General features: G+C 34.6%; 193 protein-coding genes, 3 tRNA genes and 6 pseudogenes (1 of these 202 cut by a window edge). 103 read left to right on the plus strand and 99 right to left on the minus strand.

What is annotated here, in order from left to right; translation table 11 throughout:
* Window positions 1-189: 189 nt before the first annotated feature.
* Window positions 190-912: a hypothetical protein gene (locus DCC35_RS10765; protein WP_137090794.1), complete on the minus strand. Its 723-nt coding sequence runs from the start codon at window positions 910-912 to the stop codon at window positions 190-192.
* A 234-nt stretch (window positions 913-1146) separates the two neighbouring features.
* Here DCC35_RS10765 and DCC35_RS10770 point away from each other — a divergent pair, with 234 nt between their 5' ends.
* The 7 genes from DCC35_RS10770 (at window position 1147) to DCC35_RS10800 (ending at window position 13333) form a co-directional block, all read left to right on the plus strand.
* The gene (locus DCC35_RS10770) at window positions 1147-1728 is read left to right on the plus strand and encodes a hypothetical protein (protein ID WP_137090795.1); all 582 of its coding nucleotides are present in this window, start codon (window positions 1147-1149) and stop codon (window positions 1726-1728) included.
* A 57-nt stretch (window positions 1729-1785) separates the two neighbouring features.
* Window positions 1786-2175, plus strand: a complete 390-nt coding sequence (locus tag DCC35_RS10775; RefSeq protein ID WP_137090796.1) for a hypothetical protein — start codon at window positions 1786-1788, stop codon at window positions 2173-2175.
* A 508-nt stretch (window positions 2176-2683) separates the two neighbouring features.
* Window positions 2684-3901, plus strand: coding sequence for a hypothetical protein (locus tag DCC35_RS10780; protein WP_175402788.1), 1218 nt, complete (start codon window positions 2684-2686; stop codon window positions 3899-3901).
* A gap of 1 nt (window position 3902) precedes the next feature.
* A complete protein-coding gene (locus DCC35_RS10785) occupies window positions 3903-7337 on the plus strand; it encodes a hypothetical protein (protein ID WP_137090798.1) in 3435 nt (1144 codons plus the stop codon).
* 11 nt (window positions 7338-7348) lie between these two features.
* Window positions 7349-7786: a hypothetical protein gene (locus DCC35_RS10790; RefSeq protein WP_137090799.1), complete on the plus strand. Its 438-nt coding sequence runs from the start codon at window positions 7349-7351 to the stop codon at window positions 7784-7786.
* Entirely contained in the window at window positions 7779-12914 is a 5136-nt protein-coding gene (locus DCC35_RS20900; protein ID WP_137090800.1) for a DUF6443 domain-containing protein, read from the plus strand. The genes DCC35_RS10790 and DCC35_RS20900 overlap by 8 nt, the downstream gene beginning before the upstream one ends.
* 5 nt (window positions 12915-12919) lie before the next feature.
* A complete protein-coding gene (locus tag DCC35_RS10800; protein ID WP_137090801.1) occupies window positions 12920-13333 on the plus strand; it encodes a hypothetical protein in 414 nt (137 codons plus the stop codon).
* A 297-nt stretch (window positions 13334-13630) separates the two neighbouring features.
* Here the strand turns inward: DCC35_RS10800 and DCC35_RS10805 are convergent, their stop codons facing one another.
* The 4 genes from DCC35_RS10805 to DCC35_RS10820 form a co-directional block, all read right to left on the minus strand.
* Entirely contained in the window at window positions 13631-14344 is a 714-nt protein-coding gene (locus tag DCC35_RS10805) for a hypothetical protein (RefSeq protein WP_137090802.1), read from the minus strand.
* Window positions 14345-14490: 146 nt separating this feature from the next.
* A complete protein-coding gene (locus tag DCC35_RS10810) occupies window positions 14491-15390 on the minus strand; it encodes a hypothetical protein (protein WP_137090803.1) in 900 nt (299 codons plus the stop codon).
* A complete protein-coding gene (locus DCC35_RS10815; RefSeq protein ID WP_137090804.1) occupies window positions 15369-16067 on the minus strand; it encodes an AAA family ATPase in 699 nt (232 codons plus the stop codon). The genes DCC35_RS10810 and DCC35_RS10815 overlap by 22 nt, the downstream gene beginning before the upstream one ends.
* Window position 16068: 1 nt before the next feature.
* Window positions 16069-18081, minus strand: a complete 2013-nt coding sequence (locus tag DCC35_RS10820) for a DDE-type integrase/transposase/recombinase (protein ID WP_137090805.1) — start codon at window positions 18079-18081, stop codon at window positions 16069-16071.
* Window positions 18082-18417: 336 nt separating this feature from the next.
* Between DCC35_RS10820 and DCC35_RS10825 the strand changes: the two genes are divergently transcribed.
* Window positions 18418-18741 carry a helix-turn-helix domain-containing protein gene (locus DCC35_RS10825; protein ID WP_137090806.1) on the plus strand — a complete coding sequence of 108 codons (324 nt, stop codon included), beginning with the start codon at window positions 18418-18420 and terminating at the stop codon, window positions 18739-18741.
* A 111-nt stretch (window positions 18742-18852) separates the two neighbouring features.
* On the opposite strand, the gene DCC35_RS10830 is transcribed toward DCC35_RS10825, so the two are convergent.
* Window positions 18853-20517 (minus strand): hypothetical protein, encoded by a 1665-nt coding sequence (locus tag DCC35_RS10830; RefSeq protein ID WP_137090807.1) that lies wholly within the window; start codon window positions 20515-20517, stop codon window positions 18853-18855.
* Between the two features lie 250 nt (window positions 20518-20767).
* Between DCC35_RS10830 and DCC35_RS10835 the strand changes: the two genes are divergently transcribed.
* Window positions 20768-21874: a competence protein CoiA family protein gene (locus DCC35_RS10835; RefSeq protein ID WP_137090808.1), complete on the plus strand. Its 1107-nt coding sequence runs from the start codon at window positions 20768-20770 to the stop codon at window positions 21872-21874.
* Here the strand turns inward: DCC35_RS10835 and DCC35_RS10840 are convergent, their stop codons facing one another.
* Together DCC35_RS10840 and DCC35_RS10845 are read right to left on the minus strand one after the other, a co-directional pair.
* Window positions 21875-22492, minus strand: a complete 618-nt coding sequence (locus DCC35_RS10840; RefSeq protein WP_137090809.1) for a recombinase family protein — start codon at window positions 22490-22492, stop codon at window positions 21875-21877. It abuts the gene before it with no gap.
* 191 nt (window positions 22493-22683) lie between these two features.
* Complete coding sequence (locus tag DCC35_RS10845; protein WP_175402789.1) at window positions 22684-22899, minus strand: helix-turn-helix domain-containing protein; 216 nt, start codon at window positions 22897-22899, stop codon at window positions 22684-22686.
* Window positions 22900-22983: 84 nt separating this feature from the next.
* On the opposite strand from DCC35_RS10845, the gene DCC35_RS10850 reads away from it, so the two are divergent.
* The 4 genes from DCC35_RS10850 (at window position 22984) to DCC35_RS10865 (ending at window position 31412) form a co-directional block, all read left to right on the plus strand.
* Window positions 22984-23181, plus strand: coding sequence for a hypothetical protein (locus DCC35_RS10850; RefSeq protein ID WP_137090811.1), 198 nt, complete (start codon window positions 22984-22986; stop codon window positions 23179-23181).
* 225 nt (window positions 23182-23406) lie between these two features.
* Window positions 23407-24189 (plus strand): hypothetical protein, encoded by a 783-nt coding sequence (locus tag DCC35_RS10855; RefSeq protein WP_137090812.1) that lies wholly within the window; start codon window positions 23407-23409, stop codon window positions 24187-24189.
* A gap of 292 nt (window positions 24190-24481) precedes the next feature.
* Window positions 24482-30739 (plus strand): ATP-binding protein, encoded by a 6258-nt coding sequence (locus DCC35_RS10860; RefSeq protein WP_137090813.1) that lies wholly within the window; start codon window positions 24482-24484, stop codon window positions 30737-30739.
* Complete coding sequence (locus DCC35_RS10865) at window positions 30720-31412, plus strand: hypothetical protein (protein WP_137090814.1); 693 nt, start codon at window positions 30720-30722, stop codon at window positions 31410-31412. Before DCC35_RS10860 ends, DCC35_RS10865 begins: the two co-directional genes overlap by 20 nt.
* A 591-nt stretch (window positions 31413-32003) precedes the next feature.
* On the opposite strand, the gene DCC35_RS10870 is transcribed toward DCC35_RS10865, so the two are convergent.
* The 7 genes from DCC35_RS10870 to DCC35_RS10900 form a co-directional block, all read right to left on the minus strand.
* Complete coding sequence (locus tag DCC35_RS10870) at window positions 32004-32432, minus strand: hypothetical protein (protein ID WP_137090815.1); 429 nt, start codon at window positions 32430-32432, stop codon at window positions 32004-32006.
* A gap of 72 nt (window positions 32433-32504) precedes the next feature.
* Window positions 32505-32933 carry a hypothetical protein gene (locus tag DCC35_RS10875; protein WP_137090816.1) on the minus strand — a complete coding sequence of 143 codons (429 nt, stop codon included), beginning with the start codon at window positions 32931-32933 and terminating at the stop codon, window positions 32505-32507.
* A gap of 90 nt (window positions 32934-33023) precedes the next feature.
* Window positions 33024-33491: a DUF2383 domain-containing protein gene (locus DCC35_RS10880; RefSeq protein ID WP_137090817.1), complete on the minus strand. Its 468-nt coding sequence runs from the start codon at window positions 33489-33491 to the stop codon at window positions 33024-33026.
* 340 nt (window positions 33492-33831) lie between these two features.
* The gene (locus DCC35_RS10885; protein WP_246069996.1) at window positions 33832-34278 is read right to left on the minus strand and encodes a hypothetical protein; all 447 of its coding nucleotides are present in this window, start codon (window positions 34276-34278) and stop codon (window positions 33832-33834) included.
* 3 nt (window positions 34279-34281) lie between these two features.
* Entirely contained in the window at window positions 34282-34797 is a 516-nt protein-coding gene (locus DCC35_RS10890) for a PepSY domain-containing protein (RefSeq protein ID WP_137090818.1), read from the minus strand.
* Between the two features lie 16 nt (window positions 34798-34813).
* Window positions 34814-35614, minus strand: coding sequence for an outer membrane beta-barrel protein (locus DCC35_RS10895; protein WP_137090819.1), 801 nt, complete (start codon window positions 35612-35614; stop codon window positions 34814-34816).
* A 172-nt stretch (window positions 35615-35786) separates the two neighbouring features.
* Window positions 35787-36839 carry a hypothetical protein gene (locus DCC35_RS10900; RefSeq protein ID WP_137090820.1) on the minus strand — a complete coding sequence of 351 codons (1053 nt, stop codon included), beginning with the start codon at window positions 36837-36839 and terminating at the stop codon, window positions 35787-35789.
* Window positions 36840-36972: 133 nt separating this feature from the next.
* On the opposite strand from DCC35_RS10900, the gene DCC35_RS10905 reads away from it, so the two are divergent.
* From DCC35_RS10905 to DCC35_RS10915, 3 genes are all read left to right on the plus strand, one after another.
* Entirely contained in the window at window positions 36973-37488 is a 516-nt protein-coding gene (locus DCC35_RS10905) for an RNA polymerase sigma factor (RefSeq protein WP_137090821.1), read from the plus strand.
* Window positions 37489-37556: 68 nt separating this feature from the next.
* A complete protein-coding gene (locus tag DCC35_RS10910) occupies window positions 37557-38462 on the plus strand; it encodes a FecR family protein (protein ID WP_137090822.1) in 906 nt (301 codons plus the stop codon).
* The gene (locus DCC35_RS10915; protein ID WP_137090823.1) at window positions 38459-40984 is read left to right on the plus strand and encodes a TonB-dependent receptor; all 2526 of its coding nucleotides are present in this window, start codon (window positions 38459-38461) and stop codon (window positions 40982-40984) included. Before DCC35_RS10910 ends, DCC35_RS10915 begins: the two co-directional genes overlap by 4 nt.
* A gap of 55 nt (window positions 40985-41039) precedes the next feature.
* Here DCC35_RS10915 and DCC35_RS10920 read toward each other — a convergent pair whose 3' ends face one another.
* The 7 genes from DCC35_RS10920 to DCC35_RS10950 form a co-directional block, all read right to left on the minus strand.
* On the minus strand, window positions 41040-41300 hold the full coding sequence (locus tag DCC35_RS10920) for a hypothetical protein (protein WP_137090824.1): 261 nt from the start codon (window positions 41298-41300) through the stop codon (window positions 41040-41042).
* 173 nt (window positions 41301-41473) lie between these two features.
* Window positions 41474-41893, minus strand: a complete 420-nt coding sequence (locus tag DCC35_RS10925; protein WP_137090825.1) for a hypothetical protein — start codon at window positions 41891-41893, stop codon at window positions 41474-41476.
* A gap of 2 nt (window positions 41894-41895) precedes the next feature.
* Window positions 41896-42702 (minus strand): hypothetical protein, encoded by an 807-nt coding sequence (locus DCC35_RS10930; protein ID WP_137090826.1) that lies wholly within the window; start codon window positions 42700-42702, stop codon window positions 41896-41898.
* 184 nt (window positions 42703-42886) lie between these two features.
* Window positions 42887-43936 carry an ACR3 family arsenite efflux transporter gene (gene arsB, locus DCC35_RS10935; RefSeq protein WP_137090827.1) on the minus strand — a complete coding sequence of 350 codons (1050 nt, stop codon included), beginning with the start codon at window positions 43934-43936 and terminating at the stop codon, window positions 42887-42889.
* 8 nt (window positions 43937-43944) lie between these two features.
* Entirely contained in the window at window positions 43945-44589 is a 645-nt protein-coding gene (locus tag DCC35_RS10940; protein ID WP_137090828.1) for an arsenate reductase/protein-tyrosine-phosphatase family protein, read from the minus strand.
* A gap of 22 nt (window positions 44590-44611) precedes the next feature.
* On the minus strand, window positions 44612-45508 hold the full coding sequence (locus tag DCC35_RS10945) for an arsenite methyltransferase (RefSeq protein WP_137090829.1): 897 nt from the start codon (window positions 45506-45508) through the stop codon (window positions 44612-44614).
* A 12-nt stretch (window positions 45509-45520) separates the two neighbouring features.
* A complete protein-coding gene (locus DCC35_RS10950) occupies window positions 45521-45850 on the minus strand; it encodes an ArsR/SmtB family transcription factor (protein ID WP_137090830.1) in 330 nt (109 codons plus the stop codon).
* A 180-nt stretch (window positions 45851-46030) separates the two neighbouring features.
* Here DCC35_RS10950 and DCC35_RS10955 point away from each other — a divergent pair, with 180 nt between their 5' ends.
* Entirely contained in the window at window positions 46031-46924 is an 894-nt protein-coding gene (locus DCC35_RS10955) for an outer membrane beta-barrel protein (protein WP_137090831.1), read from the plus strand.
* Window positions 46925-46993: 69 nt separating this feature from the next.
* Here the strand turns inward: DCC35_RS10955 and DCC35_RS10960 are convergent, their stop codons facing one another.
* The 9 genes from DCC35_RS10960 to DCC35_RS11000 form a co-directional block, all read right to left on the minus strand.
* Window positions 46994-47434, minus strand: coding sequence for a sll1863 family stress response protein (locus DCC35_RS10960; RefSeq protein WP_137090832.1), 441 nt, complete (start codon window positions 47432-47434; stop codon window positions 46994-46996).
* 35 nt (window positions 47435-47469) lie between these two features.
* The gene (locus DCC35_RS10965; protein ID WP_137090833.1) at window positions 47470-47961 is read right to left on the minus strand and encodes a Dps family protein; all 492 of its coding nucleotides are present in this window, start codon (window positions 47959-47961) and stop codon (window positions 47470-47472) included.
* A gap of 121 nt (window positions 47962-48082) precedes the next feature.
* Complete coding sequence (locus DCC35_RS10970) at window positions 48083-48592, minus strand: DoxX family protein (protein ID WP_246069997.1); 510 nt, start codon at window positions 48590-48592, stop codon at window positions 48083-48085.
* A 26-nt stretch (window positions 48593-48618) separates the two neighbouring features.
* Entirely contained in the window at window positions 48619-49776 is a 1158-nt protein-coding gene (galK, locus tag DCC35_RS10975; protein ID WP_137090834.1) for a galactokinase, read from the minus strand.
* A 98-nt stretch (window positions 49777-49874) separates the two neighbouring features.
* Entirely contained in the window at window positions 49875-51005 is a 1131-nt protein-coding gene (locus DCC35_RS10980; RefSeq protein ID WP_137090835.1) for a tetratricopeptide repeat protein, read from the minus strand.
* A gap of 34 nt (window positions 51006-51039) precedes the next feature.
* Complete coding sequence (gene gyrA / locus DCC35_RS10985; RefSeq protein ID WP_137090836.1) at window positions 51040-53607, minus strand: DNA gyrase subunit A; 2568 nt, start codon at window positions 53605-53607, stop codon at window positions 51040-51042.
* Between the two features lie 133 nt (window positions 53608-53740).
* Window positions 53741-54772, minus strand: a complete 1032-nt coding sequence (locus tag DCC35_RS10990; protein ID WP_137090837.1) for a hypothetical protein — start codon at window positions 54770-54772, stop codon at window positions 53741-53743.
* A 42-nt stretch (window positions 54773-54814) separates the two neighbouring features.
* Entirely contained in the window at window positions 54815-55405 is a 591-nt protein-coding gene (locus DCC35_RS10995) for a hypothetical protein (RefSeq protein WP_137090838.1), read from the minus strand.
* Window positions 55406-55512: 107 nt separating this feature from the next.
* Window positions 55513-56016, minus strand: a complete 504-nt coding sequence (locus DCC35_RS11000; protein WP_137090839.1) for a hypothetical protein — start codon at window positions 56014-56016, stop codon at window positions 55513-55515.
* Between the two features lie 99 nt (window positions 56017-56115).
* On the opposite strand from DCC35_RS11000, the gene DCC35_RS11005 reads away from it, so the two are divergent.
* Window positions 56116-56481 carry an arsenate reductase family protein gene (locus tag DCC35_RS11005; RefSeq protein WP_137090840.1) on the plus strand — a complete coding sequence of 122 codons (366 nt, stop codon included), beginning with the start codon at window positions 56116-56118 and terminating at the stop codon, window positions 56479-56481.
* A 455-nt stretch (window positions 56482-56936) separates the two neighbouring features.
* Here DCC35_RS11005 and DCC35_RS11010 read toward each other — a convergent pair whose 3' ends face one another.
* From DCC35_RS11010 to DCC35_RS11025, 4 genes are read right to left on the minus strand one after another with little or no spacing between them, the layout of a single operon-like run.
* On the minus strand, window positions 56937-59279 hold the full coding sequence (locus DCC35_RS11010; RefSeq protein WP_137090841.1) for a TonB-dependent receptor plug domain-containing protein: 2343 nt from the start codon (window positions 59277-59279) through the stop codon (window positions 56937-56939).
* Window positions 59276-59947 carry a ribulose-phosphate 3-epimerase gene (gene rpe / locus DCC35_RS11015; RefSeq protein ID WP_137090842.1) on the minus strand — a complete coding sequence of 224 codons (672 nt, stop codon included), beginning with the start codon at window positions 59945-59947 and terminating at the stop codon, window positions 59276-59278. Before rpe ends, DCC35_RS11010 begins: the two co-directional genes overlap by 4 nt.
* 39 nt (window positions 59948-59986) lie before the next feature.
* Complete coding sequence (locus DCC35_RS11020; protein ID WP_137090843.1) at window positions 59987-61624, minus strand: S8 family serine peptidase; 1638 nt, start codon at window positions 61622-61624, stop codon at window positions 59987-59989.
* On the minus strand, window positions 61617-62309 hold the full coding sequence (locus tag DCC35_RS11025; protein ID WP_137090844.1) for a hypothetical protein: 693 nt from the start codon (window positions 62307-62309) through the stop codon (window positions 61617-61619). Before DCC35_RS11025 ends, DCC35_RS11020 begins: the two co-directional genes overlap by 8 nt.
* A 46-nt stretch (window positions 62310-62355) precedes the next feature.
* Between DCC35_RS11025 and DCC35_RS11030 the strand changes: the two genes are divergently transcribed.
* Entirely contained in the window at window positions 62356-62967 is a 612-nt protein-coding gene (locus DCC35_RS11030; RefSeq protein WP_137090845.1) for a hypothetical protein, read from the plus strand.
* A 48-nt stretch (window positions 62968-63015) separates the two neighbouring features.
* On the opposite strand, the gene DCC35_RS11035 is transcribed toward DCC35_RS11030, so the two are convergent.
* Window positions 63016-63447 (minus strand): FKBP-type peptidyl-prolyl cis-trans isomerase, encoded by a 432-nt coding sequence (locus DCC35_RS11035; protein ID WP_137090846.1) that lies wholly within the window; start codon window positions 63445-63447, stop codon window positions 63016-63018.
* 266 nt (window positions 63448-63713) lie between these two features.
* Between DCC35_RS11035 and DCC35_RS11040 the strand changes: the two genes are divergently transcribed.
* The 7 genes from DCC35_RS11040 (at window position 63714) to DCC35_RS11070 (ending at window position 70868) form a co-directional block, all read left to right on the plus strand.
* Complete coding sequence (locus DCC35_RS11040) at window positions 63714-65714, plus strand: GAF domain-containing protein (RefSeq protein ID WP_137090847.1); 2001 nt, start codon at window positions 63714-63716, stop codon at window positions 65712-65714.
* A complete protein-coding gene (locus DCC35_RS11045) occupies window positions 65707-66801 on the plus strand; it encodes a beta propeller repeat protein (protein ID WP_137090848.1) in 1095 nt (364 codons plus the stop codon). Before DCC35_RS11040 ends, DCC35_RS11045 begins: the two co-directional genes overlap by 8 nt.
* On the plus strand, window positions 66776-68137 hold the full coding sequence (locus tag DCC35_RS11050; RefSeq protein WP_137090849.1) for an aminopeptidase P family protein: 1362 nt from the start codon (window positions 66776-66778) through the stop codon (window positions 68135-68137). Before DCC35_RS11045 ends, DCC35_RS11050 begins: the two co-directional genes overlap by 26 nt.
* A gap of 137 nt (window positions 68138-68274) precedes the next feature.
* The gene (locus tag DCC35_RS11055; RefSeq protein WP_137090850.1) at window positions 68275-68853 is read left to right on the plus strand and encodes a YeeE/YedE family protein; all 579 of its coding nucleotides are present in this window, start codon (window positions 68275-68277) and stop codon (window positions 68851-68853) included.
* Window positions 68854-68862: 9 nt separating this feature from the next.
* Window positions 68863-69366: a DUF6691 family protein gene (locus DCC35_RS11060; protein ID WP_137090851.1), complete on the plus strand. Its 504-nt coding sequence runs from the start codon at window positions 68863-68865 to the stop codon at window positions 69364-69366.
* A gap of 122 nt (window positions 69367-69488) precedes the next feature.
* On the plus strand, window positions 69489-69932 hold the full coding sequence (locus DCC35_RS11065; RefSeq protein ID WP_137090852.1) for a methylglyoxal synthase: 444 nt from the start codon (window positions 69489-69491) through the stop codon (window positions 69930-69932).
* A 33-nt stretch (window positions 69933-69965) separates the two neighbouring features.
* Window positions 69966-70868, plus strand: coding sequence for a glycerophosphodiester phosphodiesterase (locus tag DCC35_RS11070; protein ID WP_137090853.1), 903 nt, complete (start codon window positions 69966-69968; stop codon window positions 70866-70868).
* Between the two features lie 21 nt (window positions 70869-70889).
* On the opposite strand, the gene DCC35_RS11075 is transcribed toward DCC35_RS11070, so the two are convergent.
* Window positions 70890-71351, minus strand: coding sequence for an acyl-CoA thioesterase (locus DCC35_RS11075; protein ID WP_137090854.1), 462 nt, complete (start codon window positions 71349-71351; stop codon window positions 70890-70892).
* A gap of 8 nt (window positions 71352-71359) precedes the next feature.
* Window positions 71360-72520, minus strand: coding sequence for an iron-containing alcohol dehydrogenase (locus DCC35_RS11080; protein ID WP_137090855.1), 1161 nt, complete (start codon window positions 72518-72520; stop codon window positions 71360-71362).
* A 130-nt stretch (window positions 72521-72650) separates the two neighbouring features.
* Here DCC35_RS11080 and DCC35_RS11085 point away from each other — a divergent pair, with 130 nt between their 5' ends.
* The 4 genes from DCC35_RS11085 (at window position 72651) to tamL (ending at window position 84569) form a co-directional block, all read left to right on the plus strand.
* Window positions 72651-73826, plus strand: coding sequence for a tetratricopeptide repeat protein (locus DCC35_RS11085; RefSeq protein WP_137090856.1), 1176 nt, complete (start codon window positions 72651-72653; stop codon window positions 73824-73826).
* A gap of 72 nt (window positions 73827-73898) precedes the next feature.
* Window positions 73899-77117: a S41 family peptidase gene (locus tag DCC35_RS11090; protein WP_137090857.1), complete on the plus strand. Its 3219-nt coding sequence runs from the start codon at window positions 73899-73901 to the stop codon at window positions 77115-77117.
* 119 nt (window positions 77118-77236) lie between these two features.
* Window positions 77237-82270: a translocation/assembly module TamB domain-containing protein gene (locus DCC35_RS11095; RefSeq protein ID WP_137090858.1), complete on the plus strand. Its 5034-nt coding sequence runs from the start codon at window positions 77237-77239 to the stop codon at window positions 82268-82270.
* Window positions 82263-84569: a translocation and assembly module lipoprotein TamL gene (gene tamL / locus DCC35_RS11100; RefSeq protein WP_175402790.1), complete on the plus strand. Its 2307-nt coding sequence runs from the start codon at window positions 82263-82265 to the stop codon at window positions 84567-84569. The genes DCC35_RS11095 and tamL overlap by 8 nt, the downstream gene beginning before the upstream one ends.
* A gap of 4 nt (window positions 84570-84573) precedes the next feature.
* Here tamL and DCC35_RS11105 read toward each other — a convergent pair whose 3' ends face one another.
* The gene (locus DCC35_RS11105) at window positions 84574-85629 is read right to left on the minus strand and encodes an agmatinase family protein (protein WP_137090860.1); all 1056 of its coding nucleotides are present in this window, start codon (window positions 85627-85629) and stop codon (window positions 84574-84576) included.
* Window positions 85630-85704: 75 nt separating this feature from the next.
* On the opposite strand from DCC35_RS11105, the gene DCC35_RS11110 reads away from it, so the two are divergent.
* From DCC35_RS11110 to DCC35_RS11160, 11 genes and pseudogenes are all read left to right on the plus strand, one after another.
* On the plus strand, window positions 85705-86898 hold the full coding sequence (locus tag DCC35_RS11110) for a saccharopine dehydrogenase family protein (RefSeq protein WP_137090861.1): 1194 nt from the start codon (window positions 85705-85707) through the stop codon (window positions 86896-86898).
* A 66-nt stretch (window positions 86899-86964) separates the two neighbouring features.
* Entirely contained in the window at window positions 86965-88107 is a 1143-nt protein-coding gene (gene nspC, locus DCC35_RS11115; protein WP_137090862.1) for a carboxynorspermidine decarboxylase, read from the plus strand.
* 290 nt (window positions 88108-88397) lie between these two features.
* Window positions 88398-89123, plus strand: coding sequence for a pirin family protein (locus tag DCC35_RS11120; protein ID WP_137090863.1), 726 nt, complete (start codon window positions 88398-88400; stop codon window positions 89121-89123).
* Window positions 89124-89166: 43 nt separating this feature from the next.
* Window positions 89167-89823 carry a Crp/Fnr family transcriptional regulator gene (locus DCC35_RS11125; protein WP_137090864.1) on the plus strand — a complete coding sequence of 219 codons (657 nt, stop codon included), beginning with the start codon at window positions 89167-89169 and terminating at the stop codon, window positions 89821-89823.
* 102 nt (window positions 89824-89925) lie between these two features.
* On the plus strand, window positions 89926-90246 hold the full coding sequence (locus DCC35_RS11130; protein WP_137090865.1) for a rhodanese-like domain-containing protein: 321 nt from the start codon (window positions 89926-89928) through the stop codon (window positions 90244-90246).
* 17 nt (window positions 90247-90263) lie between these two features.
* Window positions 90264-91685 (plus strand): MBL fold metallo-hydrolase, encoded by a 1422-nt coding sequence (locus tag DCC35_RS11135; protein ID WP_137090866.1) that lies wholly within the window; start codon window positions 90264-90266, stop codon window positions 91683-91685.
* 296 nt (window positions 91686-91981) lie between these two features.
* Entirely contained in the window at window positions 91982-92296 is a 315-nt protein-coding gene (locus tag DCC35_RS11140) for an ArsR/SmtB family transcription factor (RefSeq protein ID WP_137090867.1), read from the plus strand.
* A 97-nt stretch (window positions 92297-92393) separates the two neighbouring features.
* Window positions 92394-92810, plus strand: coding sequence for a Fur family transcriptional regulator (locus DCC35_RS11145; protein WP_137090868.1), 417 nt, complete (start codon window positions 92394-92396; stop codon window positions 92808-92810).
* 96 nt (window positions 92811-92906) lie between these two features.
* Window positions 92907-93470, plus strand: a pseudogene (locus tag DCC35_RS22070) (carboxypeptidase-like regulatory domain-containing protein); the annotation flags it as partial.
* Window positions 93471-95228: a TonB-dependent receptor domain-containing protein gene (locus tag DCC35_RS11155; protein ID WP_394347727.1), complete on the plus strand. Its 1758-nt coding sequence runs from the start codon at window positions 93471-93473 to the stop codon at window positions 95226-95228. It begins immediately after the preceding pseudogene.
* A gap of 77 nt (window positions 95229-95305) precedes the next feature.
* A complete protein-coding gene (locus DCC35_RS11160; protein ID WP_137090870.1) occupies window positions 95306-95887 on the plus strand; it encodes a hypothetical protein in 582 nt (193 codons plus the stop codon).
* 17 nt (window positions 95888-95904) lie between these two features.
* Here the strand turns inward: DCC35_RS11160 and DCC35_RS11165 are convergent, their stop codons facing one another.
* Both DCC35_RS11165 and DCC35_RS11170 read right to left on the minus strand, forming a co-directional pair.
* Entirely contained in the window at window positions 95905-96180 is a 276-nt protein-coding gene (locus DCC35_RS11165; protein WP_137090871.1) for a hypothetical protein, read from the minus strand.
* A 99-nt stretch (window positions 96181-96279) separates the two neighbouring features.
* Window positions 96280-97383 carry a T9SS type A sorting domain-containing protein gene (locus tag DCC35_RS11170; RefSeq protein WP_137090872.1) on the minus strand — a complete coding sequence of 368 codons (1104 nt, stop codon included), beginning with the start codon at window positions 97381-97383 and terminating at the stop codon, window positions 96280-96282.
* Between the two features lie 481 nt (window positions 97384-97864).
* Between DCC35_RS11170 and mnmE the strand changes: the two genes are divergently transcribed.
* Both mnmE and DCC35_RS11180 read left to right on the plus strand, forming a co-directional pair.
* Window positions 97865-99241 (plus strand): tRNA uridine-5-carboxymethylaminomethyl(34) synthesis GTPase MnmE, encoded by a 1377-nt coding sequence (mnmE, locus tag DCC35_RS11175; RefSeq protein WP_137090873.1) that lies wholly within the window; start codon window positions 97865-97867, stop codon window positions 99239-99241.
* A 314-nt stretch (window positions 99242-99555) separates the two neighbouring features.
* The gene (locus DCC35_RS11180) at window positions 99556-101733 is read left to right on the plus strand and encodes a hypothetical protein (RefSeq protein WP_137090874.1); all 2178 of its coding nucleotides are present in this window, start codon (window positions 99556-99558) and stop codon (window positions 101731-101733) included.
* A gap of 273 nt (window positions 101734-102006) precedes the next feature.
* Here DCC35_RS11180 and DCC35_RS20665 read toward each other — a convergent pair whose 3' ends face one another.
* The 8 genes and pseudogenes from DCC35_RS20665 to DCC35_RS11215 all read right to left on the minus strand — a co-directional run bounded on the left by DCC35_RS20665 (window position 102007) and on the right by DCC35_RS11215 (window position 120186).
* The gene (locus DCC35_RS20665) at window positions 102007-102168 is read right to left on the minus strand and encodes a hypothetical protein (RefSeq protein ID WP_175402791.1); all 162 of its coding nucleotides are present in this window, start codon (window positions 102166-102168) and stop codon (window positions 102007-102009) included.
* A 29-nt stretch (window positions 102169-102197) separates the two neighbouring features.
* Window positions 102198-105976, minus strand: a pseudogene (locus DCC35_RS11190) (Tc toxin subunit A-related protein).
* Complete coding sequence (locus tag DCC35_RS11195; protein WP_137090877.1) at window positions 105931-109080, minus strand: neuraminidase-like domain-containing protein; 3150 nt, start codon at window positions 109078-109080, stop codon at window positions 105931-105933. The pseudogene DCC35_RS11190 and the gene DCC35_RS11195 overlap by 46 nt, the downstream one beginning before the upstream one ends.
* 224 nt (window positions 109081-109304) lie before the next feature.
* Complete coding sequence (locus DCC35_RS11200; RefSeq protein WP_137090879.1) at window positions 109305-111797, minus strand: Tc toxin subunit A; 2493 nt, start codon at window positions 111795-111797, stop codon at window positions 109305-109307.
* 83 nt (window positions 111798-111880) lie between these two features.
* Window positions 111881-112105 carry a carboxypeptidase-like regulatory domain-containing protein gene (locus tag DCC35_RS11205; protein ID WP_137090880.1) on the minus strand — a complete coding sequence of 75 codons (225 nt, stop codon included), beginning with the start codon at window positions 112103-112105 and terminating at the stop codon, window positions 111881-111883.
* 93 nt (window positions 112106-112198) lie between these two features.
* The gene (locus DCC35_RS11210) at window positions 112199-113530 is read right to left on the minus strand and encodes an RHS repeat-associated core domain-containing protein (protein WP_175402792.1); all 1332 of its coding nucleotides are present in this window, start codon (window positions 113528-113530) and stop codon (window positions 112199-112201) included.
* An 83-nt stretch (window positions 113531-113613) separates the two neighbouring features.
* Complete coding sequence (locus DCC35_RS21530) at window positions 113614-113736, minus strand: hypothetical protein (RefSeq protein ID WP_262710338.1); 123 nt, start codon at window positions 113734-113736, stop codon at window positions 113614-113616.
* A 45-nt stretch (window positions 113737-113781) separates the two neighbouring features.
* Window positions 113782-120186, minus strand: coding sequence for a SpvB/TcaC N-terminal domain-containing protein (locus DCC35_RS11215; protein WP_137090882.1), 6405 nt, complete (start codon window positions 120184-120186; stop codon window positions 113782-113784).
* 364 nt (window positions 120187-120550) lie between these two features.
* On the opposite strand from DCC35_RS11215, the gene DCC35_RS11220 reads away from it, so the two are divergent.
* The 6 genes from DCC35_RS11220 (at window position 120551) to DCC35_RS11245 (ending at window position 124834) form a co-directional block, all read left to right on the plus strand.
* The gene (locus DCC35_RS11220; RefSeq protein ID WP_246070000.1) at window positions 120551-120772 is read left to right on the plus strand and encodes a DUF3817 domain-containing protein; all 222 of its coding nucleotides are present in this window, start codon (window positions 120551-120553) and stop codon (window positions 120770-120772) included.
* An 88-nt stretch (window positions 120773-120860) separates the two neighbouring features.
* Window positions 120861-121325, plus strand: a complete 465-nt coding sequence (locus tag DCC35_RS11225) for a hemerythrin domain-containing protein (RefSeq protein ID WP_217495813.1) — start codon at window positions 120861-120863, stop codon at window positions 121323-121325.
* Window positions 121326-121806: 481 nt separating this feature from the next.
* Window positions 121807-122058, plus strand: coding sequence for an amidohydrolase family protein (locus tag DCC35_RS11230; RefSeq protein ID WP_137090883.1), 252 nt, complete (start codon window positions 121807-121809; stop codon window positions 122056-122058).
* Between the two features lie 196 nt (window positions 122059-122254).
* Window positions 122255-123283 (plus strand): serine hydrolase domain-containing protein, encoded by a 1029-nt coding sequence (locus tag DCC35_RS11235; protein ID WP_137090884.1) that lies wholly within the window; start codon window positions 122255-122257, stop codon window positions 123281-123283.
* 155 nt (window positions 123284-123438) lie between these two features.
* Entirely contained in the window at window positions 123439-124164 is a 726-nt protein-coding gene (locus DCC35_RS11240) for a DUF6090 family protein (protein WP_137090885.1), read from the plus strand.
* 112 nt (window positions 124165-124276) lie between these two features.
* A complete protein-coding gene (locus DCC35_RS11245; protein ID WP_217495814.1) occupies window positions 124277-124834 on the plus strand; it encodes a DinB family protein in 558 nt (185 codons plus the stop codon).
* Window positions 124835-125118: 284 nt separating this feature from the next.
* Here DCC35_RS11245 and DCC35_RS11250 read toward each other — a convergent pair whose 3' ends face one another.
* Both DCC35_RS11250 and DCC35_RS11255 read right to left on the minus strand, forming a co-directional pair.
* Complete coding sequence (locus DCC35_RS11250; protein ID WP_246070002.1) at window positions 125119-126222, minus strand: acyltransferase family protein; 1104 nt, start codon at window positions 126220-126222, stop codon at window positions 125119-125121.
* A gap of 5 nt (window positions 126223-126227) precedes the next feature.
* Window positions 126228-126800, minus strand: a complete 573-nt coding sequence (locus tag DCC35_RS11255; protein ID WP_137090887.1) for an ankyrin repeat domain-containing protein — start codon at window positions 126798-126800, stop codon at window positions 126228-126230.
* Window positions 126801-127037: 237 nt separating this feature from the next.
* On the opposite strand from DCC35_RS11255, the gene DCC35_RS11260 reads away from it, so the two are divergent.
* The 7 genes from DCC35_RS11260 (at window position 127038) to DCC35_RS11290 (ending at window position 135863) form a co-directional block, all read left to right on the plus strand.
* Window positions 127038-129107, plus strand: a complete 2070-nt coding sequence (locus DCC35_RS11260; RefSeq protein WP_137090889.1) for a helix-turn-helix domain-containing protein — start codon at window positions 127038-127040, stop codon at window positions 129105-129107.
* A gap of 162 nt (window positions 129108-129269) precedes the next feature.
* On the plus strand, window positions 129270-129845 hold the full coding sequence (locus DCC35_RS11265) for a nuclear transport factor 2 family protein (protein ID WP_137090890.1): 576 nt from the start codon (window positions 129270-129272) through the stop codon (window positions 129843-129845).
* A 51-nt stretch (window positions 129846-129896) separates the two neighbouring features.
* Window positions 129897-130298, plus strand: a complete 402-nt coding sequence (locus DCC35_RS11270; RefSeq protein WP_137090892.1) for an alkyl hydroperoxide reductase — start codon at window positions 129897-129899, stop codon at window positions 130296-130298.
* Window positions 130299-130302: 4 nt separating this feature from the next.
* Window positions 130303-130818, plus strand: a complete 516-nt coding sequence (locus DCC35_RS11275; protein WP_137090893.1) for a hypothetical protein — start codon at window positions 130303-130305, stop codon at window positions 130816-130818.
* 291 nt (window positions 130819-131109) lie between these two features.
* The gene (locus DCC35_RS11280; protein WP_137090895.1) at window positions 131110-133200 is read left to right on the plus strand and encodes a heavy metal translocating P-type ATPase; all 2091 of its coding nucleotides are present in this window, start codon (window positions 131110-131112) and stop codon (window positions 133198-133200) included.
* Window positions 133145-134029 carry an alpha/beta fold hydrolase gene (locus tag DCC35_RS11285; protein ID WP_137090896.1) on the plus strand — a complete coding sequence of 295 codons (885 nt, stop codon included), beginning with the start codon at window positions 133145-133147 and terminating at the stop codon, window positions 134027-134029. The genes DCC35_RS11280 and DCC35_RS11285 overlap by 56 nt, the downstream gene beginning before the upstream one ends.
* A gap of 46 nt (window positions 134030-134075) precedes the next feature.
* Entirely contained in the window at window positions 134076-135863 is a 1788-nt protein-coding gene (locus DCC35_RS11290; protein ID WP_137090898.1) for an SLC13 family permease, read from the plus strand.
* Here the strand turns inward: DCC35_RS11290 and DCC35_RS11295 are convergent.
* A complete protein-coding gene (locus DCC35_RS11295) occupies window positions 135835-136176 on the minus strand; it encodes a DUF202 domain-containing protein (RefSeq protein ID WP_137090899.1) in 342 nt (113 codons plus the stop codon). The two genes, DCC35_RS11290 and DCC35_RS11295, sit on opposite strands and share 29 nt — an antisense overlap.
* Before the next feature lie 222 nt (window positions 136177-136398).
* On the opposite strand from DCC35_RS11295, the gene DCC35_RS11300 reads away from it, so the two are divergent.
* Window positions 136399-137046 (plus strand): outer membrane beta-barrel protein, encoded by a 648-nt coding sequence (locus DCC35_RS11300; RefSeq protein WP_137090901.1) that lies wholly within the window; start codon window positions 136399-136401, stop codon window positions 137044-137046.
* A gap of 4 nt (window positions 137047-137050) precedes the next feature.
* On the opposite strand, the pseudogene DCC35_RS11305 reads toward DCC35_RS11300, so the two are convergent.
* From DCC35_RS11305 to idi, 4 genes and pseudogenes are all read right to left on the minus strand, one after another.
* Window positions 137051-137877: pseudogene (locus DCC35_RS11305) on the minus strand (ion transporter).
* A 189-nt stretch (window positions 137878-138066) separates the two neighbouring features.
* Window positions 138067-138315, minus strand: a complete 249-nt coding sequence (locus tag DCC35_RS11310) for a DUF7218 family protein (RefSeq protein ID WP_137090902.1) — start codon at window positions 138313-138315, stop codon at window positions 138067-138069.
* 205 nt (window positions 138316-138520) lie between these two features.
* A complete protein-coding gene (locus DCC35_RS11315) occupies window positions 138521-139573 on the minus strand; it encodes a T9SS type A sorting domain-containing protein (RefSeq protein ID WP_137090904.1) in 1053 nt (350 codons plus the stop codon).
* A 157-nt stretch (window positions 139574-139730) separates the two neighbouring features.
* Window positions 139731-140255 (minus strand): isopentenyl-diphosphate Delta-isomerase, encoded by a 525-nt coding sequence (gene idi, locus DCC35_RS11320; protein ID WP_137090906.1) that lies wholly within the window; start codon window positions 140253-140255, stop codon window positions 139731-139733.
* Between the two features lie 334 nt (window positions 140256-140589).
* Between idi and DCC35_RS11325 the strand changes: the two genes are divergently transcribed.
* Together DCC35_RS11325 and epsC are read left to right on the plus strand one after the other, a co-directional pair.
* A complete protein-coding gene (locus DCC35_RS11325; protein WP_137090908.1) occupies window positions 140590-141903 on the plus strand; it encodes an LruC domain-containing protein in 1314 nt (437 codons plus the stop codon).
* A 139-nt stretch (window positions 141904-142042) separates the two neighbouring features.
* Window positions 142043-142870 (plus strand): serine O-acetyltransferase EpsC, encoded by an 828-nt coding sequence (epsC, locus tag DCC35_RS11330; protein WP_137090910.1) that lies wholly within the window; start codon window positions 142043-142045, stop codon window positions 142868-142870.
* Between the two features lie 12 nt (window positions 142871-142882).
* Here the strand turns inward: epsC and DCC35_RS11335 are convergent, their stop codons facing one another.
* The 3 genes from DCC35_RS11335 to DCC35_RS11345 all read right to left on the minus strand — a co-directional run bounded on the left by DCC35_RS11335 (window position 142883) and on the right by DCC35_RS11345 (window position 145035).
* Window positions 142883-143302: an SRPBCC family protein gene (locus tag DCC35_RS11335; protein WP_137090911.1), complete on the minus strand. Its 420-nt coding sequence runs from the start codon at window positions 143300-143302 to the stop codon at window positions 142883-142885.
* Window positions 143303-143403: 101 nt separating this feature from the next.
* On the minus strand, window positions 143404-143943 hold the full coding sequence (locus tag DCC35_RS11340; protein WP_137090912.1) for a hypothetical protein: 540 nt from the start codon (window positions 143941-143943) through the stop codon (window positions 143404-143406).
* Between the two features lie 456 nt (window positions 143944-144399).
* Window positions 144400-145035, minus strand: a complete 636-nt coding sequence (locus DCC35_RS11345) for a hypothetical protein (protein WP_137090913.1) — start codon at window positions 145033-145035, stop codon at window positions 144400-144402.
* Between the two features lie 186 nt (window positions 145036-145221).
* On the opposite strand from DCC35_RS11345, the gene DCC35_RS11350 reads away from it, so the two are divergent.
* Window positions 145222-145872 (plus strand): SDR family oxidoreductase, encoded by a 651-nt coding sequence (locus tag DCC35_RS11350; RefSeq protein ID WP_137090914.1) that lies wholly within the window; start codon window positions 145222-145224, stop codon window positions 145870-145872.
* A gap of 10 nt (window positions 145873-145882) precedes the next feature.
* Here DCC35_RS11350 and DCC35_RS11355 read toward each other — a convergent pair whose 3' ends face one another.
* Entirely contained in the window at window positions 145883-146389 is a 507-nt protein-coding gene (locus DCC35_RS11355) for a hypothetical protein (protein WP_137090915.1), read from the minus strand.
* Window positions 146390-146561: 172 nt separating this feature from the next.
* On the opposite strand from DCC35_RS11355, the gene cysM reads away from it, so the two are divergent.
* The gene (gene cysM, locus DCC35_RS11360; protein WP_137090916.1) at window positions 146562-147440 is read left to right on the plus strand and encodes a cysteine synthase CysM; all 879 of its coding nucleotides are present in this window, start codon (window positions 146562-146564) and stop codon (window positions 147438-147440) included.
* A gap of 24 nt (window positions 147441-147464) precedes the next feature.
* Here the strand turns inward: cysM and DCC35_RS11365 are convergent, their stop codons facing one another.
* The 3 genes from DCC35_RS11365 to DCC35_RS11375 all read right to left on the minus strand — a co-directional run bounded on the left by DCC35_RS11365 (window position 147465) and on the right by DCC35_RS11375 (window position 150282).
* Window positions 147465-148664, minus strand: coding sequence for a hypothetical protein (locus tag DCC35_RS11365; RefSeq protein WP_137090917.1), 1200 nt, complete (start codon window positions 148662-148664; stop codon window positions 147465-147467).
* Between the two features lie 18 nt (window positions 148665-148682).
* Entirely contained in the window at window positions 148683-149975 is a 1293-nt protein-coding gene (locus DCC35_RS11370) for an ATP-binding protein (protein ID WP_217495815.1), read from the minus strand.
* Window positions 149976-150069: 94 nt separating this feature from the next.
* Window positions 150070-150282, minus strand: coding sequence for a DUF3185 family protein (locus DCC35_RS11375; RefSeq protein WP_137090918.1), 213 nt, complete (start codon window positions 150280-150282; stop codon window positions 150070-150072).
* An 86-nt stretch (window positions 150283-150368) separates the two neighbouring features.
* On the opposite strand from DCC35_RS11375, the gene truA reads away from it, so the two are divergent.
* The 3 genes from truA (at window position 150369) to DCC35_RS20675 (ending at window position 152606) form a co-directional block, all read left to right on the plus strand.
* The gene (truA, locus tag DCC35_RS11380; RefSeq protein WP_137090919.1) at window positions 150369-151160 is read left to right on the plus strand and encodes a tRNA pseudouridine(38-40) synthase TruA; all 792 of its coding nucleotides are present in this window, start codon (window positions 150369-150371) and stop codon (window positions 151158-151160) included.
* 268 nt (window positions 151161-151428) lie between these two features.
* On the plus strand, window positions 151429-152385 hold the full coding sequence (locus DCC35_RS11385) for an aldo/keto reductase (protein ID WP_137090920.1): 957 nt from the start codon (window positions 151429-151431) through the stop codon (window positions 152383-152385).
* A 62-nt stretch (window positions 152386-152447) separates the two neighbouring features.
* Window positions 152448-152606, plus strand: coding sequence for a hypothetical protein (locus DCC35_RS20675; RefSeq protein WP_175402793.1), 159 nt, complete (start codon window positions 152448-152450; stop codon window positions 152604-152606).
* Here the strand turns inward: DCC35_RS20675 and DCC35_RS11390 are convergent.
* Window positions 152603-155146 (minus strand): ABC transporter permease, encoded by a 2544-nt coding sequence (locus tag DCC35_RS11390; RefSeq protein ID WP_137090921.1) that lies wholly within the window; start codon window positions 155144-155146, stop codon window positions 152603-152605. The genes DCC35_RS20675 and DCC35_RS11390 overlap by 4 nt on opposite strands.
* The gene (locus DCC35_RS11395) at window positions 155143-155832 is read right to left on the minus strand and encodes an ABC transporter ATP-binding protein (protein ID WP_137090922.1); all 690 of its coding nucleotides are present in this window, start codon (window positions 155830-155832) and stop codon (window positions 155143-155145) included. Before DCC35_RS11395 ends, DCC35_RS11390 begins: the two co-directional genes overlap by 4 nt.
* Window positions 155833-155951: 119 nt before the next feature.
* Between DCC35_RS11395 and DCC35_RS11400 the strand changes: the two genes are divergently transcribed.
* Window positions 155952-156647, plus strand: coding sequence for an arylesterase (locus tag DCC35_RS11400; RefSeq protein ID WP_137090923.1), 696 nt, complete (start codon window positions 155952-155954; stop codon window positions 156645-156647).
* 28 nt (window positions 156648-156675) lie between these two features.
* Entirely contained in the window at window positions 156676-157464 is a 789-nt protein-coding gene (locus DCC35_RS11405) for a PhzF family phenazine biosynthesis protein (protein ID WP_137090924.1), read from the plus strand.
* Here the strand turns inward: DCC35_RS11405 and DCC35_RS11410 are convergent.
* The 6 genes from DCC35_RS11410 to msrB form a co-directional block, all read right to left on the minus strand.
* Entirely contained in the window at window positions 157459-157704 is a 246-nt protein-coding gene (locus tag DCC35_RS11410; RefSeq protein ID WP_137090925.1) for a hypothetical protein, read from the minus strand. The genes DCC35_RS11405 and DCC35_RS11410 overlap by 6 nt on opposite strands.
* Window positions 157691-159073, minus strand: a complete 1383-nt coding sequence (locus tag DCC35_RS11415; RefSeq protein WP_217495816.1) for a hypothetical protein — start codon at window positions 159071-159073, stop codon at window positions 157691-157693. Before DCC35_RS11415 ends, DCC35_RS11410 begins: the two co-directional genes overlap by 14 nt.
* A 187-nt stretch (window positions 159074-159260) precedes the next feature.
* Window positions 159261-160757 (minus strand): M28 family peptidase, encoded by a 1497-nt coding sequence (locus tag DCC35_RS11420; RefSeq protein ID WP_137090927.1) that lies wholly within the window; start codon window positions 160755-160757, stop codon window positions 159261-159263.
* Between the two features lie 9 nt (window positions 160758-160766).
* Window positions 160767-162461, minus strand: coding sequence for a glutamine--tRNA ligase/YqeY domain fusion protein (locus DCC35_RS11425; RefSeq protein ID WP_137090928.1), 1695 nt, complete (start codon window positions 162459-162461; stop codon window positions 160767-160769).
* Between the two features lie 153 nt (window positions 162462-162614).
* Entirely contained in the window at window positions 162615-162773 is a 159-nt protein-coding gene (locus DCC35_RS20680; RefSeq protein WP_175402794.1) for a hypothetical protein, read from the minus strand.
* 299 nt (window positions 162774-163072) lie between these two features.
* Entirely contained in the window at window positions 163073-163534 is a 462-nt protein-coding gene (gene msrB, locus DCC35_RS11430; protein WP_137090929.1) for a peptide-methionine (R)-S-oxide reductase MsrB, read from the minus strand.
* A gap of 189 nt (window positions 163535-163723) precedes the next feature.
* Between msrB and DCC35_RS21245 the strand changes: the two genes are divergently transcribed.
* From DCC35_RS21245 to DCC35_RS11450, 5 genes are all read left to right on the plus strand, one after another.
* Window positions 163724-164455 (plus strand): maltotransferase domain-containing protein, encoded by a 732-nt coding sequence (locus DCC35_RS21245; protein ID WP_246070003.1) that lies wholly within the window; start codon window positions 163724-163726, stop codon window positions 164453-164455.
* A gap of 179 nt (window positions 164456-164634) precedes the next feature.
* A complete protein-coding gene (locus DCC35_RS21250) occupies window positions 164635-165675 on the plus strand; it encodes an alpha-amylase family protein (protein WP_246070004.1) in 1041 nt (346 codons plus the stop codon).
* Between the two features lie 5 nt (window positions 165676-165680).
* Window positions 165681-167321 (plus strand): maltokinase N-terminal cap-like domain-containing protein, encoded by a 1641-nt coding sequence (locus DCC35_RS11440; protein ID WP_137090930.1) that lies wholly within the window; start codon window positions 165681-165683, stop codon window positions 167319-167321.
* Complete coding sequence (glgB, locus tag DCC35_RS11445) at window positions 167311-169245, plus strand: 1,4-alpha-glucan branching protein GlgB (protein WP_137090931.1); 1935 nt, start codon at window positions 167311-167313, stop codon at window positions 169243-169245. The genes DCC35_RS11440 and glgB overlap by 11 nt, the downstream gene beginning before the upstream one ends.
* A gap of 14 nt (window positions 169246-169259) precedes the next feature.
* On the plus strand, window positions 169260-171650 hold the full coding sequence (locus DCC35_RS11450) for a DUF3536 domain-containing protein (RefSeq protein ID WP_137090932.1): 2391 nt from the start codon (window positions 169260-169262) through the stop codon (window positions 171648-171650).
* Between the two features lie 26 nt (window positions 171651-171676).
* On the opposite strand, the gene DCC35_RS11455 is transcribed toward DCC35_RS11450, so the two are convergent.
* Complete coding sequence (locus DCC35_RS11455; RefSeq protein ID WP_137090933.1) at window positions 171677-171985, minus strand: isoamylase early set domain-containing protein; 309 nt, start codon at window positions 171983-171985, stop codon at window positions 171677-171679.
* Between the two features lie 161 nt (window positions 171986-172146).
* Complete coding sequence (locus tag DCC35_RS11460; protein WP_137090934.1) at window positions 172147-172923, minus strand: type III pantothenate kinase; 777 nt, start codon at window positions 172921-172923, stop codon at window positions 172147-172149.
* A gap of 65 nt (window positions 172924-172988) precedes the next feature.
* Here DCC35_RS11460 and DCC35_RS11465 point away from each other — a divergent pair, with 65 nt between their 5' ends.
* Together DCC35_RS11465 and DCC35_RS11470 are read left to right on the plus strand one after the other, a co-directional pair.
* Window positions 172989-174092 carry an alanine racemase gene (locus DCC35_RS11465; RefSeq protein WP_175402795.1) on the plus strand — a complete coding sequence of 368 codons (1104 nt, stop codon included), beginning with the start codon at window positions 172989-172991 and terminating at the stop codon, window positions 174090-174092.
* Between the two features lie 42 nt (window positions 174093-174134).
* Entirely contained in the window at window positions 174135-175277 is a 1143-nt protein-coding gene (locus DCC35_RS11470) for a TlpA disulfide reductase family protein (protein ID WP_137090936.1), read from the plus strand.
* Between the two features lie 9 nt (window positions 175278-175286).
* Here the strand turns inward: DCC35_RS11470 and DCC35_RS11475 are convergent, their stop codons facing one another.
* Window positions 175287-176021: an RDD family protein gene (locus DCC35_RS11475; RefSeq protein WP_137090937.1), complete on the minus strand. Its 735-nt coding sequence runs from the start codon at window positions 176019-176021 to the stop codon at window positions 175287-175289.
* Between the two features lie 30 nt (window positions 176022-176051).
* On the opposite strand from DCC35_RS11475, the gene DCC35_RS11480 reads away from it, so the two are divergent.
* The 12 genes and pseudogenes from DCC35_RS11480 (at window position 176052) to DCC35_RS11535 (ending at window position 189726) form a co-directional block, all read left to right on the plus strand.
* Complete coding sequence (locus DCC35_RS11480; protein WP_137090938.1) at window positions 176052-177854, plus strand: stage II sporulation protein M; 1803 nt, start codon at window positions 176052-176054, stop codon at window positions 177852-177854.
* A 112-nt stretch (window positions 177855-177966) separates the two neighbouring features.
* Window positions 177967-178554 (plus strand): hypothetical protein, encoded by a 588-nt coding sequence (locus DCC35_RS11485; protein ID WP_137090939.1) that lies wholly within the window; start codon window positions 177967-177969, stop codon window positions 178552-178554.
* Window positions 178535-179743 (plus strand): DUF4350 domain-containing protein, encoded by a 1209-nt coding sequence (locus DCC35_RS11490; protein WP_137090940.1) that lies wholly within the window; start codon window positions 178535-178537, stop codon window positions 179741-179743. Before DCC35_RS11485 ends, DCC35_RS11490 begins: the two co-directional genes overlap by 20 nt.
* 3 nt (window positions 179744-179746) lie before the next feature.
* Window positions 179747-180766: an AAA family ATPase gene (locus tag DCC35_RS11495; protein ID WP_137090941.1), complete on the plus strand. Its 1020-nt coding sequence runs from the start codon at window positions 179747-179749 to the stop codon at window positions 180764-180766.
* Window positions 180766-182100 carry a DUF58 domain-containing protein gene (locus DCC35_RS11500; protein ID WP_137090942.1) on the plus strand — a complete coding sequence of 445 codons (1335 nt, stop codon included), beginning with the start codon at window positions 180766-180768 and terminating at the stop codon, window positions 182098-182100. The genes DCC35_RS11495 and DCC35_RS11500 overlap by 1 nt, the downstream gene beginning before the upstream one ends.
* Window positions 182101-182199: 99 nt before the next feature.
* Window positions 182200-183882 carry an alanine/glycine:cation symporter family protein gene (locus DCC35_RS11505; protein ID WP_137090943.1) on the plus strand — a complete coding sequence of 561 codons (1683 nt, stop codon included), beginning with the start codon at window positions 182200-182202 and terminating at the stop codon, window positions 183880-183882.
* A gap of 227 nt (window positions 183883-184109) precedes the next feature.
* Complete coding sequence (locus DCC35_RS11510) at window positions 184110-184775, plus strand: hypothetical protein (protein ID WP_137090944.1); 666 nt, start codon at window positions 184110-184112, stop codon at window positions 184773-184775.
* Window positions 184776-184952: 177 nt separating this feature from the next.
* The gene (locus DCC35_RS11515; RefSeq protein WP_137090945.1) at window positions 184953-185774 is read left to right on the plus strand and encodes a hypothetical protein; all 822 of its coding nucleotides are present in this window, start codon (window positions 184953-184955) and stop codon (window positions 185772-185774) included.
* Complete coding sequence (locus DCC35_RS11520) at window positions 185767-186225, plus strand: hypothetical protein (RefSeq protein ID WP_137090946.1); 459 nt, start codon at window positions 185767-185769, stop codon at window positions 186223-186225. Before DCC35_RS11515 ends, DCC35_RS11520 begins: the two co-directional genes overlap by 8 nt.
* Window positions 186226-186293: 68 nt before the next feature.
* On the plus strand, window positions 186294-187883 hold the full coding sequence (locus DCC35_RS11525; RefSeq protein ID WP_137090947.1) for a leucine-rich repeat domain-containing protein: 1590 nt from the start codon (window positions 186294-186296) through the stop codon (window positions 187881-187883).
* 148 nt (window positions 187884-188031) lie between these two features.
* Window positions 188032-189241: pseudogene (gene mnmA, locus DCC35_RS11530) on the plus strand (tRNA 2-thiouridine(34) synthase MnmA).
* Between the two features lie 92 nt (window positions 189242-189333).
* A complete protein-coding gene (locus DCC35_RS11535) occupies window positions 189334-189726 on the plus strand; it encodes a hypothetical protein (protein ID WP_137090948.1) in 393 nt (130 codons plus the stop codon).
* Window positions 189727-189729: 3 nt separating this feature from the next.
* On the opposite strand, the gene DCC35_RS11540 is transcribed toward DCC35_RS11535, so the two are convergent.
* The 5 genes and pseudogenes from DCC35_RS11540 to DCC35_RS11560 form a co-directional block, all read right to left on the minus strand.
* Entirely contained in the window at window positions 189730-190071 is a 342-nt protein-coding gene (locus DCC35_RS11540; protein WP_137090949.1) for an alpha/beta hydrolase, read from the minus strand.
* A gap of 352 nt (window positions 190072-190423) precedes the next feature.
* Window positions 190424-191041, minus strand: coding sequence for a 3-hydroxyacyl-CoA dehydrogenase family protein (locus tag DCC35_RS11545; RefSeq protein ID WP_137090950.1), 618 nt, complete (start codon window positions 191039-191041; stop codon window positions 190424-190426).
* Window positions 191042-191046: 5 nt separating this feature from the next.
* Window positions 191047-191829: a 3-hydroxyacyl-CoA dehydrogenase NAD-binding domain-containing protein gene (locus DCC35_RS11550; RefSeq protein ID WP_394347728.1), complete on the minus strand. Its 783-nt coding sequence runs from the start codon at window positions 191827-191829 to the stop codon at window positions 191047-191049.
* 165 nt (window positions 191830-191994) lie between these two features.
* Window positions 191995-192581 (minus strand): annotated as a pseudogene (locus DCC35_RS22075) (enoyl-CoA hydratase-related protein); the annotation flags it as partial.
* A pseudogene (locus DCC35_RS11560) lies at window positions 192533-193815 on the minus strand (thiolase family protein). The pseudogenes DCC35_RS11560 and DCC35_RS22075, both read right to left, overlap by 49 nt.
* A gap of 90 nt (window positions 193816-193905) precedes the next feature.
* Here DCC35_RS11560 and DCC35_RS11565 point away from each other — a divergent pair.
* From DCC35_RS11565 to DCC35_RS11585, 5 genes are all read left to right on the plus strand, one after another.
* Entirely contained in the window at window positions 193906-194496 is a 591-nt protein-coding gene (locus tag DCC35_RS11565; protein WP_137090953.1) for a TetR/AcrR family transcriptional regulator, read from the plus strand.
* Between the two features lie 77 nt (window positions 194497-194573).
* Window positions 194574-195248, plus strand: a complete 675-nt coding sequence (locus DCC35_RS11570) for a GAF domain-containing protein (protein WP_175402797.1) — start codon at window positions 194574-194576, stop codon at window positions 195246-195248.
* A 5-nt stretch (window positions 195249-195253) separates the two neighbouring features.
* Entirely contained in the window at window positions 195254-195790 is a 537-nt protein-coding gene (locus DCC35_RS11575; RefSeq protein ID WP_137090955.1) for a sensor histidine kinase, read from the plus strand.
* A gap of 454 nt (window positions 195791-196244) precedes the next feature.
* The gene (locus DCC35_RS11580; RefSeq protein ID WP_137090956.1) at window positions 196245-196775 is read left to right on the plus strand and encodes a hypothetical protein; all 531 of its coding nucleotides are present in this window, start codon (window positions 196245-196247) and stop codon (window positions 196773-196775) included.
* 10 nt (window positions 196776-196785) lie between these two features.
* Window positions 196786-198018, plus strand: a complete 1233-nt coding sequence (locus tag DCC35_RS11585; RefSeq protein ID WP_137090957.1) for a hypothetical protein — start codon at window positions 196786-196788, stop codon at window positions 198016-198018.
* Window positions 198019-198066: 48 nt separating this feature from the next.
* On the opposite strand, the gene DCC35_RS11590 is transcribed toward DCC35_RS11585, so the two are convergent.
* The 8 genes from DCC35_RS11590 to DCC35_RS11625 all read right to left on the minus strand — a co-directional run bounded on the left by DCC35_RS11590 (window position 198067) and on the right by DCC35_RS11625 (window position 207631).
* Entirely contained in the window at window positions 198067-199833 is a 1767-nt protein-coding gene (locus DCC35_RS11590; RefSeq protein WP_137090958.1) for a DUF1501 domain-containing protein, read from the minus strand.
* 10 nt (window positions 199834-199843) lie between these two features.
* Complete coding sequence (locus tag DCC35_RS11595; RefSeq protein ID WP_137090959.1) at window positions 199844-201544, minus strand: DUF1800 domain-containing protein; 1701 nt, start codon at window positions 201542-201544, stop codon at window positions 199844-199846.
* Window positions 201545-201706: 162 nt separating this feature from the next.
* Window positions 201707-202303 carry a porin family protein gene (locus tag DCC35_RS11600; RefSeq protein WP_137090960.1) on the minus strand — a complete coding sequence of 199 codons (597 nt, stop codon included), beginning with the start codon at window positions 202301-202303 and terminating at the stop codon, window positions 201707-201709.
* Window positions 202304-202399: 96 nt separating this feature from the next.
* Entirely contained in the window at window positions 202400-202981 is a 582-nt protein-coding gene (locus DCC35_RS11605) for a 1-acyl-sn-glycerol-3-phosphate acyltransferase (protein ID WP_137090961.1), read from the minus strand.
* Window position 202982: 1 nt separating this feature from the next.
* Window positions 202983-204983 carry a urocanate hydratase gene (locus tag DCC35_RS11610; protein WP_137090962.1) on the minus strand — a complete coding sequence of 667 codons (2001 nt, stop codon included), beginning with the start codon at window positions 204981-204983 and terminating at the stop codon, window positions 202983-202985.
* Window positions 204984-205745, minus strand: a complete 762-nt coding sequence (locus tag DCC35_RS11615) for a patatin-like phospholipase family protein (RefSeq protein WP_137090963.1) — start codon at window positions 205743-205745, stop codon at window positions 204984-204986.
* Window positions 205745-206584 (minus strand): MBL fold metallo-hydrolase, encoded by an 840-nt coding sequence (locus DCC35_RS11620; RefSeq protein WP_137090964.1) that lies wholly within the window; start codon window positions 206582-206584, stop codon window positions 205745-205747. Before DCC35_RS11620 ends, DCC35_RS11615 begins: the two co-directional genes overlap by 1 nt.
* Before the next feature lie 102 nt (window positions 206585-206686).
* On the minus strand, window positions 206687-207631 hold the full coding sequence (locus DCC35_RS11625) for an acetyl-CoA carboxylase carboxyltransferase subunit alpha (RefSeq protein WP_137090965.1): 945 nt from the start codon (window positions 207629-207631) through the stop codon (window positions 206687-206689).
* Between the two features lie 204 nt (window positions 207632-207835).
* On the opposite strand from DCC35_RS11625, the gene DCC35_RS11630 reads away from it, so the two are divergent.
* The 3 genes from DCC35_RS11630 to DCC35_RS11640 all read left to right on the plus strand — a co-directional run bounded on the left by DCC35_RS11630 (window position 207836) and on the right by DCC35_RS11640 (window position 208397).
* Window positions 207836-207909, plus strand: a tRNA-Asp gene (locus DCC35_RS11630).
* A gap of 64 nt (window positions 207910-207973) precedes the next feature.
* Window positions 207974-208102, plus strand: a complete 129-nt coding sequence (locus DCC35_RS11635) for a GIY-YIG nuclease family protein (RefSeq protein WP_137090966.1) — start codon at window positions 207974-207976, stop codon at window positions 208100-208102.
* Window positions 208103-208323: 221 nt separating this feature from the next.
* Window positions 208324-208397 (plus strand) — tRNA-Asp (locus tag DCC35_RS11640).
* A gap of 285 nt (window positions 208398-208682) precedes the next feature.
* Here DCC35_RS11640 and DCC35_RS11645 read toward each other — a convergent pair.
* Window positions 208683-209420: a hypothetical protein gene (locus DCC35_RS11645; protein ID WP_137090967.1), complete on the minus strand. Its 738-nt coding sequence runs from the start codon at window positions 209418-209420 to the stop codon at window positions 208683-208685.
* 100 nt (window positions 209421-209520) lie between these two features.
* On the opposite strand from DCC35_RS11645, the gene DCC35_RS11650 reads away from it, so the two are divergent.
* Window positions 209521-210246, plus strand: coding sequence for an SIMPL domain-containing protein (locus DCC35_RS11650; protein WP_137090968.1), 726 nt, complete (start codon window positions 209521-209523; stop codon window positions 210244-210246).
* Window positions 210247-210249: 3 nt separating this feature from the next.
* Here DCC35_RS11650 and DCC35_RS11655 read toward each other — a convergent pair whose 3' ends face one another.
* Window positions 210250-211299: an AI-2E family transporter gene (locus DCC35_RS11655; RefSeq protein ID WP_137090969.1), complete on the minus strand. Its 1050-nt coding sequence runs from the start codon at window positions 211297-211299 to the stop codon at window positions 210250-210252.
* A gap of 116 nt (window positions 211300-211415) precedes the next feature.
* A complete protein-coding gene (locus DCC35_RS11660; RefSeq protein ID WP_137090970.1) occupies window positions 211416-211727 on the minus strand; it encodes a hypothetical protein in 312 nt (103 codons plus the stop codon).
* Window positions 211728-212051: 324 nt separating this feature from the next.
* Here DCC35_RS11660 and DCC35_RS11665 point away from each other — a divergent pair, with 324 nt between their 5' ends.
* Entirely contained in the window at window positions 212052-214829 is a 2778-nt protein-coding gene (locus tag DCC35_RS11665; protein WP_137090971.1) for a M16 family metallopeptidase, read from the plus strand.
* Window positions 214830-214899: 70 nt separating this feature from the next.
* On the opposite strand, the gene hemN is transcribed toward DCC35_RS11665, so the two are convergent.
* Both hemN and DCC35_RS11675 read right to left on the minus strand, forming a co-directional pair.
* The gene (hemN, locus tag DCC35_RS11670; protein WP_137090972.1) at window positions 214900-216279 is read right to left on the minus strand and encodes an oxygen-independent coproporphyrinogen III oxidase; all 1380 of its coding nucleotides are present in this window, start codon (window positions 216277-216279) and stop codon (window positions 214900-214902) included.
* A 63-nt stretch (window positions 216280-216342) separates the two neighbouring features.
* Window positions 216343-216675, minus strand: coding sequence for a hypothetical protein (locus DCC35_RS11675; RefSeq protein ID WP_137090973.1), 333 nt, complete (start codon window positions 216673-216675; stop codon window positions 216343-216345).
* Window positions 216676-216785: 110 nt separating this feature from the next.
* Between DCC35_RS11675 and DCC35_RS11680 the strand changes: the two genes are divergently transcribed.
* The 4 genes from DCC35_RS11680 to DCC35_RS20915 all read left to right on the plus strand — a co-directional run bounded on the left by DCC35_RS11680 (window position 216786) and on the right by DCC35_RS20915 (window position 218979).
* Window positions 216786-217562 (plus strand): FkbM family methyltransferase, encoded by a 777-nt coding sequence (locus DCC35_RS11680; RefSeq protein WP_137090974.1) that lies wholly within the window; start codon window positions 216786-216788, stop codon window positions 217560-217562.
* 90 nt (window positions 217563-217652) lie between these two features.
* On the plus strand, window positions 217653-218264 hold the full coding sequence (locus tag DCC35_RS11685; RefSeq protein WP_137090975.1) for a transcriptional regulator: 612 nt from the start codon (window positions 217653-217655) through the stop codon (window positions 218262-218264).
* The gene (locus tag DCC35_RS22080; protein WP_217495818.1) at window positions 218264-218533 is read left to right on the plus strand and encodes a DUF3307 domain-containing protein; all 270 of its coding nucleotides are present in this window, start codon (window positions 218264-218266) and stop codon (window positions 218531-218533) included. Before DCC35_RS11685 ends, DCC35_RS22080 begins: the two co-directional genes overlap by 1 nt.
* A gap of 101 nt (window positions 218534-218634) precedes the next feature.
* On the plus strand, window positions 218635-218979 hold the full coding sequence (locus DCC35_RS20915) for a hypothetical protein (RefSeq protein ID WP_217495819.1): 345 nt from the start codon (window positions 218635-218637) through the stop codon (window positions 218977-218979).
* Window positions 218980-219038: 59 nt separating this feature from the next.
* Here the strand turns inward: DCC35_RS20915 and DCC35_RS11695 are convergent, their stop codons facing one another.
* The 6 genes from DCC35_RS11695 to DCC35_RS11720 all read right to left on the minus strand — a co-directional run bounded on the left by DCC35_RS11695 (window position 219039) and on the right by DCC35_RS11720 (window position 227138).
* Entirely contained in the window at window positions 219039-219503 is a 465-nt protein-coding gene (locus DCC35_RS11695; protein ID WP_137090976.1) for an outer membrane insertion C- signal, read from the minus strand.
* 264 nt (window positions 219504-219767) lie between these two features.
* Complete coding sequence (locus DCC35_RS11700) at window positions 219768-220535, minus strand: hypothetical protein (protein ID WP_137090977.1); 768 nt, start codon at window positions 220533-220535, stop codon at window positions 219768-219770.
* A gap of 7 nt (window positions 220536-220542) precedes the next feature.
* Window positions 220543-221970 (minus strand): RagB/SusD family nutrient uptake outer membrane protein, encoded by a 1428-nt coding sequence (locus DCC35_RS11705; protein WP_137090978.1) that lies wholly within the window; start codon window positions 221968-221970, stop codon window positions 220543-220545.
* Between the two features lie 12 nt (window positions 221971-221982).
* Complete coding sequence (locus DCC35_RS11710) at window positions 221983-224913, minus strand: SusC/RagA family TonB-linked outer membrane protein (protein ID WP_137090979.1); 2931 nt, start codon at window positions 224911-224913, stop codon at window positions 221983-221985.
* Window positions 224914-225641: 728 nt separating this feature from the next.
* Window positions 225642-225715: transfer RNA gene (locus tag DCC35_RS11715), tRNA-Arg, on the minus strand.
* 202 nt (window positions 225716-225917) lie between these two features.
* Window positions 225918-227138, minus strand: coding sequence for a bifunctional alpha/beta hydrolase/OsmC family protein (locus DCC35_RS11720; protein ID WP_137090980.1), 1221 nt, complete (start codon window positions 227136-227138; stop codon window positions 225918-225920).
* A gap of 183 nt (window positions 227139-227321) precedes the next feature.
* On the opposite strand from DCC35_RS11720, the gene DCC35_RS11725 reads away from it, so the two are divergent.
* From DCC35_RS11725 to DCC35_RS11740, 4 genes are read left to right on the plus strand one after another with little or no spacing between them, the layout of a single operon-like run.
* Window positions 227322-228188: a hypothetical protein gene (locus DCC35_RS11725; protein ID WP_137090981.1), complete on the plus strand. Its 867-nt coding sequence runs from the start codon at window positions 227322-227324 to the stop codon at window positions 228186-228188.
* A 17-nt stretch (window positions 228189-228205) separates the two neighbouring features.
* Window positions 228206-229393, plus strand: a complete 1188-nt coding sequence (gene egtB / locus DCC35_RS11730; protein ID WP_137090982.1) for an ergothioneine biosynthesis protein EgtB — start codon at window positions 228206-228208, stop codon at window positions 229391-229393.
* A 4-nt stretch (window positions 229394-229397) separates the two neighbouring features.
* Entirely contained in the window at window positions 229398-230363 is a 966-nt protein-coding gene (locus tag DCC35_RS11735) for an L-histidine N(alpha)-methyltransferase (protein ID WP_137090983.1), read from the plus strand.
* Between the two features lie 4 nt (window positions 230364-230367).
* Entirely contained in the window at window positions 230368-230649 is a 282-nt protein-coding gene (locus DCC35_RS11740; protein ID WP_137090984.1) for a DUF427 domain-containing protein, read from the plus strand.
* Here the strand turns inward: DCC35_RS11740 and DCC35_RS11745 are convergent.
* Window positions 230639-230686, minus strand: the 3' portion of a protein-coding gene (locus DCC35_RS11745) for an FUSC family protein (protein ID WP_246070006.1). It continues 1779 nt past the right edge of the window; 48 of the gene's 1827 nt are visible here — the last part of the coding sequence; its start codon lies off the right edge, out of view; its stop codon occupies window positions 230639-230641. The two genes, DCC35_RS11740 and DCC35_RS11745, sit on opposite strands and share 11 nt — an antisense overlap.

The following is a 230686-nucleotide window of genomic DNA, read 5'->3' on the forward strand; positions in this document are numbered from 1 at the left end:
GATAAGAAATAAGTGATATTGTTCTGCTTTAGAATAGCTGAAAAAGCAATTCTGAAATTCATAAATTAATTTGAACTTGGACCAAATAATATGAAATTCCTTTTCTCTTCTTGATAATTCAATAAAAAAAGCCACCGATAATTCTACCGGTGACCTCAAACAAGTATTATAAGTTTAATAAGCTTTTAATTAATCATCATCAATATCCCCATCATCGTCATCATCTTCACCAGCTTCTAAGATCTGATCTAAGTTTGATGAAATTGTTGCAGCAAGATCTGAATTGGAGGTATTATTAATTCTAACCACTCCATCATTATCAGATTCAGCGGAATTTAAATCGACTCCTGCAAAAAGTGCATCCAGGTTTAATAAAACCAACATTTGATTGGTTGTTCCTGCATCAATTATGAAACCATTTTCGTTTTCTATTTCAAATTCCAGCTCGTCACTATTCCCATATTCTGCCGTAATTACTTCATCATTATTATTCACAAATTCGAATGATATAAAGATAGAGAATCCACCATCAAGAAAAGGCTCCATTTCAATTTCCAATTCTTCATAAGTGCCAGGAGACAAGCTTGCCATTCCAAAATCAGGGGTACTCGTCCCATTGATAAGATCTGCTACAAATTGTCCTTCAAATTCTACATCCTCGTCTTCAACTTCTCCTTCAATGTCTTCAAGTTCGTCCTCTTCAAAAGTTTCAAATTCGACTTCAGTTACACCGACGAGTACTTCATTAAAAACTAATTCAGAGTTAATCTGTCTGCCATTAATGGTAGATTCAGTAGTTTCAGCCTTCATATCAAGGCTTACCTGGGCTAAATTCGGATCGCTATCTTCACTACAACTTTGTATTAGCATGCCGATAGCCAGCAGGAATACATACACAGAGATTTTTTTCATTTCTTTCATCATAACTATAGTTTACAGATTGATTGAATACGGTCTAATAATTTTCATTATCAATTTCTATATATAGAACCGATGAGTGGAGATAATTCCTACCTAAAATTTTTAATTAATTTAAAAATCAACTTGTGTATATTGGCACCAGAATAGACGCTCAATAAGAATATATGCTTATATTATAATAATGATTTGTCTTATTCTATTCGGGAAAGGAAGGAGGATTACCTAATGAATTTAGTAAAGAGCTTAATTTATTTCTTTTCTATACTTTTACTAACGACTTACAATCTATTAGGTCAGGGCACTACATATTGCATGGATTTTAATGATCTGAATTTCAATAGCTTTAATGAGTTGAATAGTGATTTCGAAGGAAAGAAGTTGATAATACTAGGAGAGAGGCATTACTTAAAATCTAATTACATCCTGCAACCGGAATTGTTTATTTACCTCAATAAGCAATTTGGTATTCGTCACGGGATTATAGAATTTGGATATGCAGAAGCTTATTTATATAACCAAATTTTAAAGACAGGAGAGAAGAGTTATTTGAATTATACTTCACCGGGACTAAGTGATTACCAGTTGTTTTTTGCTGGAATGGAAAAATTGTATGAATATTATTTAACATTAGATTCAGGCCAAAAGCTGCTTGTTCATGGTTTTGACTTAGAGCGAGAACCCGGCTTGTCTAAGGTTTTATATTATTTATTGCCTGTTGAATCAAAAGATCCTGCTATAGCCAGTTTGAGGGAAATTATTAACCATCGGTTGGAAACGATTGGATTGGAAAGAGATAACCGGGAATAAATTCTGGCATTAAGAAAGCATTTTGAAAAAGTTGAAAAAAGTGGATCTGAATATAAAATGTTCAGGAAGATACTATACAATGATAATTTTATAGGCAATATGATGGAGCGCTACGATTTTATGTCTGAAGCCTTCATGGAATTAGATTCAACTGATGAATCTTATTTTGTACATTTTGGTTTAAGTCATGTCATGCTGAATGCAAAAAATGGATTTGTAAAGAATTTACTTACAGAAGAAAAATACAAAGATAAGATTTTGGTTATTGGTATTCATCCTGTGGATTCTCCATTTGATGAGTATGATGAAAAATTCAGGACACTTACAGACTGTGAAAATTTCCTTTTTAAACCAAATCCTAATGATCCAGATTTTGGAGCATATTCAAATTATAATCAATGGATGTTGATCCAGTTTAATCCAGAGCGATATGATAGAATTAAATAGTGTATCATCCCATAAGAAATGTTGATTATTAGTATTTTGTGCATTTAAAATGTTGAATATATCTTAATTATTAACTATTCTGTGCATATAAAATGTTGATTTAAAATCTTTAAAAGTGAAACGAAGGTGTGTGATTCTGTTACGATTAATTTTTTCAATATTACTTTGTTACCTTGGCTCGGTTTTGATTCATATGATGAGTAGGGTGAAATTTTTTCATAAATAAATGTTTATTTGATTGAAGGGATATTAGAAGAATATAACTTGAAGAGAAAGGACATACAAAATATACACTTAATTTAATAGCGTAAGAAATGACCAATACGCTTAAATGGTAAACAATAATATAAGACTATAAGTCAATTTAATTTGCTTTTTAAAATTAAACGTCAATATAATTGACATAATATATCCGATACCGCAAATTTTTAGTCTGTTTTATTAGATTTCAGATTGAAATTTGCTTGACATGAATAAAGTTCACTTCATACATTCGTGTCGACTCAACATGAATAAAGGATTTTTTTACATATCAGTTGTTTTCTTTTTTGTCACTGGGAACATTTCTATGGCTCAATTCAAAGTGAATGTCCCATTGAATGCGACTGAGAAAGCTGTATTTCAAGCCTATAAGGATGCCAAAACCTATTATGAAATGGCATCAGAATATAAAAAGGAGCTGAAAAAATATCAGAAGCAATATGAAAAGGATAGTTCGAGATTTTTTAAGGATGTTTGTAGAAAATATGAATCCCGTGATGAAATTCAGACTGATAGTTTAAATAAATATAAATCAATACTTCAAGATTCTGTTGAATTACAGGAGTTTTCCAGAATTACTAAGCAAAGTAAAGAATTAAATGAGCTTCAATCTTATACGGATAGTTTATATGCAATTTCAGAATATCAACTTGATAGTTTAAATCCGATAATTAGAGATGAATTGGCCAAAGCTGCAGAAGATAGGGCAAAGGAATTTATTAAAGAACAAGAATTTGGCGACCAGTTTACCGAATTAGAGCAGGTATTGGGATCCGGAGAAGGACTCGAATTTGTTGAAGACCAAATGAGCCAGGTCGAAGGTTTGCCTCAGAATTTAGGTTCCCAGGCAAAGAACATAGTTAAGACCCCAACTCAAAAAGTATTTGCTGATAAACAGGAAGTATTAGAACAGGCCCAGGCTAAGCTGGCTAAAGCCAAAAGGTTTCATTCTGAAGTTCAGGATATCAATGATCTACCTAAGAATCCACTAGGTAATAAAAAGCTAAAAGAACGACTGAATTACGGCGGATCATTAACAATTACAGGAAGAGATCAGATCGCCATAGATGCGGCACCACTTATCAGCTACCAGATATATCCACGATGGTCATCGGGGATCAGCGCAGTAGCCAGGTTAACAGTCTGGACAAAAGATTCCTATATACCTTCTAAGGTGTCTAATAATATGCTCGGAGGGAGATTATTCACCGAATATGAAGTATTCAGGAATATTGGGGGATACGCTGAATATGAGCAAGTATACCGGGAACTTAAAATTCACGGGACCGATCAAACTGAGAAGAAATGGATTCCCGGAGTCTACATTGGGGCTTATAAGGGATTTGACTTAACAGATAAAATAACAATCAAAACATACTTTTTATACAACCTGACATACGATGAGTTCGGCTCACCGGTGTCAAATCCATTTAATATAAGGATGTCATTTAATAAGAATAATTAAAATGAATCGAATTAATTTTATTTTAACATTTGCAATACTTCTTAATTGCAAACTTTTTTCTCAGGTTGCTACGCCAACCTTACCTTCTAATGAAGCGATTTCATTGGGTCAATATGGAGATGTTCCTACAAGCCTATATAATGGATTAGTAAATATTTCTATTCCTCTTCAAAGTGTAGAAAATGGAGGTATTTCTGTTCCTATTTCTATTTCATATCACTCCTCAGGAATTAGACCAGACATACACCCCTCAAATGTAGGGCTGGGTTGGAGTTTAAATGCTGGAGGTATGATTTACAGGAGAGTAAAGGGGTTGTATGATGAAATGCACAATACAGGTAACCTTAAATTTGGATTTGAAGAAGCAATAAATTATGTCACTACTTTAAGCCAAGAATCTTGGTGGACAATTGAAGTACACCATAGCTCATATAACCCCGATTATGATTTGGAGCCAGATGAATTTAATTTTTCCTTTTTGGGATATTCTGGAAGTTTTTATATGGATCATAATGGGGAAATGAAGGTCAAATCCGATATCCCATTAAAGGTTATTTATAACCCAGAAAGTAAAATTCAACCAGAATATGGAACAAGAGTAAATTACCCAACATATAGTGAATTCACAATAATTAATGAAACTGGATATAGATTTGAGTTTGGGACTCACGATGCCACAGAATATAATGATCAATTTAAGTACACTTACTTAGTTGCTATGTCTTGGAAATTAGATAAAATTTATTCTCCAGAAGGTATCTTATTATTTGATTTTAATTATGAACGTGGTCCATGGCAGCTAACAATTTTACCATCATGGCAAGGAATTTCTCAGACTGTTACATCTGATGATCCATATACTTTATGTAATCAAAGTATTTCCCCAAATACTGATAATTATACTGGCTCAGTCACTTCTCCTGTTTATCTGAAAGAGATCATAATGCCAAATAAAGATTTTAAAATTGATTTTATATTAAGTCCTAGTAATGAATTAAGATATGAAAGATATTTTTTAGATAAGGTAATCTTACCGAATGCTGACCCATCTCTTGCAGAGGAAGGTCCAGCATTCATGAAGTGGTATGGACAAATTCCTTTTTTTAATACCACAGAGGGACAAAATTATCAGTTCGATCATTTTTTAGAATTAGCAATTCCTTTTAAACTAGATCAAATTAATCTGATTAATACAAAAAAAAATGAAATTATAAATTCTGTAAAATTTAAATATAACAACTCTAATACCGAAAGGTTAAGATTGTCTAATGTCGAGTTATATGCTGAAAATCTTATTAATAGTTATACACTCGACTATTATTTCCCTAACCTGCTTCCTGGTTATTTAAGATCATTTAATGATCACTGGGGCTTTACAAATGAATCCTATTACACTACTAATATTAGATGGAGTGATTTACCTTCAAAAAAGAAACCAACTCTAAACGAAGATTTAGCATATGCAGGCGCACTTAAATCAATTAGTTATCCAACAGGAGGAAAAACAACTTTTATTTATGAACAACATCAATATTCAAAGGAAGTTGAAAATAGAACTAATTATATTCTTAATCTTCAAGAAAATATTAAAGTCGGAGGGTTAAGAATTCGTCAAGTTTTAACAGAAGATTTAAATGGTAATACTAAAACTACTGATTATTATTATGTTAAAACGAACGGTGGGCTTTTACCTCAAGCTGAAACAGATATATTAAATTTACCCTCCTCTGGAATTTTAGAAGTGCAACCCGAATATAGTTTTATTGGAAAAGGTGAAACTATAGGTGGACATGACTTTGATATCATTCAGTATTTATTTTCCCCAATTATACCAACGACTCCAAATCATACAAGTAGTCACGTTACATATTCAGAAATATATGAAAAACATGAAAACGGGAGCATTACAAAGTTAATTTATAGTAATCATGATAATGGATTTAAAGATGACTTACCTTTCGATTATTACAACAAAGATTTAGCAATGAATCCCCCTAAAAATTCAAATAAATTCAAAAGGGGTAAACTATTATTGAAAACATTATTTAATTCAAATAGAGATTCGATAAAAACCGAATTATATGAATATTCAGAGATTGTTAATAAAAACTCTTCTATTAGAAATTATAGTCAAGATGCTTTTGAAGGTCTCTGTACAGCATATGATAAGGTAGCTATTGCTTCATATATAATAAGTTTAAATTATTTTAAACCATCAAAAATTTTATCATTCGATTTTTCTCAAAATACGTATGATGATCCAGTAATAAATGAAAAAGAAATATCTTATAATGATCTTGGGCAAATAGTTAGTAACATTTCAAGAGGCTCAAATCAGTTAATTGAGGAGAAGATTAAATACGCACACGAAACTATTCCTGAACTTGAGGAATTAAATTCATTATCAAAGCCTATACTAATAGAAAGATTCAAGGATGATCAAATAATAAATTCAACTTCTTATGAATATGATTATTTTATTTCGAAAAGCAAATTGTTATACCTAAAGAATATTTCCCAAAAAGATTTAAATACAGGTGAGAATAGAGAAGAGTTATCAGTCGATTCCTATGATAATAGAGGTAATATTTTGCAACAAACTCAACTTGATGGTATCGTAAAAAGTTTTGAATGGGATCCTATATCATTAAAACCTAGAGTTATTGTAAAGAATGCAAAAAATGATCACAGTATAGATGAAACTAAGGAATTTTTACAAATCCAAGGGACATATTCTTTTGAAAATTTTATTAATGAAGCTAATGTAGATATAACAATAAGAATTCGAGATGAAAGTCAAGTGACATTAGATGAAAATATTTTAGTTGAATTGTCTGATGGCAGTAATACTTGGTCTGGAAATGTTTGCTATGGACCAAATTGTGGATCTATTTCTTCATCCATCACATTCACAAACATACCTGCAGGTGATTATACCCTTACTCTGAGATCAGTAAAGAGTGTAAATACAAGTGTAGAATATAATTATTATTTCAAGCCAAAATCATTAAAAGAATTTTATTATGAAGGTTTTGAAAATTATCAAGGAGCATCTACTCAATATGGTGCGCATACAGGTGATTATTCAATAGGTAATGAATTTTTAATTAATTGGCAGATACCTAATTCACGATCATATATTTATAATTATTGGTATTATGAAAACGGAGATTGGAAATTTTCCGGAGACTTACCTTATAATGGTTCTGTTACATTAACTGATTATCTGGCATACGATGATATCAGAATATATCCATCAGATGCAGAAATGACAACCTATACTTATCATCCTATCTATGGCATTACTAGCCATACAGATCAAAATAATATTTCATCTTTTTATGAATATGATAGGTTAGGGAGATTAAAATTAATCAGGAATTCAAACGGTGAAATTGTAAAGAAATTCGATTACAAATTTAGAACAGGATTTTAAACCAAACATTAATGAAATATATAACAATAATTATCACCATTTTTTTATTTAATCCAAATATTCTTTTTGGTCAAAATAAAATAGAAGGATTTTGGGCAACAGATATAGAAGCAATGTATCAGGCTAATTCTAATGAAACTAAAATAAGAATTGATTCATTAGATGAAGATACTAAAAATAAAGCACAGGAAAGTCTCGGGAATAGGATTTATCAATTTTTACCGAATGGTAAAGTAATTGCTGAATGGACTTTTCAAAATGAAGAATATGAGATTACGGGTAGATATTCTTTAGATACTGACGAAAATCTTCAGATTGAAATATCCGAAATTATTTTAGATTATAAACTTGTCTTTTTAACAAAGACTAAGATTAAATTAATTCCCCAGTGGGATAATCATGATTCATTTTTTGACTTTTTAATTTTAACTAAATCAACCGATGAATAAATCAATCATTTTTAGCATTTTACTAAGCTTTTCATCTCTTTCGATATTAGCCCAATATAATGCTAACATAACAGGTCCAGATAATGTTAATGTGGGTGAACAACACGTTTATGGAACATCGGTTTCGGGCGCGACTTCTTATGACTGGAGAGCTTTCATGGGGACAATTATGTCAGAATCTTCTTTTTCAGCCACAATTAAATGGAACGAAGAGGGGACTGGAAGAGTTAATTTTGATGCTCAAACATTTAACGGTTTCTATACAGGAGTAAAATATGTTACAATTGTTGGAAATAATCCACCAAAACCTAATGCAACTTTTACCATATTAGAAGAATGTAGTAAAACAACCATAACCAGATCATATTTAGATCCAAATGAAGATTATGAATGGTATTGGCAGACTTCAAGTAGCGGTGAAGATTTAAGTAATAAGTCCAGTAATTTGGAAATTAGTACAAGTCAGGATGTCTATTTAAGAGCTAGATATAAAAACTCTCCTAATAATTGGAGCGAAGCTCAATATGTGGGTTTTATAAATGTTACTTCTGAAAATTTGGATGTACCATCACCCTTAACGGCTAAGAGGATTGGAACAGGTGATATTACATTAGAAGTGAATCCAATAGAAGGAGCATCAAGATATTATTGGTATGATGCTAATGATGGGTTTATTCAAACAACCACAAGTCCTAGATTAAATCGTACGATAAGCAATACAACAACTTTTAAGGTTGCATCTTTAAAGACCTGCCTAAGCGAAAAAGCTGTAATAACTGCTGAAGTTGCTCCAGAACCAGAAATACTACAAACTAATTGTGGAGTAGGTGTGGAGCAGTCAGTTACCCTTAGCTTAAATTTTACTTATGATTCTTATACATGGAAAAAAGAATCAATGGAATTAGGTTCTTCTCCATCAATTATTTCAAATAATACTGGCTTATATTCAGTTACGGTTAATTATGGCACTCAATCAAGTGCCGAATTATTAGTTATAGATAATCAATTGTGTGCCAATCAAAATATGATTATTACAGACATTATAAAAACCCCAAATATTTATGAAGAAAGTGAGATTGCAAATTTAAATGTTGATAATAAGAATAGGAGTATAGTTTATTTCGATGGTTTAGGAAGGCCAATTCAAGAGGTATCTAAGAAAATTTCTCCGGGCAAGCAGGATATTGTTTCTATTACAGAATATGATAATTTAGGTAGAAAGGCTAAAAATTATCTTCCTTATATCGATGGAGCGGACGGGAATTTTAAAATGAATGCAAACTCTAATCAAGCTGATTTTTATTCAACAAGCTTGCATGGTGAATACAATAATGGTGTTAAAACTGATACTGATCCTTACACTAATGTATTATATGAATCTAGCCCTCTAAACAGACCATTAAAAACCGGATTGCCAGGAGCTGATTTTCAACCAAATTTAATTTCAGATGTGTATGATAAAACTGATCATAGTATAAAATATCGTTATTTATCTAATAATAATGCTGATGGAGTCATAAATTTTACGATATCTAATGATAATATAGTTAACAATGGGATTTATTCAATTGGTGAGTTGTATAAAAATGTAATTATTGATGAGCATGGATTTAGTACAGTTGAGTTTAAAGATGCAATAGGAAATACTATCTTAAAAAGAGTTCAATATACTGAAATAGGGGATCCAGACAACTATAATAGTATTGATTGGGCAGAGACATACTATGTATATGATGATTTTGGGAATTTAAGATTTGTAATACCCCCAGAAGCTACAAAACAAGTAATAAATGGAAATCCTTTAGATAATAATCTATTAAATGAGTGGGTTTTTCAATATAAATATGATGGTCTGCAAAGAATGATTGAAAAAAAAGTTCCTGGATCAGGGTGGATATTTATGGTATATGATTCAAGGGATCGATTGGTTTTAACTCAGGATGCAGAACAGAGAAAAAGCAATGAGTGGTTATTTACAAAATATGATCACTGGAATAGACCCATATTAACAGGTACCTATTTAAACAATGCTACTAACCAGATTGCTATGCAGGCTGAAGTCGATCAGTATTATTTGAATAACCCTGATAATTTTTCTGAATCCAAAGGAATTACAGTTCATGGCTATACAAATATTTCATTTCCTACAGTCGGTGATGAATCTGATTACCTGACTGTAACCTATTACGATGATTATGATTTCCCTGGAGCAGCAACTTATGCTTTCCAAAGTGATGAATTAAATTCCTCAAGTTTCGACCGAGTGAAAGGTCAGATTACTGCCACAAAAACCAGGTCAATTAATGATCCAGTTAAGTGGTATTACACTGTTAATCATTACGATGATAAATACCGGGTGATTCAAACCCAAATACAGAATCACCTCGGGGGTAATGATATTATTTCAACAGAATATGATTTCATCGGACAGGTATTGAGAACTAAAATGATTCATAATGATGGGACACAAACCCTGACTATTAATGAATCATATAATTATGATCATGCCGGTCGATTGCTATCTACGATACACCAGGTAAATAATGAGACACCAGTGACCTTAGCAGCTAATGAATACAACTCACTTGGAGAACTCATCGAAAAGAACCTGCATCAGCGACAAGGAGAGAATACTTATCTTCAGTCGGTTGACTTTAGATATAATATACGAGGTTGGTTAACTTCAATAAACGATGCTTCATTGGGTAATACTAATAGCAATAACAGTGATACACAGTATGAGGTGGCAGACATCTTTGGTATGAATCTTGGCTATAATGAATCTATTGGTACGGGTATTGATCCATCCTTGTTGCAATACAACGGAAACATCAGTGCGATGAAATGGAATTCTGCGACAAAAGGTTCTGAAATGTCGTACGATTATACTTATGATGCCATGAATCGGATCAAAAAAGCAGATTCTGATATTGATGATATAGCTAAGGCTTACAATTTGGATGTTATAAGCTATGATCTGAATGGTAATATCTTAAAATTGGATCGAATGGATGGCCAGGGAACAGGAATGGACCTGATGACCTATACTTATGATAACGGCAACCAGCTAAAAGGAGTAACCGATGCCGGAACAGAAGAAGGCTTTAAAGATGGGAACAATAGCAACAATGATTATGATTACGATGCCAATGGTAACATGATCGCTGACCGAAACAAGGACATTACGAAAATAACCTATAACCACCTCAACTTGCCAGAGGAAGTTTGGTTTGATGCAACAGGAAGCAAAAAGATTGTTTACACCTATGATGCTGCCGGTATAAAGTTAAAAAAGGAAGTTTTTGAAAGTGGTGCATCAACTAAAACCACAACATATATTGGGGGATTTATTTATGAAGAGGGCAAGTTACAACAGATCACCCATGCCGAAGGTAGAGTAGTTCCTGGAAGAGATGAAAATGGAAATATCTTGGATTACAAATACCAGTATCACCATAAAGATCACTTAGGGAACGTTCGGATGACTTATGGAGAAACTAATCAAACTGATATTTATCTTGCCACCATGGAAACAGAGAGTGGAGTTACTGAACGAGAAGAAAGCCAGTTTGGGAATCTAGAAACCAGGGAAGTTTCAGGTTTGGGTAATACCACCACTCAACAAACATATATAGATAACAAATTAGATCCATTACCTGTAGAGCAAATTGGAGAAGCATTGAAATTAAATTTTGATAATCCTATAGGTAGTACAATAGCAATTACTGTTGACCCTGGCGATATTGTTAATATTTCTGCTCAAGGGTTTCATGAAAATTTACCAGATGGAGATAATAACTTAGACAAGAGTATTCTTATAACAGAATTAGTAGCGGCGTTTAATCCTGCTGCTACTGGCATTGGTGAATCATCTTCTCAAATAGAAGGAGCATTAAATTCTCAAGGAGCATCACCATATATTGGGGAAGGAACTTTTTCAGGTCCCGGTGCATATTTAACCTATTTATATTTTGATACAGATTTTAACTTTATAACAGGTGGTTTCATTGGATTGGATGCAAATCAAAAAGATATGAGATTTGCTCCTTTAGAATTTAATCAAACTGGTTATTTATACATTTACACTAGTTATGAAAGTTCTAATACTTCATGGAGAGTATATTTTGATGATGTGCGGATAGAAGTAAATAAAAAAATCGAAATCATCCAAAGTGAAGATTACTACCCGTTCGGTTTAACCTTTAATGAATATCAACGAAGGGGTTTTAGGGAGAATAAGTTTCTTTACAACGGCAAAGAACTTCAAGACGACTTTGATCTTAACTGGATGGATTACGGGGCTAGGATGTATGATGCTGAGATTGGTAGGTTTAATAGAATTGATAGATATTCAAATATTTTTTCACTATTATCACCATATAATTATACTGCAAATAATCCAATTAACTTTAAAGATAAAAATGGGGATTATATAATAATTCATACTAGTAATAGTGAAGGTCATGCTTATTCTGTTTTATATGAGAACGGTAAAGCATATAATTACACAATTGGAGAAAAAGGTAAAATCACAAAAGAAGGTGAGTATGATGGAAATAGTAAGTTTATTAAAAATGCAGTCAAAGATTTAAATAGTGTAAGTTCCACTGACAAAGGGGGCGAAGTGGTATCCGATTTAGTCCAATCCAACAACCAATATAATATAATGGGAACAAGCATTTTGGAAGCCTCTAGGTTTGAATATAAAGAAAATAATATTATATATTCTCAAAATGGAGGTTATGCGGATGGTGTTTCGTTTGACAAGAGTTATTATGCTTTAGGTCACGAATTACTACATGCTTGGGATAAGGAGCATACAAATGATCGATATTTCACTTCGAAATATAAGGGTTATGCTCTTACTGAACTAAATGCTGTGAAATTTGAAAATTATTTACGTGCGAAGGCAGGAGAAAAAACAATGAGAGTAAATTATGGGAATTCTAAAATTATGAGCCGTGAATCTCCAAATTACTATCTTAATATCTCTATGCCTTTAAGAAGAAATGAAAGTCTGTTTTTACCTAAATATAGAAATAGCCTAAGTTCAGATGCTACTTCTGTAAATATTGAATATAAGGCTTTGAAAATTGATACAAGAACTAATAAGTTTATTTTAGACTAAAAATTATGAAAAATTTATTTAAATGTTTTTATGTAATTTTCATGTTTTCATGTACAGTAAATAGTAATGATTCTTCATCTTTTGAAATAAATGAAGATAATAAATATGAAAAGATTAGTTTAAACTTGATTATTGATTCACCAAAAAGGTATGATAGTATCGATTTAAAGACTTCAGGTATTTTTGTTTTTGAATACGAGAATGTGGCTCTATATAAGGATAAAATTTCAGCATTACTAAATGATAGAAAAAATGCAATTTGGGTAGAATTTAATTCATCATCTTCATATAAATCAAGTGAATTAAAGAAATTGAATAATCGTCGCGTATTCCTAGTCGGGAGATTTAATTCTAAAAGAAAGGGACATTTAAGTAAGTACAAGGGTCAATTAAATACTAATGAAATTTTATTAAAATGATTTATTATTGGCTATTTTAATTTTAGCTCTTGTTATTTAGATGTGAGTTTAATTTATTTTTAAATAAAAAATAATCTACTACTCGGGCGCATTGTTTTTTCAACAAAACGCGTTTGGCTAGTATGTTTGGGCAAAGGATATTAGGGTATGACCCGTCCTAAAATAGAGTGGCGGTTTTTAGTTATAAAATTTAATACGGAAGGAGTTTATCTTCTTCGGTTTTTTCATGTATAAAATTAGGTGTTTTTATTTGTAAACTTAAATGAGGTCTATCATTATTATTCGTAATTATTGATTTTAGATTACAAAATTATTCTCTAACCATTTCAATAACTCAGTAGTAAAATCATTTATTATTGATTGATAGCTCTGATCTGGTTGATTAATATCAAAATTTAGCCATTCTACCCAGAAGTGATTTAAAATGTAATAAAGTTTTGAATCAAGCTTATTTAATTCGTAATAATAAGTTTCATAATTAAATTCAGGGTTGGAACATGCCTTCATTGAAAAGAATTTCCCTATATAAAAATTTAATGCATCCTTATCTACTATTCTGTTTTGTTTATAAGCGATTCTTAAATTAAGAATTTCATCATTTGTCATTTTAGGTTCAGCGAAATCAGACAAGAAGGTACTGGATTCATATCCCATATCTATAAACACATCAAACATTTTAATATGTTCAATACAATTACAAATATGTTCTTCTAAGGTCTTTGAAAATAGATAATCTAACTTTTCATTTATGGAAATAGTATTTACAAGGTCTTTGCTTATAAATATCCTCTTTCTTCTCAATTCAAGATGAAGTAACTCATGGACAAAAGCTTCGGGTGATGGATTTATTGTATCAATGTAAAGTGAAACTAAATTGTCTTTAAAATTCAATAGATAATTATCCTCTGGACTTTTATAAAGATTAATTTCAAATTCTTCATTCAAAGACACCCACAAACCTTTGTTTCTTTTATCAATTGACCCCTTTAATAATTCAATTTTTTCAGGCATTATATATTTATGGTTTTGTACAGAAGGAATAATGTTATAGGTAGTTAAATTATTTGGAAGACATCATAATTGTCTCTTTATCATTACAGAATCTATTCTTTAAAATTTTCCGATAGTGGTTTATAACTATACCTATTAGACTGCAATCACTTCGAATACATTAGTATAGCATCTTTATCATTGCAGGATTTAAAATTAAATGTTTTCCCATTTCTGTTAATACCATCTGCAAAATAGAAAAAATGATTGTTTAATATTTTTGGGTGTGGTTTTTTAGTATATAAGTGATATTTAAACACAAAAACAAAGAATATATCAGTAGAATCAAATAGTGAAACATCCAGATTATATCCAAAAATCTTAGAGATATTTTTCAAAGAGTAATTTAGATTAGGAATTTCAATCTTTAATTTTTTAAACACTTGGTCGAATAAATTATCCTTTATTTCGTATTTTTCAATAAAATAGTTTATATATTGTCTGAAATGGCTGAAAAAGGAAGGATCGTAAGCTTCATCCACACTCTTCATAATCTGTTTAAGAAAACGAAAGTCTAGTTCTATACAGTTATTACACCCTATTCCAGCAGTAAACGTTAAAATATAGATCAAAATAAATTCATCCAGAAACCTATTTTTACCCTTGTATTCCATCAGGTCAGCAATTAAAAATAGAATGAGTTTAGAGTTATTAAAAGGACTTTTTAAATCCAAGATTTCGTTTTTATGTAAAAGTAAATCTTTTAGTCTTTCTAGAAGAAGGACTTGAGATTTGTCCTTTTGATGTAGATATTTTTTTTCAAATAATTCAACACCCCAAGATATAAATATTGACCTATAGCTATCCAGGTAAATATCAGGCCCGGCACTTTCACGATCAATTATCGTAAATATTGGTTTTAGCTTTTTTGAGGATAATGTTTTATTCCATCGTAAATATTCTGGATCCTTTTTTATTATTGGGTCTACTTCAAATTCATATGATTGATAAATATGTTTTATTTCTCCAGTGATTGGACATTCTACTAAAAAGATGTATTTACCCATGACATATCTCCTCTATGTGTTCTCAAAATATATTCTTTTACATGTCTTAAATTTCCAAATTTACTACTAATAGCTTTGATGATTTTTTTATCATCTATTTCATTATAGTGACAAATTAATTTTATATCATCGTAAGTGGGCTTTTTAATTTCTATAAACTTATGAACTCGAGAAATGAGTTCGGGGACTGGAGATGTAAGATCACGATTCCAGTTTTTCATATTCATACGGTATCTGTCAGGGCCTGATAACACTAATGCCGATTGAGACATTATGTTGTCATAAACCTGCCTAAGATATGCTTGTGCTATTTTACTAAAGTTACCTGCTTCGTCAATTATAAGCATAATTGATTCTTTTGTATTAATTAATTCATAGGAAGTGGATTGAATTAGCCAGTCTAACGTACCCTTGTATTGAAATTCCGCTTCACTTTTTTGATTTCCAAATATATCATTATATCTACTGAAGAAGCGTTTAGGAGTTTCAGCTGGTCTAATTGCTGAATATGATATCAATTCATTGTCATTAGCATAATTCAATAATGGTATTGATTTCCCAAAACCAGTTGTGCCAAATATTACAATGAATCTCTTATATTCTACTGCTAGATTTAACTCTTCTTGTATTTGTAAAAATGAAGAAATCGGTGCGATTTTGTATTTAAAATTTGTCATATTAACTCTTTATAAAATTGTTATCTATATCTTCATACTCTTTTAAATCCATGTATTCTTCTTTCGGATCATTTATATCCATACGATCAGGAATAATATGTTCTTCTATAAATTCGGTTTCTATTTCATCAATTACATGCTTATTTGAGTTAAAACCAGTTGTTATATTGAATGGAGCGAAATATTTTTTGTCGTAATTAATTTTCTCATTAAGCTCTGCTACCTTGGCTTTAGCCATTTTTAGAATTGAGTTATTATTATCTCTTTCTTTTATCGCCTGTTGATATTCGATATCGGATATATTAATTGGGTCATCTAGATATTTATTCTTCTTATAAGCTTTACAAATGAAGTTATTTCTGTCATCAAATACATAAATAAAGTTAGGGCTAGTCTCTATCCAGGCTATTGTATATGGATTGTTTTGTAGCTTTTCTATTATAAGCTCAGGCTCATTAACTCGATATGAAATTCTGTTTCCTGAATTAATCTTGTCTTTAAAAGCAATCGTATTTCTGCTAAACCTGGTTTTTCTTTTTATTCTCCAAGTAAGTAAGGCATGTAGATGATCTTCAAGGAAAATTGCATCTTTATAATTTAGATCGCTAAAAGTTTTACTTGGAAACTGGTGTTTATTTATAGTTTTATTTCGATTATTCCATTCTTCAATCAAATATGGAATGGAACGTATTAATTCATGCTTTTTAGGTAGCTTTTTTGGTTCTGTTAAAATTTTGTCCACTTCATCAGGATTTGGTTTGTAATCCCAACTATTAGCTACTATACTTAATCTAGTATAGCAAGAAAATTGTTTGCATATTAGTTCGGGAAACCATCTATAAAAATTCTCAACAGCGCTTTTTTCCTGAGGGTCGATACAATATTTATATTTCATTCCAAATGAAGCAGCCAGCTTAATAAACCGTTTAAATTTATAGCTTGTGTGAGCAGAACTACGATCGATTCGTAAGTATGCCGGTAATCGCTTATACTTGGTAAACATCATAAAGAAGGCAATTAATACCATTTCTTTATTTTCAATTTTGTCAATACTATAGCCTACTACTTTATTTGATGCTACATCCAATAAAATGTAAAGAGTTAAATACCCTATTTTGTATTTAGATTCATCTTCTTTTTGATAAGCTAATTGCAAGCGTGATCCATCAGCTTCAACTACTTGTAACTTGAATTTCGGTTTCTCTTTCTCAATATAACCTGAGATTTGACTTTTAAAATAAGCTTTTCCTCGTCTTTGTTCTGCATAGATTATATCTATTCTTTGACTTTTGATTGTCCTTCCTACTGTAGTTCGATTGACTATTGGAAGGTTATTCATTTCACAGTATTTTTTTAACTCCTCAGATATTTGTGTAATTGAATAAGACTTCCCATAACGGTCTCCTATAAATGCTATATGTTCGGTAGTTATTTTTGATAGAGAATGATTCTTTTGATTCTTACTCTTGTGGAAGAAATAATTTAAACCTAGCTCTTTATATTGGTTTAAAGCCCGGTTGAAAGAAGAATAATTTTTATAATAATTGATCCCAACATAATCTAAAGCAATATGAATATCTTTTTGGTTGCATAATTTTTCATCAATTAATTCAAGAATATACTTGAAAAGTAAATGTTTATTATAAATAAATCTGGACTGTTCTTCAGAATGATACTTTTTTATAATTATATCAGGAATTATATGTTGATCTAAATTTTCCCAATATAATTTTAGTTTTAAACATAGATGAATTATTTGTATGGAAGGTAAATCATAGGTTGCCTCCCATATATACATTTGCCCATATTTATAAATTTTATTAACAGTTGAGTTAAATTCTTTTGGAATGGAATTGAGCTTAATGATAAGCTCATCTTGTATGTTTGGTGCTCTACCTAATTTCCAATAACCAGAATTGTCTAGGTAGGAGGTGGATATTAATCCCTGGATTTCAGCAATGCTATGCGTCGAAAACTTTGAAAGTGTTGATACGGAAGTTAAGGGAGAATTCATAGATATGACGAATTATATTATTATTTGATATTATTTCAATCATAGTTGCATTAATTATTTTTTTACACTTAATGTGAAATGATAATTTTTATTATTAATTCAATAACCCTTGTTAAGTAGGGTAAAGTGGGTAAATAGGGTTTATTGTATATTTTTCATGAAATCCAATATTTTCACATCAGAAATAATTGATAACTTTTTTTATTATTTAATGAAATTTAAGTATATTTCTATTATATAATTTACCACATGTGCAAAAACAATCAAAATGATTCTGAAGAAATATTATTTTTAATTTTTGCGAATGTGAAAAAGGTTTGTGTTTAAATTGAGCATATGGAAATAGGGGAAAAAATAAGATATTTACGTATTTCAAAGGGATTTACTAAATCTGATCTAGCTAGGAAAGCTAAAATTTCTAATGCCCAATTAGGCAGATATGAAGAAGGAACCTCTCAACCTACCGCATCGTTTATTGTCAATTTAGCGGATGCTTTAGATTGTACCCCTAATTATTTACTAAATATTAAGGAAAATAGAATCTGCCATGTAGATAATGAATATTTTAATCGATTTGTTGAAAATTTTCATTCTCTTAATCTGGATGATAAGCTGGATATTCTCAATATATTAAAAAAGTATTATCCAGTTTCTTCTTAAATTAGCTTTATTTCAATAGTCAAAATTCCTCCAACTATTTACTTGGGCAAATAGGAACAATCGAAATATTAGGAGGGAAGCAGACAGAGTTGAGCTAACACTCCCTTCATTTTAGTTAAAGAATTTAGGCGTTATTTTCATATCTTCTTCAATGAAATCATGAAATGATTTTAGGTGATTTAGATTCTTGTCTAGTTCATTTATGTAATACCGCTTAAAGCAGTTTGTGTTTTCCAAGTGATATCTATTAATTAGGTAATTAAATTTGATGGACTTTTCCCTTAAATTCAGACAGTATTTTACAAAGAAATCGATATTAATTAGTGTTAAATCTCTTATCTTAATTTTAGTATTAATATTATATTCTCCGAGTATATTTTTAAATTCATGATTCAATAAATAATTAATACAGGGCGTATCTAGATATGAATCACTAAATACAAGTATTGGAAAAATAACAATATTTTCACCTTCAATATCATCTAAATCCTTATATTCATTATGATTTAAATTACTTATGACATTAATCAATTGCTTTATTCCTTTATCTTTTGAAGAATTAGACCTCAACAACTTTTTAAATAATTCACCTTTAATTTCTGAAAACTCATAACTGCCCTTAATATTATCAGGTATGATTGAATCCTTGAATTCAAATAAAAAAATTTTCCCTTTATCACGAATATAAAAATCTGGAGGTGGCAGTAAATCATACTTCTCGAATAAACTTCCACTGAGAATTTTATTTGACTTACTGTTAAAGCTTTTCTCAATTAAATATTCAAATAAACCAGGTTCTGCAATTTCCCTACCATAAAAGGAAAAAAAATCAGTTCCTTTTGGAATTTTCTTATCATTAAAAAATATAGTTTTTTCTTCTACAATATCTTTTAACAAAAATTTTAATCCAGTATAAATTCTATCCGTGAGATAGGATATAGACATGAATAAAAAATTATTATCAAATAAATTTAAAATAGGTTTATTTCTTAAATGAATTAATTTGATAGGTGAAATTGAGTCTAATAGATTATTTAACGTTAAATTTTGGATAAGTCGTAATTCTCCAATGTTTTCTTCTCCAACTCTCAAAACACAATTATCTTCTTCCTTTAATTGCAACAATATTTTAGATAAATTAATTCTATAGTCTTCACCACTAGTCATATTTGTTTTTTCTAAAAACGTCTTATACAAATTTTGAATTTTCTCCTTTAGAAAATTCAAAATTATCTCTGATCTATAATATTGTAAGCTTGGGTCAATATTTGGTTTATATTGCAGCTCACCATGAAAGGTTGGTAAAAATACTTCTGTGAATTTTAATTTCATTAATCCTTTAGAATCTTCACCATTTCTATTTTTAAAAATTTTATAGTGCTTCTCATTTATTTGATGATTAATAAATAAATAAATTTTTAAAAAAATAGTGTATTCTGATTTTGCAATTTTCTTATTAGGCTCGAAATCAATTCTATTATTTAATAATTTTAATAATATCTTATTGTTAGTAATATTTTGAAATATTATTCCTCTTTTATTTTTAAAAAAGTTTGAAATAATAGAATCCCTTTCTATGTCATTAAGGTCTGTTTTCTCTAACCAATATTTCAGAATATCAATTTGTTTTCTTTCTAATAAGCACCTTTTACTGATGTCAGAGATAAATAGGAGATACTCAAAACTTAATTCCTTTTCAAAAAATAAGTTTAACTTATTAACATCAAAATTTACATCTGAATCAAATATTTCCTTAATTGATAATAAAATTCTCATTATCTTAATCTTGAACAAAAGCAATAAATTTTCAAATTATTAAGAATATATTTAATTGTTTTCTCATAAACTAGTTTAAGGTATATTATAGCATTAGATAAACCAAAACATTAGGAGGGAAGCACTCTATTCTATGTGAGTTGATTGCTTTCGATCATTGCTTCCCTTCTTTATTACTTCTTAATCTTTAGTGTCACATTCTGTCAAAATATTTATTAATCTTTAAGGTAGTTCTTAATAAATAAAGACAATGCCATTTAAGGGGATTTACAAAGGGTCGGAGATAATAGCGCCTCTTTTAACCGACGAGGAATGGGATAGGTTAAAACAGGAAATAAAAGCTAGTAACGATAGCCTAATTATTGCTGCAACAGGAAAAGAAGGTTATTTGCGAAAAAGCTCTCGTGGTTTAAAGCATCTGGCTCATAAAAAAGGTGAAGCACCATTAAACTGGAAACCCGAATCCTGGGAACATCTTATGGCCAAAGAAATTTTTCTAAAGGCAAGTATCGATGCAGGATGGAATGCAAGCCCAGAGTATATTGGGCATGGTTGGGTTGCGGACGTATTAGCATGGAAAAGGAATGTTAAAATAGCATTCGAGATTCAATGGTCAGGACAAACTTTATCTGTAACACAAGAGCGTCAAGAAAAATATTTAAAGGATAATGTTAGAGGCTGTTGGTTTTTTAAACGATTACCAGTTGATCCAGATTCTGATATCAATCTATGGCAAGGTTCTAAAGAGATACCTGCTTTTAAAGTAGAAATCGATGATAATGAAAATATGTATATAGAATTTGAGAATAATAAAATATTATTATACGATTTTGTTAAAATGCTATTAAACGGGGGTTTAACCTTTTCTGAGTCAATTTCTCCTACTAAAGATAAGGTCATTAGACTAGATTATAACTTTTATGAACAGCCTTGTTATCGATGTAATAGAATGTATTATAGATATTGGGTTAATAATTCATTTTATGATGGAGAACATTATGCATCATCAAAAACTGTTTCAGCATGTAATCGAACTGTTCAACTAAACGAAGTTTTGAACGAGGAAAAAAGATATCGATTTGAGCAGGACATTTATAATGAAGCTATATCTATTTGTGAGGAGAATGGATTTTTATTGGCAAAAATACAAAAGCATTATAATAGGAAATTAGGTAAATTTCATTTTGTATTTTGTTGTCCATCTTGTAAAGCCTGGATTGATGATTACCACTTAGAGCAAAATGAACTTAAGGCACAAAATTTACTTAGATTTCAACGAAAGATTATTATTGATAGTTTGGCAAATGTTAAAGTTGATTGTCCTCATTGGTGCTACTCTAAATTTCATGAAGATTAATTATAAACCTGAAAAATCTTTCACTTTCTTAATTGTATTCGGAGAACAATTACATAGTTTCTGGATTTCCCTTGAGGAATAACCTTTTGCAAGGTACTTAGCAATGTCTTGGTGTTTTGAAAGAAATTTTTCAGGAGATTCTTTTGATCCAACTTTTCTTCCGGTTGTCAAACCTTTGGCTTTTCTTGATCTTATTCCTGACTTTATTCTATAGCTTAATTGTTCGCTTTCAAGCCTGGCTAAATCAGCCATAATTGTTACAATGAGTTTTGTAAATATATCTCCGGAATGGTCACCTTTATTAATTGTAGTTCCAAGATTATGTATATAGATAGCTATTCCTTGCTGCTTTAAATCTTCAATTAGGCTTAATACATCTACTGTATTTCTACCGAGTCTGGATACTTCTGATATCATGATACATTGTATATTATTTGCATTGGCAAATGTGAGTGCTTTTTGAAGTCCAGGTCTTTGAAATGAAGATTTACTAAAAGCTGAAATTTTTTCTGAAAAAACTTTGACAACTTCAAATCCATGGATTGACTTCATGTCATTTAATTGTCTTTTGGTGGATTGGTCTTTTGAAGAAACTCGTGTGTAGATTATCGCCTTCATGTTACAAATTAATCATTAGATAAAATAATAACGTTCGAATTAAGAATTTTGTTAATCTGAAAATTATTAGAGAAAAATAGTAACAAGGATTAAATAGTAACGATGTCAAGTGTAAAAAAAATCAGAGTAAAATCGTTTTATTACGATAAAATTTTTTTAGTAAAAATCTTGAAATATAAAGGAATGATATTTTACTTTTCAATTTGACTAAAGAATTCACCATAGGGTACTTGCAGTACATCTAAGATATTAAGAATAGAAATGATAGATGGATTTCTTTCACCGCGTTCGATTTTACCAATATAGTCCGGATGCAGATCTGATAAGTCAGCAAGTTTTTCCTGACTTATTTTCTTTTGCTTTCTATAAGAAGCTATTTGTCGTCCGATTATTTTACTTAAATCCACGGATCGAAAATAGACTGGTATTTTATACTAGAACACAGACTATTTGTGCGGATTCCTATTTTTAACTAACTTTCTGTAGTTAAAATGGAGAAGTTGAAGAAAGATAAATTACGACCAGTAGAAATAACAACAAAAAAGGGGAGTGTGAAAAATGGTTACTTTCACCGTTTTGTATATGTAACAGATGAAAAATACTCTGCTCCACGGGTATTAATCGAGTTGACTAATGGGAAATTAACAATGGTCGATCCGGATGATGTGAAGTTTACTGATCGAGAATAGTAATACTAATCCTATATTTATTTAAATACTTTTTCAATCTTACCGAAATAATGAGTCCTGAAACCCATATCATATTGTAAAGAAGAAAAATTTAAATATTTTATCGATTCGTAAAATAATCAATGGCTTATCAGTGCCTATTAAAAATAATATGTTGTATATGTATTTTATGTAAAATTTTATTTTGTATTTTTGATTTAAAATTAATAAAATCAAAATATAATTATGAAAATGTTTAAAAATCCAGTAGCAAAAATTGGTGATCCCATACAAGGTAAAATAATAACACCTATAGATGCAGAGGGTGAAAATAACCCTAGAGATAAGGTGAAGTATTACTGTCCATGTCAAAATTGCAAGGATCCTGATAGATTATTGGTTTTGTCTAGATCACCGAAGGGAAATTATTTTTTTAAACATAGATCTGGGTTTGAGCATGAATGGAAGCCAATGACTCTTCTTCATTTATATATTCAAGAGTATCTAGCCAAAGAAAATATAATTCTTATAAAGGACTTCAACACAAAGAATTTCAAAGTGCGTAAACAAAATATTTCTATTAATCCTTTCATGACGACTATAGAGGATAATTGTCATGAAGATATCAGATTTGATGTTACAGTTATTACTAAAAGTGGACTAAAAATAACTATTGAGGTTATTGTTACTAATGATATCACACAGCAAAAAGTCGATAAAATTAGAAAATCAAAAATACCAACCTTAAGAATAGATTTATCTCAATTTTATTATGAAAATAGATTAGAGTGCCAATCAGACCCTGAATTTGTTAAAAGCCATACCAAAGGTCTTGTGGAAGATATAGCTAATCAAGATTGGGTTCAAACACCATCAGAGAATGAGGTTAGAAAGCATTTTGAATTTGTTGAAAAGAAAGATGAAACAGGGTGGGGGATAGTAGCTTTAATATTTGGGGTAATTGTTTTATTTGGTATTGCTAATAATTTTCAAGGGAGTACATTTAAAAGTCGGAGTTATTTTAATTAATGTAGATATTTAAGTCTAATCTCTAAAGAAATAAATGATTGTATATCTTATAAATATTACTAATATATTTATGAAATCTGTTAACTTAGGAAGTTTTCTGAAAGCTATGAATGTATTCAATTGAGCTTTTTAATTTAAGATATTTAGTTAACTATGATTTTGTAGCAATTAAAAGAAGTAGTATTATTAACTTATTTTAGATTGGATTCAATTATAATTAAAATAGTTAGCTATATAGATTTGAAAAATTAGTATTTGAATCGTTTTATTAGGTATTTAAATAATTATTTTAGTGAATTTAGATTCCCAAAATAACGACCTGGTTTCATATTCTCGTGCAGGAGATGTCTTCCATTATCGATGGGCTGCTAGGCGTTGCTTGAAGTTGATACAACCTACTTCAAACCTTGAATCAGTATTTATAGAAGGATCAAATGAGAGGAAAAAAGCAGGGGAATACGTAATAGATGTTTCAGAGTACTACAATGATAATCAGACTAAAAATCGAATTGAATACTATCAATTAAAGCATACTACATTACAACAAGACAAACCTTTTACATTAAGCAAACTCAAAGATACAATTGTTGGGTTTGCTGAAAGATACAAGCAACATTCAAAAGAGAAATCCTTATCTGGAGTATCCTTTACAATTATTACAAATCGGAAGATAGATGAAACCTTTAAGCAAAACATCTCCTCAATATCAGGAGGTGGTGATAAGGTCAATAATAGATTTGTTCAAACGATTAAGAAGTATACCGAACTTAAAGGCAAGAAACTAATGCAGTTTTGTAGCCTCCTGAATTTTGCAGATAGTGAAGGAGACTATTTAGATCAAGAAGGTGATCTAATGATTGAAATGTCTAGGCTGCAACCTGGAATGATTGACACAGCTCAGGTTGATAGCATAGTTTCATTAGTTCAAAGAAAAGTTCTTCCAGACTCCAATGGAAAAATAATTAAAGAAGATATTTTAAGGCCTTTTGGAGTTACTTCTATCGGGCAACTGTTTCCAGCGCCTCCATTATTTGAGGAGCTTGATAAAATTACTCATAGGGAGCAATACTTAAACATAGTAGATAGAATTAAAACTGCTGATCAACCTACAATAATACAAGCAGGAGGCGGTGTGGGAAAATCAGTATTCAGTCAATATGTTTTACAAGTACTACCAGAAGGCTCACTTGGAATCGCTTATGATTGTTTTGGTTCTGGTAAGTATCGTAGCAGAAGTAAACCAAGGCATAGGCATAGAGATGCACTTGTACAAATAGCAAATGAATTGGCATCACTTGGGCACTGTGATAGTATGGTTATTAAGGACACTACGCAAGAAAGTGACATAGTACTAGGTTTTCTAAGTCGAATAGAATCTTCAATAAAATCACTGAAACAAATAGTTGCTTCCGCTCAACTCTATATACTTATTGATGCAGCGGATAATGCAGAAATGGCGGCTAAAGAATTTGGAAATTCATGCTTTGCAAATGAGTTATTAAAAGAAGATTTTCCGCATGATTGCAAACTAGTTTATTTGTGCCGACCTGAACGAACACATCTTCTAAAGCCATCAAGTTCAATTTCCCTACTTAACCTTCAGCCTTTTTCTATAGAGGAAACATTTGAAAATCTCAAAAAGCATTTTCAAGAAGCAAATGAAAATCAGGCACTTGAATTTCATCGCCTAACTAGTGGAAACCCTAGGGTACAAATGAATGCAATTTCAGCAGGTCACGCTAGTATTAATGAACTTCTAGAATTCCTAGGTCCATCCGGAACATCCGTTGAACAACAAATTGAAGATCAGTTAAATGCAGCAGTCAATAAAATCAAAGACAACTTAACTTCTGACTATCAAAGCAGTGTAGATAAAATTTGTAAAGGATTAGCGAGTTTACCACCGAATATTCCATTGGAAGTTTTAGCAAAAGCATCTGAAGTAAGCATAGAAGAAGTAAAAAGCTTTATTATAGATATTGGTCGCTCATTATGGATGCGTGATTCGTCCTCTGTCCATTTTAGAGATGAGCCAACAGAAACATGGTTTAGAAAAACTTTTTTAAGCACGGAAGAAGATTTTCGTAGTTATGTTGAAATTTTAGAACCACTAGCTAGCTACTTCACCTATGTAGCAGAAATACTTCCGCAACTCTATCTCCAAGCAGGGCAATATGATGATTTAATAGAGATTGCCTTATCTGATAAGCTACTGCCAGCTAGTAATCCTATTGATAAAAGGAACGTACTTGTTTATCGTCTACAATTCGCATTTAAGGCAGCTCTAAGATCCGCAAACTACAAAGATGCTATACAACTTGCATTAAGAGCCGGAGAGGAAGTTGCAGGAGACCAAAGACAACAAAGCCTTTTTCAAAATAATATTGATTTACTTCCCAAGCTTCAGGACGATTTAAAGGTACAAGAAGTAGCTTTTAAGAAAATTCTAAGAAGTAGTTGGGAGGGTTCTGAGAATATTTATACCGCCTCTCTGCTAAGCGAAATTAAAGAATTCAATGGAGATGCTCAAGGCTATCTGAGGTCAGCCATGAACTGGCTTCACATGTATTTTGAAGAATCTAAGAAAAAGAATGATAGATATCGAGAAAACGGGATTAGCCGTGAGGATATTCTGGAATTAGCTTATGTTTTTCTGAACCTTAATGGTGCGAAATCATGCTTGAAATTTCTCGATAGCATAAAGCCTAAAGAGTTTATATTTGAAGTAGTTAGACAGCTTGTTAATCGATTAATTGATTCAGGTAGATTTGATGAAATAGATCAAATTCTTAAGAATGCTCGAGAAAATAAATTTCATGTTGTTGCCATTGTAAGTGAATTGGTGAAAGTTGGACGATTTGCTGAAGCTGATGACATTGAAAAGTGTCTAAAAATGTTGTCAAACTCAAAAATGAGAATCAAAAAGCCCAAAGATTCTTATCATGATAATCTTACCCCTTCGATAGTGGGGTTCTTAGAGGTTTGTTTGCATCGAATGATGGAGGATAGCTTAATTACAAAAACACTAGACTACTATGTCCCCAACGTTGCATCTCAGGGAGCCGGTTCAAGATACGAATCAAAGGAGAGTATTACATTTCTTAAAGCACTTTCTATCAGATGTGTAATCTCAAAAATTTCAGAAATTAACCTGGATGACCTTATGCCTAAGGTTTATAAGTCTGAGGATAAAAAGAGAAGTTATTCTGATGATATTAAAGAATTCAAAGAAGTAATAGGTGGTCTGTTCCCATGGTATTTATTGAGAGCACAGTTGATCTCGGGTGACATAGATGATCTTGCTAATAAGGCCAAGCAAGCTGATGAAGATTCAAAGAGAGCCATTATTGGCAGGTATAGATCATACGACGATCTTCCTAAAGAAATTGCGGGTATTCAATCATCAATTCTGATATATTGTAAAAAGCTTAAACTTGAAGCCATTCAGCAATATTTTAAAGATTATTTGCAGAATAACTCTTCATTTACAATAGGTCAACGAATCCATTTACTTCGGGCTGGAAATAGAGCAAATCACTTGAATAGCGTATTGACTGAAATTGAAAGCTCAACTTACAAAATGGTTAGAGGTCTGAAAGAGTCTAGACCGGAAGAGGTAGCTGGTGGCTATATTTCATTGGCACGAGCGGTGCTTTCAAGTTCAAAAGATGACGCAGCTGTCTATTTTGAAGATGCAATAGATATTATTTCCAAGTTCGGTGATGAAATTGTTGAACGCTGGGAGGCAGTAGAATCATTAGGGAAAGCGTCTAATTCTCATTCTTCAGATGAATTGGCGTATAGATTTGTTCGATGTGCAGAATTAGTGGGAGAGAATGTGTATCGAGAAAAACATTGGAATAGATCTAGAGCAATTGTAACCTGCGTTAATATGTCTCCCCAAATTGGAATTTCTGCTCTAAGTCGATGGAGGGATAGAGAAATAGGGGAATTTGAATATCAGCTGGAAGATATATTAAGATATCTCGTAAAATCCAAGGTCATTAGTCCAGATTTAGGATGGTCATTGGCTCGTTTTCTTCCAAACTATAATCTGTTAGATTTTTTGTCTATATGTTTGATAAATGGATCTTCTTTCAAAGAAAGAAATAAGATTTTCAATGATGCATTTGAATGGGTAAGAAAGGAGGGAGCCACTACAGAATATTGGATGCAAATGAAGTTACTTGCAGATCAATATAAGATTCGTAATAGTGACCTAAATAATGTTGTCAATTCTTTTGAAACTCAAATCAAAAGTTCAAAACCATCAGAATTAGAAAAGGATAAGGAAGAAGTTGCCAACTTACAAGAAGGTGGAAATTGGGATATTATATTCCGAGAATTAGATGTCTTGACTCCTAGTGGAGTATCGACACTTTTGAAAAGATATAACTTAGAAATTCATGAGAAACAGAATCACATTATATGGGATTTAAGTGATCTATATACTGAGTTGTTTTTACGTATTGACCCTAAGGATATATTAAGATTAGTTGATTCATTCTTATACGCTGAAAATATAGGATACTATGATTACATTAAATTCTTATCATTTATACCTAATGAGTGGAAGTCTAAAGTAAGTTTTAATAAAAAATGGCCAGAAATTATTAAAAAATTTGGTGCGAGATTTGCATATGATTTAGTCTATAATTACTCATATGAATCAGCCATCAGAGATCTAAATATTGATGATGATCTTTCCAATGAGTTGAGAAAGGGGATTTTTCAGAGATTATCTCAAGGTCAAGAATTTACCAATGCAAGCATTCTTTTTAGATTTGTACAACATGCGTCAGCGTTTATTGATGCAAGTCAAGCTGCTAATTTATTGGATTACGCTTTGTCACGATTTGAGATACACATTGAAGATGATTTTGGAGACGGTCCCTGGAATAAATGGCTACATGTTTCTGACGATATAGATAGAAATATTGCTGGTTTTATTTGGTCATCTCTTGGCTCACCACGTTCTGAAACTCGTTGGAAGGCTTGCCACGTAATCAAGAAATTAGCTGACTTTGGTTGTGCCAATGTATTAAAATCGCTTCTTGAATGGTTGGAGTATGATCAAGTTGATGCCTTCGGTAGCAAAAAGTACCCATTTTATAATTTACATGCAAGACAATATTTACTCATAGCATTTTCTCGTGTTTCGATTGATGCACCAGAAGTATTAGTTGATTATAAAGGGAAGTTTCAGAAGTATTCGCATTTGGAGCCTCATGTATTAATCCAAAAATTTGCATCAGAAATTGCTTTGAACATCGAAAAAGCAATTCCCGGAACTTATAGCTGTAGAGAGATCTCTAACCTTGAAGGGGTCGGGAAAAGTAAATTTAAAGCTAAGAAAGAGAAATATGGATATAGAACAGATAGTTACTTGCATCAAAAAGGAGAGGTTAATACAAATATAGAATTTAATTTTGGTTGGGATTTTGATGAATATTGGTTTAAACCTCTTGGTGAAGTTTTTGGAGTTCCAGGTAAGCAAATTCAAGATCTTTGTGCAGATGTTGTTTATAATAAATGGGGCTTAGAAACAAAAACAGGATACAATAATGATCCTCGTGTAAACCTGTGGAATCGTTCACAAGAAAGGGATACCTGGCATACTCACAGTGAATATCCAAAAGCAGATAATTGGGATTTTTATATTTCTTATCATTCGATGCTAATAGTTGCTGCGAAACTAGTTGAAAATATGACAGTATTAATTGAGGAATATGATGATGGGTTGGTAAATGAATGGGAATCCTGGTTATCAGGACATATTTTGACTTTAAATGATGGTAGGTGGTTAGCTGATTTAAGAGATCCATTACCAATTAATAAACCTGATTGGGTAAATAGTAATTTATCAAAAGAGTGGATTAATAATATTAAAGACGACGATTTACTGAAATATTTATCCTTATATAATGATGAAGGTAATTGGTTAAACGTATATGGAGAATGGAGTGAAAGAAAGGAACATTATCATGAAGAATGTACAATTAATTCTTCTTTAGTATTAAAAGAGACTTCATCGTCTCTTCAAAAATCACTATTAGCTGTAAAGAATTTTCAGGATTATAAGTTGCCAAATTTTGGTGAATCAAATTTCGAAATAAGTGAAGGTAAATTTCAATTAAAGGGATGGATAAATGAACCTTACTATAATAATGGGATTGATAGGTTTGATCCATATGCAGTAGGAATTAAAGCTCCCTTGCCTTCGATAGGGGAGGCATATATGGAATTATTAAAAATAACTCCAGATCCAATGAAAAAGACTTGGCATTTAAATAAAAATGATAAAGTTTTTAAATTACATTCCTGGAGCAGTGCCTTAAAATATGAAATTAAGCCAGAAAGGTCTGGTATAAGAATAACTGGAGAAATAGAAATATTAAAGACATTATGCCAGGAATTAAATTGTTGTATTATAATAGAAATCACTTTAAGAAGAGAAATCGATAGTCAATTCAGACCCAAAGATTATAAATTTATTCCAGCCAAACATAAAATATTTTTATTAACTGATAATGGAACAATCAAAGAATGAAATTGATAAAATTTTAGAGTTAGGTAAAAAAATTGTCTCTGAACTTGAATTAGATGGAAGTACAGACACTTTATCCAAATGGATGGCACATTACCTATCAGAAAAAATTTATACAATCGATGAATTAGATGGCTATGAAAGGGAAGAAGCTAAAAAAGAATGTTTTGACTTAATTGTTAAGTTATGGGATAGGAAATGGACTGTTCCACCTTTAAAAAAGGAATTTGATAGATTTGAAAAGTTATTTAATGTACTTGAAAGATTAGACCCAAAGAATGATGAGTCATTTTTTATTCCAGTTCAAATTAAATTTGGTTTAGAGGATCTAAATGATAAAAAGAATAAAAATAATATAGATTATTATAAAAGTGTTTTAAAAATTGACGAAAATGCTAAAGACATTATAAATGATTTATTAAAAGAAATAGCAAAACATTTTAATTTAGATCCCAAAATTAAAGATGTAATTGAATTATTTGATTCTTATGAAGCAAAAGTTGTAACAATTGTATCAAATATGAATATTAATGAAAGTGAGGATAAAAATGACCCTAATATGGAAATTAGGAACTCGGTGACAGAAAAGATTAGAAATATAGAAGAGTTTGAAAAATTGTTAAAAGAAATTTCTGACTCATATAAAAAACAATTAAAGGAATTAAACAAGAGCTAACACTCCTTCAAAATTTTCACCGTATAATTTAACTTACTGATAAGAGGTTATTAACTGAAAATACACAATCAACATTTTTAATGCACAAATATTAATATCTACACTAGAAAAGAAAGTTGTTTTATGTTTAAATAAGTCTAATAACTTTTTAAATTAAAATAATCAACATTTATAATGCACAGTTCAACATTTTTAATGGTACGGTACAATAGTGTATAATTTACTCTAAAACGCAAAAACCAATTTTGTTACATAATTTACATTATGTTAAGTAACATAAATTAATATCTCCTATTCTTTGGTTGTATTGTCATTCAATTTTAGAATGCCAACTACACCAGTCTGTTATTATTAGGAAAAAATAGTTAAAGATTCAGATGAAATAATTTCAACGCAGCGGAGACTTTATAGCTATTAACTATTATTGGAATGAAATAATTATTTATGTAGATCGATCGATACCATAGATTGTATACCCGTAACAGATAAGGATTAATTGATTAGTAGAATTTAATTGTCATTTTCAAAACCTTATTTTCTGTATATCCAGTATCTTCATGAAATTTTCCCAACCTAAGTGTTAGAGGGAAATTATGGTTTAAGAGCTTGAAATTCCTTTTTCGAATGACAATTATTTAGTTCACTCTCTTCCAGGCTTAAGGTAACTCCGGATATACTAAAGCTTGCATAAACGTCTCCTATCTCATCATAAAGGATATTGTTTTTATCAATATAAACCTGATTCCCATTTTTTTTATAGGGGTATTTATATATCGTTAGTGTACCCTGAGGATCATAAGAATTTATTGTTAAGATTGATTCTTCAAAATAATATTCATCACAATATTCTTTTTCACAGTCATAGTAATTGGTCTCGTAATAACCCTGATCACAAAACTTAATATTTTCAACTAAGAGCCATTTTGTACCTTCAAATTGAACAGCAGAATCAGGTGTGACACAAGAATTAAGAGTTAAAAAAAATCCAACAACTAAAACTCTAATTAATATTTTATTCATAGACTGAAAGTTTAAATAATACCTAGTTAGTAAATGGTTGATCATATGTTACACTATACGTACCATCGGTAATTACCAATTCATGTCCCCGCTAGTGGTTGCTTTCCCGGAAAAAGTAGCGTAAAAGCATGTTTTTCCATTTGCGATTACTCTGTTTTTAAAGTCGTGATCGGTGAAATCCATTTCATATTTTACATCATCGATATAAATTTCATAATTAAAACGATCAATAACATTACGGCCTTTTCGCTTATATTGTGTTTCGATAAAGATTCTCTGGAAACTATATGTTGTACTTGATCCTGATGCAGATAAATACAAATTATGTGTAGTCCAGTCAGGATTAATGCTTATGCCCCTGGAACCACTTGATAAAACTTGTTCTTCTCCATTTAGCTTAAATGTAATCTTTGTTTCAGCACAGGATGGTTCCTCATCTCCTGAACAGGCTAAAAACAACAAGATAAAACAAAAATTAATTGTAGTAATACTTAATCTCATAGTTGATCTTTAAAAAAATGTATAAAATTCCCAGGCGCTAATATATGTATTTAGTTAAAAAAATTAGTATAGGCAGATATTTTTAATGTTTTAAATTCTTGAATTTTGTTCTAATTCATAGGCGATTTTTTCAAGATTTATGATATAATCCCTAATTGAATTTTGTTGGTCATCAATTTCATCCTGTACATCAAATGGTAGATAACCACTACTAAGCTCTTCATATTTAGTCAAAGCTAGTCTTTCAAGACGGATACACTCATTTATTAAAGCCTGATCAGTTCCTGTCAATAATGCCTTTTCCAAATCATGCCAATTGTTGTTGTAATGGTCTACTATACTACCATTCCGAATATTTTTGATTGTCGATTGATCATATACATGGGCTATTTCCGCTAGCTTATAAGCGAAATTTTTATGACGATTGGCCTGGTTGTTAAATGTCCTGGCTAGTATTTTATTTTTTTCTTCTCTTGATACAAGGTTGTAGCTCTGGGAAGCATCAATATTTTGCTCGATTATTTCCTTTAGATCGTTAATATATCCAAATGAATCCATGATGATTTTACCTCCTTTCTTTATAATAACAGAAAGAACTAATGTTTCGGTTCTTCTTAAATTTAAGCAATTTTAAGCATTAATGCAGAGCGTTTTAATGTTGTATCTTAAGGTGTTTAAGCTACTATATTTGTGTAATGATTGATTCATTTGAAAAATGAATTAACATCATGGTAGAGTGAGAATTTTCTCGTGCCCTCTACCCTCTTTGAATTGTTAGGAAGAAACGTACAATACTCAAAAAAATTCATCAAGGCTGTTATGGTCAAAAATAAAGCGAAGCTATTTCTCAGGTTTTTCTCCTGATCATAACTTCGCTTAAAAAATTGTAAAATCAATATTAATTGCCAGGGTTCACGCTAAAGGAACCGTCACCATTAAATTCTACTAAGGTAACCGTTACCGTCCAGTCTCCAGGAGTTCCTGAAGCTGAAACACCTGATCGTGAATCATCACCCTGTCCAACTACTAAAGTCTCATTTAAGACTTCGACGCCATCGGCATCCTGAATAGTCAGATTAAAGCTTCCTCCTTTTACTGCAGTGATATCCATATTGAATTCAACTGTAGTTCGGGAATTATTCCAGGTATAAACCTCGGTTGTAGATCCTCCATCGCCTACAACATCACCTTCTATATCAGAACTGGTGTTTTCTATTTCAGTACCTGTCTCAGTGAAGGTAACATGTGCGTATGGCTCATAGTCATCTTTACAACCAACTGTAATTACAAATAATAATACAGTGGAAAGGGCAACCTTTAGAATGTTTGAATTGATGTTTTTCATAACTTATGATTGTATAACTGTACCACTAGTTGCATCAATTCTTACAGAGAAATCTTCAGAATTCGCATCCATCACTTCGAAAGTATAAACCCATGCATCCAAAGCAACGTCAAATTCCAGCGCCCATCTAAGAACTTCTCCAGGTTGAGCTTCTAAAGAATCTAATGCAATAGCTTTAGCAGCAGAGAAAAGAATCAATCCCATTCCAGGGTTTACTTCGTATTCAAACGGACCACTATCGCCTTCGATTTCTTTTAAAGAACCATCTTCAGTGAAGTATTCAAATTCTATTTTTGCGCCTTCAGTTGTAGTAATATTTACATCATAAAATGTCTGGTTCGTTGTTGTAGTATCAACATCATTCGATGTTACAGTTCCTTCAGTTCCGGAAAGCGAACTTAGTGCTTTTGTTTCTGCTTGTTGCTCATTGATTGGACCTGCAACTTCTTCATCATCACCACAGGCAATCATAGCTCCTGCAAATAAAATCATTGTAAAATAACCAAGTAATCTTCTCATAATCGTAAAAATTTAATTAATTAAAAAAATATGAAATACTTAAATCGATAAAATGCATTTTAAAATCATCCAGCGGATATTGAGGTGCCTCTTGGGCTGCATCACTCGCTCCCAACACTCCGAAAACCTCATTATTATTCATTGTGTTATCATCAAATAGTGCCGGAGAAGTAGTATTATACATGGATGATCCTGTAAGAGGCAAGTGATACCTGATATGAAGGTCAAAATTAGTTCCACCAAGATTGATTGTTTTTCCTGTACCGATCAAAAAGTTTAATCTGCTTTTATTAAAAGAATCCAATTCTCCTATTATACCTTCCTGATCTACTGCAGCATTACCTATAAATTCTGTTTCGTTTGATTCAATTTCAGGACTTCCAAAGATATTCCATTCGAAACCTGCATGTACCGATGGTTTATCTTCACCAAACGAATAGTGAAGAGTCACTGGAATTGCTATTCTCGAAGAGCTTATCTTAGCTTCAGATATTACTGTAGATTCGATATCGGCAAAATCAATGTTAATATTACTTTGCTGGTAATTGTAAGATAATTCACCGTTTAAAGAAAGGTTAGAGCTTAATTGATAAGACCCAACTACTCCAAGTCCGATGGTTATTCCCGGCTTATAACTGACATCCCATTGTGTGATCTCCACGTCATTGTTTAACTGGTAGTCAAAGTTATCTTTTAGGTTACCAGAGCTTACCCAGGATGTTCCTACATTTAATTTGGCCCCGATTTCGATCTGACTGTAACCTTCGAAGGCAAGAATCACCATAGCCGCTGTAAAAAATATTATTCTGTTTATCATGATTAAAAAATTAATTTAATTAAAAGTTGACTGTTTTATTTATGCCGGTAAAAAAGACGATGTAAGTTCTTCCTCTTCAACAAAAATTATTGGCTTCTGTACTTCTCTTGTCTTCATTTTCATAGCGCTTAAAAAGTTTAATGGTTAAAAAATTCACCTTTAAATTCTCTATCTATAATTTTTCAAATATTACAGTGGGAATATTCTCATCATCGTGATTCTCTAATTCTATATTTACATCTGAATATTCTACTACCTCCCACTCCTCTATTAATAGATTAAGTATTCCTTCTTCGTCTTCGAATTCTATATCCAGTTCAAGTGTGCCAGTGTCACCATAACTTTCCCATGACCCGATCATTGAATCGGCATCTTTGGTAGCAATTAAAAGCTCATCATTTCCGAAATTAAATATCCAGTTATTGAATAATTCAGTCTGATCGTTTTCATCAAAGAAATAAGTGATTTCCCACTGACCTGATATCAATAATGAATCAATTTCTTCCGTATCAACATAATCGTCATTAAAATTCATGTCATCATCTTCGTCACATGTATCCTCAGAATCATCAATTAGCTCTTCTAATTCAATATTGTTATTTACCTCAACAGTTGAACCATCAGACAGAATCATAGTGAGAGGAAATGCCAGGCTGACGAAATAATCGTCTTCCAGATTGTCTATAAAGAGGTGAAAGTTTTTATCTGTATCAATTGTGATATTTTCAAGGAATTGATTTTGTGTAGCATAGATTGTTACTTCTAAAGGATATTCAAAATCTATACATTCGATATCATCATCAAACCCTTCTTCAATACATTCATCAACCAGATCTTCTAATGCTTCTTCATCATTAATAATTATTTCCGAATGATCGCTCAAAATGACAGTTACAGGAAATACTATATTGATTTCATCATCATCATCGTCATATCGATCGATAATTTTTTCTACAACTTCATAATCATCTTCAGAATTTACAATGATCTCATTGCCATTTACTATGACAGTAACAGGCAATTCCAGGGAAATACAACTCCCTCCGGTAATAATGTTATCATCCGATCCATCTTTATAAGTTACCCGTTTAATTTGATTTGCAATTTCAGATTTTGAAGTGAAAGCTTCATCATCTGATGGATTCTGAATATCTACAGTCTCCTCCTGGCAGCTATATAATGTTGCTGTGAAAAGTAAAATGATGTGTATAAATATTTTCTTCATTTTTTTTTGCCTTGTGATTATAAAACCGATGACACAGGAAAACTCCTACCTCACTAAGAAAAAAAAATAATATTTCTCTTTAACAAGTATATTGGCTTACTTTAATAAACACACTATATAAGATTGCCGGTTTATGAATATTGATCTACATGATAATGTCTGTAAAGAAGAGCTCTTCAAGCAATTGTTTGATGAGCATTCGCCCGATCTTTATAAATTTCTTTACTATAAATATGGATCAGAAAATAATCCTAATGACCTTGTGCAGGAGGCATTTTTGAAATTATGGGATAATTGTAAAAAGGTAAAGCCGGCCAAAGCAAGATCTTTTCTTTTTACTGTTGCTAATAATTTAATGCTTAATGAGTTATCCAAGAAAAAGACGCGGATCAATTATTCTAAAGAAGATCATAAGACCCATTCTGAAGAATCTCCGGAGTACGTTTACCGTGAAAATGAATACATGGAACAATTGCAAAAGGCGTTAGAAGAACTTACAGAAGAACAAAGGGTGACATTCTTAATGAATCGTGTAGAAGGAAAAAAGCATCAGGAAATAGCTGATATGCTGGGCATTTCCCGTAAGGCTGTCGAAAAAAGAATATATACTGCCTTGCGTATTTTAAGAGAAAAAGTGGAAGGTCTTTAAAAAAAATGAAACTACCGGTAGGAATTTTAATATTTCATCGGTTGTATTAATGATAATAATCTGAAAATATGTCAGAAAACTATATAGAAAAATGGCTTAATGGTGAACTGAGTGAACAGGAGAAGCTGGAGTTTGAAAATAGCCCTGAGTTTGAATCTCTTAAAAAGCTTACTTCCTCAATTGATAAATTTAAAGCCCCTGAATTGAATAAGGAAAAAGAATGGCAACGAATTAAAGGATCCATTCAAGAACGTTCTCATCAGGAGACTAAAAAATCTGTTCAATGGTTCCCGACATTTATTAAGGTTGCTGCAGCCATAGCACTTCTTGTCACAGCATATATTTACTTTTTCTCCAACAATATTACGACGGTCTCAACCTCCATCGCTGAAAAGAAAACTGTGGTTTTACCTGATTCATCGATTGTAATATTAAATTCTTTATCGAGTATCTCTTACAACGATAATAACTGGGAAAACCAAAGGGAAGTGAAAATGGAGGGAGAAGCACTATTTACGGTGAGAAAAGGTTCTAAATTTGAAGTAGAAGCCTCTTCCGGTAAAATCAAAGTCCTGGGTACTCAGTTTAATGTGAGAGAGAGAGAATCTCTTTTTGAAGTGATCTGCTACGAAGGATTAGTTCAGGTTAACAAAGACGATGAAGAGGTAAAACTTACTCCTAATAAAATATTCAGGTCATTTGGCGGTGATTATTCGTTAGATGAAAAAATTGGGCTGACACCTCATTTAGCAACAGATGAAAGTGCATTTTATAGTGTTCCGGTAAAAGAAGTTTTAAATGAATTTGAAAGACAATACGAGGTGAATATTTCAGTAAAAGATATTAATCTTCAACAGGATTTTACTGGTAAATTCACGCATACGGATATTGATCTTGCGTTAAAATCTATTACTGTTCCTCTTGATATTTCGTATGAAATAGAAGGAGAAAAGGTCATTCTGACTAAAAAATGATCAATAAGTTAGGATATATTTTCCTGTTATGTTTGTTTGCTTTTGATTCTGATGCCCAGGAATCAGATCAAAAAATTCTGCTCGAGGAAATTTTACCAACAGTTGAAAAAAAATTCGAGGTTAGTTTTACTTTCGCCGATGAAAATGTAAAAAATATTCGATTAATACCACCTTCAGATAGCCTCAACCTTAATGAAACTTTAAAGTACTTTGAAATAAATACCGGTCTTAGTTTTCAAAGATTAAATGATCGGTTTATTGCTATAAAAAAGTCTCGTGGTTTTTCTGAAAAACTATCAATCTGTGGCTATGTCAAAGATTCATTTTCAAAAAAAGGAATTGAAAATGTATTGGTGAGAAGTGGTGAAAAGTTCACTGTCACTAACGATGAGGGTTTTTTCGAACTGGAAAAAGTTAATAGGGATAGTTTAGTCCTTTTTTCATTTATGGGATATGAAACTGTCCGGAAAACACCTGTCAGCTTTAAATCGTCTGAATGTTTAGATATATTTATCTACCCATCTATTGTTACACTTCCCGAAATTATTATAAGTAATTACCTGACCGTTGGAATTAATAAGAAAGCAAATGGCTCATTAGTCGTAGATACAGAAAGGCTTGGGAATCTTCCAGGGTTGATTGAACCAGATGTATTACATATAGCACAGGCCCTTCCCGGGGTTCAAAGCATCGATGAATCAGTTTCTGATATTAACGTACGGGGAGGAACGAATGATCAGAACCTGGTTAGATGGAATGATATAAGAATGTATCAAACTGGTCATTTTTTTGGATTGATCTCTGCATTTAATCCTTATTTAACCGATAAGATCACCATATTTAAAAATGGAACCAGTGCCAATTATGGAAGTGGAATTTCAAGTACAATATTAATAGAAAGTGAGGATGAAATCGCAGATGAGGTTTCCGGGTCTGCAGGTATTAATATGATCAGTGCAGATATGTACCTAAAAATACCTCTTACATCCAATTCATCAATGCAGGTATCATCGCGAAGATCTATCACGGATCTTCTGGCTACACCAACTTATAATGAATATTTCAACCGGGTATTTTTAAATACTGAAATAACAGATCCGGCAAACCAGGTCAATACCGTTCTGGCTTCGAATGAAAAATTCTATTTTTATGATATCAGCGCAAGATATCTTCATAATTTTTCAAATAAAGATAAATTAAGAATTAGTTTTTTAACTGTATATAATGACCTGGAGTACCTTGAAAATGCAGTAGTCAATAATGATATCGAATCCAGAACCAGTACCTTGCAACAACATGATGTGGCTGCGGGAATATCTTATATCCACTTTTGGTCTGATAAGGTTAAAACAAGTACCAATCTGTACCTATCTTCTTATAATTTATCATCGTTAAATTTTGATATCCTGAAGGAACAAAGACTGGATCAGGGTAATGAAGTACTGGATCTGGGGTTATCCTTAAAAACTCAATGGTTTGTTTCAGAGTCAATTGATTTCCATGCAGGATACCAATTCAATGAAATAGGAATAACAAATTATGACGAAATAAATAATCCATCCTTTTCCAGAACAATTAAAGAAGTTGGATTAATTCATTCCGGCTATATTGAAGGTAGCTATGTCTCTCCCGACGAAAAGACATACATTATAACTGGCCTGCGTGTTAATTATTACAATAAAGTTGAGCAGTTAACTTTTGAACCAAGGTTATCTATAAACCAAAAAATACATAAACACTTTAGCCTTGAAATCCTTGGAGAAATTAAAAGCCAGACAACTGCCCAGGTGATTGATTTTGAAAACGATTTCCTTGGTGTTGAAAAGAGAAGATGGATATTGTCTAATGGCGAAGACGTGCCGCTGGTAACTAGTAAACAGGGATCAGTGGGATTGATCTATGATAATAAGGGATTTCTCATAAATTTGGAAGCTTATCATAAACTGGCTGCAGGTATCACTTCATCAAGCCAGGGGTTTCAAAACCAATTTCAATTTATAAGGTCTGAAGGAGAGTATACCTCAACTGGTTTTGATCTATTGATTAATAAAAGTGTTGGTGAAAAATTTAACTCCTGGATTAGCTATTCACTTGCAGAAAATATTTATCGGTTTGACGAATTTGTGCCTTCAGAATTTCCGTCAAATCTTGACATTCGACATATATTTAAGCTCGGTACCAGCTATACCTCAGATCGATTTGAAGCATCAATTGGATTAAACTGGAGAACAGGGAAACCATTCACACCAGCTTTATTGGCATTAGACGAACTTAGAATTATATACAGAGAGCCAAACAGCCTGAATCTAAACAATTATTTCAGATTAGACGCTTCTTTTAAGTATCACTTTAACCTCAATGATCGTATAAAAGGTCAATTAGCAACTTCTTTTTGGAATATCACTAATAATAAGAATATCCTAAATACCTATTATCGAGTTAATAGTGAGGATGAATTACAGCTTGTCGAGGAACTTGCTCTTGGATTTACTCCCAACGTGATGATTCGCTTTAATTTCTAAAACTATTGAATCATTTCTCAGGATTAAATTTTTTACAAATTGTAAGGGTAAATGTTTAATTAATCTTTTTAATCAAAACCTCATAATTCTTTTTATTTTTCAGCTCCTGAAGTGAAGGCTTCCCTCCCATTGGCCATATTATGATGCCATCTTTAGTATTGGTCTGATTTTTATTAGTCACTTTTACAAGGACATCTTTGAATGCTTTTGTAACATCTCCATTGATCGTGATCTGTCCTTTGGCTAGTTTGGATTCGTCAAATAGTTTCCAATCCAGATCATTATCAATCTTTACTATTGGCTTGCTCTTATTCATAACTAACTAGTTGATAGAACTTTAAATATAATCAATTAATCTAAAAAAATACTAACAACATAATTATTTAAAAGATGATCAAAATAAATCTACGGGATGTTCTTTATTTAATAGCATTAAAAAAGCACAGCTCGTATAGAACCGTGCTTTTTATAAATCTTTAGCCTTAAGTTTTAATTATCTAACCTATAGTATTTTTGAACTGTTCTAAGCGGCCTGATTGCAACGATCTCTTCAATAACTACCATCTTTGGGTCGTTGTGATCTTTATATACTACCCAGGATCCGATAGGTGCTGTAGCAAGAGCTTCATCACAATTTACCGGAGGCGGTTGCTGCCCGGCAGGTTCTCCCGGATACCATATTCTACAAGAGCCGGGCGGTGGCAAATGACCTTTTTCTATTCCTGTGGAGCTAAAATATAACACGCCGTCATCTTTAACATTGTCATGGTGCTCCGCTTCAGGATAACTGCCACCACCATATACACCTCCGCCAGAGCCGATTGTTCCATTCACCATCACTCCCAGAGAATTACATGAAGTGAAGATAAATACCACCAATAACAAAAATACCGATATAGAATATTTCATTATTAAGGTAAGTTGTAGTTGTCTAGTAATACCGCATTTCCACTTGGTACAGTGACATCAGTACCATTAAAAATGTTTCTGATTAGTGAAATGCCATTTCCTGAAATGTTAGCATTATTAAATTCACAGAAAGAAGCAGAAAACTGGTTTCCATTTGTAGTAGTAAAGCCATTTACTGTAACACCACGCATTCTAACATTTGAGCCATTCACTGTTACATTTCCTGTAATAATTGATTGAGATCCTTCTTCCTGATCCCAGTAACCAAAGATAATAACATCCGTAGCTGGTATAGATATATCACCTTCATAAATACCAGGATTCATAAATACAATTGAGTTATCCTTAGAAACCGCATTAGTTAATTCAGTAGCATTGTTTACAAAAATAACATCGCCCCCTATTGGGTATCTTACAGGTGGAATTATTTGCACAACTCCTGTGTCTGTGTAAGAAACTACAACATCATATAATTCTTTTTCCTGTATTACGTCGAAGCCGGTATTGCCTGTTGGGAATTCTAACGTGTTTGTTCCTGTTGGTAAACCTTTTATTACCGCCACACCAGTAGAATCTGTCGTTTCATTAGGAGCACCACTTGTTGTTATTAAAACACTGTCACGTTGAGTTGCTGATTTAATTGTCGTTGTTGATCCCTCATTAATCACTGGGTTAACTATTATGACTGCAGATGTTATCTGGCCAAAATCAGAACCACCTGCATTTGGTGTCTGACCTTCATCATCGCTGGAACATGAAGTTATAATCAGAATTAATAAAGCAAATAGATAAGTAAACCTTTTCATCATAAAAAATTAGTATTTTAAATGACAAACATAAACCTGTTCAAAGGAACAAAACATTTAAAGTTGAACAGGAACTTACAGGAAAAAGAAAGGAGGGCTTGATAAAACCACACGAAAAAATTCAATTGCATATAAAATAAGCATAATCTGTTCTGATTATGCTTAAATTTTTTACTATTAAATATCATTATGCCCCAATAGGCTTATCGTAATATTTCTTTTTGAATCTGAAAGCTACATTTACCAGGGCGATTAATACCGGTACTTCAACCAATGGACCGATCACACCGGCAAATGCCTGGCCACTGTTTAATCCAAAAACCGCAATGGCGACAGCGATGGCCAGTTCGAAGTTATTACCGGCAGCAGTAAATGCAATCGCTGCATTTTCATCATATTTCGCTCCCATAGCCTTACTAACAAAAAAGCCAATGATAAACATTAATACAAAGTAGATAAGTAATGGTACAGCAATCTTAAACACGTCCATCGGGATCTCAACAATCAGCTCACCTTTTAAGCTAAACATCAATACTATGGTAGCTAGTAATGCGATCAGGGTTATTGGTGATATTTTTGGTATAAAAACAGTATTGTACCATTCCTCACTTTTTAATTTTACCAGGATCACCCTACTCAGAATACCGGCTAAAAATGGAATTCCAAGATAAATCATTACACTTTCTGCAATAGTTGCAATAGAAATCTCAATGACCGCTGAGTCAAAACCAAAATAAGGTGGAAGTATTGTTATAAATATCCAGGCGTAAAAACTGTAAGCAAATACCTGGAAAATACTATTTAACGCTACTAGACCTGCACCATATTCCTTTGATCCTTCCGCCAGATCATTCCATACTAATACCATGGCGATACATCTGGCTAATCCAATGAGAATAACACCAGTCATATACTCCGGACTATCATGTAAAAATATAAGCGCCAGGGCAAACATTAAAACAGGACCAACGATCCAGTTCATTATTAGTGATATAGATAATATTTTAACGTTTTTAAATACTTTAGGAAGCAATTTATAGTTGACCTTGGCTAGCGGAGGATACATCATTAATATAAGCCCTATGGCTAATGGTATATTAGTTGTGCCACTATTCATTGAATTCACATTTTCAGCAAATCCGGGAAAATAGTAACCTAATCCAACACCAATCAGCATAGCTGCCAGTATCCAGGTTGTCAGATTTTTATCTAAAAAATTAAGCTTCTTTTTAGCCATTGTAATTATTAAAAAAGTTGTACAGGATTTTCTTCTACTCTTGAAAAAATATAAACCATTTCCAATGCTATTTGATCTGACCGCTCGGAATAAACTTGTTGTTGACTATCTGTTCCATCGGATATTTTAGGATCCTCATATGTCAGGGCAATTCTACAGGTGGTTCCAGGGATGAACGGGCAGTCATTTTCTGCTGAACTACAAGTCATTATTGCAGCAAATTCCTCATTTGGATTGTGTTCATCATCGTAAGTTTTACTAAAACACGTTATTGGAGGCTGATCGTCAGAATAATACAGTTCATACATTTCAGGCTCCTCATCGCCTTCGGGAATATGATCAACTACAAACCCTTTTTCTTTTAGAGCTTCTATAGCGGCCTTATTGAATTCAGTAACCTCCGTACCTCCTGAAAAACAAGGTATGCGGCTGTCCATGTCCCTGTACGCGGCAGCTGTATTCGCCCATACCTGCGCCATTTGGCTTCTGCGGCTATTATGAGTACAGACAAATAGCAGCTTAGGTTTCATACCGGCTGTTTCGGTATGATTAATATAAGCTGCTATTTTATTTAATGTCTTTTTCCTGTCTTCACTGATCTCATCAAATCTCGTATTCAGATTAGTGATGTAATCATTGAGTGTCTTATACATATAGAGTGTTATTTATTAATAATTAACAGCATGCTGAGCCTGGTTCACAGCAATCAGAATTTTTTTCACTGAAATCTTCAACAGTTAAATCAGCCAGATTTCTTTTAGTCTTATTCCCTCCTTTTTCACCGTAAACCGTTATACTATAGATACCCATAGATTTATTAAAGGTTTCAATATTTTCGACCGAAAGATACTTTTCTAGAATGTCTTTAGGAATATTTATGGGTTTTTGTTTCTGGATCTTAATATTTTTAAACCCTGTTTTTTCTATAAAACCCATATAATCGTCCTTATTTATTGCTCCAGATACACACCCAGCATACATTTCAGCATCTTGTTTTAGTTCATCAGGAAGATCTCCTTCCAGAACGATATCAGAAATGCTAAAATGTCCGGTATCTTTTAAGACTCTGAAAATCTCTTTAAATACTTTTTCTTTATCCGGCACCAGGTTAAGTACACAATTGCTCACGATTACATCGGCAACACTATCTGATACCGGCATATCCTCAATATCACCCTGTCTGAATTCAACATTATTGAAATTAAGTTTTTCAGCGTTCATCCGGGCTTTAGCAATCATTTTCTCAGTAAAATCGATACCTATTACCTTCCCCATTTCTCCTGTTTCATGCCTTGCAACAAAACAGTCATTACCAGCTCCGGATCCAAGGTCAATCACTGTATCTCCCTTCTGGATCATGGCAAATTTAGTTGGCAGCCCACATCCGAGTCCAAGATCAGCATCCTGATTATAACCTCCAACTTCAGTATAATCATCAGTCATGATATTATATACTTCTTTTGATACATCAGTAGCACCGCAGCATGAAGCTGCATTTAATTCCTGTTCAGTATCAGCAATCTCACTGTATTTCTTTTTAACAATGTTTTTTATTTCTTCAGAGTTTTTCATTGTGAATTTTGTTTAGCAGCACTGATTATTTTCAAAATATTTATTAAAGAAACCGGATAGGGTTTCGCTTACTTCTTTCCATTTTACCGGGTTGATACAGTAATTCATTGAACTCCCTTCAACCGTTCCCTGGATGATGCCTGCAGATTTTAGTTCTTTAAGGTGTTGACTTATTGATGCCTGCGCCATTCCCAGTTCTTTTACCAGGTCACTATTTATACATGCATTGACTTTTAACATGTGTTCTATAATAGCTATACGAGCAGGGTGAGCAAATACTTTAAGCGTATTTGCCAGTTCATTCTGTTTTTCGGTAAAAAGATCTGTTCTGGTTATACCCATAATTAAATTATTATATAACAATATTACGATATCCTTATCATTAATGTTACCATTGCCTTCATTTTTCTTTAATATTATTTTCGTTGTAAGTGTTTGAGTGGAATTAATTATGCTTATTTGTCGTCCGAATTATTCTGCATGCAGAATATATTTTTAATTAATAAACATATCTAGCTCATTATGAATTTAAAAAACTTAATTACGGGTGCATTTTTATCAGCACTAATGCTTGTTGGGATTTCTACTGCTAACGCTCAGGAAACTTATGTCCGTGTTGGAGGTGGTTATACTTTTAAAAGCGGAAGCAGTCCTTATAATAATACGGATCCTATCGGCTTGTTAAACTCAGATGTTGAACCATCTATTGGTTTGACTAGCGATGGAGTTAATACAAATATAGAATCATTAGATGGAACTTTAGGAGTTGGTTTTAAAGGATTTATAGCTGTAGGTTACATGTTTAATGAAAATATAGGTGTAGATTTTGGTATTAATTATTTCCATGGAGAAAAGACAGAAACCGGATATTTTCAAACACCTATAGAAAATGCAAGTACCTATTCTTATATCCGGGGAATAGATGTTGTGCCTTCTCTTGTTCTTTCTTTAGGTAAGGATGGATTAAATCCATATTCGAGAATTGGTTTAATCATTCCAGTAGCTGGTCAAATGAAAGCTGAAGGAACTAACCTGGATATTGATGATCAGAGATTAACTGAACTTGAAGGAGAAATTAATCCACAGTTCTCTGTCGGATTTTCAGGAGTTTTTGGTGTTAGTTACCCGGTTTCTGATAAGATGAGATTATTCGTGGAGACTGAAATAAAAGCTCTAAGCTTAAAAAGTAAAGATGCTTCAGTTACAAAATATACTGTAACTGATTTAAGTTCTAATCAAGTAATATTTGGTTTAGATGATTTACCTACTGGCGCCAAGGAGTATGAATTTGAGGATGTTGCTCCTAATCCTGAAGAGCAACTTGAAAGTGATCCTAATACTCCTACAGTATTGCCTACTCAAAAGGTGAATGCTTCAGGGTTTGGATTTAATGCCGGATTGATTTTTACTTTATAATATTTCTCAAGGTAGGACATAAAAAAAGGCTCATCATTTTGATGAGCCTTTTGGTTAAATTACTGGAATTTACATTTCATTAACTTCTTCTTCCATTTCAGCTTCCATGTTTTCCCAGCCTCTTTCAATATCGGCTAGTAATTCATTTGTGCCTTTTTTAAATTCCTGCCACTCCTCTTCTGTGGCATTTTCAAGGTCTTCAAGAGATTGGTTAATCTGAGCTCTTTCGTCTCTAAGTTCAGCTAATTCTTCTTCCATATCAGCCTCTGCTTCAGCTGAAGCATTTTCCATTTCAGCTTCCATGTGTTCTATTCTCTGATCGATCTTATTCCCCCATTCCTGGAGATTATTTCTCATTTCATTTCTTTCTTCGTCAAATTCAGCCTCTGCTGCACTTACAGCTTCTTCTGTTTCTTCTTCGACGTTTTCACTAGTGTCTGTGTTCGCATTGCATCCCATTAATAACATACCTGAGATACATAGCATTGACATTGTTCTTAGTAGTAACATAGTGCTATTCAGTTAGATTATAATTGTTTCTGTTTTTAATTGCTTAAGAAAGCACTCCACATCCAGTGATCTTTTTCAAGATCAGCAACGAATGATTTTAACATATCTTCTAATGCAGAGTCTCCTGCTTCTATGGCCGCATCTATTGCGTTATACATGAATCCATCAAGAATTTCCATATCCTTTTTGATCTCCATTACCATATCATGAGCTTTTAGATCCGTTCCAGTTTCTTTAATTTCACTCATTTCGAGAAATTCTTTCATAGTAGAAACAGGGATTTCTCCGTAAACTCTTACTCTCTCAGCAATTTCATCGATATTTTCTTTTGCCTTATTATATTGAGCTTCGAACTTTTCATGAATATCAAAGAAGTCTCCACCTTTAACATTCCAGTGATAGTTTCTCAGCTTTTGATAATGCACATGATAATTTGCTGATAAAATATTCAATGCTTCAACTAATGGTTTAACATCAGCTTCTTTAAATCCGAGATTTTTATATTCTTTAGTTTTTGTAGTTTCCATGCCTATACACTAGCAAAAAATATGACAAAAGCCTTAGAGCTAATTCTAAGGCTTTTTATAGTCTTTTTATTCTAATAATGTGGAATATGTTCTACGAATTTGTGTAGAACCTATGACTATTTTATGCGTGTGTGTGAACTTGTTTCTTGCGTTTACTTATTTTCTTATCCTTCATTTTATGCCTGATATAATCAACAGAATATTTACCTGATCCGATAAACAAGAATATTAGCAAGAGTACAAGGGTGATAACGCTTAATTCGAGCTCACTTGAATTTCCAAAAAGATCATTTCTGTGTGGACTGTTTACAAAGAAGACAGCTCCCAGAAGAATTGGGATTTGGATAAGGGCCATAAATCTCGTGTAAAGACCAAAGGCTAATAAAGGCCCTCCCAATAGGTGAGCGAAGACAATGTAATGAGCAAGTGTAACTCCGGCAAAACTCAGATCCAGGCTATTTGTAAGATGCTGTAGCTGGTCTATGTTAGCCATAAATTGGAATCCTTTATAAGTAATAAATATACCTAATAAAGCACGAATGAATGAAAGCCAGGATGGGCGGTGATCATCTGCCCATCTCTCAAGTTTTTGTAGTGTAGTCATGGCAGAATGGTTTTGTGGTTCTACCATTATATACGATGTTGATTTTCAAAAGGTTAAGCTATCAGAGAAGTGCTGTTGGATATTCGTGCCTTATAAGCGATAAGTTTCTTGCCAAATTTCTTCTTATAAGCTTTCTTTACATCGTTGATCATCTCTTCAACGTTACTCATTTTGACTAATGCAATTACGCAGCCGCCAAAACCCGTTCCCATCAATCTGGCACCTTTTATATTGTCATAATTTTTACTTTTCTCAACAAGAAAATCCAGTTCAGGACAGCTTACCTTGTATTTGTCTCTTAATCCATCATGTGAAGCATACATTTTTCTGCCAAATGCATCCCAGTCTTTTCTTCTTACATCCCTGGCTGCTTCTTCTACTCTTTTTATTTCATCAACAATAAATGATGTTTTCTCATATAATGGAGGATACATCTTATTTTTAATCTTGTCCAGAGCTTCCGGAGTAAGGTCTCTTAGTGTTTTAACCTGAGGAATATATTTTTGAACTGTTTCAACAGCATCATCGCAAGCTTGTCTTCTGGCATTATATTCTGAACTGTTCAGATCGAGCTTAATCTGGGTATCGAACAGTACAAACCTGAAAGAAGACATTTCTAATTCCAGGTGTTCATGATATAAGTTTTTGCAATCCAGGTAAATTATATGGTTTGCTACACTAAATAAGTTAGCAAACTGATCCATATAGGTTCTGTTAAGTCCCATAAATTCTTTATCGGCTTTATGGGTAATAGAAAGATGATCTCTTTTACTTAAACCTAATTCAAAAATCCGGTCTAATCCGAATGACAGGCCACATTCCAGGGCAGTACTGGAGGATAATCCTGCACAAGCAGGCAAGTCGCCACCAAAAACAAGATCAAATCCCCCGATTTTCTCACCATTTCTTTTGAATTGATCTATCACTCCTAATAGAAAGTTGGCCCATTCCTTTTTATGGTTTTTTTCTATTTTATTTATATTAAATGTAATGCGTTCATTTCTATCTGCAGCAAGGATATTTACCTCATCAGTATTGTTTTTACCAATGCCAAAAGTAATACCAAAATCTATTGCTGCTGGCATTACCAACCCTGCGTTGTAATCAGTATGATCTCCTAATAAGTTGATTCTTCCCGGAGAATATAAAAAAGTAGCTTTTGATTCAAACTGCTGGTAATATAAGTTTCTGATTCTAGATAAATCTGCCATTACATACTATTTTTAAAAAGAGCACTAATATAATTTAGACAATGCAATAAAAAAAGGGTGACGATTGATCGTCACCCTTTTTTTATTTTGCCATCAAATTATTGAAGGCTGTCTATTTTATTCTGAATTTTTTCAGCTTTTTCATTCTCTCCGATTCTAACATAAATTGTTTTTAATGTTTCGAGAGTTGTAAGTTCTTCAGGATCTAATTCAATTACCTTCTCAAAATAAGGAGCAGCTTTTTTGAATTCCTCTTTTGCCTGAGCTTCTACTTTAGCACCCTCTTTTTGATAAGTTTTGATATCCATTTTGTTTGCTTCATTTAGTAAAGCAACGGCATCATTGTAGAATAAAACTCCTGCATTGTAATAACCTTCGGTAAATTCCGGATTTACTTCAACAGCTTTTTCATAAGCAGCTATAGCTTTTTCTTTTTCACCTTCTTTATCATATATATCACCTAAAACATAGTGAAGGATATAATTGTCAGGTTCTTTTTCAATCGCTTTTATCAAACTAGCTTTAGCTTCTTCAGTTTTACCCATTTTCTTGTAAACATCGATCTGCGTTTTAAGCAGGTCAAGGTTTTCCGGATATTGCTCAAGACCTTTATTGATAACAGTCATTGCTGCTTCATTATTCTCTTTGTTGGTCATATTTAAGTTTGCAGCATAAATATAGACATCAGGTTGTGCATGGCCTGTTTCGATCAGATCGGAATATGCTTCAAGTGCTTCATCAAATTTCTGACTGTTCTGAGCTGCATAGCCAGAATAAAGAAGAGCTAAAGTATCACCGGGATTAACCATTTCTGCTGTAGAAAAGTTAATGTAGGCTGAATCGTAATTGTTTGATTCGAAATTTTTGATTCCTTTATTAATATAGTCACCATACAAAGCCTGAAGCTTTTGTTGAGCCACGAAATAATTCGGGTCGTTTTCTTTTTCTACTTCAAATACTTTGTTGAATGATTCAAGAGCTTCGTCAAAAGCCGGGCTGCTAACACCACCTTCTGCCTTAGCTATTGCTAAATAAATATTACCTCTTGTGAACCAGGTCTCACCCATATCTTTTGTCTTATCATCGGTGATTGCCTGGTTGATCAACGTTTTTGCTTCGGAAAGATTGCCATCTTCAAGAGCTGACTCAGCTTTTCTGATGTTTTTTTTCTGTGCAAAACCCAATGAAGTTATTAGGGCGAAAGAAATTAAGAATATTACTTTTTTCATCACGTTTATTTTTTTACTCTTTTAATCTATTCTATTAATCGTTATTTTCTTCTTCAGATTCATCGTTACTCTCTGCAGAATCAGTTGAATTTGCTTCTGAATCTTCAGACTCATTAACTATCTCCGCGTCTTCAACATCATCCTCTTCACCTTCGATATGCTCAATCTTCTCTACAGAAGATATTTCGTCATTATCATTTAATCTGATCAGTTTTACGCCTTGTGTAGCCCGTCCCATTACCCGGAGATCTTCAACTGCAAGCCTGATCGTAATGCCTGACCTATTTATAATCATTAGGTCATCAGAATCGATCACTTCTTTTATTGCTACCAGCGATCCTGTTTTTTCAGTAACATTTAAGGTTTTTACCCCTTTACCACCTCGTTTGGTGATACGATACTCATCGATCGACGAACGCTTCCCGTACCCTTTTTCTGAAACTACGAGCAGGTTGCTATCGGGTCTATTTACACAAACCATGCCAACTACGTGATCATTAGTTTTGGAATCAAGAGTAATTGCCTTCACCCCAGCAGCTGTTCTACCCATACTACGAACATTACTTTCGTGGAAATGGATAGCTCTACCACTTTGCGATGCGATGATTATATGATCATCGCCACTAGTCATTTTTACTTCGAGTAATCTGTCTCCTTCATTAACAGTGATCGCATTGATACCGTTTTGTCTCGGTCTTGAATAAGCCTCCAATGCGGTTTTCTTAATCATTCCCCTTTCCGTACAGAAAATAAGGAATTGATTATTAATATAGTCTTCGTCAGTTAATGTTTTTGCATTAATTACAGCCCTAACAGAATCGTCAGGAGAAATCTGTATCAGGTTTTGTATAGCACGGCCTCTGGAATTTTTACTTCCTTCAGGGATTTCATATACTTTTACCCAGAATACTTTACCTTCTTTTGTGAATATCAGTAAATAATTATGAGTACTGGCAATGAATAAGTGCTCAGTGAAATCTTGATCTTTAGAAATGGCACCTCTGGAACCAACTCCTCCCCTGCTTTGAGTACGATATTCAGTAAGTGGAGTCCTTTTTATGTATCCCTGGTGAGAAATAGTAATTACCATTTCTTCATCAGGAATCATATCTTCTACAGTCAGGTCTCCTGCTGCATGAATAATTTCGGTTCTTCTCTCATCTCCATAGCGCTCTTTAAGTCCGATTGCTTCTTCTTTGATGAGCTCCATTCTTTTCTCTTCACTTGCTAGTAATGTCTGCAATTCTTCAATTGTAGCCATTACCTCCTTGTATTCAGCTTCCAGCTTTTCTCTTTCAAGACCTGTCAGACGCTGAAGTCTCATTTCTAAAATAGCCTTGGCCTGGATGTCTGAAAGTTCGAATCTTTCGATCAGTTTGCCTTTGGCAATTTCCGGATCTCTTGAGCCTCTGATAATTTCAATGATCTCATCGATATTATCAAGGGCAATAAGGTATCCTTCAAGGATGTGAGCTCTTCTCTGGGCTTCTTTAAGTTCGTATTCTGCTCTTCTTATAACAACCTCATGTCTGTGCTCGACATAGTATTTTATAAGTTCCTTAAGATTAAGCGTATGAGGGCGGCCTTTTACAAGAGCGACATTATTAATACCAAAGCTGCTTTGAAGCTGGGTATATTTATAAAGATTATTTAATACTATATTCGGAATAGCATCTTTCTTGAGATCATAAACGATACGCAGACCATTTCTGTCTGATTCGTCTCTTAGATCAGCAATACCTTCGATTTTCTTTTCATTAACCAACTGAGCGGTTTTTTCAATCATCGAGGCCTTATTGACCATGTACGGGATCTCGGTTACTATAATTTGCTCTCTACCGGTTTTTGAAGTTTCAAATGATGCTTTCGCTCTCATTATCACTCTTCCTCTTCCGGTTTCATAGGCAGTCATTACACCTTGATAGCCATAAATAAGTCCACCTGTAGGGAAATCCGGAGCAGTGATATGTTGCATCAACTCGCTTATTTCAATATCATTATTATCGATATAAGCACAGACCCCATCGATTACTTCCGATAAATTATGTGGAGCCATGTTTGTGGCCATACCCACAGCGATACCTGAGGCACCGTTTAAAAGAAGATTAGGTAACTTAGCCGGTAAAACGATCGGTTCCTTTAGTGAATCATCAAAGTTCGGAGCAAAATCTACTGTATCCTTATTCAGGTCGTTAAGTAATTCTTCCGAAATTCTTTTAAGGCGAGCCTCTGTATAACGCATCGCTGCGGGAGAGTCACCGTCTATTGATCCAAAGTTACCCTGACCATCGACCAGTGGATATCTTAGTGACCATGGTTGAGCCATCCTTACCATGGTGTCATACACAGAAGAGTCTCCGTGAGGGTGATACTTACCAAGTACCTCACCGACAATCCTGGCCGACTTTTTATAAGATTTATTGTATGTAACTCCTAATTCCTGCATTCCATAGAGTACCCTTCTGTGTACCGGCTTGAGACCGTCTCTAACATCGGGTAACGCACGGCTGATGATTACCGACATCGAATAATCGATGTAGGCACCGCGCATTTCCTCTTCAATGGTTACAGGTATGATTTGCTCATTAGCACCTTCTGCCATAAATATTACAATTCAATGCTTTTAAAACTGTTGCGCAAGATAAGTAAAATATTCATTAAATGATACCTATTTAACCATTATGAATAATGATTTGTATTGATGAGGTTATCAATGAAAACTAACTTGTTAATTATCAGTTTTTTTGCAGTCTTTTTTTGTTCTTTTTCTTTAATCTGGTCGGCTTCCTGTGATTCTGACCATAATTTGGATTCTGGTATTTGTAGAAAGGATGACGATTACTTCTGTACTCAACACCATTCAGGATGTGGTTGATCTGAACATGATCTGCCTTCATTGGCGACTTTTTCAGTTCAGGTATACGGTAACTTATTCCTATTGTAGCATATAAGCCATGTTGATTAACCCGGATGTCATTTCCGTTAATCGCCATTTTGTAACTTTTAAAATCAATCTGTGGTCTCAAAATCACCTTGAAATACTCAGATAAATTACGTTCAATGTTGAATCCAACGTTGACGAAGAATTTACCTTTAGCATAATTTTTGTCAATTATTTTACCCCTGTTTAGTATTCCAAGTCGTAAACTAGCCGCCCAGGTATAATCCAGGAATTCTTTAAAGGCATATTCTCCTGAGATATAGAATCTCTTGTAAAAGCTCGATTTCTTTTCTGATTGATAAAGCCAGATATCATCATCTGAGAATTTAGGTCTCATTTCAGGAAAGAAATGTAAGCCAAGATCAGCTCCAAGCCCTAAACGAAGTCTTTTCCAGTTATAATGGAGGGTAATAGACATTGGTATTGCACTTCCCACTCCTCGGTATTTCAGGTCAGCAGTATCGCCAGAAACAGTTTGGGTAGCACTACCACCAAAGGTCGGTGTTGTCATCCACGTGCCAATTGCTCCAACTGTATCTTCAGGGCTGGTTGAAGTAATAAACGGTCCTGCGGATGAAGCAGATAAAGAATATCCATCTAATGGATTTTTATAGATATCCACACCATACCCTAATGAGAAACCAAATGAAAATTTACTTATGAATTTCCTGAAGCCTGTTGCACTACTTTTTATTTCGTCCTTACTGTATTTCCTGTAAAGTTGAGCTTCTGGTGGCTCATTTGTGGATACAGAGTCAGATTGCCCGTAAGAAACAGTTGATGCAATAATAGCAAACAGAAAAATGAATAATACTTTGTTTGGCATGCCTGGCATTTACTTAATAACCCCGAAAAGTTGCAATTTATTTTATTCTTTTAACTTATAAGTATTTAAAAATAGTTTTACCGGATGTAGGTAAGATAATCCTGTTTTTTCAATTATTAATTTAACTTTTTCAAGCTCTTTTTTACTTATTTCCTTTTCCTCTCCTACAATTTCTCCTTCATTAATAAAAAATGTTTCTATTACTAACGCGAGATCATGGGGAGAATTGTTAAATGCTTCAATTACATTAGATGATTTATTATCAATCTTGTCATGATCAATCTTGATATCAATAATATATTTTAGATGTTCGTAAAAATGATCCTCCCATTTATCGATATTATCTAAAAAATATTTTATAGCATGTGCTACAGGATCAGTCTGTATAAAAAAATCTCCTTTTGAAAGTTTCCTTGCCTTAGCATTTATTGATACTTCTTCAAAAATATTTACATCTTGATAAGAGTTAGCAATGGCGATAGCTGGTGAAATAAAAACCAATGCAAGAAAGTCGTGATCACTGATATCTAACATTGGAGCTACATCATCTTTGAAAGATTTTTTTAATTCTTTCGTTGCATTTCTTATCTCTGAGTCATTTAAAATACTTGCAATGTGATCTTCTTCAAGCATCAAATACCTGTTTTAAATTGAAATGTTGGCAAAATAATTATTTCGGAACAGAATAAAAAAAAGGGAACGAAAATGTTCCCTTTTTTAAATATCGTTAATTGATGATATTAGTTTGAAGAAGTTGGTTCAGCCGCTTCATCTGCATTTTGTGCATTTTCGATTTTAGCAACAATAGCTTCGTATTCTGCTTTTACAGCATCATCACCTTTTATTGCAGCTTTTACAGCCTTGTATTTTTTACCACGGTCGCCCATCATCTTCGTAGCAAGAATCTGATTAACCTTTTTGATAGCATCAATTCTTTCAGCTTTTTCCTCTTCGATTACTTCGATAAATTTAATTTCAAAGTCTTTAGCTCCTATTTCAGCTAATTTCGCCTCGTCTCCATAAGCACCTGCCAGCTCTTTGTATCTTTTTCCGTCTACGCCTTCCTGGTTTTTGATCATACCGTTGATGACATCGCTAATCTCAGCTTTCATTTGATCAACAGTAACATTTAAAAGTGCGTACTGGTAAAGATCCTCAGTTGTCACTTCATCATCCTGAGCAACTGCACCAAAGCTAAAAAATAACATTAGCATTCCAACCGATAAGAAAGTTCTTAAATTCATAATATTTAACAGTTAATTAATTTTTACAAGTCTTAAATTTAAGCATATTTTTTTGCGAATATAAAGAAAAAGTAAGTTTAAATAGTTAAAAAATACAAAATGCAGTTTACAAAGGTATATTATCTGGGTACATGTGATACCTGTAAAAGAATTTTTCGTGAATTGAATCTCGATAAAAGCTCAGGCAATATCATCGATTTGAAAAAACAAATGCCCGATAACGACGAAATATCCAATTGGTTTGATAAATCTGAATCAGATCCAATTGATTTTATCAATAAGAGGTCAAGGCAACTTAAAAGAAAAGACCTAGATTATAGCAACATGGAGAAAAGTGAAATAGTTGATCTTCTTCTATCCCACTACTCTATTATTGCACGACCTGTCTTTGTTTTTGAAGACGATGTTATCCCTGGAAATTCTAAAAAATCAGTTGAAAAAGTCAGAAAAAAATTAACCAGTTAAAAAAATATCTGATAGAAATCTGATTATTCCTCTGCGTGAACCGCTCTTAGGGATTCATTGAATTTCTTTAAATAGTTTAATTTGCAAACTTCACTAATATTAGTTGGAGAAGTTTTTGGCAAAGTAAAACTTTTATTATTCCACACTTTAGGTTTATACATGGCTACTCCCTTTTTTTATTAAACTCACTTATTAGACCCACCCACACTTAAAAAGGTTGTAATTGATTAAAAAAAAGTCTCGCCTGAGGAAGGCGAGACTAATCTATCAACCAAAACCAATCTGTTGTTGGTAGTAAGGCACCACCCTTACTTCTGCAATGATAGTACAGATTTGGATTCTATGAAAATCTTTGGATAAGAATTTGCTTCCGATGTAATAAAAATGATGATTTTACAATTAAAAGTAACGTAAAATCTGAAAAATACCTTATCGTATTGGTTTAGTCCAATTTATTAGCCGTCAATATTTAATGACACAGATAGGTTTACAATCCTACCGGGAAGGTTTTCCGGAACTCCTATATATGACCGGTCTACCTGCTGAACCCATTGGTAATTTATTGTGTTCTGCCTGCCAAACAGGTTAATTATTTCAAGCATCACCTGCCATGTTTTTTTGTCTGTATCAGATTTGCTATAAAATTCTTTGCCGATGCCAACATCTGTTCGTATAAAATAATCTCCGGTAAAAGCCTGTGTAGCAAACGGGTCACCCGGAGGCCGGAATGGTAGTCCTGTGGTGAAATTTCCTTTTACAGCAATCTTGAATGATTTATCAAACGGCATGTGGTCTTCCAGGTAAAAGGCCATATTAAATCGTTGATCGGTAGCTCTGCGTTTATATTCTCCTTCTGATCCTTTCGGCTTTTCCCGGGTACTTAATATACTTAAGCTTAACCAGGATTCTGTTCCGGGTATGAATTCTCCACTAATCCTGGTTTCAACGCCGGTTGAAAATCCCTCACTTACTCTATCTGCATCATATAACAATCGTATATCATCTATGACAAACGGAGTTAATTTTGGCAGATGTTTATAGAAAATTTCGTTTTTTAGTTTAAAGAGTTTCTCTCCAATAACCAACCGGTGATTTGATCCTAAAATAAAATGCCAGGATTCCTGAGCGATTACATTTGTTCCGACAGCTCCTTCCGGGTTAAAATAAGCTCTGTATGAAGGTGGTTGTATATATCTACCTGTATTGAAAAACAGGCTGGTGCTATTATTTAAACTATATGAAAATTGCGCCCTGGGCATAATGAAATATTCATTACCAAAGTCCCAGTAAAGCCCACGTAATCCAAAAGTATAAGAGAGTTTCCCTGTTCCGGATCTTAAATCAGCATAAACAGCAGTTTTAGAATCACCGATACTCACATCATTAATTACTGTATTGATATTGTTAACGTATCCGGCTGAATCCAGAAAAGAATATTCACTGGTTTTTCCTTCATAGCTTTCTTTTTTATATGAAGCACCGAATTTTATATATAAATCCCCTTTATTGTAAAGGTGATTTGTTGTAAATCTTACTTTATCGTATATAAGTTTATTTCTTGCATATTCAAACTCGGTTCCTAGTCCCCTGATAGCTGTACATTGATTAAATGAGCTGCTTACCGGATTATTATCAATATCACATAGTCTGTATCCACTCTCAAGATTGATTAGTTCCTGTTCTCCTGAATATTGTCCTTCTGCTGTAATATCGTGGTACCAATAATCTTTGTTCACGGACATTCGATAGCCCAGTCCGGCAGAAGACGCTTCATATTCTGATTTGCCATCAAATGCCACATCAAATCGTACAGGATTATTGAATGTTCCAAATTCAACTTGTTTTTGTTCAGGGACTGATTCAAAGCTATTATTATAAATGTAAGGGAAAAGTGTGATCCGGAATATGTTATCATTTGAGTTCCACTTGTAATCAATTGAAGTTTGCCAGTCGATGCTATTGGCCGTGAAATCCCCGCTCGTTCCGAATCCATTTAAAACCGGAGTATTATTCTTATATCTGAAACCTGATCGAATTCCGAGTTTATCTTTGATTATTTCTCGACTGACAGCTCCTGAGAATCCAAGTAGTGATATATCCCCTTTAATAAATTCAGATTCAAATGGATCATATCTTGCAATTAGTAAACTACTTAATTTGTCACCATATCGTGCATTCCATCCTCCCGTACTAAAATCTACTTGCGAAAGAAGCTGTTGGTTTATTACTCCCAGACCTTCTTGTTGACCCTGTCTGGTAATCTGGGGACGTACGATTTCAAAATCATTAACGAAAATTAAATTTTCATCAAAGTTACCCCCTCTGACAGCATATTGATTTGAAAGATCATTATTTACAATTACTCCGGGAATGGTTTGTAAAAACTGACTGAATGATTGGTTAATCATAGTGAATTGACTACCTGCAGTAGTGGAAAGCTTTTCGAGAGACTGGTCCTCCCTTTCCTTTTCTGCTCTCAATTCAAATTCCTTTAATTCTTTGTTTTTAACATTGATGTAAACAACAGAATCCGGAACTGAAGTAAAATAATATGGATCGATCAGGAGATGTTTTAAGTAAACAGTATTCTCCTTTTTGAACCAATTTCGCTTAACATTGAGTAGGCCCTTTTCATTAGAAATAGCCAGTGGTACATCATTAACAATAAGGACAGCTCCAGATATTGGCAAGCTGTCCTCTTTTAATAATAATTTTATGACCAGGCGTTCATCCTGTCCAAAGACGGAGCTATTAATTATTAGTAAAAAATATAGTAATATGCCAGATTTTAAACTCAAGAAACGAGGGTCTTGTTAATTGATTTTAAATTTTTTATGGTGTTTTCAGGGTTTTGAGAATTGAAAACAAATGAACCGGCTACTAATACATCTGCTCCTGCTTTTATTAATTTGGGTGCATTATCCATGTTTACACCACCATCTATTTCTATTAGAGCGTTACTGTTTGATTCTTTAATCAGTGCAGATAATTTTTCAATTTTGGTATAGGTATTTTCTATAAATTTTTGTCCTCCAAACCCCGGATTTACAGACATCACACATACCAGATCAATATCCTGAATGACATCTTCCAGTACGCTAACCGGTGTATGCGGGTTTAAAGCTACTCCTGCTTTACATCCTAATTCTTTTATTTGACCGATCGTTCTATGAAGGTGTGTACATGCCTCGTAATGTACAGTTAAGGTTTCTGCACCCGCATTTTTAAAGTCTTCGAGATATTTTTCCGGTTCTACAATCATCAGGTGAACATCAAGGGGTTTTTGAGCATGTTTATTTATTGCTGCAGTAACAGGTATTCCAAATGAGATATTTGGAACAAATCTGCCGTCCATGATGTCGATGTGGAACCAATCTGCTTCACTTCTGTTTAGCATTTTAGACTCAGACTCAAGGTTAGCAAAGTCTGATGCAAGTATTGATGGGGCTATTATTGTATTTTTCATTTTACAAAGATAAGGTAATCGAACAATTTCACTTAAGTATTAATCGGTAAGAATTACTTTTCCTGTCAAATCGCCCTGATTTGTCCTGACAATTACTACATAATTACCTGGAGAAACCCCGGTTAGGTCAATAATTCCCTCTCCATTAATTAATATAAGTGCAGAACTAATAATCTCTCCTCCCACGTTATTATATACCTTGATTTCCACATTGGGATGGATATTTTCGTTAAATACCTTCAATTTAAGCAAACCTGGATTTGCTGGATTTGGGTAAAGTTTAAAAATATCAGATTTTTTCTCTTCGGGAATCGAAAGTACCTCTCCTAACATCACCATCAGGTCCGGAATACCGTATCCGATCAATCTGTTTGGAATTTCTGCTTGTGATCCGGACTCATGAAAAGCTGTTTTTAGTTGGGAAGGTGTTAATTCCGGGAAAGTTTCCAGGGTCAGAGCTGCTATACCTGTAGCAATAGGAGCACTAAAAGAAGTGCCATTTGAAGTGATTACATTTCCTGAAGAGTTGATGACAACAACCTGGGATCCAGGGGTTGATATATCCGGTTTAATATACTCCTGCTCCGGATAACCAATGCTGCTGAACCCTGACTTATTGCCTGTATTATTTACTGCTCCGACTGTTAAAGCTCCATCTGTATCAGCGGGGAAGGCAGTATAAGGCCAGGAAGAGCTATTTCCACTATTTCCTGCAGATATAACAGTGAAGATGCCTTTTTCAACCGCTATCTTAGCTCCCATGCTTGAAATAGAAATATTTTGCCCAATATCGGTAATTTCGTAATCCATTGTGGCATCTTCAAAAGTATTATACCCCAGGGAACTATTTATGATGTCAACACCAACACTATCGGCTCTTTCAGCTGCAATGACCCAATAATATTCTTCAATTCTATATTCATTACTAAAAGGATAATCCTCGGTGACGTAAAGGCAAATTTCCGCATCATAAGCAAGTCCGAGGTAAATTCCTGGGGAAAATGCAGAGATCAGTGACAGTACTTTTGTTCCATGATCGTTGTTATGATGATAAGGATTGATTTCATTTTCTATAAAATCAAATTGATCGATCAGTTTATTAGAACCATATAGATGATCAAAGGCCGTAATTTGATTGACATTTTTAAACCCGCCATCAAATACAGCAATTAGAATTCCATTACCACGCTGTTCTATGCTCTCTTTATTATAGTTAATGAGATTATTTTGATTAGCCTGGCTTAAATTATTTGAATTATCAACATTGACAGGGTTCTCATCAAATGGATAAGTATTTTGTGAGGTAGTAAGTCTGAAACCCGGGGCTGCAAAAACAACTGTGTCAACGTAATTTTTTAAACTAAGTGCTTCTGCTACATTTTCCTCGACCTGAATTATGGCACCATTAAGCCATTTAGAGGTGTAAAAAACATGTATATTTTCCTTATGCAGACTGTCGATATAAGCATTACTTACCGGCAAGTCGAGGCTGTCATATTCTATTCCAAACCTGTTTCTTCTTTCAATTGCCCTGTCTGACAAAAATTGTCCGGGATTATTGAGGGAATAAGATGTGTGTTTTTTGTCCTTGAATTGAACAAAATACCGGTTTTTCTGCCCAAAAACATTAATTGCAGGGATTATTAAAATTAAATAAATTATAAAAAGTCTATTCATAATCACTTATAACCAGAACTTGTTCAAATATAACTCCCTGTGAAATTATCTGTTCACCTAAATCAGCTCCTTGTTTGTAATCGATGTTTTCAACGTATTTGCTGACCATGCCAATACCCGGAGAATACACTTCATAACTAATATTATTTCCAATTATCGGATCTGTGATATTTTCAAGTTCCACAATAGCAACCTGGGAATAATTATTATCTGATATTACCGTATCTGCCGTGATATCTATATAACTACTGATCATTTCTTCTCTTATATTATACTTATTTCTATCCCACGATGTTTGTTCAGAAACAGGAGAGGCTATTTTAACTAATGGTATGTTGTTTTGATAAAGTACAACATTTGTAGGATTGTATAGAATATTCCAGATCGAATCTAATGCCCATTCATTCCCTTGAAACCGATATCGCTCTAATACCTGGTAGGTTTCTTCTGCAGAAGTTCGTACAGAAACTTTTTCTTTCAACCGATACCTGGAAGTGTCTCGTTCCCCGTTTGCTTTGTAATCGATTTGTTGAATTTCATAAATTCTAAATAAGCCCTCATCATCAGGAAAGTAAATTTTTCTTTCATCTGCTTCGTTCGGATCGATTGTTCCTGTGGAGCAGCCATAAATTATTGGCATTAAAAGTAGCCCGATGATTTTAAAATAGTTTATTTTGAAATTCATTAATTACTAATATAATCTAATTTTAATAATACTTAATATAAAAAGGATGGCATTACGATGTAAAGTTATCGTACGAAATGTTTCAAACCTAAGTGATGCAAGGTATTGTGCAGGTATGGGGGTTGATTATTATGGTTTTTTCACGGATACCAATATTGAAGAGCACCTTTCTTCAGAAAGTTTTAAAGAGATAAATGAATGGTTAAGTGGGATCGAACCGGTGGCAGAACCTGGAAACCAATCGATAGATTCTGTGAGTGCTGATTACGGTATTGAAAAGTTTCTCCTCTCAGAACCCGGACCTGATGAACTTAAATCTCTTAAAGAAAAAGAGTTCTTTTTAATAGTCAATGAAGATTCAGATATGAATTATTTGTTAACAGCAATTGATATTGAGGGACTTAATGACAATTTGTTGGGTGTAATAGTAGAGTCCGGGGAAGAATACCTGGAATCAGTACTGAATAATAATGGTATAAAAAGAGCCGAAATAGATGTTTACTACGGAGGTCAGATCGAGCAGGAATCAATTAATGATTTTTTAGATAAAATACCTGTCGCTGGCATAAGTATGAAAGGTTCACAGGAAATAAGGCCGGGATATAAAGATTATGATCACCTTGCCGATATTTTAGAAGAAATAGAAGTTGAAGGATAAAAAAAACCGCCTCTCAGGGCGGTTTTTTATTTTTAAGCTTTTATTGGATTACTCATCGATACCAACAACCTCAACATCAAAAACAAGAGTTTTTCCTGCAAGAGGGTGGTTAGCGTCAACAGTAATTTCTTCTTCAGATACATTGGTAACTACAACAGGAATAACTTGTCCTGTAGATGTTTGAGACTGAAGTTGCTGACCTTCGTGTGGGTTCAGATCTTCTGGTAACTGAGATTTTGGTACAGATTGTATAAGGTCGTCACGACGATCGCCATAAGCATCTTCAGATTCGATAGTTATAGTTTTCTTTTCGTTTAATTCCATTCCCAAAACACCTTTTTCAAAACCTGGAATCATTTGACCCGCTCCTACAGTAAAGCTAAGCGGCTCTCTACCCTCAGAAGAATCGAAAACTTCTCCGCTTTCTAATTTTCCAGTGTAATGAACTTTTACTTTGTTGTTTTGTTCTACTTTTTTCATCAGTTTAATTTTGTTTTGAGCAATCAGCTCATCCAATTCAACAAGATGTCAAGGCATACTGCTAGCCTCAACAATTTAATTTCTGCAAAGTTACGCATAAAATGAGGCAAAGCCTTGGAAAAACAATAACATTTAGGATTGTAGTATTTTTCAGGGTAAATATAAATTTTCTAAGATGAAACGTTTTTTTTTACCTTTAATCTAACATGAATAGTAATTGAACCGGAAAAAATAATAACTTTAGACTGTTGTTAATATTTTTTGATATGAGAATGACAATTAAGCGGAAGTTACTTTTTATTATTCTGGGTATATTTTTACTGGCCTTCGTTGGAAGTATAACCTATATTATAGCGACCCTAAGGACTGAAACTGTTAAGGAAGCTAAAAATCTGGCCCGAAGTTATACTAATCAAAATGCAAATGAAATCCAGGCAATTTTTAACCAGGATCTCGGAGCTACCCGCGCAGCGGCGAAAACATTAGAAAAATTTTCAGCTCAGGATCTTAGCTATTTACCCGAAGTCAGAGATAATTCATTACTAGCAGTAGTTGGATCTGACCCTAGATACTATAGTGCATGGGTAAGTTTTGAATTGTCCCACTACGATACTGCCTATTATAAAGACTTTGGCAGAGCACGAAGAACTGCATACCAGGTTGGCGGGTGGAAAACTGATACGTTAAACCTCGATGGTGACGATGAAGATGGTTTGTATTATCAGTTGAAAGTTTCTGGTAAAGATGAAATAACGAACCCATACTTTGATGCTGATGAAGGTTTACTTTTAACTTCTGTGTGTGTACCGCTTAAAAATTCATCTAATAGGTTTATTGGCCTTGCCGGGATAGATGTTATTTTATCAGACCTTCAGTTTGTGGCTGAACTGAAGCCATATGACGACGCAAAAACAATCTTATTTTCAAATGATGGAACTATTGTTGCGCATGAAAATATTGAGATGGTAGGTCAGAATGTGGATACACTTTTTGGAGAGTGGTTTAAAAAAGGAAAGATTTTAGATCAAATCGGAAATGAATCTAATAAATCATATGAGAAACATTTAAGCAGCTTTGATGAAGATGTGCTTATCAATTTTCAAAAGATCAATTTCGGAAATTCTGACTCACCCTGGTTTATGGCTACATTAATTCCGAGATCTGTAATTATAAAAGAAATAAATGTTGCTACCAGAAACGGTATTATCATAGCCCTCCTAGGGTTTATTATATTAGCAGTAGTTTTATACTACCTTTCAGACAGGATTTCATCATCTCTTAAAAAAGCTTCAGATACATTGGATGACCTTTCAAAAGGAAAAGTTTCTGAAAACGATAAACTTCAGATAAAAACCAATGATGAGCTTAATGAGATGTCAAATAGTATCAATACTTTAATTGATAATCTCGGGGAGAAATCTGAATATGCACGAGCGATTGGTGAAGGGAATCTTGATTATGAATTAAATAATCTTGATGAAAATGATGTGCTTGGAAAGGCCCTGGTTGAAATGAAATTCAATCTTAGGAAATCCAGAGAAGAAGAAGAAAAGAGAAACTGGGTAACAAAAGGACAAGCCCACTTTTCTGATATGCTAAGAATAAAGAGTGGCACTGATTTGAAAGAATTTTTTGCCAGGCTGTTAAAAGATTTTGTGGATTATGTTGAGGTAAATCAAGCTGGGATATTTCTTTTAAATGATGATGATCCAGACAATTTATTTCTCGAATTGGTTAGTGCTTATGCCTTCGATAGAAGAAAATATTTAAATAAAAATATTCAAATCGGTGAAGGTCTGGTTGGTCAAAGTTACCTGGAAAAGAAACCTATATACCTAACCGATGTACCTGATGAATATGTAAATATAAAAAGTGGTCTGGGCGATGCAACACCTAGATGTGTTTACATAATGCCACTCGTGGAAAACGAAATGGTTTTAGGAGTATTGGAAATAGCAAGCTTTAAAGTTTTACCAGATCATCATTTAGAGCTTATTGAAAAGCTTGGAGAAAGCCTTGCGGCTACAATCGGAGCCCTTAAAATGAATGAAAGGACAAAACAACTTCTTGAGCAAACTAAAGAACAGGCAGAGATGATGAGATCTCAGGAAGAGGAAATGAGACAAAACATGGAAGAGCTTCAGGCTACTCAGGAGGAAATGGGAAGAAGACAGAAGGAATCTGACAAGCAAAATGAAGAATTAAAACTTAAATTAGCTGAAAAGGAAAAAGAATTAGCTTCTTTAAAGTCAAAAATAAATGATTGATTTCAATAACAAGCGAATAATTTTAACCCTGATATTAACGATCGGGGTTAATTTTTTATATGCTCAACCTGATCGGAAAATAGAAATACCTATTGACTGGAATTACATTGCAACCCCATTTACCGAAGCATCGATAAGAGGTATTGATATAACTGCCGAAGGAATATTATGGGTTTCAGGAACAGATAATCTGGTTGCTAAATATGATTCAGTTTCAGGTAGCTGGAAAGTATTTCGTCCCGGGAAAGAAATTAATAAATACGATTTCAGGGATATCGAGATCATTGGTGAAAATGAAATAATAATCATGGCTGCAGGAGAGAATACTTCTTCAGCCATTTTTCGTTCTGAGAATGGCGGTGAATCCTGGAGTAAAGTTTTTGATAATCCGGATAAGAATGGCTTTTTTGATGCAATCGATTTTTACGATTCAAAGAATGGAATTTTGGTTGGTGACCCAATCAATGGCCGATTTGCCGTTGCATTAACAAATGATGGAGGAAAAACATGGACACCGCTTGATTTTGAAAACCGTCCGGCCACACAAAAAGGTGAATATCAATTTGCAGCCAGTGGTACGCAGTTACGTGGATATAAGGGAGGGCAAACGATAATTGTTTCCGGTGGAATGTTTGCGCGAGCATTTTTATCTGAAGACTATGGTGTAACATGGAAATCATATCCTACTCCTGCTTTGCAGGGAATTGAATCCAGTGGACTATTTAGTGTTGCAAAATTAGATAATGGTAGTTTCGTTGCAGTCGGTGGTGATTATACTCAGCCTTTTTATTCAGAAAACAATGTTATTGTTAGTGAAGAAGGTAAATCCTGGAAGGTTGTCCCTCATAGGAAGTTTCCTGGGTATTTATCAGCAATTCAACATATAGATGAGTATCTTATCGCTGTTGGTGCAGTAAATTCTTATATTTCATTAACAAATAAAATTTCATTCAAACTATTTAGCAATGATGGCTTTCACTGCCTTGCCGTTGGAGATGATCGAATTTACGCGGCTGGAAGTGACGGACTCGTTGCCTTTATTACTTTAAAACAAGTCAAAAATGCAGTACAGGGAGCGAAGAAATAAATTAGCTGAAAAAATCGGTGAAGGATTAATATTGATCACGGGAAATGATGAAGCCCCGATGAATTATAAAGATAATTATTATCCTTTCAGACAAGACAGTACCTTCCTTTACCTATGTGGTATATCTCAACCTGGTCTTGCTTTAATTATTGATGCAAGTACTGGTAATACGATCCTTTTCGGTGAAGAAATGACCACGGATGACATGGTATGGACCGGGCCACAACCTTCTCTAAGAGAACTTGCTGATAAAGCCTTGATTGATGATGTAAGGCCCTATAGTACGATCAGGGAATTCTTACACAACCAGCAAAAAGAAGTTTGTTTTCTTCCTCCATATCGTGGAGATAATGTTCTTAAAATTGCCAATTGGATCGGTATCAGGTCAGCGGAAGTATTAAATGGAGCATCAGAAAGACTGGTTGAAGCAGTTGTGTCTCTTCGTGAGATCAAGGATGAGGATGAGATCAATGAAATGGAAGATGCAGTTAATATTTCTGCTGAAATGCATATTGAAGCAATGAAAGTTGCTAAAGAAGGTATGACTGAGGCAGAGGTTATGGCTCATATTAAAAAAATTGCCCTGGCAAAAGGAAAAGGGACTGCCTACCCTCCTATTGTTACAAGGAACGGCGAAATTCTGCATAATCATCATTACGATTCTGTTCTCAAAAAAGGTGATCTGCTACTGATTGACTCAGGTGCTCAAAATAAAAATTTTTATGCAGGAGATATAACAAGGACTTTTCCAATAGCGGATGAATTCACTGATAAACAAAAAGAAATATATTCGATTGTCCTAAAAGCGGAAAAAGAATGTATTAGTGCAGCAAAAGAAGGTGTATCAAATCTATCATTGCATTTAAAGAGTGCTAGAATTATTGTTGAAGGGCTTTCATCACTTGGTATTATGAAAGGAGATCCGGATGAAGCCGTAGCTTCGGGTGCACATGCATTGTTTATGCCTCATGGACTTGGACATCAGATTGGAATAGATGTACATGACATGGAAGATCTGGGGGAAGATCTGGTTGGATATGATAAAGAAATAAAACGAAGTAAACAATTTGGTTTAAAATCATTGCGATTAGGGAAAAAACTAATAGCTGGAATGGTCATTACTGTTGAGCCTGGAATTTATTTTATCCCTGGTTTAATAGAGATCTGGAAAAACGATCAAATGTTTACAGAGTTTATTAATTATGATAAACTAGAAGAGTATTTAGACTTTGGTGGAATCAGGATTGAAGATAATGTTCTGATCGAAAAAAATGGTCAGAGAATCCTTGGTAAGCCCATACCTAAAGAAATAAAAGACATTGAAAAACTTCGATAGATAATTTGACGTTTATAGATTGAATATTCATTCAACTGAATGATTTAACTGTTATGCCCTTGTATGTGATTAAAATCACTTTAAACAAGGGCTTTTTGTTTGACCTTTGCAATAGTTATGAACAAGACAAATTAATTATGAACGAGTTAATTGATTTTATCAGGCAACCATGGCCATGGTATGTGGCAGGTCCATTGATTGGGCTGACAGTTCCTGCCTTATTGATTTTGGGAAATAAATCTTTTGGAATATCCTCATCATTGAGGCATACATGTGCAGCTTGCTTTCCAGCAGATATTCCATTTTTCAAATATAATTGGAAAAAGGAAATGTGGAATATGTTTTTTGTATTGGGAATTCTAATTGGAGGTTTTATAGCAGCCATGTTTTTATCGAATCCCGAACAAATACGAATTGCTGAAAGCACACAAGCTGATCTTGCTGCATTGGGAATTACTGATTACAGTAGTTTATTACCTTCTCAAATATTTACCTGGGATAATCTTTTCACAGGAAAAGGACTTGTCTTCTTCGTAATAGGAGGCTTTATGGTCGGATTTGGCACAAGGTATGCCGGAGGATGTACTTCTGGTCATGCAATCATGGGAATCAGTAATTTACAATGGCCTTCTTTACTGGCTACTATATTCTTTATGATTGGGGGAATAGTCTCGACACATTTCTTACTACCAGCAATATTTGATTTATTCTTTTAATAAGTAGACATGGAAAAGTTTTTAGATAAAGATATAGAAGTAAAAGTAGACAAACCCGAAGAGTGCGAAGCTCCAAATAATCAGGAAACCTCAGATCGGTTTATCGGATTAATTAAGTACCTGATTGTAGGTGTTTTATTCGGGATAGTCTTTGTGAAAGCAGAAATTATCTCCTGGTTTAGAATTCAGGAAATGTTCAGGTTTCAATCCTTCTTCATGTATGGAGTAATTGGGTCAGCAATAATAGTAGGTATTATTTCAATCCAGCTTATTAAAAGGCTGGATATAAAAACACTTAAAGGCGAAAAGATAAAAATTGCTGATAAGGAATTCAGAAAAGGTCAAATATTCGGTGGGTTTATATTTGGTCTTGGCTGGGCAATTACCGGAGCCTGCCCTGGACCCTTGTTCGCTCAGATTGGTTCTGGATTTACAGTGGTAATTGTCACCTTGTTAAGTGCGATTCTTGGAACCTGGGTATATGGTAAATTTTCAGACAAGCTGCCAAAATAGGCTAACGATAGTTTTAGCTAAAAGTCGAAGCTTTTCTCTTATTGGGAAAAGCTTTTTTTATTTTGATTAATTTAGACTCTAAAGGAAATTGATGTTATCTTAATTAAAATAATTTATTGAAAATGAATTCAGAAAAAGTTAAAAAGATCGCTTTGGTAGCGCATGATCATAAAAAAGAAGACCTGATAGATTGGTCTATTGAAAATAAGGGGCTATTAACTGAGCATAAGCTTTTTGCTACAGGCACTACAGGTAGATTATTGGAAAAACGTCTTGGCTTGCCAGTTAATAAATTTCTTTCCGGGCCATTAGGTGGTGATCAGCAAATTGGTGCATCAATAGCTACGGGAGAAATAGATATGTTAATTTTCTTCTGGGATCCACTCGAACCGCAACCTCACGATCCTGATGTCAAAGCTCTATTAAGATTAGCAGCGGTATGGAATATTCCTGTAGCCTGTAATGAAGCTACTGCTGATTATATATTTACCTCTCCTTTATTAAATAAAGAATATGACAGGAAGGTAGAAAGTTACTCTTCACATACTACCAGGAAGATTAAATAATAAAAAAATAGGTTCTCACCCATACAATTACCAATGAAAAAATCAACCATAATTATATTGATCTTCTTTTTATTAATTAGTTGCGATAAGAATAAACCGGCTGAGTCATTCGATACCCAGGGACACAGAGGATTCAGAGGGAAGTATCCGGAAAACACCATTCATGGATTTTTAAAAGCGATAGATGCAGGAGTAAAAACGCTTGAGATGGATGTGGTTGTCACTAAAGATAATTACCTCGTGGTTTCTCATGAGCCTTATATTTCAAATGAAATTTGTACCAATATGGGTGAGGATTACATTATAGATTACTCCAAGGAGAACTACAACATATATAATATGTATTATAGTCAGGTGCAAACTTTTGATTGTGGATCCAAAGTACATGCCAGATTTCCTGAGCAAGAAAAAGTGATAGCAACTAAACCCGCATTGGAGGAAGTAATTGATGCCGCTGAAGTTTATGCTGAAAAGAATTATGATAAGCAGATGTATTACAACATTGAAATTAAATCAACTCCCGAGGGAGATTCTATTTTTCATCCGGCTCCCAAAGAATTTGCAGACCTCCTGGTAAAGAAAATAAAAGAGCTTGGTGTTGAAGAAAGGACTTATATTCAATCTTTTGATAAAAGAGCCTTGCAGGCAGTAAATCAATTAGATGAAAATATTAAAACAGTATTATTAGTAGAGAATACTAAGGGATATATGTCGAATATTAACGAATTAGGTTTTGAACCGGATGTGTATAGTCCCGCACATAAACTCTTGACACGAAGAATGATTGAAGATCTTCATGAACGAGAGATTAAAGTAATACCATGGACAGTAAATGATTCTTCAGATATGAAACAGCTAATTAGTATGGGAGTTGACGGAATTATTTCTGATTATCCAGACAGGTTAATGAAAATTGTAAATAATCAAAAAAAATAAAGCCGCCGAGGCAGCCTTAATTTATATTGTTTTTTCTTTTAATGGTTCTAACTCAAAATCCGCGGCTTTTGGAAGGCTCTTAAAGTTTTGAGCCAGATCTTCCGGTAAAGCCGTTAGCTTTCTTTTTAATATATCGATCCATGCACCATCTACCACCACTATAGCTGCTTTTTGTCCGTCTTCCCTGAAAATAACATGCTTTATTGACCATCTGGAAGCATCTTCTCTCATCTTTATCATTGATGTCTCTACAGTAATATGCTCTCCAAAAGGAACTTCTTTGAGATATTTTAATTCTTCTCTGAATAAAATTGGTCCGATATGCAACTCTTTGAATTTGTTAAAAGTCAGACCTGCTTCTCCTAAAAATCGTAGACGAGCCTGGGCACAAAAGTCGGCATACGCAGAATGTCGTAAGTGAATATTAGCATCAATATCTGACCACCTAACTTCAAAGGTGTTTTTTAAGGAATTATTTTGCATAATTAATGTTATTGCAATTGTAAGTTTAAAATATTTCTGATCGTTGGCAGATCCGCTAATTGTCTGTCTCCAAGCGCAGTCCAACCTCTATTTTCAAAGCGTTCGATTATTGCATCGATTGTATCCGAACCAACATTATAATCTTTCATCTTGGTTTTAATTCCCAAAGATTCAAAAAATGATTCAGTTGAGTTAATAGCCTGGTCAATTTTTTCACTATCACTACCTTCATTTATTCCCCAAATTCGCTCAGCATACTGCACTAACTTGTCTTTCTTTTCATCTTTTAAGACCCTCCAGACACCTGGAAGTACAATAGCTAATGTTCTTGCATGATCAATTTCATGTAGTGCCGTTAATTCATGTCCTATACCATGAGTAGCCCAATCGACAGGTACTCCGGTTCTGATAAGTCCGTTTAGAGCCATAGTTGCGCACCACATTAAATTAGCCATGGCATCGTAATCAGCTGGGTCTTTATAGGCTTTAGGACCTTCTTCAATTAATGTTTTTAGGATTGATTCAGCCAATCTGTCCTGTAAAGGAGCATTGACTTTATATGTCATATATTGTTCTACCACATGACTAAATGCATCAACAATGCCATTCGCAACCTGCCTTTTTGGTAGTGTTGATGCTACTGATGGATCAAGAATGCTAAACTGAGGAAAGGTGAAGGGGGAACTAAATGCAAATTTCTCTTTGGAATCTTCTTTTGTTATTACAGAACCGGAATTCATCTCAGAACCGGTAGCAGGTAGAGTAAGAACAGTACCAAATGAAATAGCAGATTTAACTGACTTCTTTTCACTTAAAATTGTCCAGGGTTCACCTCTTTGAAATGGAATCGCTGCTGCTATGAATTTTGTTGCATCAATTACTGAACCACCTCCTACTGCAAGTAAAAAATCAATTTGGTTTTCTCTGGCCAGTTCAACTGCTTTCATGGAAGTTTCATATCTTGGATTGGGTTCGATTCCACCAAACTCAATCATAAAATGGTCATTAAGTGATTTTTTCACCTGTTCATAAACTCCATTTTCTTTTATTGAGCCACCTCCATAAATTATCATGACCTTCGATGTAGAAGGAATCAATTTTGATAGTTGCTGTATTTGGTCTTTACCAAAAATTATTTTAACCGGATTATAGTATTCGAAATTGTTCATTTTATTATATCTAATTCTTATAAAACGGCCGCTAATTTAATTATGTTGTCAATATTTGATAAATTACTGTTGCAACAATTGTTTGCTTGGTTATCTGGTTTAAATCTATTATTTCTATAGCAAAACGTTAATGATCCTTAAGAAATGTTTAATATTTTTTCTGAATCTGACTCTTTCATTTCTTCCGACTGGAATTAAGGCTCAGGATGCATGTATTGAAGCAAGAACCAATTTTACAAATAAAAATTATTCAGTAGCTCTTGAAAAATCAGATGAATGTCTTTCAAAATCTCCTCGAAATGTGGAAATCAGATTAATTAGAGCACAGATTTACGAAAAATTTAAGCAAGGAGCTAATGCTGTTTCCGACTATGCGGTTTTAATGGAATTAGAAGTTAATAACCCTTTTGTTTTAGTAAAAGCAGGTATAGCAGCATATAATGAAAAACAATATCGGATGGCTGTAATGGCTTTTAATGAAGCTAATATCATTTCTGATACTTCAATTCAAAATACAGAAATCCTTTTTACTCTCGATGAAGAAGGATTTGTTAAAAGCGTGAAGGATTTCAGGTATTTACCTGATATAATTGATTATTATCAAACACTGACCAATTTTCATCAAAATGGAGACACTTCATTATTAAAAGAAATACATGATGGAAATCAGTTTCATACAGCATCAATTGTTGATCAATACGTATTTAATAGTGACTTCCATGAAAGTATTGATGATTCTTTATTGTCCAAATTAAATGATGAAATCCTGGGTATGAGAATAAATGAATGGCTGAATATTTTGACCGAACATAATCGGATTACTCCTGCTATTTCACTTATGCAGGAATTATCAGACCGGGGTGTTCAGATAAATAATTATTCAGATAAATTAGTTTACTTATTGCTCAATAATAATATTCCAATCCCTGATAGTATTGACTTGGAAAATATGTCAATTAAAAAAACTGAACAGTTTTATAATATTGGTCTGGTCCAGGAAAAACAAGGACAATTGGATAAAGCAGATTTAATATATAAAATAGTTATTGACGAAAATCCTCAATATGTAAAAGCTATCATGGGAAGAGGAAATATTGCATTTAAAAGAGAAAAATATAATCAGGCTATCGAATGGTATTCTCTTGCAATTCGAAATGATTCCAATCATATCAATGCATATCACAACAGGGCTATGGCTTATTTTTCTATTGATAAAAAAGACCTGGGGTGTCAGGATCTTGAATATTTGATTGATCTTGATGAAAACCTTGCTAAGGATTTATTAAATGAATATTGTTTTGATTGAGCTGAACAGTTTTGATTTTCAACTGTTAATATAAATTGAGTTTAACCCTAATCCTTTAATATACTTATAACGATGAAACACCGATTTTTATTTATTACAGGAATTTTTCTATTAGTTTTTGGTGTAAGTGCACAACAATCCCCTTTAGTATTATATCCGGATGCTAGTGAAGACGGATCTATGATATCTTTTTCATACCAGGGAGACATTTGGCTGGCTCCATTTGAAGGAGGTGATGCTCGCAGGTTAACGATTCACGAAGGATATGACGGAATGCCGAAATTTAGCCCTGATGGCAAATATATTGCCTTTTATAGTGAACGTTTCGGTAATGCAGATGCATACATTATTAACACTGAAGGAGGATCAGCTAAGCAACTCACCTATCATTCTGCCGGTGACCTTCCGACGAGTTGGATTGGAAATGATGAAATTTTAATTGAAACAAGAAGGGTTTTTGCCCAGGTAGAAAGAACGAGGGAGATTCATTCGGTTAATGTTTCAGGTGGTACTCCGGAAAGATTTTTAAATGCTCTTGGGTTTCATGCAGTAGCTTCTCCTAATGGGAAATTTATCGCTTTCGAAAGAGGATCTTGCAGAAGAGAACGAGAAGCTTATCGAGGTTCTGCCAACAGAAATATTTGGATATATGATATTGAAAACGATAAATACAATCAAATCACGACTGACAACGGGCAAGATATTTTTCCTCGTTGGGCAAATAATGAGACCTTATTTTTTTTAAGTGCAAGATCAGGGAAATATAATGTCCATGAAGTGGTAATTGGGAGTGATGGGAAGAGCAGCTCTTCACCTGAGCAAGTTTCTGATTTTTCTGATTTCGGGATTTTATATTATGATTATTCTCCGGGAAATAGCTCATTCGTATTCACCAGAAAGGATAAACTTTATAGATCAAATAAAGATTTTACAGAGGTTAATGATATCAAACTAAATGTTTATTCTGATTTTAAGTTTGATCCTGTAGAGTATAAAAATGTCTCAGGGGATATTTCAGATTTTAGTATTTCTCCAAATGGAAAATATACTGTATTTTCTACTAATGGAGAGATCTTTATAAAGAAAAACGATAAGGAGATAAAAAGAACTGTAAGAGTGACAAAAGGAGCTTTTAGAGACCAGGAACCTAAATGGCTCAATGATTCAACAATTTTATTTATATCCGATAAGGATGGACATTTTGAAATATATAAAGCTATTTCAGATGATCCGTCAACGACTAATTTATTTGCCTCAATAAAGTTTAAAATTGAAAAGTTATTTAATTCAGACGATGATGTGAATTTTTTCACTGTTGCTCCAAATGGTGAACACATAGCATATGTAGTTGGAAGAGGTGATCTTAATACTGCAGTAGTAAATGAAAATGGAATTTCAGATAAAAAAGATCTGTTAGACGGTTGGGCAACTCCCCGCAGTCTTTCATTCAGTCCGGATAGCAGATGGCTGGCCTATTCTCTCGATGACCTGAACTTTAACGAAGAAGTATATATTCATGCGGCTGATAATAGTAAAGATCCAGTTAATATTTCCATGCATCCTAAAGGAGACTATTCACCAGTGTGGAGTAAGGATGGAAGTAAGCTTGCTTTTTTATCAGGAAGAAATAATGGTGATAATGACGTTTGGTTTTTATGGTTAAAAAAATCTGACTGGGAAAAAACAAGACAAGACTGGCAGGAAATAAAAGCACTAAAATCTGATGACCAGGAAAAGAAAAACGGTAATGGCAGTAAGAATGGTGAAACAGATGTGGAACCTATTACCATTGATTTTGAAGACATCTACGAAAGGTTGTCGCAGGTTACTTCACTACCCGGAAATGAGTCGGGATTGCAAGTTTCTAACGATGGTGAAGAAATGTATTTTACTACCAATAACGATGGAAGACAATCTTACGATGCTGATATCGATATTTACAAAGTAAATTGGGATGGAACAGAAATGAAGTCTCTGACCTCAGGAAATGAAGAAGCTCGTGGACTGACTTTGGAACCTTCAGGGAAGCACCTTTACTATGTAAAGAACGGAGGTCGATTAATGAAGATTTCTACTGATGGCAAAAAAGAATCGCAGCCATTTTCTGCATCAATGGAAGTCGATTACGAAGCTGTTACACAGCAAATGTTTAATGAAGCAACCCGAATTCTGGGAAGAAGATTTTACGACCCTAATTTCCATGGTGAAAACTGGGAGACATTGGTTGAAACTTATAAGCCGTGGATAATGAAAGCTTCTAATAAAGTTGACTTCAGATATATGTTTAATAATATGCTGGGCCAGCTTAATGCAAGTCATATGGGGCTTTATGGGGGTTCAAGAGCTGAAACTCAAAATATCAGAACCGGTTTACTGGGAGTTGAAACAAAATATACAAATAAAGGCCTGGAGGTAGTAAAAGTAGTTAAGGAATCTCCTGCTGACAGAACTGATTCTAAAATCAATGTTGGGGATGTTATTATTTCAATAGATGGTAATGAAGTCAATGATGAAGTCAGTATGTATGCCTATTTGATTAATAAAGCCGGTGAAAGAGTCCTTATGAGGGTTCAATCAGGTAAAGATGATAAAGATATTATTATAAGACCTTCAGCATCATTAAGAAATGAATTGTACGATGAATGGGTAGATGAAAGAAGGGAATTAACTAAGAAGTATTCAGATGGCAAACTTGGTTATCTTCACATAAGAGGAATGAACTGGACCAGTTTTGAAAGATTCGAGCGCGAATTAATGGCAGCAGGAAATGGTAAAGAGGGTATTGTCATTGATGTGCGATTTAATGGAGGAGGTTGGACAACAGATTACCTTATGGCTGTTTTAAATGTAAAACAACATGCTTATACTATTCCACGCGGTGCAACTGATGATCTTAAAGAGAAAAATGTAGAATTTAAGAACAACTATCCTTTTGGAGAAAGGCTTCCATTGTCATCATGGACTAAACCTTCTATTGCTTTATGTAATCAAAATAGTTATTCAAATGCAGAGATTTTTTCTCATGCATACAAACAACTGGATATTGGTACACTTGTAGGAACCCCGACTTTTGGTGCAGTTATTTCAACTGGTGGTACAAGATTAGTAGATGGTTCTTATTTAAGACTTCCATTCAGAGCGTGGTATGTATACGAAACCGGAAAAAATATGGAGTTAAATGGAGCGATTCCTGATATCATAGTTGAGAACGATCCGGACAGTAAAGCTAATGGTGAAGATGAACAATTAGAAAAGGCAGTTGATGAATTGGTAAGTCAATTAAGTAAATAGCTTAAAAATTAATTAAAGTAGAGGTCAAATAGTTATTTATGCTTTTGACCTCTCTTTTTTTATTAAAACTGATACTTACAATTAATTAAACTGTTTTAATTTCGTTATTATTATACTTAATGCTTGAGATAAAAAATAAACTGGCCAAAATCATTAGAAAGTTCGTAGGTTTTATACTTAAGTTCTTTGCTATACTTATTGGTTTATTTTTAACCATCTCAATTTACATACAGCTCCCTCCTGTTCAAAAATTTCTTATTAACAAAGTAGAAAGCATTGCTTCAAAACAGTTGAACACTGAAGTTACCATCGATAAAATAGGTCTTACTTTTTCACCAGGTGTTTATCTTAATGGCTTAAGGGTTAAGGATCAACAAAATAAAAAGCTACTCGAATTATCTGAATTAAAAGCAAGTATTAATTTATCCTCATTGTTAAATAAAAACATAAGAGCCAGTAATATTGAGGTACACGACCTTCATTTTAATGTATATCTAATTGATAGTACAAAGACGAATATTGATTTCATTTCTCAATCAGAAACTGACAGTACTACTGAGAAACAGACTAATACAAGTACCAGTTCCTGGGAAATTAGTGGTGCGGACAGGGTTATTTTGTCTAACATCAGCGGCAGCTATGAAATGACAGGCATGCAGTTTGATCTTGATCTGAACGAAATCAATATTGGAAATACAGATCTTCGGTTGGATAGCATGCATTTTGACGTTGAAAAGTTTTTAATTGATGGATTAGATTATAAAATGAGATCTGCTTTTGCCTATACTGATTCCGATACTACCTCTTCTTCTTCAGTTTTACCCTCATTCAAGGTTAAAGATTTTCAGTTAAAGGATATAACTTATAACTGGGAAGACACCTCTTTAAGGCAGGATTACCTGGTTCAAATTGATTTATTTGATGCTGAAAAAGCCCAGGTCTTATTAACAAATAATATTCTAACTGCAAATTCGATCGAATTACAGATGGGTAAATCAGATTTGAAATTATTGCCAACTGTAGGTTCATCAGAAGAAGACAGTGTTGCAACTGAAAATGATACCGATGAAATTCCCTTTGCCTTTGGGTTTTCAATTGATATTGGTAAACTGGATATTAAAATACCCGATTTGATTTTGCAGATGCAGGAAGAAGTTACTGATAGTTTAAAGTTTAATCCCGAATATTTTCACTTTAAAGACTGGTCACTGTCAGTGGACAACCCGGTTGTCATAAACGATACTGTAGCAATACTTTCAGGCAGCGAGATCTCAGGTACAATTAATAAAAACGGAATATTAAAACAAGCTAAAATTGACGTTAAAGCCGATGAGGATATAGTAAACTGGAGCCTCTCTCCTATCATATGGCGTAATTCTGTTTTTGAATCAAAGGGTGAGTTATCCTATCCAAGTTTATTGCAGGAGACAATCGATTTGATTCATTTAAATTATGATGTAAGCATGGATTGGGAATTATATCCTTCAGACTTTGAGTTTTTTCTGCCAGATTCGACTTATAATTCACTTGCTTCTACTATTAATATGACAAACCCGATATCTGGAAACCTTGGCTCTAATGGTACGGAGTTGATGTTTGATATTGATACTTTTATGGTTAAATATCAAACAGCATATGTTTCAGCCGGAGGAGTTTTCTATAAAGAGATAAATTCCAGAAAAGAGTCTGATGTTAATCTAAAAATCTTTCTGCCGGAATCGATGGCGAAAAACTACTTTAATTTGAGTCCTCAAATCAGGAACTTGCTTTCAGATCTGACAGTTAATGCAGGATTAAGGTCCGTTGCAGGGCATTTAAGTCTTGATTTATCCGTAGATTCAAAATATGCCGGACTAACAGGTGAAGGATATTATGAGTATTTCGAGCATAGGAAAGATTCTGCTAACTTTATCCTGCAAGACTTATATGTAGACTTGACCAGGCTTGATACGATATACCCATATGTTAAAGATGCAAGAGCTTCAGTTTACTGGACTTCCTTAAAAGAAAACGATATTTATAAAGGAGATTTTAAATTAAAGGATTTTAAATACAACACATGTCAATCTGATTCATTATTTGCCGAACTTTTTCCAAGTAAGGATTTTAAAGATCTGAATTGGCATTTTTCTGCCGATTTTAGTGATTGCGGTTCTATTTATGGAAGAGGAAAAACTAATAGTGAGTTTTCTGATATCCATATAGATTCATTACAATTTATACAGTTATATGTTGGAGCATTTGCTGAAAAACTACCGCTGATTCTTTACGGTAATTTTAATGGTGACTTTTCATCAGATCCTTATTTAAAATGGGATATTGGATTTGATAATTTCAGAGTCAGCCAGAAAGATTCCTTAGTAATTTATGATTACGGAGATTGGACCTCAAATGGAGTTATTTCGGATACCTCACATAATATTGTTTTAAAAAGTGACTTTTTAGCTATCAACTCTGAAAGTGATAAAGGGTTCGATTACTGGAATCAATATTTTCTGAGTACAAGAGCATTATCTGACAGTATATTTGAAGATAATAATTTAAGTACAAGAATTTCCGGGACTAACATAAGTGCACTCATACATCCATTTTATCCAGCAATTGAAAGTCTGGATAGTTTTAATGTTCATGTGGAGGTTAGACATGATTCCTTAAAGGAGTTAGATGCCTATATTCCTTCTGTGGTTACTACCAGTTGGGAAATAGATAGTTTAAAACTGGATCTTATCAAAAATAAGGAAGAGGGATTAGTACTTGATTTTGGATTAAAGGAATTTAGCGCTGGTGAGATATCATTAAGCAATTTGTATATTAACTCTGACCTGGTAAATAATGAAAGAATTTTATTGTCTATCAGGCAATATGAAATAAAAGACAGTTTAAAATATAAGATTGAATCTTATATGAATTTTAGTCAGTCTGGAGAAACCAGTATAACCCCATCAGATAATAAGTGGATACTAAATTATACCGAATTCGATCAAAATAAAGACGGTGAAATGGTGTTTTCATCTGAGGGATTTATGATCAATGATTTTGCTTTAAGTAATGGGGATCAAAGATTAGAGGCAAATAAGTCTACCGAAAGACTAAATATCACATTAAATGAGTTTGATATCGAAAACTTTCTCGGTTTGATTACTTACAGAGATTCACTTGATCTTCTACAGGGAAATCTTAACGGAAATGTTGGCGGTGCTATAAATTCACAAAATCAGTTTACAGGAGATGGTGAAATAGTATTAAACGAAATGAAATTGGCAGAAATAACTGCCGGAGACCTCGATACTAAATTTGATTTTAGTGCTTCTGAAATAATCACAAATATAAATTGGTCAGACGCTGGTGAAAATACACTTAATTTAGATGCTGATATCAATAGAGAAGATTCAGATATTGATTATGAAGTAGTGCTTGAAACTCATAATTTGACAAAATATAATGATCTGCTTCCTTCCAATTATGTAAAAATAAACTCATTTGATTCTAAAACAGATATTAAAGGCCAAATTAAATCAAGCGGTTTTGAAGTAGATGGAAGCATGGATATACAAAAAGCAGACCTTGTTGCACCTTTTACCGGAACAAAAATATTGATAGATAACGAAAAATTGATTTTTAATCAGGATGAGGTTGATTTTCAAAACTTCACTATAAAGGATGGAAACAATAATAAACTCAATATTGCAGGTAAGATAGACTTTCCGGCGGGTTATGGTAATCCGGTTGTAGATCTGGATCTGACAGCAGATGGGGTGAAATTACTAGACAATAAGCGGGAAGACTTTAAAACAATATACGGCCAGGTCTGGACTTCATTTGATCTGGAAGTTACAGGGCTTGTAAGTACACCACAGATCGATGGTGATATTAAGGTTCTAGGAAAAACGGACATTACCTACGAATTACCAGGTGAAACACTTGAACTGATTTCTGATGAAGGGATCGTAAAGTTTGTAGATGAATCTAAGCCCAGAGATTCTGTTCAATTTGAGATAGAGGAACCAAGTGTTCTCGACTCAATTAAAGGGCAATTAGGTGCGTTTTCTGCTAATTTAAATATAAGCATTGATCCCGAGGCCAGGACAAGTCTGGTAATAGATCCCAATTCTGGAGATAGACTAACAGTGCAGGGTGAAACAGACCTGGATTTGACTATCCAGGATGAGGAAATTCTGATTAATGGTATTTATACTGTAAATGATGGTCAGTATAATCTCAATTATTATGGACTGGTTAAAAAACAGTTCAGATTTGCTGAGGGCAGTAGGATTATATGGAAAGGTGATCCCCTTCAGGGTGAAATTCAATTTAAAGCATACAATTCAATAAAAACGAGGAGTACGAATCTCTTTGCTAGTGGGGCAGAAACGGTTGCCGGAGGAGGAGGATTTGATGAATTGAATGAAAGAATCACTTATAGAGTGGGGATTTCGATAGATGGAAATATCGCAGAGCCTGAGATTCAATTTATTTTGGGTCTGGCTCCCGAATTAAGGGGGAATTACCCAACTATCGAACAGAAATTATCGCAATTGTCTACAGAAGAATATGAACAGGAAAGAAATAAACAAGTTTTTGCTCTATTAGTAACAGGAGGATTTATAAGTGAAAGTCCCTCACAAGGAGGAGGTAATTTTGCATCCTCTGCAGCCAGAAATTCTATAAACGGAATTCTGACTCAACAATTGAATAATTTTGGTAGTAAGTTTGTCCAGGGTGTGGATATTAATTTTGATATGAGTTCATATAACAATCCTCAATCTGGTAATACAACTACTGAATTAGATGTGAGTGTTTCTAAGAAATTTGTTAACGAGCGTCTTGAGGTCCAGGTAGGTAGTTCAGTTGGATTAGAAGAGGGAAATGAAAGAACCACGAGTACAATCGGGGCAGCGGAATTTGTTGTTGCTTACGAATTAACCAAACAGGGCAATTTGAAAATTAAAGCTTTCAGGGAAAACCAGTTTGATATGGTCGATGGAGAGATTCAAAATACAGGACTAGCTCTGATTTTTGTAAAGGACTTTGATACTTTTGACCAGCTTTTTAAGAAGCAAAGTAAAGAAGAGGATAATGGGGAAAAAGAGAGAGAAAATACTAACCAAAATCAAAATAAGGAAGCGGTAATTGAAGAAAATGAAAATGAATAGAAAGAAACTATTATATGTTTTCATATCAATTTTTTGGTGTATTACCGGATGCACTGGGATGAAATATGTACCAGATGATGATAGGTTGATTACTGAAGTAGATGTAGACTACATTGATAAGAGCAAGCTTTATAATAGTCAGACAGTTAAACAAACAGTTCATTCTTTAATTGAGCCTAAACCTAATAACAAATTTTTATGGATGCGTACAGGGGTCGTTATCAATGGACTCACTCCCGATAAAGAAAAGGGCGTTTTCTATTTTATCGGGAATCAGATAGGTGGTCCTCCTGCCCTGCTTTCTAATCTTAAACAGGATGAATTAATTCGGGTCATCAATAATCGTCTTTTCCACCTGGGATACTTCAATGCAGAAACCATAGTTGAAATTGATACCAGCAAGGCAAAAAAGGCCGAAGTGAAGTTTTTAATTGAAACCGGTAAACCATACTTTATTGATACCCTGGTGAGTGAAATAACTTCGCAAACTGATACCCTTAATAAGATCTTTGAAAGTTCTCTAAAGGAAACAAAGATTGATTCAGGTACTTATTACCAACTTGAGAGGCTTGAAAGGGCAAGACGATATATAGCAGATTATGTTAATAACAGGGGATATTATTATTTTAGTGAGGAAGATATTGAGTTTTATGCAGATTCAACAAAGCTCGATTCATTAAACGGAGTCAAATTATCACTTAATTTAAAGCCTAATCGAAAAAAAAGAACTCTAACTTACTACACCCTGGATTCGGTAGTAGTGAGAGAGGATCTTCCTTTGGAGTTAGAAGATACTATTAATATAAAGAAAGATAGTATTGAAGATGGCATTTATCTGGCTGAGAGAAAAGAAGTCCCACGCTATAAACCTAAACACATTAGTAAAGGTATCTTCTTTACTCCGGGTAAGGCCTATGAAAAGATTGAAAGACAGAAAACATATCGATACTTAACTGGTATGGGAGCATTCAACTATGTTGATATTCAACTTCAGCCTATTACAAATGAAAATAAACTTAGACCAGTTATAGGCTTATATAGCCTTCCTAAAATGTCTTTTTCTGCGGAGATCGGTGTAAATGCAAAAAGTAATAATTTTGTTGGCCCGGGTGTAAAACTCACATGGTTGAATAGAAATTTTCTGCATGGATCAGAGCAATTAACAGTTTCCTTAAATGGTAACATCGAACGGCAGTTTGGAGGTCCTCGCGAGCAAAGACAAAATAGCTTGTCCTATGAATTTGGTATTGAAACGAGGCTCAGAGTACCAAGGATCTGGCCTCCTTTTATAAAAATTAACATCACAGATTATATTTCTTACACAGAATTTTCTATTCAAGCCAATCAATTTAAGCGTGCCGGATTATATGGTTTACGAACGATGAAGATTACCGAAGGATATACCTGGAAAGGATCACAAACAGAAGATTTTTATTTCTATCCTTTCGAGGTGAATTATTCTGCTTTATTTGATCAGAGTAGTGATTTTGAAGATTTTCTCGAAGAGAATCCCTTTGTCAGGCAAACGTTTTCTCAGCAATTTATTTTAGGCTTAAATTTGGGTTATTCTAATAATCAGTTGGAAGAAAGACTGGATAGAGAAAGATTTTATTATTCCGCAGACTTTCAAAGTGCGGGAAATCTGGTTTCTTTATTTGATAGTAATAAAGATGAAACAGGTGATGAATTTCTGGCTGTTCCCTATGCACAGTTTTTGAAGCTAACACAGGAATACAGAAAGTATTTTTCTGTTGGACCTTCAGGGAATGATATTGCTACGAGAGTTTTAGTGGGGGTAGGATTTCCATATGGAAATAGTCTTAGTTTACCTTATATCAGACAATATTTTATTGGAGGGCCGAACAGTTTAAGAGGATTCAGGGCTCGAACAGTTGGTCCGGGAACCTATTTAAATGAATCCGAACAGCTCATTTATGTAGACCAGACGGGAGATATTCGATTTGAAATAAATGCAGAATACCGTAAAAAGCTTAATCAATATTTTGAGACTGCATTTTTTATCGACGCAGGAAATATTTGGCTTTTTAATGATGATCCTGACCGACCAGGTGCTAGTTTCGAATTTAAAGATTTCTATAAGGAACTTGCTGTATCAACAGGTGTTGGGTTACGAATAGATGTGTCAGTAATAGTCATACGATTCGACCTGGGTTTTCCAATAAGAAAGCCTTTACCCGAAACAGGATTTGAATGGGTTTTTAGTGATATAAATCCATTTGATAGTGATTGGAGAAGTAATAACCTGATATTGAACTTTTCAATCGGTTACCCATTCTAAAAATTTATATTCCGTTTGATTCTGCTGTAAGATTCGATAACCTGTATAACAGCCTTGCTGCAACGTTGCCATCCCATTCGTTGCCTTCACCGGCTGCTTCAGAAAGATCGAAACCAATTATTTGTTTATTTTGTCTAATTATTTCTACCAGAAGATAATTAGCTTCTTCAAATTTTAATCCACCAGGAACCGGGGTGCCGGTATTTGGGCATAGATCGGGATTCAAGCCATCAATGTCAAAGCTGATATAAATCTTTTCAGGTAGACCGGAAACAATCTCCTTGCAGATTTCAGCAAAATTTTTGCCATTCATCATCTGGTCTTTTATTTCATGGTCAAAATATGTTTGACATCTTTCACCCAGAGAATTAGCAAATTCTACTTCTTCATCGCAATAATCCCGAATACCTACTTGTGTTATTTTGGAAACAGATGGGATATACTTCATTACATTGTAAAATATTGAAGCATGAGAAAGATTAAATCCTTCATATGCTTTTCTGAAATCCATATGGGCATCTATTTGTAGTATTCCAAAATCAGAATGTTTTTCAGATAATGCTTCAAGGTAACCAAGTGGAACAGAATGCTCCCCACCTACAACTCCTACGATCTTATTTTCACCTAAAAATTTTTTTGTTTGTTCATAGACCCATTTTCTTAATGAATCACTAGCATCGTTGATCATAGATAAAACATCAGCCTGAATAGGGTTTTCTTCAATTTTACCTCCGGCTTCAAGAAAATCAATGTAGCTTTTGGCTGCATCTCTCAGGTGTTCACTCTGATGAAGCCAATGCTCATTAGACGGCACCATATAGATTCCCTTTTTCCAGGCGTCTTTAACATAAGGATCAAAGAGGTCCAGTTGGGTCGAAGCTTCCAGAATGTTACTCGGTCCGGTTGATGTGCCGGCTGAATATGAGACAGTTACATCCCAGGGGACAGAAAGTAATATTATATTTGAGTTTTCCTCATCAAATGGTAATCCTATAAAATGACCGTTTTTTAAACCAACCCCATTCGGATCAAAATTTTCTATCAGATTTTTTATACTCATTTTAAAATTATAAGTTTTACAGGCAATTTTAATTTATTAATATTGAAGCGAAAATCTAAATAATCACTTTATTAAATGGCTAAAGTACTTATTATTGGTGCCGGCGGAGTTGGAAGAGTTGTTGTACAGAAATGTGCATCTCTTCCTGATGTATTTTCTGAAATATTACTCGCCAGCAGAACAAAATCAAAATGTGATGTTATTGCAGAAGAAGTTGGTCAGGGCCGGGTAAAAACAGCTCAACTCGATGCTGATAATGTTAGCGAAACTGTCGCATTGATCAATGAATTTAAACCTTTTATGGTGATCAATGTAGCCCTTCCTTACCAGGATCTTGCTATTATGGATGCATGTCTTGAAACGGGCGTTCATTACCTTGATACTGCAAACTACGAGCCTAAAGACGAAGCTAAGTTCGAATATAAATGGCAATGGGCATATCAGGATAGATTTAAGGAAAAAGGATTGATGGCTGTACTGGGATGTGGATTTGATCCCGGAGTGACTAGTATTTTTACTGCTCGAGCAGCAAAACATCACTTTGATGAGATCCAGTATCTTGATATAGTCGATTGTAATGCCGGTGACCATGGTAAAGCTTTCGCAACCAACTTCAATCCTGAAATAAATATTCGTGAGATCACTCAAAAAGGTAAATACTATGAGGATGGTAAATGGATCGAAACTGAACCTCATGAAATTCATAAGGATCTGAACTATCCGAATATAGGTCCAAAGCGATCATACCTAATCTATCATGAAGAGTTAGAGTCACTGGTTAAAAACTTCCCTTCTATCAAGCGAGCTAGATTCTGGATGACATTTGGAGAAGAATACCTTACTCACCTTCGAGTGATTCAAAATATAGGAATGGCCAGGATCGATCCTGTTAAGTTTAAAGGTGTAGATATAGTTCCTTTAGAATTTTTAAAGGCTGTTTTACCAGATCCGGGTGAACTTGGTGAAAACTATTCAGGAGAAACCTCCATTGGATGCCGTATAAGAGGTATTAAAGATGGTAAGGAACAGACATATTATATCTGGAACAATTGTAAGCATGAAGAAGCTTACAAAGAAACAGGTGCTCAGGGGGTTTCTTATACTACAGGAGTTCCTGCTATGATCGGGGCAAAAATGATGATCGAAGGAAAGTGGAATGGTGAAGGAGTTTTCAATGTGGAAGAATTCGATCCGGATCCATTTTTAAATGATCTTGAAAAATTCGGTTTGCCCTGGCATGAAAAAGTAAATGCTGAAATTGAATTATAGAATTAACTGATGAAATATATGAAAGAGGCTAATTCAGCCTCTTTCTTTCGTTATAACCAAATATTGATGTCCATAAATTATAACAATATTCCGTCGCCTTGTTTTGTTTTGGAAGAATCCAGACTAAGGTCTAATCTTGAATTAATGTCACGAGTTCAAAACGAGTCCGGTGCAAATATAATCCTGGCATTTAAAGGATTTGCAATGTGGAGTGCTTTTCCACTCGTAAGACAATATCTTCGAGGAGCTACAGCAAGTTCATTAAGTGAGGTTAAGCTCTGCTTTGAGGAAATGAAAACTAAAGCCCATACCTATTCACCAGCATATTTACCGGAAGAATTTGATGAAATATTAAGTTATTCAAGCCACATAACATTTAATTCCCTCTTTCAGGCAGAAACGTTCAAAGATAAAGTTCTTGATTCCCCGGACAAGGTCTCTATTGGTTTAAGAGTAAACCCCGGATGGTCAGATGTAGAAACCATGTTATATAATCCGAGTGCACCCGGATCTCGATTGGGAGTGTCTGATGAAGAATTGACCTATGGTCTTCCGGATTATATTGAAGGTCTTCATTTTCATGTTTTGTGTGAATCTTCAGCTGAAAGCCTGGTAAAGGTTCTTGAGTCTTTTGAGAAATTATATGGAAGGTTTCTTCCCGATTTGAAGTGGGTAAACTTTGGGGGTGGACATCTAATGACTCGAAAGGGATATGATGTAGCGCTTTTGATTGAAACGATCCAAAAGTTTAAAGCTAAATATCCTCATTTAGAGGTTATCCTTGAGCCCGGTAGTGCGGTTGCCTGGGATACAGGAGTACTTGTTTCAAGAGTTCTGGATATTGTTGAAAGAAAAGGAGTGAAAACTGCTATACTGGATGTATCATTTACCGCTCATATGCCTGATACATTAGAAATGCCATATCGCCCGAGAATCATTGGAGCAGGTGATCCGGTAAAAGGAAAACCCACTTATAAGTTAGGTGGAATAAGTTGCCTTGCTGGTGATTACATGAGTGAATATAGCTTTGAGAAGGAATTGCAAATTGGCGATCGAATCATATTTGAAGATATGATTCATTATACGATGGTGAAAACAACAACCTTTAATGGTATTACTCACCCTTCAATTGGAATTTGGCACGAAAATGACGAATTAGAAATTGTTAGGGAGTTTGGATATGAAGATTTTAAGCACAGGCTTTCTTAACCATTTGTTAACATTGCTAATGATCGATATTTATAATTATTATAATAACTTATATAATAATTAAAAGCATAAGTGCTACATATAAAAAATAAGAAAGGGAGTTAATCCCTTTCTTTTTCAGTATATTAGTTTGGTTAATGAGAAAATAATTATACTTATCCAGAGTCATTCCTTAAGCTTAATGATATTATTTAGCTAAAGTCAATTGAGAATTAAAAATTTGTTAAGTTCAATTAATAAAATTGTGATTTATTTTAAAATTATGATCTTTGATCGCAAAATCGATGTGAATGGAGATCAGGGTAATTGAAAATAGATTAAGAAATAAGATCAGGCATGATTCTTTTACTGCCTGGCACGATTATTTACCATCTTTTAAGAATCAGGGTTCTTTAGCAATGGTCTATAAGGAACTCTTATGGCCCGGGGCAAAATATCAAACTAAACACAGCCACGAATTTACGATTGTTCAATGTAGTTTTTCCGGAAATAAATCCTTGCGAAATTCTTATTGGGAAGCCAATGTCAATTCGGTCAATTCAGTTATTCATAAGTTATACCCTGATAAGCCTATTGATAGTATGAATCTCGAAGATACCACGCCATATTTTGGTTATCAGTTTTGGTTTAACTCTATGAGTACCGATAAGGATACAGCCAATGTCTCTTTTGAAGCTGAAAATTTGAATCCGGGAGAATTAAAAAGAATATATGAGGCGAAAGACGAAAAGAATGAAAATTTTGTGTCTCTTAAATATGGCAGGTTGGATAAGGGAGAAAATTTTGAATACAAATCCAGGAATATTAAGAGTAAAATTTACATTCACGTGGTTTCGGGAGGATTCGAATTTTCCTCGAATGATGGCATTATAATGTTGAATAATGAAGATTCCGTCGAAATTTCAGATATAATTGATATAAACCTGAAGTTCATTAAAGATTCACAGATTTTATTATCGAAAATTACCACGTTTAAGATATCAATCTCAGATAACAATAATCAAATATTTTTGTGATAAAAATCACAAAGCAGCACTCACCTAAAAAGTAATTTTGGGTATGGTAGAAGATAGATTAATAAGACAATATTTACCTCAGTTTAATGATAATGATCTAATTGAGGAACTTTCAAACAATGCGAATTATGTTGAGCTGAAAGCCGGAGATATTTTGATCGAACCGGGCCAGTATATTAAAATGATCCCTATAATCCTTGACGGAGCTATTAAAGTAATGCGAACCGACGACCAGGGACATGAATTGTTTCTTTATTATCTGGAACCAAAGGAAACCTGTGCAGTGAGTTTGACATGTTGCAGAGCACAGCGCAGTAGTGAGATTAAGGCAGTGGCTGAAACAGATGTGAAAATGCTCACTGTCTCTTCCAGTTTACATGAGGAATTAGGAGATAAATACCGTCAATGGAAAGAGTACATCGCAGGGACATATCAGTCTCGGTTTGAAGAAGTATTAAAAGTTATTGATGATATTGCTTTTAAGCGAATGGACGAGAGATTATTAAATTATCTCCTGGTAAAAAGAAAGCAACTCCATTCTAATGAAATAGCCACCACTCACCAGGCAATAGCCAATGAACTCGGCACTTCCCGCGAAGTTGTTTCCAGGTTGCTTAAAACCCTGGAAAAGAAAAAATGGATAGAACTGACGAGGAATAAAATATTTATAAGAGACAATATTGAAGACTTAATAGTTTAAAGGAGCCCCGAAAGGGGTTTTTTTTATTATATGCTAAAGTGACAATTAGCACAGAAATAAGGAGTTAGCAGATTTACTTTTGTAAAAAATAATTATTGAAAAATGTTTAATCTGTTTAACACTAATACAAAATACAAAGATATTCCGGCACCTAAGTTTAGGGAGCTCATGGATAAAGAAAATACAGTTTTGATTGATGTCAGAACTAAAAGAGAGTTTGATAATGGAGCTATTCCAAATGCAATCAATTATGACTTGTTAAGTGGTGAGTTTTCCGAGAAAATCGCTGACCTCGACAAAGACAAAACATACTTAATCTATTGCAGAAGTGGAGCAAGAAGTGCTAACGCCTGCGATATGCTGGCTAAGCATGGCTTTGAAAAGCTTTATAATTTACAAGGTGGAATAATGTCATATAATTAAGAATAAAAATTAAAATCATGGAAAATAACAATCAATTAATCGAACAAATTTACACGGGGTGTCTGGCTCAGGGAGCATATTATATCGAATCAAATGGTGAAGCTGCAGTGATCGATCCACTTAGAGACGTGGATAGCTATATCGCTAAAGCTGAATCAAGAGGGGCAAAAATTAAGTATATTTTTGAAACACACTTCCATGCTGATTTCGTTTCCGGGCACATTGACCTGGCTAAGAAAACAGGTGCGCCTATAGTATTTGGGCCTAACGCAAAACCTACATTTGATGCTGTAATTGCTGAAGACGGACAGGTATTTAAGGTTGGAGATCTGGAAATCAAAGTTCTTCATACTCCTGGTCATACAATGGAATCATCATGTTTCTTATTGATTGATGATAATAAGCCTCAATCTGTATTTACAGGAGATACATTATTCATCGGTGATGTGGGCCGTCCTGATCTTGCGCAAAAAGCAGGTGAATTAACAATGGAGGATCTGGCAGGGTACCTGTACGACAGTCTAAGGAATAAGATTATGACACTTCCTGAAGACGTTATTGTTTATCCTGGTCACGGTGCCGGATCAGCATGTGGTAAAAACATGAGTAAGGAAACCGTAAGTACAATTGGCGAGCAATTAGAGTCTAATTATGCTCTAAGAAAAGATATGACAAAAGAAGAATTCATCAAAGAGGTGACAGAAGGATTGAAAACGCCTCCTGCCTACTTCCCAATGAATGTGAAGATGAATAAGGAAGGATATGATAATATTGATGAGGTAGTCAATCATGGTATGAAGGAATTAAATGCTGAAGAATTTGAAGCTGTAGCAAATGCGAGTGGAGCAATAATACTTGATACCCGTGATCCTCAGGAATTTGCGAAAGGCTTTATTCCAAATAGTATTAATATTGGTTTAGACGGACAGTTTGCTCCATGGGTAGGTGCACTTATTCCGATTGATCAGGAGCTATTGATCGTTGCTGAAGAAGGTCGCGAAGAAGAAACTGTAACCAGATTGGCACGAGTGGGTTATGACAAAGCACTCGGACATTTAAAAGGTGGTTTTAATACCTGGTTAAATTCAGGGAATGAAATCGATAAGGTAGAATCAATCACTGCATCAGATTTTGCAGATAGAATTAAAAACGACAAAGATGAGATTGTTGTTGATGTTAGAAGATCATCTGAATATCAGTCTGAGCATGTAATTGATGCATTGAACATCGAACTCGACTACATTAATGATCATATGGCTGAATTTCCAAAAGACAAGCATTTCTTTGTACACTGTAAAGGAGGTTATCGATCAATGATTGCAAGTTCGATTTTAAAGTCAAGAGGATACGATAATTTCACTGACGTAGATGGAGGTTTTGATGAAATAGCTAAACAAGACGTAGATAAGACTGATTATGTATGCCCAAGTACACTATAATCCTAAATTGATCAAATCGATTTTGGGAGGCTCCGTAAAGGAAGCCTCTCTTTTTTATATTTATTCTAAACCGTTCATGTAAAAGAATAAGTATTTTTAGTAATACTATTGAACTATTTAAGGAGTTATCAGGTGAATTTGGTAATATTGCAATATAGCTGTATGGTCACTATTGACAGTCATTGGTCCTGATTGGGAAAAGGACTAAGTTTTTAATTAAGCTTGTTAGTAGTGTTTAAAATTTTAAGTTTAATCAATCTTTCAAAACCAATTAAATACCAAGCATCTCTTATATTATGGGGGTAAGTAAATTAGATAGTTACACAAAATCGGAGTTAAAAATTGCCGATTTATCCAAAGCACTGGGCCATCCGGCCAGAATAGCAATCTTAAAGCATTTGCTAAAGGTTAAACAGTGTATAAATGGTGAATTAGTTAGTGAACTTAAGTTGGCTCAGGCTACTGTTTCCCAGCATTTAAGTGAATTAAAGAAAGCCGGGATAATCAATGCAAAAGTCAAGGGAACATCTATGATCTACTCCATTGATAAAAAGTCCTGGATAGGGATGGAAAATATTTTTAACGATTTCTTTTCAGAATATACCGGGTAACATTTTTTCTTAAATGCAATCTTGCAATTGTTGTAACAATGTTGCAATAAAGTGCCTTTCTATATTATCTTTGGGTTAGAAATAATTGATTCTACTTATGAACAGAGATGATATCAAATCTTTATTGCATAAAAATGATCTTCGGGCTACTCCTGTCAGATATGAAGTTTTAGAGGTTTTTTCTAAAAAGGAAGAAGCACTATCAAACAGGGATCTCGAAGACAGACTGCCGGATTTTGACAGGGTAACGCTATATCGGACTTTGCAATCATTTATCGATAAGAGCATTATACATAAAATACCGGGAGATTCCGGTAACGCGCTTTATGCATTTAGTTTTGATGAAAAAACGGTCTATAAAGAAGATAGTCATATTCATTTTCAATGTATCAATTGTGGTAAACTTGAATGTCTTCCGGGTTTTGAAATTCCCATTCCTGAACTTCCTTCAGGTTATTCAATGAGCGAAATTAATATGATTGTCAAAGGTAAGTGCGAAAAGTGCAATGCTTAAAAAATTGAGATCCTTAGTTTTTCTTATCTTAATATTTTCTTGTTTCACTCCTATTTCAGGACAGGACCAAAAATGTGATTTTTTGTAGAGGGAACGGTCTATGATCTGAATTCGGGAGAACCCCTACCCTATGCTACAGTAACAATTAAAGAAACTCAAAAAGGTACTGTAGCCAATGAAAAAGGAGAGTTTTTAATTAATAACCTATGTGAAGAAGAATTCGATCTGATTATTTCTCATGTCGGTTATAAAACGTTAATTCACCACCATGATGCTTATCACGAAACACCGGACATCTATTTAGCTGTTGAGTCAGAATATCTTGAAGGAGTTACTGTTGAAGGACAAAAAACTGTAGGAGCTTATCAAACACAAACCGTAGAATTTGTAGAGAAATCGGTAATTGATCAAACAGTCGGAACTACGCTGGGTAAATTATCAAGTTCGCTTCCGGGAGTTTCGATGATTTCAACAGGAAGCAATATCACCAAACCGATGATCCATGGATTACACGGAAATAGAATCCTGATATTAAATGATGGAGTGAGACATGCATTTCAAAATTGGGGTAAAGACCATGCTCCTGAAATAGATCTTAGTGCTGTGGATAATATAACCGTTGTTAAAGGAGCTTCCTCGGTAAGATATGGTTCCCAGGCGATGGGCGGAGTAATCTTAATCGAGAGCGATCAGCCAGAGCTTCATGAAAAATTAAAAGGAGAAGTTACCCTGAAAGGAGAAACCAATGGCAAAGGTTATGGTGGTGAATTTGAATTATCTTCCGGAGGACACCGGTTTGCAGCAAATATATCAGGTAATTATTATCGAAGAGGAGATTTAAAAGCGCCTGATTATAACCTTACCAATTCTGGAATGGAAGAAATTGGAGGGAAAGCGATGGTCAGGTATCATAAAGAAAGATTCAATGCCAATGGTATTATATCATATGTTAATCAAACATCAGGTATTTTAAGAGGATCTGTGGTAGGAAATCTCGAAGATCTGCAAAATGCAATGACCATCGAACCTCCGGAAGGAACAACTGATTTTAGTTATAATATCAATACTCCCCGACAGGAAGGAAATCATTTTTTGACCAAAATACAGGCATCGCAAAATTTTTCTGATAACCTGATTACCGGATTTTATTCATACCAGTTAAATAAAAGAAAAGAGTTTGATATTCGTAGAGGAACTAATAATAACATTCCTTCTATTGATCTGGAATTAAATACTCACCAGCTGGAAGTGAATTTACTTCATGAAAAGTTTATTGGGCTCGAAGGGAATGTCGGAATGCAATGGATCTATCAGGATAATAATAATATAGAAGGTACGAATACAACCCCTTTTGTACCTAATTATCAGAATACTTCCTTTGGAGTTTATCTAACGGAATCTAAATCTTTTGAGAATAATTCAATGTTTGAATTTGGACTCAGATACGATTATTCATTTCTTTCAGTTTTAGGTAGGGATGTAAATCAGAATATTTTCTCCGGAGAAATTGAGCTGAATAATTTTTCGTTAAATGTCGGATATCAAAAAGATATCAAAGACTTTAGTGTTAAATTCAATGCCGGAACTGCCTGGAGACCTCCAAACGTGGCAGAGCTTTATTCTTTTGGAAAGCATCAAACTTCAGTTATTACCTATGGATTATTGAGATACACGCTTGATGAAAATTTCTTTCCTGTTACAGATAGGGTGCTTGATCCATCAGATAAAAATATCGGAGCTGAAAAGGCTTATACATTCAATACCTCTCTAAAATACGCAATAAAAAACTGGAAAATCGATCTGAATTTATTTGCTAATTACATTACAGATTATATTTATGAAAAACCGGCAGGCATAACCGAAACAGTGCGGGGAGCTTTTCCTATTTATATTTATTCCCGAACAGATGCTATTATTCCGGGCATTAACGGTAGAGCTAATGTCGATTTTGGTAATACCGGGAATGCTACCATACGAATGGATTATACTTATGGACGAAACTTAGATGATGGTAGTTCTTTTATTGATATTCCGCCTTTTAAATTGAACTTTTCTTATAATAGAGAGATAGAAGATGTTTGGATCTTCAATAAAATTACACCTTCTGTGGGCCTAGAACATGTTTTCAGGCAAAACAATGCACCCCGAACGATTACTCCCCAAGAGTTTATAGATGCTGAAAATAATAACTCAGACATATTTAATGGTGATTTTACCATCTTTGATTTTAAAGATTCTCCAAAAGCTTACACGCTATTGAATTTTGACGTTTTAGCAACCATAAAATCGCAATTCTTTTTCCGTTTTTCCGTTGAAAACATATTGAATGCCGGTTACAGGATCTATACAGATCGAATCAGGTATTATGCTGACCAGCCGGGGATAAATTTCAAGGCATCAGTTAATTACAAATTTTAAAAATAAACAGGCAACCATTTGCAACTTTGTTGCAAATGTTATAATGTTGCATTAACAACAATTAATAATTATAATCAATGGAAAAATTCAAGATTCTAGCACTTGCACTTTTAGTGACTTTAGCATTTCAATCATGTTCAGAGGACGAACCACCGGCTCCGGAAAATGAAGAAGAAGTTATTGATCAGGTAACCCTGACATTTACTCCTGATGGTGGAGGAGATGTTGTAACGGTTGTTGCTTCAGACCCGGATGGTGAAGGTTCAGCTCCTTTTGAAACTCCTGACATTACTTTAGCAGCTTCAACTAATTACACACTTGGTGTTGGTTTTTTCAATACCGCAACAAATGAAAGCATTACAGAAGAAGTTTCTGCTGAGGGTGCGGAGCACATGATTTTTTACGGATGGACAGAAGGATTATTTTCAGATCCTACAGGCAATGGAAACATTGACGTGAGAGACGATGATGTTAATTATCTGGATTACGATAGTAATAGTCTTCCAATAGGATTATCTACTACATGGACAACAGGAACTGCGACAACTGGTGATTTCAGATTAGTTCTTAAACATCAGCCAGATTTAAAGACAGCTATTTCAACAGTAGAAACCGGTGAGTCAGATGTAGATCTTACTTTCAATCTGATTGTGGAATAAAATATTAAGGTTAAAGATTAAAGGCCTGCTGATTCTTCAGCAGGCTTTTTTTTAATTCTTGATATTGAGTTGGATACTTTCTTCTTGGATTTTTTAACCGGAGTAGTCCCTTTATTAATCAGGTTAATAAAAAGAAAAACGACAGCGCCCAGGCTACAAAAGAAAAAAATGAAATTAGGGTTTCCTGTAATTTCGTAATAAGTAATTCCCGGGATAAGTAAAATAGCAGCTCCTGCTAAAGCAGATAGAAAGAGAGATAAATAAAATTGATTTCGTTGCTTTTTACTTGCCATGATAATTTCAAACCTATTTCGAAATTATAAAATTTAATTAACATTCACATAACATAAAGCATAAATCATTTTTACCAATCTGTTTTATCGTATTGATAATCAAAATGATCTTCCCGATTTAAAGATTTTTACCGATTCAGTAGAATTTTTATTTTTTATTTGAACAACATAAACACCATTTCTCCAGGATTTCGTATTCAATAATACATTTTTTACCCGTTGAGTTTTATTTTTCCGGGTCTTTAGTTTTTTCATACTTTGATCATAAATCGAAATTGAGCTTTTAGGAGGTACCTCAAGCGTTAGCATATCATTAAATGGTACCGGATATGCAAGGCTCTCAGTATTTACTATATTGATATACACAGCAATAATATCATGGATTTCAAAACGACCATCCAGATCTACTTGCTTTAATCTATAGTAATATCTATCGGCTTGGCTATTAAATTGTTTATCCTGATATACATAATGGTTTACACCGTTTTCAATTCTTTCTTTCTCTGATACCCATTCAATATCGATCCAGGTTTCTGCATTTGTGGATCTTTGGATCATAAATCCATCATGGTTTTTTTCATCAATGGTGGTCCAATTCAATTCTATGTAATTCTCATAAATATCACTGACAAATAAACCGTCAAACGATAATAATTCAACAGGTAGAAGTTGCATTTGGGCCCTGACCCAATGGTATAGATGAGGATCATTCATTTCACATTCTGTTGCTGAGCCTTGATTACCTACATTACTATTGCTATAGCCATATACATAAGATATTCCAGTTGCTCCTTCAAGAGTATTATCAATTCCATCGAAGTTACCGGTAATAACAATTTTTCCTTTATTACTTAATTTTGAGTTTGCTGCAAGGCCATTACCGTTTATTATAATAACTCCTTCATTTAACATATAACTATCAAGGAAATTAACACTTCCCTGAATTACTAATGTATCATTTTTATGAATGTACATAGAGGTATTAGTAATGTCTAAATCTGTATTTAAAGTAATTTTGCCTCTAATGTTAACACTGTCGTCTTCCAGGAAGGTTATTTCATTTTCTATGTATCCAGGAACATCGCCATTATCCCATGAATCAGGGTCGTGCCAATATCCAAATGAATTGGTTTTAGAATCCTGAGAAAAGACGAAATTAAAGCTTAAGAAAAGTATTGTAAAAAATTGTATAGATCGAAGCATATATTGAATATTTAGTTTGAAAAATGTATTAATAATTTAACCCAATACTTCTGGTGTGACAATACATGACAAAATGGACCTGGTAAGAAATAGATCTGATTTTATGGGGGTAGATTTTAATTCTGCGAAGAATAAGTATTATTAATATATGAAGTGCTTTTTTTGATAAGCCACCTGTATTATAAAAAAATTACGTATTTCTACTTATTGCTCACGTAAGAAAAATGAGAATTTAGAAAATAATTAACATTTGTTAGGGGTAAGCAGATTTAATTATTATTATAAATATTATATTATACACTTGTTGACCTTGCAAGTACTTATACTATTGGTTTTATATATTAGGAATACTACATGTATAATTTTATTTAGATTTTTGAACCTTATTTCAATAACCACATCATCAAAACCGTAAATACTAAAATTTTATCTCTCTCCTACATTTTTCATATCTTTGCAGCTTAAATATTGCATTAGACTTATGTCAAAATATTCAACTGCAGAAGAGACTATTGTTGCACTGGCGACTGCACCAGGTGTAGGTGCGATTGCTGTAATCAGGCTTTCCGGAAAAGAAGCTTTTTCTATTGCTTCAAAAATGTTTAAAGGAAAGGATCCGCAGAAACAAGAATCTCATACCTTGCATTTTGGTACTATCAGAGAGGGAGAAAGAATTATCGATGAAGTAGTTCTGGGATTATTTAAAGGGCCTAAATCTTTTACAAAGGAAGATGTTGTTGAAATTTCATGCCATGGATCGCAATATATAGTTAAGGAAATTATCCAGCTGTCATTAAAACTTGGCGCCAGGTTAGCAAAACCCGGTGAATTCACCATGCGGGCGTTTATGAATGGTCAGTTCGATCTTGCACAAGCTGAAGCAGTTGCAGATCTGATAAATGCTGATTCTGAAGCTGCTCACAGTGCTGCTTTATCTCAAATGAGAGGTGGTTTTAGTCAGGAGATCGGTAGCCTGAGAACAGAACTGATTAATTTTGCTTCGCTCATCGAACTTGAGCTCGATTTTTCTGAAGAAGATGTGGAATTTGCTCAGCGTGATGAATTGAGAACTCTTGTAGAGCGATTATATAAAGTAATTGGTAAACTCCTGAAGAGTTTTGATTACGGTAATGTGATTAAAAAAGGTATTCCTACAGTAATCGCCGGTAAGCCAAATGCGGGTAAGTCTACCCTACTCAATGCATTATTAAATGAAGAAAAAGCAATCGTATCAGACATTCCCGGAACTACGCGAGACTTTATTGAGGATGAAATGGTGATTGATGGAGTAAGCTTTCGTTTTATTGATACTGCAGGGATTAGGGAAACAATTGACAAGATAGAAGCCATGGGTGTGGCCAAAACTCATGAAAAGATAGGACAGGCATCACTGATTCTTTATTTGTTTGATCTGAGTACTGACTCAATTAACGAAGTATTACAGGAAGTAAACAGGCTGGAGAATCTCGGTAAACCATTTATCGCAGTTGGAAATAAGATCGATATTGCTCCACAGGATAAAGTGGACGCCTTGAGAAAGAACGATCATTTTGTTTTTATCTCAGCCGGAGAACTGGAAAATATCGATGACCTGAAAGAAAAGATATCTGAAAAAGTTCATTTGGAAAACTTCAAAACCGGTGATACAATGGTGACCAATGCCCGTCACTATGAAGCCTTGCTCAGAACCCAGTCAGCCCTCCAGGATGTACTCAGAGGCCTTAACAACCAGGTTACTAATGACTTCCTGGCTATGGACATTCGCCAGGCACTTCACCACCTTGGAGAGATAACAGGTGAAATCACAACAGATGATTTACTGGGGAATATCTTTTCGAAGTTCTGTATCGGAAAGTAATCTACTTTTAATTTAAACTATAACAATAAGTACAAGGGACTTTTATTATGGATTCTTGAGTTTTATCCGTGCCAAATACGGTTTCTTAGTTCAAATCAAGGTGTAACTATTAATTATAAAATTAATTTTCATCAAAGATTATTTATACCCTTTTATGGGTATTGATTTTGATTGACTGTTTTATTAGCTTAGAACAAATTTTTATTCCCACCAGCTATTTTTAAAGAAAGACTTTTTTAACAATCAGTAAGATTGACTTTTTGCAAGTTTATTTATCTGGTAAATATATCAGAGTTATTTTTTAAAAATTAATTATGATACCTACATCATTACAAAACCAACCTAAAAAGTTTTTACTTCTGTTATTTTTCTTTTTGGCCATAAATATTAATGGACAAGAGATACTTATGTTCAAAAATATCCCAATTGAATTAATTGGAGATGGAGTTAGTGGATATGTTGATTTTAGAGCACGGGCAGGTTGCATGGGAGAACCCAGAATCCAAATGGCTGTTGATAGAATTGTCATTGATGGTGTGACTGTTAATGGAAAATACTACACTTCTGTTGATGGGTTTGACTTTCCTATTACAGTTCCAAACAAAGGGAATTTATATTTAAAAGGGTCAATCCCTTTTTATGGTACTAGTTATTCAATTAGACCTGGTAGTATTAGTGGTGGGTTGAATGGTTTTTTAGATTGGGTGGTAATTGAAGATGGAGAATATCCACATCAGATAAAATGTGATGAATGGAAAAAGTTAGTGAAAGAGAATTTAAGAGTCTCTTATGTTAGTCTATATCTTAGAGTCTACAAAGAAGATAATATTGGCGACGGGATTTTTAGAAAAATTAAAAGTCGGATTGAGAAATTAGAAAAGGAGGATGACTTACTCCACAAGTTGGAAAGAGATTTTAGTACAGCAGAAGATATTTCAGACTATCGATCTGTAATTTCTGCTATTAATAATAGATCATGGACTGAAAAAAACCGAGCAAATGCAACTTCTTTACAGGACAGAGCTAATAGTTATTTAGAAAAATTAGAGGAAGAAAAAAAAGAAGAGCAAGCAGAAATAGAAAGACAGGAAAAGATACTTAACGAGTATTCTTCTAAACTGGCATCAGCAAATGAGGAATATGAATACGATAATATTATTTACGGAATAAATTCAGAGGATTGGAATGAAAAGACTGAGTTGCGAGCTAAAAATATTAAGGAAAAAGCTAGTTTAAAATTAAAAGAATTACAAGAATCTGAAAAAGAAGAAAATGAGGAAAAATCTTCTGGTTCATCTGGTTCCTCATCATCTTCAGATGAAAAAGAAACTGAAGATGAACAAAATGATGAGGAAGAAGAATCGGATGAAGTGAAATCCGAATCAACTTATTCAAAAACATCATGTGAGTATTTGGAAGAAGCCCGGGAAAAGTTAAGAACTGTTCAATACCGGGGACAGGAAGATATTTGGAGAAAAGAAATAGCTCGACTAGAGCCACTATGTGACAGAGAAAGAAGTCGGGCAACTTCTGGTACAATTTATCCGGGAACTGACTCCTATGGTCAATCTTCTGAAAGTAAACAAGAGAGATATAATAATTACCAAAGAAGGGTTCAGGCACAAAATGATCGAAATTTACAAACTGCTTCTGCAATGGGCGCAAGTAGTATGGGGGTTTTATATTTATTCGGAAGTATGATTTACCAGGGCATGGGTAATATAAAACCCAAGAATATGTATACCGGAGCTAATATTTACAACGGCATAGAATTAGGGTATACAGCGACAGGAACACCTTTCTTATTTGATAGCCATCGAAGTACAATGGATTATAGTACTGGTAATTATGTAGACAAATATGCGACAAAAGCAGATTATGCTATTAACATAAATCTAAGGTTTCGGTATAAATTAGGTTTTGAAACAGATTTCATCGCAGCTTACGGTCTTGTCGGAGGTGAGGCAGGCTTCTCCCCTCTTTTTGAAACATTTAACTATAATTATTTATATGGAGGCAGAGGTCTAGTTGGATTAAAGGTTTTAAGAGGGTTTGTAGAATATACATTAGGATCTAAAACTATTACTGCCAATGGTTGGCTCAATTCAGAGGAATTGGGTAAAGGAAAAACGAATTTTGAATATGAAGAATATAAATATGGTGTGATGTTTAGCTGGTATGGTGGTAAAAATAAGCCAGCCAGAAATCATATAGCGATAGGATTGATAGAACAACGATATACAGAATTAGGAGAAGATGTTGTAGTTAGGAATTTATCAGAAACTGACGATACCCAAAGACAGTTTTTTGATGATTCCTATCTGGGATACTTATTTGAATGGAAACATGATCATCATGGAATGTTAACCCTTGAAGTATTTCCTAAGTATCCATATTCAGGGGTAAAAACTTCCTCTTATGATAGTGGTCATGATTTTGATAGTGAATTTTATATCAATTTTGGATATGTACGAACTTTTGACTGGTGGTAATATAAATATCAGTATTTTTATGAACAGTGTTTAGAAGTTTTAAGAAAGGAGTTGGCCGAAGTTACCTATTAATAGGCCAACTCTTTTTATAAAAGCAATTTTTTAAATATTAGAGTATGGCGTTTTATCAAAAAACGCGATTTGATATAAGCTCCGATTCCCTCAAGTATATAAGTTTAAAAGATTAGGTGATTATAAATCAGTGTAATAACTACTAAAGTTAATCTATGCGAAATTTTATATTCTCTCTGATGTCAATTTATAAAATTCGACTTAATCCTCCCACTCGTAACCAATAACTATATACATATCTTCCAATTCATTAATTTCCAGATTATTTCCGGTTGGTGATTCAATTTTTAAATTCCATACGATATCTGTAGAAAAGTCAAGTTCAATTATGTCTCCAGTAGTATCTCTTGTAGCAAAATGCATATTTCCATATGTATTTACTGGTGTTAAGGTTAATTCGTTAGCTCCTGCTGGTGGTGGTTCAGGTAAAGGGGGCTGAAGGAAATATCATAATCGCCACCTTCAGAACATCGGGCAAGGATGGTTATCTCGTTGATTTTGAGTGTATGCATTTTATCCCTGAATGGAAATAGGTTTCGCGTAATCATTAATTCGAGAATATTTCCATTTTCCGGATTATCAGGATTTATCAATTTGTGCCATTCTGAAGGGAATTCATTTTTAACGTTCAATAATTTCATACTCGGTACCTGGTCATCACTACCAAAATATTCCCTGAGGTTTTCTATTGCGCCTTCTTTTAGCGGCCCTCCTGCTTCTCTCGCTGTATACTGTACATGAATAATCGCATCAGCAATAGTTTTGTAATCAAATTGTCGTAGTGCTTTACCGAATTCAGCATCATTTGGATCATTAAATAAATCGATTGTCCAGTCACTAAATACCCCGGCACCTTCGAACGGCAAATACCTTTCGTCTCGAAAATTTAATTCAAAAATACCACTGTCGTTTTGGGCATTACTCGTTGCAATAGCTTTGATAGGGATGTTGTTTTGTACAAACCTTCTGTCATTTACTAATACTCCATCTTCGTTATTATGTGTATAGCCATCAGCAAGTCCTGTTTCTATACGAATTCTATTGTTCAGTAACCTTAAAGAACAAGAAATAGTAGTATATGGCCCTGCAACACAAGGCAGGGATATACTTACTGATTTAATCCTCCTAAAGTAATGTCCCGGGTAATCCAGATCAAAAATTTCTTCAGGAAGCTTAAAGAAACATTTACCAGTCTCCCGTAGCTTGATCAGTGCTAATGGATCGAGTATAGCTAATGAAATATGCTTTGTTAGCTCTAACTCCCGCTTATTTTGTTCCTGATAGGCATTTTCCAGACGTCTAAGATCATACTGTAATTTATCTCCAGAGAGCAGGCCCTTTTTGAGACTATCCCAGTAACCAAATTTTATGAAATCAGATTCCTGAATACCAAGTTCAAACCGGTAACACCTTTCGGCTTTTTTGCCAGGTCATAGGCTAGTTGATAGGACTTAAAATATACCTGCGAAATTTGACCTGTCATCCATTGGTAGAGTTCTTTATTTGTATACTTAGACTTCATAAAGTCATCAACCTCTTTAGAATTTTCTATCTGTAGTTCCTGGTTGGCCAACTCTTTTTTCGCAATGTCTATTCTAATTTCAGCTGCTCTAATCTGCTCTTCAATTTGTACTAATTCCTGTTCGGCTAATTCCTTTTGGAACTCCCATTCTTCACTCCTTCTCTGATAACTTGCAATGGTGTTCGACATAGCTGCCGTTTTATCTAAAATATTAGCCACATTATATAATCCATTGGCTCCCCGACTAATAGATTCTCCCATTTTATTTCCCGTAGGTGGTTCTGCTGCAAAATGCGGACTACCTCCAAAACCGGAAGCCCCCATTTTAAAATCAGGAATCAAAAACATTACTCCAGCCAGAATATCAGATATAGTACCAGTTGTATGTAAAGCAATTGAGGTGGCATTTAAAACTGAAGCCACTATTTCACCTGCGTTCATAAACTCCCTGGAGTCGTAATAGTCTATTTTGATTTTCGTCAACTCCAAACTTTCCTTTAAGCCATCTAAATTTTTTATGGTTTCCTCAATCTGTAGCTCCCTTACTGATTTGATTGCCTCCATAAGTTTTATTTCATGGCTTTGTCTAAGCAAAGCCATTTCTTCTGCATCTTTTTTCTCTAAAGCTGAAAGCAGGGAATTTCCCAGGGATTTTACATCATTACATACTTCATTTGCCTTTAAAAGAACCGAGTCAAATCGATAATAAGGTAAAGGAGCATTGAGATCGGCTAAAGCACTACTTATACCCATACCTCCAGCTACAGCTTTTACCAATGCACCTGGATCTATTTCAGGCTCAAAAAGTGACAACTGCCTAACTACACCTTCTATGTTCATGCAGTGTCTGATTTTATAGAGTCTGTCCGCAACTGTGTCCCAATAACTTAATAATATTTCATTTTGAGGAATGCAAAAATATAATGTAGGGATGGGCGCTACAGTACCACCTGTAGTACTATCTCCAGGCATTGGTGGAATGTAGTTTTCAATTTGAATCAAAGCATTGCTGAAATCGTCAAAATCATCCTCTAGTTCATTAAATGTTTCTATTGGTGGAATCACTTGCGGTGGAATGTTTTGTGGTTTTGGGCCCAAAAGTTCTGCTGCAAGTATATAAAGTTGAGTCGCTTCATTTATAGATTCCATTGAATCTTGTCTGAACAGATGGTCTCCCCACGCTATTAGGTTGTCCAGATATTTCATAAACACAGTTTTCTGATATGCTACATTTCTGTATTGAGCAATACGGTGTGGCTCAAATGGATTGTATTGCCAATCTAAAACTTGTGCTTCAAGATCTTCTTTTAAATTACTGGAGAAATTTTCTGTGGTAGTGTCTCCAGCGATCATACGTAATATCGTATCAATTCTTTGTTTATTGTAATCCTCGTTAGTGGTGAGAAAAAACGGCTTGGTTATCCAGTATTTTTGTGGAGATTCAGCAGTAGAACCATCTGCAAAAGCCCCTTCTACCCCTATTGGATTAAAAATATAGTGATACCAATCCATTGCTTCCTCAAAACGTTGGTTTTTACTTAAACTATTGGCAATCATTAACGGGGTATGATAAAATAATTCCCAATTGTAAGGTGAATAGCTTCCATCAGGAGAAAAATCAACTATTTCTTTCGGATATTTTTCTCCGATATTAAAATCAAAAACCCTATTTGTCGGATCATACATTTTCTCGAAGCTGAAACCACTATCTTTCAATTGTGTGTTTCTATTCATTAGAGCAGGAATACCTTGCGTAGGGTTGTAAACCAGTTTAATAAAATCACAAATAAATGGATGGTAAAAATTCTTGAAATGATATTTTCTCAGGTTGTGTAGGGCTCCTGAAATAGCACCAAAATAGAATTTGAATATAGCCATGTAAAACCTGACAATCAGATCTTTTAGTTCATCTATTGTTATACTAGTATAGGGTTCTTCATCCAACAGGTCTGCAAAAAAATTGGCCAATGTAACCCGTTCGCTATCAGAAAGACCAGTGAAATCTAAATTGTCTATAGCCGTTCTTATATTTTCTTCTAAATTGCGTAGGTAGTCTTTGAAAACAGCTTTTATTTCAGGATAATAATATGGGTTGGTTGTTGAATTATCCTCTGATTCTTCTCTCTCATCTCCCCTGTTTATTCCAAAGTCAATCAATGGGAAAGCCATAAAAGTCTTTTTTCGATCTGCAAAAAAGAATGGCAACCATGACCCACTTCTGGAGTATGATGGGATATCCAAGAAATTTCCCATTATCACTTCCATATCCAACATTAACCTATCGAAATATGAGGTTTGCCATGCAAAGTATGATTTGTGAAAAGTAGGGGTTTTAAGTAGAAGGAATAGATACTGAACTAAACTGAACAATGAATTTTCCTCCAATTGAAAATCACTTTCTGGGTTGGTTACATTTCCAGGTTCTTTTTCAATATAATTTAGATCACTAAGAATTTTAGGGAATGGCCAGGTAGCCTGTTCAGAAGTGCCATTTAATCTTGGGTCAGATTTAACAGGAAGGCCTTCACAACCAAACAATTCAAATGTATCATATGTCTTTGTCCAGGATTGCCCTTCTATTTCAGGATATGTAAACTTAACACCTAACTTACCATTGAGCTCTTGTTTATCAATGACATAAAATTCCATTTTGGCGGAATCAAAATTTCCTGTATATGGATTTGTTTCATAGTAATCATTGGATATTTTTTTGGAGACCACTTCCCATTCCTTAATTCAGTGGTAGCCAATCTAATTTGAGTCTTCTTATAGGTTTTTGCCAGTTGAAAATCACTTTCGTTTTCTTCAGGAACAGGAACACTGCTATTATTACCATCATCGGGTTCTTCCCTGAATTCAGGCCAGTATAAAAATAATCTTTTATTGACTACTAATGGGACTAAATGATCACCAACTATTTCAACTTCAATTTTCTCCCATGGTGTCCAGCGTCTATAGTCATATTGTCGGTAATAATAGATATGAGGATCTGCATTAGCTGTACGGCCAAAAACATGAACTATTGTTTGATCAGCATCATCTTCATGATAAAATGCTGCAATGTCCAGGCGGGCAACCTCATTCACCTTATCTAAATAATTCAGATAGGCCTTTTCAACATTCAATTGATTAATTTCATTTTGTAATAATTCGTTTTCAAGATCTTGGAAAAAAGAAGATTTGTCAGGTCTTAATTCGGGTTCAATCCAGTTTTCAGGATAAAGAAAAACTTTTCGGTTAGCCTCCCAAACACGATATTTTCTCATCCATTTCCACCATTTCCAGGCACTATCTCCATCATCCCCATCAGACTTTACAGGCGCCTCTGGCTCTAGCCCCATGAAGCATCTCTGCACAAAAAGTTGGATGGAGCCTGAACCTTGCACCAGTCTGGAGGTCAACATACAAGAACTCATCTCTATATCTAAAAGATAATAAGCGTATAAATCATTCGTGTTTTCCCATTTCCCAGAAGGAGCATCGGCAGGCTGTGGTTGTATTAATAGGTAAGCTGCCAGTGCATCCCTTTTTTTTGTTCTTAGTACATCTTGTATCTCGGTGCTGATAGTTAGCCAGGTCTCTGCGCCGTATTTTGATCGTAATAATTGCTTTAATAAAAGAGACTCAGACTCCCCCATACTAGGGTTTGTGAAAGAAATGGCAGTCAAAGTACCGGCATTTAACTCCTCCAGCATTTTAAAGGAGTCGTATAAGCGTTGCCAATTTTCAGCTAATAAATAATCGGTATGGTAGGTTAAATCAACGTTGTTTATCCAATCTTCAGCATCCGTTGCACTCCACTCCGTTAGTAGTTCCAGCTCAGTAACGAAGTCTGTAATGGTCGCATAATCACCATTATTTAGTTTTTCAATAACACTGAGTATGCTAATTTCGTCAACATTGAATTGGGCATTTAGATTTAGCAATTTCTCTGTTCTAATAAATTTGTCTGTATCACTGATAGTTCCTGAACTATCTATTGGAAGAGATGAAAAATCCAGGGTTTGAGTAGGTGAGTTATATTTATAAAGCCAATCGAAGGTATCGAAACTTAACTCCCATTTATTCACAAATAGACTAACCCGGTGCAACCAGTAATAGGTATCAAAGGTTTCTTTAAATCCTGAATAGTCTACCACACCCAGTGATGCAGCAAATGTATCTTTGAAATGCTCAAATATGGTTTCTGTACCAATGATATTAAAATCATTGATTAATTTCTTTGTTAGGTTTTGATCTATTGCCAAGTGATCGCTCAATTGTACAATAGTTATACTCTCAGTTTCCTTTTGCATGAGATAATCCAATAACTTATTAATGGCTAAGTCCAGATGGATTTCATAAAAATCAGAAATGGTGAAGTCTATTTCTGTGGGTGCTATCCACAATTCATTTGACTCAAAAGTACCTGTTATTGGTTGTACGTAAAGATTATTTACGGCATCAATATAATCAGCATCTGCTGAAAGTGAGTCAAGATCTTCTTTCTCAACCTTAGACATTATACCCCTGAATTCAAGTTGCTGCTCTGATACATTGTAAGTAATTTTATTAGCTAATTCCTGAGGTAATTGAGAATTAAAATCTATTGATTGAGGTAGATTGACCAAGTCAGTAGTAAATTCAGGAACATAAAATTTTATGGCCAATCTTGGCTGTTGGTATAATTCTTCTATGGCTTCCTGGTATGTTGTTAAGTCTTTAACAGCTGCTAAAGCCCCATCAGTCAAGAGCGTGTTTTTCTCATCGTCTGTCATTAATCCGGTAAAGCGTATAATTTTAGTTGTATCGTTATACTGGATTTTTATCAGATCTGAAATTGAATTGGGAAATTCAAACCCTCCCGGTAGACCTTGAACCGCAGTTTCTGTTGTAGCCGTATTTTCAAGGATATTAAGTATGTAGTTGATATCACTATCCTCTTTGTTTAATCGTTGCAACAGTGAGGTCAGCAGTTCTATTAGGTTATCAGTATCAGTTGGAGGGCTATGTTGTAGAAACTCATATTGGTTAGGATCAAATTCTGATATTTTCTCTTGTAAGCTGTTCCTAAGAGAAAGTAAGAAACCAGCTGCTGTTGCTTCCATTGGAGCAACTTTTGCAGATAGGTCGGCAGTCATTAAATAGTTTAGGTCATCAATTTTATATTCAGATGATTGGATATCTTTAATGGTATCTACCAAATCACTTGCGGCTTTTGGATCAGAAAATATTTCTATATCGCTATTATGAATTTTTAAAAAAGTGCTCCAGTCTTCTGCTTTTATTTTTAAAGAAGATGCAAGAAAATTATGCCTGTATAAGAAGGATAAATTGGTTAAAATCAAATCACCATCCACTCCATTCTCGATGTACAAAGTTCCATCAGAAGGTTTGCTAAGTTGTAAATAGATGTCGAGATCAGCTTCTTTCAGTTTTAAGGCTGCCTGGATAACTGATTTGTGCCCTGCTATTTTTTCGGTGTTAGAGGCTGCATCAACTTTTTGTACTTCAAATGCTTCATCTAGCGGATTGATAAGTTTTTTATTCAGAAATAATTGTTGGTACAGAGCATCATCGCGTTTGCTGTGGAGCTCTGTAAAACGGGTGGTGGTATTTAAATTTCCAAATAAACTGCAGACTTGCTCAATGCTTACTTTTTTTCCTAATTTATGTTTTAATTCCATCAGGTACATCAGGTTAATTAGGAATGATTCATTTAAGGATCCATTTCCGATGTTATCCTGTCGAATTACCATATCAACTTCCCACATTTCCCATTCAAGTTTTCTCCATAACCTGATAAATCGATTGATCCGATCTAATGCATCTGCATCAAGAGCTGATATTTCCTTTTGTTCAGTATCACAAGTAGGATCTAGATGTGTTATTTGAATGTTGCCATCAGGATTGATGAATTCAAGATCAATTAATGATAGAAGTTCGTTATATTCTAGTTTTGTGACTCTAAGAAAGGTTTTAACATTTTTAATATTATTCAGCAGGGTTGCATTATCATTTTCTCCCCAAAATTCAAATTGTGTTGACGGTGATGCCTGAAGGATAATTTCTTTTCATCAGGAACAGAAATACCAAAATAAACGGAAGCTACTTCTCCTTCTGAGGCATTGTTTGGTGCGGTGGTTCCTTTGAAAAGCTGCATTAATTTCCATCGACTGATATTTAGCTTTTTAAAGGATGCTTTAACTTCTTCTCCATACAAATCAAAAGGTAGTGAAAAAGGAAATTTTGATGAGCTTAATTTCTGATAAGCGAAAGGATTGACGTACTGCGGGTAAGCTCGAAGTTCATCAGCTTTAGCTTTGGTGTTTCGCAATATCTCTGCAAAATAGTTTGCTCCCCCTTTTTTCTTTAATAAGTAGGTGAAGGTGTCAGAGTGGATTACCCAATTGTCAGATGTATTAACCCTGGCTAGATGAGTGTTCTCCCCTATACTTAGATTTTGAGCTTGAAGTGCAGCAACCACATTTGACTTGGCTAGTTCTAAATCAGAATCATCTATGGTGGTAAATCCAGGTAGTTCCTTATCATTGTCACCATCTGCAACTACAGCTTCCAGCACTTCATTTACCACATCGATGTATGGAAGGGTTACATTAGCGTTTGCACAATTTAATTCAAGATATCCAAGGTCAGGTCGACGATTAAATAGTGTCTCTTTTGCAGATATTCCTTTGGGCTTTCGGTCTTTCAAAAACATTAAAAGGTCGGCAAAATATGCTGCGGGACTATACACTGAACGGCAATGTTTACATTCACAAACATCTCCTCCTTTGAATAGGTTTTCCCAGTTGGGAAAGTCAGAAATCGCTTCATTTCCTGCTTCTAATGCGGCAACGGCACCTGCATTTTGAGTAGCTTTTAATTCCGCTACTATGGTAGTTGAAGCTATTTTTGTTGCTTCTGCTTTTCGCCAGGTAACTATTGCTTTTGCTTTGGTAAACCCAGGCTTCTTCTCATATTTTCTAACAAATTCTGATTCTCCCATGCTATATATACTATGGGCCGAATGCAGATTGTCATTCATGAGTGTGTTTGTTGATTCAAAATCAGGCGTTAACTTAAAAACCCGCTGTAAAGCTTTGAATTCCAGTCTCAGATTTTCATTATTCTTTAGCTCATTGTTTTCTTTGGCGAATTCGTCAATTGGAGTGGTTAAAAACTCAAATTCAGAATTTGAATCAATGACTTTTTTTACTTCTCTTGGATTATTTAATCCAGATGTATTTTTTGATTTTATCGCTCTATCAAGTTCTCCGGAAAATGCTGTAGTTGGAAAAGCTGCACTAAATTGTTCATATAATGTTACTCCATATATCTCAGAAAGTGATTTCTCCTGATTTTTAGGGATGATATTATCTTTTGGCAATAACATTGGATTAGCCTTAGGTGTCTTTTTAACAAGGTCTATCCAGTCTTTTTTGCTCCTCTTAGCTACAAGCCGTATGTTTTTTGGTTCCCTAACATCAAATTTTTGTTTTATGGCCTTTACAATTTCAAAATCGGCGTTGGTATACCGGTTAAGGTCATATGTTGTTTGTAAATCATTTATTTCTGAAACTTTAAATTTTTCCTTTTTGAGCTCTTCAATTAATTCGCGGGAAAATGACTTGTGTTTACTATAAGCCTTTGCAAATTTCAGTTGTTTGTTTTTATTCTTAATGCCAACTTCTTCTAATGCTTTTTTTGTAAAAGTATCTTTTGAGGTAACTTCAAATACACTGGCATATTCTTCAAATAGTATAATCCATCTTTCTATAAACTCTTCTCCTACAGGTTCAATTTTATTATTGGCAAAGGCAATATTTAATGATTTGCGGATACCAGGTTCATCTAATTTTTTCAGGCTTTGGGTAATTATATCTCGTTGCTCCTTTAAGTCTTTAAATTGAGAATTTCGATAGAATGATGTACCTAAAACTACATACCAGAATGAGGCATCTATATTGCTGTCTGCTTGAAAGTAATGAGCCTGGACAAAATGTAAAACCTGTTCCTGTGAATATCCGGTTTCAGCACTCAAGAATGATATATCCTGATGCTTCTCAGATTCATCTAATTCTGTAATTTTTACATCTGAGAGCAATGGGGATATTGATAATTTTATTACATCGAATTCTGATAAAAGTTCAACTTCATCTGTTTTAAGGTTAAAATCAATTTTAGCTATATTTGGTGCGTTAAATAAGATGTCAGAGACTCCAGCAAGCCTATTTTTAGGATCGTATATTCTTAAGAAAATATCCGCAGATCCACGTTCAGCCCTAAGTATGGATTTAGAATTATATTTAATGATATATTTTCCATTTCTGTCAGTAATACCTTCTCCTAATAGCTGTTCGGACCGTAAATCTTTATCATATGCATTTATAATAAATTGTTTGGCAGCCTGTCTATTTTGAAGTTGAATGGTGCCGGATACGACTAATTCCTTTTCTTCTACTGGATCAAGAGAATATTCAACTACCATATTTATAGTAGTTTTTTGTGAAGAATCTTTATGTTCCTTTGATTTACCAAGTAGTTTTCCTTCAGGTGAAAAAACCCTAATGATTATGTTGGGACCTTTTTTCTGTCCCTTGTTCGAAAGTCAGACTCTCTAAAGGTAATTATGTATTTACCTTTTTCATCTGTATAAACATGACCTCCAATCAATTTTTCAGAAGTTTGAGGATCCAGATCTGTCGCTCTTATTAAGACACCCTTAACTGGTTTTTTATTTTGGTTGAGGATTGTTCCTTGAATAGTATATTGTTTTTGATTTCTAGTTTTGGTCATGATGATAAATGGTTTTACGTTGCTTTAAAGCTTTTGTATTAGGAATTCTTAATACCTTGTTTTGTTTGTTATAAGACTGTTTTACCAATTGATTTATGGTCTTGCATGCATTACCCATGATCTTCCAGTTTCTCTATCTACAACTGAACCATCAGGATATGTTTGATATCTTGATCCTGATGAGCTACCAGAACTATTTACTCCTGCATCATATGCTTCTTCTGCTATTTCTTCACCAGCCCAACCACCACCAAATCCTCCGATAATGCCGCCAACAATACATCCTACTCCAGCTCCAGGGCCAGTTTCAGCTAATAATAACGCCCCTGCTCCACATCCTGCCCAAAAACCAACTTCACCACCAGCTTCACCTCCCCCAGCACGTGCTACGACTCTACCACGTTCTTCATTAGTTTCTGCCTGGGCTACATCTGCACCGATCATTAAATAGGATAAACCTGATAAAGCACCTGGTAGAATATGACCAAGTCTACGAAGTAAAGGAGATGCGCTATCAGCCACATCTTCTACTGTGTCTGCAGTTCGTCTTAAATTTGGGCTATCAGCATCGGGGGTGCCACTAGAACCACCGCTAGAACTGGGAGTACCTCCGGAAGCCGATCCTGATCCTGGATTAGTAGGAGTCGGAACATCTGCATCCGGTGACCATCGAGATCTCGCATCAGTATCCGGAACCGGCCTACCACTTCTTACAGCTTCTACCTGGGAGTCAAACTCTGCTCTTGTCCAACCTGTTGCAGCCGGAAGCTCTGATGATCCTCTAGGTAATACACCTTCTAATTCTAATTCTCGAGCCGTGAATCTTTCGACTGGGATTTTTATACCATTGCCAATATCCACTTCTACAGCAGATTTTGCCATTCCCCGATTTAGCCTTTCCATGGTGCCATCACCTTGGTTAGTTCTTGCTATTTCAATAGCAAGCTCTTGTAATTGAGAAGTTCGGTCGCCACTTACGGTGTGTCCTGCATTAAAGCCAGATCTTCGATTGGTATTGAAACGGTATCCCCCATTATCAGTTGGAAGTAAAAGGCGATCTATTACAGCCTGGTTACCACTTGCAACTATTAGGTCAACAATATTTCTATTAAAATGACGTTGATATGCTTGTTTACCAGAAGCATCCACAAGTTTGATTGGATTATTATTTGTGTATGCATATAAATTCCTGCCACCCTCTATTCCAATCGGGTCTGCACTACCCCATCTACCTAACCAGGGTAAATAATATCTGGCGGTATGATAATTTAAGCCTGATTCCTCATCCTGTTCCATTCCTGTATATCGGTATCGTTTGGCTTTTGCTTCTATAGCATTATTTTCAGCTCGGAAAGCTGTTGTGCCAAAAGGATGGTATTCATCATAAGTAATTATATTTCTGTCCTGGTCTAATTCGAGTCCCACAGAACCAATATGGTTACTGTACTGGTATCGATATAAAGCACCTTCAGGTAGACTATCTGTTCCTGAAGTTCGTACGTCATCTACTAGTAATATCCGTTGATCATCAGTAAAAAGGTGATGGGTGTCGATTTCTTCTTCTGGTGTAGTACTGGTGCCTCTCCATCGTCTGTAAATCTCAATTCCATCCAGGTAAATACGATCTTCAATTATTCCACCATTCTTTTCGATGTATTTTCTTATTCGTTTTTTGTTTAAATCATATTGATACCAAACTTCACCACCTCCCCGAGGTTAATATGAGAGATCATGTCCCGGTAGTCCCAGTTTGGCAAATAAGGAGCAGCTACATTTCCGAAGTTTAGCATGCTTCCGTGGTTATCATATGTATAGGTTATCCCTGTTGGATCATTGTTGGTAAAGGTGCGCTCAAGCCGATTGCTATTGGTAGCTGTTTCATAATGTCGCGTCCATCTTTCTACCGAAGCGATATGTTGCATCAGAATGAAATTACCGGTTGCATCATAATTATATTTTTGCCGATAATTTCTTAATCTTTTACCGTTTTGTTGCATTGGAAAACCTGTCTCTATTGCTGTATTTCCCCCTCTTTGTGGAGCGTCATTATATGAATTGTTTTCTCTGCCAGTGGCTTCTATTAACCGATATAAGGCATCGTGAGTATATTCTGCACGAGGCTCAACTTCCTGGTTGCTAAAAAATTCTGGTTCGTAGGCTTCATCATAAATCTCTGTAATGTTACCCACCGGATCGTAAGTATAATTTAATTGTTGAATGACATTACTATTGGACAGATTTGAATGGAAATCAGGAAATGATAATTCATTTACCATCGGTCTTGTAGTCCTGAGTTGCTTCAAACGATAAGTCTTTGCATCGTAGTGGTACCTGGTAGATGTGTCATTGCCATAACGGATCAAAATACGCTGTCCCTTTTCATTATATTTGATATCCACTATTGCAGAATTGGTTTCACCTCCAAGTGAAAAGTTCTCGCTTTGTAAAACTCCTCTTTCATTATAATTGGGTAGATAAATTCCGGTACGTGTTGCTGGACTATTCCAATTATGCATCTGTACCATTCGATTTATTGCATCATAAGTAGTGGTTTTAGAGAAAATTTCAGCTTCAAGTAAGGATTCTCTCGCCAGAGAACTCTCCGGCCAGTCAATAACGCTCACTTTAGGATCATTGACTAATCGACGTTGCGCCTCCAGCAGATTTCCTTTAAAATCAAACTGATTGTTTTGAATCATGCCACTTGTATCGAATAATTGAAATACCTGCCCTCTAAGGTTGTGGTCAATAGCATTGCTGGTGTCCTCACCATAAATTGTCCGGCCAATAATGTGATTAAGGGGAGTCTCCCCTTCACCTCCGGAAATATGAGTACTCAACGGCCGTTGTAGTTCATCATATGTATATCGAATTTGATGTTCTCGTTCATCCCAGGTTTTTATTGGATTACCAGCTACATTATTTAGCATCCATCTCCTTCCCGCATCCATGCTTTCCTGGTAAACTCTGTGTCCGAGCATGTCGTATTTCCAATTCATGAGCTGGTTTCCCCGAGCGTCCACTACAGAACTGGCATTCCCTTCAATGTCCAACGTAATGAAAGTACCATATAACTCTTCATGGAGTATATTATTTTCCCCTTCGCTCGTTTCTAACCATCGGTTGTGCTCAATATTTAAAATAGGCCGACCGAGTGTATCCAGGTAAACTCGATTTGGAGTTTGGTTATGTATTTCGGATTTAATGGCGGCCTGGTGTTCTGGAGATGAGGAATCCATAGAGATTCGCTCAGTATGCCAATTACTAGCTATTATATTATCATTTTGATCATATGAATGTTGCTGCCATGCATCGAATTCCACAGAAGTAAAGGTGCCATCTGGTAATTCAACAAGTTCATTTCTTCCTAGGGCATCATAATAAATAATTGGTGTAACGCCTTGTTCCACCAGCTCTTTGGCATCTTCATAAAAGGGATTGACAGAAAAGTAAGGTTCATACTGTTTTACTGGATTACTTTTGTTATTTCGGATTTTTCGACCATTCCCAATCCATCGTAGTTGATTTGTAAGTGAAGTATCAATTGAGTTTACATTGAAAGTACAGTCTGGTTGAATTTCTAGCTGTAGCGCTTCACCTGGCTCAGCCTGTGCCTTTGTCATGACAACATTGCCCATGCCGTCGGAATATTCGAAACTCAATTGCAGGTCGCTCAACTCTCCATCATTCAGGTTGGCAACATGGGTCTCCCTTATGATTTTACCAATTGTTGTAGGGATTAGTTTTGGAGCCGCACAGGGGTCAACGTCATTGGTGTGATCTTGTAGATTTTCCCATGATAATTTATATCTATCGAAATCGTATACAAAACGTTCCGTGGCATTACCTATGAATTGACGAGCCTGGTTTCTTAAATCTTCCGTAGCTTCAGATGTAAAATAGTTTGATATGTTGTTTCTGTCAGCTTCGGTAGTAATTTCACTCAATCCATTTAGATTGTCTGCTTCATCTCCTTTTCCAAATACTGCCATGGCCTTGGGGAGTCCGAGTTCATCTAATAAAACTTCAGAAATATTATGGTTTATATCGCGGATACTGACCACGGAAAGTGTCCTAAAGTTGATTTGCTGAATTTCTGTTTTATTTTCCAGTGCGTCAGTGGAACTTTCCATCATCATAAAGTAATTCCCATAATATGTTACCTTGGTTTCTGAACCAAAAGGGTCAAGATATGATTGAGGGGTAAAAAATCGCTCCAAAACATCAGTTATTGTTTCTGATGGGTCATCAGTGTAAAATCGTGTGATACCAGATCTTATCCACCAGTTGTTATCGTTACGATGAACGAAACGGCACTGACTAAACTTTTCATCTCCATCTGAATTATCATCATTGTCACTTAACAAATTTTCCAATTCGTTATTGTCAGAAGGAAGTTTATCCCCGAAGATATCAAGTAGTAATTCAGGCGTATAGGCTAATTGATAACTTTGATAAGGAATGCCATACCGCCCATGTATAAAACTACCCGGTACAAATAATTCTTGCGTCAAATCATCATTGTAATAAGTGGTTTGAATATGTTCAAATAGCCTATGCTCAAGATTACCCGACGGTTGAGCATTGTAGGCAATTTCAGTACTTAAATTCAAGAGATCTTCAAAATCACTTATTTGAAATAGAGTTCCGGAAAGGGGCAATCCAGTAATCTCAAATGTTTTTGTTTGCGCAGGGAGCCTTAGTAAGTATATATCAGGATCGATTATATCCTCAGTAAGCTCATTTAGGGTATAAATGATAAGAGTTTTATTTTGTTCAATTTCTAATTGATCCAGATGAGTAATACAGGTGTCTTGTTCCCCCTGGCGGGCATAGTTAAGACTTAGAACTTCATCACGAACTCCCTGAATTGCATCAGCACCGGTTGGAAGATGGCGTGGATACACAACGGATGCCGACTTTAGCACATGTCCGAGTTCATCGATCTCGATATTCAGGGTATGTGCAATCCGTGGGTCTGTTTCATCTCGTTCATATTGTATGCTCAAAGTCTCACTTTCTGTTGGCATTAATACTGCATAGCGATTACCCTCTTTGGGTTGTAGCAGTTGGATTTGCGAATTATGGGTAGAAACTTTATAAGGCTTTGCCTGACGTTGGAGAGAATCTGTATCGTCAATAATGCCATCCATGGCAAAAACTTCTTTTCTTAGTACCATACCCTTACAGGCACGAAGGGCTTCCCGCCACTCATCGGTGGATAAGGGTTTGTCTGTTTCAATTATTTGTGCATCTGACAATGCAGGCTCGGTAATAGTTAAAGGATTATCAGGAAAGGTATTATTATAGGTTTCATACCAATATTCATTTTCGAATTGGTTAAGTATACGTTCTCTGTCTAAAAAAGCACCGGTATGAAACCATGTTTTGGTTAAAACAGGTTGTTGAAATAATCGTTCTGATTTTTCAATTAAGGTATCTTCATTTGCTTTTGACCAGGTTTCGTAAAATTCTGAGTCTTGCTGTTCCACCATTCCAAACCCACGAAACTCTCGTTCCACATGGTCATAGTAACCATGGTGATAACGATAATCAGTAGTAAATCGCACCTGTGTTATTTTATCCTCAATTGTGCTTCGAGCTATAACCTGGACAGGAAAAGGCAGTTTAGTAATCCATGGTTTTCCATCTGCTTTGTCTTTTAAATAAAAATAGGTTGAACTCTTGTATTCCAAAGCGGTTTCTTTGCCCATATTATTTCGATATCCTATCAAGACATGAGGTTTTCGACTATCCATTAGATCAATGTAGCGCATAGGAATACGTTGATCCCCAGGTAAATCTGAAGACCATACTAAGCATGATGTTCCAGTCCCTAAAAGGTCTATAACAGTGACTTGTGCGTTTCGATTGATTTGAAAGAATGGATTGATCTCATGAGCTTTGCTCCAAGAGTTTCCTGAGAGATTGATATACGCAGAAAAGGTATTCTGACCCAGATAAATGACGTCAGTGGCACCTGTACCACTTATGTCGGCCAATTTTACGTTTCTGGGATCGAATTGATCAGTATAGTCAAAAATGGGAGCATTACCCATAGTGACTTTTGCGCTAAAATGTCCATAGCCCTTATTCGCCCAGTAGCAAATCTCGCTATTTCGAACTCTAACGATATCAGTAAGTCCGTCTCCAGTCATATCTGCCAGATAAATGGCTTCCTTCTGATTGGTATCTGCAAAAACCAATGCAGGCCCAATTTCTTCATCATAGGGCTTAGATATCCGGTCAGCGGGTTTATGACCTTTTTTTCCATCGGCAGCATACCAAGTGAAAACATTTTCTTCTGTCATCACCAAATCAGGTTGGCCATTACCTGTTAGATCAATTAATCGGATATTGGGATCTTGTATATCTACGTTTGCCACCTCAGTAAAAGGCTGAAAAGTATTCCAGGTATTGTCTTCAGTTAGTTCATAAAAACCCTGTAAACCTGGGCCATTTACCATAATCTGTTTTTCGCCATTTGCCTCCAGATCTCTTAAACTGAGTGTTCCATTGGTAAGACCAGTAAGCGAGGGTTTGGGAATAACCGGTTTGGCTTCAGAGAATGATATTTGTCCGTCTTCATCGATATCTCCAAGGTTGTTTTTATAAAACCAGCTATTACCTTTTTCTGTGAGGATTCCGGAAATACCCTCTCCATAAAAATCAGTGAATTGGTAGTTGTTAGTTAATCCCACAGGCGAATGAATCAAGCTTTCCTCATCTATTTCTTGAACATTGGTGTTCCATTGAAGGCGCTGGTAATCAAATTCCATGGGGGGTAAATCTTTTCGTGAATACCCTATCGGAAAGTCATCTTCATTAAATAACCTGATAAAACCTGACTGCGTAAGGGAAATCAAATAACAAACCTCTGCCTCTTCAGAACCATTAATTGATGATCCTTCAAAGCCGAATTCCAAAGAGCGAACAAGATAATTTTCGCCAAAGGGGTGACTGATATTCACACCTGTCTCGTTATATCCCTGTTCATCATTCTCACCTAAAAAATGATGAAACATCATTACTCGATGGCAAAGGCGCTGGGTTCTAATCTCAAATCCAGATCGGAAAGAAGAAAATGGATCTGCCCTATAGCTCCAGAGGCTTTCTTCTAGATGTGGCTCAATTTCGTTGGTATGTTCACCATAATCTAGTATTAGTTCAAAGAGGTAATCACCATTGGTTGGAGTTGTTATATCATATGGTTGAGTGGGGTCAGGATAATAAGCTTGTCTATTTCCATAGGTTACCCGCTTCAAATATGTGTTCGTGAAAGGAGCTATTCCAGATTTTCTATTCTTTTCAAATACTTCGTTTGGGATGCTTGGGTCTTCATGGATACTACCATCATCATTGATATTTAAATCTTTTTTATAGTGGTATTGTATCCAGTTGCCTTTGTTATCATAACTAAACTCTGCCAGCCATTGGTAAATTCGTGTATTGTCTGTGGGATCTGCAACACGGGCTTGGTTATTCCTTCCAAAAAAAGTAACCTTATTCTCCTTGGTTGTTACTTTCCAGTAGGTTCCAAGATCTGGATGATTAATTTTCTCGATTCGGGAAAAATTGCTTTCAATTCGAGGTCGGTATCTTTTTACTTGGAATTCTCCGGAAGAAAATTCTAAAGCTTTCCAATCTCCATCGTCATTTTTTTCTAAGTATGGTACCAGGTCTTCAGCACCGGCAAACATAAAAATATCTTCTTCCTCAACATCTTGATATTTAGGTAGTTGTTTATCTGTTTTTCTTTGTATCGTTGGATAATCCAAAGACCATCCTAAGCCATAAGGACTATTTCCCGAACCCGAATTATAGTTAAGGGATAAGGAAGGTGTAAAGTTATTTCTACCTGGAGAAAGTGGCAGTTGAATAGAGAATGAGGCTGTACCATTGGCTGGATTTACTTCGAACTTTTCATCTATACCTTTTAAGGCACCACCACCTTGGGGCAGAGATATCTCAGGAATTTTAATTGCTTGAGATTTACTCGGCTTTTCGTCTGTTAAATCCGCTATTTTGGTATTGACGGACCTATCTTTAGTAGATTGGGATTCTTGTCGCCTATCAATCATTGTAGTAGTGGTCTAATTTATTAGCATAGTATAAAGTTTAACTATGTGGAGGGAGGATTACTTTTAGTAAGATCAACAAGAGTTACATAGTTATCAATACCCAAGATTGGGTATATTGATAACTTTAGTAATAATTCCCCTATTTTAGAGATATCGACCTAATTGCAGACTTTGATAAGCTATTTCTCGAAAAGAAAGATCTATCAATTCTAAATGACTCAAAAAAAATGAAATAATTCTATAAAAAGCTTGAAAGAAAATAGTTTTATTATAGACGAAATTGTTAAAGTGTATAAGACTATTTTTCCTTACATAATAGGGTATTGTGTTTTTGGATGTATGGTTTATAGTATATTTTTGCACCATGAATTTAAAAACAACTCTCGGGAGATTTAGACTAATAGCAATTCTGGAAGGGATTTCCTACCTCCTGTTTGCCATAACAATGCCATTAAAGTATATTTTGGATATTCCTCAGCCCAATTATGTGGTTGGAATGGCACATGGAGTACTTTTTATAGCGTATATATTATTTGCTTTAACTGCAATAGTAACCTATAAATGGAATCTAAAGACTTCTTTTTAATTATGATCGCATCACTTATTCCTGCAGGAACGTTTTTCATCGATGCAAAGATCTTAAAGCCTGAAGAAGAAAAATTGAAGGAAAGCATATGATGGTGAACAAGCCAATTAAGAGACATGTTTCATTACAACCTGTTAGCCGGGAACATCATTTCGGCCTGTTATTGTGCTGGAAGATTAGAACAGGACTCAGCAAGAATGTCGCTCCTGAACGCATTAAAAATTATGTCGATTGGTTTTATCAAAAACATCTTATCCCCCACTTTCAATTTGAAGAAAATTTCATCTTTCCAATTCTGGGAAATGATCATGAACATATACAAAAAGCCCTCGAAGATCATAAGAAAATAACCTCCCTGGTTAATCAGAATGCAAATCTCCCTGAATTATTAGTAGAAATTGAAAAAACTGTAGAAAAGCATATCCGATTCGAAGAACGAATTCTTTTTAACGAAATTCAAAAAGTGGCAGATAAAGATCAGCTAAACGAAATCCAAGATCATCATCATGAAGAGCCTTTTATGGATAATTCTGAAGATGTTTTTTGGAAATAATTGATTGAAAAGATTGATAACTGATTTTCCTCAAATTTGAATTTATTGTACCCCATTTTTTTAATGGCAAAAATGTAAAATATCCCTATCTCAATAAAAGTAAAAACCTATTTTTATATCATAAGGCGATGTAATAGCTGAATTAAATGGGATATTTAGACTATGATACCTGTTTACAGTCGGTTACATACGGAAATTAAATAAAACCAAATTTTTTCGGTTGCAATCCTTTATAATCAGGTGTAACCTCACTGGTACGCGTTGCTTTTTCAGCAAAACGCGTACCTATTTTTATAATGCCTATATCCCCTCTCCTAATAACTCTAAAAGAAAACATTTGACAAATGGCAGGAGAAACCCACCATGACACAATTTGTTTTACCTTGACACGATTTAATTTTTTTCAGCAAACAGTAGATTTCTCGCTGACTAACCTGCCCATAGTGGATTATCTTTTACCGTTTGATTGACTGGTAGAGTGATGGGTAAAATAAGGAAATATAACGCCACCCTGAATCCGGCCAGATACTTAGAAGCAAGTGATTCTCTGGGAAGTGTTGAAGTAAATAAAATGGCTGATCTGGTAATACTTCATAAGAATCCACTAAATGATATCAAAAATACAACAGCTATCGATGGAGTAATCACAAATGGCCAGTATCTCAATCGTGTTGAACTGGACAGGTTGTTGACTGATGTTGAGGAATATTTACTGGCAAAACGAATAGAATAAATAAAGCCAGGCAAGAGAATCATAGTAAATACCTTAGCCATACAGAATAACGTTCGAATTATATTCTTCGGTGTTTCTGGCAATTGATGAGTCAACCTATTTTAATTGACTTGGTTGGCTATGTTAAAAAGTGATACTGAATGCTAAACTGATGGACGATTTGGTTATTTTTACCACAAGCATATAAATCATAATAATGATAAAAAATAAGAAGGCCAAATGGATCGTAAGGGTACTCTTACTCGTTGGAACAGTAATATCTTTGTTTTTTGTACCGTGGATATTGGTCATGGCCTGGATATTGCCACTGCCTGATACTGTACAGGAACAAGTAGATGAAGCAATAGGACATGGTTTTGATGGCATGATTGTTTATGTCGACCAGGCAGGTAAGCCTCCGGCCTTTTATGCTGGCGGATGGAAAGACCGGGAGAAAAAAATACCGGCTGATCCAAAATCTTTGTTTAAAATAGCCAGTATTAGTAAGCTTTACACAGCGGTTGCTCTGACCAAGCTGGCAAAAGAAAAACGGTTGTCTTTCGATCAGACACTTTCCCATTTTTATCCAAATCTTGTAGGTCGAATAGAAAATGCAGATAAAATCACTTTGAAGATGATGGTCCAGCATCGATCTGGAATTCCTAATTATACGGATAATCCCGATTACTGGCTGGATGAGCAGGGTAATGGTCAACATCCTCTTGATTTTGCCCTGGATCTGCCTGCCAGCTTTGAGCCGGATCAGGGATATGAATATTCTAATACCAATTATTTATTGCTTCGCAAAATCATGGACGATGTCCTGGGGTATAGCCATAATACATACATCAAAGAGAAAATATTAGACCCCTTACAACTCAATAATACCTTCTTTTCTATTTCTGAAGTTAATTTAGATGATGTGATGAGCGGATATTATGTGGGATATAATGAAGATTTTAAAGCACGAGAGTATGGCATGTTGGCAACTGCAGAGGACGTTGGCATATTTTTAAGAGCATTAAACGATGGTTCTGTATTTGACCAGGGAGAACAAGAAATGTATCCTTATGAATACGATCATGGAGGCCTGGTTATTGGGTATCAAAGCCTTGCAGAATACCATAAAGATATAGATGCGGTGGTTGTTCAATTTATTAACACAACAAATTTTGAAGGGTATGAATGGAACTTATCGGAAATTATGATTAATCGTATTGTAAAAATTATTAGAAAGAAAAACTAGCCACAACAATTTATAACCACAATTACGGCGGATTCGACTACGTCCGAATCCACTCGGAATTACTAAAGTCTGTGCCAAACCGAATATTAACGCATATAAACCCGTAACTGACGGTTATACGAGACCGTTACTTCATTTAAATTAAACATTAACCAATGGCAAAAATCTTTAGGATAATAAGACAGAATATGATTAGAGATAACAAGGTTATAAAATATCTTCTTTATGCTATTGGAGAAATTATTCTGGTAGTTATTGGGATTTTAATTGCTCTAAGCATTAACAATTCGAATGAATTAAAAAAATTACGCGATGCAGAGAAAGTCTATCTAAAAGAAATAAAAAGTGATTTAATTCAAGATACATTATTGTTGTCTTATGTAATTGAAGATCATAAATGGCGAATTGCTCAACTAATGTCTCAAGACACAACTATTGACTTTATATTCGAGGAAATTATTGGTGAGCTTCCTAAAGTTGAAGGGGTATCTGAATTAGAGTATATTTTCTTTACAGATAGAAAGTTTCGACCAAAAATTGGAACTTATAATTCAATGATATCTGAAGGAAAATCAAACATATTTAGCAATCGTGAGCTATTTAATAATATTCAAAGTATATATGAGTTGGAAGCCAAAGATATAATTACTATTGGAGAGGATGTATTGGATCGTTCTAATAAATTAAGAAATAAATATGCGTATGAAATAAAATATGGTAATTTTGGCTCACCTATAAAAATTACTGATAAACACATATTAGCTGATATTTATATTTCATCCAGACAACTTAATTATTATACAAGGCAATCAGTTCTTTTAAAAAAGAGTATAACTAAGTTAATCGAACAAATAGATATTGAATACCAATCTTTAGAATAGAAAAACGAAAGACTAACTCAAGACGATTTTAATTTTTTGATTAATATTAGGATTAGGCTATAGTGATTGTAATAAATTTCAATCTAACACAACATATTGTTCTAAAAAAAAAATGATGAAGAAAATTTTCGCAATGTTAGTTTTATTTTTTTCGATTTCATGGGCCAATGCGCAAAACGAAATTATTCCAGTAGAAGGATATTCCACTCAAATAGGAATTATGGTTTGTATGCTGGAAGATATCAAGAATCGAATTACAAAGGATGTACGTGATTTAGACCAGAATGAAACAGATTACTTATTTGATGATAATGCAAATAGTATTGGGGCGCTAATTATGCACTTAGCAGCTAATGAAGCCTATTACCAGGTCGAAACTTTGGAAGGACGTAGCTGGACAGCAGAGGAAGCAGAATTTTGGGGAATTGGCGGTGAACTGGGAACCGAATCAAGAGAAAAATTAAAAGGGAAACCAATAAAGTATTATCTGGATCTGTGGGATCAGGTCAGGGAAAAATCACTCGAAGGCCTGAAAGCTAAAGATGATGAATGGTTTGCTTCAACTATTGAAGAAGGCATAAACAACCATTGGGTTTGGTTTCATGTTCTGGAACACTCTGCTAATCATATGGGGCAAATAGCGCAAATTAAAAACAGACTCAAAGAATAAACTGGGACTCTTTCCAGTGATAATTAATTGGCTACTCAGTATGTCAGCATAAATAACGAACTACCAAAAACAACATTTATATGCTGATTCATGAGATTTGTCTCGAAAGCTACCTTATTATCCCCTGCAATTGAGGCCTATATATAATTAGCCAATTGTTAAAATGCTTATTTTACTTTTTGACCTTTTATCATAATCCGCGGCCTGTCCCCAGACAGACCGCAGTAAAAAGGATACTTTGAGATCAGTCTAAATAAATTTTGAACTTGAGTATTATGTTATCCTCAACCCTGAGCCGCCAGTTTTCTTCTAATGGTAGTTTTTTTCTTAGTTGTCTTTTGCCTCTTTAACCCAAATAATGGTCTAAGGAACCCTACCCTTCGAATAATAAATTCATATATCAGATAACAGCCTATACCCGTAAATAGGACCATTAATATAAACTTAAAATAAACCGGGATTGCCAAAGGTAAGATGAGTGCTGAACCAGCATATAGTAAAACCATATGGATAATATATACCGGATATGAAGCCTGACTTAGATAAGTTAATATTTTACCAGGCTTGTTTAGGTATTTGTAACCAAATCCGAAAACGGTTAATATCCAGCAATTAGATTCTATTGCTGTCAGTTCATGTAATCCATTCAGGTTATAAACGAACAATCTAACTCCGTATAACACCATTGCAATAGCCAAATATAACCATCGCCATTTTAGTACAGTTTTCCAGAAGCGGTTACCAATATAAACAAACAGGTATCCGAAAAAGAATGCGAGAAACCCGATAAAAAATCCATGCCAGGTTTCGGCATACATCTCAAATAAAACAGGTTTAACTAGGATTACTTCCAGAACGAAAAAAGCAGAAATTAATAATGGTCCGATTGGATTATTGAACAGACCTTGTAGCTTTTTATGAATTGTTCCTTTTTCCCGCTTCTTAAGGAAAAACAAAATTGGTGTGAGCAATAAAACATAGGCAAAGATGTTACCTAGAAACCACAAATGTGCCGGTCCGGGCATATAATCCAATGGTAAATTGTAATACCTTTGGAAAATATAAATATGTAAAGGCACAATCGCAATAATTCCAAATATCAAGGGCATTAAGATTCGGCGCGTTCTTTCAAGAAATAAAGTTTGCCAATTACGTTTTCTCATTGCAAAGTATACACCCATGCCAGATACATAAAATAACAGCGGGATTCTCCAAACATTAAGCATCGTCATCGGGACCCACAATTCTTCCATCAGTTCATTGCTTCTAATAAACCCAATAAACATGGCCCAGGGCTGGAAGATAATTGCTATATGGTATATTAATAACAACCCAATAGCAATTACCCTCAACCAGTCAATATCATATCTTCTTTCTGTGATCATCATTTGTCTTATTGAAGCATCATTGCAACTACTGGTCGTGATTTTTCGATTTCTGCCAGATCCAGGTTAAGTCCCATGGGTTTTAATTGTTCCTTAATCATCGTATATACCGGTTTGATGTCATTATAGGGGACAGAAACAATTTCATATGGTGTTGAACCATAATTGTTTTTTAATGATTTATCGGCTTCAGCATCGATCAGCATTTGTACGATTTCTATTCTGCAGAAAAACGCGGCCACGTGTAAGGCCGTTGAACCGTCATTGTTTTTAATTGAGAGATCAGAGCCAGCTTTAATTAATTCTTTTGCAATATCTCTTTTATCAAATGTAATAGCAGTAATTAATGGAGTTGCTCCACTCATTGGTTCTTTAGCATTAAGATCAGTGCCAGCTTCAATATGTTGTTTAACTATTCCCAGGTTTCCGGAAATAATGGCTGAGTGAATATCCGTTTCGGGACTACTCACCTCTCCTTTTAATTCATTTTTATTTGTCGATTGCCCGCAGGAAATAAATAGTATAAGGGTAAAAGCAAATAATGAAAGTGTTTTCATGAATGAGATTTTTTCAGTTTTCATAATAGATAGTTTAAATATTTTATTCGTTTGTTTTTACTTTTTCAAAGGTCGTTAATGACACTGTATAGTGCTTAAAACCTATGTAGCGGATAATGTCAAGTTTGCGGAAAGGATAAAAATTATGATGCATCAGTATAAAATATGATGCAAAAGGAGGATTTGAGTTGATTAAAAGATCATAAACAACTTGTGATCAATAAAAAAAAAAATATTATTTTCGTCTTTATATTTTAAGACATGTCTTTTAAATCAAATCAGGAAGAAGAGTTTATTGAAGAGTTAGAATCCATTATTATGGATAATATTTCAGATGAGCAATTTGGTGTTTCTGAATTGGCTGAATCTGTTAATATGAGCCGTTCAAATTTGCTCAGAAAGATAAAAAAGTATACTAATCTATCAGCCAGCCAGTTTATTCGCCAGGTTAGATTAAATGAAGGGATGAAACTGTTAAAGCAGTCGTCGATGACAGTTTCCGAAATTTCATATAAAGTGGGCTTTTCAAGTACCTCTTATTTTATAAAGTGTTTTCGCGAACAATTTGGTTACGCCCCGGGAGAATCCAGAAAGGATAATTTAGTGGTCACGGAAGATGTTTTAGAAGAAAACGGTGATGTAAGTAAAGAGAAGATTACACTATGGCCTGTAGTGATTTTATTGATTCTCATCATTTTCGCTGCTGGTTATTTTGTAATCAAAGAATCTGCAGTAAGTGAAGAAACAGATTTAGAAAAGTCAATTGCAGTATTGCCTTTTAAAAATGAAAGTGTTGATTCTTCGAATCTCTATTTCGTAAATGGATTAATGGAATCAACATTAAATACCTTACAGAAGGTAGGTGATCTAAGGGTGGTCAGTAGAACCTCAGTAGAGCAATATCGTGATTCAAAATCAACAATTCCTGAAATCGCTGAAAAACTTAATGTGAATTATATTCTCGAAGGAAGTGGTCAAAAGGTAGAAGACCGGGTGTCGCTAAATATAAAATTAATTCGCGCATCCGATGATCAACCGGTTTGGACTCAACAGTACAACCGGAAGGTAGTGGATATTTTCTCTTTACAAAATGAAATAGCAACAGAAATAGCGAATGCCATCAAAGTAATTGTTAAGCCCACCGAACTTGAACAAATACAAAAAAAGCCTACAGAAAATCTGGAAGCCTATGATTATTATTTAAAAGCCCTGGATCCCTATAATTCAAGAACAAAGGAAGGACTGGTAAAAGCTATTCCATTATTAAAAAAGGCTGTAGAGCATGATCCTCAATTTGCCCTTGCCTATGCCGACCTGGCCATATCATACTACTTTCTTGATATTTACCAGGTAAATAAAAAGTATACAGAAGAGATCAATAATTATGCTGATAAAGCATTACTCTATGATCCCAAGATGGCAGAGAGTTTGATTGCGAAGGCGTTGTATTATATGCATAAAAAAGAGTACAGACTGGCTCTCCCACACCTGGAAAAGGCACTGGAATATAACCCGAATTCTACTGATGTGGTTCAAATTCTTTCAGACTTTTATGCCAGGGTAATCCCTGATACTGAAAAATATCTTGAGTATGCGTTAAAGGGTGTCCAGTTGAAAGTTGGAGCAAAGGATTCCTCAACGTTTAGCTATACCTATTTACACCTGAGTAATGCATTGATTCAGGCGGGTTTTATAGATCAATCTATCAAGTATATTAACCTTTCGTTAGCTTATAATCCAGATAATTACTACTCGCCGTATGTGAAATCTTTGATTATGTTTGCTAAACATAGGGATATAGAGCAAACACAGGTGGAGTTGGGAGAATTATGGAGAAAGGATACTTCCCGATTAGATATACTTCAGGAATATGCCAAAATGTTTTACTTCCAGAAAAAGTATGATAGCGCATTTTATTATTATGAAAAATTTGTAACAGCGAGAAAAACAAATGGCCTTGAAATGTATACTCATGATGACATTAAAGTCGGGTGGGTTTATGAAAAGATGGGACACAAGGATAAAGCTGCGGAATTATATAAATCGTTTGCTGATTATCTGGTAAAGGACAATTCAATTTATAACAGCGCCAGTATGGCTGTCAATTATACCCGGCAAGGAAAATATGATGAGGCTATTGAGCAATTAAAAGTGTTTTCAAATCAGGATAATTATCAATACTGGATAATTCTTTTTTTCGAGTTAGATCCGATAATTGAACCATTGAAAAGCCATCCTGAATTTAAAAAGGTAGTTTCTGAGATCAAAAATCACTTTTGGGATGATCATGATAAGCTAAAAGAGAAACTTGAAAACAAGGGGTTGATATAATAGAAGGGTTGATGAGGATTCTTACGCCTGGAGGTGGCTTTTCGTATGCTAGCTGAACTTAATAATTTAATAGTGCGCTATGTTTGTAGTTAACTTTTTGATGCTCAGTAATTTGAAGAAGGTGAAATAATTGATATATTGAATTTAAAACCTTCAATTACTATGAAATTCAGCATTTTCACCTCCTTCCTGATACTAATCTCTCTTCAAGTACAGGCTCAGAATCTAACACCCACGCAAGAAAGAAATATGGAATTGGCCAGGAAATTTTATGAAGACCTGTGGTTTTCAAACAATACGAATAAATATTCAGATTATGTAGCAGATACCTATGTCGTCCATGATGTATTTGAAAGAAAGGGTGTTACTGAGCCGGCTATCGAGCAGAAAGAAATTGCTGATTTTTTCTGGGAAAATGGGAAAATGGATGGTGAAATTCAATTTCAATTGGTGGATGAAGATAAAGTAGCTACTCGCTGGTTGTGGAAATATGAGCCTGAAACTTTGCTGGGAAGATTAATGATGGGAGATAAATCCATACCAATAATTAATGTTTTCAGATTTAAAGATGGTAAAATTGTTGAGTTTTGGAACCACAGATTGGATATAGAAACCAACAGAACCCACATGTTTACTATGAAAGGCTTTTTGTATGGACTACTGGTAGCTTTGATTCCTCTATTTTTCATGATTCGCTATAAAAGAAAACTTAATAAACTAAAAAAACAGCTAGCCTAAACATTCGAATTCCATTTCTGTTATTTGGATATGGATAACAGATTAGGAATCATGAAAACAGTACTTCGAGCAGCAGCTGTTTATAACGTACTATGGGGTGCCTTCGTAATTATTTTTCCTCAAGCCTATTTTAATTGGGGCGAAATGGAGCCCCTAAATCACCCAATGGTTTGGCAGGGAATGGGAATGGTTGTTGGTGTTTATGGACTTGGGTACTGGTGGGCATCTGAAGATCCCTATAGACACTGGCCGATAATAGCAGTAGGGTTCCTGGGAAAAATTTTCGGCCCTATAGGCTTTTTCTTTAATTATTTCACCGGGCAGGTTCCTTTCGAATTTATCTACACGCTTATTACTAACGATTTTATATGGTGGGTGCCTTTTGGATGGATATTGCTGGAAATTTACATTCACAACAGAAAAAAAGAGGTACTACAAACTATCAATAAATAGGTTTATGGATTATTATAATCAGGAAAAAACGGTTGGATATAAAGAACATTCGGTTACAAAAGATTTTGTTTTAAATAACTCACCTGAATCAGTCTGGGAAACCCTTATCAGAAAGGATACATTCTCTGATCACCAAATCTGGCCTTACAGGGTGGAGTTTATGAATGATGATAAGGAAAAAATGACTACAGGAGAAGAAAACATTCATCATGGTCCTTTGATGTCATTTTCAGGAGTAATGGGAGAAATTGAAAGTGGAGTGTATCGTGATCTTAAATATTATTACGGAAGCTATTTTTTAAGCTTCAGGCTTATAAGGCCCTATCGATTACAAATCTGGGTAAAGGAGTTTGAGGAAGACAAAACAGTAGTTACGATCAGAATAGACAGCTATGTGAAGCCATATATATATTTTACATGGACTTTTATGCAAAAAATATTCTGGTCAGGTTTTGGTAAGTGGATAGATCGTTTAACCAAAAAAAGAGTTCGTAATCAAGGGATTGCATATACAAACTAAGTGCATATTTTCCATGGAATTAATATTTTAAATCAACCCTTTACTAAACAACTCCAGTATTTTAATTTTTATAAGGTAACTATCAGGCCCCTCTTCATTATCTCTATCAAATGGCATTAGTGTAAAGAAAAAGATAATACCATTTAGGTATTTTTTATATTCTTTTGTATTTAAAAAATTATCTACCTTAAGTTTTCCGGGGAAAAATAAGTTTTTGGGATTATATTTTTAAAGAAGAAAAATCTTTACTAAATAACTATCAGCTGCTTATAAAATCATTTAATTAATATTATGAATCACGGGCACGGTAAATCGGGGAATAGCGATCACCAACATGAGGGTCATGATCATGAGAACCATGAAGGCCATGATCATCACGATCATCATGCTCATATGATAGAAGATTTTAAGAAAAGGTTCTGGATTTCGCTGGTAATCACAATACCAATAATGGTGTTGGCTCCAATGATCCAGGATTTACTCGGATATTCTTTCACTTTTACAGGTGATCGATACGTTCAGTTTGGTCTTTCTACCTTGGTATTCTTTTATGGTGGCTGGCCTTTTCTTAAAGGAATGTTCGATGAAATTAAGGATAAGGCTCCCGGAATGATGACATTGATCGCTCTGGCTATATCCGTTGCATACTTTTATAGTTCCGCTGTGGTATTTGGATTGGACGGTAAGGTCTTTTTCTGGGAACTGGCCAGTTTGATTGTTATTATGCTTTTGGGACATTGGATAGAAATGAAATCTGTTATGGGAGCTTCCAATGCCTTGCAGGAACTTGCCAAACTTATGCCATCCGAAGCCAGGATCGTAAAAGAAAATGGTGAAACTGAGGATATAGAGATAACAGATCTAAAAAACGAAGATATTGTTTTAGTACGACCCGGTGAAAAAGTTCCAGCAGATGGTGAAATTGTAGAAGGTGAATCGCATGTGAACGAATCGATGATCACAGGTGAATCAAAACCTGTTGCAAAATCTAAAGGAGATGAAGTAATAGGAGGTTCGATCAATGATAATGGTTCTATTAAAATTGAGGTAAAACATACAGGTGATGACTCCTATCTGTCGAAAGTGATCGGTATGGTCGAGGAAGCTCAGAATACCAAATCTAAAACTCAGAACCTTGCTAATAAAGCTGCCGGGTGGTTATTCTATCTGGCTTTGGGTGCCGGTATCATTACATTATTTGTTTGGTTGTCAATTGGTAAAGATTTTGAGTATTCTCTGGAGAGAATGGTGACAGTAATGATTATTTCCTGTCCACATGCATTAGGTCTGGCTGTACCGTTGGTAGTAGCAATAAGTACAGCTGTGAGTGCTAAAAAAGGGTTACTGATTAGAAACAGAACAGCCTTTGAAAATTCCAGAAAGATCACTAAGATCATTTTTGACAAAACAGGAACGCTGACAAAAGGCGAGTTTGGAGTTACCAGGATAAAGAGCATTATTGATTCAGTTTCTGATGATGAGCTTTTAACGATTGCTGCTTCAGTTGAAGGGAATTCTGAGCACCCTATTGCAGGTGGAATAGTTAAGGCATCCCGGGAAAAAGAAATAAAGCTCGATGAACCTTCAAACTTTGAAAATATAACCGGAAAAGGAATCCAGGCTGATCTCAATGGAAAAAAGATCGAGATTGTCAGTCCGGGATATCTCAAGGAAAAAGATTTCGATATTCCTGAGAATGCCTTTGAAAATGATTCTGAAACAGTAGTATTTGTAATAAGTGATGGAGACCTGTTAGGATACCTTGCTCTTGCAGATGGTATAAGGGAGGATTCATATGATGCTGTTAAAACTCTAAAAGAACGAGGTATCAATATCGTGATGGCTACTGGTGATAACGAAAAAGTAGCCAAAGCAGTAAGTAAAGAACTCGGACTCGACAATTATTATGCGGAAGTTCTTCCTGAAGACAAACAAAAGATTATAAAAGATCTTCAGAATGAAGGCGAGTTTGTAGCAATGACTGGAGATGGAGTAAATGATGCCCCTGCCCTTGCCCAGGCAGATGTGGGGATCGCTGTTGGATCCGGAACAGATGTGGCTGCTGAAACAGCTGATATTGTTTTAGTTAATAGTAATCCTAAAGATATAGCTAACCTGATATTATTTGGTGCGGCAACTTATAAAAAGATAATGCAAAATCTTTGGTGGGCAGCCGGTTACAATATTGTGGCTGTTCCTCTGGCTGCGGGTGTATTAGCCTGGGCCGGAATTATCTTAAGCCCTGCTGTTGGAGCAATTTTAATGAGTTTGAGTACAGTGATCGTTGCCATAAATGCTCAGTTGTTAAAAAAGAAATTAACTAAGAATGGAAAAAATACCGGATTTTATAATGGAACAGATTCCGGAAGGGATTCAAAGTAAAACGACCCTGGTGGATGGCTATGAAATTCATTATCTCGAAAAAGGATCAGGGATTCCGGTTTTTTTACTTCATGGCAATCCAACCTGGAGTTTTATTTACAGAAATATTATCGACAGGCTGGACCCGAAGAAATATAGGTGTATTGCGCCGGATCTTTTAGGACTTGGTTTTTCCGAAAAACCAGCAGATCCTAATTTTCATACTCTTGCAAATCATAAAAATGTCATGATCAATTTCTTGAATAAAGTTATTGATGATGATTTTATTTTCGTCGGTCAGGATTGGGGTGGTCCTATAGGGCTTCTTACCGCTATGAATCAATCATATAATATTAAAGGGATGGTCTTGCTTAATACCTCTATCCTACCTCCAAGAGAGAATTTTAAACCGACACTGTTTCATAAGTTTAGTCATTTACCATTTATCAGTGATCTGGCATTCCGGATATTTGGATTTCCTCAAAATTACTTATCTATCGCTCAAGGCCATAAAGATTCGATTCGGGGTGAAGTGAGTAAGGCATACTCTTATCCGTTAAGAAAGGCTAAAGATAATATAGCACCTTTAATGATGGCCAGAATGGTCCCTGATTCCCTGGAACATCCTAGTGTAAAATTTCTAAACCAAACGAAAGCTTTTGCTGAAAACTTTAAGGGACCAGTTTCGATCATCTGGGGTAAAAATGATCCTGTGCTCGGGAGATTAAGTTCAGCTCACACGAGATTAATCACCCATGCCAATTTTACCGAAACTGATGGAGGTCATTTTATCCAGGAAGAGTACCCAGGGTTAATAGCAAATGCCATTAGTGAATTGGAAGGAAGTTAAATTTATTTTTATTGTTGAATACAAATAAAACCAGAAGAATATTTTAATGCCATTAGATGCCATAATTACACTCATTGTAATTGTATTGACGCTCACACTATTTATCAGGGAAGTGGTCAGGATAGACCTTGTTGCCCTGGGAGTAATCGTTGTACTGGTATTATCAGGAGTGATTTCGGTAAAACAAGGTTTAGCCGGGTTTTCAAACGAAGCTACACTCACAGTTGCGGCGATGTTCGTATTGAGCCATGCCTTGATAAAAACACAGGTTATTAGCTATTTGGGTCCTTTTTTATCCGGTCTTTTAGAGAAGGGATATAAAAAAGGCATTGCAGGAATGGGGGTGCTTGTTGCCAGTTTATCTGCATTTGTAAATAACACCCCAATAGTTGCCACATTAATTCCTGTAGTTAATACTGCTTCCAGGAAATTAAACGAATCCCCTTCTCGATATTTAATGCCATTATCATATTTTGCGATTTTTGGAGGGACATGTACCCTAATTGGTACTTCAACAAATTTATTGGTTAAAGGTATGGCTGTTGAAAGAGGTGTAAATGAAATTTCAATGTTTACCTTCACTCCATTTGGCCTTATCTTATTTGCTGCCGGGTCTATCTATTTAATTTTTTTTGGAAAGCGTTTTATCCCGGGGAGAACAGCTTCTGATGAGTTAAAAGAACAAGAAGGTGTAAAGAAGTTTTTAACGGAAATAAAGCTTAAACAAAAACCTGCTAAAGAATCAAAAAGTATTTCCAGTCTGTTTAAAAATGAAGATATAAAAGTTAAACTTCTTAAGCGTGATGGTGATGTTAAGGAAGATCCGGAATTATCGCTGGAATTAAAGGAAAATGATGAACTACTAATAGAAGGTAACCTGACAAAAATCAGGGATCTATTAAAACGTGAATATTTTAGTATAACTGATTCTTTTGATGATAAGCAATTCCCTGATGAAGAAACGAGACTCGTTGAAATCGTACTATTATCGAACGCATCAGTAGTAGATAAAAAATTGTCGGATGTTGATTTTTTATCTCACTACAATTCAGAAGTAATTGCAGTAAGGCAGAGGGGGAAAAAGCAGCTTTCGGATCTTAAAGATATTCGGTTAAAAGCAGGAGATATCCTTGTTTTACTTACCAATAAAAAAGGATATGATTTAATCCAGCAAAGCCAGGTGGAGGTTAATCAGCCATTCGTTTCTTTGAGAGTTGAGCAGGTTAAAAGTGTTGACAAAAAAAATCTGTTTATTGTAACTGGTGTAATTATATCAGTGATTGGCTTAGCTTCTTTTGGAATTGTACCAGTAGTTATTGCAGCCTTTGGTGGTATAGTGGTGTTAAATGTTGCTCAAATTATTACCATGACAGATGTATACAGGGCAATAGACTGGAAAGTGATATTTTTACTCGCCGGCTCGCTTAGTTTAGGTGAAGCGATGAGTTCAAGTGGATTATCTAATATTATTGGCGATAAACTTGAATGGATAGTTAATTCTTATGGAGGGCCTGTCCTTCTTGTGGGACTTTTTTATCTGATCACTGTGCTTTTAACTGAAATGGTTAGTAATAATGCTTCAGCAGCCTTGATGGTCCCGATTGCATTTTCAGTATCTGAAAGTATGGATACTAATGTGTTGCCTCTATTGCTTACCGTAGCTTTTGCAGGCAGTTCAAGTTTTATGACCCCAGTGGGATACCAGACGAATACTATGATTTATAGTGCAGGTAATTACTATTTTAGGGATTTTACCAAAGCCGGGGCACCGTTAAGTATTCTTTTTTGGATATTAGCAATGATTTTTATTCCATTGATTTATCCGTTTCATTGATTTTTTCTACTTCAACACGATCATAAAATCGGTTTAACTTTTTTTGTACGATATTATATCGTATAAAGCCAAAACTTATAAGAAAGGCACTAATAACAAAAAGTACAAAAGCCAGCCATTTTAAAGTTTCGAGATTTTCTAGTTCCATTATACCTACTCCTGCAATGGTGAGATAAAGTCCTGTTCTTATATAGGAGAAAAAAGTTCTTTCATTGGCCAAGGTAGTCCTTTCCATAGCAAGGAAGTCTCTAAGAATAATTTTTTCTTTCACTTCAAAGTCACTCGTAAGCCTGCGAAATTTCTTTTTCTTCATAGTATGCGGTAATTTTTGGATAATCTAATAAAAATTGGGGGAAATTCCTGAATACGTTTCTGTTACATTAAAAGCATCTTTTTATTAAAAAAATGAAAGTTTTACTGAAAACTGACCATTTGAATATGATCTTATTTTATAATTAATAGCATTTATAATGTAATTATTTTAACATTAAGAGCTATATTATTGTATTAATGCATAAACTAAAAACCGGTTTAAATGAAACACTCAATTTTATTAATAGCTTTTTTAACTATCAGCTACAGTTCTTTTGGACAGCTAAGATTAAACAGCTATGGAGGATATGTTTTTAAAGATAAAGTTGATTCGTATTATTCTAGCAATTCATATTTTGATGGAACGATACAAGATGGATTTAGATGGGGATTGGGTGTAGAATATCATATTGCAGACAGAGGTGCTATAGAATTACAATATCAAAGACAGGATACTAATGCTCCGACTTTCTACAGAGACAATTCCTTTGGCTCAGAAGTACAGTTTTCTGATTTTAGCCTGGCTATTAATTGGATTATGCTTAATGGTACCCGATATTTTCCTGTAAATGATCTCGTTGAGCCATTTGTTGGAGCTGGCCTTGGATTGGGAGTTTTTAATATAGAAAATCCTGATAATGGGAGAAATGGTTCGGCAACGAAATTTTCATGGCAGATAAGAGGTGGGGCAAACTTTTGGACGACTCCAAAGATGGCTTTAAGAATTCAGGCATCCCTGATATCAGCAACCGAGGGTTTTGGTGGAGGTTTGTATTTTGGAACCGGAGGAGTTGGAGGTGGAGTAAGTACGTATTCTACGATGTACCAGTTTGCCTTTGATGGCGGTTTAGTATTCAGATTAGGTGAATAATAATTTAAGTATGTAAAGAAGCTCCACACCGGTAACAATGAACTGCATCATCCCGATGACCTTCAGCACTACATGTTGGACATGAATTCGTATTTGTAGGAGTTTTTTGACGATTGCTGGCCATTTCGGAGGTAACGATCCCCGTGGGAACAGCAATAATACCGTATCCTAAAATCATAATAAATGTTGCTACAGCCTGCCCTAAAGGAGTCTGAGGAGCAATATCGCCATAACCCACTGTTGTAAGTGTGACTACAGCCCAGTAGATACTTTTTGGTATACTGGTAAAGCCATTTTCACCATTTTCTATTATATACATTATGGTACCCAGGATAACTACCATAATAAACACTCCACCTACAAAAACCGTAATCTTAGGCCTACTCGATCTGAGGGCTTTTGTAAGTTCAGATGCTTCACCAAGAAACCTCACCATTTTCAATACCCTGAAAACACGAAGTAATCGAATACTTCGAAGAATCATGAAGGCTTGAGCACCAGAAATAAATAGTCCAATATATGAAGGAAGTATAGAAAGAAGGTCAATTACTCCAAAAAAACTGGTAGCATACTTAAGGGTTTTTTTACAGACCATAATCTCGCAACATATTCAATAGTAAAGATAAATGTAAAAAACCATTCGATTTTTACCAGTTGTTCTCCATAGTCAACTCTGATTTCTGTAACTGTCTCGAGCATTACTGCCACGACACTTAATAAAATTGCTATCAGTAGGACAACATCAAATAACTTACCCCAAAAGGTATCAGCTTCAAAGATTATTTCATGTGCTCTTGATCTTAAATCCTTGGATTTCGAGTTTTCATTCATATGGTAGAATAATGAGAATGCAAAAAATCATTCCATTGCATAAAATTAAAATTTATGAGGGGTAAAGCAAGAGATATCTATTTACATTATTAATTAATTATTCCATAATTGTCATATTTCTTCAACATATCAAGTGATTACAAGGAAGGGAGATATTAAAATAGTATTTATATATTTGAATGAAATATTTCACCTATTTCTCAGCGCATTGATTAATTCATCCTTATTCATCTTACTATAATTATCGATTCCTATATCTTTTGCTTTTTCAATAAGCTCTTCTTTTGTTCGGTTTTCATATTTATCAGCCTTCCCTCCTTTTTTACCAGCTTTTTCCGAATTGGCAATTCTGGCGGCCTTTTCTTTGCTCATTCCTTTTTCTCTGAGCTCTTCATATTGCTCGTCGTTTTTAACTGATTTTCCGTGATCTTTGGTCATGCTTTATGAGATTAGATACTTACTAAAATTTAATTATAAACCTTCAAAAAGAAAAAGGAATAGCTGAATGAATCAGTTATTAAATAGGATATTGATGGATGTAGATTAAAGATTTTAAAGAAAGGTTAAATAAGGTTTTCGAAATATTATTTATTAAAAAAAGGTCAACAGCAATCAGCCATAGACCTTTTTATAATAATTATATTTATTTGAATATTTTTTTCGTAATAGTCCCTTCACCGGATATGATCTTTACTATGTACAGACCTTTTTTCCAATTATTTGTTTGAATTTCTAAGCCTCCTGAGAAGTTTTTATCAGACTCAAACTGGATTTTACCAGATTCATCAAAAATGATGAGATTATCAAATGATTTATTAATTGCTAAATGATCCATGAATGGATTTGGGTAGATCTCGACAGAATTAGTGTTATATTCTACTCTTTTGACACTAAACTGTTCACTATTACCGTTAAAATCCACTTGTTTAATTCGGTAGTAATATACCCCTGAATTGATAGGATCATCCTCAAAAGAATAATTGATGATATTGCTGGTAATACCATTACCTGGCACTTCTCCTACAATTTCCCAATTGGTTGCATCTTTAGAACGAAGTACCGCAAAATAATCATTGTTTTTTTCGTTGGCAGTACTCCACTGAACTAAAACTTTTTCATTGGTAGTTGACACGTTGAAAGATAGCAATTCAACTGGTAAAATAGTTACCATGCTTTCTACATAATTATATAAATCAGGATCGCTTGATTGTAAGTCTGATTCATTTCCTTCCGCTCCGACGGGATTAACGCCAGCTCTATTACCATAGACATATGAATCGCCAGGATCTGATCCCCAGTTCCATCCTCCAACATTTCCTGTCGATACGAACTTACCATTATTAACTATTGACGTGAACCAATTGGTGTATACATCACCTAGCACTATCAGTGTCCCATTATTTTCTATATAAGAAAAATTGTCACCATATAAATAACCCGAAATTATAAGTGTATCCTGAGGATTAATTACCAGGGCGGTATTATTTATGTAGAGATCCATATCAGCTACAGTGGTTCCATTTATGTAAACATTCCTGTTACCAATGTTTAATAAGGATCCAGTAATGTTTCCGGCGATAGTCGTGGTCCAGTGAGAGGGATTATCCCAATATCCCATTTGTTCATTTACAGTGGATTGAGAATAGCTTACAAAAGAAAAAAATAAAAAAATGAAGATTAAATTATAATTTTTCATTTACTCTAAAAAAATTGATTGATAGTACCAGTATATATTTTTTAGAATGAATAAGTAACCTCTCGTTTATGTAATAAATTAAATTTTTGATTGGAATAGTTATATGTGCTGTGTTTTAAAGGGATAAATGGTATAATATTATTAGCGTAAGATGTTATTATATATCCAATGATTTGATATATAATAAAAATTCATCAATAGCAAATTTTGTCCAATAAGCGAATTTTTCCGGACTGTCATTCATTAGATTTTTAATTTCATTCAATGGAACCCATTTAAAATCGGCAACCTCATCGTGATTAGGAATGGGATCTTTATCATATCTTCCTAAGTAAACATGATCATATTCATATTCAGTCAGACCATTTCCGAACTCAGTTTTATATACGAATTCAAAAAGTTTTTCCAATTCGCAATCAAACCCCATTTCTTCTTTTAAACGTCGATGAATGGTATTCTCCTGGTTTTCATCTTTAATGGGATGACTGCAACAGGTATTTGCCCATAATCCTGCACTGTGATACTTGTGAAGTGCCCTTTGTTGCAATAGCAATTCATTATTACTGTTTACTACAAAAATCGAAAAAGCGCGGTGTAGTAATCCCTTTTCATGGACAGGCAGCTTTTCACCATAACCTGTAATTTCATCGTGTTCGTTAACCAGAATTAATTGATCAGCCATTACTCAATTTTAAAAAAGTATCAGACAATAAATCATCGAGATGATAAATTGTTTTTAATTTTCATGAAAATTAAGAAACATCTATAAAAAATCATCCATCACTGAATAATAATTTATACTTACTACAAAATGATATAGTAGTTAATAGACTTATATTATTTGATTTTTAATTAGGGAACATTTTATTATTTATCGCATTATTAAAATTCTTCAAAAAAGTCTATTTATATTAGAAATATACAATTAAATAATTTTTTATTTATAAAAAATAGCCGTATAATTATATTCTAAATGGAAAAAATAATAATTTATCAATCTAATCATTTCTAACCTTATGAAAACCCTTAAGTCAAAATCAGGCTTACTTTCGCTATTTGCAATAGCTTTTTCTATCGTTATCTTGCAAAGTTGTAGTGATGAAGCCTTGAAACCAAGCAAGTCAGGGTTAACTCCACTTAATGGCCAGAAGTATGAGTTACCAGACTATGATGTAGATGCACCACCTGCTTGTAAAGAGGTGTGTTTAGTTGCCGGACAAAATATGTTAGCCGGAAATGTAGAAGTAGCATATTCAGAAGGAAACCTATATGTTACTTATAATGTATATCAGGAAGGTGTTTATTTGAAAGAAATTCATCTCGATTTATTCAATAGTATTGAAGAATTTGATGAAGCTAAAAAATTAAATGGAGGTGGACCTTCTCCAGGCAAATTTGCATTCAAGAAAAAGTGGGATGACAACGCAATGGTATCTTCGTATACAGCTGTAATTCCTGAGTCTTATGTAGATACGTATGGAGATTGCTTCTTCGTTGCTGCCCACGCTGCTCTATCTAATGGAGAAACTGCCTGGGGTGGTCTTTGTGACGAAACCGATAAAGGTGTAACACTAGATGCCGCGAAGCAATTTCCAGGAGCTAACTGGGCTGTTTATTTTGAGTTCTGCCTTGATGAGTGTGAAGATCCAACCATTGATTTCACTTATGCATGGGAAGACTTATTAGATTTTGCTAATGATGCAGATTACAATGACCTTGTAATCAGATCTGATATCATGAAAACAGATGCTGAGTTAAAGATTACATTCTTTGCTGCTGCAAGAGGTGCTTCTTTGGACCACAGCTTCCGTTTTATGATTCCTGCAGAAGGTGTTGTAAGTATTATGAATGCTGCAGATGTTCAAATGGTGGGAGATCAGTATATGGTGACTGTATTTGAAAATACTACTTTGGCTATTCCTGGTACTCCATTTGCGAATACTGTTCCAGCCGATGGATGCTATGCAGGTGCGAATGGAATGGTCACTATTTCAATCGATGAAGATTTTTCTTTTGATCCGGCAAATCCTTATAATCCATTCCTAAGAGTATATAATTGGGGAATTGATACTCCGGATGTATTTTACGATCTATATATCTATGAGCTTCCTGGAAATAATCATCCTGGAAATAGCTGGATTGCTACAGATGGTAAAGAATATCCAAATGGAATTTTAATTCCGTTTGACTGGAGATGGCCTTCAGAAGGTTCAAACATTATGTTGGCTTATGAAGACTTTACTTCCATAACAGATGGATGGAATCCTAATTGGTCAGACAATTTATCTGATATATTATTTACATTTGACCGTGACGCTTGCGGACTTTAATAAGGTAAAATTTTAAAATATAAACCCTGGCAGTTATTGTCAGGGTTTTTTTATGTCTTAATATCTTTAGTTAACTATTTATAGCCTATTTTTATTAACAATTGCCTATTTGAGACGTTTTAAAATCAAACATTAAGCAATGAACGAAGATTTTATTAAAGACCTTTATCAAGAACACAAGGAAGCTGCGGAATGTCCTTCACCAAAAGTAGTCAGTGATTTTTTTGTACACTTACTAGGGTTTCTGTTCCCTGAATATGCACATGCAGAAATTGAAAATTATGACAGATTCAAAGCTATTGCCTCTGGTTTGAGGGTGTCATTTGAAGAGATCATGAACAGAAATAAGGGAATTTGTCTCGACGAAGGATTAAATATCACCGATGATTTTTTCGATAACCTTCCCGAAATAAAAGCTAAATTAAAAATGGATGTTAAGGCGATGTATTTAGGTGACCCTGCGGCTGAAAGTTATACTGAAGTTGTGAGGACATATCCGGGGTTTTATGCCATTGCCGCTCATAGAATTGCCCATTGCTTAAAACAATTGAAGGTCCGGTTAATTCCTCGAATTATATCTGAACATGCTCATAGTAAGACAGGGATTGACATCCATCCGGGGGCAACTATTGGTGATTACTTTTGCATTGATCATGGAACAGGTATAGTAATCGGTGAAACAAGTAAAATTGGTAACAGGGTTAAAATTTACCAGGGTGTGACTTTAGGAGCATTGAGTGTTGATAAAAAACTGGCAAAAACTAAAAGACATCCTACTATTGAGGATAATGTCGTGATTTATGCAGGGGCAACCATTTTAGGTGGAGATACAATTATTGGAGCAAATTCTGTTATTGGAGGAAATGTCTGGCTCACTAAATCGGTTCCACCACAATCAAAAGTATATTATAAAGCAAAAATGACGAATGTCGAAGGAGGTCATGATACAATTACCTTTAAGCCATGATTTAAAAATTAGTTATGTATTCAGATAATTTTTTAATCGATCTTTAATAAAATAATTCCAACCACCCCGGCAACTTTCTTCAGAAAATTCTGGGATCTCATCAGAAAATGTATCTAATCCTGAATGGGTTACTCTTATATTGCAGCCAGAATCAGTATCATTTAATTTAAAAATCACCTCTCCTATTCCTTCATATTCTTTATAACGCCAATCGTATACTATTTTTGATCCGGGTATTACATCTTTTATCTCCCATAAATGTGTGAAGATCCTTTCCCCGGTATGTACAGGAAACTCTGTTTTAAATCCGACTTCAGCTTTAAAGTCAGGTATATTTTCAAAAAACCAATTTTTCATTTGATCGGGATTTGTAATTACTTCCCAAACCTTTTTACAATCAGTATTTAATTCCTGTTCAACATTAACTTCCATTCATTTAGTTTCTTTGAATAAACATGAAAATAATAATTAGCCATAAATATTCATAAAAAAAGCCGGATTGATCCGGCTTTTTAACTGATCTGGTGAAAGTCTTATTTTTCTTTCATGAACGTACCATCTGTATTGAAGAATAATTTTTTGTGTTTTTTGCCATTTTCTATATTGACCTGGATATATTCTTTACCGTGATCGTGGTGTTTAACTCTGTAGAATTCGTCAGAAACTATTCTATAACCATCATATTCTCCACTAGTGGAAAAATTTATTATATCATCCGGTAAAGGGAAGTTCTCAGCTGTCATTTTAGAGCTGATAAGTTCTCCATCCTTGTTATACAAAGCATGAATGTAACTATTGTTCTCACCCTTCAAAACTACGGTATAATGATCTATATCTTCACCGCTGGACATTGTATTTTCAGTTTCAACGATCCAGTTTGAAGTTACATGATCACCTTCTGCTACATAGTATTGAATTACATCTCCAGTTGGGAAGTCTCTTTCCACAGCTGTAATAACGTACTCAGGAGTTTCATTTTTTCCTACTTTTTTAGCGTCGATCTTAAATTTATGATCTTGTGCATAAATCGCAATTGTACAAATACTTAAAAGTATTAATGTTAAAGATTTCATCGAAATAGTGGTTTTGGTAATAAATAATGTCTTTATATTAATTTAACTATAAAAAATTGAATTTAAACCATTTTTAATCACAGATTTTTTATTCACTATATTAATTTTCAAATAGTTAATTTATTGATATTTAGTGCGTTGTTGCGAGATGTTATCTTTGAGAAAGTCTTAAATTATATTTATGTGTTTAATTCTCATGAAGCTTGTTAATGAGAGGTTTCTGTTTCCAAATTACACGGTTTGGAAAATACAAAATATACAATATAGGTGAATATTAGATACTATTTAAAAAGTGCCAAGAAATATGTCAGGAAAAGCTTCCGGATTTGAACCAATAGTTCGAATAGAATCAACGTAATTAAATATAAAAGTAAATAATCTTAAGATTGGCTTTTAAAATTATACCAATCATAAAAATATTACAGTAGGATTATCCGAAACTTCCGGATTATAAATTTATCGATCCACTTTTACCAGTCCATTTAGTAGCTTTTCACATTTGTCTTTATAAATATCAAGTAAATTTTGAGCTGTAAAAGTTATATATTGAACGGTACCACTTTCATCCGAATAATAATATCCATAGTATGAAAACTTTATACCTTGCATTGTTCCGTTTATTTGCATGTGTAAGACTTTAAGTCCATTCACATTTCTATATTCTTCCTTTATGATTTTTGCATCCGGAGCAGCCGATCTTGCATTTTCGAGGGCAATATTCTTTAGAGTTATGAGTGGGATTTCAATTTTCTCTGAAATAACCATGCCATAGAGATTTCCATCTTTGCTTTCGAATTCGTATTCTGCTTCTTCATTTTCGTTTGCCTTTTTAAAAGTCCAGGATTTAGGATCTACATAAAACCCTACATCAAGGTTTTTACTTTTTAGCAAAAAGGAAGATTCCTTATCTCTTTTAAATTGTTTAGGGTTTTCAGGAATTTCATTCTTTGTTGCATCTTCCTTATTCACATATTCCCAGGATCCATCTTCAAAAAGTACGACTTCTTCACCGAATTCTGTAATGGCATTTTTTTGAGCAAAAGCACTAACAGCAGAAATTAATAATAGTAGAAAAAATGTATTCAGTTTCATAATGATTTGTCAGTTAAAAAATAATGTTCAAATATATATTTTTTTAGACTATAATCAGAAGTAGAATAGTGAATTTTATGACTTTTACTATAGAAGTAAGAGTCGTTTATAATCCTGATTCCTAAACAATTTATTCTATTTGTTGTATCTTAATTATAAGATCAATTACTAATTAAAAATATTATCATGAAAAAAGTTGTAATTATTGGTGCCACCGGGAAAATAGGTAAGATATTAAGTGGGAAACTTAAAGAAGATTCAGGTTTCGAGGTAAAGGCAGCGTTCAGGAATGAGGATAAAAAGGACTTTTTTGAAGATAAAAATATTGAGTTCACAATTTTGGACCTGGAAGATTCTGTTGATAAAATTTCAAAAGTAGTTGAAGGAGCAGACGCTATCGTATTTACTGCAGGATCAGGAGGAAGTACCGGTCCGGATAAAACATTGGTTGTCGATCTTGATGGAGCAGTTAAAACGATGGAGGCTGCTAAAAAAGCGAATGTGAGCAGATATGTAATTGTAAGTGCCTTGAAGGCTGATAGTCGAGAGATGTGGGATAAATCTGGTATAAAACCTTATTATGTTGCGAAACATTTTGCTGATAGGGTATTAAAAGATATTGGTCTCGATTATACAATTATCCGTCCTGGTAGATTGCTGGATGAAGAAGGAAAAGGAAAAATCACCACTGATGAACCAGAAAAACAGCAGAGTGTTCCCAGGGAAGACGTTGCAGAAGTAATTGTTGAAGTTTTAAAGAATGATAATACCATCGGAAAGATTGTAGAGTTTAACCAGGGGGATACTGATATTTCTGAAGCGGTGAAACAAATTTAATTTTACAGATTTATTCTTTATTGTGTATGTAAATGTCAGGATTACCTTCTACTCTTCCTTGATTATAAAGAATGAAATTTTCTTTGATGGGGTCATATATCGAATCCTGTGCATGATAATAATATAAAAGTCTTTCATATTTATATGAATCTTCGATATCTAATGGTTGATATACAACCCAGCCATCTTTTTCGTTATCCTTTGTCATCTCGTAAGCATGTTGGTAAGACTTAGTATGCCTAAGAGGAAGGTATATTACACTATCATAATCTTCAATCCCTTCGAGATAGAAATGATCTAATGACAGGTTTTCCTTTTTTAAATATTGTATCACTTTAGAAACAGCAACATTCGTTAAAGAATCTCCGGATGAATAATTTCTTAATAATGGCTTATTTATTTCTATATTTTCTGATTTGTTGACATTATCAGACCGGCAACCTGGTATAAAAACCAGTGACAAAATAATAGAAAATAGGGTAATGAATTTTATAAAATAATTGTGATTTCTTTTCATACATAGTTGATAAATAACATCCTTATTGAACTCAAACTCATCAATTAGAAAGCAAGTTCAAAATATTTTTTTAAATAAATTATTATTTCAGATACTTTAAAATTGATAATTATCTTAAACGCTCTCCATTCCAATTCGTATCATTACTTTATATACTTATTAACTAATTATTATGAACATTGAACATTTAGTTGGTAATACTCCACTAATTGAAATAAGACATCTCAATAAGAATAAAAATGTAAAGATCTATTGTAAGCTCGAGGGGCAAAACCCAGGTGGATCAGTAAAGGATCGAGCTGCGTTAGGGATGATATCTGAAGCGCTCAAAAGAGGTGATATAAAACCCGGAGACAAACTTATCGAAGCAACATCTGGGAATACCGGAATTGCTCTGGCTATGATTGCATCGCTTAAGGGTCTGGACTTGACTCTTATAATGCCTGAAAATAGTACTAAGGAGCGTATACAAACCATGAAAGCGTATGGAGCAGAGGTTATCCTGACTCCTGCCGAAAAAACGATTGAATACTCTCGTACGCTTGCAGAGGAAATGGCAGAAAATGAAGGTTATTTTATTTTGAACCAATTTGCCAATCCTGATAATTATAAAATGCATCAACGTACCACCGGTCCTGAAATCTGGAGGGATACTTATGGAAAGATTACTCACTTTGTCTCTGCTATGGGGACAACCGGAACAATAATGGGGGTTTCAAGGTATTTAAAAGAAGTAAACCCGGAAGTTCAAATTGTCGGAACTCAGCCAAAAGATGGTTCCAGCATACCCGGGATCCGACGATGGTCTCCGGAATTCCTGCCAAAAATATTTGAACCAGACCGCGTTGACAGAGTAATTGATGTTAGCGAGGATGAAGCTGTTCATATGACGAAAGAAATGGCAAAAAAAGAAGGTATTTTGGCTGGAATGAGTAGTGGTGGAGCCCTTCATGCAGCACTTAAACTGGCAGATGAACTAGACGAAGGAGTTATAGTTTGTATCACTTGCGACCGGGGCGATCGATATTTAAGTTCAGGACTATTTGAATAAAAAAAGCCTCATTCGAGGCTTTTTTTAATCTTCCAGTAATCCATTAAACCAGCTATACACAACTGTTAAAACTAATAAGGGTAAAAATGCTGAAGACCAGCTTTTATCCATAATCAGACTGAGTACTGCAGCATAGCATCCCAGAGAAACCATTGCGATAGCTATTAAAGCATTTACAGCGAATTTGATTTTATTAGTAATCATGTCAAAATGATAAACAGGGACTGTGGCAACTAAAAATCCCAGTGCTGTGATGAATAGTGCTCCGTTAATTAAAATCCCACCGGGTATGCACAATATAGCAAGGCCAAATAAAGCAATGTTTATATAAGCTGATATTTTTGTGGTTTTTTCTAAAAGGTTTCTACCATATTTATCGAAGATGAGAATCACATCAGACACTGGGCCTACAAACCAGGTTCCAAATACAAGAACCAAATAAAAAGGCAGTAATACCGGTATTATTTTTACCACAATTATTAATCCGATAAGTAGTCCTATCCTTGCTGGTTTTGATAAGGTATTGAGCCACATCGAATATTTTAAAACCCATCTATAAGCGAAATTTGAAGATTTAATTGCTTCCAGCATGCCTGAACGAGCCAGTTCATTATTTGGGTTTTTCATTAATGCAATAGAATAGTGCTCTTTTGCCTTTTTATGGTTCCCCGTTCTTAGCTCCTGATATCCGGCGTTGATGTGCGAGAATGCATTCTCAGGATTCTGCTCCAGTAATTCATCAATATTGCTTTTTGCCTCCTGATTGTTTCCCGTAACATTATAAATCAGGGTAAGTAAATTAAGGCAATGATCATCATTGGGATCTAATTCTAGCCCTTCTTTTACTTTTATTTCAGCCTGTTTATAATTCTTTTGGCCAAAATAGATCGAAGCCCAAAGGCCGTAATATTCTACCCTTGGGTTTATTCTGACAGCTTCGGCAATGGTAGCTTCAGCAGTTTTGAAATCGACTTTATGAAAATTGATTCTTGATTTTGTATAGAAATTGTAATCATCTTCAGGGTCAATTTCTATTGCCTGGTTTATCAGTTCCTCTGCAGATTCATAGTTTTCTTTTTCACAAAAAACCATTGCCTTAAGACAATAAAGGTAAGATGATACATTTCCTGCTTCAAAAGTCTTGTCTATTTTTTCAAGTGCCTGATCATATTTCTCATTATTTATGAGGTTTTCGATCGTAGTGTAAGTTTCAAAACCGATCATCCTTTATTAAAGTATATTTTATAGGTTTAAATATTTTTTGACATCGTCATACAGTCCGGACGCATTCGAGTAAAGAGCATAGTTTTTAGCTGTTGCAAACCATTCACTGGTGGAAGGTTTTACCATTTTTATAGCCCTTAAAAAATCTTTAGTATTTAACTTTTCGATCTTACCACTACGCATCGATATTCTTAATTTTTCTTCAACTGCCACATCTATTACTGCCTGAATATCTGCACCACTGAATTTATCTGTTTTTTTGGCCAGCTTTTCAAAATCCAGACTGTTAACAGGCTTTTCAATGGTCATTAATTTGAAGATGTCTATTCTTGCGGAATAGTCTGGTGGCGGTACGAAAATTACTCTGTCAAATCGACCCGGTCTTAAAAATGCAGAGTCCATGTGCCATGGGGCGTTTGTCGCACCTAAAACTAATAATCCTTCATTATCAGTATCTACACCATCCAGCTCTTTTAAAAACTGGTTAATTACATTTCTACCTGCGGAATTCCGAAGGTCGTTTCGTTTACTTCCCAATGCATCTATTTCATCGATAAACATTACACAAGGGTTGTTTTGACGACAAATTTCGAAACGCTGGTGTAGATTTTTCTCACTATTACCGATATACATATCCATGATGTCATCAAGATCAACATTCATGAATTTCGAATCGATCTCTCCTGCTGTTGCGCGAGCAAGAAAAGTCTTCCCACAACCCGGAGGGCCATACATCAATATCCCTCCCCCTGCTTTTTTGCCAAAAGCTTTATAAAGATCCGGATTCTGTAAAGGCTGAATAATTTTAATGCTGATCTCATCTTTTATATTTTGCATACCTCCAACTCTGGAAAAATCAGCATCCGGTTTTTCGAGAAAAGCATCAAATGCCGAACCATCATGTTCAGGCTCATCAACGGTGATCTTCAATTGTGATTCGATCAATTCATCCTGATAATCAGGTAGCGTTAACTGAAAGGCTTTATATTGTTCTACAGCATCGCCAATTTGCCCATTGTTAATTAATAACTGAAGGTATAAAGTAATTACATCAACATTTAAATCATCCTCTAGTAACTCTTCGCAAATTAAAATCCCGGGATAATAATTTTCCAAATGAAGGTAACATTTGGCAAGTAGAACTTTCGAGTCTAAATCATTTTGAGTGGATAAAATGATTTTGAGATGTTCTTTTGCAAATTCATACTCCTTAAGGCCAAAATAACCATGGGCAATTTGCTTTCTAAGAATCACATTTTCCGGAGAAGCCATTAAAGCTTCTTCTAATGCAGCAATAGTTTCTTTATTCACTTTCCTATCAGGTTAAAAAAATATTTAAAACAAATATACACTTCTCCGGAAATTTAAAAGTGAAATGTTATCCGGGAAATTACATATTGTTGAATTATGATTTCTTGAGAATCATTCCACCTGCAAATAGTGAAATAAACGCTCCCCCAAACATTACAAAAGCCATATTTCTACCTTCCTTGTCAGTTGAAGATAATTCCAACTCACCAATAGATAATGATCCTGTAGATTCTTCATACTTATTATATCCTGTGTATAGTAAAACAAGGCCGGCAACAATGAGAACGACTCCTATGATTTTTTTCATATCTTTAAGTTTTATTTTGATTTTGTTTAATATCAAAAGTAAATAAGTATTTATTTATCTCATAATATTTTTTTATTACCGCAAAAATGGGCTTTCACCACGAAAAATATTTTTATCTCATAAGACTTCAGTATCTGGGTTTCAGGTACCATGGGTGGGCCCGACAACCCGATGTTAAAACGGTACAGGAACAAGTGGAGAAAACCCTGAATTATATATTTCCTGATTCGAAATTTAAAGTGCTCGCAGCCGGTAGAACGGATTCTATGGTTTCTGCTACAGGTGCTGCATTTGAACTTTTTATAGATCATAAGCTTGATCAGAATGAATTTCTAATTGATTTTAATATTAATCTACCCCCTGATATAAGGGCAGAATCTATCGACCAGGTATCCTCCAAATTTAATATTATCCATCACGCAGAGGAAAAAGAATATCACTATCTTTTCTGTACCGGTCAAAAACCACATCCATTTTCTGCTGCTCACATGGCTTATTTTCCGGGTATAAAAGATATCGAGTTGATGAAGGAAGCTGGTAAATTATTTGAAGGGGAACATGATTTTCAGAATTTCTGTCATAGTTCTGTAGCAGAAGGTGATACAATACGAATTGTAGATCAATTTTTACTTCAGGAAAATATGGATTATCAGGCTAACTTTTTCCCTGATCAATCATGGATCATAAAAGTTAAGGGAAAAGGATTTATGAGATATCAAATCCGAATGATGGTAGGTGCTCTTGCTTTGTTGGGCATGGATAAAATACCTTACGAAGAATTTAAAGGTTATCTTTCACTGAATGAAACTTATCATAAACGCTATGTGGCTCCTTCCTCAGGATTAACTCTTCATAATATAACTTTTAAAGATTTATAGTTTTTATTTAGAAAACTTAAATTAAGTTGTTGCTATTCAGTATTCTATATAACGCTATTTGTTTGTAGGCTTTACTAGTTATAGTTATGCAATACAAATATTACCTCAGCATAAAACAGAATTATAAATCTGCTTATTATGCATTTATCGAATATTAAGGGAGATCAATTCAAAAATTTGGATTTTAGGTGGTTTAGTGAAACATGAAATGGTAAATTCTTGTTCATATTAATAGAACGTATTTCTAACTTTAAACACCCACTAGCACATGAAATATTTAACTTATAGAAATGGAGATAAAATGCCGATAGTTGGATTAGGCACATGGAAGTCTGAGCCAGGAGAAGTTTATGATGCAGTTATCGAAGCTGTTAAAATGGGATACAGACATATAGATTGTGCTGCCATTTATCAAAACGAGAAAGAAATTGGTAAGGCATTTAAATATTTATTTGATAATAATATCGTTAAACGTGAAGATCTCTGGGTAACCAGTAAATTATGGAATAATTCTCACAGAGTGGATCATGTTGTTCCAGCAATTAAGCAGACTCTTTCAGACCTCCAATTGGATTATCTTGACTTATACCTGGTACACTGGCCGGTAGCACTAAAAGATGAAGTGACCTTTCCTGAAAAGGGTGATGATTTTGTGTCATTGAATGAAGTTCCCCTTGCAGAAACCTGGAAAGGTATGGAAAAAACACTTGCTGAAGGTCTTGCCAAGCATATAGGAGTATCGAATTTTAATTCTGATAAACTTCAGGAAGTAGTCGATAATGCTAATCATAACCCGGAAATGAACCAGGTTGAATTACATCCTCTTCTACCTCAAAATGACTTAATGGATTATTGTAATGGAATGGGTATACATATGACGGCTTATTCACCACTAGGTTCAAGAGATCGAGCTGCTCAAATGAAGAAAGAAAATGAGCCTAATATGTTTGAAATCCCGGCTTTACAGGACGCAGCAAATTCTCTGAATATCTCAGTACCTCAGTTATTGATTGCATGGGGAGTAAATAGAAATACTGCAGTGATTCCTAAATCAGTAAATCCTGATCACATGAAATCTAATTTGGAAGCTGCAGAAATAGATCTTTCTAAAGAAATGATGGAGAAAATAGAATCAGCTGGTGAAAAGTTTCGCTATGTTGATGGTTCTTTCTGGACAATGGAAGGTAGTCCATATAAAATGGAAGACCTTTGGGAAACAGTTTGATATAATAAATACTAAAATTAAATTACCTCTTGGAATAAAATTTCAAGAGGTAATTTTTTTATATGAAAACTAAAGAATGTCCATCATGTGCAATGGAAATAGATGAAAAAGCAGATGTTTGTCCGATTTGCCAGTACGAATTCCCAAAGCAATCACCACTTTTAAAATATGTGGCAATTGCCCTGGCAATACTTTTACTGATATTTTGGATTATATTTTAGGCTGCTTCTTTACGTAATACTTCTAATGGAGAGCTTCTGGTTGCACTTTTTGAGTTGATCACCCCTATTGTAATTATAAGGCCTGCAATTATTCCAAAAATGATTAATAGAGGAACAACAGAAAAGGTAAATTTCGTTTCAAAACTAAAATAGGCTAATAACCATGATCCCAAAATAGCAATAAGAATCCCCATAAAAGCTGATATGGTTCCAAGAATTAAATATTCAGTAAAAATAATTCCTCTTACCTGCTTTTTATTTGCTCCGATCGTTCTCAATAACACATTTTCTCTTAATCTGGCATCTTTGGATGATCTGATGGATGAATATAAAACTAAAATTCCAGTCAGAATACATAGCCAGGCCATAAATTGCACGATATATGAGATCTTATCAACTATATTTTCAATAGTATTAATAACCAAATTCAGATCTATTATAGAGATATTCGGAAAGTCTCGAGCCACTGTATTACGATATGCAGCAGTAGCTTCAGGGGTTTCAGCCCTCGTAAGCAAGACGTGAAACTTAGGGGCCTTATTTAGTACTCCTTCAGGAAATAACACCAAAAAATTTGTTTGTAATCTTTGCCAGTTTACTTTCCTTATACTTCCTACAGTGGTTTCAATTAAAGCTCCCTGTACGTTAAAAGTTAGATTATCTCCAACTTTAACCAGCATATCCTCAGCAATTCCTTGATCGAGAGAAATATATACCGGATCTCCCTTTTCCACTTCACCAGTAAATTCACCTTCTAGCAATTCTTCGCTTTCTATGAGATGATCTCTGTAAGTGACGCGGTATTCCCTGTTTAATACCCAGCCACGGATTTTTGAAGTTGTATCTTTATCGATCTCTTCTACAGGCCTGCCTTTTATACTATGCAATTTGATTGTAACGATGGGTACAGAATTGATTACTGGCATACCCTTCTGTTGTGTCAGGTCTTCCAGCGAATCAATCTGATCACTTTGTACATCAAAGGCAACTATACTTGGTCTTTCACCTGAGGATACAAAGTTTACTTTACTTAATAACAGGTCTTGTGTTAAATAGATGGTACACAATAAAGCAGTACCCAATCCAGCAGACATCACCAATGTGGTGGTTTGATTATTAGGACGAAATAAATTTGCAAGTCCTTGTCGCCATATAAATCCGGCTTTATTGGGAAAAAATTTCTTTACAAGATATATGATTCCCTGTGCTACAGTCCATAATATTCCAAAGGAAAAAAGGATAGCAATAGTAAAATATACAGCACCTATTGCATCTCTCATCTGGTAAAAAGAAAACAGATAAATAAATATTATAAGTATTATGTATAATAAGTAATTGATCTTTGGAATTTTAACCGGTTGAACTGAAGATCTTATTGCTTGTAAAGGTGAAACATTTTTAGCCTGTATAAGCGGAATTAGTGAAAACAATAATGTTACTATTACCCCTGTAGCAATTCCCGAAACTATCGATGGTATATGTAGCATCATATCAATATCAAAAGGAATAAAATCCTTAAATAATTCAGGTAAAATAAACTGAATTAGCACTCCAATACCCGCACCGATAAGGGAGCCAATGAAAGCAACAGACATTATCTGAATCAGGTAGATTTGCATAGCTGTTTTACCTGTTGTTCCCAGACATCTGAGAATGGCAGTCTGATTTGTTTTTTCCTTGATGTATGAATGAATAGAAGATCCTACCCCAAGGCACCCAAGTAATAGTGCTATGAATGCTGTCAGATTAAGAAAACTCCCCAGGTCACTGTAAGCTTCACCCAATTCTTCTTTTCTTTCTTCAACATCATCAAACCGAACGTCCAGAGCTTCAAACTTTGGCTTAACTACTTCTTCAAATGTCTTTTGACTGAATCCGGGAGGATATTTCAAATAGGCTTTATATGTGATTCTGGACCCAAATTGTATCAGGCCTGTTTCTTCAATGGTTGATAGTGGAATATACACAGGTGTGGCAAACGAACTGGCAAACCCGGATTCACCTGGAACTTTAGTAATAGCAGCAGCTATTGGATATTCTTTATCACCAATTTTAACCTGATCACCAGTGGAAGCATTAAATTGATTCATTAACGACTGCTCTACTACAGCCTTTTTTTCCTGGTTAAAAGTTTTTCCCTTACCTAAAGGTGATGTTTCAATTTCTCCGTAAAAGGGAAAAGATTCTTCTACAGCCCTTACGTTTACAAGTCTTGAATCTCCTGTTTTAGGAAAGTATGCCATAGAAGCAAACCTGATTTCTTCACTTATTTCCATATTCAGTGAATCAGCCAGTTCGTAAACTTCTTTTGGAATCTCTTTATTTCTTGAAGTGACTTCAATATCAGCCCCAAGGAGCTCTTTGGCTTCATTATCAATTTGATTTTTAAGTCCTGCACTAAAAGAATTTATAGCTACCAGGGCTCCGATACCGAGGATAATTCCATTGACGATAAGAATTAACTTTCCAATTGATCTTTTCCCATCCCTATAGGCCATCAAAGCCTTCCATCTCAATGATTTGTTTCCTGGTTTTATCATACAGTTTGTGTCGTTTTATCAGAAATGATCATTCCACCTTTCATTTCCAGAATTCTTTCAGCCTGAACAGCCAGAGTCTGGTCATGAGTAACTGTTACTAGTGTGGTGCCTTGTTCAGCATTCATTGAAAACAGTAAGTTTTCTATCTTTTTACCAGTTTCACTATCCAGATTACCTGTTGGCTCATCAGCAAAAAGTATTTTGGGATTATTGGCAAACGCCCTGGCGATAGCGACTCGTTGTTGTTCGCCTCCTGATAGTTGTGACGGGTAATGAGATGCTCGATCTGCCAGTCCTACCCTATCAAGCCAATCTTTAGCTGATTTAATAGCGTTTTTATCACCCAAAAGTTCTAAGGGAATTGCTACATTCTCAAGAGCAGTGATGGATTGAATTAAATTAAAGCTTTGAAATATAAACCCGACTTCACGATTTCTCAATTCTGCCCGTTCATCTTCACTCATGTTATTTATCACATGTCCGTCAAGTTCAATTATTCCCTCAGTAATAGTGTCCAGGCCTGCACAGAGTCCCAGTAATGTAGTTTTTCCGCTACCACTTGGACCGATAATGGCACAACTACTTCCTCTTGCAATTTGAAAATCAATATCATGGAGTATAGTTAATTCATGATCTCCCGATTTATATACTTTCTTAAGCTTCTCGACTCTTAATATATCTGTCATGTGCGATAATCTCTTATTTATATTAACTTGATATTATATAAATTTATTAATCAATAAACTAAACACTTAAAAGATTTAGTTGTTTGGCGAATAGGTGTCATTAATGGCATATTAGAGTTATGAACAAATATTTCATTTTAATATTTTGCGCAATCTGTTTCAGTTGCAATAATAATAACCAGAATCAAAGGTCCAGTAATATAGATGAGAAGAAAAAGGATAAAGTTTCAGAAAACGAATTAGAAGAGAAGAATGAATCTTCCAAAGTGATTTTGTTTTATGGAAATAGTCTTACTGCTGGATTAGGCGTAGATCCTGATCAATCTTTTCCTTCAGTTACTGAAAATATACTTGATTCCCTGGGATATGACTATGAGATAGTAAATGCCGGTGTAAGTGGTGAAACAACTGCCTCCGGTTTATCCAGACTCGATTGGGTTATAGAAAATACTGAGTTTGATGTTTTTGTTCTGGAACTTGGAGCAAATGACGGGTTAAGGGGAATTCCTGTTGATGAAACTTATCGAAACCTGACAGAAATAATAAAAAAAGTAAGAAAAGCTGATCCGGATGTTAAAATATTATTAACCGGAATGATGGTTCCTCCAAATATGGGACCTGATTATAGTTCTGCTTTTTTAGCGGTTTTTCCTAAAGTTGCCGAAGAACAAAACGTGGAATTTATGCCGTTTTTATTACAGGATGTTGCTGGAATTGACAGTCTTAATCAGGATGATGGGATCCATCCAAATGTTAAAGGTCATAAAATTACAGCTCGCAATTTATCAAAAGTTCTAACTGAGCAGGTTCTTTAACCAAAAAGAAATATTAACTAAAACCGACATGAAAAATTTAGAGTTCTCAATCATATCAGCCTTTACTGATAAAAAAGATCTAAAAGGGAATACAACTGCAGTCGTACATATAAATGTGCCACTAAAGGAAAAGCAAATGCAAGAGTATGCCCGGATTTTAAATCAACCGGCGACTACATTTATTTATCACGATGAATTTAATGAAGAATTCCACCTTAGGTGGTTTGCCCCGGATGCAGAAATTGACTTATGTGGTCATGGTGCTTTTGGAGCAGTTGCTTTTCTGTTGGATGAACCCGGGACAGTAGAATTAAATTATGCCGGAGGAATTATCAACGGAGAAAGGTATTTAAATGATGAATGTTCTATTGAGTTAGCAGGAATCGAGTCAGAACATGCTTCTATTCCTAAAGGTCTTGAAGAAGCACTAGGTGTTGATATAGAAAGTTATTTTAAAACAAATAATAAGCATGTCGTTGTATTAGACTCTGAAAAAAGGCTTGCTAAAATGAAACCAAACTTTGAACTTTTGAGAAAAATAAAGGTATTTGGTTATGCTGTTACTGCTCCGGGAGATCAGGTTGACTTTGTGAGTCGCACCATTGTTCCTCATGTAGAGGCCCTGGAAGATCAGGCCACAGGTTCATCTCATGCAGCACTGTTTCCATTTTGGGCTAAAAATCTTAAAACTGATACTTTGAAAGCTCATCAATTAAGTCAGAGAGGTGGTTATTTTAAAGGCTATGTTAATGACGGAAGAGTCCTTATCCGTTCTTGTTATAAAAAATACTCTAAAGGCACTTTAAAAGACCTATGATGTTTGTCCCGAATCCTTTTTCTCTGGTATAATCAATCTTACAATGGTGATTAACAGCAATAACCATGGAGCTCCATGAAGGACGAGGTCAAACCAGTCGATTAGTTGCATACCATTAGCTCCACCAGCAACCCATTTTATTTTTCCTAGGATATGAGGTTCGGGAAAGAAGGGAGCTAATCCAAGGGTTAAAGATAAGATTAACGGTAATATTAATTCTTTTATTTTATTTATGTCCATGATAGTCTTCTTGTTTTGATTGGTTAAAATGATAATTGAGTATAAAACTAAAATTGGTCATATTGACTCTGTTAATTTTATACCTGGGTTCAATATTATCAGCTTTAGCCAATTTATGTGTTAATAATAAGTGGGCTTCCATTCCATTTAGGAACCCATGAAATTCATAATTTATATCAATTACACCATGGTAAAAAGAAGGTAATCCATACCTGTTTTTTATTGAATCAGTTGGTTCAGGTAAATCATAATATCCTGCACTAGTCCGCAGATCTATTGACTCAGATAACTTTAAATCTGTTGAAAGATAAAATGCATTAGCATCTGCAATTCCTTCTATTCTTTCCCGGGGCATTGTGGTATACATCTTTTCTTTGCCATATTCTCTAGGGATCAATAGCTGGCCACTATTTGAGATCCTTGAAAAGGCAGCCTTAATTATACCCTTATTGAATTTATATCCGACCATTGTTGAAAGATAACCGGATGAATGATCAGCTTTATAATAAAAGTCTTCAAATGATTCATTTACCATGCTTCTTTGATAAAATAGTTGAAGCCCGAACTTAAAATGATTATTTTCAAAAGTGGTAGTTAACAGTGAATTATTAATCAGATTCTCAAAGTAAAAGTCCCATAAATCAATTTTAAATTTGTTAGTCATATAGCCTATTTTACCATAGACTACTCCCTTCGATTCAGGGAAAATTTTATCATTTTCTTCGGATAAGCTATTATATAATCCGATAGTTTCAGTGGTAGAGTACCAATCTACTGTAGATCTGGGAGAAAATCTATATATAAACCCACCACCCCAGTTTATCTTTTTGTCAGGGTTTATATATTCGTATGTGAGTCCTTCGAATAAGTTGGGGCGCATTCTACTATCCTGTGCATTTAAAACAGGCGTTTCTAAAAATTGCTTACCGAAAATTAATGTGTGATCATTGTTGGTATACTTAATATATAGCTCTTCAAGCCTGTCCAGATCATGTTTGTTGTCACGGTGCTCTATATCAAATAACCCGATCTCGTAACGATTTAATACTCCTGTGGTAGGATCTGGAGCAGTCAAATCCGATGAAGATATATTGTGAATTATAAACCCGCTGATTACTCCTTGCAGTCCTTTATAAACTGCGGTCTCGTATCCTATTCCAAGGCCGGTTCCGACAGCATAATAGTCCGACAGATCTTTAGTATTATTGGTAGCCATAAAATAGGTTCGAAAATGACCCTTGATCTTACCTTTTGAGAAATAGTCACTTAATGAATGAAGTTCCCAGCTGTCTTCCTGAATCGTATCGAGCTCATGATCTTGAGCCATTAATAAGACTGGAAATATCAGCAAAATCAATATTCCTCTCATTGCTTTTTTAATGCAATGTTCGGGAAATAGAAGCCTTATTTCTGTATCTTTTGTTACAGTGGGTTATCTACTATCATTTTATTTTGTTTTGACCTGACAATGAGTTGCTTAAAACTAGTTTGAATAAACTTAGGAACATAAAAAAGCCGGTTAAAACTAACCGGCTTAGATATATTTTAATCAATTGTCAATTAATGCCATATAAAACTTTGGCCCGACTTTCATAACTGTCTCCTTCCATCCAATATGGAGTAAATGCAGAATTAGCAATCATCGCTGCAGTTTGAACAAAAGTACTCCAATATTTTACCAGGTATTCAAAGTTTAATGATTCAGCCTCATCAGCAGGATTGTGATAATATTTGAAAATTTCCTGGTTGAAGCTTTTCATTCCTGGAGCCATTGTAATACTAGGTACACCTTTTCTGGCAAAAGAAGCATTATCAGACCGGTCGAAAAGGTTCTGTTCCGGAGCCGGATCATCACCTGCCTCTAAACCATGTGCATTTGCGGCATTATAAATATAATTCTTTACGTTCGTACGGTTCAATCCGATCACGCTTACTCGTGTTGTATCATTATATCCAGCTCCATCTGCATTGAGATTATAAACTGTTTGATCTAATGGAATTACAGGATGGTCTGCATACCAGATACTTCCCAGTAATCCCATTTCCTCTGCAGTGAAAGCTATAAGAATGATTGATCTTTTAGGCGGATGTTCTGTGAAAAACTTTGCGGCGTTCATTATAGCACCAACACCTAAAGCATTATCACGTGCACCGTTATACACCGAATCACCTTCTATCGCTCTTCCTGTTCCCAGGTGATCATAATGAGCAGTTACAGCTATGTATTTTTCCTTTAATCTAGGATCAGTTCCTTCGATAACACCAACAAGGTTATATGCATCTATTTTTTCGGAATTACTATAAGCTGTAATCGATGCATTTGTATCCTCACCTTGCTTAATCTCAGTGATCATAGTATGCATCGTGTCATTATTGTAGTTTAACCATCCATAGGGGAAGGTTTCATTACCCTGGTCTAATACAACTTGTTCTTTGTTAAGGTTTCTGACAATAATCGGCCAGGGTACTTTATCAGACTTATACAGCTCAATTAATGCGATGCCTCCATTTTCCTTTACCAGGTCAATCTTTTTACTGCTCGCCTCAAGCATTGCCATAGGATGCTGATTTTCTTCTGAACCAGCCCAGGAAATTACTATTTTACCATCAATATTGAGGTTTTTTAAAGCGTCTTCTGAACCATGTCCGACAAAGATTAATTCGGCATCGTATGATCCGGCACCTGTAAAGAAAAGTAATTGTTCTCCCTGTGTATACGTGCTTTCATCAATTTGGAAAATAGATTTTTGTTTTCCAGGCATCGATTTTCTAAGTCCCACATATTGCTTGTAAGAATCAGTGCTTCCCATCGGCATAATACCTAATTCTTTCCAATAAGAAATAATCAAATTGGCTGCAGAATCTATTCCGGCAGTACCTGTGCCTCTACCACCAAAATCATCTGAGGATAACCTGTAGATCCAGTCTTTTGATTGATCCTTATCAATTACATTGTGAACTTGCTTTGTTAGTTTACTTTCTTTTTCATCCTGAGCATTTATCACGAAGGATGATAGTATTAGTAAACAGATTAATTTAAGTTGATTATTCATTGTGCGTGGTTATTTTTTTCCTTTATGTTTAGACCAGCTGTCTTTTAGAGTTACTGTTCTATTAAATATAAGATTATCTTCTGTGGAATCAAGGTCTACACAGAAATATCCTTGTCTTTCGAATTGAACAGTAGTTCCTGGTTCCGCATCTTTTACCGATGGCTCAACCTTTGCATTTTTTGCAACAGTTAAACTTTCAGGATTGAGAAACTCTTTAAAATCTTTTTCTTTATCTGCTGTAGGTGCTTCGACGTTAAACAACCTGTCATACATATTAACGGTAATAGCCAATGCACTTGTTGCATGAACCCAACTTAAAGTACCCTTTGGTTTAATTCCACTGGTGTCCTCGCCTGATTTGCTGTCTTTATGATAGGTGCAGTAGATTTCTTCAATTTCTCCTGTTTCTTCATTTTTCTTATAATCATCACAAGTAATGATATAAGCGTATTTCAGCCGAACATTTCTTCCAGGACCAAGACGGAAAAACTTACGAGGTGGATCTTCCATAAAGTCGGCTTTGTCAATATAAATTTCCCTTCCGAATGGAATATGCCTTTTTCCGGCACTTTCGTCTTCAGGATTATTGATCGCAGGAAGCTCCTCAGTTTCTCCTTCAGGATAATTTGTTATTATCACTTTGACAGGATTTAAGACACCCATTACACGGTTAGCCTTTTTATTGAGATCTTCCCTCACGCTATGCTCCAGAAGTGCGATGTCAACTATACCATCTCTTTTTGCAACCCCTATTGTTTCACAAAAATTTCTAATACTATCAGGAGTATAGCCTCTTCTTCTCATACCACTAATAGTTGGCATTCTTGGATCATCCCATCCGGAAACGTAATTGCCTTCAACAAGCTCGAGTAATTTTCTCTTACTCATCACTGTATAATTCAGGTTAAGCCTGGCAAATTCAATTTGCTGAGGATGGAAAACTTCTAATTCATCAAGAATCCAATCGTATAGTGGCCTGTGTACTTCAAATTCAAGAGTACACAAACTATGAGTGATTCCTTCAAGACTATCTGACAGACAGTGAGCGAAATCATACATTGGGTAAATAGACCATTGATCACCTGTTCGATGATGATCTACTTTTCTAATTCTATATAATGCCGGGTCTCTCATGTGCATATTCGGACTCGACATATCAATTTTTGCGCGAAGAATTTTTTCTCCATCCTTAAACTCTCCATTTTTCATTTTCTCAAAGAGTTTAAGATTTTCTTCTACAGATCTGTTTCTATATGGACTTTCTTTACCTGGAACTGTTGGAGTACCCCTGTTTTCAGCAATTTCTTCAACAGACTGATCATCAACATAAGCTTTGCCTTTTTTGATTAGCTGTACTGCATAATCATATAGATTATCAAAGTAATCTGAGGCAAAAAATTCACGGTCATCCCAGTCAAAACCGAGCCATTTGACATCCTCTCTTATCGCATCAACGTATTCAGTCGATTCTTTCAAAGGATTTGTATCATCAAAACGCAGATTAGTTTTGCCCTTGTAATCTTCCGCAACACCAAAATTCAGGCAAATTGATTTAGCGTGACCGATATGAAGATAGCCATTAGGTTCAGGAGGAAAACGAGTATGGACTTTGTTGTCGTATCTCCCTGTTTTATTGTCGTGGTTAATTCTTTGCTCAATAAAGTTGAGTGACTTTTTTTTCTTATCTCCCTCTTTAGTAGACATATGCTTTTTATCTTTACTGATATTAATGCGAAAATACGCATAGCAACTTAAAAAGAGATGAAATTGAGCTAAATTTTAAATAGGAAGGTTTATAAAAAAAGAAAGGTTTTCCTTCGGGGAAAACCTTTTGGTATTATCGTGTCGTTATTTCACTTAACCATTCACTGTTTCCCCCTCTGTCGTCATATCTACTTCTACTTGCTGTGTTTTTTCAACAGGTGTTGTTGTATCAGCATAAGTAGGGCAAGTGTAATAACCGCATGAGGTTAACCCTAAAGAAACTAAAGTTAAAAGTGCAAAAATCTTTTTCATAAAAAAGTTAATTAGGTTTAAAAAGTAATAGTCAAACAAGTAAATCATTCTTTCCTCATGCACAACTTTTACAAAGAAACCAGTAATTGTACTCACCAACCACCCTGAATTGAGAATTAACTTACATCGGTACAATATTCGATAGAAGGCGATAAATATCAGATAATGTCAAAAAATGACAATCACACACTATTGGTGATATCATTTTTCCTTTTGAAAACATGATTAATTTAATTTCAGTTTAAAAAGTGGGTTGAAATCTTCAGATATTATTACACTGGAGGTTACCTGGATTATACCTAATATGGATTAAACTCAGGTTTGCTCTCTCCTTCTTTGACAAAAATCAATGCTGCGGAATTAATACAATAACGCAATCCTGTGGGTTCAGGCCCATCATTAAATACATGGCCAAGGTGGCTGCCGGATTTTGCATCTAATACTTCAATTCTATGCATACCATGACTATGGTCTTCACGATATAGTACCGCATTTTCTGTGATAGGTTTTGTGAAAGAAGGCCATCCGCAACCACTTTCGAATTTATCCTTTGAATCAAATAAAGGCTCAAGTGTCGCCGCACTATAATAAACACCTTTCTCTGTATGATCATTATATTCTCCGGTAAAAGGCCTTTCTGTTCCGGCTTCACGGCAAATAAAATATCTTGTCGGACCGAGACGCTTTTCCCACTCCTTGTTATCAACTGTTATTTCAAATTTATGATCCTTCTCAACGAAATTCATTTTAACTTTTTCCATGTCTGTTTAACTATAATTATCAATTGATTGTTATAATCTTTAACGATTCGTACATGCCTGAATTTAGTAAAATTTTGGTTTAAATCGTTTGCATAAAATATTCACTTGTATATAGGTGTAAAAGCATTTTTATTATTGTTATCTTGTATTGGTCATAATATATTATACTTATAAATTAATCAACCAATAATGAGAAATTACAAGGGACAAAGCAGAGTAATTATCGAATCTGTAATTCCTGAGATTAATAATGGTCAGTATTATGCAAAGGGTATCGTAGGAAAAAAAATCAGAGTTGAATGCGACCTTTTTGGCGATGGTCATGATGTTGTAAATGGTTCTTTATTATACAAACATAAAAATGCAAGATCATGGAGCGAAACACCTTTAATTTTTGATATAAATGATCATTGGTTTGCCGATTTTGTGCCTGAAAAGCAAGGTATCTTTGAATTTAAACTTGAAGGTTGGGTCGATCATGCTTTGAATTGGCAATATGAATTAAAAAGAAAAGTCGAAGGGAAACAACCAGTCAATGTTGAATTGCTGGATGGTGTCAATTACCTTAATAATATTCTCAAGAAAGCCAGCAAGACTGATAAAAAATACCTTGAAAAGGGAATTCAACTTTTTAATGAGGGAATTCAAAATCCTGAAACCATTGAATATGCACTGGGAGATAAATTACTCTACCTATTTAAAAAGTACCCTGTAAAAGAGTTTAAAACTATTTATGATAATGATCTGAAAGTGTATGTCGACAGACAAAAAGCTTTATTCAGTAGTTGGTATGAGTTTTTTCCACGGTCAGCCGGTGATTATACTGATACTCATGGGACTTTCAAGGATTGTATTAAGAGATTACCTTATGTAGCTGAATTAGGGTTTGACGTTTTATATCTTCCCCGGTACATCCTATAGGGATTAGTCATAGAAAAGGTAAAAATAATGCCGTTACAGCAGAAGAAGGAGATGTCGGTAGTCCATGGGCTATAGGAAGTGAAAAAGGCGGCCATAAAGATCTTCACCCTGAGCTGGGAAGTGTAGAAGATTATAAAGCCCTTATTTCAGAAGCAAAAAAACAAGGTATTGAAATTGCCATGGATTATGCCCTGCAATGTGCCCCTGACCATCCATATGTTAAGGAACATCCTGAATGGTTTAAATGGAGGGCGGATGGGACTGTTCAATACGCTGAAAATCCCCCAAAGAAATACCAGGATATTCTCCCAATAAACTTTGAGACCAAAGACTGGAAAAACCTCTGGAAAGAGCTTTACTCCATATTGGAATATTGGATTGAATTGGGAATAACTATATTCCGGGTCGATAATCCACATACAAAACCGTACAGATTCTGGCATTGGATAATCAATGAGGTGAAGGCTAAATATCCTGATATAATTTTTTTATCAGAAGCGTTTACAAGACCCAGGGTAATGCATGAACTAGCCAAAGTCGGTTTTACTCAGTCATATACTTATTATACCTGGAGAAACAGTAAGTATGAAATTGAAGAGTATATGGATGAATTGGTTAATGGACAAGGTAAATATTATTTCCGTCCTAATTTTTGGCCTAATACTCCGGATATCAATCCATATTCATTACAAAGTGGTTATCCTGCAACGTTCATGACCAGATATTTCATGGCTGCTACTCTTTCTTCAAATTATGGTATATATGGTCCGGTTTTTGAAAATATGGTTCACGAAGCATATCCGGGAAAAGAGGAATACATGAATTCAGAAAAGTATGAAAAGAAAACCTGGGAATGGAAAATTGATACGAAATTAAAACACATTATAAAGAAGATAAATCAATTCAGAAAGGAACATCCTGCATTACAGGATACCTATAATTACAAAAAATGTGAAGTAGACAATGAACAGATAATTGCTTATTACAAAGAGTCTGAAGATAAGAAGGATCAATTACTAATGGTAGTCAATCTGGATCCTCACTATACTCAATCAGGTTGGCTACAATTGCCACTTGATATTCTCGGACGTGAAGAAGGTCATCATTTTACCGTAACTGATCTTTTATCTGAGAATTCATATCTCTGGGATAAAGAATGGAATTTCGTAGAACTTAATCCATCCTCTCTTCCCTTTCATTTGTTAAAAATAAGTCATTAAAAGAAATGGAACCCCTGATAAGAGCGGTGCATACAACTCATAAATGGCAAGAGGTATTTGAAGACCCCTTGTTTCGTGATGCTTTTATCGAAGAATGGGTCCCTCAATATATAACAAAACGTCGATGGTTTGCAGGGAAAAGCACCCCGGTAAAAGTGTTCAAAATTGAAAGGATTCTACCTCTACCAACAGATTTTGGATATTACTATCATGTGATAGTTGAAGTAATATATGAACCTGGATATACGGAGACGTATTTATTACCCTTATCGTTCGTAACAGTGCTACCTGAAGAGGAAAGTATCCAAATTTTAGGTAAATGTGTAATTGAAGAAAAATCCGGTTATTTAGTTGAAGCGGTATATCTGGAAGATTACAGGAACGCTCTTTTTAATCATATAATTAAATCGAGTAAAACTAATATCGGAGTGGATAACTTCTTTGTTTTCGAAAGAGGAAAAATAATGACTGAAAAGGAAGGAGATCGAATCCACAGTAAGCTTCTTGATGTAGAACAGAGTAACACTTCTATTATTTATAATGACAGATATATTTTAAAGATATATAGAAAACTATTCATGGATCATAATCCCGATCATGAATTAGTGAGGTTTTTATCTGAATATGCTGAATTCACTCATGCACCAAGTTATGGTGGAAGTGTTTCCTGGGTGAGATCGGGAAATTTCACTGTTTCAATTGCTCTTATGACAGAGCTTATCCCCAATGATGGAGAGGGATGGGAATATATGTTGCAAAAGATCGAAACAGCCTTTGATAATTTTCTTTCTTCAGACCTGAATATTTCTGAACTACCGAAATTGAAATATTTAAAAAGAATGAAAGCATCTTCTATACCCGATCAGTATAGGGAATTGATAGGAAATGACTTTTTAAATAATATTGAGATTCTTGCTAAAAGGACTGCTCAAATGCATGTAGCCTTAGCTTCAAATAAAATTGACAGACATTTCGTTCCAAGATCATATAATAGTGATTTTAGTGTATGGTTAAAAAATCGCTTGATATATATTTTTGAGAACCGATATAATATGCTTGAATCAAATCTGCATAAACTTGAAGGAGTTGGATTGGATTATGCTCATGAGTTTATCGCTCATAAATCAGATATAATTAAGCATTTTCTATCCTTTGATGAGCTAAAACTTAATAGTAAAAGAATTAGAATACACGGGGATTATCATTTGGGTCAGGTTCTTCTCACTGATAATGACTTTTTTATTCTTGATTTTGAAGGTGAGCCAGAAAGTACGATCAGAGATAGAAAGGTTAAGCAATCTCCATTAAAAGATGTTGCAGGTATGTTTCGCTCTTTTCACTATGCCATTTATGCAACGCTATTCAAATCTGATAAATACAGGGATAATAAAGATGAGTGCTCTTTATTAGGCTCAAAATTATTCAGGGTTATCACAAATGTATTTATGGACAAATACTGTAGGATTGCTTTTAAAAATAATCTCGATATCGGATATAACGATGAGATAAAATATCTTTTAAAGTATCATTTACTGGAAAAAGCAGTGTATGAATTAGGGTATGAATTGAATGCCAGGCCGGACTGGGCAATAATTCCTTTAAAGGGAATAATGCAAATATTAAAAGTAGAAGAAAATGAAAAATAATCATGAGTCACCTGACAATCAGGTTCAGGGATATTCGTTACTGACTGATTTTGATATAGGTTTATTTAATACTGGTAAGCATTTTAAGCTTTATGAAAAACTGGGTAGCAGGGTAACTGAAAATGAAGATCAGCATGGAGTTTATTTTGCTTTATGGGCTCCTAACGCTTCTAAAGTGAGTGTGATTGGTGATTTTAACGGCTGGAATGGTGATCAACATTATTTGTTTCCAAGATGGGATGGTTCTGGTATCTGGGAAGGATTTATTCCGGGTGTCGATAATGGAACTATTTATAAGTATCGTATACATAATCAGCAAACAGGTGAAATTTTAGAAAAAGGAGATCCTTTTGCGATTTTCTGGGAAGTTCCACCGAATACTGCTTCAATAGTCTGGGATATTGATTATAAGTGGAGTGATGATGATTGGATGAATAAACGGAAGGAAATCAATTCACTCGATCGACCGATTAGCGTATATGAAGTTCACCTTGGATCCTGGAAGAGAAAGTATGATGATAATAACCGATCATTTTCATATAAAGAATTAGCGAAAGATCTGGTGCCTTATGTTAAGGAGCTTGGATTTACCCATGTTGAATTTATGCCTGTTATGGAGCATCCGTTTTTTGGCAGCTGGGGATACCAGGTGACTGGGTATTTTGCACCATCTTCACGCTACGGTACACCTCAGGATTTCATGTACCTGATGGAAAGCTTTCATAACGAAGGAATTGGTGTCTATCTTGATTGGGTACCCTCCCATTTTCCAAATGATGCTCATGGATTGCATCGCTTTGACGGTACTCACCTTTTTGAGCATGAGGATCCTCGCCAGGGATATCATCCTGACTGGAACAGCTATATATTTAACTATGGCAGAAGTGAAGTGAAATCATTTCTAATATCAAATGCATGCTTCTGGTTTGAAAAATTTCATGCTGATGGACTTAGAGTGGATGCTGTAGCTTCCATGCTTTACCTTGATTATTCCCGTAAGGAAGGGGAATGGATACCAAATAAATATGGTGGAAGAGAAAATCTGGAAGCAATCGATTTCATGAAAGAAATGAATGAAACCGTCTATGCAAACTTTGAAGGTATTCAAACTATCGCTGAAGAAAGTACTTCATGGCCGATGGTGACCAAACCAACTTATTTAGGAGGCCTGGGCTTTGGTATGAAATGGATGATGGGTTGGATGAATGACACATTAGAGTACTTTAGTAAAGACACTCTTTACAGACAACATCATCAAAATGAAATCACCTTTAGCATGACTTATGCATTCACGGAAAATTTCATGCTTCCTCTTTCTCACGATGAAGTAGTTCATGGCAAGGGATCTCTTTTATCAAGAATGCCTGGAGATGAATGGCAGAAATTCGCTAATCTTCGTTGTTTATATGGTTATATGTACACTCATCCCGGAACTAATTTATTATTTATGAGTGGAGAAATAGGCCAGAGTGATGAATGGAAACACGACAAGAGTCTGGATTGGTGGCTTACAGAGCATAAATATCACCAGGGAATCTTCGAATGGGTAAAAGATCTCAATAATTTATACAAGGATTCACCAGGATTATATGAGAAGCAATTCAGTGCTGAAGGATTTGAATGGATAGATTATACTGATGCGGCCAATTCAGTTATTGTCTTTATGAGAAAAGGCCACTACAAAGAGAATACATTATTTGTGGCTATAAATTTCACACCTGTACCAAGAGAAAAATATGAAATCGGAGTACCTTATGAAGGGGAATATGAAGAAATAATCAATTCTGATTATGAAAAGTACGGGGGAAGTGACCAGTATAATGGAGGTGTATTAAAAACATCTAAAGGTGAAATGCATGGTCATCAGCATAAATTAAAGCTGAATCTTTCTCCTTTGGGGGTTAGTATTTTAAGAAAGAAGTAAATGAAGAAATATATATGTATACACGGGCATTTTTATCAACCACCGAGAGAAAATGCCTGGTTGGAAAAATTGAAGTTCAGGAATCTGCTTTTCCATTCCATGACTGGAATGAGAGAATCAATTTTGAATGCTATGGACCAAATGCACAGGCAAGGGTTCTTGATGAGGAGGGAAAGATCATTAATATTGTAAATAACTACAGTAAAATAAGTTACAATTTTGGTCCGACGCTTCTTTCCTGGATGGAAGAACATGAGCCATCAACCTATAAGGGTATACTTGAAGCTGATATTGAAAGTATGACCCGATTTAATGGTCACGGATCAGCAATGGCCCAGGTATATAATCATATTATAATGCCTCTTGCTAATTCCCGCGATAAAGAAACTCAAATTATATGGGGTATTCAGGATTTTGAATATAGGTATAAAAGAAAACCCGAAGGAATGTGGCTGGCAGAAACAGCTGTAGATTTAGAATCCCTGGATCTGATGGCTAAGCACGGTATTAGGTATACTTTGCTGGCTCCAAGGCAGGCAAAGCGGTTCAGGAAAGAAGGTGAAACTGAATGGCAAGACGGAATAAATACAAGAAAGTCCTACTTCATTAATCTACCGTCCGGACGAAAAATGAATTTGTTTTTTTACGACGGTGATCGTTCACAAGAAATTGCGTTTAAAGGTTTACTTTCTGATGGTGAGAAATTCGCAGCTCATTTAACTAGTTCTTTTGACGAATCTGATAAGGAAAGCCAACTCGTTCATGTCGCTACTGATGGAGAAAGTTATGGTCATCATCATAGTTATGGAGAAATGGCACTCGCCTATTGTCTGAGAAAAATAGAAACAACAGAAGATATTGAACTTACCAATTATGGCCAATATCTAGATATAAATCCACCGGTTCACGAAGCTGAGATTCATGAGGATAGTTCCTGGAGTTGTGTTCATGGGGTTGATAGATGGAAGGCTGATTGTGGTTGTAGTACCGGTGGACATCCTGATTGGAATCAAAAATGGAGAACCGGATTAAGAGAATCATTAAACTGGCTAAGGGATCAATTATCAGAAGCCTACGAAGCTGAAATGCAAAAATTTGAGACGGATCCCTGGGAATTAAGAGATAAATACATTGAAGTTTTGCTGGACCGTTCTAAAAGTTCTGTTGATAGATTCATCAGCAAAAATGTTAAAAGAATACCAATTGATCAAAAGGAAAAAACTCATTTATTGAGACTTTTAGAACTTCAAAGACAAAGTCTGTTGATGTTTACAAGTTGTGGCTGGTTCTTTGATGAATTATCAGGTATTGAAACAGTCCAGATACTTCAATATGCTGATCGTGCCATTCAGTTAGCAGAAAGTGAAGCCAAAATAGGTCTTGAAAAAGAATTTTCTAAAAGACTTGGAACGGCTTTTAGTAATATTGAAGCTTATGGTTCAGGAAAAGACATTTATGAAAGGCATGTTAGAAGCGGTAGGTTAACGTTAACTAATATTGGACTCCACTATGCTGTAAACTCTCTTTTTGCTGATAATCCGGCAATGCTTTCTGTTTTAAATTATGATTGTGAAAGTGAAATTTATAAAAGATACGAGGCAGGAATTCAAAAATTAGCCCTTGGAAAAACGAAGGTTGTTAGTAAAGTAACTCAGAGTGAAAAAGTATTCTGGTTTGTAATTGTATATCTTGGGCAGCATCAATTATTTGGAAGTTCCTCCAATAAACTGGACGATGAATCTTTCGATAAAGTAGCCAAGGATATTAGAAATGAGTTTAACAAAGGCAATCTGTCAAAGACTATTGATATTATAAGAGCAAATTTCAAATCCAAAAATTTTAGTTTCTTTGATATGTTCAGAGATGAGCAAAACAAGCTTCTGGATACTGTACTTCAGGAAAGTATTGGTCAGGCAGAGGCTTCATACCGCCGTATTTATGAAAGAAATTATAATTTACTTAACGTGATGAAAAATAGTGGTCTCCATATACCCTTAGCATTACAAAGAAATATTGAAGGTGTTGTTCAAAGTGAATTAAAGAAGGTCTTTTTAAATGACAAACTCGACATGAATAAGCTGGAAAGTATAGTGCGAGATGCTATTAAATGGAATGTATCTGTCAATAATATAATATTAAATCCATTGGTTAATAGTAAGCTTATTTCCATGCTAAATGAATTTATTGAAAAACCGGAGGATGAGTCATTAATTGGTGATATTAGAAAATCTATTGTTCTAATGAGATCTATTGGACTTGAGAGTAATTTTAAGAAAATACAAAACCTCACGTTTAATTTGATCAGAGGTTATGATCCATTTATGCAGGATAAAATATATTTAATAGAAGATCTCGCTAAAGAATTGAATTTAAACCCCGATGGTATCAGGGAAAATGGAAAATAAAAAACCCGGTAGAACCGGGCTTTATTTTATACAATTACTACAGAATTATCTTCAAAAGTAAGATTATTCGGTACGTATTTATCAGCTTCCGGATCGTTTTCCCAGATTTTTCCGTCGATCAAATATCTGAACTGGTACTCTCCTCCTGCTTTAAGGTTTTTTACAACTTTAAATTCACCTGATTTTAGTTTTTTCATCGGGATTGCATCCTTATCCCAATTTGCAAAATCAGCTACGATACTTGCTGTTTGTGCTCTCTCTCCTAATTCTTTAGGAATTAAAAAAGTCACTTTACATTCTGGCTTGCTCTTTAGGTACTGTTTCTTGATACTCATGATGGATTGAATTTTTATTCAAAGAACCACCAATTTTTAATTATTTCAACCCTAAAGTGCACTTTTAACAGATTGATAACTATAAAATTGAAATTTAGTAAAAGAAATTAATGAAAAATTGATAAAAAGATAATACAACTATTAATCAAACGATTACGGTTTTATTTTTCGTAAAAATGGTTCATCAGACGTAATCCGTCGAGGGTCAGATTTACATCTACAATGTCAAAACTATCCTTTAGCGGTGATAAAATTGATGAAAGACCACCTGTAGCATAGACATTCATTGGAGTTTTGAGTTCTTCTTTGATCAATTGAACCATTTTTTCGACCAGCCCGGTATATCCGCTAAGTATTCCTGCTTGTATGGCATGAACGGTGTTTTTACCAAGAACCGAAGTAGGCATTTCAAGTGGGACTTCAGGTAATTTAGCTGTGTTTTGAGTAAGGGCCCTGATTGCAGTTTTTAATCCAGGGGCAATTGCTACACCAGCAACACTTCCATCATTATTAACAGAAGTAAAGGTTAAAGCAGTACCAAAATCTACCACTATGCAAGCTTTTCTTCCTGCTCTTATGTAGGCTGCAAGGGCATTACACATCAGATCCGAACCGATCTCCGTTGGTCTTTCAGTTGAAATTGGGATTTTATGATAAACATCCGGACCAATAATTAAAGGATTGATTTCAAATAATCCCTTTACAGCTTTACTCACTGTATCAGATAATTCCGGCACCACACTACTTAAGGAAATAGAATCTACTTCACTGATCTTTATATCAGACTCTAGAAGCCATTCCCGAAAAATCATTTGAAAAGCTTCCGCATTTTTCTCTTTCGAAGATGGAGTACGCCAAATGAATTCTATTTTGTCGTCTCTCCATAAACCGACAACCATGTCTGAGTTACCAATATCGATCGATAATAGTGTCTTCATAATTTTCGACACAAATAAAAGTAATTTATATTTAATGAGCTTACTTTATGATAAATAATAATCCTATGAAATTTGATTACCCTGCACTACTGGTTGATAAAGAGAAGGTTTTAAAGAATGTCAAAAGAATGAAGCAAAAAGCTTCAGATTTGAAAAAGGATCTCAGGCCTCATTTTAAGACTCACCAATCTGTTGAAATTGGTGATTGGATACGTGAACAGGGTATTGATAAAATTGCAGTTTCTTCGCCGCAAATGGCAGAATATTTTGCCAGGTATGGTTGGAAAGACATTTTGATAGCATTTCCCTTAAACATCAGGGAAATGAACTTAATTAATACTTTAGGGAAAAAGATAAAATTAGGTATTTGCATTTCTGATATTAAAGTATTGGATCAGTTATTGAATGAAGCGAAATCTAATATTGATGTTTGGATAGAAACAGATATTAATTATTACAGAAGTGGAATAGATTATAAAAATCAGGAGGATGCGATTGAAGTGATTAAAAGGGTCAACGAACATCAATTCTTAAACTTCAAAGGCTTAATGATCCATAAGGGAGATCTTTACATAAACGATGTTGATCAGCAGGAAAAGAAACACCTGGAAGCAATCAGGATTATAAAAGAATTGAGATCTGTCTTAGGTGAATTTAAAAAAGATATCAAAGTGTCATATGGAGATACACCTTCTTGTTCTTCATTCGACTATTTTGAGGGTGTTGATGAATTGCGACCCGGTAATTTTGTGTTTTATGATCTAATGCAAAATACTTTTGAAGCATGTGAGTTAAATGATATTGCCATTTGCCTTTCATCACCTGTAGTTGCAGTTTATGAAGAATCAAGGAGGGTTATTTCTTACGGAGGAGCTGTTCATCTGGCAAAGGATTATCTTCAGGGTGAGGAAGATAGTTATGGTAAAATAGTAAAGATCAAGGAGGATAAATGGGAGCTGGAAATAGTAGGTAATATTTACAAGCTTTCGCAGGAACATGGGGTGATCAGATGGTCAGAAGAGCACGATTTACCATCACCAGGTGATGTAATTGGTGTTTTACCTGTTCATTCCTGCCACACCGCTTCAGCAATGGGGTGTTATTATGAATTTAATGGCAGTAGAATAGAACGTTTTAATGTTTCAGATCTGGGACATTGCTATAATTAATCTATATTTAGGAATAGAAATTAAATTAACTGCAAAAATATTATGAGTCTAAAATACTTTTATTTTTTACTTTCAGTAATCGTTCTTTTTTCATGTGGTAACGAAGAGGAATCTAAAGAAGAGACAAACGATCAATTGGTTCTCAATGGTTCTGTCATGAATGTAGGTGATCGTGAAATGGTTTATATCTATTCCAGCATTAACCCTGCAGAAGGAGCTATCGATTCTGTAATGCTTGATTCGGGCAAATTTAATTTTGTTTTGGATTGGCAGGGACCTGAAGCTGTAGGTATTCAGATCGGAAAGCAAAACTTGCGTTTTAATCACATAATTCTAACTCCCGATACAATCGATTTATTCATCGATCCTCAAGACAGGGAAAATCCGATTGATATCAAGGGTTCAGAAGTACATAATGAATTTTTAGCATTTCAGGAGAAGAAAAATAACTATAAGGCTGAAATGTATGATTCTTTGATAAGTGAATATTATCGAGCTGACAGTACAGGGACAGAGGAAGATAAAAATGAAATAAGAAGTCAGCTGACTAGTGTATATGACGAAAGAGTAAATCTTGTTAAAGATTATATTGCTGACAATCCTGATTCCTATATTGGACCTCTTCTAATCCGCACGGAATTAATGTATGGAAAAAACTATGAGCAATTAGATAGTTTAGTAAGCTTGGTAGGGTCTTCTCAGGAGGATACAAAAGTAATGCAATACCTTACTGATCGTCTGGAGCGTTTGCAAGTTGTAAAAACCGGAAATTCAGCTCCTGAAATTTCTCAGGAAACTCCTGATGGAGATACGCTTAAATTATCCGATTTCAAAGGTAAATACGTCTTAATCGATTTTTGGGCAAGTTGGTGTGGGCCTTGTAGAAAAGAAAACCCTTATATGGTGAAACTATATGATCGATTTAAGGGAGAAGATTTTGAAATTTTCGGTGTTTCATTAGATCAAAATGAAAAAGCCTGGATAAGTGCCATAGAAGCTGATAATATTAATTGGGCTCATGTATCGGATCTTCAGGGTTGGGGAAATGAGGCTGCAAAAAAATATGTTGTCAACTCTATCCCTCATACGGTACTGATTGATCCTGAAGGAAAAATCATTGCCTCAGGATTACGAGGAGAAAGCTTAAACACAAAACTTGAAGAGATTTTCCGGAAGGAAATCTAAATGCTCTGATTACCTTGTCAGAGAAACATAGTCATCAATGATTTTTGAAACGAACTCATCTTTATTTCTGAATTTGAGTTCGTTTCTTTTTATTTCCAGCCTGTTAACCAAATCATCAACCATTTCCTGGTATATTTTCCTGTTAACCTCATTGTTATACTGCTTTGTTCTTTCCTTTATTTCTTTAAGAGCGAGAACGTATTCATCATTTAATGAAGTTACTTGAGGAAACATAGGTTCATAATTTGACCTGTCTGATAATTTTAATATATCATCAAGAGAGATGTTATACTTGGGTGATAATTTAATTACTGTGGTATTAGCCGCAATATCACCTAGTCTTTGGGCATATTTTGTGGATGTAATTGATAAAATCGCAATTGATCCGATAGTAAAAATAACATCAACTGGCTTAAGGGCCCATCTTAGAAAATAATCGCCCCAGGATGCTTGTTCCCCTGTTATTTTAACAGCTTGAAACTTTAATATTCTTTTACCGGGTGTCTGTCCATTAAGTATGATCTCAAAAAACAAACTATAAAAAACCGCCTGGGGAAAAAGAAAGGCCAGGGATACTTCTTGCAAATATTTTCCCACTACAGCACTAAGAATCGCAAATTGCAGACCCAAGCCAATAGAAATTATCAGGATATCTATTATGTAGCTGATTATTCGGTACTTAGCTCCAGCCAGTTCATATCTTATGATAACATTTTGACTGGTATTAATTTCTATGGTTTGCATTTTTATGTCTAATTAGTGTATCTTCGACCCATGCGCGAATCGGAGTTTATCAGACAAAATAAAGAAAAGTGGCAGTATTTTGAAAGGTTATCGAAAACTTCAGGATCAAATCCTGATGAATTTCATAAGCTTTACATTGAAATAACTGATGATTTAAGCTACTCCAGATCTCATTATCCAAATAGGATGATCCGGGTCTATTTAAATAATATAAGCCAGAGACTTTACCATAGCCTAAATAAAAACAAAAAGACAGGGATGAACCGATTCCTGAATTTTTGGAAATTTGATCTTCCACAAACTATGTGGAACTCAAGAAAGGAAGTTTTGGCTTCATTTATTTTATTCTGGATGTTCTTTGCCATAGGCGCTTTTTGTGCTCACTACCAACCAGATTTTATCGTTCAGATACTTGGCCCTGAGTACGTATCTATGACAGAAGAAAACATCGCAGCCGGTGATCCAATGGGTGTTTATAAAGATGATAATGAACTGTCAATGTTCGTAGGGATAAGTTTAAACAACATGGTTGTCATGGCTAAAACCTATCTCTTTGGCATTTTTTCATTGATTGGTACTTTTATTATTCTTCTTTATAATGGAATAATGATTGGATCATTTCAATACTTTTTTATTGAAAAAGGCTTGTTCTGGGAATCATTTTCAACAATATGGGTTCATGGTACCATAGAGATATCGTGTATTGTTCTGGCAGGTGCAGCAGGTCTGGTTCTTGGAAAAGGCTGGATGTTTCCAGGAACTTATTCGAGATTACAATCTTTTTTAATCCAGGCAAAAAGGTCTACTAAGATTATTGTAGGAACTGCCCCATTCGTAATCATAGCAGCATTCATCGAAAGCTTTATCACAAGGTTTGATGACACACCAATTATATTTAGATTATTATTTATTTTGGTTTGTGCAGTATTAATGGTTGGTTATTTTATAGTTTATCCCTGGTTCTTAAATAAAACTTCCCAGGTTAAAGATGAAAAAGTAGAGGTTCCTTTAACTGCCAACCATGACTTCAAACTTCGGAACCTGATCAAAAGTCCTGGTCTTATTATTACCGATTCTTTTTTTCTGATAAAGTCTAATTTTAAGAAATTAATGAAAGCTACTACCCTGTTAGTTTTTGTAATATCCGGAGTAACATGGGCCTTATTAAATATTGATCCTATTTTAAAGGAAGACTTTTTCTCAATTTATGATTATTATAATGCAAGTACTTTGGTAGCGCGATTTGAAGAACTAAATGTGATTTGGTTAATAGTCTTTGTTCTTACAACTTCATTTATAGGCTATTATAGTCAAAAGCTGATATATAATAAATTCAATATAAAAATTAAACCTATACAGGTTTTTTTACATTGTGTTATTGCCTTTTCACTTATATGTGTTCTTTTAACCTTTAATTTCTTCTTACTCACTATAACAGGAATTATAATCTTTCCTATTTTGATTATTCCTGTTTTTGCATCCGTTTCAGGAGATTATAGGTTTTCTGAAATAATCGGTTCAGGATTTAAAGTACTTAAATTTAATTTTTCTTCAGTACTGTTAGTTGGGCTTAGCTGGCTGTTTTTTTCATTTGTGATCTCTTATCTAATTGATTTTTTATTGGGAGCAGGTTCCTTTGTTAATTACCTGGTAAGTATGCATTTTGAGCAATTTGAAAGTTATGATATTTTTAATTCTATTTATTTATTGAGTATCGATCTTTTAAAGTTGCCATTATTTCAACCTTATTCTTTTTTTTACAGATACAGATATTTTACTCTTACAGAGAAATATCGGAATCAAATGGCTTGCGAGAAAAAATTCACAGTTTAATCAGTAACGTGGGATGAGTAAAACCAGATTTTTTTATTTTTATATTTTTTTTACTTCCATATGTATCATATCTATCCAAGCTCAGGATTCCTTAAGTCTAGACCAGAAAGATTTGGAACAAGTATCAAAGGGAGTCGACTACAAATTCCAGGAAAAAGAAGTGGAAAAAGATGAGGATAGTTCCGGAGATATAGATTTTGATCCAGGAGTCGGAAGCTGGTTTAATAATGCCGGGCCGGTATTTAAAGTAGCCCTCATAATTATAGGAATAGGTGTCATTCTATCTTTATTGATATGGCTTGTAAATAACAGTGGTAAATCTAATCTGAAAAATAATCAGGCTGTTACCATTTTATCAGATGAAGAGATCACTGAAAAAACAATGATTCTAGATTTTGACCAGTTGATTAAACAGGCAGAAGATGAAGGTAAATATGCTTATTCTTTAAGATTATTTTATCAATGGATTATAAGAATACTTGCGGAGAATGGTTATATAGTCTGGAAAAAAGATAAAACAAATCATCAATTTTTAAATGAATTAGAAGATCAGGATATTAAATCTGATTTTCGTAAGATCACACTTATTTTTGAAAAATACTGGTATGGAGAATATCCTATTGATGTAAATAAATACCTCGAAGAAAAAGGAAAGTTTAACAATCTGCTAAGAGAATTAAATGAGAGACAACCTGGTTAATATTATTATAGCAGTTTTTATTGGTCTAGTGGCTCTTCTTTTTGTAATAAATGCACTAAATGATAATTATCATTGGTCAGAAAATTATTACTGGGAAGGAGAAAACCCATATGATCTTAAAATATATAAAGATTGGCTGGAAACACTTGATGATAAAACAGTTGATTTTATAGATGTCAGAAATGCAGAACGTTCTTTCGATAGTACTTCAGCATATATTATTGTTGGTAATCATTTAGCTGAAAGCAATAAACAACTTCCAAAATTTTTTGATGCTGTTAATAATGGTGCTACGGCGTTAATAGCAACTTATACTAATCCGTCTGATATTTTAGATTCTCTTGAGGCAGAATTAGGTTATGAACTATATTATTTCAGTAATGAAACGCTTAAGAGATTTACAATAAGCAATGAAAATTATTCAGAAATCTTTGTTAAGTATAATCAATATGGTGATCCTCTAATAACTAGTGAAGTCAGGGTTTTGCAAGATTATAATATAGACCACCTCACTCCTTTACTTTATATTGATGAAGGACCAATTGCATTTGAAGTTTCTTATGGAAATGGTAAGCTTATTTTCATTAACACACCCATCGTTTTTTCGAATTACTATCTGTCGAATAGAAAATTTCAGACAGCAAAATTCCTCACTAAACGGCTGGAAGGCGAAAAGATATATTTGGACAGATACTTCACCAATCCTTATAAAAACGAAGAATATATAGATGATGACCAAATGGGTTCGAATCCATTAAGTTTTGTTCTGTCCGACAAACATTTATCAACTGCATGGTATGTTTTTCTTGCAACAGCTTTGATTTATCTATTTTATGTTTCGAAAAGAAAACAAAGAGTAATTCCCGTAATTCCAGATAAGGAGAACAGGACACTTAACCATGTTAAGTTAGTTGGAGAGCTTTACTATCAGAAAGCTGATTCTTATGTGATATTTCAAAAGCTTTACAAGGTGTTTTTTGAACATATAAGGTCCAGATATAATCTGAACACTTCAAAGATTGATGATAATTTAATAAAGAAACTTAATATGAAATCCGGAGTTGAGATTGAGTTGATTCAAACAATTGTTCAGAAAATTGAAAATTTGAATTACAAAAAATCAGTTTCAGATAAAGAATTAATAGACATTTATAATTTAATACAAACTTTCTATAAAAAGGAACTATAGATTATGGAAGAGAATAGAATTGAAGAAAACGGACCAGTATCAGACTCAGGTGAAATTGAAAATAACAACGAGGAAAAGTATATACAACTAAGTGATAAAGTTCAATTACTAAAAAATGAAATAGGCAAGCTTGTTGTTGGACAAGAAGAGTTGGTAGAATTATATGTAATAGCACTATTTAGTGGTGGTCATTTATTACTGGAAGGTTTTCCTGGTATCGCTAAAACTATGAGTGCCAAACTTCTATCTAAAGCGATTGATGCAGAGTTTAGCAGGATACAATTTACGCCGGACCTAATGCCTTCTGATGTTTTAGGTACCTCAATATTTAATATGGGTAAATCAGAATTTGAATTTAAAAAAGGTCCATTATTTTCTCAGGTGGTACTTATCGACGAAATAAACCGTGCTCCGGCCAAAACACAGGCAGCACTTTTTGAGGTTATGGAGGAACGTCAGATCACCGTAGACGGTATGACATATAAAATGGAATTTCCATTTATGGTGCTCGCTACTCAAAACCCAATCGAGCAGGAAGGAACATATAAGTTACCGGAAGCTCAATTAGATAGGTTCCTTTTTAAAGTTAATATGACCTATCCAAACCTTGAGGACGAGATTTCTATACTAAATAAATTTAAGGATGATTTCAATAAAGAAAGTAAAACAGATATAAATACTATCCTTGAGAAATCTAATATTACAGAATTCCAAAAGTTAGTAGAAGAAGTTCATATAAAAGACCAGCTGGTGAATTACATCGCCTCGATAGTGTTTAATACCAGAAATCATCATGATCTATATCTGGGAGCATCTCCTAGAGCTTCTTTATCAATATTAAAAGCTTCAAAGGCTACAGCTGCACTAAAAGGCAGGAGTTTCGTTATACCAGAAGATATAATGTATGTAGCACCTTTTGTATTAAATCACCGGGTGGTATTAACTCCGGAAAAAGAACTTGAAGGTGTAGATACCAAAGAAGTAATTAAAAATATTGTCGAAGAAATAGAGGTGCCGAGGTAATGTTCCTTAAAAAACTATTTATTAATTCTCCTTTTTACCTGATCCTATTGGGAGTTACAGGGGTATTTTTTCTATCATTCTTTTTTCCTGCTATATACTTTGCAGGATTTGTAATGCTGGGAATACTACTTGTTGTTTCCTGCGTAGATATATTATTGCTTTTTAACTGGTATAAAGATCAATATTTTTCAGCGAGAAGGTCACATGCCAAAGTGCTTTCTCTGGGAAACAATAATAAAGTCAGAATACACCTTTCAAAGACGGTTGACAAAAAATTAAATGGATATTTTATTGATGAGATACCAGTTAAATGTCAGGAAAGAAACCTTAGGTTTAGTTACGATTTTGGAGGTCTGGATCATTTGACTAAGACATATAGTTTACATATTGTCGAAAGAGGGAAATATAAATTCGGTGATTTAAGACTATTTGTAAACAGTCCGCTAAAGCTATTTACAAAGAGAATTACTATACCACTTTCTGAAACTGTTCCCGCCTACCCTTCTATAATCGATCTTAAAAAATATAATCTACATTCAATTCAATCCCTCCAGATGTTTGAAGGGATAAAAAGAATAAGGCGAATTGGTCAAAGTACTGAATTTGAGCAAATTAAAGATTACGTTCAGGGAGATGAGATTAAAAAGATCAATTGGAAAGCAACCGGAAGAACGGGAAAGCTGAAGGTAAATCATTATGAAGAGGAAAAATCTCAGCAGATCTATTCAATTATCGATCGTTCGAGAGCCATGTATATGCCATTTAATAAGATGTCGTTAACCGACTATGCTGTGAACGCTTCTTTAATTCTTTCTAATGCTGCTATTCAAAAAAATGACAAGGCAGGATTGATTACTTTTTCAGCTCATCAGGGAGCTATGATTAAAGCTGACAAAAATCCTATTCAGCTTCGAAGAATTAATGAGGTGCTTTATTCTTTAGATCAGGATACTACTGAAGCAGATTTTGAATTATTATATCAGAATATAAGAAGAGTTATAAAGCATCGAAGTATGTTAATGCTATACACTAATTTCGAAAGTAAGTATACTATAGAAAGGGTGTTGCCAGTGCTTCGGAAATTATCAAAATTACATTTATTGATAGTGGTTATTTTTGAGAATGAAGAGACAACCAAATATGCTACGGAAGATGCTCAAAACTTGAGAGAGATTTATTATAAGGTCGTTGCTGGTGAATTGGCCATGGAAAAAAAGCTTATGATAAAGGAACTTCAGCATCTTGGAATTCAAACCATTTACACCCGTCCACAAGACCTGAGCATCAATACTTTAAATAAGTACCTGGAGTTGAAAGCCAAGGGGCTGATATAAAACAATTGAAAATAAAGGCTGCCTTTAAATAGCATATAATGTTCCTGTTTCTTATTTTCGGGACAATTTTTTTGAGAAAAAAACTTAAAACCTAAACTAATGCAAGAATTAAATTCTTATTTAGAATCGATTAACAGCTATGTTGGAGAGGCCGATTGGTTTTTATTTTTACTACTTGGTACTGGCTTGTTTTTCACAGTATATTTAGGATTTCCTCAGATACGGTATTTCAGGCATGCCATAAATGTTGTTCTTGGAAAGTATGATAAAAAAGGAGAAGCTGGAGATGCGTCACACTTTCAGGCATTAACAACTGCCCTTTCCGGAACTGTAGGTACAGGTAATATTGGTGGTGTAGCCCTTGCATTACATATCGGTGGTCCGGCAGCATTATTCTGGATGCTGGTTACCGCGTTTTTTGGTATGACTACTAAATTCGTTGAGGTTACCCTGTCGCATAAATACCGTGAAAAAACGGCAGACGGTACTATGGCCGGTGGTCCTATGTACTACATGAAGCATGCGAATTTCAAATTATTTAATCTGAATTTCAATGGCGTAAGTAAGGTTTTAGCAGTAGTATTTGCTTTAGCAACGATCCTGTCTTCCTTTGGTACAGGTAATATGCCGCAAATAAATAATATTGCAACATCAGTTAAAACCACTTTTGATGTCGATCCTATAATTACCGGCTCTGTTCTTAGCGTATTATTGGCACTAGTAATTATTGGTGGTATTAAAAGGATTGTTAAAGTAACTGAAAAATTAGTGCCTTCAATGGCATTGATCTACTTCCTTGGTGCATTTAGTGTTATATTTTATAACTGGGAAAATGTACTTCCTTCGTTAACTTCAATATTTACAAATGTATTTAGTGGTACTGCCGTAACAGGTGGTTTCCTTGGAGCAGGATTTAAATTTGCATTCAACAATGGTGTTGCTAGAGGCCTTTTTTCAAATGAAGCAGGTCAGGGTAGTGCACCGATTGCTCACGCTGCTGCAAGAACTGAAGAGCCTGTTTCTGAAGGTATGGTTGCTATACTAGAACCATTTATCGATACAATACTGATCTGTACAATTACAGGTCTTGTTTTATTGTCTTCAGGAGCATGGAAAGATAAGTTCCAAAATGACTTTGCAACGACTGATATCGAAGTCATCGCTAAAGTGATGGAAGAGAATCCTGAAAATCAGCGTGCTGTATTCAGGCATCTGGAAGAGCGTGAATTGCTTCCTGATTACAATGGCGACCTTACCATTAAAGATGGGAAGTTCGTCGATGATGTAACTATTATTCACGCAAGATCCTTTGCTGAGAATGTCAGGGTTACTAAAGACGGACAACCCTATAATGGAACGATTCCGGCAGAAGATGGTGATGTTTCTTTACCTGATGGTGTAGTAGTTTCAGGAAAATCTCTTGTTCACTCGGCTCCTTTAACTACTCAGGCATTCAGACTTGGATATCTCGGTGATTGGGGTAAATATATTGTTTCCATTGGAATGTTGTTATTCGCATTTTCTACAGCTATTTCATGGTCATATTATGGTGACCGTGCGACAACTTTCTTATTTGGTAATAAGTATGTTATCATCTATCGAATATTCTATGTAATAGCATTTTTTATAGCTGCTTTTGTGGAAGCCAAAATAATCTGGACAATTGCAGGAATTACAATTGCCTTGATGACATTACCAAACCTTATTGGTATTGTTATGCTACATAAAGAAATGAAGTCAACGGTTGGTGATTACTGGGAAAAATTTAGAAATAGAGATTAGCCTTAATTAAACCTAAACCTATAAAAAGTGGCCCGAAGGCCACTTTTTTATTTTATTCTATTATCAGAGGTTACATTTTTCATATAAAAAGTATAAATATTTAAATAGATTGTTTGAGTAATTGAAGATAAACAAATGATTTTTTAAGGTGAATGAGGTATTTTTATCGATAAAAATTGATTATTGATATTTTTTAGCTTACTTTGCCCTTCCGGTATTATAAAATAATGATAAATAAGCGGTTACATATTGAATTTAAGATGTCCAATGCCAAAATACTCATTTTGGCTGTGGCTATGCTATTCGTATGTGATTTATCAATATATGCACAACAATATGCTTATATACCTGCCGCTAACGTCACAAGATCTAATTCTGATGAAATAAATCAGGCCAGAGCCGATTTACAATCTCTTTTATATCATAGAGAGAAATATGATCTTGAATTTCAGATGAAAGAAATTAAAAGGATTAAGAATCTAGGATTGAAAGATGACGTTGTAATCAACCTGGTAAAAACTCTTGAAGAATTAATTGAAAAAGAGAGAGTTTTCTTACCTGAAGAAAATACAAAAGCTGATAATTTTGTATTCATTAAAAATTTCAACAAGGAATTTTCTTTAGTTATAGATAATATCGCAAGAGCAGAAGATTATGATGAAGCTAATGAAATAATTTCAGAAGCTCTTGATTATTTTTCAAGCGATAAAGTGACTGTATTAGTTGATTTTGCCTCTGCTGGTGAAGATCCTGTTTACGAAAGACCGCAAACTATTTACGAATTTCTTGAATATTGTAAATTTGTTAAGCAAACAAATTTTACAGTTTCCAATCTTAAGCTTGAAGAAAATAACAAAATAGATAGACTAATTCTTCGTAAAATTTACGATTAATCTTTCTTCTGTTTTTTTTCGTTCGAATATTTATTCTTATTTATCCTGTTTTTTTGTAGGTTTGATTTTAGAAGTTTTTAGATTTAAAGTAAAAACTTTTTTAACGAAGGTCGTTATTTTTTATATGTCCGAAATGTTTATTTCAGATATTTGAGACGCGAAAATTATGTAAGTCGAATGAAAAAGTTATATTTTTCAATTTTTATCGCCATCGTGCCATTTTTTGTAGCGCAAGCACAAGTCGGAAATGATTTTGCTGATAAGGAAGTATTAGTAGCCTCAACAAAGCAGGTTAACCAATTTTTCCGGAGGTTTAATCTCGAAGAGGATTGGCAGGGCAATCGGTTAAGGAAAGATGATCCATTATATCGAAATAATGAGTTGCGGAAAAAAACCATCGCTCAGTTATTTGATATGAGTAATAATGGGATCAGTAATGATATCAAAAGACAATTCATTGAAGATGTTACAAGTCCAACTTCATCAAATTATCTTACTTTCTGGGAAGGAGAATGGTTTGCTGAAGCTCACTGTAAGTTCATGTACAATGGAAAAGTAGAAGACGCCATTTTGTATATGAAACTTGAAGAGGAAAATAAGGGTATCAAATGGGTGATCAGCGATATATATTTTGAACCATTTTTTGAGATTTTTGATAAAGACCCGAATATTCGTAAAAAATATTTACATCCGATGAGTCACGAATTGGATTTTATGAATCTTAAGAAAAACCTTAAAGAAAGAGAAGAACAAGATCTTGCTGATAATTCTTATAAACCTCATTATCTGACAGTTTTCTTTTATGAGTTGAAAAAAGGAAATCTTAAATTTTTATATACTACACAAACCTTTTATCATTTCTTCCAGGTGGATAACTGGTATTTTAAATTAGAAGAATTTAATCGCAGTACATATAACAGTGGTTGGTTAATAGCTGATTTGTTGAAGATTTCACAGTCAGAAAAGAACCTTTTACTAAAGAATATCTATCATGACTAATAGAAATTCAATATTCATTTTTCTTTTTTCAATTGCTTTGGCGTTTTCTTCTGCGAATCTAAACGCCCAAAGTAATTTATCTGTAAAAGAACAAAATGAGAACAAGCAACGTGTCGAAGGGCTTGTTTCATTTTTGGAGTATTTATTTAATACTTTAGGTGGAGACCGGGCGACAGTTAAAGAAAAGCAGATTATTACAGAACAGAGTTATCTGAAAGTCTTTAAGAATTCAGAGGTTCAAATTGAAGATGATTTGGATGAACAAAGAAGCTCTGCAATTAATAAAGATGTCCAGGATTATTTAAAGGACATTGATTTCTTTTTTCAAAAGGTAAATTTTGAATTACAAATAAAAAATATTTCCCACATTAATTCCAAAAAAGGAATTCATACTTATAAGGTTACCCTGGTCCGAAGGATGAATGGTACCAATGTTAAGGGGAGAAAGTAAGTTCTGATAAAATCAGATATATTGAGGTCAATTTAAATGAAAATAAGGATGACCTTAAGGTAGTTAGTATGTATTCTACTGATATTTCTGAATCAGAGATTAACCAGTGGTGGTCTAAAATACCTGATGAATGGAAAATCGTATTTCTTGATGAGGTTGGTAGTGATGCAAAACTAGACTACAGCCTCCTAAAAAGAATAGCTAATATCGATAAAATTGATATTTCAAATAATAAGAATATTCAATCTCTTAAGCCTCTTGAAACGCTTATAAACCTAAAAGAAATAAATCTGGCGCATACCCAGATTACTTCTCTTAAAGGTATTCAGGATTTAAAATTTTTGGAAGTGGTTGATATTTCAGATACGGATGTGGCTGATATTGATGAATTAACAGGGATGGAAAACCTGAGGTTGATGTTCGTTCAAAATTCTTTGGTGTCTGATTTATCTCCTCTAGAAGCTTCAAAAGACCTTCAAAAGATATATTGTGATAATACTCCTATCAGTCCTCAGGAAGCAACCAGGTTTAATAAGGTTGTCCCTAATTGCAAGGTGATATTTGACAGAGTAAACCTTGCAGATTGGTGGGGAAATCTTTCTATTGAATGGAAAAAAATGCTTTCCAGAATCATTGGTAAAACAAAGATGGAGAGAAATGACCTGTTAAAGATTCAAAATCTCCAGGCTATAAATGTTTCTGATGATAAGTCTATTACTTCGCTGGATCCGATCAGGGATTTTGAAGACCTCAAAGAGATCAAAGCATCAAATACAGGTATAGTTAATATCCAGGCTCTATCAGGAATGGAAAACCTTGAGGTAGTCGACATTAGCTATACTCAGGTAAGCGACCTCTCTCCTATTGCAGGTCTGGATAATATTTCAAAATTGAATTTTGAAAAAACCAGAGTTAACTCATTAGATGTAGTCAAGGGCTTTGATAAGCTTACTTATCTAAATTGTGAGGAAACTGATATTCCTGAATCTGAAATTGAAAAATTTATTTCTAACAATCCAAAAATCCAGGTGATTTATAAGGCTATACCTTTTACTATCTGGTGGATTAACCTTTCTCAGGAATGGCAATCTGCATTCAAAGATGCTTTAAAAATGAATGCTAATGATGTTCTAACGGTTGAGCAACTTCATGACCTTGTATTTAAGAAAGAATTAGATTTATCAAATAAACCTCAGCTTGGATCTTTGGAACCACTAAGGATATTTAAAGATCTTAGAAAATTAAACATTAAAAATAGCAGAATTCCTTCTCTGAATCCATTAAAGGAGATTACAAGTCTGGAATGGATCGACGCAAGTCAAAACCCTATTTCTTCTATTGAAGAATTAGAGCCACTGAAAAATCTGAAATATTTCAATATAGAATTCACCCAGGTTGATGATGTGTCTGTAGTGTCTTACTGGCAGGAACTTAAAGAATTAAAGATATCTGCTACATACGTGAGATCTTTAAAGCCAGTTGGAAGAATTGTATATCTTGAAAAAGTAGAGTTCTACAATACTGATATTAAAGATATCGGTCCGGTATTAGGACTTAACTACCTTAAGAAGCTTGTTTGTTACAACACAAAGATTTCTAAAAAAGATATCGAGACATTTAAAAACCTCAATGAAGGATGTGAAGTAGTTTATTACTAAAAAGATTTCTTTTTTAAAAATATTAAACCGGGTTATTCAATCCGGTTTTTTTATTGATAAATCTGTTCTTTTGTGTAACCCTGATATCGAATAACTGGTTAAACGTTAAGTTGATGAAATTTTGTAATTTTACATTTCAAAATTAAATATTATTGTGAAAAAACGAGTTGTCGTAGGTCTTTCCGGAGGTGTTGATTCAAGCGTAACTGCCTTAAAATTAGTTGAAGAGGGTTATGAAGTAATAGGTATGTTCATGAAAAACTGGCATGACGAATCTGTTACGATCAGTGATGAATGCCCTGGGTGGAAGATTCAAATGATGCTTTAATTGTAGCTCAAAAGCTTGGTATACCTTTTCAAACAATAGACTTAAGTAAGGAATACAAAAACAGGATCGTCGACTATATGTTCGGTGAATATGAAGCAGGAAGAACTCCAAACCCTGATGTATTATGCAACCGTGAAATAAAGTTTGATATCTTCCTTAAAGCTGCTCTGAAATTAGGAGCAGATTATGTTGCTACCGGACATTACTGTCGTAAGGAAGAATTTACAGAAGATGGTGTAGTCAAATACAGGCTGTTAGCTGGTAAGGATAATAATAAAGATCAAAGTTATTTCCTGTGTCAATTAACACAGGAGCAGCTAAAGTATGCTTTATTTCCTATTGGTGATATGGAGAAACCTGAGGTGAGAAAGGTTGCCTCTGAGAATGATCTTGTAACAGCTGATAAGAAAGATTCTCAGGGGCTGTGTTTTGTTGGTAAGATCAGGCTTCCTGATTTCTTACAACAAAAATTAAAACCTAAAGAAGGGAATATTGTAGAAATACCTCATGATCATAAAAAATATCAAGAATATAGCTCTAGGGTTGAGGAATTAAACGGGGCGCCCTCTGAGGAGATGCTCAAGTCAATTTCAACACCTTTTGCATATAAAGAAAATGATGGTCAGAAAGTCGGTGAACATCGAGGTGCTCACTATTTTACTATAGGACAACGTAAAGGAATGAATGTTGGAGGTACGCCTGAACCACTGTTTGTAATTGGAACTGATGTTGATTCAAATACTATTTATACCGGACAAAGTTCTTCGCACCCTGGATTGCACAGGAAGGGCTTGTTCATAGAAGAAGATGATATTCATTGGGTAAGGCCTGATCTTGCGTTGGAGAGTGGTCAAAGCATGGAATACTCAGTGAGAATCAGATATCGTCAACCATTACAGAAGGGGAATTATTTAAAACAGATTCTGGCTTGTATATAATTTTTGATGAAATGCAGAAAGGAATAACTCCCGGTCAATTTGCAGCATGGTATTCTGATGATGAATTAATTGGATCAGGAGTGATTAATTAACGTTCATCGAATAAATCATCAAGTCAATCGATTTTAAAGTATCAAATGGGTGACTATTTATCCTGTAACAGGGATATATAGAAAAAGGGACAATGAGAATTTTCAATTTTTTCCGGGATAAAAAGAACAGAGAGGCTGTCGAAAGCTTTATAAAAGGATTATTATCTGTGGGCAAGATCGATTCTCATCTATCTTATACCGAATTAAAATATGTATATCAGGTAGCAGATAAATACTCGTTTTCTAAAGACAGAGTAAGAGAATTAATCAGGGAGAGAAGAAGCGAAAGATTTGAATATTCAGAAAAACATAAATTTCAGCATCTTAAAGGTATCGTAGCCATGATTTCTATCGATGGAAAGATTTCTATAAAAGAATTGTCATATTGTAAAAATCTGGCCTTGAAAATGGGATACGATTCAACGGTTGTTGATGAATTACTTGAAGAATTTAAAAAGAAAGATTCAGAATTAGTTTTGATCTAAAAATCAAGATGTTATAATTGTTCCTAAAATAGAGGAATTGATCGTGTGTAACCCCTGATATCGAATGACTTCAGGGGTTATTTTTGTCAGATCCTTTAAGTAATCAATTATTTTTATAGCATTTTCTTCATTTATATACTCATCCTGATCTCCATATACAAAATGAACCTTAGTATTGATTTTTAGTTCTAAAGGAAACTTGATATCATGGGCTGGATTTCCGGCATAAAAAATGAGATGGTCAGGTTTTAAGTTTAATTCTGATACCACTCTGGAAGCAGTTGCTACACCCTGAGAAAAGCCAAAGACTATCAGTTCTTTTTGTTCTAAATCAATATTACCCAGCTCTTTTTAAGTATTTGATTTATATAATTAAGCTGATTTTTTCTACCAAATTCCCGATATTCTTTAGTTAGCCAGGAGGCTCCGACTTTTCTATATCCATTATCTAGGTAAAATAATGATAACCCTTGTGGTATAATCAAACAATCTGACTTTTCATATTGTTGAAACTTCTTAGAGAAATATTCTATATTCTGGCCATAACCATGGAAAATGATCCATATACGTTTTGCTTTTTCAGGATTGACTCCTTTTAATAAGTAAGGAGCTTCAAATGAAAATTGACGGAAGAGAAATTAGTACCCAAGATTACCTTTTTTAAACTTATGATCGATTGAACTTAAATCCATGATGATTAGTCGTCATAGATATTTTTATCTTGATCTTTATATTCAATCAATATCGGAGCTGGTTTAAACCTTTTATCAAATTTGTCTTCAAGGGTATTTAAAAGGTTTACAATATTATCAATTCCTTTTTTGTGAGTATACATAAATGGCCCTCCTGTGAATGCAGGAAATCCTAATCCGAAAATTGCTCCTACATCACCAGATTCAGCATCTTTCAAAATGTTATCCTGCAAGCAATAAAAAGACTCATTGACCATCATCATGATCAATCTGTCAGCTACCTCACTATCAGCTTTTTTATCAAAATTGTGATCATCGCCAAATAGATTAACTAAATCTGGATTTACCGTTTTCTTTTTATCCTCATACACATAAAATCCTTTACCTGATTTTTTGCCGAGCCAGCCTTTGTCTTCCATTAATCCCATTACAGAATGAGATTTAGCTCCTCTTTCCTTAAACATTTTACCTAATGCACCCCTGTTGATGTGAGCACCCACGTCGATTCCTATTTCATCGATCAGGGTGATAGGGCCTACAGGAAAACCTCTTTTTTTCATCACCCGGTCAATACTTTTTGGTTCATAACCTTCCGACAATGCCACCATTGCTTCATTTAACATTGGAGCTAGAATTCTAGTCGTGTAAAAGCCGGGCCATCACTTACATCTATACATACTTTTCCCTGTTTTAGTCCGATATCGTATGCTTTTGCCAGAGCTACGTTGTTCGTTTTTTCAGTTTTGACAATTTCCAGTAATGGCATTTTTTCGACTGGTGAGAAATAATGCATACCAATAACTCGCTCCGGATTAGTACAAACCTCTGCGATTTCTGTAACGGGTAGTGCAGAAGTATTAGTAGCGATCAATACATCTGAATCGAGATGTTCACTCCATTTTTTAAGTATTTTTTGTTTTAACTCAAGGTCTTCGAAGACCGCTTCAATAAGAGCGTCAGATTTTACTGGTTCACCCGATTCAACTAACTGCAAATCGTTTAGTAATTTTTGATAATCAGATCTGCTTATTTGTTTTCTTTTAACTTTCTTTTCAAGATATTCAGAGGTGTTTTTCTTTGCTTTTTTAAGAGCATCATCACTCAAATCCAAAAGAGTAACTTTATATCCATTGTCTATGGAGACAGTAGAAATACCATTGCCCATCAAACCTGCTCCTAACACTGATAAATGCTCTGGCGCTTCCGAAAGATCTTCTGAATAAGGATTCTTTTTATAACTATTCATCAGGAAGAATAACCTGATTAGCTGACGTGCTTCCGGAGAATGAAGTAATTTAGTAAAGCCTTCAATTTCTCTCTTAATAGCCTCATCTCTTGATTTACCCGGATGGTGTTCAAGACATTTAAGGATTTCGAGTGGTGCAGGATAATTACCTTTTGTTTTAGCCATTACATTGTCTTTGGCTTTGCTGATCACAAAACTTTTAAATGGACCAAATAACAATGCTTTATCTTTGACAGATAGTCCTTTGGACTTATTTGTGGTATGTTTACCCGAAGCGATATCCTTTACAAGTTGAATACCTGCTTTTAATCTGAAACTTTCATCCACAAAAACATCTGCGAGGCCCAACTTTTTTGCTTTGCTCGCATACATGTTTTTTCCAGTAAGTATATAATCCAGTGCATTAGGTAAACCAATTCGCTTATAAAGCCTGACAGTTCCACCTAATCCAGGAAGTAAACCTAGTTTAACTTCAGGTAATCCCAGTTTTGTTTTCGATGAGTCTGTAATAACTAATCCATGGCAGGCCAGGGCTAATTCTGTCCCCCACCCATACAGGCACCATGAATAATCGCTACAAATGGCTTTTTACTATCTTCTATACGATTGAATAAAGAATGTCCTGTCTTACCGACTTCTCTTGTTTCTCTTTCTGACATCTCGAGGAACTTTTTAATATCAGCTCCTGCAAGGAAGTCCTTCTTTTCACTATAAAAAACAGCACCTTCAACTGAATCGTCATTTTCAATCGTATCCAGTAATTCAACCATCGAGTCGAGATCATCCATTGAGATGGTATTGTGATCACTACCCTCTTTGTTCAACTTTATGATACCGACATTATTTTCTATTTGTAGCTTAAACATAATCAGACCCTTTCGATTAACATTGCATGACCATGCCCTCCTGCTGCACATGCAGCTATGATAGCATATTTTTTATTTTCTACGTGCAGACGATGAACGGCTGTATTTAATATTCTGGAACCTGTGGCTCCAAATGGATGACCAATACTTAGTGAGCCTCCCCACAGGTTTAATTTTTCCATTGGAATTTCTCCGAAAGCACCATCCAGACCAAGATTATTTTTTCCGAATTTCTTACTCTTCAGCAGTTTGAGGTTATATAATATTTGTGCCGCAAACGCTTCGTGAATTTCAAATACATCGATGTCTTCAAGAGACAATTTACATTTTTTCAATAACTTCGGAATGCTGTAAGCCGGACCTAATAAAAGCTCCTCACCCGGATTTCTCGCAGTAAAAACGTGATCTATAATTTTAGCTTTGGGTTTGAGATCATATTTTTTTAACCCTTCCTCTGAAGCGAGTACGCTTACCGCTGCTCCATCTGTTAAAAAAGAAGAATTACCTGCAGTCAATGTGCCGTATTTCTTTTCAAAAGCAGGATTTAATTTTTGTAATTTTTCTTTTGTTGTTCCCTTTCTAACACCATTATCAAAAGTTATTTCATCAGAGGCGCCAGGATAAAATACACCGGTAACTTCTTCTTTTAAATAGCCCTCATCCCAGGCTTTAGCCGCTAATTGTTGTGAACGGGCTGCATATTCATCTTGATCCTCTCTCGAGATTTCGTATTTTGCTGCCGATCTCTCACAATCCATTCCCATAACAGTTCCGGTGGTGAACTCCGCAATGTCCGGGATCTCCGGTTTGAAATCACCTGGTCTTAGCTTAAGAAGAAATTTCGCATAATCACCACTTGATTTAAAGGATCTTGCCTGGAATAGTTTCTGCCTCATCTCCCTTGGGAATTGAATTGGAATATCAGAAACACTATCAGTACCACCTGCTAAAGTTAGGTCTGCACGGTTTAACCGAATGACATCTGCCATACTGGCTATTGCAGCATTAGCACTTATACAAGCTTGTGAAACCGTATGGCAAGGAGAAAAAGAGGTGACCCCCCGGTCAATGCGGCCTCTCTGGCAACATTAGAAGTCTGAGTCTGATGTATAACGGTTCCCAAACACACCTGTTCAATTTCTTTCTCCTCAATGTTATTCTTTTGCATTACAGCCTGAATAGCATTAGCTCCCAATTGATAGGACATCAAATTACGGTAGCCCGTTCCTGCTTTTTGAAAGGGAGTTCGAATGCCATCGACAAAATAAACCTCTTTTATATCCATTGTTTGTTTTTTTCTTGTATTCAAATCTATGATTTATTTGACAAATAAGAAACTTCCTTATATATTGAACAAACGTTCAACACCAATTAAATGGGAAGAAAAAGTATATCTGAAGATAGGAAAAAAGAAATACTTGAAGCTTATAAAATCGTAATAAGAAGAGAAGGTATAGAAGGAGCCTCTATTGGCAAGCTAGCTAAACAAATGGAAATACCACCCTCTTTGATAATGCATTATTACAATACCAAGAATGCATTGATTGTTGCTGTAGCTCAGGATATTATTGAAGAAACCTATTCCAGAATCATTGATAATATAGAAAACCTCCCGGCTGATAATACAAAAGAAAGGCTGGTGAATTTTTTATTTGGCGTAGAATGTCAGAAAAGTTTTGACTTATACTGTTATCGATTAGTCAACTACTTAGCCCATTCTTCAGAGGAAATTTCTTTATTTCTGAGAGAAAAATTTGATAATGTAGTTAATCGTATAGCTGATTATATTAAATCTGAAATCCATTCAATTAATAGTTATCCAATAGAAATAAATGAAATGAGCTCGTCACTATTAAGCTCATCACTTGGATTTATGGAAGTAGAGATTTTAAGAAATGATCAATCTGCATTTTTTAAAAATAGCCGCGTTATCAGAGAATATTGGTTGAAGGCATTGAGTGACTAAAAACTGTATATTTAGAGAATTTATTACCTTTTGAAGCAATTCCGGGTAGTTCTTCGTAAACTTCAAAAATGAATGATATGATGTTCGTGAAGGATAGTGAAGAAGCGAGGTTAAAGCAGTTAGAGGAACTACAGATAATCGGAACGCCTGAAGAAGAGCAGTATAATCGAATAGTCGAACTTGCCTCCAGAATTTGTGATGTACCAATTTCTTTAATTTCCCTAATTGATAAGGATAAACAATGGTTTAAAGCTAAAAAGGGAGTTGAAATATCTTCAACCTATCGTGAATTGTCATTCTGTGCTCATTCAATTGAGAAAAGAGAAAAGCTAATAGTTGAAGATGCTATTTCCGACATTAGATTCAAGGAAAACCCATTAGTTACTGCTGATCCAAATATTAGATTTTATGCTGGCATACCATTGATCAATCCAAAAGGATATGTACTGGGTAATCTATGTGTAATTGATAGAAAACCAAGAACATTAAGTGAAGATCAATTGTTTGCTTTAGAGGTTTTATCTGAACAAGTGCTGTTGCTTTTTGATAACCGTTTAAAGCAGATAGAACTTGATGCGAAAATCAATTTATTAAACGAAAAAAACTCACAATTAACTGAATTAAATAAATTAGGTAATCAATTTCTTTCAGTAATTTCCCATGACCTGAAGAGTCCGATTTCCACTACTCAATCCCTGGTATATTTATTGAAAATAATGCTATTTCTGGTAAGGATCTGGAGAAGTATCTAGACCAGATGGATGTAATTATTGATGGGACCAATCATTTGATTGAGAATCTTGTTTCATGGGGTTACCGACAGCTTGATGGACGAACATCAGAAATCTCATCTGTTAAACCCTCTGATTTAATTGATTCTACAGCAGATATATATAAGATTAGTCTTGATGATAAAGGGTTGATTTTAGAAAATAAGATTTCTAACTCTTTGGAATTAAATACAGATAAGGATATTTTATTATTTGTATTCAGGAACTTGATTCACAATGCAATTAAGTTTTCATTTGAAGGTAGAATTGTAATAGAACACCAGGAAACAGAGGAGGAACATATTTTTTCAGTCACAGATTCCGGGACAGGAATTTCTCCAAAAGTGTTAAAGAACATTAATACTAATGAGATTTTAAATTCGGTGAAAGGAACAAAAGGCGAAAAAGGGTCTGGTTTAGGTATATTTTTATGTAGAAAATTTCTCAACATTTTAAATGGAAATATAATATACGAGTCCGTTGAGAGTTATGGGACTAAGGTAAAGATGGTGCTGAAAAAATAATAAGTATTTTTTTATCTCAAAATTTCTCTTAAAACAACTCTTTACCTATTTTAGTGACTCAATTTTTACTAGCTATGGAAATGAAACGATTAACACTAGTCGCAGCAATATTCTTATTGCTGAGTTATTCACATGTATTTGGACAGGGAAGTATAAAGACCGCTCCCAAAATAGGCAGAGTCAGTTTTGGATCGGATTAAAAGGTGGAGCCAATCTGACAAAGGCCAGTCCAGGAACACAATATTCAATTTTTAACAGGCTTCTTGGAGAAACAGATCAATCAGCGCTTAAAAATTATGATGATTACGGGAATTTAAATGGTCATTTTGGAGTTGTTTTTACCTATGATAGTCCTTTTGGTCTCGCAATAAGTTTTCAACCAACTGTTCAAAATTATACGTTTTCATATGGTTATGAATTTGATTGGGTAGATGATACCAATACTGGTAATTCGATGACATTGAACTATCAACATGACCATTTTTTCAGATATATGGAATTACCCCTTTTCCTCCGATACCAGTTTCCTCTTGGATCAAGCAATGTTAAAGGATCAACAGGTGGTGTAGGTGGTAAAAGAGAATTTATACCATATGTTCAGGGAGGTTTTTACTATAGCCGTCTGATAGATGCATTCAAAACTATTACTACTTCAGGTACTGATAATGTTATTGGTAATCAGGGGAATATTCAAACCTCAGAGGAATCTTTTGGTGTTAAAAATCAGATCATGGATGGAAGCATTGGCTGGATAGCAGGAATTGGTGCTGCTTATGATATCGGAAATATCAGGGTTTCAGCTGAAATAAATTATAAGAGTGGGATCAATAATATTGCTTCTTCACAAAACAGGTATTCTAACGGTAATACAGCAACAGGTTATTATGATGTTTTCGATGATTTCACACTTCAGCATATCGAATTTAACCTCAACTTATTATTCCCATTGAAGTTTATCACAAACGATTCTTTCAACGCTCTATAATTTTTTTGTCATGTATTTATATTCAAAAAATATATATATTCTATTAATAACCCTGCTGATTTTCTCCTGTGATCTTAAGGATGATGAATTGGCACCCGAAGAAAGCTTTGTCAAAGTTTATGATGTAAATAATTTTAATCTGGACCTTGAACCAATTGATATAATTCAAACAACAGATAGTGGTTATGTGATTCTTGCTCAGGATAAAGATGGTATACCCAATATCCTGGAAGCGAATAATCAGGGTGAGATACAAGCAATACGTTCTACAGCTTCTTCGGGTACTGGAAGTCAATACTACAAGCCAGTTGGAGAGTTAATGAATATTGATGGTTCAGTTTATTTTATTGCTATGAATATCAATCTTGAAGCAGTATTGTTTGAGATTGAGCCAGGAAGGATCGGAACCAGAGTTTATTCTCAGGTATATCAACCTTTAGCAGCCTCTCAAGGACCAGGGAATGAAATACTAATTGCAGGTTATAGTTCTGCACAAGGTGATGAAATCGTTACTGAACAGAGTACTTTTTACGTGATGACACCTAATTCTTCTGCTCCAAGGTATTCATATAGCATGAGAACTGAAGATTCTTTCACTGATGATCTGATCAATGCTTATTTCAATGGTGAAGCTGACTTTCCTTTCTTTACTGGATACATCGGAAACGAATCTTCTGCAACTAATTATTTTGTTAATACTTTTTATAATTTTAATCTGTCAACTGTTTTTCTAAACCCTACCAATGATCCAGATAATCAGGTTAGCGGGAGTGTAATTGGTGATAATTATGCTGGCGGTTTAAAATCAATGTTATCGCTCGGAGGAAATAATTTTGCAACTGCTTATCAGCATACGAATGATTATTACTTTAATCCACTAAATAATATTCCTGTTAATCAACATACCTCAAGTCTCGATTCCGGAGAGATTAGATTTTCTGAAATAGATAACCTTTCAGATATTATTATTAAAAGATTAAACATTGGGGAGCAGGATATTATTGTTTATGCAGCTCAAAATAGAAGGAAGCAGATTTTATTATATAGCTACGATCCTATCACCGGAGAGTTTATCGGAAAAATGACACTAGGTAACAATAGTCCTTATGAAGCGATCGATTTCGAGATAACCAACGATGATGGAATGGTCATACTTGCAAAAACGTATGTGGCAGAAGCCAGATTTGGTAGAGTCGCACTTTTTAAGCTAAATAATGACCAGTTATCTAATTTGATAAGATAAGAACAAGATGATTTAAAATAGAAAAGGGAGCTGAGTAGCTCCCTTTTTTTATTTCTTGATTATTTTTTGAGTAAGTTTTTTGTCTCCCTGAGAAAGTACAGCCATATAAATTCCAGGCGTAAGTGCTGTCAGATCATGATCGATTTTGTACTTACCAGAGTTTAATTTTCTGTCAACAACTTTCATAACCTCTCTCCCATTAATATCATAAATCGAGATTTGTGTAGAGGCAGTCTCATTGATATAGATATCGAACGTAGCAATTGATTTTACAGGATTTGGATAAGTTTTAAATTTAAACCTGTTGCTCAGGAAATTATTATCACCGGCACTGAGAGCTTCACTTCCAATTATTCCACTAATTTTTAAAAGATTTGAATCCAGTGAAGGGAGAATTTGATTTCGGACTGTATTTGTATCGGTACCAAACCAATCTTCAAGTACGGAAACGTAAACCTGCCTATAGTCGACAGTCGGTGTTATATTACCTCTGCCCTCTCCTTTAATAAATGATTGCTTTATGTTAGGATTCTTTCCATGATTGTAAAGTTCATGTTCACCTACGGCACCATTTATTCCGGTTTGATTTTCAGTATTTTCCTGATTATAGACACCACCATTCACTTTATTTCCACAAATGAACATTGGAGCAGCTTTTCCGTGGTCAGTACCATAACTGTAGTTAGAAATAGCTCTTCGACCAAATTCAGAAAATGTCATACTAATCACTTTATCACCTAAACTTTGTTTGTTTAGATCTTCGTGAAAAGCTCTCATGGCAGATGAAACGTGATATAATAATGATGAATGGAACCCTACTGTTGGATCATAAGATTCAACTTGGTCCGCATGAGTATCGAAACCTCCCAGTTTAGCAAGGTAGACCCTTGTTTTACACCCACCTGAAATAAGTCTGGCGATCATTTTTAATTGACCTGCTAATGAATTTTTCATCACCGCCCCGGGAGCATTCATGTGGTATCTTTCAGGATAAGTCACTTCTGATGAATTAGTTCCAGCCTGATAATATTGAGCGAGTAAAGCAGCATAAGAATTGCTTTGACTTTCAATATCCATAATATACTTCAGCTTTTCTCTGTATCTGGCACTTGTGACCAGGGATGGATCAGAACAAGTAGTTGGGTCTACTCCTACAGAACTCACCAGGTTTGCGAATGCCTCAGGATTTCTAATCGCAAGAGCCGTAGGGCCACCTATATCTGCTGAGTGAAAACCAAGAGAAACTGTTGATCCAATTTCTATTCCCAGTGGATCTTTAAATGCTAAAGAATCGAAATTTTCTTCTTCAAATGGATATACTTCATATTGATCATCCAAAAATCTACCAATCCAACCTCCATCATTACCTATTTCATCAGAATTAATACCACTTAGCCAGATATCCTGGCTTCTAAAGTGAGATTGATTAAGTTGTTCGTATCCTACATTTTGAATAATTGCCAAATTACCCCTGTCATACATGTATTTAAAATCTAACAGGTCTGGATGTAACCCGATCTGAGATTTTGTATCAAGTGTGTTATCTAACGGGATAAAAGATCTTGCACCTCTGGATGGAATCGCAAGATTGGGTCTTAGATTATAATAATCATCGTATAAATCTATTGGAATCAAGCTATTGATTCCATCATTTCCTCCATGCAACTGGATCAAAACAAGAATTCTATCTTCGTTATTGTTGGCAGCAGCCCTTAAGAGCTGATTGCTTTCCATTATTTGCATTGGCATTCCATTCATTACGAATGGAGAAGCACTTAATATTCCTAGGTTTCTTAAAAATTTTCTTCTTTGCATAGCTGGCAGATTAATTTAGTTGAAACTCTGGTGTTTGAATCATGGCGGTAATTAGTTTTTCTAACTGTGTTTCAACTGGAAGTGAATCACCTCCTGACTGATAGTTATTCCAATCGTTTTGCCACATAGCTGCATCTAAACCGTCATATAGAATTTCATTAACGAAGAAGTCTATCCTTTCCGTACATACACCCTCAGGAAACAACAGGTCTATTAATTGAGTAACTAATAACTGGCCATCACCCGGGTTGGTAAAACCATTAACTGGATTTTCAATAAAGGATAAAGGATCAAGCCTGAAAGGAGGATCGCCATCATTTCCGTTATTAAATAACACGCTGGTGTAATTATATCTGTTAGCCAGATAATTTGGTGTAATCCATGATTTGTCAAACGTAGGAAACTGATGATGTGCAGGATATCCGGCCACTTCAAATGGTCTGTAAAAAGGTAAGCCCTGGTCACCAATCACCGATAAGACACCGTTTATCATACTGTCATAAAAACCCTGTAAATCGGTGTCATAATCTGGAATGCTAATATTTAAAAGCCTCAAAGAGCCAAGACATAATTCCAGAGGTGATTTTATCAATCCCCCAACAATGTCAGTATCATTAGCAGAATTATTTGAATCCAGAAAATAAGTTGAACCGAGTAATTGTCTCAATGCGGGTTCGATATTATAATTATTGGCTACAAGAGTTTCAGCCATAGGCTCGATAACATCTGTAATTACAGTTCCAGGACCGTAATTTCCATCATCGAAACCGGAAATGTCATGATGTACAAAATATCTGTATAATTCTGCACAGATAAATTGCGCTGTACGTGGTGACCCGTTAACCATTGGTTGATCAAAGATTAGTTCAATCAGATCATCCAGTTCTTTTTCCATCCCCGCAGCAGTGATGCCATTTTCACCAACTAGCTCTGTCGGATCTACGGAAATTACAGCATCATTAAAAACAGAACTAAATTGTTTGTCTGTTAATTCATGCTGATAACAGGTGTCACCACCTTTAACTATACCCCTGGGTAACCCGGTATCCGGATCAATATTTTCGTAGTTGTTGTCAGTTCCGTAGCCAGTTAGAATTTTAGCAGCGGCCTGGATATCAGCCTCAGTATAATATGTATAGCTGTCTTCTGCATCCTGTGGCCCCTTACCTACTGTATATAATTCCAGTAATTCCCTGGCGAAGTTTTCGTTAACAACGCCTTTAACATTTAGTCTTCCATCCAGAAAAAGTAACATTGCATTATCCAGACACATCTTTTTAGATAATTCTTTGAAATCACCTGAAGCGTAAAATCTGAACAATTGATTCTGAAAATATAAGGACCTTTCGTCATTAACCTTCTGTTGTGAGGTAGTCCAGTGCGTGTGCCAAAACCATACAAGTTTTTCCCTGATAGACCGATTTGATTTAAGCATCAGGTTTAATTGCCAGGCATAAAAATATCTTGTTCTTAAAAAACCTTCGCTGTTTAATTCTGTAGCTCCGGTTGTCATCCATTCCTCTCCCGTTAAAGGATCGATTGGTGGTTCGGGAAGTGTTGAATCAAAATTAAATAGAGTGTCGAGAGCCTGAGAAACAGAAAGTCCTGCAAAGTAATTTATATCTTCTTTTGATGGACAAAAAGTCGCCCTGCGCAATAAAAGTTCGGCTCGTCGTAACCCTAAGGTTCCACTAGCTGGTGTTAAAGCCATTTTTAAGTTAATTATCTAATCGTGCAAGTAAACAAAAACGAAAAATAATCATTTTTTTTTGAAATTATCTAACCGATTACGTTCAATTTCTTACTTCAATGAAAAAGAAATAAAAAAAGCCTTCTGACATGTCAGAAGGCTTTTCCTGTAAATTTAAATATCTTAAGGTCTTTTATTTAATTGAAAACCTAATGATAAAGTCAGTGTGCTATTTTTAAAACTGTTATCAGCGTATAAATCTTCAAATTGGAAACCATCATGAATTTCAGTTATACCCCAGTCATATCGGGCAGATAATTGAAATCTACCAATATCTGCCCCGAGACCTGCTACTAAGGCCCATTCAGATGATTTTAGAAAATTATCTAATGATTGCTTATTTCCGGATTCAATTTCTCTTACGCTGTTAGTAAGAAAACTAATTTGTGGTCCTGCTTCAATGTACAAGGGGCCAACAACACCGATCTTAACAAGGACAGGTACAGATAAGTAATCTAATTTGATCTCTTCACTTTGATATTCAGCTCCCTTTGTGTTGTAAAGAACTTCCGTTTGAACTGCCAGACGTGAAGAATTACCAAATCTAAGAAAGGCACCAAGCTGATAACCTGTTCTACTATCAAAATTAGTAGAAGATTCAATAGTGGCGAAATTCATTCCGCCTTTTACGCCTATTCCAATGTCTTGCGCTTTTCCCTGAAAAGATACGACAGTGACTAATAAAAAAATGATTCCGGTTAATATTTTATACTTATTCATACACGATTAATTTTATTAACAGTAACCATGGTTACAAGTTCTATGCCAGAAATAATTATTGAGAAGTAATCAGTATTGAGAACTAACTATGTTAATTCATTCAGATTGACTTTCTTTTTCAGCTTTTAAAAGGTGTCTCATGTCCTTTTCTGGATTTTTTCCTGTCAATTCTCCAAAAAACTGAATTGCTTTTAACCTGTCTTCTTCCCAGCTCCTGGCTTTATAAGGCTCGGATACAACTAATTCTTTATTGCCATAATCAAAACCACACAAAAAGTAATGAATATCTGCTTTTTTAGCGATATGCCAGAATCCTGATTTTATATTTTCAACCTTTGAACGGGTTCCTTCAGGAGTGATAGCAATTAACAGATCATCTTCCTTTTTAAATATATCTGCAATGGTATCAGTCAGTTTAGTATTTCTACTTCTGATTACCGGATAACCTCCCATCCATTTGAAATAACTTCCGAATGGCCACACGAAAAGTGAATCTTTTGCCACAAAGTGAGCATTGAGGTCAAGGATTCTTCTAGCCATTACACCAATGAAAAAATCAGAATTGGATGTGTGAGGTCCTACAACGATCAGACCCTGTTTGACATTCTTATCAAAGCTGCCCTTAACTTTCCATCCCAGGATATTGAAAAATATGAATTTATAGAATCCTTTTAACATTTTATAAATTGTTTAGTAAGTCATCATCTGCCTTATTAGGTATAGTTACCATTAGTGACGGATTATTTTTCATTGCTTCCTTAATTGCAAACAGAGCACCTTCATTACCGGCCCATGCCCGTCTGGATATGCCATTGTTTACATCATAAAATAACATGGAGTTTATCCTGTCTTCAGCTTGATTTGATCCATCCAGAAGCATTCCGAAACCTCCGTTTATAACTTCACCCCAGCCAACTCCACCTCCGTTGTGGATTGATACCCAGGTTGCTCCCCTGAAGCTATCACCTATGACATTTTGAATTGCCATATCTGCAGTGAACCTAGAACCATCATAAATGTTTGATGTTTCCCTGTAAGGGGAATCAGTTCCGGATACATCATGGTGATCTCTTCCAAGTACTACAGGACCAATTTTGCCATCCTTTATAGCGTCATTGAAGGCTTTGGCTATTGCCATACGTCCTTTTGCATCAGCATATAAAATCCTCGCCTGGGATCCAACCACCAATTTATTGTCTCCAGCTGCTTCAATCCAGGTTATGTTATCGTCAATCTGAGTACTGATTTCCTGATCAGCAGTTTCTTTTTGTTCTCTTAACACTGCAGAAGCAAGTTTATCAGTATAATCCAGATCCTCAGGTTTTCCTGAAGTACATACCCATCTAAATGGTCCAAAACCATAATCAAAACACATTGGTCCCATAATGTCCTGAACGTAGGATGGATATGTGAATTCACCATTGTCTTTTATAATATCAGCACCGGCTCTTGAAGCTTCCAGAAGGAATGCGTTACCATAATCAAAGAAATACATTCCTTTGTCAGATAATTTATTTATAGCCTGTATTTGTCTCAACAAGGAATCTTTGACAGCCTTTTTAAATTTCTCAGGGTCTTTCGCCATCATTTCATTTGATTCTTCGAATGAATAGCCAACAGGATAGTAACCTCCCGCCCAGGGATTATGTAATGAGGTTTGGTCAGATCCAAGATCAACAGAAATATCGTTTTTATCCAAATACTCCCAAAGGTCAACGATATTACCCAAATAAGCATATGAGCGTGCTTTTTTACCTTTTCTGTCTGACTCAACTTTTTTCATTAAGGTAGCCAGGTCTGATTCAATTTCATCTACCCAACCTTGCTCATGTCTCTTTTTAGCTGCCAGAGGATTGATTTCAGCAGTAATACTGACACATCCGGCTATATTTCCTGCTTTTGGTTGTGCTCCACTCATTCCACCGAGTCCGGAGGTAACAAATAATTTTCCGCCTGTTCCCGTGCCTTCCTTATCTATTTTTCTAATGGCATTTAATACAGTAATCGTTGTGCCATGAACAATTCCCTGTGGACCTATATACATATAAGATCCTGCTGTCATTTGTCCGTATTGAGTGACTCCCAACGCATTATATCTCTCCCAATCATCCTGGCTACTATAATTCGGTATCATCATGCCATTGGTGACCACCACTCTGGGAGCGTCAGGTGATGAAGGAAAAAGTCCCATTGGGTGACCAGAATACATATGTAATGTTTGGTCATCTGTCATTACAGACAGGTATTGCATAGTAAGCCTGTATTGAGCCCAATTTTGAAAAACAGCACCATTTCCTCCATATGTTATTAGTTCTTGAGAATGTTGAGCTACTGCAGGATCAAGGTTATTCTGAATCATCAGCATAATCGCTGCCGCCTGTTTAGAACTTGCCGGATAATCTTCAATAGGTCTTGCATGCATTTCATAATCAGGCATGAACCGATACATGTAAATTCTGCCATACTTATTGAGCTCTTCAGCAAACTCAGGAGCTAACTCCTCATGGAATTTTGAGTCAAAATATCTCAGGGCATTTTTGACAGCTAATTTTTTCTCTCTTTCAGAAAGAATATCCTTTCTTACTGGTGCATGACTATATTTTTCGTCTCGTGTTTTTTTTGGAGGTAAGGAATCAGGTATTCCTTGTCGGATTTCGGTTTTAAAATCTTCTGCACTCATCTATTTGGGTATTATTGTTTCAAACTTATCAATATTGTCGTTGGTGAACTGATAACCAGCATTAAATGCTTCATCAACAGATTTAAAATCTATTGCTCTTACTTTTGCCATAGGTTCCAGCTCGAGATAAATATCACATTTTTCCATTTGTGGTGTAACATTTCCATTAACTACCAGTAAAAATGTTCTTTCCAGAATATCTCTGATGTTCGTTTTTTCTCCTGTAGATTTTCTTGGGTTGCAATTTAAGCCTACTATCGGTTTTTTCCCTGCATTAATAAGAGGAGTTACCGGTAAATTATCAGTTAATCCTCCATCATAGCAGTTTTTGCCATTTATTTTTACAGGTAAAAACATTCCCGGAATGGACATGGAAGCGGTTAGTGTTTCGACAAGGGGTCCTTTGTTGACATATACAGGTCTGCCTTCATCAAAATCTGTATAACAAATCCAGGTTTCCCCATTCAGATCTTCAAGGTAGATATCCCTAAAAATATCCTTGAGAACCCCAACTACTTTTTTGTGATTAAGTAATCCTCTTTTACTCCATGCGATGCCTTTGGGATCAAATAGCGAAAAGCTTTTTGTTCTGTCTAAAAATTCCTGGTAATCAAGTCCAAAATTTACAGCACAAGCTACAAGAGCTCCAAAACTTGTGCCTGAGAAAGATTCGAATTTAACTCCTTTTTCCTGGAGTGCTTTTAAAGCACCCAGGTGAGCAATTCCTTTTACTCCACCACCAGAAAGACAGAAATTAGCCATTAACTTATTTCAGAAAGTTTAAACTTTTCGTCTACACGAACTCCCTTTTCTGTTCTTTTTAGAGTACAGCATTCTACTTCAGGATCGTGTTCGAAGAAAAGAATATAGTCGTTTTCTACTGCTTCTTCTAAAAATTCCGACTTTTCTTTTAGGGTGTCAAGTGGTCTGACATCAAATCCCATGACATAAGGTAAAGGTATATGGCTTGATGTTGGTAGTAAATCTGCGGCGAATACAATTTTATGCCCCTTATAATTGATCATTGGCAGCATTTGTTTTTCAGTGTGTCCATCAACTGTGATATATTCAAACACATCAAAAGGATTAGATTTATCGTCGGCAAATTGTAACTGCCCTGATTCTTCGATAGGTAAAATATTTTCTTTCAGGAAAGAAGCTTTTTCACGTGCATTTGGATGGGTGGCCCAATCCCAATGGCTACTATGTGACCAATATGTGGCATTTTTAAAAGCAGGAACTAAATTTTTACCCTGGTCATATTTAACAGAGCCACCACAATGATCAAAATGGAGGTGGGTCTGGAAAACGTCAGAAATGTCGTCAAAATCCAAGCCTATATTATTTAATGACCCCTTCAGTGATTTGTCACCATGTAAATAGTAATGAGAAAAGAATTTCTCACTTTGTTTGTCACCTATTCCTGTATCGATTAAAATCCGTCTGTTATCGGATTCTACCAGCATACATCTCATGGCAAGATCAATTAGGTTGTTGCTATCTGCAGGATTCGTTTTGTTCCACAAGACCTTGGGTACTACTCCAAACATAGCACCTCCGTCTAATTTGAACATACCGGCATGTATAACTTCAAGATTCATATTTAATTGGGTTAAATGTTGCTGTTTAAATCTATCGAAAATAGATAGTAATAAAAAAGGTCAGCTTAAGGGCTGACCAATAATATAAATTCTATTTCTTATTTACTCATTAAAGACTCCCATTTGAGAGAACTTGTCAATTCTAAGATTGATTCGTTCTTCAGGAGAAAGAGTTTCAAGTTCATTTGTTGTTTTTGTAATCGTCCTTTTAAGAGTTGATGACATTTTTTTGAAATCCGTATGAGCACCGCCCAAAGGTTCTTTTACTATACCATCTATCATCTTAAATGACTTCATATCACCTGCGGTTAATTTAAGAGCTTCTGCTGCCTGTTCTTTATAATCCCAGCTTCTCCATAGAATTGATGAACAAGATTCAGGAGAAATCACAGAATACCAGGTGTTTTCCAGCATTAATACTTTATCTCCGATTCCTATTCCTAAAGCGCCACCTGAGGCACCTTCACCAATGATCAGGCATATAACGGGTACCTTCAGCATGAACATTTCTCTCAGGTTTCTGGCGATTGCTTCACCCTGTCCCCTTTCTTCAGCTTCAATACCAGGAAATGCTCCGGGAGTATCAATGAAGGTAATGATAGGTTTATTAAATTTTTCAGCAAGCTTCATAAGTCTAAGAGCTTTACGATATCCTTCAGGATTAGCCATACCGAAGTTTCTCATCTGACGCTGTTTGGTATTTCTACCCTTTTGCTGACCGATGAGCATGTAGGTCTTTCCACTTATTGTTCCAAAACCACCAACCATTGCTTTGTCGTCTGATACCGATCGGTCTCCATGTAATTCGACAAAGTCATCAGTTAATTCATATATATAATCTAAAGTATATGGTCTGTCCGGGTGGCGTGAAAGCTGGACTCTCTGCCATCTGGTAAGATTTGCAAATGTGTCCTTTTTCAAGTCCTCAATCTTGTTTTCCAATGATTTTATAGTTTCATCCATATTGACACCGCTCTCACCGGCGATCTTGGTCATGTCCGATAATTTAGCTTCTAATTCTGCTATAGGTTTTTCAAAGTCGAGCATTTAATTATTCAAATGGTTTAATGCAAAGTTAATTGATTAGGTTGTTTGAACTAACATAATTTATCGCTTTTTCTAAATTACTGATATGCAATTAAATAAAAAATATTTTATTCAATTGTAGTTATTTTTGCTCATTTTGTGTTGCAAATATAAAATCCTAAACATACCTTTGCATCACCTTTTTAAGAAAGGGAAAAAACAGAGGGTCTGGTAGTTCAGTTGGTTAGAATACCTGCCTGTCACGCAGGGGGTCGCGAGTTCGAGTCTCGTCCAGACCGCCTCCTAGTAAAAGCCACTCAAATCGAGTGGCTTTTTTTATGTCTATCAACCAAATAAAATTCGATGAATACCTGGTATGTATATATTTTATACAGTCCTGCTCATAACCTATTTTACAAAGGTCAAACCAATGATCTTGATGAAAGATTGCTAAGGCCTAATCATGGCAGGGAGAAATCTACCAGCAAATAGATTCTATGGATCCTACTCTGGCAAACTAAGAAGAGTAGTCTTTATTTGATGTACCAGTTTTCAGTAATAAAATTATTTTAAAAAGATTTTGGCTGTAATTTAAAGGTTATCAGATAGATGGGTTTGTAATTGAAAAATAATCAGTTTTTTTATAAAAACAGTATTGCATATTTAAATTCCTGTACATACTTTTGCATCACCTTCAACGGAAGGAAACAGAGGGTCTGGTAGTTCAGTTGGTTAGAATACCTGCCTGTCACGCAGGGGGTCGCGAGTTCGAGTCTCGTCCAGACCGCCTCCTAATAAAGCCGCTCAATTTGAGCGGCTTTTTTTATAGTCTTCACTTCGATATATTAAAAATATATAATTGGGTTAAATTATTTTGTGGGTCATTAGTGTTCGAGCCAATAACGAGCAGGGGCTGCTTTTCTTACGATGCTGGCGGATAATGTCAATCATCAACATCCTGACCCGTCCCGAAAAGATTGACGGTTTTGGTTTTGTAAATATTTGAGATGATTAATACCCAGTAAAGATTAGATTAATAATTGAATTAGTGTAATTTTTTATTTTATAGAAATTATTTAATATTTCTAACTTTACTGCTAGGGAATTCATTAAACTGATCAAATTTCATCCATGAAAAATTCCCGATTTTCCATTCGTTATTCTTTTTTTCTCCTGATATCGTCGCGATTAAAACTGCTTTACCAACTAATTCACCCTTTAAGCGAACTGTCAAATTGGCTACATAATGAGCATTAAAAATATTATCTCTTACGTAGATGTTCTTGAAATAGGGATTGCCGATTCGAATATCTAAGCCATCTACATTTGCAAGGGAACGAAGGTGTTCCTGAAAGTTGTTAGTGTTATGACTTTTAACAGATGGGATATTATTGACATTAATAGAAACTTCATTAGTAGAATGCCTTGGGGTAAAAAATTTGAGAACAGCATCAGGATTACCAGTCTTATTCAACTGTCTGTATCCCAGGTGCAAATCCTTAACTAATTTAACCACATTTTTTTCTTCTTCAGAAAGATTAGTTTCTTTTATTCCGGAACTGTCATTAGTTGTATCGCTATCAATGACTTTTTTTAATTCAGTATCCCTGGGTATTAAAAGAGCTGCTTTTAGTTCTGATACTTGATTTTGCAATTTTTCATTAGCATCCATTAAGCTATCAGTTCTATTCTTGTATACTTCATCGTAGTCCCCGTCTTCCGAATCTGTAAAAATAAATATGGAAGAAAATAATAACAGGATTATCAGGATTATAGATAATGTTTTGTATTTATTATTAGAACTTGGCATAAAATTGGTGTTTATTTTATTATAAAAATTTACTTAGTTGACTCACTGTAATAATTTAATGATTTAATTGATTAATTGAGAGATATAACATCAAATATTTATGAAAAAGCTTATAAAAATTTCTTTATTAGTTGTACTTTTCTTTGGAACATTACAGGCTTATACCCAGGACCATATGTCAAAGATCATAGTAAAAGGTAATTCCGAGATAGAAACACTTCCAGATGAAACTACTGTTAGATTCGTTATTCGTTCTAAAAAAATGGATTATTCTGAAACTGTTGAAGATTTGAATAGGCGAATTAATGTCCTGGTCAAAGATTTATCAAAAAATGGTTTTGATGAAAATGAATTAAAAACTTCTAATTTCAGGGTAAACAAAAATGTTGTTTATAATAGAGGTACACGAGCTGACAGTGGTTATGTTGGAACGCAAAACCTTGAAATAACTTTTCAATTCACGAAAGAAAAATTATTAAAAGCAATTAATACAGGAACAGGATCTGATGCCGAACCTGAAATATCGATGTCTTTTGGATTGAGTAAGGAGAAAAGAAGATCCTTAGAAGATGAACTGATTAGGTCTGCTGTTAAAGATGCCCGATCAAAAGCCGGAATTTTAGCTGAGGCTTCCGGAGTTGAAATTGGTAAAATTATTGAGATAAGATACGAAATTAACGATAATGATTTTCCACAACCTATGCGTTTTGAATCAGCCTCAATGCGGTCAGCATCGATGGATAAAAGCAATGAAACAAGCCAGATGAATCCTGATAATATTACCCTGTCCAAAGATGTGGTAATGGTATTTGAGATTCAACAGTAAAATTTAATCTTTATTCCCGGGCTTATCTTCCAGAAAAACTGAATAAGGAGATAGCTCGGGAATTGCTTCAAGAATAATCTTTAACACACCAACCATAGGTACAAATAATATCATCCCGGATACACCCCAAATCATTGCTCCGATCAATACTGATAATAAGATAGCAAGAGCGTTTATACTTGTTGAAGACCCGACAAGCCATGGTCTGAGAATGTTTTCCTGAGCAATGTTGGCCAAGTATAATAATCCTATCACCAGAAAAAGAGTTAATGAACTATCTTCAGTAACATAAGTAAACCCGATTACTACCAGATTGGCAAGAAAGTTTCCGATATATGGTAATAAATTCAATACTGCTATAAAGACAGCAAAAAACAGAGCGTATTCAATTCCCAGTATTAATAATATAAGATAATCGAGCACTGCCAGAGCAAAGGTGAGCCAAATTAACCCTCTGAGATAATTATTGATCATTTTTTTGATCTTCCCAAAAATAACGATGATCTCCGAATACTTATCATCGCTGTATTTACGATTAACGAACCTTGAAGGTATTTCCCGATAGTAAAGAAAAAAATAAATAAAGATCGGCATTAATCCCAGATCTACTAAAGTATTACCAACACCGGTAAGCTTAGTAGAAAGCCACTGAAAGATAGTATCCAGTTTAGATTTAATAAAAGTTACCAAATCAAATTGATCAGGTGTTACATAAGGAATATCACCTATAAAGTCATTAATGTCATTTACCGATTTAGTGAATTTACCCGATATTTCTGGCAGGTCTTTAGTGATGTTGACCACCTCCATTGTTAGAACCCCAAAAATCGCCAATACCACTATGAAGAATAAAAGCTCTGCTATAATAATAGCTAATGCACGTTTAAACTTTTTGGATTCAAGATAATCAACCAATGGGATAAGCAGAAATGAAAATAGTAATGCCCAGGTTATAGGAATGAGTATATTTTTTGCCATGCTTAAGCAAAAGATGATAATAATTAATGTGCCAAGCCCAAAAAATATGTTTCTAATGCTAAGTTTAGAGTTCATTCCATAGTAATTATGTAATAGAATAAAGGTATTAGTTATATATTGATTAGAAAAATATATCTAATAAATAAAATTCTATTCATTTGAAATAGATAATATCCGGTTAAATTAAATTATTATCTAACTTCTATTTTAACCCCAATCTTTTTTTCCTGCTGGTAAACCTTTTGCTTTAGGGATGAACGAAAAGCCAGAAACATTTTTAAAAGATTGTAGTAATCTTTTCCATTTATTTTTTCCAGATCTTTACCAAATAGTTTTTGTGCTGCATCATTCAAAACCACGCTCTTATCTACCTTAATGACTTCATATTTGTTAAGGTCCTCTCCTACTACATCGTTGAGTGATTTTAATTCTCCTGATTTTTTATCCTTTAGAAACGTTCCTTCTGTTTCCAGTTGCTCGGAATAGTTTTTTATAAGATTCATCGGCTTATAGTTATTAAATTAAATGAATAGAGTAAAATGTTTCTTGTGTGGGATTTAGTTGTCAGGTCAACTGATAATTATCTATTAAGTTAATAATAATTGTTTGTTAAATTAACATTTTATGAGTATTTATTTTTGTATCTCTGAGTATTTAAGTAATATTTCTTATTAGACTAATTGGAAAAAAGATTTGTCACCTTGCCATTGTTAATAATTGCCTTCAAAATTGATTTTAATACCTCAAAAAGTAAATATCACCCTTTTATATAATTGGATATAGAAGGATATTAATAATTTGATATATTAATATAAAAAACTAATCTAATGAAAAAAATAATATTCACCCTACTGATTATAATGGGAGGTGCTTTTAGTATCAGTGCTCAGGATGAGTTATTGATCACTCCCGATGATATCACTATTGATTATAAAAAGTTTGTGCTGGACAACGGACTTACATTGATTGTCCATGAGGATCATAAGGCACCAATTGTGGCTGTCAATGTCTGGTACCATGTAGGTAGTAAAAATGAAAAGCCAGGTAAAAGTGGTTTCGCTCATTTATTTGAACACCTGATGTTTAATGGAAGTGAAAATTTTAATGATGATTATTTTCAGGCTCTGGAGAGAATTGGAGGAACCGATTTAAATGGTACGACAAATAATGATCGGACTAATTATTTTCAGAATGTACCTAAAGGATCATTAGATCAGGTTTTATGGCTTGAATCAGATCGAATGGGTCATTTACTGGGAGCGATAGATCAGGAAAAACTTGATGAGCAACGGGGAGTTGTTCAAAATGAAAAAAGGCAGGGAGAAAATAGTCCATATGGTAAACAATATGATCTATTAGTAAAAGCTATGTTTCCAAAAGGTCATCCATATAGCTGGACAGTAATTGGGGAAATGGAAGATCTCAATGCTGCATCCCTGGAGGATGTACAGGAATGGTTTAAATCATATTATGGTGCTGCTAATGCTACATTGGTTGTCGCAGGGGATATCACTCCGGAAGTTGCACTCGAAAAAGTGAAAAAATATTTTGGGAATATTCCGGCAGGTCCAACTATGGTTGTTCCGAAGGTGAACATCCCAATTAGAGAATCTGATACTCGCGAGTACTATCAGGACAGGGTTGCAGAAGCACGAGTTGTTAAGGCATGGAATACTCCGGTATGGGGATCAAAAGAATCTGCTCACCTGGAGCTTGCAGCTATGATTCTTTCTTCCGGTAAAAATAGCCGATTATATAAAAATTTAATTTACGATAAACAAATAGCTACAGGTGCCTATGCATTTAACTGGGAGAAAGAGCTTGCTTCAAATTTTATTATCCAGGCTAATGCAAAACCCGGAGTTAACATCTACGATCTGGAAAAAGAAATTCAGGTAATCTTAGACGATTTTATGGAAAATGGTCCTACTCAAGATGAATTACACCGTGTAAAATCAGATTATTTCGCTGATTATCTTAAAGGATTAGAAAGAATTGGAGGGTTTGGCGGAAAGTCAGATATTCTTGCCCAAAACCAGGTGTATGGAGGTGATCCTGCTTATTTTAAAACCTGGTTAAAGTATATGGAAGATGCATCATTAGAAGATGTTAAGCAAGCAGCAAATAAGTGGTTAAAAAAAGGAAGTCACACCATAATTTGCGAACCATTTCCTGAATATTCTGTCACTGGAGTAGAAGCTGACAGAAGTGGTTTGCCGGAAGTTACTGAAGTGAGTGAAATTAAATTTCCTGAATTACAAACCAGGGAACTCAAGAACGGGTTAAAAATTAAATTGGCAAGAAGAGAAGGTGTACCTACCATGGTTATAAATATGGTTCTTGATGCAGGCTATGCTTCTGATCAATTTGCTTCACCGGGAACTGCTAAATTAGCAATGAGCATGATGGATGAAGGCACAAAGAATATGAGTGCTCTGGAAATTAACGATAAATTACAGCGATTGGGTGCTTCTGTTGGAGCTTACAGTGATTTGGATAACTCGTACGTAACCCTGAATACTTTAAAACCTACTTTAGAAGAAAGTATGAAAATATTTTCGGATGTTCTTCTAAATCCGGCATTTCCTGAAAAAGAACTTGAAAGGCTCAAGAAGCAACAAATTTCGTCGATTCAAAGAGAAAAAACGACACCAGTTCAAATGGCTTTAAGGGTTGTTCCAAAATATTTATATCCCGAGAATCATGCATATCATCAACCGTTAACTGGTTCTGGGTATGAAGAAACTGTTAGTCAGCTTGAAAGAGAGGATATGATCGATTTTTATAATCAATGGATCCGTCCAAATAATGCCACTCTTGTTGTGGTTGGCGATATTTCAATGGATGAATTAGAAAATATCGTTAAAGAAAATCTCGGTAAGTGGAAAAAGGGAGATATTCCTGAGAAAACATTAACAGAAGTAAATGTAGCAGAAAGTGATGTTTTGTATCTAATGGACAGACCTGAATCCCAGCAATCTGTGATCTTCGGAGCAAAGTTGATTCCGGGTTATGGAGAGATTGATGAAATTGCTTCTAATTCGATGATGGATGTTTATGGTGGAGAATTCACTTCAAGATTGAATATGAACCTTCGCGAAGACAAACACTGGGCTTATGGAGCTTTTGGTTTTATACAGGATAGTAAAGGCCAAAGAGCATTTATATCGTATGCACCTGTACAAACAGATAAAACTGCCGAATCAGTAACTGAAATAAGAAAAGAGATGGGAGGTATTTCAGGTGATAAGCCGGTTACGAATGAAGAGTTAGCCAAAGTGATAAACAACACAGTACTTAAATTACCTGGTCAATGGGAAACTAATAGCGCTGTTGCTTCATCACTGGTAGATCAGGTAGTTTATGGATTACCAGAGGATTACTACTCAACTTATGGAGAGAAAGTAAAAGGTGTTAAGGTAGATAAGGTTAATAAGCTAGCTAAAAACTTAATTAACAAAGATCAAATTAACTGGTTTATTGTGGGCGATAAAGAAAAGGTTATGGATAAACTGGTTGAAATAGGTTTTAAGGAGATCATAGTTCTGGACAAGGATGGGAATCCTGTTAAACCAGAATCTACAACTGTTAAAACTGAAAATTAAGATGATAATAAAATCGGCGGGTATAATTATCCCGCCGATTTATCTATTAAACCGTATGAAGAAATCAAAATTATATTGTTGATGAAAACAAGGATACTTTTGGCTGCTTTCTCAAAAGGCGTAAATCAAATGCCATACACACATTTCTCACAAAAGGTCTTCCTTTTTCAGTAACCTTAATACCCATCTCTGTAATTTTTATCAAATTATCATCTGCCAGAGGTTTTAACCTGTTTAGCATCAAAGAAAATTGTATGGTAACAAAATCTTCTTCCACCCAGTCATGATTAAAATGGCACATTATATCCAGAATAATCTTTCGAATTGTAAGATCTTCTGAACTTAGTAAATGTCCTCTCATTAAAGGGAACTCGTTATTCTCAAGCTTCTTGTAATATTTCTCAATGGACTTTTCATTTTGGGCAAATCCGGTCCAGCAATCACTGATTGATGAAACACCAAGGCCAATCATGTTTTTGCTCTTATTAACTGTATAGCCCATAAAATTTCTGAATAATGTTTTATTATTCAGAGCTATAGCTAGTTCATCTTCGGGAAGTGCGAAATGATCCATCCCGATTTCAACATAGCCGTTTTCCAGCAATAGCTGTTTGCCATATTCATACATTTCTCTTTTCACTCCGGGCTCAGGTAGATCCTCTTCGCTGAATTTTCTTTGTCCATTTCCTTTTATCCAGGGAACATGTGCGTAACTGTAAAATGCAATTCTGTCTGGTTTTAGTTCGGATATTTTTGAAATAGTTTCTTCGACATGTTCCAGTTTTTGAAATGGCAATCCATAAACCAGGTCTACATTTACTGAAGTATACCCGATATTTCTGGCGTTCTCGATCGCATCAACAACATTTTTAAATGGTTGAATGCGATTTATAGCAGTCTGAACAGTTAAATCAAGGTCTTGAACCCCATAGCTAACTCGTCGGAAACCAATATCAAATAATACCTGTAAATGGTCTTTGGTCGTATTGTTAGGGTGACCTTCGAAGCTAAATTCAGGGTTTTCGGATATGTCAACCGTATTAAACCAATCAGAAAGGAAATTCTTTAAATTAGAAGGTGAGAAAAAAGTTGGTGTTCCACCTCCCAAATGCAATGCATTAATTTTTGGCTTTTCTCCAAAAATATCTAAATACATTTTCCACTCTTTCATCATTGCGTTAAGATATGGCATCTCCACAGAATGATTTTTAGTGATTCGCTTATTACATCCACAAAATGTACATAATGACTCGCAAAACGGAAGATGCATGTATACCGCATTTCCCTTTTTATTTGAGCTTTCAAATTGATTTTTTAATCTTTGAATATATTCTGAGGAGCTGAATATATCCTCACTCCAATAAGGAACAGTTGGATAAGATGTATACCTTGGTCCGGCTACATTATATTTCCTCGTCAGCTTTTTATTTACCTTCACATGATTTAACATGAAGCAAACTTATGCAGGCCTGCATTTTACTATACTGAGGTTTGTCAGATATAAAACTGATTTTTATTCAGCCAGATGGGAAAACCTTTTTCTAGTTTCAATTTTCTTTAGTTCTCGCTCTATTACCATTGTTGCTAGTTGTTCTGATTTAGCCATCATTCCGGGAGCTTCAAGAGCTCGTTTAAAATCGATTTCAGGCACATCGATGCGATAGAGTAAATTGACCAGGTAAGAAGGATCATTATCCAGTAAACGCTCTATTTGCTCTGAAAGGATATCATGAAGCTTATCCAGGCTATATTGCTTTTTTAAATTAATCTGAGAGGCATCCATGGCCAAATCTTTTCTGAGTAATTTGGAGAGGTCACGGAGATCTTTTTTAGCTAATTCGGACATATTGCAAGTTATTAATTATTAGGGAAAGAATATAAAGTAATATAATATTGTGGTGATTAGTTTAACTTAAATATTAAGTATTCTTAAAATAAGCAGCTATTGGGTTTATTATGATCAGATCATTGAGAGAAATAGTGTATAAAACCATTAAATCAAAAACAGGTAGACCAGTTTCTGACCTTTATGATCTGTCTCGCCTTTATTATTATTCATGGAAAAACAGGAAGGCTAATCGTGATCATTCCATTTTTTATAAAAATTTTAGAATTAAGACACCTGACGTTCCTCTGTTAATAAATTTGATAAATGAGATTTTCTTAGAAGAAACTTATTTTTTTAAATGTGAAAGCAATAATCCATTTATTATTGATTGTGGAGCAAATATTGGAATGGCATCCTTATATTTTAAATCCTTATATCCTGGAAGTGAAATACTGTCTTTTGAAGCCAATCCGGAAATGTATGCGTATTTAAAAGACAATATTGAGATTAACGACCTTAAGGATATATCTGCTTTTAATGCTGCTTTAAGCTCAAAATCTGGTGAAGCCACATTATATATTCCTGAAAAAAGTCCTTACCTGAATCCTGGCATCATCAAAGAGAATATAAATAGCAAAGAGATAAAAGTAAATGCTGTTTGTTTGTCAGATTATATAAATGAAAAAACCATTGATCTCTTAAAAATTGACATTGAAGGATCTGAGAATATGGTTATTAAAGACTTAGTAAACAGTGGTAAGATAGATTTAATTAAAAAGATCATTTGTGAATTTCACCCTAAGGCAGGTAATGATAAGGATTATTTAATCAAACTTTTAATTAATAAAGGCTTTCATCTGGTGGTGACAGAACCTAAAAAGAATGTATTTTTTCTTTCAAAGTAATATCTGTTTTATAACAGATAATTATAAATATCTGTTTAATAGCAGATTAATTTGGATATATGCTCTAAAACAGATATTTTAGGGTTAAATATGACAGGAATTATAACAGGAGATATAATCAGATCAGGAAGAGATTTATCAAATCCAAAGTGGCTTGAGATATTGAAAACTCAGCTTTCAACATTGAGTATTGATAATACTAGCTGGGATATTTATAGCGGTGACAGTTTCCAGCTAGAAGTAAATCCTGCAGATGGACTTACAACAATGTTACTAATAAAATCCTTATTAATATTTAAAGCAGATATTAATGTAAGAATGGCTCTTGGAATTGGCGAAAAAGAGTATTCAGGCGATTCAATATCAGAATCAAACGGAGAAGCATTTGTTTATTCGGGTCGGTTGCTTGATGAGTTAAAGACTGAAACTTTAGCTATCAGATCGAGTAATCAGGAATTTGATGAAACAATTAATCTAATGATTGACCTGGGTTTACTAACTATTGACAGATGGACACAAAACAGTGCTGAGGCCGTTTATTATTTTTTATCTAATGAAGTTGAAACTCAAAAGCAATTAGCTGACAAACTAGGGATTAGTCAGGGACGAATAAGTGAGAGACTATCCAGAGCAGGATATGATCAAATCATAAAGCTAGATCATTATTACAGAAAATACTTTAACCAAAATCTACATAATTAATGACTTTATTTTTGTGGCTACTATCATCTCATTTTATTGGAGACTTTTTGTTGCAACCAAAATCGTGGACAGTCCATAAATTTAATAAGAAGGTATTGTCATCAAGACTGTATTTTCATATTCTAATTCATGGTATTTTAACATCAGCAGTGTTATTTATTAATTACACATATTGGTGGGTGCCTATAATGATTATGTTCACTCATTATTTGATTGATCTCGGAAAAATTTACTTGAATGAAATTATTAAGTCTCCCTCTTGTTTATAATTGATCAGCTTTTACACATTATAGTAATCGTTCTAATTACTTTTTATTTATATCCTGAAGTAATAAATTTTAATGCTGTTGAATTGAATTCCTTATTATTATTGACAACAGTAATTTTATTTATTTCAGTAGCAGGTGGTGTTATAGTAAAAGAATTAATAAAACCCTTCACTCCTGAGGCAAATTCAGATCCTAATGAATCTTTAAGCAATGCAGGTAAAATAATTGGAATACTTGAGCGATTATTTGTTTTTGTTTTTGTGGTAACCAATCATTGGGAAGGGATCGGGTTATTAATAGCTGCTAAATCAATACTGAGATTCGGTGATCTAAAGGAAGCCCGGAGTCGTAAACTCACAGAATATGTTCTAATTGGAACCCTTATAAGCTTTGCTTTGGCATTTACTGGAGGGCTTTTATATAATTATTATTCAAACCTTATATAATTAAAAAGCATGAACTGATTTGTCCATGCTTTTGTGTATAGTGGTGGTAGTTTAATAAATTATCTGTTTCTTCCTCCTTCACCCCCAAAGACATATCTAATATTGATTCCAAAACCCCCGGCATTAAAATCTGTATCATCGATGAGCTCGAAATAAGGTCGCCAATCTACTCCAATTGCTATAGGTATATTAAATCTGTATTCAAGGCCAATTTCACCTGCCCCTCCCAATTCAAAATCATCTCCAAAAACAGTATAAGGTCCAACACCAACATACCACATGAATGCTTCACCACCCAGTTGTCTGTAAATTAAATCCCATAGAGCATCGATCCCTACTCCATCATTTCCAAATGATAAATTCGCATGAATCCTGTTAAATTTTCCTGTTGCGAATACCGCATCCACAGCAGCACTACCTTCGTTTCCTGAACCTCTACCTCCGAATCGTACACCGAGTTCCTGACTTTGACCAACAAAAGCAGTCCCGAATATAAAAGCAAAAACAAATAAGACTTTTTTCATAACCAATATTTTTTGTTGAATGTGTAGTAATAATCAGTCTCTAAATTAAAAGACCTCTATATTAAATATATGAATAATTTTATATTGAACATACATATTTTAATATTAATTCGAGAGAGCTTGTTGAATAAATATCTTGAACCTGTAATTAGGGATGTTATATAAGTGATTATTGGTCAATACATTATCATTAATGAGATAATAAAAAAGCTAATCAATTTGATTAGCTTTTTTAATAATTCCAAAATAAGATTATCACAAATTTTAATCAGCCTTTATAAATTCAGACAGTGTTGTTTGAATCTCATTATTTTCTTCATCCAGAAATATCTGTGTCAGTTTTATTTTACCACATGTATTTAGTTTTCCTTCACCTTTTACATATATATTCCCATCATTTCCTGGCATAGCTACCTGCTTTGGAACTGAAACTTCATAAGTTACTTCATCAATTTTGGTTATATACATTCTTACGTCATAACCCTCAGCGTAAAGATCTTCTGCAATTAATTGAGCTATTCCGTCTTTTACACTAACAACATATGGATTTGCACTTTCAGAAAACTTAAAATAATAGAATCCTGAAAGATTTTGTAAAGAGTATTCACAAAATTTATGAATACTTAATTTTGTATTATTACGGAATGATTGATCTCCTTCTGAATTCGTTAATTTAAATGCAACTTCCTTATACTGAAAAGGCACCAGATTATCGAAGCTTCCCTTTATCGTTATATTACCTTCCAATTCTCCGGCAGGAATGATGACATTCGGATTGAATGAGAAATCCTTATCAAGTTCTGCATTCGTTTCTTCATTCACCAATTCAACTGTATATGTTTTATCTGTTGAATTGGACTTAGTAAGGTAAACAGGAAGTAGAAAGCTATCCTCCCGGGAGTTAACATAGTAATCATATCTTGATTTGGCAAAATGTGCAATTGCCGGTCCCTGATAAAAGTTATAATTTTCTTCGCAGGCTCCTAAAAAAATTAATATCAGTAAAAAAAGTGATCTTGTATATTTAATCATAATATTATCAATTTTGACCGTACCCCGGGTTTTGTTGAATATTTTTATTTGCAAAAACCTCCTCTTGTGGAATAGGAAAGTTAAATCTGAAATCATCAGATTCAAGATTACATGGTACCGCCCCGCCACAATCAAGTTCAGACCTGTTTATTGGTAAGTCGTTTCTTTTTAAATCAAAAAAGCGATGGCCTTCGTAGGCTAATTCCTTACGTCTTTCCTCGATAATCTCTTCCATTAATAGATCAGGATCTGAAACATAGGAATGATTGTATTGAACTATCCTTTGTGACCTTAATGCTCTGAGATCAGCATTAGCCTGGTCGATATTCGTATTAATAACTTTTAAATTAGCCTCTGCTCTGATTAGATAAAGTTCAGATACTCTAAAAATCTTAATATCGTTTAGAAAAATAACTCCATTACTTCCAAGGTATTTGCCAATTATTGTATTGCCATTTTCTAAAGTAAAAAAGTTAGTGTAATACCTTATGTCAGAATTAGGGTTAATTAAAGAGGTGATTTCATAGGAAGGTGAGAAGAAAATATCCAGGTTATTACCCGTCCAGATAGTACCAACCTGAAAATCATCATTGCTTCGCTCCAGTTTGAAAAGGACCCCATCATTACTCTCATCTGTCCATACGGATTGATAATTATTAAATGAACAAATATTAAAATTATTAATCACCTCATTGGCAGCATTAATTGCCCTGTCATATCTTTTTCCGTAAAGAGATACCCGTGCTTCCAGTGACTTAATTGCGAAGTAATTAAATCTTGTAATATTTTGTTGATTTAACTGAGTAGGAATTGAAGCGTTAAGTGCATTATCGATGTCGTTTAGAACTTTCTCAAAAAACAGAGGTATTTCAATTCTCTCCGGTTGAAGACTTGTTTCCAATCCATCAGGATAATTATTACCATTATTGTCTTCTAAATCAATATAAGGAACAGCAAGTCCTGTTTCGCTATATTTTTGCCCCATTGCCCTGTATAGGTCAAAATGCATCAGGGCTCTTAAAGCGTACATTTCTGCATTATAGTAATCAGCTTCCTGTTGAGTTAATTTACCTTCTTTCAGGAGAAGGTCTGTGGCATATAACACTTTATTCGCTTGTGCAATTGTCCGGTAAGAATTAAACCAGAATTCTGCAGCTTCAGTATTTGAAGCAATATAAGACCATGAATTTAATTGCACTCCCTGTCCCCTGTTGGTAGAGGGTCTGAATACATCATCGCTAGCAAGGGAACTGATTTCAATAATGTTTTCACTGCTTGCAAAACCATAAGCTGCAATAATGCCGGATTCAATATCCTCTTTTGAATTGAACACATTATCTTCAACAATCAGATCAACTGGTTCAACATCCAGGATACTCTCACAAGAGCTTGCTATAATTAAATAAAAAATTGAATATATAATTAGATTCTTCATATCGTTAATCCTTTAAAATTTGGCACTTAGTCCAATAGAATAGACTTTTGATGCAGGGTATTCAAATTGAGCAATATTATTGCTGTCTTCCGGGTCAAAACCTGTGAAATTAGTCCAGGTATATAAATTTTGACCTTGCAGATAAATATTTAGCCCTTTAAGCATTTTTCCGGTTAATTTCTCGGAAAAAGTATAGGATAACCTGATGTTTCTTAGTCTCAGGAAAGAGGCATCTTCGATATCCCTTGAGGAGAACTGCCTTTCATATAAATAGCTTTGGATTTCGGTAATGTCACCTGGTTCTTTCCACATCGTTGTCATCTTTTTAGAAAGATTATAATTGACAAAATTTGGATTTTCACTAAAGAACAGCTGATTATTGAATCTGGAATATCCTTGTGCAAATGTGAAAAATGCATCCAGTTTTAGTCCTTTATAATTGAAAGTTGAAAATACTCCTCCTGTTAAAGGAGGTTGAGAAGTTCCAAAAATAGCTTTCGGTCCTGCCTGATCATAGTTTTCAGTTATCTCTCCATTTTGACCATAGTAAAGTGGCTCACCATTGGATTGATTCACTCCTGCCCATTCAGTAATGTAATGAGTCCCCAAAGGCAACCCTACTTTAACAATACTGGTTCCCTGTTCAAATTCATTTACCTGACCCAGGTCGAGAATTTCATTTTGGTTATAAGCGATATTTCCTCCGATAGTCCATACAAAATCGTTAATTGTAAGAATATCTGCATTTAAAGTTAGCTCAACCCCCCTATTGTTCATTTTACCCTCGTTACTTTGGATGGAACGATATCCAATGGTCCTTGAAAGCTGATACTGAACAAATAAGTCAGAAGTTATATTATTATAGAGATCCAGCTTACCGAATATCTTATTGTTCAGTAAACTGAAATCAATACCAATGTTGGCTTGATTTGATACTTCCCATTTTAGATTAGAATTGCCGGCATTGAAAATACCGTTACCCTGATTTGAACCATAGTTTACCGGTGAATAGGTAGGTAGGGATTGAAAATTACCGATTCCGGATTGATTACCCACTGTGCCATAAGATGCACGTAGCTTTAATTCATCAAATAATTGTGAATTCTCAAGAAACGCTTCCTTTTTAAGACTCCAGGATGCACCCAGAGACCAGAATATTGCAAATCGGTTATTCTCTCCGAATCTGGATGACCCATCTCTTCTAATACTTGCTTTGAAGTTATATTTGTCCTGGAATGAATAATTGGCAATTGCAAATAAAGAATGTAATGAATAACTGGATTTGAAACCATCGATATCTGGAATAAAACCATCTTCTGATCCCGGAGTTATTCCCTCCGGTGTTTGTGGTAATTTTGGATTTATACCATACCCTGTATAACCATAACTATTCAATAGGTTTGTATAAATTTCGTGTCCAAAAGTCGCTTCTAAAAAGTGATCGGAAAAGTTTTTACTGTAACCTAAAAGGTTTGTCCAGACATAACTAAAGTCTTGTAATTGTCCCTGGCCAAAACTACCTGCTCCTCCTTCATAACTATCAGGTGAAATATATCGTTCGGTATTAGTTTGAGTATAATCAATTCCAAAAGTTGTTTTTATATACAAGGGCTCAGATATATTAAACTGACCGGAAGTAGACACGATTGCCTTAATCTGGTTATCAGTTCTCGTCCCTTCTTCTACAAGTTCCAGTGTATTTGGTCCGACCCGACCCGGACCTGTATTATAATCACCACTATCAGTATAAGGAGAAATATAAGGGTTAGCTAAATAAACAGTTGCAAAAGGGTTGCTTGTCATAATTTGGCCTTCAGCCGGAATAACATTTGCCCTGCTGTAACCGAATGAGCTATTAAAATCAAGTTTAATTCGATCTAGTGCATGTGAAGATAAGTTTAACCTTAAAGTATAGCGTTTCAAATCAGACTTCAATGCCTGTCCTTCCTGGTCGAGATATCCTAGAGAAGTATAGTAAGTTGTTTTATCTCCGCCACCACTAAATGCTATTTCATGACTTTGAAGTTTACCTTCTCTTATGAAAACATTTTTCCAATCGGTATTAGTTCTTTGATACTCCTCGAGAATTTTTCTATCAGCAGCATCGTTAGGGTCTAAAGTGCCTGCCGGTCCTCTGCCAATGTATTGTTCAAAAGCAATTTTTTCCTCGGTATTCATCATTTCAAACTTCTCTCGGGCTTGCTGACTAATACCATACTGCATGCGGTAAGTAATATTGGCCGAATTCTTTTTGCCACTTTTAGATGTGATGACGATCACTCCATTAGCACCCCTGGAACCATATATTGCAGTGGCAGATGCATCTTTTAATACCGTAACACTTTCAAAATCGTTTACGTTCAGAGTTGAAAATTCTCCCGCCGAAATTGGGACATTATCAAGAATATATAAAGGAGTATTACCCGCATTAATGGACCCGGAACCCCTAAGCCTTACCGTTGCTGATGAACCCGGCTGTCCGGATCCTGAACTAATATAAAGTCCGGCAGTTTTACCTTGTAGTACCTGGTCAAAAGATGGGATTGGAATATCTTCCATTTGTTTTGACTCAACTGTTCCTACGGACCCCGAAAGACGGTCTAGCTTTTCAGAGGTATAACCGGTGATAACTAATTCTGTAAGAGACTGAATGTCGGGGTATAGTGTTACATCAATGGTTGTTTCAGTAGTCACCCTGACTTCTTCATTCATGAAACCAACAAAGGAAAATACTAGAATAGTATAGCCCGGAGGCATGTTAATTGAATAGTTACCATCAACATCAGTAACCGTACCCTGAGCTGTCCCTCTGATTATTACGTTTGCTCCCGGGATCGGTGCGTTATCCTGGTCGGTAACTGTCCCTGTAATTACTTTTCCCTGTCCGCTAACCTCTATCTGTAGCATGAATGACAGAAAAATCAATACCAGTAATCTGTACATGATCTAAAAAATTTTCTGTTTTGGTTATTAAAAAACACACGAAATCTATGTATGTTTTTGATAAAAAGTTTAAAAATTAACTTGCTTTTTTAATGTCTTACTTTGGTTGAATAATAAAAATGTAAGCCATGTTAATAATTTTATAACTAAAAAATCATTGAATTAATTTGGAAACGATGCAAAAATAGCTGAATTATTAAATAAGTCAATAGAATCTTTATATTTATTAGATATTCAGTTCATTTACCTTAATAATAAAAGGAGGCATTAAGAAATTATAAATATCAAGAAAAGAAGTGTAATGTTTTTTGAAAATTTTTAAAAAAGACATTATTTAACTACTAATCAAACCAGAGAGAACTTATAAGGCTTTTTGATATGCATAGTTGAAATCTTTCTCAGTAGTTACGTCACACAATGAATAAACCATCAGTTAGTGTCTAAAATACTTTTGTTAACCTCAGGTTAGCCAAATTAAATTTCCATTAAACATGAATATGAGCTTTTTACAGAAGCTTAGTATTATTTAATATTGCATAGGTTTTAAGGTGTTATAAGAAATTATAATATCATTTCATGTAATTGTTTATTTAGGTTTTAATTAGTTAGCTAGGCAATCATTAGCTAATTGGGTTTATGTTTAGCAGGTTTCTGAAGGGTTTCAGAACCTGTTTTTTTTATGGGCTTGGACTATAAAAAAAGCTTCGATAAAAAATCGAAGCTTTCTGTGATCCCACCAGGACTCGAACCTGGAACCTACTGCTTAGAAGGCAGTTGCTCTATCCAGTTGAGCTATGAGACCTTACTTTTTTGTTGCGTTTTTCTGTGTTTCGCGGTGCAAATATAATCGCTTATTACATTTAGGCAAACCCTATAACAAAGAATTTTAATCTAATTATTGCTTCCTTCTGATATTCAGTAAAATAAATTTACAATATTTTCATTACGGATCAATTCTTTAGATTAACGACTTCGGAATTATTATGATTTTTTAAACTTTCACTTTATTCGAGTTCAATATCGGTTTCAATTTGAGATTTGGTTGTCAATGTCTTGTGAACAGGACATTTATCAGCTATTTCTCCTAATTTTTTAATTTGTTTATCATCCAGATTACCCTTAACTGAGATTCTTCTTTTAAAACGGTCTATTTTCGCCTTTTCATCTTCATCGTGCTCACAGTCCGTTGCGTGTGTTTTGTCGTGCTCGATTTCTATGTTGATTTCTTCCAGGTTCCATTCCTTTCTGTCTGCATACATTTTTAATGTCATTGCAGTACAAGCGCCTAAAGCAGAAGATAATAATCCGTATGGCGTAGGACCCAGATCTGTTCCCCCCACATCTTCTGGTTCGTCAGCCAGCCACCGGTGTTTTTTATCAATAATTTCAGTGGTGTATCCATCATCAGCAGAAAGCCTGATCTGGATATGCTGCTCATCCCCCCTTTCTACTTTTTCTCTAGGAGGTAAATATCTCTTTACCCATGCGCCGATTACCTCTCCAGCATACTCTGAATCCTCATTGTTTGTGAGTAAATGATCAGCCCCATCAAGACTTAAAAAACTTTTGGGATGATGGGCCGCTTCATATAACTTTCTGGCATGGGCTATTTCAACGACATTATCTTGTGGTGAATGTAAAAATAAGAATGCTTTCTTTTTCTGATTTTTGAGAATGTTATCCAACCTCTTATTTTGCAGGTCTTCGATAAATTCTTTTTTGATGGTAAAAGGCCTGCCTCCTATGTCGACATTAGCATATCCTTTTTTCATGATCTCCTCAATACTTTCATCAAATAAATGAGAAACATGTTCAGGGTCAGATGGAGCCCCTATAGTTGCTACTGCCTGAACCTCTTCTATTTTCTCTGCGGCATAAATTACCGCTGCACCACCCAAAGAATGACCTACAAGTATGGATGGGGCTTCATAATTTTCTCTTAGCCAATCTGCCCCGGCCACCAAATCCTCAACATTTGTACTGAAACTGGTGTCCTCAAAATTACCTTTACTAGAACCAAGTCCTGTGAAATCTATCTGTAAAACTCCAAAACCCCGATGGGTCATGGCCTCTGCGATCTGTTTTACTGCTTTAAAATTTTTATTACAAGTAAAGCAATGAGCAAAAATAGCTGTATGATAATCTTTTACTCCGATTGGAGCAGTAAACCTGGCAGCAAGAACATTTTCTGCTTCATTGGTAAAAGTTACGTATTGAGATTTCATATATGGTGGTTTTATTTCATTAAGATAATCAGTTGTGCTGTTTGAATCACGTATTGATTGCTGATTTTTAAATATTGTCAATATAAAGACATTAAAAAGGTTTTAACAGAGATTTAATGGTATAATGCTCGGAGCTAAAATCTATTTATCTTAAATTATAGAAAATAATTAAATACAACATACATGACTGATGAATGGCATAGTTTGAATATAGTTCATACAGAAAGTCTGAATAACTCAATTGTTACTTTACATAAATTAAGCCAGTTTGTTGCAAGGGTTGGGCAGAACTATGTGAAACCACGGAAAGACCATAGTCACACTAACCTGGGATGGGATAGAAATAGTTCTACTCTGGTTGGCAGACTGACCGAAGAAGGTGTTCGCATGACCTTCAATTTACCGGAATTTAAATATAAAGTAGAAGCACCCAGCCACCATTCGATAGTAATGCCCGAAGATCTTACCTATGGTGAACTGGAGGATCTGATGAAGCATCTACTCATTGCTGCCGGACTCATCGGATCACATTATGTTCCTTCAGATGAATATTCCCTGCCTTACGAAATAGATAGTGACGAACATATAGATAAACCAAAAAGAAAATTTCTAAGCCATTGGGCTGATTGCAGATCTAATGCAGATTTGGTTTTACATAAACTTGCCGCACTTTTTGCCGGTGCTTCAGAAGTTAGAATCTGGCCTCATCACTATGATTCAGGGCTAATTATTCCGCTGAAGGTAGAAAATGAAAAGACTGTAAAATCGGTTGGAGCCGGATTGGCTATAGCAGATCACATGGTAAATGAGCCTTACTTTTATTTAAATTATTATGCCAAGGATAAGCCTGAAGATTTTAAAATTAAAGATTTGGAAGATCACAGTGCTATAACTAAAAATTCGAAAGAATATACCGGTTATCTATTGCCTTTATCATTGGTGTTAAGCAGTACAGGTTCAGAAGCACAATTTAATTATACCTGGACTTTTTTCGAGCAGGGAATTGATCTAATCATGTCTGCAGCGGGTGTAAATAAACAAATTGTCTGATTTTTAGTAATTATATTATGCACTATCAATCCACTATCGACCCCAAAGAAAATAGCCTTATTTCTTTAAAGGACAGATACATGAATGTCAGAGATAAGACTATGGAATTATGTGAGCCACTAAACAAAGAGGATTTCGTGGTTCAACCAGTTGATTATGTTAGCCCAACAAAATGGCACCTGGCACATACAACCTGGTTTTTTGAAGAGTTTATTCTTTCTAAATATCAAAAAGGATACAAGCGGTTTCATCCTGATTTTGCATTCCTTTTTAATTCCTATTATGAAGCGGTAGGTGAAAAAATGATCAGGTCTGAACGGGGAAATATTACCCGTCCGGGTGTTGAACTGATTTTCGATTACAGAAAGTATGTAGATGACAGGATGTGTGAATTACTGGAAGATTACTCAGAAGAAAATATTGAGCTTTTAGAAATTGGCCTGAATCACGAACAGCAACACCAGGAATTATTACTTACCGATATAAAATATGTACTGGGTCATAATCCATTATTTCCACCATATAACCCGCAATTTGATGAATGTACCCGCTATGCTCCTTCAGGAGGATGGGTTGAGGTTGACGAAGGTTTGTATGAAATCGGGCATGACGGTATCGGGTTTGGTTACGATAATGAATTCAGCAGGCATAAAGTTTATTTGGAAAAGTTCCAATTGCGTAAAGGACTGGTGACAAATGCTGAATACCTTGAATTTATTGAAGACAGTGGGTATGAAGATCACCGTTGGTGGTATAGTGATGCATGGGCACATATTCAGGAAACCGGTTTAGATAAACCTTTGTACTGGCATAAAAATAAAGATGGATGGTTTCGGTATTCAATGCAGGGGTTACATGCATTAAACCCACATGAACCAGTTACTCATATAAGCCATTATGAAGCTGCGGCATTTGCAGAATGGGCAGGTATGAGGTTGCCTACTGAATTTGAATGGGAAATTGCATCAGAGCACTTTGACTGGGGATGGAGATGGGAACATACTTCATCTGCGTATCTTCCCTACCCTGGATTTGAAAAAGCAGAGGGTGCTGTTGGTGAATATAATGGTAAATTCATGATAAATCAGATGGTTTTAAGAGGGGCTTCCGTAGCAACTTCTCCGGGCCATGCCAGAAAAACGTACAGGAATTTTTTTCATCCGTATCTGCAGTGGCAGTTCACGGGTATCAGATTATGTAAATAAACCTATGGGAACAATAACAAAAACTTACAATGAAGCGGTGGCTAAGGCCGTTTTAAATGGTCTAAAAGCAAACGAAAAGTCATTGCCAAGTTGGCTCTTTTATGATAAAAAGGGTGATAAGCTATTTCAGCAGATTATGCGAATGCCCGAGTATTATCTGACAGATACCGAAAAAGAAATCATTGTTAATAATAGAGATAATTTTCTGGAAGATTTTAAAGGAAAGGACAAGAAATTTGACCTTGTGGAGCTTGGAGCCGGTGATGGCACCAAAACTGAAATCTTATTAAAGCATTTTTGTGTTCAGAATGCTGATTTTAGATATATTCCTATTGACATATCTTCTGATGTTCTCGAAGATCTTGAGGAACGATTAAGCAAAAGACTACCTGATTTAACTGTCCTTCCTAAGCCAAAAAGCTTTTATGATGCCCTGGATGACCTTGACAATAAGGATAGTAAAAAGAGGGTTCTGTTATTCATGGGTGGGAATATTGGTAATTTCACATTAGAGGATGCTACGGACTTTATTTCAGAATTAAGCAAACGATTAAGACCAGAAGACGAGCTTTTTGTTGGCTTTGATCTCAAAAAAGATCCAAGACAAATACAATCAGCTTATGATGATTCTAATGGTATAACCAGAGCGTTTAATCTAAATCTTTTGGAAAGACTGAATGATGAACTTGAAGCGGATTTCGATATATCTAAATTTGAACACTATCCGTTTTATAATCCGGAAACTGGAGAAGCAAAAAGTTATTTAGTCAGTCAGGAAGATCAGGAAGTATGTTTTGGAGCATTAGATGAGAAAATATCTTTTAATCAATGGGAATTAATATATACTGAGATCAGCCAAAAATATGATCTTGAGATGATCCATGAAATGGCTGAAAAAGCAGGGTTAAAAATATATCGCAATTATTTTGATCGCAGAAAATATTTCTGTAACGTGATCTTCAAAAAATAACATCATGAAAGCAGTTTGGAAAGGAAAGGTTATTGCTGAAAGCGATAATACAAAAGTTGTAGAGGGAAACCATTATTTCCCCCCTTCTTCAATAAACGATGATTATCTCACAGATTCTGATACCACATCAAAATGTCCGTGGAAAGGTACTGCGAATTACTATAATATTAATGTTGAGGGTAATACAAACGAGGATGCAGCATGGTATTATCCTCATCCGAAAGATGCAGCCGAAGAAATAAAGGATCATGTGGCTTTCTGGAATGGAGTAGAAATTACTGATTAGCAAAGGATACGGATATTGACTCACTTAGTTTTTTCAG

Source organism: Mangrovivirga cuniculi (assembly GCF_005166025.1).
GTDB classification, from domain to species: domain Bacteria; phylum Bacteroidota; class Bacteroidia; order Cytophagales; family Cyclobacteriaceae; genus Mangrovivirga; species Mangrovivirga cuniculi.

Bases quoted from the DNA above. Each gene is read 5' to 3' on its own strand.
- DCC35_RS10765 (WP_137090794.1), bottom strand. From the start codon at position 912: ATGAAAAAAATCTCTGTGTATGTATTCCTGCTGGCTATCGGCATGCTA.
- DCC35_RS10770 (WP_137090795.1), top strand. From the start codon at position 1,147: ATGAATTTAGTAAAGAGCTTAATTTATTTCTTTTCTATACTTTTACTA.
- DCC35_RS10775 (WP_137090796.1), top strand. From the start codon at position 1,786: ATGTTCAGGAAGATACTATACAATGATAATTTTATAGGCAATATGATG.
- DCC35_RS10780 (WP_175402788.1), top strand. From the start codon at position 2,684: ATGAATAAAGGATTTTTTTACATATCAGTTGTTTTCTTTTTTGTCACT.
- DCC35_RS10785 (WP_137090798.1), top strand. From the start codon at position 3,903: ATGAATCGAATTAATTTTATTTTAACATTTGCAATACTTCTTAATTGC.
- DCC35_RS10790 (WP_137090799.1), top strand. From the start codon at position 7,349: ATGAAATATATAACAATAATTATCACCATTTTTTTATTTAATCCAAAT.
- DCC35_RS20900 (WP_137090800.1), top strand. From the start codon at position 7,779: ATGAATAAATCAATCATTTTTAGCATTTTACTAAGCTTTTCATCTCTT.
- DCC35_RS10800 (WP_137090801.1), top strand. From the start codon at position 12,920: ATGAAAAATTTATTTAAATGTTTTTATGTAATTTTCATGTTTTCATGT.
- DCC35_RS10805 (WP_137090802.1), bottom strand. From the start codon at position 14,344: ATGCCTGAAAAAATTGAATTATTAAAGGGGTCAATTGATAAAAGAAAC.
- DCC35_RS10810 (WP_137090803.1), bottom strand. From the start codon at position 15,390: ATGGGTAAATACATCTTTTTAGTAGAATGTCCAATCACTGGAGAAATA.
- DCC35_RS10815 (WP_137090804.1), bottom strand. From the start codon at position 16,067: ATGACAAATTTTAAATACAAAATCGCACCGATTTCTTCATTTTTACAA.
- DCC35_RS10820 (WP_137090805.1), bottom strand. From the start codon at position 18,081: ATGAATTCTCCCTTAACTTCCGTATCAACACTTTCAAAGTTTTCGACG.
- DCC35_RS10825 (WP_137090806.1), top strand. From the start codon at position 18,418: ATGGAAATAGGGGAAAAAATAAGATATTTACGTATTTCAAAGGGATTT.
- DCC35_RS10830 (WP_137090807.1), bottom strand. From the start codon at position 20,517: ATGAGAATTTTATTATCAATTAAGGAAATATTTGATTCAGATGTAAAT.
- DCC35_RS10835 (WP_137090808.1), top strand. From the start codon at position 20,768: ATGCCATTTAAGGGGATTTACAAAGGGTCGGAGATAATAGCGCCTCTT.
- DCC35_RS10840 (WP_137090809.1), bottom strand. From the start codon at position 22,492: ATGAAGGCGATAATCTACACACGAGTTTCTTCAAAAGACCAATCCACC.
- DCC35_RS10850 (WP_137090811.1), top strand. From the start codon at position 22,984: ATGGAGAAGTTGAAGAAAGATAAATTACGACCAGTAGAAATAACAACA.
- DCC35_RS10855 (WP_137090812.1), top strand. From the start codon at position 23,407: ATGAAAATGTTTAAAAATCCAGTAGCAAAAATTGGTGATCCCATACAA.
- DCC35_RS10865 (WP_137090814.1), top strand. From the start codon at position 30,720: ATGGAACAATCAAAGAATGAAATTGATAAAATTTTAGAGTTAGGTAAA.
- DCC35_RS10870 (WP_137090815.1), bottom strand. From the start codon at position 32,432: ATGAATAAAATATTAATTAGAGTTTTAGTTGTTGGATTTTTTTTAACT.
- DCC35_RS10875 (WP_137090816.1), bottom strand. From the start codon at position 32,933: ATGAGATTAAGTATTACTACAATTAATTTTTGTTTTATCTTGTTGTTT.
- DCC35_RS10880 (WP_137090817.1), bottom strand. From the start codon at position 33,491: ATGGATTCATTTGGATATATTAACGATCTAAAGGAAATAATCGAGCAA.
- DCC35_RS10885 (WP_246069996.1), bottom strand. From the start codon at position 34,278: ATGAAAAACATCAATTCAAACATTCTAAAGGTTGCCCTTTCCACTGTA.
- DCC35_RS10890 (WP_137090818.1), bottom strand. From the start codon at position 34,797: ATGAGAAGATTACTTGGTTATTTTACAATGATTTTATTTGCAGGAGCT.
- DCC35_RS10895 (WP_137090819.1), bottom strand. From the start codon at position 35,614: ATGATAAACAGAATAATATTTTTTACAGCGGCTATGGTGATTCTTGCC.
- DCC35_RS10900 (WP_137090820.1), bottom strand. From the start codon at position 36,839: ATGAAGAAAATATTTATACACATCATTTTACTTTTCACAGCAACATTA.
- DCC35_RS10905 (WP_137090821.1), top strand. From the start codon at position 36,973: ATGAATATTGATCTACATGATAATGTCTGTAAAGAAGAGCTCTTCAAG.
- DCC35_RS10910 (WP_137090822.1), top strand. From the start codon at position 37,557: ATGTCAGAAAACTATATAGAAAAATGGCTTAATGGTGAACTGAGTGAA.
- DCC35_RS10915 (WP_137090823.1), top strand. From the start codon at position 38,459: ATGATCAATAAGTTAGGATATATTTTCCTGTTATGTTTGTTTGCTTTT.
- DCC35_RS10920 (WP_137090824.1), bottom strand. From the start codon at position 41,300: ATGAATAAGAGCAAGCCAATAGTAAAGATTGATAATGATCTGGATTGG.
- DCC35_RS10925 (WP_137090825.1), bottom strand. From the start codon at position 41,893: ATGAAATATTCTATATCGGTATTTTTGTTATTGGTGGTATTTATCTTC.
- DCC35_RS10930 (WP_137090826.1), bottom strand. From the start codon at position 42,702: ATGATGAAAAGGTTTACTTATCTATTTGCTTTATTAATTCTGATTATA.
- arsB (WP_137090827.1), bottom strand. From the start codon at position 43,936: ATGGCTAAAAAGAAGCTTAATTTTTTAGATAAAAATCTGACAACCTGG.
- DCC35_RS10940 (WP_137090828.1), bottom strand. From the start codon at position 44,589: ATGTATAAGACACTCAATGATTACATCACTAATCTGAATACGAGATTT.
- DCC35_RS10945 (WP_137090829.1), bottom strand. From the start codon at position 45,508: ATGAAAAACTCTGAAGAAATAAAAAACATTGTTAAAAAGAAATACAGT.
- DCC35_RS10950 (WP_137090830.1), bottom strand. From the start codon at position 45,850: ATGGGTATAACCAGAACAGATCTTTTTACCGAAAAACAGAATGAACTG.
- DCC35_RS10955 (WP_137090831.1), top strand. From the start codon at position 46,031: ATGAATTTAAAAAACTTAATTACGGGTGCATTTTTATCAGCACTAATG.
- DCC35_RS10960 (WP_137090832.1), bottom strand. From the start codon at position 47,434: ATGTTACTACTAAGAACAATGTCAATGCTATGTATCTCAGGTATGTTA.
- DCC35_RS10965 (WP_137090833.1), bottom strand. From the start codon at position 47,961: ATGGAAACTACAAAAACTAAAGAATATAAAAATCTCGGATTTAAAGAA.
- DCC35_RS10970 (WP_246069997.1), bottom strand. From the start codon at position 48,592: ATGGTAGAACCACAAAACCATTCTGCCATGACTACACTACAAAAACTT.
- galK (WP_137090834.1), bottom strand. From the start codon at position 49,776: ATGGCAGATTTATCTAGAATCAGAAACTTATATTACCAGCAGTTTGAA.
- DCC35_RS10980 (WP_137090835.1), bottom strand. From the start codon at position 51,005: ATGAAAAAAGTAATATTCTTAATTTCTTTCGCCCTAATAACTTCATTG.
- gyrA (WP_137090836.1), bottom strand. From the start codon at position 53,607: ATGGCAGAAGGTGCTAATGAGCAAATCATACCTGTAACCATTGAAGAG.
- DCC35_RS10990 (WP_137090837.1), bottom strand. From the start codon at position 54,772: ATGCCAAACAAAGTATTATTCATTTTTCTGTTTGCTATTATTGCATCA.
- DCC35_RS10995 (WP_137090838.1), bottom strand. From the start codon at position 55,405: ATGCTTGAAGAAGATCACATTGCAAGTATTTTAAATGACTCAGAGATA.
- DCC35_RS11000 (WP_137090839.1), bottom strand. From the start codon at position 56,016: ATGAATTTAAGAACTTTCTTATCGGTTGGAATGCTAATGTTATTTTTT.
- DCC35_RS11005 (WP_137090840.1), top strand. From the start codon at position 56,116: ATGCAGTTTACAAAGGTATATTATCTGGGTACATGTGATACCTGTAAA.
- rpe (WP_137090842.1), bottom strand. From the start codon at position 59,947: ATGAAAAATACAATAATAGCCCCATCAATACTTGCATCAGACTTTGCT.
- DCC35_RS11020 (WP_137090843.1), bottom strand. From the start codon at position 61,624: ATGAATAGACTTTTTATAATTTATTTAATTTTAATAATCCCTGCAATT.
- DCC35_RS11025 (WP_137090844.1), bottom strand. From the start codon at position 62,309: ATGAATTTCAAAATAAACTATTTTAAAATCATCGGGCTACTTTTAATG.
- DCC35_RS11030 (WP_137090845.1), top strand. From the start codon at position 62,356: ATGGCATTACGATGTAAAGTTATCGTACGAAATGTTTCAAACCTAAGT.
- DCC35_RS11035 (WP_137090846.1), bottom strand. From the start codon at position 63,447: ATGAAAAAAGTAGAACAAAACAACAAAGTAAAAGTTCATTACACTGGA.
- DCC35_RS11040 (WP_137090847.1), top strand. From the start codon at position 63,714: ATGAGAATGACAATTAAGCGGAAGTTACTTTTTATTATTCTGGGTATA.
- DCC35_RS11045 (WP_137090848.1), top strand. From the start codon at position 65,707: ATGATTGATTTCAATAACAAGCGAATAATTTTAACCCTGATATTAACG.
- DCC35_RS11050 (WP_137090849.1), top strand. From the start codon at position 66,776: ATGCAGTACAGGGAGCGAAGAAATAAATTAGCTGAAAAAATCGGTGAA.
- DCC35_RS11055 (WP_137090850.1), top strand. From the start codon at position 68,275: ATGAACGAGTTAATTGATTTTATCAGGCAACCATGGCCATGGTATGTG.
- DCC35_RS11060 (WP_137090851.1), top strand. From the start codon at position 68,863: ATGGAAAAGTTTTTAGATAAAGATATAGAAGTAAAAGTAGACAAACCC.
- DCC35_RS11065 (WP_137090852.1), top strand. From the start codon at position 69,489: ATGAATTCAGAAAAAGTTAAAAAGATCGCTTTGGTAGCGCATGATCAT.
- DCC35_RS11070 (WP_137090853.1), top strand. From the start codon at position 69,966: ATGAAAAAATCAACCATAATTATATTGATCTTCTTTTTATTAATTAGT.
- DCC35_RS11075 (WP_137090854.1), bottom strand. From the start codon at position 71,351: ATGCAAAATAATTCCTTAAAAAACACCTTTGAAGTTAGGTGGTCAGAT.
- DCC35_RS11080 (WP_137090855.1), bottom strand. From the start codon at position 72,520: ATGAACAATTTCGAATACTATAATCCGGTTAAAATAATTTTTGGTAAA.
- DCC35_RS11085 (WP_137090856.1), top strand. From the start codon at position 72,651: ATGATCCTTAAGAAATGTTTAATATTTTTTCTGAATCTGACTCTTTCA.
- DCC35_RS11090 (WP_137090857.1), top strand. From the start codon at position 73,899: ATGAAACACCGATTTTTATTTATTACAGGAATTTTTCTATTAGTTTTT.
- DCC35_RS11095 (WP_137090858.1), top strand. From the start codon at position 77,237: ATGCTTGAGATAAAAAATAAACTGGCCAAAATCATTAGAAAGTTCGTA.
- tamL (WP_175402790.1), top strand. From the start codon at position 82,263: ATGAATAGAAAGAAACTATTATATGTTTTCATATCAATTTTTTGGTGT.
- DCC35_RS11105 (WP_137090860.1), bottom strand. From the start codon at position 85,629: ATGAGTATAAAAAATCTGATAGAAAATTTTGATCCGAATGGGGTTGGT.
- DCC35_RS11110 (WP_137090861.1), top strand. From the start codon at position 85,705: ATGGCTAAAGTACTTATTATTGGTGCCGGCGGAGTTGGAAGAGTTGTT.
- nspC (WP_137090862.1), top strand. From the start codon at position 86,965: ATGTCCATAAATTATAACAATATTCCGTCGCCTTGTTTTGTTTTGGAA.
- DCC35_RS11120 (WP_137090863.1), top strand. From the start codon at position 88,398: ATGGAGATCAGGGTAATTGAAAATAGATTAAGAAATAAGATCAGGCAT.
- DCC35_RS11125 (WP_137090864.1), top strand. From the start codon at position 89,167: ATGGTAGAAGATAGATTAATAAGACAATATTTACCTCAGTTTAATGAT.
- DCC35_RS11130 (WP_137090865.1), top strand. From the start codon at position 89,926: ATGTTTAATCTGTTTAACACTAATACAAAATACAAAGATATTCCGGCA.
- DCC35_RS11135 (WP_137090866.1), top strand. From the start codon at position 90,264: ATGGAAAATAACAATCAATTAATCGAACAAATTTACACGGGGTGTCTG.
- DCC35_RS11140 (WP_137090867.1), top strand. From the start codon at position 91,982: ATGGGGGTAAGTAAATTAGATAGTTACACAAAATCGGAGTTAAAAATT.
- DCC35_RS11145 (WP_137090868.1), top strand. From the start codon at position 92,394: ATGAACAGAGATGATATCAAATCTTTATTGCATAAAAATGATCTTCGG.
- DCC35_RS11155 (WP_394347727.1), top strand. From the start codon at position 93,471: ATGGGCGGAGTAATCTTAATCGAGAGCGATCAGCCAGAGCTTCATGAA.
- DCC35_RS11160 (WP_137090870.1), top strand. From the start codon at position 95,306: ATGGAAAAATTCAAGATTCTAGCACTTGCACTTTTAGTGACTTTAGCA.
- DCC35_RS11165 (WP_137090871.1), bottom strand. From the start codon at position 96,180: ATGGCAAGTAAAAAGCAACGAAATCAATTTTATTTATCTCTCTTTCTA.
- DCC35_RS11170 (WP_137090872.1), bottom strand. From the start codon at position 97,383: ATGCTTCGATCTATACAATTTTTTACAATACTTTTCTTAAGCTTTAAT.
- mnmE (WP_137090873.1), top strand. From the start codon at position 97,865: ATGTCAAAATATTCAACTGCAGAAGAGACTATTGTTGCACTGGCGACT.
- DCC35_RS11180 (WP_137090874.1), top strand. From the start codon at position 99,556: ATGATACCTACATCATTACAAAACCAACCTAAAAAGTTTTTACTTCTG.
- DCC35_RS20665 (WP_175402791.1), bottom strand. From the start codon at position 102,168: ATGCATTTTGCTACAAGAGATACTACTGGAGACATAATTGAACTTGAC.
- DCC35_RS11195 (WP_137090877.1), bottom strand. From the start codon at position 109,080: ATGTGGGAAGTTGATATGGTAATTCGACAGGATAACATCGGAAATGGA.
- DCC35_RS11200 (WP_137090879.1), bottom strand. From the start codon at position 111,797: ATGGTAGTTGAATATTCTCTTGATCCAGTAGAAGAAAAGGAATTAGTC.
- DCC35_RS11205 (WP_137090880.1), bottom strand. From the start codon at position 112,105: ATGACCAAAACTAGAAATCAAAAACAATATACTATTCAAGGAACAATC.
- DCC35_RS11215 (WP_137090882.1), bottom strand. From the start codon at position 120,186: ATGATTGATAGGCGACAAGAATCCCAATCTACTAAAGATAGGTCCGTC.
- DCC35_RS11220 (WP_246070000.1), top strand. From the start codon at position 120,551: ATGAATTTAAAAACAACTCTCGGGAGATTTAGACTAATAGCAATTCTG.
- DCC35_RS11225 (WP_217495813.1), top strand. From the start codon at position 120,861: ATGATGGTGAACAAGCCAATTAAGAGACATGTTTCATTACAACCTGTT.
- DCC35_RS11230 (WP_137090883.1), top strand. From the start codon at position 121,807: ATGGGTAAAATAAGGAAATATAACGCCACCCTGAATCCGGCCAGATAC.
- DCC35_RS11235 (WP_137090884.1), top strand. From the start codon at position 122,255: ATGATAAAAAATAAGAAGGCCAAATGGATCGTAAGGGTACTCTTACTC.
- DCC35_RS11240 (WP_137090885.1), top strand. From the start codon at position 123,439: ATGGCAAAAATCTTTAGGATAATAAGACAGAATATGATTAGAGATAAC.
- DCC35_RS11245 (WP_217495814.1), top strand. From the start codon at position 124,277: ATGATGAAGAAAATTTTCGCAATGTTAGTTTTATTTTTTTCGATTTCA.
- DCC35_RS11250 (WP_246070002.1), bottom strand. From the start codon at position 126,222: ATGATGATCACAGAAAGAAGATATGATATTGACTGGTTGAGGGTAATT.
- DCC35_RS11255 (WP_137090887.1), bottom strand. From the start codon at position 126,800: ATGAAAACTGAAAAAATCTCATTCATGAAAACACTTTCATTATTTGCT.
- DCC35_RS11260 (WP_137090889.1), top strand. From the start codon at position 127,038: ATGTCTTTTAAATCAAATCAGGAAGAAGAGTTTATTGAAGAGTTAGAA.
- DCC35_RS11265 (WP_137090890.1), top strand. From the start codon at position 129,270: ATGAAATTCAGCATTTTCACCTCCTTCCTGATACTAATCTCTCTTCAA.
- DCC35_RS11270 (WP_137090892.1), top strand. From the start codon at position 129,897: ATGAAAACAGTACTTCGAGCAGCAGCTGTTTATAACGTACTATGGGGT.
- DCC35_RS11275 (WP_137090893.1), top strand. From the start codon at position 130,303: ATGGATTATTATAATCAGGAAAAAACGGTTGGATATAAAGAACATTCG.
- DCC35_RS11280 (WP_137090895.1), top strand. From the start codon at position 131,110: ATGAATCACGGGCACGGTAAATCGGGGAATAGCGATCACCAACATGAG.
- DCC35_RS11285 (WP_137090896.1), top strand. From the start codon at position 133,145: ATGGAAAAAATACCGGATTTTATAATGGAACAGATTCCGGAAGGGATT.
- DCC35_RS11290 (WP_137090898.1), top strand. From the start codon at position 134,076: ATGCCATTAGATGCCATAATTACACTCATTGTAATTGTATTGACGCTC.
- DCC35_RS11295 (WP_137090899.1), bottom strand. From the start codon at position 136,176: ATGAAGAAAAAGAAATTTCGCAGGCTTACGAGTGACTTTGAAGTGAAA.
- DCC35_RS11300 (WP_137090901.1), top strand. From the start codon at position 136,399: ATGAAACACTCAATTTTATTAATAGCTTTTTTAACTATCAGCTACAGT.
- DCC35_RS11310 (WP_137090902.1), bottom strand. From the start codon at position 138,315: ATGACCAAAGATCACGGAAAATCAGTTAAAAACGACGAGCAATATGAA.
- DCC35_RS11315 (WP_137090904.1), bottom strand. From the start codon at position 139,573: ATGAAAAATTATAATTTAATCTTCATTTTTTTATTTTTTTCTTTTGTA.
- idi (WP_137090906.1), bottom strand. From the start codon at position 140,255: ATGGCTGATCAATTAATTCTGGTTAACGAACACGATGAAATTACAGGT.
- DCC35_RS11325 (WP_137090908.1), top strand. From the start codon at position 140,590: ATGAAAACCCTTAAGTCAAAATCAGGCTTACTTTCGCTATTTGCAATA.
- epsC (WP_137090910.1), top strand. From the start codon at position 142,043: ATGAACGAAGATTTTATTAAAGACCTTTATCAAGAACACAAGGAAGCT.
- DCC35_RS11335 (WP_137090911.1), bottom strand. From the start codon at position 143,302: ATGGAAGTTAATGTTGAACAGGAATTAAATACTGATTGTAAAAAGGTT.
- DCC35_RS11340 (WP_137090912.1), bottom strand. From the start codon at position 143,943: ATGAAATCTTTAACATTAATACTTTTAAGTATTTGTACAATTGCGATT.
- DCC35_RS11345 (WP_137090913.1), bottom strand. From the start codon at position 145,035: ATGAAACTGAATACATTTTTTCTACTATTATTAATTTCTGCTGTTAGT.
- DCC35_RS11350 (WP_137090914.1), top strand. From the start codon at position 145,222: ATGAAAAAAGTTGTAATTATTGGTGCCACCGGGAAAATAGGTAAGATA.
- DCC35_RS11355 (WP_137090915.1), bottom strand. From the start codon at position 146,389: ATGAAAAGAAATCACAATTATTTTATAAAATTCATTACCCTATTTTCT.
- cysM (WP_137090916.1), top strand. From the start codon at position 146,562: ATGAACATTGAACATTTAGTTGGTAATACTCCACTAATTGAAATAAGA.
- DCC35_RS11365 (WP_137090917.1), bottom strand. From the start codon at position 148,664: ATGATCGGTTTTGAAACTTACACTACGATCGAAAACCTCATAAATAAT.
- DCC35_RS11375 (WP_137090918.1), bottom strand. From the start codon at position 150,282: ATGAAAAAAATCATAGGAGTCGTTCTCATTGTTGCCGGCCTTGTTTTA.
- truA (WP_137090919.1), top strand. From the start codon at position 150,369: ATGGGCTTTCACCACGAAAAATATTTTTATCTCATAAGACTTCAGTAT.
- DCC35_RS11385 (WP_137090920.1), top strand. From the start codon at position 151,429: ATGAAATATTTAACTTATAGAAATGGAGATAAAATGCCGATAGTTGGA.
- DCC35_RS20675 (WP_175402793.1), top strand. From the start codon at position 152,448: ATGAAAACTAAAGAATGTCCATCATGTGCAATGGAAATAGATGAAAAA.
- DCC35_RS11390 (WP_137090921.1), bottom strand. From the start codon at position 155,146: ATGATAAAACCAGGAAACAAATCATTGAGATGGAAGGCTTTGATGGCC.
- DCC35_RS11395 (WP_137090922.1), bottom strand. From the start codon at position 155,832: ATGACAGATATATTAAGAGTCGAGAAGCTTAAGAAAGTATATAAATCG.
- DCC35_RS11400 (WP_137090923.1), top strand. From the start codon at position 155,952: ATGAACAAATATTTCATTTTAATATTTTGCGCAATCTGTTTCAGTTGC.
- DCC35_RS11405 (WP_137090924.1), top strand. From the start codon at position 156,676: ATGAAAAATTTAGAGTTCTCAATCATATCAGCCTTTACTGATAAAAAA.
- DCC35_RS11410 (WP_137090925.1), bottom strand. From the start codon at position 157,704: ATGGACATAAATAAAATAAAAGAATTAATATTACCGTTAATCTTATCT.
- DCC35_RS11415 (WP_217495816.1), bottom strand. From the start codon at position 159,073: ATGAGAGGAATATTGATTTTGCTGATATTTCCAGTCTTATTAATGGCT.
- DCC35_RS11420 (WP_137090927.1), bottom strand. From the start codon at position 160,757: ATGAATAATCAACTTAAATTAATCTGTTTACTAATACTATCATCCTTC.
- DCC35_RS11425 (WP_137090928.1), bottom strand. From the start codon at position 162,461: ATGTCTACTAAAGAGGGAGATAAGAAAAAAAAGTCACTCAACTTTATT.
- DCC35_RS20680 (WP_175402794.1), bottom strand. From the start codon at position 162,773: ATGAAAAAGATTTTTGCACTTTTAACTTTAGTTTCTTTAGGGTTAACC.
- msrB (WP_137090929.1), bottom strand. From the start codon at position 163,534: ATGGAAAAAGTTAAAATGAATTTCGTTGAGAAGGATCATAAATTTGAA.
- DCC35_RS21245 (WP_246070003.1), top strand. From the start codon at position 163,724: ATGAGAAATTACAAGGGACAAAGCAGAGTAATTATCGAATCTGTAATT.
- DCC35_RS21250 (WP_246070004.1), top strand. From the start codon at position 164,635: ATGGATTATGCCCTGCAATGTGCCCCTGACCATCCATATGTTAAGGAA.
- DCC35_RS11440 (WP_137090930.1), top strand. From the start codon at position 165,681: ATGGAACCCCTGATAAGAGCGGTGCATACAACTCATAAATGGCAAGAG.
- glgB (WP_137090931.1), top strand. From the start codon at position 167,311: ATGAAAAATAATCATGAGTCACCTGACAATCAGGTTCAGGGATATTCG.
- DCC35_RS11450 (WP_137090932.1), top strand. From the start codon at position 169,260: ATGTATACACGGGCATTTTTATCAACCACCGAGAGAAAATGCCTGGTT.
- DCC35_RS11455 (WP_137090933.1), bottom strand. From the start codon at position 171,985: ATGAGTATCAAGAAACAGTACCTAAAGAGCAAGCCAGAATGTAAAGTG.
- DCC35_RS11460 (WP_137090934.1), bottom strand. From the start codon at position 172,923: ATGAAGACACTATTATCGATCGATATTGGTAACTCAGACATGGTTGTC.
- DCC35_RS11465 (WP_175402795.1), top strand. From the start codon at position 172,989: ATGAAATTTGATTACCCTGCACTACTGGTTGATAAAGAGAAGGTTTTA.
- DCC35_RS11470 (WP_137090936.1), top strand. From the start codon at position 174,135: ATGAGTCTAAAATACTTTTATTTTTTACTTTCAGTAATCGTTCTTTTT.
- DCC35_RS11475 (WP_137090937.1), bottom strand. From the start codon at position 176,021: ATGCAAACCATAGAAATTAATACCAGTCAAAATGTTATCATAAGATAT.
- DCC35_RS11480 (WP_137090938.1), top strand. From the start codon at position 176,052: ATGCGCGAATCGGAGTTTATCAGACAAAATAAAGAAAAGTGGCAGTAT.
- DCC35_RS11490 (WP_137090940.1), top strand. From the start codon at position 178,535: ATGAGAGACAACCTGGTTAATATTATTATAGCAGTTTTTATTGGTCTA.
- DCC35_RS11495 (WP_137090941.1), top strand. From the start codon at position 179,747: ATGGAAGAGAATAGAATTGAAGAAAACGGACCAGTATCAGACTCAGGT.
- DCC35_RS11500 (WP_137090942.1), top strand. From the start codon at position 180,766: ATGTTCCTTAAAAAACTATTTATTAATTCTCCTTTTTACCTGATCCTA.
- DCC35_RS11505 (WP_137090943.1), top strand. From the start codon at position 182,200: ATGCAAGAATTAAATTCTTATTTAGAATCGATTAACAGCTATGTTGGA.
- DCC35_RS11510 (WP_137090944.1), top strand. From the start codon at position 184,110: ATGATAAATAAGCGGTTACATATTGAATTTAAGATGTCCAATGCCAAA.
- DCC35_RS11515 (WP_137090945.1), top strand. From the start codon at position 184,953: ATGAAAAAGTTATATTTTTCAATTTTTATCGCCATCGTGCCATTTTTT.
- DCC35_RS11520 (WP_137090946.1), top strand. From the start codon at position 185,767: ATGACTAATAGAAATTCAATATTCATTTTTCTTTTTTCAATTGCTTTG.
- DCC35_RS11525 (WP_137090947.1), top strand. From the start codon at position 186,294: ATGTATTCTACTGATATTTCTGAATCAGAGATTAACCAGTGGTGGTCT.
- DCC35_RS11535 (WP_137090948.1), top strand. From the start codon at position 189,334: ATGAGAATTTTCAATTTTTTCCGGGATAAAAAGAACAGAGAGGCTGTC.
- DCC35_RS11545 (WP_137090950.1), bottom strand. From the start codon at position 191,041: ATGTTAAATGAAGCAATGGTGGCATTGTCGGAAGGTTATGAACCAAAA.
- DCC35_RS11550 (WP_394347728.1), bottom strand. From the start codon at position 191,829: ATGGCTAAAACAAAAGGTAATTATCCTGCACCACTCGAAATCCTTAAA.
- DCC35_RS11565 (WP_137090953.1), top strand. From the start codon at position 193,906: ATGGGAAGAAAAAGTATATCTGAAGATAGGAAAAAAGAAATACTTGAA.
- DCC35_RS11570 (WP_175402797.1), top strand. From the start codon at position 194,574: ATGATGTTCGTGAAGGATAGTGAAGAAGCGAGGTTAAAGCAGTTAGAG.
- DCC35_RS11575 (WP_137090955.1), top strand. From the start codon at position 195,254: ATGGATGTAATTATTGATGGGACCAATCATTTGATTGAGAATCTTGTT.
- DCC35_RS11580 (WP_137090956.1), top strand. From the start codon at position 196,245: ATGACATTGAACTATCAACATGACCATTTTTTCAGATATATGGAATTA.
- DCC35_RS11585 (WP_137090957.1), top strand. From the start codon at position 196,786: ATGTATTTATATTCAAAAAATATATATATTCTATTAATAACCCTGCTG.
- DCC35_RS11590 (WP_137090958.1), bottom strand. From the start codon at position 199,833: ATGCAAAGAAGAAAATTTTTAAGAAACCTAGGAATATTAAGTGCTTCT.
- DCC35_RS11595 (WP_137090959.1), bottom strand. From the start codon at position 201,544: ATGGCTTTAACACCAGCTAGTGGAACCTTAGGGTTACGACGAGCCGAA.
- DCC35_RS11600 (WP_137090960.1), bottom strand. From the start codon at position 202,303: ATGAATAAGTATAAAATATTAACCGGAATCATTTTTTTATTAGTCACT.
- DCC35_RS11605 (WP_137090961.1), bottom strand. From the start codon at position 202,981: ATGTTAAAAGGATTCTATAAATTCATATTTTTCAATATCCTGGGATGG.
- DCC35_RS11610 (WP_137090962.1), bottom strand. From the start codon at position 204,983: ATGAGTGCAGAAGATTTTAAAACCGAAATCCGACAAGGAATACCTGAT.
- DCC35_RS11615 (WP_137090963.1), bottom strand. From the start codon at position 205,745: ATGGCTAATTTCTGTCTTTCTGGTGGTGGAGTAAAAGGAATTGCTCAC.
- DCC35_RS11620 (WP_137090964.1), bottom strand. From the start codon at position 206,584: ATGAATCTTGAAGTTATACATGCCGGTATGTTCAAATTAGACGGAGGT.
- DCC35_RS11625 (WP_137090965.1), bottom strand. From the start codon at position 207,631: ATGCTCGACTTTGAAAAACCTATAGCAGAATTAGAAGCTAAATTATCG.
- DCC35_RS11635 (WP_137090966.1), top strand. From the start codon at position 207,974: ATGAATACCTGGTATGTATATATTTTATACAGTCCTGCTCATAACCTA.
- DCC35_RS11645 (WP_137090967.1), bottom strand. From the start codon at position 209,420: ATGCCAAGTTCTAATAATAAATACAAAACATTATCTATAATCCTGATA.
- DCC35_RS11650 (WP_137090968.1), top strand. From the start codon at position 209,521: ATGAAAAAGCTTATAAAAATTTCTTTATTAGTTGTACTTTTCTTTGGA.
- DCC35_RS11655 (WP_137090969.1), bottom strand. From the start codon at position 211,299: ATGAACTCTAAACTTAGCATTAGAAACATATTTTTTGGGCTTGGCACA.
- DCC35_RS11660 (WP_137090970.1), bottom strand. From the start codon at position 211,727: ATGAATCTTATAAAAAACTATTCCGAGCAACTGGAAACAGAAGGAACG.
- DCC35_RS11665 (WP_137090971.1), top strand. From the start codon at position 212,052: ATGAAAAAAATAATATTCACCCTACTGATTATAATGGGAGGTGCTTTT.
- hemN (WP_137090972.1), bottom strand. From the start codon at position 216,279: ATGTTAAATCATGTGAAGGTAAATAAAAAGCTGACGAGGAAATATAAT.
- DCC35_RS11675 (WP_137090973.1), bottom strand. From the start codon at position 216,675: ATGTCCGAATTAGCTAAAAAAGATCTCCGTGACCTCTCCAAATTACTC.
- DCC35_RS11680 (WP_137090974.1), top strand. From the start codon at position 216,786: ATGATCAGATCATTGAGAGAAATAGTGTATAAAACCATTAAATCAAAA.
- DCC35_RS11685 (WP_137090975.1), top strand. From the start codon at position 217,653: ATGACAGGAATTATAACAGGAGATATAATCAGATCAGGAAGAGATTTA.
- DCC35_RS22080 (WP_217495818.1), top strand. From the start codon at position 218,264: ATGACTTTATTTTTGTGGCTACTATCATCTCATTTTATTGGAGACTTT.
- DCC35_RS11695 (WP_137090976.1), bottom strand. From the start codon at position 219,503: ATGAAAAAAGTCTTATTTGTTTTTGCTTTTATATTCGGGACTGCTTTT.
- DCC35_RS11700 (WP_137090977.1), bottom strand. From the start codon at position 220,535: ATGATTAAATATACAAGATCACTTTTTTTACTGATATTAATTTTTTTA.
- DCC35_RS11705 (WP_137090978.1), bottom strand. From the start codon at position 221,970: ATGAAGAATCTAATTATATATTCAATTTTTTATTTAATTATAGCAAGC.
- DCC35_RS11710 (WP_137090979.1), bottom strand. From the start codon at position 224,913: ATGTACAGATTACTGGTATTGATTTTTCTGTCATTCATGCTACAGATA.
- DCC35_RS11720 (WP_137090980.1), bottom strand. From the start codon at position 227,138: ATGAAATCTCAATACGTAACTTTTACCAATGAAGCAGAAAATGTTCTT.
- DCC35_RS11725 (WP_137090981.1), top strand. From the start codon at position 227,322: ATGACTGATGAATGGCATAGTTTGAATATAGTTCATACAGAAAGTCTG.
- egtB (WP_137090982.1), top strand. From the start codon at position 228,206: ATGCACTATCAATCCACTATCGACCCCAAAGAAAATAGCCTTATTTCT.
- DCC35_RS11735 (WP_137090983.1), top strand. From the start codon at position 229,398: ATGGGAACAATAACAAAAACTTACAATGAAGCGGTGGCTAAGGCCGTT.
- DCC35_RS11740 (WP_137090984.1), top strand. From the start codon at position 230,368: ATGAAAGCAGTTTGGAAAGGAAAGGTTATTGCTGAAAGCGATAATACA.